Genomic DNA, 224,036 nt, shown 5'->3' with positions numbered 1-224,036 from the left:
TCGCGGCTGACGCTGCGCATATGCTCCAGCGCGTCGCGGTTGGGGGCGTCGAGGTCGACGATGATCACGTCGGGCTCGATCTCGCGCACCCGCGCCAGCAGGTTCTCGGTGCCGCTGGCGGTGGTGACCACGCCGTGGCCGGCCGCAGTCAGCGCCGCCTCGACCAGGCGGCAGCGTTCGGCGTTCTCATCGACCAGAAGGATGCGCAGGACCATTCGCGGGGCAACAGACAAGGGGGGCGGCGCGATCCCAGCAAGTTCCGGACCACAGCCGGAATCGGGCCGCTGCGCAGGGATTGGGCAGGGAAGCCATCTGCCGCCCTCTTGGGCAGGTGTTACGTGGCGGAGTTCCGCCACTGGCCCGGAACTTGCCTAGAGATCGGGGATGCGGACGCAAACAAGCGAGTTCAGGGAGCGCACGATGGCATTGTCGCAGAAACATTGGGTGATGGGCGCCGCGCTGGCGGTGGCCATGGGGCTGGGCTTGACCAGCGCCGCCCGGGCCGAGGACACCATCAAGGTCGGCATCCTCCATTCCCTGTCCGGCACCATGGCGATCAGCGAGACCACGCTGAAGGACGTCATGCTGATGCTGATCGACGAGCAGAACAAAAAGGGCGGGCTGCTCGGCAAGAAGCTGGAGCCGGTGGTGGTGGACCCAGCCTCCGACTGGCCGCTCTTCGCTGAGAAGGCGCGGCAGCTGCTGTCGGTCGACAAGGTCGCGGCCACCTTCGGCTGCTGGACCTCAGTGTCGCGCAAATCGGTGCTGCCGGTGTTCGAGGAGCTGGACGGCATCCTGTTCTACCCGGTGCAGTACGAGGGCGAGGAGAGCTCGCGCAACATCTTCTACACCGGCGCCGCGCCGAACCAGCAGGCGATCCCGGCGGTCGACTACCTGATGAACGAGGAGGGGGTGCAGCGCTGGGTGCTGGAAGGCACCGACTACGTCTATCCGCGCACCACCAACAAGATCCTCGAGGCCTATCTGAAGGCCAAGGGCGTGGCGCCGGAGGACATCGTCGTCAACTACACGCCGTTCGGCTTCTCCGACTGGCAAACCGAGGTCGGCAAGATCAAGGCCTTCGGGTCGGCTGGCAAGAAGACCGCCGTGGTCTCGACCGTCAACGGCGACGCCAACGTGCCCTTCTACAAGGAACTGGCGAACCAGGGCATCAGGGCGACCGACATCCCGGTCGTGGCCTTCTCTGTCGGCGAGGAGGAACTGGCCGGGCTCGACACCGGCCCGCTGGTCGGCCATCTGGCCGCCTGGAACTACTTCCAGAGCGTCGACACGCCGGCGAATGAAGACTTCATCGCCAAGTGGCACGCCTTCATCAAGAACGACAAGCGCACCACCAACGACCCGATGGAGGCGCACTATATCGGCTTCAACATGTGGGTGAAGGCGGTGGAGAAGGCAGGCACCACCGACCCCGACAAGGTGATCGACGCGATGGTCGGCGTGACCGTGCCGAACCTGACCGGCGGCTACGCCACGATGATGCCGAACCATCACATCACCAAGCCGGTGCTGATCGGCGAGATCCAGGCCGACGGCCAGATCCAGACGGTGTCGGAGACCCCCGAGGTCGTGGGCGACGAGTGGTCCGACTACCTCGAGGGCTCGAAGGAGCTGATCGCCGATTGGCGCAAGCCGCTGGCCTGCGGGAACTTCAACGTCAAGACCGGCAAGTGCGGCGGGTCGGGGTCGTGACCCAGTGCCATTGAAGCCGGGATGGCCGGTTCGGTCCGTTCGATGAGTCCGAGAGAGATCCTCCCCCTCCCCTTGCGGGAGGGGGCAGGGGGAGGGGGCTAGTGCCGCTGGTGCGAAGCTGGATTGGAGTGGTGGGGCCATGCCGTGGAGCCGCAATTGCGGCGGCTGCGGCAAACCCCTCCCCCTTCCCCCCTCCCGCAAGGGGAGGGGGAGAGCGTTTGGCTGGGTCGGCGCGCGCGGTTGGATCGGCGGTTCTGGCTGTTCTCGCTCTCCTGCTCCTGATCCTCCCATTCTCCGCCCGGGCCGAGATCCCGGCCGAGGTGCTGGCGCGGTTCGCGTCGACCAGTTACGACGACATCGCCGCCGGGGTGGACGGGGTCGCCGCCTCGGGCGACGCGCAGGCGCCGGCGGTGCTGGAGGCGCTGGCGGCCGGCCGGCTGGTCGCGGCGCCCGGCGCCGTCGCGATCAGGACCGAGGCCGGCGGCTTCGTCGATGCCGCGACCGGGGCCGCGCTGACCGAGGCCCCGGCGGGCGCCAAGCCGGTGCGGGTCAACAACAGGGTGCGGCGGGCGATCGACGCGGCCATGGGGTCGCTGACCCTGCTGGCGCCCGACCCGGCCAAGCGGCTCGATGCCGCCGCAGCCGTCTTCAAGTCGCGCGACGACAAGGCGCTGCCCGCGCTGGAGGCGGCGCTGGCGCGCGAGCAGGACCCGGCGGTGAAGCAGGCCTTCACCGAGGCCCGTGCCGCCATCCTGCTGGCCAAGGGCGGCGCCGACGACGCGCTGCTGCCGGCAATCGACACCGTCGCCGCCCGCGGCGACCAGGAGGCGCGGGCGCTCCTCTCCGGCATCCCGAGCCCGTCCCCGGCCGTCGCCGCCGCGGCCGAATCCGCGATCGGGCGGATCGACACAAGGCTGGCGATCTGGAACGGCGTGCAGAGCCTGTATTACGGTCTCAGCCTCGGCTCGGTGCTGCTGATCGCCGCCATCGGCCTCGCCATCACCTTCGGCGTGATGGGCGTGATCAACATGGCGCATGGCGAGATCGTCATGCTCGGCGCCTACACCACCTTCCTGGTGCAGGAGGTGTTCCGGGCCTGGGCGCCGAACCTGTTCGACTATTCCCTGGCGGTGGCGCTGCCGCTGGCCTTCCTGGTCGCGGCCCTGGCCGGCGTCGCGATCGAGCGCGGCATCATCCGCTTCCTCTACGGAAGGCCGCTGGAGACGCTGCTGGCCACCTTCGGCCTGTCGCTGATCCTGCAGCAGGCGGTGCGCACGATCTTCGGCCCGTCGAACCGCGAGGTCGGCAACCCGGCCTGGATGTCCGGAGCCTTCGACCTGGGCGGCCTGACCCTGACCTGGAACCGGCTCTGGATCATCGTCTTCGCCCTCCTGGTCTTCGCCGCGCTGATGCTGGTGCTGCGCTACACGGCCCTCGGCCTGCAGATGCGGGCGGTGACGCAGAACCGGCGCATGGCCGCGGCCATGGGCATCCGCACCGCCCGGGTCGACATGCTGACCTTCGGCATCGGCTCCGGCGTCGCCGGCATCGCCGGGGTGGCGCTCAGCCAGATCGATAATGTCAGCCCCAATCTCGGCCAGGGATACATCATCGACAGCTTCATGGTCGTGGTGTTCGGCGGCGTCGGCAACCTGTGGGGCACGCTGGTGGGCGCGCTGTCGCTCGGCGTCGCCAACAAGCTCTTGGAGCCCTGGGCTGGGGCGGTGCTGGGCAAGATCGCGATCCTGGTCGGAATCATCCTGTTCATCCAGCGCAAGCCGCGCGGGCTGTTCCCGCTGAAGGGACGGGCGGTGGAATCATGATCACGGCCCGTCTGCTCCGCGCCTCCGGCGGGCCGGCCTTCGCCCTCGGCCTGGTCGCCGCGGCGGTGCTGGTGCTGCTGGCCAACCTGGCGCTGCCGCCGGAGTCGCCGCTGCACGTGCCCGGCTACGCCGTCAGCCTGATGGGCAAGTACCTCTGCTACGCGCTGCTGGCGCTCGCCATCGACCTGGTCTGGGGCTATGTCGGCATCCTCAGCCTCGGCCACGGCGCCTTCTTCGCCCTCGGCGGCTACGCCATGGGCATGTACCTCATGCGCCAGATCGGGCCGCGCGGGGTCTACGGCAACCCGGTGCTGCCGGACTTCATGGTGTTCCTGAACTGGCCGGAACTGCCCTGGTACTGGCACGGCTTCGACCAGTTCTGGTTCGCGGCGCTGATGGTGCTGCTGGTGCCCGGCGCGCTGGCTTTCGTCTTCGGCTGGTTCGCCTTCCGCAGCCGCGTCTCCGGCGTCTATCTGTCGATCATCACCCAGGCGATGACCTACGCCCTGCTGCTGGCCTTCTTCCGCAACGACATGGGCTTCGGCGGCAATAACGGCCTGACCGACTTCAAGGACCTGCTCGGCTTCAGCCTGCAGGCCGACGCGACGCGGGCCGGGCTGTTCCTGGCCAGCGCCGTGGCGCTCGCCGCCGCCTTCCTGATGTGCCGGGCCATCACCCGGTCTCGCTTCGGCAAGGTGATGATCGCCATCCGCGACGCCGAGAGCCGCACCCGCTTCCTTGGCTACCGGGTCGAATCCTACAAGCTCGTGGTGTTCACCCTGTCGGCCATGATGGCCGGGGTGGCCGGCGCGCTCTACGTGCCGCAGGTCGGCATCATCAACCCGGGCGAATTCGCCCCGGCCAACTCGATCGAGGCGGTGATCTGGGTCGCGGTCGGCGGCCGCGGCACGCTGGTCGGACCGATCATCGGTGCCGTCTCGGTCAATCTCGGCAAGACCGTCTTCACCAACCTGCTGCCCGAATTCTGGCTGTTCGCGCTGGGCGGGCTGTTCATCCTGGTGACACTGGTGCTGCCCAAGGGCATCGTCGGCGCGGCGCAGGCGGCCTGGCGGTCCCGGCGCTTGCGCCCCGCCCGGCGCACGGCCGAAGTGGCGACGGAGACGCCGCGATGACCGCGCCGGAAGCGGCCACCCAGGCGCTGCTCTATCTCGACGGCATCACCGTCACCTTCAGCGGCTTCCGGGCGCTCAACGCCCTGTCGCTGGTGATCGAGCCGGGCGAGATGCGAGCGATCATCGGCCCGAACGGGGCCGGCAAGACCACGATGATGGACGTCATCACCGGCAAGACCCGGCCGGATCGGGGCGAGGCGCTGTTCCGCGGCACCCACGACCTGACCCGGCTGGACGAGACGGCGATCGCGGGCCTCGGCATCGGACGAAAGTTCCAGAAGCCGACGGTGTTCGACAGTCACACGGTCGGGGACAACCTCCTCCTCGCCCTGGCCGGCCCGCGATCGCCGACCAACCTGCTGTTCTGCCGGCCCCGCGCCGACACGTCGGAGCGGATCGACGAGATCCTGACGACGACCAAGCTGACGGCGCATCGCGACCGGCTGGCCGGGGCGCTGTCGCACGGCCAGAAGCAGTGGCTGGAGATCGGCATGCTGCTGGCGCAGGAGCCGGCGCTGCTGCTGGTCGACGAACCGGTGGCCGGCATGACCGATGCCGAGACCGAGGAGACGGCGATCCTGCTGCGCGAGATCAACAGGACCCGCTCCGTGGTGGTGGTGGAGCACGACATGCATTTCGTCCGCGCCCTGGACGTCAAGGTGACGGTGCTGCATGAGGGCTCGGTGCTGGCCGAAGGGCCGCTCGACGCCGTCAGCGCCGATCCGCGCGTCATCGACGTCTATCTGGGGCGCTGAGCGATGCTGTCGGTCGAAGGCATCGATCTGTTCTATGGCGCGGCCCAGGCGCTGCGGCGGGTGTCGCTCGGCGTCGGGCCGGGGCAGGTGACCTGCCTGCTCGGCCGCAACGGCGTCGGCAAGACCAGCACGCTGCGCGCCATCGTCGGCCAGCAGCCGGTCGCCGCCGGTAAGATCCTGTGGGAGGGCGAGGACATCACCCGCCTGCCGACGGCGGAGCGGGCGCGGCGCGGCATCGCCTTCGTGCCGCAAGGGCGCGAGATCTTCCCGCTGCTGACGGTGAAGGAGAACCTCGAGACCGGCTTCGCCGTGCTGCCGCGGCGCGAGCGGCGGATCCCGGAGGAGATCTTCGAGCTGTTCCCGGTCTTAAAGTCGATGCTCGGCCGGCGCGGCGGCGACCTGTCGGGCGGGCAGCAGCAGCAGCTGGCGATCGGCCGGGCGCTCGTTACCAAGCCCCGCCTGCTGATCCTGGACGAGCCGACCGAGGGCATCCAGCCCTCGATCATCAAGGACATCGGCCGCGTCATCGCGATGTTGCGCGACCGCGGCACCATGGCGATCCTGCTGGTCGAGCAGTATTTCGATTTCGCCCATGCGCTGGGCCAGCGCCTCGTCGTGCTGGATCGCGGCGAGGTGGTGGTGGACGGGGACAAGACCGCGCTCGATGAAGACAGCGTCCGTCGTCACCTTACGGTCTGAGCCGCCGGCCCCCGAGCCGTCGGTCCTGCCCGTGCCGCTGGCGCGCGCCCGCGGCCGGCTCGACCTCGGCTTCAAGCGGCGCGGGGCCGAGACCGTGCTCGACGCCCTGTTCCAGGAGGGCTGCGCCAAGGCGCGGCTCCCGCGGCGCGAGGCCGGGGCCTTCGCCGGCGCCGTGCTGCTGAACACCGCCGGCGGGCTGACCGGCGGTGACCGGCTGAGCCAGTCGGTGCGCTGGGGCGAGGGGACGGCGGCGACCGTGGCGGGGCAGGCGGCGGAGCGGATCTACCGTTCGCTGGGCGACGCGGCGCGGATCGAGACCCGGCTGGCAGTCGAGCCCAGCGCCACGGCGGAATGGCTGCCGCAGGAGACCATCCTGTTCGACCGTGCCCGGCTGGACCGCGACCTGCAGATCGAGCTGCGCGGCGACGCCCGCTTCCTCGGGGTCGAGGCGGTCGTGTTCGGCCGGGCGGCGATGGGCGAGACGGTGCGGCAGGGCAGCCTGCGCGATGCCTGGCGAATCCGGCGGGACGGGCGCCTGGTCTATGCCGATGCGCTGGCGGTCGACGGCGACCCGGCGGCGGCTTTGGACCGGCCGGGCCTCGGCCGCGGCGCCCGGGCGGTGGCGACCCTGCTGTTCGCGGCGCCCGAGGCGCAGGACCTGATCGACCCGTTGCGCGCGGCGCTGGCCGGGGCCGAAGGGCTGGCCGGCGCCAGCGCCTGGAACGGCATCCTGGTCGCCCGCTTCGCCGCGCCCGACGGCAAGGTGCTGCGGCGCGACCTGATCTCGGCGCTCGGCGTGCTGCGGGCGGGGCGCCCGCTGCCGCGCGTCTGGCAATGTTGACGAAGACCGGGAGGACTCTCCGTGAACCTGACCCCGCGGGAGAAGGACAAGCTCCTGATCGCCATGGCCGCGATGGTGGCGCGCCGGCGGCTGGAGCGCGGCGTGAAGCTGAACCATCCGGAGGCGGTGGCGCTGATCTCCGATTTCGTCACCGAAGGCGCGCGTGATGGCCGCACGGTCGCCGAGCTGATGGCGGCCGGCGCCACGGTGCTGACCCGCGACCAGGTGATGGAGGGCGTGGCCGAGATGATCCACGACGTCCAGGTCGAAGCCACCTTCCCCGACGGCACCAAGCTGGTGACCGTCCACCAGCCGATCCGGTGAGGAGCCGCAGCATGATCCCGGGCGAACTCATTCCAGCGCAGGGCGAGATCGAGCTGAATGCGGGGCGCGACAGCATCGTCCTGACCGTGGCCAACACCGGCGACCGGCCGGTCCAGGTCGGCAGCCACTACCACTTCTTCGAGACCAACCCGGCCCTGTCCTTCGACCGGGCAGCGGCGCGGGGCCGTCGCCTCGACATCCCCGCCGGCACCGCCGTCAGGTTCGAGCCGGGGCAGAGCCGCGAGGTGCGGCTGGTCGCCCTGTCCGGCGCGCGCGTCGCGACCGGCTTCCGCCAGGCGGTCATGGGGCCGCTCGACCCGGTCCAGGGCTGAGGAGGCCGACATGCCCGTTTCCATCTCTCGCGCCGCCTATGCCGACATGTTCGGCCCCACCACCGGCGACCGGCTGCGCCTGGCCGACACAGACCTGATCATCGAGATCGAGCGCGACCACACGGTCTATGGCGAGGAGGTCAAGTTCGGCGGCGGCAAGGTGATCCGCGACGGCATGGGGCAGGGCCAGGCCACGCGGGCCGAGGGCGCCGCCGACACCGTCATCACCAACGCCGTGATCCTCGACCACTGGGGCATCGTGAAGGCCGATGTGGCGATCCGCGACGGCCGCATCGCCCGGATCGGCAAGGCCGGCAACCCGGACATCCAGCCCGGCGTCGACATCGTCATCGGCCCGGGGACCGAGGTGATCGCCGGCGAGGGCAAGATCCTGACCGCCGGCGGCATCGACTGCCACATCCACTTCATCTGCCCGCAGCAGGTGGAGGAGGCGATATCCTCTGGCGTCACCACCCTGGTCGGCGGCGGCACCGGGCCGTCCACCGGCACCAAGGCCACCACCTGCACGCCCGGCCCCTGGCACATCGCCCGCATGCTGCAGGCGGCGGAGGGTCTGCCGGTCAACATCTCGATCTCCGGCAAGGGCAATGCCAGCCGGCCGGACGCGCTGGTCGAGCAGATCCGCGCCGGCGCCTCCTCGATGAAGCTGCACGAGGACTGGGGCACCACCCCGGCCGCGATCGACTGCTGCCTGTCCGTCGCCGACGCGATGGACATCCAGGTGATGATCCACACCGACACGCTGAACGAGAGCGGCTTCGTCGAGGACACCATCGCCGCCTTCAAGGGCCGCACCATCCACGCCTTCCACACCGAGGGCGCCGGCGGCGGCCATGCGCCGGACATCATCCGGGTGGCGGGCCTGCCCAATGTCATCCCGTCCTCGACCAACCCGACCCGGCCCTTCACCGTCAACACGCTCGACGAGCATCTCGACATGCTGATGGTGTGCCATCACCTGGATGCCGGGATCCCCGAGGACGTGGCCTTCGCCGAGAGCCGGATCCGGCGCGAGACCATTGCGGCCGAGGACATCCTGCACGACCTCGGCGCCTTCTCGATCATCTCCTCCGACAGCCAGGCGATGGGCCGGATCGGCGAGGTGATCCTGCGCACCTGGCAGACCGCCCACAAGATGAAGGTCCAGCGCGGCCGGCTGGCGCAGGAGACCGGCGAGAACGACAACGCCCGGGTCAAGCGCTACGTCGCGAAGTACACGATCAACCCGGCGATCGCGCAGGGCCTGTCGCGCCATGTGGGGTCGGTGGAGGTCGGCAAGCTGGCTGACCTGGTGCTGTGGGACCCGGCCTTCTTCGGGGTGAAGCCGGACCTCGTGCTGAAGGCCGGCACCATCTCGATGGCGCTGATGGGCGACCCCAACGCCTCGATCCCGACGCCGCAGCCGGTGCATTACCGCCCGATGTTCGGCGGCTTCGGCCGGGCCATGGCGGCCTCGGCCATCACCTTCGTGTCGAAGGCGGCGCTAGAGGACGGCATCGGCCGGCGCCTGGGCCTGGCGCGCGAGGTGGTGGCGGTCGAGGGCACGCGCGGCATCGGCAAGGCCGACATGATCCACAATTCGGCGACCCCGGTGATCGAGGTCGACCCCGAGACCTACGAGGTCCGCGCTGATGGCGAACTCCTGACCTGCGAGCCGGCCGCGGTGCTGCCGATGGCGCAGCGGTACTTTTTGTTCTGAGATGGCTGTGACCCCGATCGAAACCGAGCCCGCCCCCTCACCCGAAACCGCTGCGCGGTTTCGACCTCTCCCCAAGGAGAGGTACTGGGCCGCGGCCCTTTATCCCTCTCCTCGGGGAGAGGGAGGGGCCCGCGCGCGGAGCGCGTGGGAGGGTGAGGGGGCGGGCTCGGTGTCGACCAACCGGGGCAGGCTATGAAGCGCTTCACCGCCGTCGTCCCGGCCGGGGGCTTCGATCCGGCTGTCGTCTCCGACAGGGTCGTGCTGGACTACGATTCCCGCCACCGCCGCCGCATCGTGCTCTATGGCGAGGCCGGGACCGTGGTGCTGCTCGACCTGTCCGAGGCGGCGCATCTGCGCGATGGCGACGCGCTCCAAGGTGAGGACGGCAGCCTCGTCCTGGTCCGGGCGGCGCCGGAGCGGCTGGTCGAGATCCGCGCCGGCAGCCAGGCGGAGCTGATCCGCATCGCCTGGCATCTCGGCAACCGGCACCTGCCGACCCAGCTGCTGCCCGACGCGCTGCGCATCCGCGCCGACCATGTGATCGAGGAGATGGTGCGCGGCCTCGGCGGCACGGTCGCCGCCGTCGAGGCGCCCTTCGATCCGGAGGGCGGCGCCTATGGCCACGGCGCGGTGCATGGGCATTCACATGGTTGACGCGGCGCTCTACCGGCTGATGGCCTGGCTGTCGCCATCCTACCCGGTCGGCGCCTTCAGCCATTCCAGCGGCCTGGAATGGGCGAACGAGGCCGGCTGGGTCACCGACCGGCCGGGCCTGGTCGCCTGGATCGAGGATGCGCTGGCGAACGGCGCCGGCTGGAACGACGCCGTGCTGTTCGTCCATGCCCACCGCGCCGCCGCGTCCGGCGATGACGACCGACTGGCGGAGGTCGCCGACCTCGCCGCGGCGCTGGCCGCCTCGCGCGAGCGCCAGGTCGAGACCCTGGCCCAGGGGACGGCCTTCCTGACCATCTCGCGCGCCGCCTGGTCGGTGCCGGGGCTGGAGCGGCTGGCCGCGCGTGTGGGCGAGACCGTCGCCTACCCCGTCGCGGTCGCCGCCTGTGCCGCCGGCCACGGCGTCGCCCTGGCCCCGGCGCTGACTGCCTTCCTGCACGCCGTCGCCGCCAATCTGGTCTCGGCGGCGCAGCGCCTGGTGCCGCTGGGCCAGACCGACGGCCAGCGTGCCATCGCCGCACTGATGCCAGCGGTGGAGGAGACGGCGGCGCGCGCCGCGGCCTTGCCGGACGGCGACCCCTTCAGCCAATGCGGCGGCCTGGCCGTCGCCGCCGACATCGCATCGATGCAGCACGAGACCCAGTACACGAGGTTGTTCCGCACATGACCCAGAACGGACCTTTGCGCGTCGGCATCGGCGGCCCGGTCGGCTCCGGCAAGACGGCGCTGATGGACGCACTCTGCCGCGCGTTCCGCGACCGCTACGACATCGCGGCCATCACCAACGACATCTACACCAAGGAGGATGCGGAGTTCCTGAACCGCGCCGGGTCGCTGTCCTCCGACCGCATCCTGGGGGTGGAGACGGGCGGCTGCCCGCACACCGCGATCCGCGAGGACGCCTCGATCAACCTGGCGGCGGTGGCGGAGATGCGGCGCCGCTTCCCGGGCCTCGACCTGGTGCTGATCGAATCCGGCGGCGACAACCTGGCCGCCACCTTCAGCCCGGAGCTGGCGGACATCACCATCTACGTCATCGACGTCTCGGCCGGCGACAAGATCCCGCGCAAGGGCGGTCCGGGCATCACCCGGTCGGACCTGCTGGTGATCAACAAGACCGACCTGGCGTCGCTGGTCGGCGCCTCGCTCGAGGTGATGGACCGCGATGCCCGCAAGATGCGCGGCGACCGCCCCTTCGTCTTCGCCCGGGTGCGTGGCGGCGACGGCGTGGCCGAGATCGCAGCGTTCATCGAGAGGGCGGGGGGGCTGGTTCCACGGTGAAGATCAGGGAATTTATGTTTCAATAAAGACGATTTCTCTATGCTGTCATTGCCGGGCTTGACCCGGCAATCCAGAGAACGTCGCCATCTTCTGGATGCCCGGGTCAAGCCTGGGCATGACAGTTTTGGATTCGTCGTTTCTTGAATATTCCTACCGCACGCCCGCCTTGAGCGCCTGCAGCCAGACCAGGACGGCGGCGGCGCCGGCGTCGGGGACGCCGATGGCGCGCTCGCCGAGATAGCTGGCCCGGCCCAGCCGCGGCAGCATCCGTGCGGTGGCATCGGTGCCGGCGGCGGCCGCGGCGACGCAGACGCCCCAGGCCTCGGCCGGCGACTTGCCGCTGGCCACCGCGGCCGAGAAGGCTTCCGTCGCCGGGTGCAGCGCGTCCAGCATGGTCCGGTCGCCCGGCTTGGCGCCGCCCAGCTCGGCGATCGCCTGCACCGCGACCGCGAAGGCCTCGGCCCAGGCCGCCGGGGCGGGCACCGGCTCACCCGACAGCCGCCGCGAGGCGCGCAGCAGGGCGGTGGCATAGAACGGGCCGGAGCTGCCGCCGATCGCCCGGCGCAGCGCGTCGCCGATCGCGGCCAGCGCCCGCGACGGGTCGGCCCAGGCGGCGTCGGGCAGGGCGCGGATCGCCTCCGCCGCCCGTACCATGCTGGCGCCGAGATCGCCGTCGCCGGCGCGGGAATCGAGATCGGTGAGGTGCGGCTCGGCCTTGACCAGCGCGTCGGCCACGGCGAGCCCCGCCTCCTTCAGCGCCGGGGCCAGCGGCGAGGGCGCGGCGTCGGCCTGGGCCGCCGGCGCCGGCTCCGGCGCGCGGATCCGCCGCTTCGGTCCGATCCGGCCGCCGCCGGGCCAGGCCGGGGCCTGTGCTGGTGCGTCCAGGAGGGCGACCCGCTCGTCGTCCAGCTTCAGCAGGCTCAGCGAGCAGCCCGGCATGTCCAGCGCGGTCAGGAAGTTGCCGGCCCAGGCCCGCTCCACCGCGATGCCGCGCCCGGCCAGGTCGGCCAGGGCGGCGCGGGCGACGATCGACAGCTCCATCGGCGGCGTGGCGCCCAGGCCGTTGACCAGCAGGGCCGCCCGGTCGCCGCGGCCGAGGCCGCGGTCGGACACGATCGCCTCCAGCATCTCGGCCACCAGCTCGTCGGCCGGCTGCAGCGGCCCGCGCCGCACCCCGGCCTCGCCGTGGATGCCGAGGCCCAGCTCGATCTCGGTCTCGCCCAGGGTGAAGCCGGGCTTGCCCGCGGTCGGCACGGTGCAGGCGCCCAGCGCCACGCCCATGGTGCCGAGATCGGCTGCCGCGGCGCGGGCCAGGGCGGCGACCTCGGCCAGGGGCTTGCCGGCGGCGATCGCGGCACCGGCCAGCTTGTGGATCAGCACGGTGCCGGCGATGCCGCGGCGGCGATCCTTTTCGACCGTGTCGCGCAGCGCCACGTCGTCGGCCACCACCACGATCTCGACCGGGATGCCTTCCTCCTGCGCCAGCTCGGCGGCCAGGCCGAAGTTCAGCCGGTCGCCGGTGTAGTTCTTGACCACCAGCACCGCGCCCAAGGGGCCGGCGGCGGCGCGGATGCCGGCCAGCACGGCGTCGACGCTGGGGGAGGTGAAGACGTCGCCGGCGACGGCGCCGGTCAGCAGGCCGGGGCCGACATAGCCGGCATGGGCCGGCTCGTGCCCGCTGCCGCCGCCGGACAGCAGCGCGACCGGGCGTGAGGCCGGCACCGGCAGGTCGGCGCGGACCACCACCGCCTCCTCCTCCAGGAGCGCCAGGCCGGCATGCAGGTCGACGAATCCTTCCAGCATCTCGCGCAGGACATGGCGCGGATTGTTGATCAGCTTCTTCACGTCACGGCCCTCGGTGGTCAGGTCGGGGATCGGGGGAGGAACGGTTCAGCCTTCGTTTCGTTGCCAGACCTCGGCCAGGGCCGGGTCGGCGCGCAGCCGGCCGGCGATCGCGGACAGCTTCGGGCATTCGGCGGCGAACCATTCGCTGCGCGGCCGCCAGCGATTCATCACCGCGACGTAGATGTCGATGGCGGTTCGGGTGCCGCCGAGGAACCAGGGGGCGCCCGCCGCCGCCTCCATCTGCCGCCACAGCACCTTGCGGTGCTCGTCGGTCGAGGCGCGCAGCTCGGCCTTCGCCTGGTCGCCGGTGACCCAGCGGCCGGGGTCGTCGCCATAGGCCCAGGTCGGATACAGGGCGGCGACGATGAACACCAGGCGGCGCAGGAAGGCGGGGCGGTCCGGATGGCCGGCCGGCGGGGCCAGCCCGGCGTCGGGCGCGACATCGGCGAGGTGCAGGGTGATCGCGCCGCTCTCGGTCATCACCGTGCCGTCGGGCAGGACCAGAACCGGCACCTGGGTCAGCGGGTTCAGGCGCTGCAGCATCTCGCGGTCGGCCGGGCTGTCGAAGACGTCGACCGACTTGATGGCGAAGGGTACGCCGGCGAGGGTCAGCATGATCTCGCTGAGTGTCGAGCCGGTGCCGGGCGTGGCGTAGAGCGTGTACATCGGTCCTCCCCTTCGTCGCGCTCCGCACTCCTAACACGGCGCGGCGCGACGGGACATCCGGTGCTAGAACCCGCGCCCCTGAAAGGGCTGCCCGGTCAGCAGCGAGACCAGATGCGCCAGCATCAGGATCACCACCAGCGCCGCCGCCATCATCACCGGGATCACCGGGAACAGCCGCACCTCGCCCGGCGGCGGGCGGCGCCGGTCCATCACCGCCATGGCGGCGACCACCGCCAGGGCGACGGCGAGGATGATGGAGGTGTTGACCAGGTCGAGCTGCATCGCGGCTCCGCGGTAGCATTCCCGCGGCCTCGACGGAAGGTCCGGGTTGCATCGTCGGCCGCGATTGCCGATATCGGCGCGGGCGGAGAGCAACGGGGCCGGACGATGAAGCGCTTCTACAAGACGGTGGGTGTGGTGCCGGCGGGCGGCGGGTTCGGCATCGCCCTCGACGGCAAGCCGATCAAGAGCCCGGCCAAGGCCGAGTTCGTCCTGCCCAGCCGGGCCCTGGCCGAGGCGGTGGCGGCGGAGTGGGAGGCGCAGACCGAGGAGGTGGTGCCGTCCACCATGCCGCTGATGCAGCTGGCCGCGACGGCGATCGACAAGGTCGCGCCGAACCGGCAGCTGATCATCGACACGATCGCTCCCTATGGCGGCACCGACCTGCTGTGCTACCGGGCCGAGGCGCCGGCGGCGCTGGCCCAGCGACAGGCCACTGCCTGGCAGCCGCTGCTCGACTGGGCGATGACCGCGCATGACGCGCCGCTGACCGCGACCTCCGGCATCGTCCACCAGGCTCAGCCGGAATCGAGCCTGGCGGCGCTGCGCGCGGCGGTGGCGGCGCAGGATGACTGGCGGCTGACGGCGCTGCACCAGGCGACGGCGCTGACCGGCTCGCTGGTGCTGGGCCTCGCCCTCCTGGCCGGGCGGATCGACGCCGACGAGGCCTTCGAGCTGGCCGAGCTCGACGCCAGCTTCCAGATCGAGCGCTGGGGCGAGGATGCCGAGGCGGCGGCCCGGCGCGCGGCGCTCAGGGCCGAACTGCAGGCGGCGGCGCGGCTGGTCGAACTGGCAATGCGCTGACTGGAGCGTCCGGCGGCGCGACCTATCTGAAGGGCAGAGGACCGGCCCGCCAGTGGCTGTCCTCTCGTGCTCAACAGGCCCGGACGCGTCATGGCTGCGACCTCGCGTGTGCTGTTCTCCTCGCCGCTGATCGAGATCGCGGATGTGGCGTGCCACGCGCCGAGATCCGGACGCGGCTGCGAGCGCTGCGGCCGGCATTCGTCGATCACCATCGTCCGGCGCGGCGTCCACGCCTACCACGCGCGCGGGACCACGGCGCTGGCCGAGCCGGGCCTGGCGCTGCTCTACCGCGGCGGCGAGAGCTACTGTCTCAGCCATCCCTACGACCGGGAGGTGCCGGACCGGTCGACCTGCATCGAGTTCGGCCCGGCCCTGCTGGAGGAGGCCTTCGGCCCGCGGCCCCTGGCGCGCGATCTCGGCACGCATCTCCGCCCCGGCACCCAGACCCTCACCCTGCAGGTCATGGCCGCGGTCGCGGCCGAGGCCGGGGACCGGCTGGCGGCCGAGGAGGCGGCGCTCGGCCTGGTGCGGGCGGTGGCTGGAGACTTCGGCCTGGCGCGGGACGATCGAAGGGCGCCGGCACGGCGGCGCGTCGACCGGGCGCGGGCCTTCATCGCCGCGGCGCCGGCGGCCGATCGCGGCATCGACGCCGTGGCGGCCGCCGCCGCGTGCTCGCCCTTCCACCTGGCCCGGCTGGTCCGGCGCGAGACCGGGATGACGATCCGCCAGTACCGGCTGCGGCTGCGCCTGGCGGTCGCGCTGGAGGAGCTGGCCGGGGGTGCCGCGGATCTCAGCGCCCTGGCCGTTCGGACCGGCTTTGCCGATCACAGCCATATGACCGGATCCTTCCGCAAGGTGTTCGGGAAGACGCCGAGCGCACTGCGCCGGACGCTGCGATCCGCCGGACTGACCCAACTGAGCACGTTTTTGCAAGCGCGCGCCGCGGCGGCTGCCTAGCTCTTGGCCATCGGCGCCGCCGTCCCGACGGCCGCGCCTCGTCCCCCTCATCACGGAGACGGAGCCATGATCCTACCCGCCAATGCCGACCGGAGCGTCCGGCACCGCTTTGTCACGATCGACGGGATCCGGATCTTCACCCGCGAAGCCGGGCGCGAGGATGCGCCCGCCGTCCTGCTGCCGCACGGCTATCCCTGCTCCTCCTACCAGTTCCGCAATCTGATGCCGGCGCTGGCCGATCGCTGGCGCCTGGTCGCGCCGGACTTCCCCGGCTTCGGCCACAGCGACACGCCCGAAGGCTTCGCCTACGACTTCGACGGCTATGCCGGATTCCTGGAGCGATTGGTCGAGGTGCTGGGGCTCGAGCGCTTCGCCCTCTACCTGCACGACTACGGCTCGCAGATCGGCCTGCGCCTGGCGATCCGGCGGCCGGACCGCATCGCGGCGCTGATCGTCCAGAACGGCGACATCTACGAGGACGCGCTCGGCCCGAAATACGCCTTCCTGACGGACTACTTCGCCCACCCGACGGCCGAGGCGCGCGCCAGGCTCGTCGCGGCGGGCAGCGAGGAAGGCTTCCGCGACGAGTTCCTGAACGACGTCCGCGACGATCTCGCCGAGCGCATCCCGCCGGATCTGTGGACGCTGCACTGGCCGCTGATGGACACGCCCAAGCGCCGCGAGATCGCGGTCGGGCTGATGGAAGGGTTGAAGGAGAATCTGGGCTGGTTCCCCCGCTACCAGGCCTATCTGCGCGAGCACCGCCCGCCGACGCTGATCGCCTGGGGCCCGCAGGACGGCTACATGCCCGAGGCGTCGGCGAAGGCGTATCTGCGCGATCTGCCGGGAGCGGAGTTCCACCTGCTCGACGGCGGTCATTGGGCGCTGGAGACCAATCTCGACGAGATCGTGCACCTCGCGCGGGACTTTCTCGGCCGCGTGCACGGCGCTTGAGGAGGAGACGATGAGCGACAATGCCAAGCGACCCGCAATCGCCCGGATCTGGCGCGGCCGCACCCGGCCCGAGCGGGCCGACGAGTACGAGGCCTACAATTACGAGGTCGGGATCAAACCCCTGATCGAGAAGGCGCTGGGGGTGCAGACCTTCCGCGAGGACCGCGACACCCACTCCGAGTTCATGACGATCTCCTATTGGGAGAGCGTCGAGGCGATGGCGCGGTTCACCGGCAGCGATCCGACCCGGATCCACCATCTGGACCGGGACGCGGAGTTCCTGATCGAGCTGCCGACCGAGGTGCAGATCCTGGAGATCCGCGCCTCGCACGGCGACACCGGCGGCGACGGCCGGTGACGCTCACCCCGTCTTCTTCAGCCGGGTCTCCACCAGCCGCGACCACAGCGTGGCGCCGACCGGCAGGATCTCGTCGTTGAAGTCGTAATGCGGGTTGTGCACCGGAACGCTGCCCTTGCCGTTGCCGATGAACAGGAAGGCGCCCGGCTTCTCCGCCAGCATGTAGGCGAAATCCTCCGACGCCATGACGATGGCGCCGTCGCCGTCGACCGCATCGGCGCCCAACGCCTCCACCGCGGCCTCGGCGACCCAGGCCGTCTCCGCGTCGTCGTTGATCACGGGAATGACCTTGATCTGCACCTTGGGCTCGGCCCGGCCGCCGAAGGCGGCGGCGACGTCGCGGGCGATCGTCTCGATCCGCGCCTTCAGCGCCTCCAGCACCTCCATCCGCAGCGCGCGGAAGGTGCCGCGCAGCACGGCGGTGTCGGGGATCACGTTGTAGGCGTCGCCGGCATGGATCTGGGTGACGCTGACCACGGCGGAATCGAGGGCGGCGACGTTGCGGGCCACCACGCTCTGCAGCGCCGTCACCACATGCGCGGCGATCAGCACCGGGTCGACCCCCGTCTCCGGCAGCGCGCCATGGGCGCCGCGGCCGGCGATCTCGATGTCGAAGATGCCGCCGCCGGACATGGTCGCGCCCGGGCGGACCATGACCCGGCCGGCCTCCAGCGTGTGGAAGTTGTGCATGCCGAACACGGCCTCGCAGGGGAACTGGTCGAACAGCCCGTCGGCGATCATCGCCTGGGCGCCGCCGCGGCCCTCCTCGGCCGGCTGGAAGATGAAGTGCACCGTGCCGTCGAAGTTGCGTGTCGCCGCCAGATAGCGGGCCGCGCCCAGCAGCATGGTGGTGTGGCCGTCATGGCCGCAGGCATGCATGGTGCCGGCGGTCCGCGACCGGTGGCCGAAGCCGTTCGCCTCCTGCATCGGCAGCGCGTCCATGTCGGCGCGCAGCGCGATCGCCCGCGGATTGTTGCCGACCCTCAGCGTGCCGACCACGCCGGTCCTGCCGATCCCGGTCGCCACCTCGCAGCCGAAGGCGCGCAGCCGCTCCGCCACCAGGGCGCTGGTGCGGTGCTCCTCGAAGCCCAGCTCGGGATGGGCGTGGATGTCCCGGCGCCATTCGGTCAGCTCGTCGGCGAAGCCGGCGATCATCGGGTCGATCTTCATGGCTGGTCCTCGCGGGAATGTCAGACGATATCAGGACCCAAGGCCTAGCGGCTGGCAAGCCCCGATCTCGCCCATCCTCCCGCCGCGTGCTATTGCAGGCGGATGACGCTTTGCGGACATCCGCGGGGGGAGAATGCGCGAGATCCTTGAGGTGCTCGAGAAGAAGCGCGCGGCGGCGCGCCTCGGCGGCGGCAGGAAGCGGGTCGAGGCCCAGCACGCCAAGGGCAAGCTGACGGCGCGCGAGCGTCTCGAAGTCTTCCTCGACCCCGGCTCCTTCGAGGAATGGGACATGTTCGTCGAGCACCGCTCGGCGGATTTCGGGATGGCCGAGCAGAAGGTGCCGGGCGACGGCGTGGTCACCGGCTTCGGCACCGTCGACGGCAAGCTGGTCTTCGTCTTCAGCCAGGACTTCACGGTGTTCGGCGGCTCGCTGTCCGAGGCGCATGCCGAGAAGATCTGCAAGATCATGGACCAGGCGATGAAGGTCGGCGCGCCGGTCATCGGCCTGAACGATTCGGGCGGCGCCCGGATCCAGGAGGGCGTGGCCTCGCTCGGCGGCTATGCCGAGGTGTTCCAGCGCAACGTCCTGGCCTCGGGCGTGGTGCCGCAGATCTCGCTGATCATGGGGCCCTGCGCCGGCGGCGCCGTCTATTCCCCGGCGATGACCGACTTCATCTTCATGGTGAAGGACAGCTCCTACATGTTCGTCACCGGCCCGGACGTGGTGAAGACGGTGACGCATGAGGTGGTGTCGGCCGAGGATCTCGGTGGCGCCGTCACCCACACCGCCAGGTCCGGCGTCGCCGACCTGGCCTTCGAGGACGATGTCGAGGCGCTGCTGCGGCTGCGCGACTTCGTCGGGTTCCTGCCATCCTCGAACCGCGCCCCGGCGCCGATCCGTCCGACCGAGGACCCGGCCGACCGGCCGGAGATGTCGCTCGACACCCTGATCCCGGCCAACCCGAACAAGCCCTACGACATGAAGGAGCTGATCGGGAAGGTGGTGGACGAGGGCGACTTCTTCGAGCTGCAGCCGGCCTTCGCCGGCAACATCGTCATCGGCCTGGCGCGGATGCAGGGCCGCACCGTCGGCATCGTCGCCAACCAGCCGATGGTGCTGGCCGGCTGCCTGGACATCGATTCCAGCCGCAAGGCGGCACGCTTCGTCCGCTTCTGCGACGCCTTCAACATCCCGATCGTCACCTTCGTCGACGTGCCGGGATTCCTGCCCGGCACCAGCCAGGAATACGGCGGCATCATCAAGCACGGCGCCAAGCTGCTGTTCGCCTATGCCGAGGCGACGGTGCCGAAGGTCACGGTGATCACCCGCAAGGCCTATGGCGGGGCCTATGACGTGATGGCGTCGAAGCATCTGCGCGGCGACGTCAACTACGCTTGGCCGACGGCGGAGATCGCGGTGATGGGGCCGAAGGGCGCCGTCGAGATCATCTTCCGCGCCGATCTCGGCGATGCCGAGAAGATCGCGGCGCGAACCGAGGAGTACCGCGAGAAATTCGCCAACCCCTTCGTCGCCGCGGCGCGCGGCTATGTCGACGACGTGATCATGCCGCACAACACCCGGCGCCGGATCTGCAAGGCCCTGGCGATGCTGGCCGACAAGAAACTCGAGAACCCCTGGAAGAAGCACGACAACCTGCCCCTGTGACAGGCGGCGTCACAGCAGCGGCCGCAGCGCCAGGTCGAGGCCGAGCAGCAGCAGCCCGAGGAAGAACCAGCGCCGGAACACCTCCGGCCGTACCCTGAGGCGCAGCCATTGCCCGGCGGCCATGCCGAGCAGCGCCGGCGCCAGCGCCAGCAGCGAGGTGCCGGCGGCCGCCAGCGGGAAGGCGCCGTCCCGCGCCAGGCCGGCGGCCAGCGCCAGGGTCGAGACGGTGAAGGACAGGCCCAGCGCCTGCACCAGGTCCTCCTTCTCCAGCCCCAGCGCCTGCAGGAACGGCACTGCCGGGATGACGAAGACCCCGGTGGCGGCGGTGACCAGGCCGGTGGCGGCGCCGACCGGGGCCGACCACCAGCGCTCCGCCCGGGGCGGCACCGAGAAGCGCGGACCCGCCAGGCCGATCGCGGCGTAGACGACCAGCGCCGCGCCGAGCGCGGTGGTGGCGCGCCCGGCGCCAGTGCCGGTCAAGAGGCCGGCCCCGGCCCAGGTGCCAAGGCAGATCCCGGCCATCATCGGCCACAGCCGGCGCAGCAGCCCGCCGAAGCGCGGCCCGGCGAAGAGCTGCCAGAGATTGGTCACCAGCGACGGCACCACCAGCAGTGCCGCGGCCTGGGCCGGCGCCATGGCCAGGCCGAGCAGCCCCATCGCCACCGTCGGCAGGCCGAGCCCGACCACGCCCTTGACGAAGCCGGCGAGCAGGAAGGTGAGGGCGACGAGGAGCAGCAGCGGGTCGGTCATGGCCGGAGCTTGCTCGGAGCCGCCGCCGGCGACAATGTGGGAAGGACGGAGCCAGCCTTCGGCCAGGGCGAAGGCTGGCTCCGTCGGAGGAGGTGCCGATGCGCTTCGACCTGACCGATCTGCGCCTGTTCCTGCATGTCGCCGAGGCCGGCAGCATCACCGCCGGCGCCGAGCGGGCGAGCCTGGCTCTCGCCTCGGCCAGCGCCCGCATCCGCGGCATGGAGGCGGCGGCCGGCACGGCGCTGCTGCGGCGCGGCCGGCGCGGCGTGGCCCCGACCCCGGCCGGCGAGGCGGTGCTGCACCACGCCCGGCTGGTGCTGCAGCAGATGGAGCGGCTGCGCGGCGAGCTCGGCGACTATGCCCGCGGCCTCAAGGGCCATGTCCGCATCCTCGGCAACACCGCGGCGGTGACCGAGTTCCTGCCCGAGCCCCTGGCCGCATGGCTGGCCGCCCATCCCCGCATCGACATCGACCTGGAGGAGCGGCCGAGCCACGCCATCGTCGAGGCGGTGGCCGCCGGGCTGGCCGATCTCGGCATCGTCGCGGACATGGCCGAGGGCGGCGGGGTCGAAGGGCTGGAGCGCATCCCGTTCCGGATCGACCGGCTGGTGCTGGCGGTGCCGCGCGGCCACCCGCTGGCCGCCCGCCGCCGCATCGCCTTCGCCGAGGCGCTGGGCGAGGATTTCGTGGGCCTGAGCCCCGGCAGCGCGCTGCAGGACCATCTCGCCCGCCACGCCGCCCGGGCCGGCCGTCCGCTCAAGCTGCGGGTCCGGCTCGGCGGCTTCGACGCCGTATGCAGGATGGTGGAGCAGGGCGTCGGCCTGGCGGTGGTGCCGGAGACGGCGGCGCGGCGCTGCCGCCGCAGCATGGCGGTCCGGGCAGTGCCGCTGTCCGATCCTTGGGCGCTGCGCCGCCTGTCGATCTGCGTCCGCCGCCTCGACGCCCTGCCGGTTCATGCCAGGCGGCTGGTGGAGCATCTGGCGCAGGACGCTACGGCAGGCCAATAATCGCGAGTTGGCGCGCTGCATGGGGGGCATCTTGCTGACGAGACTCAATTTCGCCGGGTTCGCGATCCTGTCGCTGCTGGCCGTCGTGCTGGTCGGTTGCAACCACAAGATGACGCAACGCTTTGATCCAGCGGAGTATTCGGCATATGCAGGGCCGGGCGACGGCGCGATCCTGGGTCAGGGATTCCTGCGTGACCGCGGTCGCCGCATCGTCCCCTGTGCGCGTCAGCTGGTCATCATCACGCCCGCGACGGCATACACCCGCGAGTGGGCGATGTCCCTCAGACGCGGTTGGGATACGGACAGCTCCGAGATCACCCGCTTGCGAGACCACGGCATCGGGCGATCGGCCGTATGCGATCTGGACGGCCGCTTCACCATAGAGAATCTTAAGCCCGGTCGCTGGATTGCTGTGATCGCCGTGATCTTCCCGGTGGGATACCCGGCCGTGGGCGACGCCATTTGGGGCGAGGTCGATGTCCGGCCGGGCCAAGCCGCGGAACTGACCCTGACCCAGTAAGGGTCGGATCATCGTTTATCAGCACCGTCACCGCTCCGGCAGCGGCAGCCGCTCGGTCTCGTCCGGGATGGTGCCGAAGCGGCCCTCGCGCCAGTCTTCCTTGGCCTGCTCGATGCGCTCGCGGCTGCGGGCGACGAAGTTCCACCACAGCTTGCGCGGGCCGTCGAGCGGCTCGCCGCCGAACACCAGGAGGCGCGTCTCCTCCAGCGCCTGGACCTCGACCATGTCGCCGGGGCGCAGCACCAGCAGGCGCTGCGGCGGGAAGTCGTCGCCGCCGATCCGGACACTGCCGGAGACGACATAGACCGCCCGCTCCTCATGCTCGGCCGGCAGCGGCAGCACCGCCCCGGCCTGCAGCGCCGCGTCGAGATAGAGCGTCTCGGAGAAGGTGGCGACCGGCGAGCGCGCGCCATAGGCCGAACCGACGATCAGCCGCACGGACTTGCCGGCATCCTCGATCACCGGCAGGTCGTCGACGCCGTGATGGGCGAAGCTAGGGGCCACCTCCTCATAGGGGGCGGGCAGGGCCACCCAGGTCTGCACCCCGAACAGGGTCGATCCGCTGGCGCGCAGGGCCGGCGGCGTGCGCTCGGAATGGGCGATGCCGCTGCCGGCGGTCATCCAGTTGACGTCGCCGGGGCGGATCAGCTGGCGGGTGCCCAGGCTGTCGCGATGCGTCTGCTCCCCGGCGAACAGATAGGTCACGGTGGCCAGGCCGATATGCGGGTGCGGCGGCACGTCGATGCCTTCGCCGGCGCCGAACAGGGTCGGGCCCATCTCATCGACGAAGACGAAGGGGCCGACCGAGCGCTTCTGCATCGACGGCACGGCGCGCCGCACCTCGAAGCCGCCGATGTCGGCGGTGCGCGGGATCACCACGGTCTCGATGAAGGGGCAGGGCGTCTCGCCGACGGCGGGATCGCGGGTCGGTTGCCAGCTCATCGTCTCTCCTGTGCCGGCGGACGCGGATGGACGGCCGTGCCGTTCGACCGTACCCTTCGCTCCGGCATCAGCCAAGGGGAGCAATGATGGCCGAGACCACCCGGGACGCCGCCCAGGATACTCCGACCGGGGCCGCCGGCGAGACCGTGATCTGGAAGATCCGCACCGCGTTGCGCGCGACCTTTTACATCTGGGTGCCGGCCATCGTGCTGGCGGTGCTGCTCGGCCTCGTCGGCGGACCGCTGGCCGCGGTGCCGATCGTTCTGGCCCTGGTCTGGACCGCCTGGCGCTGGCTGACCAGCTACGAGCTCACCAGCGAGCGGCTGATCATCCGCTCAGGCTTCCTGGTGCGGAAGCGCGAGGAGGTGGAGCTGTTCCGGGTGCGCGACTTCTCGCTGTCGCGGCCGCTGCACTGGCTGGTGCTGGGGCTGGGCACGGTCGGACTGACCACGCGCGACCAGTCGGCCCCGAACATACTGATCGGCCCGATCGCCATGCCGGAGACCCGGCTGGATGAGCTGCGCCGGGCCACCGTGGCGCGGCAGAACCGGGTGCGCTTCCGCGAGGTCGAGGTGTCCTCGGCCGGCGACGAGACGCATGGCGGCGACCATGGCCATGGCGGCGGGGCGCTGCCGGGGTAGCCTTTCGCGCCCCTAAAGCTGTCATGCCCGGGCTTGATCCGGGCATCCAGAGACTGTCGACATCTTCTGGATTGCCGGGTCAAGCCCGGCAATGACAGGGAAGGAAGAAGCGAGGCTCACTCGTCGTTGAACGGCCCGATCATCAGCGGCTCGAGCTTGAACCAGTTGCCGAGCTGGCTGTAGGTCAGCTTCACCGGCTTCAGGTCCCAATACACCTCCGACCGGGTCGGGCCGATGCATTCCATCTGACCGGATTCGTTCTTCTCGCGGCGGCAGCCATCCTCGCTGTCGAGGTAGTAGACGCGGCCGTAGAGCCCGGCCTGGTCCTGCTCCACCGTGCCGAAGAACGCCTCGACATCGGCATCCTTGTTCTCGCCGCCGAAGAAGGCTTCCTCCGGCTTCACCACCGGCTCGTTGAAGCGCAGGTTGTAGTCGTAATAGCCGGTGTAGTTGCGGCTCTGCCCCTTGGCGTCGGTGAAGTTGCCCTCTTCCTCGACATAGCGGATCGAGCCGGTGACCTTGTCGGTGTAGGCCTGGTTGCCGACGGCGTATTGAAAGGTGATGCCGTTGTTGTCGGTCAGCCAGTTGCCGAGCTCGTAATCGTAGTCGAGATTGCCCGACACCCGCGTCTGCGGCAGGAAGGAGAACGGGCCCGGCGCCAGCACCAGCCCCTGGAAGGACAGCGGGTCCGGGTTCTTCACCTGGATCGTCACCACCTTGCCGTTGACGGTGCGGGAATACAGCTTGTCGGCGGCCTTGGAGGCGCGGCTGATCTGCTCGCCCAGCTCCCACCAGCGGGTCACCTCGCGGCCCTGGATGACGCCGCCGAACTTCCCGCTGGATTGCTGGCCCTTGACGATGTCGAGCCGCAGATTGCCGGATTCGGGCTGGTAGCGCCCGCCCTCGTCGATCGGCGTCTCGCCGCGCAGGATCGCCACTTCCTTGGCCACCTGGCTCGGGTTCTGCGGGTTGTTGACGTCGATCTTGAGGCTGTAGGTGATGGTGTCCTCCGGCTTGCGCTGGGCCGAGCCGGAATAGGCCATCAGGTCCGCGACCGTGAGATTCTCGATGCTGTAGACGTCGAGGCCGTTGCTGTTGCGGACGCTGCGCGAGTTGAAGTCGATGGTCATGTGGCCGGTGACCTTGGCGCCGTCGGTCACGGTCTGCAGGCCGCGGTTGCCGCTCTGGGCCCAGGCCGGCGCCGCCGCAAGCAGTGCGGCCAAGGTCGCGACGCCCGCTGTCACGCGATGAGTCATGGTCTCCCCCTTCGAATCTGCCTTGGGCGGGGCTGTCTCCGCCGGCCGCAGTCTGGCACTGCATATTGGGGCAGGCGACTCGGGGCTTTTCGATGGCGAAGACGGGGCAGGGCGGCGGCGGGGTGGCCGTGACGGTGCGGCCGATGCGCGGCGACGCGGTGGAGATCGCGGCGGTGGTGGCGCTGATCCGCGGCGCCTTCGCGGATTACATCGACCGGCTCGACCCGCCGCCCAGCGCGGTGCGCGAGACGGCGGAGAGCGTGGCGGCGCTGCTGGACCGCGAGCACGGGCTGGTGGCCGAGGTGGGCGGCGCGGCGGTCGGCTGCCTGTTCCTGCAGCGGCGCGACGGCGGCGACATCTATATCGGCCGGGTCGCGGTGGCCCGCGCGCATCGCCGCGGCGGCGTCGGCCGGGCGCTGATGGCGGCGGCCGAGGCGGAGGCGCGGCGGCTGGGCGGGGGGCGGCTGACGCTCGGCGTCCGCCTGGCGCTGGACGGCAACCGCCGGTTCTTCGCCTCGCTCGGCTTCGCCGAGGGCGCGCTGCACGCCCATCCCGGCTACGACCGGCCGACCTGGTTGGAGATGACGAAGGCGATTGGGTGAGGGGCAGCTGTGCCGACTTGGGCCGCTTTCGACCCCAAGCGTCACCACGGCTTTGCCGATTGACGGAGCGAGCGCATGCAGAGCCGATGGGAGCGGTCTTTTGGTCCAATTCTCATGCTAAGCTCGCGACAAACAGGCAGCATTACGAGAAGCCATTATGGGCGGTACGAACCCACAAAAAATTTTACCGCCGCCGCGGAAACTATTCTGGCGAGACCCGCTTCGCCTCGTCATGATGAGGGCTTGCAATCGGACTCAGCGGATCGGTGTTGGGGGATCAGTATCCGATCGCATCCGACCTGGGCTTAATCGGTATGGCACTGGGAGTTTCTGCAGCTATTGCCGTGCAGATTCGAAAGAGAAGTGGCCGCGACTAAAAAGTACCGTTTTCCGCCCTTTGGCGACAGCCGCATCACGGACAGGCCGCCTCACCCCCGAAAGCTCCGACGGAACTCGCGCGGGGTCATCGCCTTCAGCGCCCGGAACTGGCGGTTGAAATTGGCGATGTTTTGATAGCCGACCTCGTCCGCGACATGGGCGATCGGCCGGTCGCTGTTGATCAGGAGCGAGCAGGCCTGGCCGATGCGCAGCTGGGCGACGTAGCGCGACACGGTCAGACGGGTGTGGCGGCGGAAGAAGCGGTGGAAGGCCGAGGGGCTGAGGCAGGCCAGGCCGGTCAGCGCCGCGATCGGGATCTCGTCGCGATAATGCGCATGGATGTGGTTCAGCACCCGGTCGATCCGCGCCTGCTCCGGCGCCGCCACGGCGGCCGGCAGCGGCGCCGGGGCGGCCAGCGGCGCCCGGCCCTCGTCCCGCGCCAGGACGGTCAGCACCTCGATCAGCCGCAGCAGCCGACCGGCGGGGTCGAGCTCCGGCATCGCCTCGATCGCCGGCCGCACCGATGCGGAGGCAAGGGCGGAGAAGGCGAGGCCGCGTCCGGCCTCGTCGAGGATGCGCCCGACCGGCCGCAGTTCGGCCAGCGAGCCCACCAGCCGTGCCGCCCAGTCCGGCGAGAACCACATCACCAGGGCGATGTGCGGCCGGGCCGGGTCGATCCGCTCGCGCGAGCACCAGGTGTGCGGCAGGTTGGGGCCGACCAGCACCAGGTCGCCGTCGTCGTATTGCCCGAGATGGTCGCCGACATGGCGCTGGCCGCGGCTGTTCAGGGTCAGCGTCAGCTCGAATTCCGGGTGGTAGTGCCATTCGAACGGGATGGCGTCGTCCAGCCGCCGGTTCAGCAGCGTCCAGGACGCATCCCCCGGCACCGTCACCTTCTCGAAGATCGGCTGCATGGCCAGAACTGATACGCAATGACGGCCCGCACTTGGCCGGACGCGACTCCAGTATCAGTTTTTGGCATGCGGCGCCAACATGGCGCAACCGAACGGCGCTACAGTCCCGGACATGGACGGCGGACCGCCGCCGCACTGCTCAGGGGAAACGCCACGATGGACCGCTATCAGTACGGGGATAACCGGCCGGGCAACGCCTCGGTCTCCTACGCCTTCGACACCCAGCTCAAGGATATCGAGAAGACGCTGCCGCTGCGCGTCCTGTCCGCCGAGGACTGGCAGCACTGGATCACCTGGGGCTATGTCGTCGTCCCGAACGCCGTCCCGGCCGAGAACATCCGCCGCACCTGCGACCTGCTGTGGGAGTTCCAGGAGATGGACCCGGCGGATCCGGAGAGCTGGACCAAGCCCCAGCTGCGCGACCATGCGATGAAGGAGCTGAACAACAGCGGCATGGTCGAGATCTACAACCATCAATTCCTGTGGGACAACCGCCAGCACCAGCGGGTCTACGACGCCTTCGTCGACATCTGGGACACCGAGCGCCTGTGGGTCACGATCGACCGCGCCAACCTGAACCCGCCGAACCGGCAGGCGCGCGGCTTCAACGGCTTCATCCACTGGGACGCCGACACCTCGCTGACGCCGCTGCCGGTGAACTGCCAGGGCGTGCTGTCGCTGGTCGACACCGATCCGGAGATGGGCGGCTTCCAATGCGTGCCGGAGCTGTTCCGGACACTGGAGGTCTGGCGCGAGACCCAGCCGGCCGACCGCAACCCCTGGGCGCCGGACACCACCGGCTTCGAGATCAAGAACATCACCATGAAGGCCGGCGACCTCCTGATCTTCAACAGTCTGCTGGCCCACGGCATCCGGCCGAACCGGTCGCAGGACCGGGTGCGGATGGCGCAGTACATCTCGATGACCCCGGCGGACGAGGGCAACGCCGAGCTGCGCGAGTGGCGCATCCAGTCCTGGCGCGACCGCGAGCCGCCGAAGGGCTATGCCTTCCCCGGTGATCCGCGGGAATGGGAGAAAACCCGCTACGAGCGTGCCCGCCTGACCCCGCTCGGCGAGAAGCTGCTCGGCCTCGCCTCCTGGGACGAATAGCGGGCATCTGCGGTCCTGTTCGCTCCTTCCTCTCGCCCCCATCTCCTGGGGGCGAGAGGAAGGAGCCCGCACCATGGACCTGCACGGCAAGACCATCCTGATCACCGGCTCGACCGATGGCGTCGGCCGCTGGGTCGCCCGGCGGCTGGCCGCCGACGGCGCCCATGTGCTGCTGCACGGCCGCAGCGAGGAGCGCGGCCGGGCGGTGCTGGAGGCGATCCAGGCCGAGGGTGGAAGTGCCGAGTTCCTGCCGGCCGACCTGTCCTCGCTGGCCGAGGTGCGGCGGCTGGCCGAGGCCGTGCTGGCGCGGCACGACCGTCTCGACGTGCTGATCAACAATGCCGGCATCGGCACCGGCCCGGATCCGGACCGGCGCGAGACCAGCGCCGACGGGCACGAGCTGCGCTTCGCCGTGAACTACCTCGCCGGCTTCCTGCTGACCCGGCTGCTGCTGCCGGCGTTGCGGCGCAGCGCGCCGGCCCGGATCGTCAATGTCGCCTCGGCCGGGCAGCAGGCGATCGATTTCGACGACGTCATGCTGACCCGCGGCTACAGCGGCATCCGCGCCTATTGCCAGAGCAAGCTGGCGCAGATCCTGTTCACCTTCGACTTGGCGGAGGAGCTGCGCGGCAGCGGCGTCACCGCCACCTGCCTGCATCCGGCGACCTATATGGATACCACCATGGTGCGGCAGAGCGGCACGCACCCGATCAGCACGGTCGAGGAGGGCGGCGAGGCGATCCTGGCGCTGGCGGTCTCGCCCGAGCGCGAGGGCGAGAACGGCGTCTACTACAGCGGCCAGCGCCCGGCCCGGCCGCTGGCGCAGGCCGAGGACCCGGTGGCCCGGGAAAAGCTGCGCCGCCTGAGCGCGCAGCTCACCGGCCTCGAGCCGGGCTGATCATGTCCCATTCGTAACTTGTCGGAAGCCGGACGCGGCGCGAAGGTCGCGGCATCGGAGGTGTGCCATGGCGGCCGACACGGCATCGAGGAACGGAGGCGCCCGGCGCTGGCTGCGCGGCGCCGGCGAGCTGGCGGCGCTGCTGCTGGTGATCGCCGCCGGCAAGACCGCCATCGCCGAGCCCTTCTATGTGCCCTCCGGCTCGATGGAGCCGACGCTGCAGATCGGCGACGAGCTGGTGGCGGCGAAGTTCAGCTACGGCTACAGCGCCGCGTCGCTGCCCTTCGGCCTGACCGTGCCGGAGAGCGGCCGGGTTCTGGGCCGGCTGCCGGCGCGCGGCGACGTCGTCGTCTTCCGCTGGCCCGGCGACCCGTCGCAGACCTGGGTCAAGCGGGTGATCGGGCTGCCGGGCGACCGCATCGCGATGCGCGACGGGCGGCTCTGGATCAACGGCGAGCCGGCGGGGCTGCGGCCGGACGGCGAGGGCAGGGTGGAGCGCGGCAACGGCACGACCGCCATCGCCATCCGCGCGGTCGAGACCCTGCCGGGCGGCGTCAGCCACCCGATCTTCAAGCTCTATGCGCGCGGTCCTCTGGACGAGATGGCGGAGGTGACGGTGCCGCCCGGCCATCTCTTCGTCATGGGCGACAACCGCGACAACTCGGCCGACAGCCGTCTGCCGGTCAGCGCGGGTGGCGTCGGCCTGCTGCCCGTCGGTGACCTGGTCGGCAAGGCCGAGGTCGTGGTCGCGTCCTGGGACCTCGGCCGCGCCTCGCAGCCGGTCTGGACCTGGCCTGCCGGCCTGCGGCTGGACCGGTTTCTGTCCGCGATCGAGTGAGGGCGCTGCAAAAGAACCGTCATTGCGAGGAGGCGAAGCCGACGAAGATTCCATGAGGGTGGATAGCGGCCAGGAGTCGGCCCAGGCTGAGGTTGCTATCCCACTCACCCTGGAGACGACCGATGCTCGATCAACCTTGCGAGGGACAGGCCGCTATCCGGACACAGATTGGCGCAATTTTTGTGTCATTGGAACTGAGCCGTTCGAGTTGGCTGATCACCTCACTGTCGCCCGGCGGCGGGGAGAAGATGTCCAAGCACAGCGTCGGGGCGGGCGATGTCGCGGGGCTGCTGGCGCTGTTTGCAGAGTTCAGGCGCAAGGCGGCGATGCGGACGGGCCGGAGCTATCCGATCATCACCGTTCAGGAGACTGGGCTGGACGGGTTCTGGCTGCACCGGGTTCTGTGTCGGGAGGGGATCGAGAGCCACGTGGTGGATCCGGCGTCGATTGCGGCGCCGCGTCGGCGCCGGCGGGCCAAGACGGACCGGCTCGACGGCGAGGCGCTGCTGCGGGCGCTTCTGGCCTACAAGCGCGGCGAGCCGCGGGTCTGCGCCATGGTGGTGGCGCCCTCTCCGGAAGAGGAGGATCGGCGCCGGCTGTGCCGCGAACGCCAGACGCTGATCTGTGAGCGGACCACGCATGTGAACCGGATCAAGGGGCTTCTGTTCGCGCAGGGTATCACCGACTACGCGCCGCAGCGGCGCGACCGGCGGGAGCGGCTTGCGGCCTTGCACACGGCCGACGGGCGGGCGCTGCCGCCGCACTTGACGGCGCAGATCAGCCGCGAGTTGGACCGGCTCGAGCTGCTGGTCGACCAGATCAAGAGGGTCGAGGCCGAGCAGGAGGCCGTGCTGGCCGAGACCGGCGCCGGTGAGACGGCCGCCTCGGAGCCGGTGGCGATGCTGTCGGCAGTGCGGGGGATCGGCGCCACCTTTGCGGCGGTTCTCTGGTCGGAGGGCTTCTATCGATCCTTCGCCAATCGCCGCCAGGTGGCCGCCTATGCGGGGCTGGCGGCGACGCCGTGGCGCAGCGGCAGCATCATGCATGAGCAGGGTGTGTCGAAGGCCGGCAATCCGCGGCTGCGCACCGTGATGATCCAGCTCGCCTGGCTGTGGCTGCGGCACCAGCCGCAGTCGGCCCTGGCACGCTGGTTCCAGGCCCGTGGCCAGCGCGACCGCAAGCGCGCCATCGTCGCCCTGGCGCGCAAGCTTCTGGTGGCCTTGTGGAAGTACGTCACAGCCGGCGTCGTCATCGAGGGCGCGGTGATCAAGACGGCCTGACCACAGGCCGCCGCCCAGCCGTTCCGCCGAGGCCCGATCAGCCTCGGCCGATCCGGGTGGACGAACCGATGGATTGCATGGCTCATCGCCGCAACGAAGACTGGTCTCGTCCTCTCGAGCCTGCCCGCCGCAAGCGGAAGCGTGGTGCTGTCGCCTCGCGCGACGACCGAATGTGAGTTTGATCTGGCCGGCAACCCAGATCGTCGCACCGGCTCGACCCAGGGATCGCCACGGCCCTCCGCTCCGGTGCTGCCGACCGCACCAGCTTGATGGCGCGCTCGATCACGTCAAGACCAAGCCGCTTCGCGGCGCCCCTGCGGGCCGGCCTTGACTTGATCTGCGCGCGCCATCGGTCACGCCATCGCCGCCAGCAACAACGAAAGACCTCTCGCCCCCCCTTGACCCATACACTCCTCATGTGAGCAATCCAGGGGCCACACCAAATGGCCCTGGATTGCTTCGCTGCGCTCGCAATGACGGTCCTTTGAAGGCCGTTGCGATCAGATCGCCGCGGTGACCTGGATCTCGACCCGGTATTCGGGGCCGGCCAGCTTGCTTTCGACCGTGGCGCGGGCCGGGGTGTTGCCGGGCGAGACCCACTTGTCCCAGGCCGCGTTCATCGCCGCGAAATCGGCGATGTCGGCCAGCCAGATGTTGGCGGTCAGCAGCTTGGTCTTGTCGGTGCCGGCCTCGGCCAGCAGGCCGTCGATCGTCGCCAGGATCTGGCGGGTCTGCTCGGTCACGTCCGGGATCGGGTTCTCGGCGACCTGGCCGGCCAGGAACACGCGGTCGCCGTGGATCACCGCCTGGCTCATGCGTGGGCCGACGCCGATGCGCTTGATGGTCATGGAATCCTCTTTCTTCCTTCGGGTTGGGATCAGGACTCGAGCCTGGCGAGAAGCCTGGCCCGGGTGGGTTCGTCGACGAAGGCGGCCTGCAGCGCGGTGCGGGTGACCTGCCGCAGGGCGGCCTCGTCGAGACCGAAATGCCGCTCCGCCACAGCGTATTCATGGCCGATGGTGGTGGCGAAATAGGGCGGGTCGTCACTGTTCAGCGTCACCTTCACCCCGGCTTCCATCAGCCTGCGCAGCGGATGGGCGCGATAGTCCGGATAGACCTTGGTGGCGATGTTGCTGGTCGGGCACACCTCCAGCACCGTGCCGCGGTCGGCCAGCTCGCGCACCAGGGTGGGGTCCTCGATCGAGCGCACGCCGTGGCCGATGCGGGTCACCGGCAGGCGCAGCGCGGCCCACACGCTCTCCGGCCCCGCCGCCTCGCCGGCATGGACGTTGCAGGCCAGGCCGGCCTCGTCATGGGCGATGCGGAAGGCCTGGGCGAACAGCCGCGGCGGGAAGCCGGCCTCGTCGCCGCCCATGCCGAAGCCGGTGACCAGCGGATGCGGGTGCTTCGCCGCCAGCTTCGCGACCTCGACCCCGCGCTCCGCCCCCAGGTGGCGGACGCAGGTGACGATGATGCGGGATTCGATGCCGGTCTCGGCCCGCGCATCCTCGATGCCCTGGACGATGCCGTCGAGATGGCCCTGATAGGACAGGCCGGCCGCGGCGGCATGGTCGGGCGAGGACATCAGCTCGACATAAATCGCACCCTCGGCCGCGCAAGCCTTGAGGTATTCGTAGGTAACGTCGCGATAATCCTGCTCGGTTCTGATCACCGTGCTGGCGAGGTCGTAGACCTTGAGGAAGTGCAGGAAGGTGGTCCAGGCGAACTCGCCCTTGGCGTTGAACAGCTCCGCCGGCAAGGCCATGCCGTGCCGGTCGGCCAGGCGGCGGACCAGGTCCGGGCCGGCCGCGCCCTCCAGATGCAGGTGAAGCTCCGCCTTCGGCAGCATCAGCGAACCTCTATCATGATGCCGGAACCCCGCTTTCGCCGGCCGGGTCGATCGCCCCCGCGGGCGGCGACTTGGCGCGTGTCTCGCGGTGCAGGATGTAGAGGCCGCTGGCGATGACGACCGCCGAGCCGACCCAGATCCACAGATCGGGCACGTCGCCCCACAGCATGAAGCCCAGGCCCACACCCCAGATCATGCCGGTATATTCGAACGGCACCACGATCGACGGCGTGGCCACGCGATAGGCCTGGGCCATCATGATCGCGCCGATGCCGCCGAGCAGGCCGAGCACGGCGAGCAGGCCGGCGTCCTCCCAGGTGGGCGTCACCCAGACGAACGGCATCTGCACCCCGGCCACGACGACGATGACGATGGTGGCATAGAAGATCATCGAGGCGTTGGTCTCGGTGCGGCTGTACAGGCGCATCAGCACCATCGACAGGGCGTAGGCGGCGGTGGCCAGGAGGGCGACGGCGGCGCCGCCGCCGAAGCTGCTGCCCTCGCCGCCCGGCCGGATCATGATCAGCACCCCGGCGAAGCCGACCAGCACGGCCAGCCAGCGCCGCATCCCCACCTTCTCGCCCAGGATCGGCACCGACATCGCGGTGATGAACATCGGCGCGGCGAAGCCGATGGCGTAGGCGTCGGCCAGCGGCATCACCGCGAAGGCCCAGAAGAAGCCGAAGGTGCCGACGACGCCGACCAGACCGCGCAGCAGATGCGCCCCGACCCGCCGGGTCCGCAGCGCCTGCAGCCCCGGCGGCCGGTACAGCATCACCAGCGTCGGGATCAGCCCGATGGTGGCGCGGAAGAACACGATCTGGGCGATCGGATAGCCGGCCGACAGCCATTTGATCATGGCGTCCATGACGCACAGGACGAAGACGCCGCCGGCATAGAGGGCGATGCCCTGTGCCGCCGACTGTTTCGCCTGCGGCGGCGCGGCGACTGCCTGCGCGCCCATGCTCAGGCGATCCGCTCGGCCACCAGCGCCGGCTGGGCCGGGGCGGTATCGGCCACGGTCACGGCGGCGCGGATCGCCGCCTCGGCCGCGGCGGCCGAGGCCTCGTCGCGGGCGTGCAGCAGCGCGAGAGGCCGGCCATTCGGCCCGACGGCCTCGCCGATCGCGGCGATCTCGGTCAGGCCGACGGCGTGGTCGACGCCGTCCTCCGGCCGGGTGCGTCCGCCGCCCAGCGCGACGATGGCGACGCCGATCGCGCGGGCGTCGACCGCGGCGACGACGCCGTCGTGCTCCGCCGCGATCGGGCGAACCACCGGCGCCGCCGGCAGGTGGTCGTCGGCCTTTTCCAGGATGTCGGTCGGGCCGCCCAGATCCCGGACCATGCGGCCGAAGCGCTCCGCCGCGGCGCCGCTGGCGAGCGCATGCTCGACCTTGGCCCGGGCCGCTTCGGCATCGGCGGCCAGGCCGCCGATCACCAGCAGCTCCGCGGTCAGCCGCGCCGTCACCTCCCACAGCCGGGCGTCCTTCGGGCCGCCGGTCAGCAGGTCGATCGCCTCGCGCACCTCGACGGCATTGCCGGCGGCGCGGCCCAGCGGCTGGTTCATGTCGGTCAGCAGGGCGACGGTCGGCAGGCCGCCGCCATTGGCGACGTCGACGATCGACCGGGCCAGGGCGCGGGCATCGCCGATGTCGCTCATGAAGGCGCCGGTGCCGAACTTGACGTCCATCACCAGCCCGCCCAGCCCGGCGGCCATCTTCTTCGACAGGATCGAGGCGGTGATCAGGTCGATCGACTCCACCGTGCCGGTGGTGTCGCGGATGGCGTAGATTCGGCGGTCCGCCGGGGCGATGTCGCGGGTGGCGCCGACCACGGCGCAGCCGGCCGAGCGCACCACCCGGTCCAGCACCTCGGTCTCCGGCTGGCTGACATAGCCCGGGATCGAATCCATCTTGTCCAGCGTGCCGCCGGTGTGGCCCAGGCCGCGGCCGGAGATCATCGGCACGAAGCCGCCGCAGGCGGCGACGATCGGGGCCAGGATCAGGCTGGTCTTGTCGCCGATGCCGCCGGTCGAATGCTTGTCCAGTACCGGGCCCGGAAGATTGGCGGCCGACCAGTCCAGCACCCGGCCGGACCGGGCCATGGCGCGGGTGAAGGCCACCCGTTCCGGCATCGTCATGCCGCGGAAGAAGACCGCCATAGCGAAGGCGGCGATCTGGGCGTCGGTGACGCTGGCGTCCACGGCGCCGCGCACCATCGCCTCGATCTCGGCGTCGCCGAGCACGGCCCCGTCGCGCTTGCGGCGGATGATCTCCTGCGGCAGCAGCGCCATGTCAGCCTCTGCCGGCCGGCGCGACGACGAACTCGGACATGGCGACCCTCGGGCGAATCCGTTTGGACACGGTTGGTTCTTACTAGGACGGGAAGCGGACGGACGCCAGCGCCGTTCTGAGGCCTCAGTCCTGCAGGTTCTCCGGCCCGAAGGAATGCGGCAGCAGGGCGTCGAGCGTCGTGGTCATGCGCAGCCCCTCCGGCCCGCAGACATGGATCTTCGTGTGCCCCCGGGCGAACTCCCGGATGCGCTGCCGGCAGCCGCCGCAGGGCGTGCACAAGAGGGTGTCGCCGGCCTCGCCGCCGATCACCACGATCTCCTCAATCGCCGTGTCGCCGGCCGCGACCATGACGCCGATCGCCGTCGCCTCGGCGCATTGGCTCTGCGGATAGGCGGCGTTCTCGACGTTGCAGCCGGCATGGATGCGGCCGTCCGGCGTGCGGATCGCGGCGCCGACCGGGAAATGCGAATAGGGCACATGGGCATGCGCACGGGCCGCGTTCGCGGCCCGGAACAGCGCCTCGAAGCCGGGATCGGTCATGACTTACCGTTCCTCGACATAGGGCACGCCGCTGGCCTTGGGCGCCGTCGCCCGGCCGATGAAGCCGGCCAGCAGGACCACCGTCAGGATATAGGGCAGCGCCTGGATGAGCTGGACCGGCACCTCGCCGAAGCCCGGGATGACGGTGCCCTGCAGCCGCGCCTCCAGCGCGTCGAGCAGGCCGAACAGCAGGCAGGTCAGCATCACCGGCCAGGGCTTCCATTTGGCGAAGATCAGCGCGGCGAGGGCGAGATAGCCCTTGCCGGCGGTCATGTCGCGGCCGAAGGAGGCGTTCTGCGCCACCGACAGATAGGTGCCGGCGAGGCCGCAGAGGATGCCGGTCAGCACCATCGCCTGGTAGCGCAGCGCCGTCACCGAGATGCCGGCGGTGTCGACCGCCGCGGGGTTCTCGCCCACCGCGCGCAGCCGCAGGCCGAAGCGGGTGCGGTAGACGATCCAGGCCACCAGCGGCACCGCCAGGAAGGCGGCGTAGACCAGCACCGAATGGCCGGAGACCAGCTCGGACCAGATCGGCCCGATCACCGGCACCTCGCGCAGCGTGTCGGCCAGCGGCAGCGCGATCTGCTGGAACCGGGCGTCGCCCTCCAGCGGCGGGGTCTGGCCGCCGCGCTGGTACCAGGCGATGCCGAGCGTGACCGTCAGGCCCGAGGCCAGGATGTTGATGGCGAGGCCGGAGACCACCTGGTTGCCGCGGTGGGTGATCGAGGCGTAGCCGTGCAGCAGCGCCAGCACGACCGACACCACCACGCCCATGCCCAGCCCGGCCCAGGCCGAGCCGGTGGCGGCAGCGGTGGCGGCGGAGGCGAAGGCCGCGGCCAGCATCTTGCCCTCGAGCCCGATATCGACCAGCCCGGCGCGCTCGGCGAACAGGCCGGCCAGCGCCGCCAGCACCAGCGGCGTCGAGGTGCGGATGGTGGCGTCGAGCAGGGCGATGACGTCGAGCAGGGTCATGACGTCGTCCCCTTCGCCGCCTGCAGCGCCGGCCCGCGGCGCCGGAACAGGGCCTCGATCCGCGGCCGGAACAGGTTCTCCAGCGCGCCGGCGAACAGGATCACCAGCCCCTGGATCACCACCACCATCTCGCGCGTGATCTCCGGCATGTCGAAGTTCAGCTCCGTCCCGCCCTGGTAGAGGGCGCCGAACAGCAGCGCCGCGAAGATGATGCCGAAGGGATGATTGCGGCCCATCAGCGACACGGCGATGCCGACGAAGCCGGCCCCGGCGACGAAGTTCAGCAGGATACGGCGCTGCACGCCCATGATCTCGTTCAGCGCGATGAAGCCGGACAGGGCGCCGGAGATGCACATCGCCAGGATGATGATGCCCGCGACCGAGATGCCGCCATAGACCGCCGCGCGCGGGTTCAACCCGACCGTCCGCAGCGCATAGCCCCAGCGGGTGCGCCACACGAAGATCCAGACGAAGACACAGCAGGCCAGCGCCCACAGGAAGGACAGGTTCAGCGGCAGCCGCCGCATCCGGATGCCGAACCAGGCCAGGACCTCGCTGATGGTCGGCAGCACGGTGCCGGCGGCGAAGGCCCGGCTTTCCGGCGACTGCTGGCCCGGCGCGATCAGCACATGGACCATCAGATAGACCATCAGCGACGAGGCGATGAAGTTGAACATGATCGTCGTGATGACGATGTGGCTGCCCCGCTTCGCCTGCAGATAGGCCGGGATGAAGGCCCAGGCGGCGCCGAACAGCGCCGCAGCGACGATCGCCAGCGGCAGCACCAGGATGAAGGGCAGGAAGTCGAGATAGAGGCAGACGAGGCCGACGCCCAGCCCGGCGACATAGGCCTGGCCCTCGGCGCCGATGTTGAACAGGCCGGCATGGAAGGCGACCGCCACCGCCAGGCCGGCGAAGATGAAGTTGGTGGTGTAGTAGAGCGTGTAGCTCCAGTTCGGGAAGCTGCCGAAGGCGCCCTTCAGCAGAAGGCCCGCCGCGCGCACCGGGGTGTAGAAATACTCTGCCCCCGGCAGCGTGCCATCTGCGTACTGGCCCCAATAGATCACCAGCACCACCAGCCCGGCGGCGATGAAGGCCAGGACCAGGTTGACCGCCGGGATCAGCCCGATCGACACCCAGCGCGGCACGTCGGCCGGACGGCCGAACGCGCTCATTCCGCCGCCTCCTGCTGGACGCCGGCCATCATCAGGCCCAGCGACTGCTCGGTGGCGCCGTCGGCCGCGACCTCGCCGACGATCATGCCGTCGAACATGACGAGGATGCGGTCGGCCAGGGAGCGGATCTCGTCCAGCTCGACCGACACCAGCAGGATCGCCTTGCCGCTGTCGCGCAGCGCCACCAGGCGGCGATGGATCGCCTCGATCGCGCCGATGTCGACGCCGCGGGTCGGCTGGCCGACCAGCAGCACCTTGGGGTCGCGCTCGACCTCGCGGCCGACGATGATCTTCTGCTGGTTGCCGCCGGAGAAGTTGGCGGCCTTGAGATGCGGGTTCGGCGGCCGGACGTCGTAGTCCTGCATCAGCCGCTCGCAATGCGCCACCACCTTGCGGCCGTCGGTCATCACCGCGCCGTTATAGGCGGGGTCGGCATGGTGGCCGAGGATCGAGCATTCGGCGGCGCTGAAGGCGGTGACCAGCCCCTCGCGGTGGCGGTCCTCCGGCACATGGCCGACGCCCAGCCGGCGCAGCGTCCCGGCATCGACATGGGGCAGCGACGACAGGGCGGTGCCGCCGACCGCGATGTCGCCCTTGGCCGGTCGGACCATGCCGGCGAGGGCGGCCAGCAGCTCCGACTGGCCGTTGCCGGACACGCCGGCGATGCCGACGATCTCGCCGGCCCGGAGCGCGAAGGACACGTCCTTGACCCGGCGCACGCCCTGGCCGTCGACGACGTCGAGGCCGCGCACCTCCATCAGGGTCTCGCCCGGCCTGGCCGGGGTCTTGTCGACGCGCAGCAGCACCTTGCGGCCGACCATCAGCTCGGCCAGCTGCTCGCGGCTGGTCTCCCGGGTCGCGACATTGGCGACGACGCGGCCCTGCCGCATCACCGTCACCGCATCGGTGATCGCCATGATCTCGCGCAGCTTGTGGGTGATCAGGATCACCGTCTTGCCCTGGGCCCGCAGCGCCGCGAGGATGCGGAACAGGTGGTCGGCCTCCTGCGGCGTCAGCACGCCGGTCGGCTCGTCCAGGATCAGGATGTCGGCGCCGCGGTACAGCGCCTTCAGGATCTCGACCCGCTGCTGCAGCCCGACCGGCAGGTCGCCGACCACGGCGTCGACCGGCACCTCCAGGCTGTATTCGCGTTCCAGCCGCTGCAGCTCGGCCCGCGCCCGGGCCTTGCCGCCGGCCAGCAGCGCGCCGCCCTCGGCGCCGAGGATCACGTTCTCCAGCACCGTGAACGGCTCCACCAGCATGAAGTGCTGGTGCACCATGCCGATGCCGGCGGCGATCGCGTCGCTGGAGGAGGTGATGCGCCGCGGCTGGCCGTCGACCAGGATCTCGCCGCTGTCGGCCTCGTAGAAGCCGTACAGGATCGACATCAGGGTCGACTTGCCGGCGCCGTTCTCGCCGATGATGCCATGGATCGTGCCGGGGGCGATCGTCAGCGACACGTCCTGGTTGGCCTTGACCGGGCCGAAGCTCTTGTTGATGCCGCGCAGCTCGATGGCCGACGGCGCCCCCGTGGGGGCGCCGCCGACCGTCGCGGCGCGGGTCACGCCATCATTGTCCATTGCGGATCGGACGCCGCCGTCACTGTGGGCAGGAGTTGTTGGTGCGGTAGTCCACCACCTGGATCGAACCGTCGATGATGCCCTTGGCCGCCGCGTCGACCTTGGTCTTCATCTCCGGCGTGATCAGCTTGGCGTTGTTGTCGTCCAGCGCCCAGCCCACGCCGTCCTCCTTGAGGCCGAGCACCTTGACGCCCGGCTTCCAGCTGCCGTCCTGCGCGCTCTTGAACACGTCGTAGGCGGCGACGTCGACGCGCTTCAGCATCGAGGTCAGGACCGAGCCGGGATGAAGGTGGTTCTGGTTGCTGTCGACGCCGATCGACAGCTTCTTGGCGTCGGCCGCGGCCTGCAGCACGCCGAGGCCGGTGGCGCCCGCCGCGGCATAGACCACATCGGCGCCGCGGTCGAACTGACTGCGCGCCAGCTCGCCGCCCTTGGTCGGGTCGTTCCAGGCGGCCGGGGTGGTGCCGGTCATGTTCTCCAGCACCTTGGCGCTGGAATTGGCATAGCGCACGCCCTGGACGTAGCCGCAGCCGAAGGCGCGGATCAGCGGGATGTCCATGCCGCCGACGAAGCCGACCGTGCCGGTCTTCGAGGCCAGGGCCGCCAGCACGCCGACCAGGAAGGAGCCTTCCTGCTCCTTGAACACGATCGACTGCACGTTCGGCTTCTCGACCACCGCGTCGATGATCGCGAACTTGGTGTCCGGGAACTCGTCGGCCACGATCTCCAGCGCCGGGGCCTGGGCGAAGCCGACGGCGATGACGACGTTGGCGCCGTTCTCGGCCATGCGGCGCAGCGCCTGCTCGCGCTGGGATTCGTTGGTGACCTCGAACTCGGCGATCTTGATGCCGGTCTCGTCGGACCACTTCTTCGAACCGTTGTAGATGCCTTCGTTGAAGGAGCGGTCGAACTTGCCGCCCATGTCGAAGACCACTGCCGGCTTCACCTCGTCGGCGAAGGCAGCCCCGGCCACGAGCGCCGTGGAGAGGGCGAGGGCGGAGAGAAGCTTTTTCATTGTTGGAAGACGCTCCCTGTCGAACCGAGTGTCAGAACATATCTGCCATGCGCATGGGGCGCCAGCGCCGCGAGGGCCAGGGCGCCGAGGCCATGAACGGAGAATGTGGAAAAGCTGACCAAACGGTCAAAGCAATTCTTCACTGAAACGAGGTGGTTTCCCGCTCCAGCGGCACGACCTTGAGGGCCGGACGGTCGTCGACCGCGGTGATCGTGCCTGCGGCGTCGTGGTGGATCACCAGCCGGCGGCCCGCCCGCATCCGGCCCAGAAGACCGGCGGGCACGGCGAAGGGCGGGGCCATCTGCGCGTCGCTCAGGGACGGGGCGGCGCGCCGGCGGTCGCGGCCGCGGAACCGCCACTGGTTGTAGAAGGCCCAGCCGAGCAGGATGGCGGCGTTGACCGCGGCGATGATCAGATAGACCGTCAGGGTGCCGAGGGTGCGCAGCGCCTCCGGCAGCCAGGGCCGCGGCCCCTGGTGCGAGCCGTCGAACAGCGCGTCGGCGCCGCGCAGGAAGATGGTGATGAAGGCGGCCCAGGCGAGGGCGGTGAGCAGCAGGTCGAGCAGCCGGGCGGGCAGGGACCGCTGGTGGCGGACGTCGATGATCATGGCGGGGGCAGGGGGCGGAGGCCGCGGTCCGGACTGGTCCAGCGGGCGCGGCGGCGGCGGCCGATCGCGACCTTGGGCAGGGCGACCAGGGTGGTGAAGAGGCTGAGCATCCAGTAGGCCAGCGGATACCAGACGATCCAGCCCAGCGCGCGGAGCAGCCCCGTCTCGTAGCGGCGCTCGATCAGGATCGCGAGGGTGAACTGGACAATGCAGGTGAGGGCCAGGACCATGCCGGTGAATTCCGGCGGCACCAGCGTCTCGACATGGATGCCCGGTGGCAGGGTGACGAACAGGCCGGCCGCCCAGAACAGGATCGACAGGCCATAGGCGAAGGCCCAGCCGGAGGAGAGGCAGAACTCGACCACCAGCGGCCACATCCGGCGCTGGCGCCAGCCCCAGATCGTCGGCAGGTTCTTCAGGAACACCTCGGCCCCGCCCTTGGCCCAGCGCAGCCGCTGCTTCCACAGCCCGGCCAGGGTCTCCGGCATCAGGATCCAGCACAGCGCTCGCGGCTCGTAGAAAACGGCCCAGTGGTCGCGCTGCAGCTTCCAGCTGATGTCGATGTCCTCGGTGACCATGTCGAGGCTCCAGTAGCCGACGCGGTGCAGGGCGCTGCGCCGGAAGGCGGCGACCACGCCCGAGACGGTGAAGATCCGCCCGTAGACGCGCTGCGACCGCTTGATCAGCCCGATGATCGAGGAGAACTCGCCGACCTGGACCCGACCCAGCAGGGTCGACCGGGTGCGGATCCGCGGATTGCCGGTGACCGCGCCGACCCGCGGCAGGGTCAGCATCGGCGCCACCAGATAGGCGGCGGCGTTCGGGTGCAGCAGCGCGTCGCCGTCGATGCAGACGAGATAGTCGCTGCGCGCCGCCAGCGCCCCCATGCGCAGCGCCATCGCCTTGCCCTGGTTGTGGGCGAGATGGATCACGCGCAGCCGGTCGTGCCGCGCCGCCAGCGCATCGAGGACGGCGCCCGTGTCGTCCGACGAGCCGTCGTTGACGGCGATCACCTCGATCGCCGGATAGGCCTGTCCGAGCGCGGCCAGGATCGTCTCCTCCGCATTCGCGCCCTCGTTGAAGCAGGGCACGATGATCGAGATCAGCGGCGTGCCCGGCAGCTCCGGCGCGATCTCGTGGCTCGGCCAGTGCCGCTCCCAATGCCACCAGAAGTACAGGCCGCCGGTCATCCAGATCCCCGACATGAACAGGGGGTAGAAGAAGACGAAGTTCAGCAGCACGTCGCCGGCGGTGACCAGGGCGAAGCCGAGCGGCCCGCCGACCACCACCGCCAGCACGAAGAGCGCGAGCAGGCGGTCGATCATCTGAATGGGAACCATTCGCTGGAGAAGGCCGGCCGGATCGTCGGCAGGTTCGGCTTGCCGGCGGCGAAGTCGTCCGGGTAGTAGCCGAAGCTGCGGGCGCCCCGGCGCTGCAGGCGCCGCATCCAGTCCGCCAGTACCGCAGCATCGACGAAGCGCCGCTCGTCCCGGCTGGCGCGCCAGTCGACGGCCTGCAGCTCGAACACGGTCCGGTCCAGGGCGCCGGGCCGGGCCGCCACCGCGTCGACCAGCCTGTCCAGCCAGGCCCCCGCCTCGCCGGGTGGGACCTTCTCCATCAGCGGCATCGCCATCGGTGCCGTCCAGTCGTAGCTGGCCAGGAAATCGTCCAGGTTCTGGGCGAACCAGGCCTCGCTCTCCGGCTCCAGCACCGGGCCGGCGAAGATGTTGCGGGCGGTCTTGACGCTCGGACCGCGGATCGCGCGGACCCGCGCCGCCAGCTCCAGGGTGAAGTCGGTCAACGCCTGGCTCTTGAACCGGGTCCAGCGCCGCAGGGTCTCCGGGTCGGCGCGCAGCGCCGCGACCGTGTCCGGCAGGCCGGCGGCGCGGTACGCGGCCAGCGCCGCCGGCCCGGCATCCTCGAAATCGGACAGGACGGCGTCGTCGTGGAACAGGATGCCGTCGAACCCCGCCTGTCGCGCCAGGTCCTCGTAGATCATGCCGATCCGCCGCCGCGCCTCGGCGTCGAAGGGCGACAGCCGGCGGTACTGCGCCGGGTCGACGGCGGCGCGGCCGGTCGCCGGATCCCAGCGCTCGACCCGCGGCAGGGCGGGGTCGAGGTCGAAGCTCAGCACCGGCATCCAGGCATAGACCTGCACCTTGGCCCGGTTGCGCAGCTGCCAGGCGACGCGGTTGAACAGGTCGGCCCGGACCGGCAGCACGCGGTTGGGGAAATAGACCGAGCGGACCAGCCCGTCGGCCTCCGGGTCGGAGAAGGCCTGCAGGAAGACCGTGGTGATCTTCATGTCGGCGACCCGCTGCACCAGTTCGCCGAGATTGCGGTCGGTCTGGGCCGGGTCCGGGTCGTAGACATAGTCGAGGTCGACATGCATCACCCGCATCCCCGGGCGGCTCTCGCGCCCGACCACGCTGTTGGCGAAGCCGACGAGCCGGGGATCGCCCGCCACCAGCAGCCGGGGCGAGTTCATCAGGCCGTCGACCGTGCCGACGCCGTCGTCAAGGGTGAGAGCGGCCTCGTAGCCATGGTCGCCGAGGATGCGCAGCGCCGTGCCGCCGGCAGCGCCGTACGGCCATACCCAGACCCGCGGCGCCCTGCCAGTCGCCTGCCGGATCCGGGCGCCGACCCGCTCGACATCGCCGGCGATCCGCGCCTCATAGGCCGGGTCGCTCTCGTAGCGTCCGGTCGCGGCGTCGAAGCGGCGGGTCGAGGCTGCGGGCTGGGTGTTGCCCTGCGGATTGGCGGGGATGCCGCGGTGCAGGTCCTGGCTGTGTGCCGCGATCTCGACCAGTCCGGACTGCGACATCTCGCGGATCTGCGCCCAGCTGGCGAAGCGGCCGCGCGGCGTCGCCGTGCCGCCGAAATCGACCGGCTTTCCGGCCGGCGTGTCGATCCAGGACCCGACCGGCGCATACACCGCGGGCCAGCCATAGGCCTTCAGGATCGGGAAGACCCGGTCGTAGAAGCTGGCGTAGCCGTCGTCGAAGCTGAGCAGCACCGCCCGCTCCGGCAGCGGCTTGCGGCCGGCCTTGGCGGCCAGCAGGTCGTCGACCGAGACGGCGCGGTAGCCGTTCTCGCGCAGCCAGGCCAGCTGCTGCACCAGGTGGTCGGTGCGGACGCTGAGATAGGTCTGGTCCGGATCGGAATCCTCGACATCGTGATAGGCGATGGCCAGGACCGCGCCCGGCGTCCATGGCGCTTCGGCCGCCGGCGCCTGGCGCTCCGCCGGCGGGACGAAGCGCGGGATGTCGCGGCTGCAGGCGGCCAGCGCCAGGATCAGGCCGAGGGCGGCGGCGAGGCGGGGAAAGCGAGGCATCAGGGCTGCCCTCAGAACCGGTAGGTCAGGTCGAAATTGACGCGCAGCTCGGTCTCGTAGTCGCCGTCATAGGGCCGATAGCTGCCGGAGATGCCGGCACCGATCTGGAACACGTTGTCGGTCTCGAATTCCTGGCGATAGCCGACCGTCGCGATCACGCCCGTGCCGAAATCCTGCTGCCAGTAGGGGCCGGCGCCGAAGGTCAGCGAGTGCCGCCAGACCGTGTCGTAGCGGCGGTAGAGGATGTGCTGCAGCTCGAGCTGCGGCAGCGCCGCGAGATCGGCCTTGGGATTGAAGTAGTCGGTGTCGCCGCCCTCGCTGTTGAACGAGGCCGCGAGGTCGAGCTTGAGATCCGCTTTGAAGTGCGGCGCGGTATAGATCCGCTGCTGGCCGTCCAGCGCCACCGTGGTCCGGTTGTTGCCGTCGCCGAACCAGGCGTTGCCGACGGTGAGGCCGATCTCGCGGCGCTCGTCCTGGCGCCAGCGGATGAAGCCCGAGACGCGGTCGGAGCCGATGCCCTCCTCCAGCGCCCGCAGCGGCGTGTCGCGCGAGAGGATCTCGCCCGTCGCGCCGACCTGCCATTCGTCGTCGATGTCGACGGTCGCGGCGAGGCGGGCGCCGACCCTGGTGCCGTGGCCATAGCGGTTTCCCGAGACCTCTCCCTCGACGATTAGGTCCCGGCTGCGCCATTCGAGTCCGGCGCGGCCCCAGGTGAATTCCGCATGTCCGTCGTCGAAGGCGCCGGCCGCCCGGCCGAGGCCGGCGAAGCCGCGCCAGTTGTATGCGATCGGCGGCGAGTACAGCACGGCCTCGACGGACAGGTCGTCGCCGCCGGAGACGGGGGTGCTGCCGGCGACGCCGCGGTCGCCCTTGATCTGCAACTCCGCCATGGTGTGGACCTCCCACTCCCGGGCCAGGCGGCGGACGTCCGGATTTTCCGGGAAGCGGGCGACCAAGTCCTGCACAAGGACCTCGACCTGGCGCCATTCGCGCAGCAGCAGGGCGGTCTCGCCCTGCGCGACCTCGACCGACAGGGCCCGCGGCGCCTCGGTCTGGGCGATCGCCAGCTCCTGTTCGGCCCGGCGCGGCCAGCCGCGGGCGCCGTAGATCTCGGCCAGGCCCGCGCGCAGCTGGACATTGTTCGGCGCGGCGTCGGTCATGGCGCGGAAGCGGCGCTCCGCCTCCGGCAGGTCGTCGGCGAAATAGCGGGCGTTGGCGGCGGCGACCTCGCTGTCGAGGCGCCGGTCGTTCGGCGTCTTGTCGGCCTGGCCCCTGGGCTGCAGCCAGACCGGGCGGCGGGCATTGACCGCGTCGATCCAGACCTGCGCCTCCTCGATCCGCTCGCTCTCGACCAGGGCGTAGAACAGCCCGAGCTCATCCTCCGGCGTCGCCTCGGCGGTGCCCGCGGCCAGCACCTGCCGGTACAGGTCGCGCGCGATCTCCGGCCGGCGCAGATAGAGATAGGCCGAGGCCACGTCGCTCAGCACGTAGGGCGGCACGTCGACGCCCTCCGCCCGCAGCGCCTCGTACTCGTCGACGACATCCTGCATCCGCGCCCGTGCCTGCAGGGCGCCGATGCGGTCGAGGCGGGCTCGGATGACATCCTTCGCCGCCGCGTCGCCCTCGGCGCGCCAGCGCGCGATCTGGTCGTCCAGCATGGCGATGGCCCGGTCGGCCACGGCGAAGCGCTCCGCCTCCCGACGCGACGGCAACGGCGCCAGGCGCACCAGCTCGGCCGCGGCGTCGCCCTCCAGCCGGCGTCTGTCCTCCGCCGCCAGCAGGCCGGGCCGGCGGTCGGCGTCGCGCAGCGCGGCCTGCGGCAGGCCGGCGCGCTCCAGGGCGAAGATGCGCTCGCGCGCCAGATCCTCGCGCCGCGGCGCCAGGGCCACGGCCCGGTCGGTCTCGGCCAGCGAATCGAAGGAGTGCCCGGCCCGGGCATAGGCGTAACCCAGCGCCAGCCGCGCATCGGCATCGCGCGGCTGGCCGCTGACCAGCGCCTGGCCCAGACGGATCGCCTCCTCGGCCCGGCCGGCATCGGCCAGGACCAGGACTTCGCCGAGGCGGAAGGCCGCCTGGCCGGGCGCCCGCCGCCGGCCGTCGCGATACAGCGCCAGGGCGCGGTCCCAGCGCTGCCGGTTGCGATAGGCCTTCGCCACCACCTCCTGCAGGTCCAGGGGCAGCGCCGCCCCGCGCGGCAGCGCCTCATAGGCCTCGGTCACCTCGGCGTCGCGGCCTGCCCAGCCGGTGATGGCGATGCGGTCATAGGCGGCGCGCAGATTGCCCGGCGAGTCGTGGGTCAGGGTGCGCAGCATCGCCAATGCCGGCTCATACTGGCCGGCGCGTGCCGCCCGGATCAGGGAATCATAGTCCTCCGCCCTGGCGGAGCCGGCCTGGCCGGCCAGCATCGCCGCGAAGATCAGGGGAACCGCGATGTGTGGGGAAAACGGCCGCTTGGACAAAGCACCCCCTCGGAGGAGACCGGGCCGCCGCCGATGCGGGCAGGCTCCGGTCCAGAGCGTCGATGCAGCAGCGGACGCCTCTACCAGCACCTCTCGAGAGGTTCAATCAATTTTGATAAAATTTTATATATAATCTGCTATGCAGAGCCCTCATTCCGCTGCCGCGGCAATCAGCCAATCGCGGAAGGCGCGGACCGCCGGGCGGTCGATGGCGTCGGTTCGGCACAGGAAATGATAGGCGTAGTCGGCCACCTGGCTGTCCGGGAACGGGCGGATCAGCCGGCCGCGCACCAGGTCGTCGGCCATGATCGAGCTGCGGCCGAGGGCCACGCCCTCGCCGGCCGCCGCCGCCTCCAGCATCATGTGGCTGTCGCTGTAGCGCGGCCCGCGGCGGTGGTCGATGTCGTCGAGCCCGAAATGCAGCAGCCAGTGCTGCCAGGTGACCCAGGGCTCGTCGTCCCCGGTCAGCACGTCGTGGATCAGGGTGTGGTGGCGCAGATCCTCGGGCCGCAGCAGCGGGTGCGGCCAGTCGAGCAGCTTCGGGCTGCACACCGGGAACACCTCGTCGCCGAGGAAGCGCTCAACATGCAGTCCGGGCCAGCCGCCGCGGCCGTAGCGCAGGGCGATGTCGACCCGCTCGCGCCGGAAATCCACCGCCTGGTGCTGGGCCCGGACCTCGATCTCGATGCCCGGATTGGCACGCCGGAACTCGCCCAGCCGCGGCAGCAGCCAGCGCACGGCGAAGGAGGGCAGCACGGTGACCGACAGCACGGTCTGGGCCTCGTCGGTCCGCACCCGCGCCACCGCCTCGGCCAGGCGGTCGAAGCCGCGGGTCAGCTGCGGCGCCAGGGTCCGGCCCTGCTCGGTCAGCTCCAGCCCGCGCGCCAGGCGCTGGAACAGGGGCAGGCCGAGATGCGCCTCCAGCGCCTTGACCTGATGGCTGACCGCGGCGGGGGTGACCGCGAGCTCGTCGGCCGCGTCGACGAAGCTGAGATGGCGGGCGGCGGCCTCGAAGGCGCGCAGGGCGTTGAGCGGGGGCAAGCGGCGCGCCATCGGACCGAGCCGTTCGAGCGATAGTTTTTCTAAGCCATAGCACGAGAAAGCCTCGTTTGTCGAAACGAGAACGAAGGCGCAACTATCACGGCGAGGCGGATGCTTCCCCTGCGGGACCAGCCGACCTCGAAAGGAAGGAGAACCGTGATGTCCGCCACCGGAATCCAGCTCACCACCTCTCGCGACGCCATCGCCTCCCGGGGCCTGGTCCTGCGCCTGGTCGACCGGCTTCTGGACTGGCAGGACCGCGAGCGTCAGCGCCGCCACCTGTCCAGCCTCGACGACCACGTCCTGGCCGATGTCGGCCTGAGCCACAGCGATGTCGAGGAAGAGGTCCGCAAGCCGTTCTGGCGCGCCTGAGCGCGAGACAGGCCGCTGGGAAAGCCCTTTGGCAATTCCCAACACCGTCATTGCGAGCGCAGCGAAGCAATCCAGGAGCCGATGCGAACCAGCCCCTGGATTGCTTCGTCGGCTGCGCTTCCTCGCAATAACGGTGTGAAACGGCTCGTCAGAGCTTGATGATCTGCAGGCCGCCCGGCCCGGTGAACGCGAACAGGCGCCGGCCGGGCATCACCCGCAGCCGCTGTGCCTCCGCCGGCAGGCGATACCGGTTCAGCAGGGTCGGCTGGCGCGGATTGCGCACATCGACCTCCTCGACATCGCCGTCCGCCGCGATGAACACCGTGCCGGAGCCGAGGGCGACCGCCCGGCCACCCTGGCTGGCCGGGTAGAGGCCGAGGCGGGCCGGCCGGCCCGGCAGGCTGACATCGACGATGTGAAGGCCGGTCGAGCAGCGCAGATGGACGGTCCTGGCATCGTCGCTGAGGGCCAGATCGCTGGCGAATTCGCAATCATCGGTGTAGCGGCCGATCTCGCTGATCTGCGCGGGGTTGCTGACATCGAAGATGCGCAGGCCACCCGGAGGACCGCCCGCGGCGTCCGGCGCGGTGGCCGCGAAGAGCAGGCTTCCGGCCAACTGCAGCCGCTCGACGCGGGTGTCCACCGGAACTGCGGCCCGCACGACCGGACGGGCAGGGTTCGACACGTCGACGGACGTCATCGAGCCCCCGTTGGTGGCCGTGCCGAGATAGACATGCCGGCCCTTCCCCGCGATCGCGGAGGAGAATTCGGCGGGCAGGCGCCCCAGCTCGCGCGGCGATAACGGATTGCTGAGATCGACGACGATCAGCCCATAGCCCCAGGCCGCCAGATAGGCCCGCCGGCCATCGACCGACATGTCCTCGAAGGCGCGGGCCTGCTTGGCCTTCGGCAGGTCGGCATCGAACCGTCCCGCCGGCGTCAGGTCGCCGTCGCTGGCCGCGCTCAGCCCGTAGGTGTTCTGCAGCAGGACCAGGGTGCGGTCGATGATGGCCGCGTCCCGGACATCGGCGCCGCCGATGGTGTCGACCACGCTGGCCAGGCGGGCCGTCTTGCCCGTGTCGAAGAGGGCCAGCTGGTCGGTGCTGGTGGCGACCCATCCCCACCGGCCCTGCACCGCGGTCGTCTCCGCGGCGAAGGCATTGCCGAAATCGACATGGCCGACCCGGCGGACCGGCAGGCGGAGACTCCAGATGCTGACGCCGGAGGCCCCGAAGCCATAGGCCTTGTCGCCGGCGATGAAGCCGTTGAACAGAGCCTCGCCCGGCGCCGCACTCCCCCACAGCAGCGGCGGGCCGCCCCAGGGCGGCAGGTAGTACAGGTTGACGCCCAGCCCGAATCCCACCGCCAGCGGCCAGGAGAACTGCAGGCGGAAATTGTCGAAGCCGTCCAGATTCTCGCTGGTCACTGTCTTGGGAAGATTCTTCCGGCTGTTGTCGAAGACCTGCAGCAGGGTGTCGCCCAACAAGGTCCGGCCGGCCGTGAAGATGCGGCTGCCGGCCATGCCGACCACATCGGCGGGACCGGCCTCGACCACCCGGACGGCTCTGGGGTAGAGCGGATCCGCCAGGGAGTGGACGACCAGGCCTCTTTGACTGTCGAACGCATACAGATAATCGCCGTCGATCGAGATCGCCGTGATGGCCTCGGGCGACGCACTTTTCCGGAGGAGGCCGCCGTCGATCAGCCTCGGACGGCCCGGATCGAGGAGGGAATAGATGGCCAAGCCGGAGCTGCCGTCCTGTCGCTGCCAGCTCGCGTAAAGATACCGGCCGCGGGACGCGATCCCGGTGATGACGCCGGCGAGCGGCTGCCGGCGCGTGTCGCCGGCCAGCCGGGGCGCTTCTGGAGTCCGGTAGTCCCATGCCGTTATGGTGGATCCGGCCGGAAGATAGACGAAGTCGCCCTGCTGGAGGGGCACGCCGATCCGGCCGCCAAAGGCGGTCTGGTCGGCCCGGGCCGCCAGGTCCTGCGCATGGGCCGGGGACGCGCCCGCTATCGCGACGGACAGCGCCAGGGCGATCTGCCTTGAATAGCGAAGGGCCGTTTGCCGTATGCGCCCCGATAATCCTGTCGTTTCGGATTCCCCCACGATCGATTCCTTTTGATTGGGTTGGGTGTCGACACGTCGAAATGTTCGATGCCGAGATCATCGATCCGTCATGGCGAGCCCCGCAGGGCCGTGGCCATCCAGCGGCGCAATTCTCGAGGCCGGGGTCCCTGGATGGCCACGTCGGCTTCGCCTCCTCGCCATGATGGGGAGGGGCGAAAAGCTGCCCTCAGGGCCGGATCGACCACGTCCCGTGACCGGGATGCTCCAGCGTTCTCAACGGGATGCGCGCGAACTCACGAAGGGCATACCGCACGATCGGCTGCAGGCGTTGGATGCAAGTTCGCCTCCGCGGATTATTCGATTTCGAAAAATCGAAATCTATGGATCGGGCGGCAATGCGCCGGTCCCTAGATTCGAATCTGTTTTCACCATTGCAAACGAAACGAAATCTGACAAGCGGATTTGGAAGATCAAAAAGTATAGCCGACGATCTATTCAATATTGCTCAAAATTCGATTCTTTTGCTCTCTATCGTTGTGGCTGTTCCGGCCACCAGGGGGCCGGTGCGCCGGATGATCGTGCCGCATGGCCGCCACCGGATCCGATGCTAGACTGACGCCATGACCGAAGGGATCGTCGACCACACCGAGACCCTGGCCGAAGAGATCGCCAACGCCGTCACCCACGGCATCGGCGCCGCCCTCGCCGTGGCGGGCTTGGTGGTCCTGGTGATTCTGGCCAGCCTCTACGGCGGCGTGCTCGAGATCGCCAGCCTGGCGATCTACGGGGTGACGCTGGTCCTGACCTATGTGTCGTCCACCCTGCTGCATGCGGCGCGCACGGCGCGATTCAAGCATATCTGCAACCTTCTCGACCATGCCTCGATCTATCTGCTGATCGCCGGCACCTATACGCCGTTCCTGCTGCTCGGCCTGCGCGGCGCCTGGGGCTGGACGCTGTTCGCGGTGATCTGGGCCCTGGCCGTCACTGGCGTGGCGCTGCGCCTGACCTGGCGCCGTTACGGCCGGCATGTCGCGCTGCCGCTCTATCTCGGGATGGGCTGGCTGATCCTGGTCGCCATCGGCCCCGTCTGGTCGTCGCTCGGCGGCGCCGCGGTCGGCTGGATCGTGGCCGGCGGCGTCGCCTACACCGTCGGCGTGGCGTTCTATGTGTGGGAGCGGCTGCCCTTCAACCATATGATCTGGCACCTGTTCGTCCTGGCCGGCAGCGCCCTGCATTTCGCCGGCATCATGATCACCGTCGTGCCGCACGGCTGACGCGGGGACTGGCACGAAGTTGCCGCCATCGCCATTCTGTCGCCGGGACCACCAGCGGGCGAGGGGCAGGTGAGCGAACGGCCGGACGACATCTTCCAGGAGGACCTCGATCCGGCGCCCGCCCGTCGCGGCTGGCGCGCGCGGCTGGGCGGGCTGTTCCGGCGCAGGGCGACCGGCGATGGCGTCCCGCCGGCCGCACCGCCGCCGTCCGGCGGCCGGCGCTGGTCCCGGGCGCTCGGCTGGGGCATTGGCGGGCTCATCGTGCTGTTCGTGCTCTACATGGCGGTCGGCGCCTTCGTCGTGCACGCGATCGACGACGACCCGGACTTCACCGTGGCCGCGCCGGTGGCCAATGGCAGCCAGGCGGTCGAGATCGCCGCCGCGCTGATCGAGCGCGAGACTGGCGGCGCCCATCGCTGGACCGCGAACGACCCGTTCTTCCTGCCCGGCTGGCTCTTGGACAACATGCCGAACTACCAGCAGGGCATCGTCTACGCCCTGTCGCGCTTCACCGCCGAGATGGGCGACCAGATCGGCCGCTCGCGCGGCTCGTCGCAGATGGACCCGGATCTCGACCGCGCCACCGGCCTGCTGCGCTATCCCGGCACGATCTGGCTGTTCGACCTCAGCACCTCCTGGGCGCCGACGGCGTCGTCGGAATCGCAGTACCGCGCCGCTGCCCGGGCGCTGCGCAGCTACAACGACCGGGTCGCCGCCGGCACCGCGCCGTTCGAGCGGCGGGCCGACAACCTGCTGCAGACGATCGACCGCTTCGCCGCCGATCTCGGCTCGCAATCCTCGGTGATCGCCGACCACATCGAGGCCAGCCGCGGCTGGCTGATCGACACCCGGGCCGACGACATCTTCTATGCCACCAAGGGCCGGCTCTACGCCTATTTCCTGGTGCTGCGGGCGCTCGGCCGCGACTTCGAAGGGGTGATCGCCCAGTCCGGCGCGACCAAGATCTGGGACGAGATGGTCGACAACCTGCGCGAGGCGGCGGAGCTGCGGCCGCTGGTGGTGATGAACGGCCGCGCCGACGCCATGTTCCAGCCCAACCACCTGGCGGTGCAGGGCTTCTTCCTGCTGCGCGCCCGCACCCAGATGCGCGAGCTGTCGAACGTGCTGCGGAACTGACGGTCAGTCCTGCGGCACATCGCTTGCACCGGCCTGCTCGCGCAGCCGCTCGGCCAGGTCGGCGAGGTTGTCGCGGAGCTGGGCGAAGGTGAAGGCGATGGCGAAGGCCTGGCCGAATTCGCGGCCGTCGAGGCCGTCCCCGCCAGCGCCCCGCAGCGCATCGACGCTGCTCTGCAGCGCCGCCACGGCCTGGTCGAGGGCGCTGCCGTCGCCCGGCGCCGCCTTCGCCTCCAGCGCCGCGGCCAGAGCGGTCATCCGCTTCCTCGCCGCCATCACCGCCTGGTCCAGCGTCGCCCCCAGCGCCGTCTGCAGCGGCGGCGACAGCGGGGCCTGGGCGGCGCGGACCAGGATGATCTCGCTGTGCCACAGGCGGCGGATGGTGCGGATGATCGGCGCCGGGTCGAGATGGTCTGGGATGGCGCCGCGCCGCTCCCGCCGCGCCTCGTCGATCTGGCCGTCGCCCTTGCGCAGCAGCGTGCGGATGCGCTGGTTCAGCGCCGTCGGGTCTTCCCCCGACCCGGCCAGCCGGCCCGCGATCAGGGCCAGCAGGGCGGCGCATTGGCCGAGCAACTCGGCGGCGGTGTCGCGCAGATGGTCGCCGGCCCGGGCCGGCAGGATCAGCAGGGCGGCCAGCACCCCGACCACGGTGCCCAGGCCGATCTCCGCCACCCGCTGGAAGGCGGCGCCCGGCGGATCGGCATGGCTCGGGTCGGACAGCATGACGATCGCCGCGGTGACCGAGCCGAGCCGCAGGCTGGGCCGGCGGGCGGCGATATAGACCGTGGCCAGCATCACCAGCAGCAGCACCGCGCCGGTGCGCAGCGCCGAAGGGCCGGACAGCACCGCGCCCACCACCCCGAAGGCGGCGCCGAGCATGGTGCCGAGCAGCCGGTCGATGGTCGCGCTCAGCGTGGCGCCGAGCGTCGCCTGCATCACGATCACGGCGGTCAGCACCGACCAGTAGCCCTTGGGCAGGCCGAAGGCCTCGGCCAGGGCATAGGCGGCGACGGCCGCGACCGCGCCCCGCACCGCCTGGCGGACATGGATCGGATCGAGGCGGATACGGGACAGCTGAATCATCGCGACTCCGGGGCTGCGGCGACAGCATGCCAGAGAGCCGCGCCCCGCTGCAGCCTCGTCGGGCGAGACTGAAAAGCACTCGCAATCGCAATATCCGCATGGTACCCAACCCCCGATCAAGACGGGGGTGCGCATGGGCTCGATGATCCGGTTCCTGGCAGCGGCGGCGCTCAGCCTCTGCGCCGGCGCGGCGCTGGCGGCGGAGGACAAGATCTCGGTCACCGATCTGGCCGGCCGGACGGTCGAGGTGCCGAAGAATGTCGAGCGCATCCTGCTCGGCGAAGGGCGGCAGATCTACATCGTCGCGGCGCTGGACCGCGAGAACCCGATCGGCCGCATCGCCGGCTGGAAGGACGAGTTCGAGCGCTCCGACCTCGATACCTACAGGCTCTACCAGGCGAAGTTCCCCGGCATCGATGCCATCCCGGATATCGGCGACCCTGAAGAGGGGACCTTCAACACCGAGCAGGCGATCGCGCTGAAGCCCGATGTGCTGTTCCTGCTGCTGGGCCAGAAGCCGGCGGCCGAGGAATCCGGTCTGATCAAGACGCTGGAGGGCGCCGGCATCGCCACCGTCTTCATCGACTTCCGGGATGAGCCCTTCACCAACACCGAACCCAGCGTGCGATTGTTCGGCCAGGTCCTCGGCCGGCAGGATCGGGCCGAGGAGTTCATCGCCTTCTTCCGGCAGCAGCTGGATCTGGTGCAGGACCGCCTGGCCAAGTCCGACGCGCCGAAGCCGAAGGTGATGATCGAGCGCGCCGCCGGCACCGGCTGGGGCGCGGAATGCTGCGCCTCCTTCGGTGACGAGAATTTCGGCCGCATGGTGCGGATGGCCGGCGGCATCAACATCGCCGCCGGCCTGATCCCCGGCGCCTTCGGCGTGCTGAACCCGGAGCAGGTGACGGTCGCCAACCCGGACGTCGTCCTCGTCACGGGGGCCAACTGGACCCAGTTCGTGCCGGACGGCGGCTGGGTCGGGCTCGGTCCCGACGCCGACCAGGCCAGGGCGAAGGAGCGGCTGGCGGCGCTGGTGCGGCGCCCGGCCTATACCGGCGTCAAGGCGGTGGCCGACGGCCGCGTCCACGCCATCTGGCACCAGTTCTACGACAGCCCGTACCAGTTCGTCGGGGTGCAGCAGATCGCCAAGTGGCTGCATCCGGAGCTGTTCGCCGACCTCGACCCGGAGGCGACGTTCCGCACCCTGCACGAGCGCTTCCTGCCGATCCCGTACCGGCCCGGCTACTGGGTCTCGCTGACCCCGGCGGGCTGAAAGGCTGAGCATGGTGGACCACGCCGTCCCGACCCCGATCGACACCCATCTGCGCGCCGGCCGCGCCGCCTATCGCGGCCTGGCCCGGCGCAAGCTGCTGCTGCTGGCCGCCCTGGCCGCCGCGCTCTTGGTCAGCCTGGTGCTCGACATCGGTATCGGCCCGGCGCGCTACGGCGTCGGCGAGGTGGTGTCGGCCCTGCTCTCGCCTTCCGACGTGCCGGCGACGCTGCGGGTGGTGATCTGGGACATCCGCCTGCCGGTGGCGCTGATGGCCGTCGTGGTCGGCGCCGCCCTGGCGGTGGCGGGCGCCCAGATGCAGACGGTGCTGAACAACCCGCTGGCCGACCCCTTCACCCTCGGCATCTCCGCCGCCGCCAGCTTCGGCGCGGCGCTGGCCATCGTGCTCGGCGTGGCGCTGATCCCCGCCCTGACCGACATCATGGTGCCGGTCAACGCCTTCCTGATGGCCCTGGTGGCGTCGCTGGGGCTGCACGCGCTGAGCCAGCGCCGCGGCGTGACCATGGAGACGGTGGTGCTGCTGGGCATCGCCATCGTCTTCACCTTCAACGCCCTCCTGTCGCTGCTGCAATATGTGGCGTCGGAGCAGGCGCTGGCCGCCGTGGTGTTCTGGACCATGGGCAGCCTGGGCAAGGCCAGCTGGGGCAAGCTCGCGGTCACGGCCGCGGTGCTCGTGGTGCTGCTGCCGCTGATGGCGCGCCGGGCCTGGCAGCTGACGGCGCTGCGCCTGGGCGAGGACAAGGCCCGCAGCTTCGGCATCGACGTCCGCCGCCTGCGGCTCGAGACGATCCTGGCGGTCAGCCTGCTGGCCGCGGTGCCGGTGGCCTTCGTCGGCACCATCGGCTTCGTCGGCCTGGTCGGGCCGCACATCGCCCGCATGCTGATCGGCGAGGACCAGCGCTTCTTCCTGCCGGCCTCGGCCCTGGCCGGCGCGCTGATGCTGTCCGCCACCTCGATCGTGTCGAAGTCGATCGTGCCCGGCGTGATCTTCCCGATCGGCGTGATCACCGCCCTGGTCGGCGTGCCCTTCTTCTTCAGCCTGATCCTGACCAGCCGGCGCCGCGCATGGCAATGAACCCCGTCACTCTCGAACTGCGCGACGTCTCGGTCGCCTATGGCCGCCGGGCGGTGCTGCACGGCATTACCACCCCGGTGATGGCGGGCGGCGAGGTGACCGCCGTGATCGGGCCGAACGCGGTCGGCAAGTCCAGCCTGTTCCGCCGCATCGCCGGGCTGATCGGCGGCCCGGGCGAGGTGCTGATCGACGGCCGGCCGGCCAGCAGCTGGGCCCAGGGCGATCCCAGCCGGCCCTGCCACCTGCCGCAGGAGACGGCGGTGAACGCCGTGCTCACCGTGCTCGAATCCGTGCTGCTGGCGCGCAAGAGCAGCGCCGGCTGGCGGGTCGACGATTCCGATCTCGACGCCGTCACCCGCACTTTAGGGCTGCTCGAGATCGACGACCTCGCCATGCGCAACCTGGGCGAGCTCAGCGGCGGCCAGAAGCAGCTGGTGTCGATCGCCCAGGCGCTGGTGCGCGACCCGCGCATCCTGCTGATGGACGAGCCGACCAGCGCGCTCGACCTGCAGCGCCAGGTCGAGGTGCTGACCCTGATCCGCGACCTGGCGCGCAGCCGCGGGCTGTGCGTGCTGATCGCGCTGCACGACCTGAACCAGGCGGTGCGCTTCACCGACCGGGTGCTGGTGCTGCAGGAGGGCCGCGTCGCAGCCTGCGGCGAGCCGCGCGCGGTGGTCACGGCGGAGATGCTGCGCCGGGTCTACGGCGTCGAGGCGCGGGTCGAGACCTGCTCCGACGGCATGCCGATGGTGCTGGCCGACCGTTCCACTCGGCAGCGCCGCATCCCGCTCGACCGGCTGGCGGCCGAATAGCAAAAGGCCCGCCACCGGGGCGGGCCTTGCGTCGTGCCGGAGCGCGGGCCGTCAGGCGGCCAGCTTCTCCTCGGCATCCAGGGTGGCGGCCACGGCGTGGATCACGGCGGCGATGCGGATCACGGCCTGGACCACGTCCTTGCCGACGCCCTTCTTGGCGACCACCTGCTCATGGCTGTCCATGCACATGCCGCAGCCGTTGATCGCCGACACCGCCAGCGAATACAGCTCGAAATCCACCTGGTCGATGCCCGGATTGGCGATCGCGTTCATGCGCAGCCGCGCCGGCATGGTCGCGTAGTCCTTCTCGGACACGAGGTGGGTGAAGCGGTAATAGATGTTGTTCATGCCCATGATCGCCGCCGCGGTCTTGGCGGCGCCCTGCGCCTCGGGCGACAGGTGCTGCGCCGCCTCGGCCGCGATCGCCTTGATCACGGTGGCGTTGCGCGAGGCATAGGCGCTGGCCAGGGCCGAGCCCCAGATCTGCTGGGCGGTCACGCCGGGCGGGGTCAGGACCGAGGACAGGTTGAGCTTCAGATCCTTGGCGTAGTCGGGAAGGGCGGCCTTCAGCGTATCGATCGACATGGGGGCTCCGGCGGGTATCGGGTGTCAGACAAGGCGACGGCCGGTCCGCGGGAGGACCGGCCGCGCGAAGGAAGGGCCGGGGATCAGGCGGCCTTCAGGGTCTCCTCGCCCTTCTGCCAGTTGCAGGGGCAGAGCTCGTCGGTCTGCAGCGCGTCGAGCACGCGCAGGACCTCCTGCGGGTTGCGGCCGACCGACATGTCGTTGACCGAGACGAAGCGGATGATGTTGTCCGGGTCGACGATGAACGTGGCGCGCAGGCAGACTTCCTCGCTCTTCTCGAGGATGCCGAGCGAGCGGCTGAGATCCTTGCGGATGTCGGCCAGCATCGGGATCGGCAGCTCCTTCAGGTCGGCGTGGTTCTGGCGCCAGGCCAGGTGCACGAACTCGCTGTCGGTCGAGACGCCGTAGACCAGCGCGTCACGGTCGGCGAAGTCGCCGGCCAGCTTGCCGAACGCCGCGATCTCGGTCGGGCAGACGAAGGTGAAGTCCTTCGGCCAGAAGAACACGACCTTCCACTTGCCCTTGCTGGCGGCACGGTCGATCTGGGTGAAGGCGTTCTTCGGGTCGGTCGAGACGACGGCCTGGAGCGAGAAATCCGGGAAGGTGTCGCCGATGGTCAGCATGGGCATCTGGAGAGGCTCCGTGGGTTCTGTCGTAGGCTTCGTGTTTGCGGTGCAGCGGAAATGATTTCGCGCTGCAGCAAGCAGATAGCAAAGCGGATTCCCACAATCCAATCGATTGTTCCGAGGATTATGATAGGTTGATCCTATGAACCAACCGATCACCCTGCGGCAGCTCCGCTACGTCGTCGCCGTTGCCGACACGCGGCATTTCGGCCGGGCCGCCGCCGCCTGCCATGTCAGCCAGCCCTCGCTCAGCGCCCAGGTGCAGGCGCTGGAGGAGATGCTGGGCGGGCCGCTGTTCGAGCGGTCGAAGCGGCGGATCATCCTGACCCCGCTGGGCGAGGCGGTGGTCGCCCGGGCACGGCGGATTCTCGCGGAGACCCAGGACCTGCTGCTCGCCGCCCGGGACCAGGCGGCGCCGCTGGCCGGCGACTTCCGGCTCGGGGTGATCCCGACGCTCGGCCCCTATCTGCTGCCGCGGCTGATGCGGACGCTGCGCCGCACCTATCCGGAGCTGCGCCTCTATCTGCGGGAAGACCTGACCGACCGGCTGGTCGAACGGCTGCGCCGCGGCGAGCTGGAGGCGGCGCTGCTGGCCCTGCCGGTGGAGGATCCGAAGCTGGACTCGCTGCCGGTGTTCGACGAGCCGTTCCTGCTGGCCGTGCCGACCGGGCACCGGCTGGCCCGCGTCAACCGGGTGACGCCCGCCGACCTGTCGGACGAGCATCTGCTGCTGCTGGAGGACGGGCACTGCCTGCGCGACCAGGCGCTGGAGGTGTGTCGCAGCGCGGCACGGACGCAGGAGGACGCCTTCGGCGCCACCAGCCTGTCGACGCTGCGCGAGATGGTGGCCGGGCGGATCGGCATCACGCTGCTGCCGGCGCTGGCCTGCACCGCGCCGACCACGGCCGACAGCGACATCGCGCTCAGGCCCTTCGATGCGCCGCCGCCGTCGCGGCGGATCGGGCTGGTGTGGCGCCGCGGGGCGGCGCGGCGCGGCGAGATCGAGATGCTGGCCGAGTTCCTGCGCCAGCACCTGCCGGAAGGGGCGGTGGCGATCCCGCGGGACGAACTGTCCGCGGGTGCGGAGCCGAAGCGGAAGACTGCCGGCTGACGTGCCGCGTTATGCGGCGCGGGGCAGCACCCGCTCCAGGAAGCCGGTCTCGGTCCGGGCGTCGAACGGCCATTGTGCCCCGGTCTCGGCCAGGAACGCCTCCGCCGCGGCGGTGACCTCCTTGCCGCCGAGCCACCACTCGGCCTTGCGGATTGCGCCGTGCGCGTCGCGCTCGACCACCGCCGGCCCGTCGGTCCGGTGGCGCTGGTTGTACCGGTACCAGCGCTCCAGCCGGCTGCCGTCGCGGCCGTAGTGGATGTAGGCCGGACCGTCCTCGCGATGGGCCTCGTCGGCCACGAACCACCACTCGAATTTCGGCGTGCCGTCGGGGTGGTAGACGGTCACTGCCGGCTTCGCGGTCTGGTGATAGCGCCCGGCCTGGAACCAGTCCTCGCGGCGCACCGCGCCGTTCCGGTGATACTCGACGCGCGCCGGCGCTCCGTCGCGATGCAGGAGACAGCCGGCCGCGCCGTCTCTGAACCGCTTGTACCAGCGCTGCTCCATGATCTGGCCGGCGTCTTCGGCGTAGATCGTCTCGCAAGGATTGTCGTCGAACGGCTGGTCGACACCCCTCGGCATCGGGGCTTTCTCAAGCGCCATCTGCGTCGTCCCTTCCGCTTGGGCCCTTCTGGGGATCAAAAATGATGCCTGCCAAGAAAGATGTTCCAGACAAGCGGGAGGAATATAACATCCGAGTTAGTTAAAAAAACTTTCGTATTTTATGCAACTTTTGACGCATGCCATCCGGCGGATGACGGCGATGGACGGGCGACACGGCAATTTCCCCGTCCATGTCGAAGAGAAGGCGCCCCGAGTCGCTGAACCTGCAATTCAAGGTTGCAACAGAGAGTCGCGGCCTATCTTCTCAGTAGTCCCACTCCACCGTCCCCCCGACGGCACCGCCGCTGTCGCCGCCGGCCTCGGCCTTGCCCTTGATGTTGTCGGTCACGTCGATGGTGACCGTGGCCCGGGTGCTGCCGGCATCGATTCCCTGTTCGACCCCGACGCGGACACCCTTGGTGAGATAGCGGCCGAGGCCGATCGCGGAGCCGCCGGAGGCATCGGTGTTGAAGTCGAGCTGGTCGAGGCCGAGCGACTTCTGGATGCCGCCGAGCAGGCCGGTGCCGCCGCCGCCGACTCCCGCCAGCTCGGCCGCCGCCTGGGCCAGCTGGATCGCCTGGCTGGGGCTGAGCTGGCCGGTGGCCTGGCCGAACAGCAGGCGCGACAGCACCTCGTCCTGCGGCAGCTCGGGCGTGGAGCTGAGCGTGAGCTCCGGCTTGGAGGCGTAGCCGCCGACCAGGATATGGGCGACGACGTCGCCGGCCCGGGACGAGGCCAGGAAGTCGAGGCGCGGATCCGTCATCACGCCGCCGTCGAAGGTGATGCGGCCGCGCTCGAAATCCAGCCGCTGGCCGAATTTCGAGATCGCGCCGCGCCGCATCTCGAAGCCGCCCTGGATGTCGGGGGTCGAGGTGGTGCCGACGACGTGGATCTGGCCCTGCATCTCGGCATCGATGCCCTGGCCGCGGACATAGAGCTGGTTCGGCGCCTCGACGGTGATGTCGAGGCCGATCTGCGACGGCGGCTTCTGCGGCTCCGCCCGGCGCGGCGCCCGGGCCGATGCCTGGCGGGCGGCGGGCGGCGGCTGCTGGTCCTTCAGCCGGGCCGCGATCTCCGGCGGCGCATTGATCTGGCGCACCGGGATCGGCGTGACCGAGACCGGGAAGCTGTCCGGGATCTGGATCACCGCCTGGCGCAGCTTGACCGAGCCCTTGAGCAGGGAATCGGCCGACAGGTCGCCGGACATCGTCAGGTCGCTGTCGGCATGGACGGTGGCGAGGTCGCTGGACACCAGCAGCGCGTTGCTGGTCTGGATCCGGACGTCGATCGGCATGCTGCCGCCCGCGCCCAGGGTGACGCTGCCGCTGCCGCTGATGGTGCCGCCCCCCGGCGTCTTCGCCGACAGGCTGCTCAGCCGGAAGCTGTCGCCGGCGCCGGTCACCGTGGCGTCGATGTTCTGCAGCCGGACGCCGTATTCGGAGTTCTGGTAGCTGCCGTTGCGCAGCGTGACGGTGCCCGAGGCCTGCGGCCTGTCGGGCGTGCCTTCGATCCTGATGTCGAGCGATAGCGGGCCGCCGATGCGGTCGGCGCCGGCGGCCAGGAAGTCGTTGAACATCGCCAGCTCGACCTGGCCCTTGGCCGAGGCCGAAAGCGGCCCGCCGCCCAGCGGCACCGCGCCCTGCAGGTCGAGCCGGGCGCGCCCGGCGGTGACCCGGCTGGTGACGGCGACGCGCCGGCCGCCCAGCGTGCCGTCGGCGGTGGCGTCGACCGTGGGCAGGCCGGCGGTGTTCAGCCCGCCCATCTTGGCGCCGGACACCTTCAGCGAGAACTTGCCGCCCGGATCGGCGGCGCTGCCGGTGATGGTGGCGTCGCCGTCCAGCCGGCCCTGCAGCTCGAGGCCGGGGCTGGCGATCGACGCCAGGCCGAGCGGCAGCCGGGCGATGCGGGCGCGCAGGTCCAGCGCGTCTCCGGCCCGGCCCGACAGGCTGACGGTGCCGCCGCCGCTGACCGCGAGGTCGATGGTGCCGAGGTCGACGCCGGCGGCGCCGGCGCGGATGGTGGCCGGCTTCGACAGGGTGACCGACTGGCCGGACTGGCGGATCGCCAGGCTCTTCAGGCCGACCACGGTCTCGCCCCCGTTCAGGCCGATATCGGCCGCCATGTCGGCGGTGCCGTAGCCGGTCGCGGCCTGCAGCTTCAGCGCCAGCTGCTGCATCGTGCCGGCGACGGTCAGCTCGGCCCGGCTGATCGGGGTGCCGCTGGCGGTAGCGTTGGTGATCAGCAGCCGGCCGTCCTGGATGCGCCTTCCGTCCGCCATCGGGTCGAGCACGGTTCCGGTCAGCCGGATCTCGCCGAGCTGGGCGGTGTCGGCATAGGCGACGCGCCGGGCGGTCAGGTCGATCTTGGCTCCAGCCGTGGGATCGAGCGACAGGGTGGCGTCGAGCTGGCCGCGCAGCGCCTGGCCGATGAAGGCGCCGACCACGCCGAGATCGGCGACGGCGAGGCGGACGGTGCCGCCGACCGGCTTGCCGTCCGCGGCCACCGCGGCATTGCCGTCGGCCTTGATGCCGGCGACGTCCAGCACCAGCGGATTGAGGTCGAAGCCGCCGTTCGGACCCTGGGCCAGCGCGATGTTGCCGGTGGCCGGCTTGCCGTCGACCGTGCCGGCCAGCTTGACCGTGCCGGCGGGGGCGGACGGCAGCCCGGCGGCGTCGATATCGACGGTCAGGTGCTCGACCGCATGGCCGGCGGTCTTCACCCCTTCGGCCACGACTTGGCCCTTGACGCCGAGGGCGCCGATAGTGCCGGACAGGGTGGTATCGACCGACACCGCGCCCTCGACCCCGGGGGCGACGGCGGCGAGCGAGCCGAGCGCCGCCTTGATCGTGCCCTGGATCGCCTCGCCGTCCAGCGTTCCGGCGGCGTCGAGCGACGCCTTCTCGCCCTTCACGCTGATGCCGGAGACGGTGATCTTGCCGCCGGCGTCGCGCTCGATCCGGCCGGTCAGCGTCGCCTCGCGGCCGAGCACGGCGGCGGTCGGCGTCGCCTCGGCCTTCGGTTCGGCGATGGTGCCGTTCCAGTCCAGGGTGGCGGCGCCGTCGGCGGCCAGCGCCGGCTTCACCGTCAGGTCGAGGGCGCCCGAGATCGGCTGGCCGACCAGGCCGGAGAAGCGGCCGAGATCGGCATAGGTCAGGTGCAGCGTGCCGGCGCCGGACGGCGCCATCGCGTCGCCCTGGCCGCTGGCGGTCAGCACCGCACCGTCCAGCCGGGTCTCCAGCCGGTCGATCACCGCCTTGCCCGACTGGGTGACGCTGCCGTCGAAGCTGAACTGCAGGGTGTGGCCCGTCGCCGTCTCGAGCACTGGGTCGCCGAGCGCCAGGCCGTCGGCGGAGGCGGTGACGCGCAGTCCGATCGGGGCCTCGGGGTCGGAGAACGGGCCCTGTGGCGTCGCCGTCAGATCGACCGCCAGTGTGCCGGCGCCGTACGGCGCCTGGCGCAGCCCGGAGCCGCGGATCGTGGCGGCGACGACCGGCGCGTCCAGCGCGCCCCTGGCGGTGCCGTCGACCGCCAGCGAGTCCCAGCCGGTGCCGGGCGGCAGCAGGGTGGCGAAGCCGGCGGCGGCTCCGGCCTGCAGCTTGTAGGCGAGATCCACCTGGTTGCCGGTCGGGTTCACGCTGCCGGTCACCGACACGCTGCCGGCCGCGGCCGTGGCGTCGAGTTGCCGGATGGTGATCGGACCGGCATCGGTGATCTCGGCCTCGGCCTGCAGCGTCGTTCGGCCCTGCAGCAACGGGGTTGCGGTGGCGGCGAGCGCGGCCGGGACCAGCCGGGCGGCATCGGCATTCAGATCGACGGTTAGACGGCGGCGGCCCTCGCCCGGCTCGATCCGAGCCTGGCCCTCGACGCCGCCCAGGTCGCCGACCTTGCCGGACAGGGTGGCGCGCCAGTCGCGCAGAGTGCCAGTGCCGTTCAGCTTGAGGTCGACCGGCGGCTGCCCAGGGAACTGGGCCATGCTGGCGATTAGCCCGCCCGGCGGCTCCTGCACCGACACGGCGACGTCGAGCTGCTCGGTCGACGGGATGAAGGCCAGCCGGGCGGTGATGTCGCCGGCCGCGCCGTCCAGCCGGCGGACGGCGAGGTTGGTCGCCAAGCCCTGCGACGGGTCGCCCAGCTGGGCATCGCCGGCTACGCTCAGCGTCGCCGCCATTCCGGCGACGGCCGGGCCGATCGCGATCCGCTCCACATTCAGTCGGTCGAGCCGGATGTCGACCGGCAGCCGCGGCAGCGAGAAGCCGCCGGGGCTCGGCTCCGGCTCCGGCTCGGCGCCGCCGGCGGGCAGGCGGTCGACCGTAACCGTGCCGGCCTCGACCGCGTCGACCCGCAAGGTGCGGCGCAGCAGCGCCGTCGGGCTCCAGGCGAGGCGGGCCCAGTCCACCGTCACCATCTTGCCGGCCGGGTCGGACACCGCGACGTCGCGCACGGTCATGTCGAAGGGCACGAAGCCTTCGATCGAACCGACCGAGACCTGCATCTCGGGCGAGCTCGCCAGGCTGCCCGCCTGGTCGGCGATCAGCCGCTTGCCGGGCCCGGTCTGCGCCGCCGCGAAGACGATCAGCAGCAGCGCGACCGGCAGGCCGATCACGACCGCGAGGAGGATGAGGAGGATTCGCAGCGCGCGCATCAGAAGGCCTGCCCGATGCTGATGTAGAGCTGGAAGCTGTCGTCGCTCTTGCGCTTGTTCAGCGGAATGGCGATGTCGGCGCGGATCGGTCCGATGCCGGTGTAGTAGCGGGCGCCCAGCCCGGCCGCGTACTGGAAGTCGGTGCCGAAGTCGGGGACGCTCTTCTCGTAGACGCCGCCGGCGTCGAAGAACGGCACGATGCCGATCGTGTCGGTGATCTTGTAGCGCAGCTCCAGGCTGCCGATGATCGAGCTCAAGCCTCCGGTCGGGTTGTCGTTCTTATCCAGCGGACCGATGCTCTGGTACTTGTAGCCGCGGACGGTGCCGCCGCCGCCGGCATAGAGCCGCTTGTCGGGCGGCACGTCGGCGATGTCCGGCCCGGCGATGCTGCTGATGCCCAGCTGCCCGGCCAGGACGATGTCACCATCGCCGCCCGACAGGTCGAGATAGGCCGACCCCAGCGCCTTGGCCACGATCATGTCGACCGAGGAGCCGAGGAAGGTCGGGTAGGGGGTCAGCGACAGCTGCGCCCGGTAGCCCTTGGTCGGGTTCAAGAGGTTGTCGGTGGTGTCGATCTTGGCGCCGAGCGGGATGCCGACGAAGGTGTAGTCCCACTCGCCCTCCTCGTTCTCGACATGGCCGGTTTCGAAGCTGAGGCCCGCCAGAAGATCGATCTGCTTGGTGTAGTGGTAGGTGGCGATGCTCTGCACCAGGCCGCGGGTGCTGGTGTAGGCGTCCAGCACCTCGCGCACCGCCTCGGCCTTGCTGTCGAGCGTGGTGTTGCGGTCGAGGAAGCCCGGCACCTTCAGGGACACGCCGAACTTGAAGTTCGGCTCGGTCGCATTGTTGTAGCCGAGGCCGCTGACCTCGCCGTCGATCCGCAGCTGCTCGGCCCCGCCCCATAGGTTGCGGTGGCCCCAATAGGCGTTCACCCCGGCGCCGTAATTGGTCTCGTACTTGGCGCCGAAGCCGATGAAGCGCAGCGGCCGTTCCTGCACCGCGATCGTCACCGGGACATTGCCCTGGGCGTCCACCTGGTCCGCGGTGGTGACGCGGACGCTGCTGAACACGCCCAGATCGGCCAGGTCCTTGCGCAGGTCCTGGACCTGCTGCGGCGAATAGATCTGGCCGGTGACGAAGGGCACGCGGCTGCGGATGAAGCTCTCCCGGACCGTCTCCTCGCCCTCCACCGTGACCGGGCCGAAGCCGGCCTTGGGTCCGGGATCGAGAAACTCGGTCAGGTCCATGGTCCGGTCGGCATGGTCGACCACCGCGTCGCGCGACGGCACCTTGGCCAGCGGATAGCCCTGGTCGTTCATCTGCGCCACCATGGCGCCCTCGGCGCTCAGGATCGTCGCCGACAGCGCCGGCTTGCCGGGATCGAGGCCGAGCGGCGCCCGGTCGATCACCAGCGGCAGCTGGTCCGACCCCTGGGTGTCGGTCAGCCGCACGGTCTTGAACTTATAAGATGGACCGAGATCGATCTTGATCGAGACCTTGACCGGATCCTTGCCCCGCCGCGCCGTCAGCCGGTCGATCAGCCCGGGGTCGTCCAGGTCTGCGCCGTCGATGGTGATGTGGACCTCGCCGCCGTAATACGACAGCGCCCCCAGCGCGCCGTACAGCCGGTCGCGGTCGGCCAGCGCGCGGCGGACCAGCCCGACCGGGCCCGAGGGCGGGCTGGTCTGCAGCTTCAAGAGGTTCGAGGCGCCGGTCAGCGCCGCGGTCGCGTTCTCGTCCGGGATCGGCTCCAGCGTCGCCGCATAGGGCAGCTCGTCGGGCAGCGGCGCCGCCTCGGTCGCCGCCTCGCCTTCGGTGGCCGGCGCCTCGTCTTGGGCCAGCAGGGCCGCCGACGGAACCAGTGCCGCGAGGAGGCCGAGCCACCCGAACTTGCCCAGTCTTGCCCGCAATCCCGCGATCCCCCTTCGCCGCGCGTTCGTGGTGCTGCCCGCCGCTCGCGCTTCGGTTGTGCCGTGATGGGAACACATACCATGCGCGTTTCGTTGCCTTAAATTCTCTCTCGACTTTTCAACGATTTGCTGCGCTCCGCTTGCACTTGGCGCCGATCCGCCTATATTGCGCCGCAACGGCGGCTGGGGCGTTGCGTAAGGCGACCCGTCCGCCGTCCTTTGTTTTGCCTGCACGCTTCCCGCCCTCCCGCCCCCTGGACGGACCATGGATATCCGGAACATCGCCATCATCGCCCATGTCGATCATGGCAAGACCACCCTGATCGACGTGCTGCTGCGCCAGTCGGGAGCCTTCCGCGAGAACCAGCAGGTCGCCGAGCGGGTCATGGACTCGAACGACCTGGAGCGCGAGCGCGGCATCACCATCCTGGCGAAATGCACCTCGCTGGTGTGGAAGGATGTCCGCATCAACATCGTCGACACGCCGGGCCACGCCGATTTCGGCGGCGAGGTCGAGCGCATCTTGAACATGGTCGACGGCGTGGTGGTGCTGGTGGACGCGGCCGAGGGGCCGCTGCCGCAGACCAAGTTCGTCACCGGCAAGGCGCTGAAGCTGGGCCTGCGGCCGATCGTGCTGGTCAACAAATGCGACCGGCCGGACGCCCGCCCGCACCAGGTGCATGACGAGGTGTTCGACCTGTTCGCGGCGCTCGACGCCAATGACGAGCAGCTCGACTTCCCGACCCTGTTCTCCTCGGCCAAGCAGGGCTGGGCGGCGGAGAGCCTGGAGGCGGAGCGGACCGACATGGCGCCGCTGTTCGACCTGGTAGTGAAGCATGTGCCGGCGCCGAAGGTCGAGGCCGACCAGCCGTTCCGCATGCTGGCCACCACGGTTGAGGCCAACCCCTATCTCGGCCGGGTGCTGACCGGGCGCATCCTGTCCGGCTCGGTCAAGCCGAACCAGACGGTCAAGGCGCTGTCGCGCACCGGCGAGACCATCGAGACCGGCCGCATCAGCCGGGTGCTGGCTTTCCGCGGCATCGAGCGCCAGCCGATCGACATCGGCGAGGCCGGCGACATCGTCGCCATCGCCGGGCTGGAGACCGCGACCGTCGCCGACACCATCTGCGACCCGGCGGTGACCGGGGCGTTGTCGGCCCAGCCGATCGACCCGCCGACCATCGCCATGACCTTCTCGGTCAATGACAGCCCGCTGGCCGGCACCGAGGGCGACAAGGTCACCAGCCGCGTCATCCGCGCCCGGCTGCTGCGCGAGGCCGAGGGCAATGTCGCGCTGAAGATCACCGAGACCGCCGAGAAGGACGCCTTCGAGGTCGCCGGCCGCGGCGAGCTGCAGCTCGGCATCCTGATCGAGACCATGCGCCGCGAGGGCTTCGAGCTGTCGATCAGCCGGCCGCGCGTGGTGTTCCAGAAGGACGAGTCCGGCCAGGTGCTGGAGCCGATCGAGGAAGTGACGATCGACGTCGACGAGGAGCATTCCGGCGTCGTCGTGCAGAAGCTGTCCGAGCGCAAGGGCGAGCTGCTGGAGATGCGGCCGTCCGGCGGCGGCAAGCAGCGCCTGGTGATGCTGGTGCCGACCCGCGGCCTGATCGGCTATCAGGGCGAGTTCCTGACCGACACCCGCGGCACCGGCGTCCTGAACCGGATCTTCCACGGCTACGCCCCGCACAAGGGCGCGATCGCCTCGCGCCACACCGGCGTGCTGATCTCGAACGCCCAGGGCGAGGCCGTGGCCTACGCGCTGTGGAACCTGGAGGATCGCGGCCCGATGCTGATCGAGCCGCAGGCCAAGGTCTATCAGGGCATGATCATCGGCGAGCACACCCGCGGCAACGACCTCGAGGTCAATGTCCTGAAGGGCAAGCAGCTGACCAACATCCGCACCACCAGCAAGGACGAGGCGGTTCGCCTGACCCCGCCGATCCAGATGACGCTGGAGCGGGCGCTGACCTACATCAACGACGACGAGCTGGTCGAGGTCACGCCGAAGACCATCCGCCTGCGCAAGCAGGTGCTGGACCCGAACGAGCGGAAGAAGATCGAGCGGCAGAAGAAAGAGGCTTGAGGCCTCTTTTGGTCCACAACCGCGTCAACCTTCTCCCCGGAGAGGGTTGACGATCGGCAGGCCGGCGAAGTCCTGATGTTCGTGTCGAGGAGGTAGCGCGTCACAAGTCGATCCCGCGCCCCTCCTCACGGGGGCGGCCGACGTCGAGATCGGCACCGACCAGCGGCGAGCGCCGCAACGCTGCAAGAATGCCACCGGTCTTCGGCGGCTCGCTGGCCACGGCCCTTTGCACGGTCGCTCGCACTCGTTCCGCCTCCGGGCCTGCCTCGGCCAGCCGGCGCGCCAGCGCCCGGATCAGCTCGCGATCCGCATCCGGCGCCATGATCTCGAAGCGTGCAAGGCCGCGCCGCTCAAGACGTGCGCGGTGGTTCCTGATCGCCTTCTTCTGAGCGGCACTGCCCATCGCCGATCCTCGCGCTGTCTATCCGGATATATGATCCGGATCCCTCCCGGACGCAAACCCACCGGCAGCGCTCCGAAACTTGGCCAGCGATTCCGGCCGTCACGTGTCGTCGTGGGACCGGATCACCCCATCTCCTCCAGCTCGCGCCCGCGGGTCTCGCGGACCGCGCGGCTGACGAAGAGGAACGACAGCAGGGCCATGGCCGCATAGAGGCCGTAGGCCAGCCCGAGGCCGGCGGAGGCGAGGGACGGGAAGGTCTCCGAGACGACGAAGTTGGCGGCCCATTGCGCCGCCGCGGCCACCGCCAGGGCATAGGCCCGGATGCGGTTGCTGAACATCTCGCCCAGCAGCACCCAGACGACAGGCCCCCAGCTGACCCCGAAGAACACGACATAGAGATTGGCGGCGGCGACGGCGACGACTCCCGCCGGCCCGTCCAGCACCGGCGTCACGGCGCCGTTGACCATCTCGGTCGGGGCTGTGCCGAAGAGATAGGCCATGGTCCCCAGCGCCAGGGTCATGCCGGCGGAGCCGACGAGCAGCAGGGGCTTGCGCCCGACGCGGTCGATCAGGGCGATGGCCACCAGCGTGGTCAGGATGTTGGTGACCGAGGTGGCGACGGTGATGATCAGGGAATCCGCCTCGGTGAAGCCGACCGCCTGCCACAGCACCGAGGAGTAGTAGAAGATCACGTTGATGCCGACGAACTGCTGGAACACCGACAGCAGGATGCCGGTCCAAACGATCGGCAGCAGGCCCAGGCGGGGGCCGCGCAGGTCGCGCAGCGACTGCCGCTTCTCCAGGTCGATGCTGCTCTCGATCTCGGCGATCTTCACCCGCGGTGGCGGCCGATTGCCGACGAAGCGCCGCAGCACCTCCGCCGCCTCGGCGACGCGCTTCTTGCTGACCAGGAAGCGCGGCGATTCCGGGATGATGCCGGCCAGCACCCCGTACATCACCGACGGCACCGCCATCGAGATGAACATCCAGCGCCAGGCTTCGAGCCCGAGCCACAGCGTGTTGCTGGCGCCGCCGGCCGCCGCCGCCAGCGTATAGTCGCACAAGAGGGCGACGAAGATGCCGACCACGATCGCCAGCTGCTGCAGCGAGCCGAGCCGCCCGCGGATATGGGCCGGCGAGACCTCGGCGATATAGGCCGGGGCGATGACGCTGGCTGCCCCCACGGCGATGCCGCCGAGGAAGCGCAGCGCCGTCAGCGCCCAGATGTCCCAGGCCAGCCCGGACCCGACGGAGCCGACGAGGAAGATAAGCGCGGCGAGCTGCATCACGGCGATCCGGCCGTGCCGGTCCGCGACCGGTCCGGCGAACCAGGCGCCGACGGCCGAGCCGAGCAGGGCGCTGGCCACCGAGAAGCCGAGCAGCACGTCGCCGGCCCCGGACCAGTCGCGGATCGCGGCAACGGCGCCGTTGATCACCGAGGTGTCGAAGCCGAACAGGAAGCCACCCATCGCGGCTGACAGCGCGATCAGGAAGGTCTTGCCGACGACGGAGCCCTCGTCGCCGGAAGACGCTGCGGCGCCGCGCTCGCGCGAACGGTCTGCTGTCGACATGGTCCGTCTCCGGATTGCGATCCACAGGACTGTGAACCTGTCGACAGGGGATTCCTATCCGCGAAGGGACGCATCTCCATGGCGGAATCGGCATGGAGCAAGTTCGCGGCGGAGCGCCTCAGGTCGTCAGGTCTGTCCCGGCCGGTGCGGTGCGAGACGCAGGCGCCGGCATTCCCGAGGCAGGCCGCTCCGGTGAGGCCGGCCTCGCCCGGGCCGGCCGTTCCGCCGCGATGATGGTGCCGCGCAGGAGTTCGGATACCGCCTGCTGCAGCACCTTCCGGCCATGGGGCTCCGCCCCCAGGCCGACGCTGACGCCGACTGCCACTAAGGAATGATCGCCGGTCATGCTCATGCCGAGCACGGCCTGCGAGCGGCGGAGCGGGCCTGCAGCCTCGATCGGCGCGAGTGCGAAGCCATTGTAGACGCCGAAATCATCCGCGCCGAGATACTGGAACCCTCCTGGGGCCATGCGGAACTCCCGCGACGATGGATTCGAGGTCCGGTCCAGCGCTCGTTCGCCTATCAGCGCGGACACCTTTGGGTTGGCCATCATTGTCAGGAACATTTGCCGGTCCATGATCGCCGCCTCATCGGTCGATGCCGGCGGCAGGGCTGAGGCGACGAGCACCAAACGATCGACCACAGCGCTGGCGGTCGGCGACGATGGTTCGCCACAGGGGCGGAACACACCCAGCAGGGTGTCCTCGGGCTCCAGGTTTTTGGCGACGGCGCGCATCGTCTGGGCCCCGAAGGTGTCGGATTCGTCCGACAGGCAATAGCCGGCCGGAGCCACCGCCTGGAAGGGCACAGCGGCATGGATTGCCGCCGGGGTCGCCGCCACCGTCGGCACGACCAATCTAGGCGCCTGCGCAGTGCAGGCCGAAAGGGCCGCCAGAAGGACGCCCAGCCCGAACAATCGCATCGTGAAATTCTCCCTCTCGCAATGGAGGAAGCCTAACGTGGCGGCGCCCCGTCGGCGAGCCGGATTCCGCTCACCCCGGCAGCGGTTCCAGCCGCCAGCCGCCGCCCTGGCGGGCCAGGCGGGGCTGCAGCCAGGCGAGGGCCTCGCGCAGCGTCTCCTCGACACCCCAGGGCAGGTTGACCAGAACGAGGCCGGATCCGTTGAGCCGGGCCGGGAACAGCGTGTCGAACACGGTCAGCTCGGCCGCCCAGGCGCGGGGCAGGGGCGGCAGGGCCGCCAGCATGGCGTCGACCGGCGGCCGGTCCTTGATCGGGTACCAGGCGGCGATCACGCCCTCCGGCCAGCGGCGATGGGCGGTGGCGATGCCGCGGGCCAGCCGCGCCAGCTCGTCCGGCTGCTCGAAGGACGGGTCCAGCAGCAGCAGGCCGCGCCGGGGCTGCGGCGGCAGCAGGCCGCGCAGTGCCTCCCAGGAATCGCGGTGGTGGATCGCGACCTGGCCATCACCGGCGAATTCGGCGCGCAGCCTGGCATTGTCCTCGGGATGCAGCTCGACCAGGGTCAGCCGGTCCTCCGGCCGCATCAGCGCCCGGATCAGCCGTGGCGATCCGGGATAGATCTCCAGCCGGCCGGAGGGATTGAACGCGCGGACCAGATCGAGATAGCGGGCGACCGCGGCCGGGGCCGCGGTCTCGCGCTCGATCCGGGCGATGCCGTCGACATATTCGCCGGTCTTCGACGCCTCGGCGGCCAGGGCGTAGCGGCCGACGCCGGCATGCAGGTCCAGCGCGGAAAAGGGCTTGGCCTTGCCGCGCAGTGCCTCCAGCAGCGCCACCAGCACCACATGCTTCAGGACGTCGGCCTGGTTGCCGGCGTGGAAGGCGTGGCGATAGTTCATGCCGCCCGCAGCACCGCGACCCAGCCGGGCAGCGGCACCTTGTTCTCGGTGCGGGTCCAGGCGGACTCGATCTCGGCCGTGGCGAAGCCGGCCTGCGCCGCGGCGGTCCGCAGATAGGCGGCGGAATGCTGGTAACGATGATGGTCGCCCAGGCGCCAGCCCTCGCCGTCCTCCTGCGCCTCCAGTGTCAGGGCGAACAGGCCGCCCGACCGCAGCACCCGCCGGGTGGCGGCGAGCAGCGGCGCGAGATCGCCGATATAGACCGCGACATCGGCCGCGAGCGCCAGGTCGTACCGCCCCGGCCACTCCGCCAGGGTGGCGACGATCTCGCCCGGCTCCAGCCGGTCATACAGCCGGCGCGCCATCGCCTGCAGGATCATGCCGGGCGACAGGTCGATGCCGTCCAGCCGGCGGCGGCGGTCGGCGAAGGCGATGCCGGCCAGGCCGGTGCCGCAGCCGAGGTCGAGGATGTCGAGGCTGCCCTCCGGCACGGCCCGGTCGACAGCCTGGCGCAGCAGCTCCGGTCCGCGGTAGCGCAGGGCCTGGACCAGCGCCGTGTCGAAGCGCGGGGCGTACTGGTCGAACAGGGTGCGGACATGCGCCTCCGGCAGCTGTGCCGGCACCGGGGCGGCGCCGATCAGCGCCAGCCGGACGGCGGCGCCCATCCGGTCGTCCGGATCCAGCTCCAGCGCCGCGCGATAGGCCGCGGCCGCGTCGCCGCCCGCCGCCTCCAGCGCCTGGCCTAGCGCGTAATGGATCTCGACGTCGCCGGGGTCGATCTCGACCGCGGCGCGGATGGCGTCGGCGGCCTCGGCCGGCTGGCCGTCGGCGAGCAGGGCAAGGCCGATCTCCAGGCGCCGGCGGGCCCGTGGATCCGGGATGGGAAGGGGCAGGGTCATGGGATGAAACGTCCGAAGCGCCGCGGCCGTGCCGCAGTCGCGCGCGGGCTTATAGCCGAAGCGCCTTGCGGTCGTCGAGAGGCTCGCGATCGGCCTCAGGCATTCGTGGGATAGACGAAGCCGTCCGCCTCGTAGATGCCGCCATAGGCGCCGGTGTCGGGGTTCCAGAACCGGACCGCGGTCCAGTCGTTGTCGCTGGAGACGTCGATCACCGATTGCTCGCGGTAGATCCGGCGCCGGGTCGGGCCGTCATTGCCCCAGTTGGTGTGCGACACGGTGATCTCGCGCGAATTGCGCACCGCCACCACCACCGAGATGTGGCCGGAGCTCAGCCGGTCCGACCGTCCCAGCACCAGCACGGCGCCGGAGCGCGGTTCGCTGCCCTTGCCGTAGACGCCGTCGGCCTGGTCCCACCAGGTCCAGGCGTCGCCCCGGATCTGGATGCCGGAGACGGCGCGGGCATAGGGCACGCATTCCTCCGGCGCGTTGGCGGTGACGTAGCGGGCGACTCCGCTGCCGGTCGGGTTGCGCACGATCTCGCGCCCCCCGCCACAGGCGGTCAGGGCCAGCGCGATCGACAGCACCCAGGCATGTCGCAGCATCTGCCTCCTCGCCCAATAAATCAGGAAATCACCCCAATTTGTTGGAATGTAGGTATTTTTAGGATTCTGGTCAAGATCGAGACGAGACGGCTTTCCCTGTCTTTGCCGTCGATGCCGGGCCGTTGCGGCCAGCTCGGAGCGTCAGAGCTTGTAGACGTCAAACGGGAGGGCCTGGAACGAGGCTTGAAGAGAGCACAGCGTATCTTCATGTCCTCGGAAGAGAGCGACGGGTTTGATGGTCCGGCCTTCCTTGAAGATCGAGACCGAACGCGTGTAGGCCATGCCGCCATGCTCGAGCCAGACGTACCAGACCTTTCGCGGAGGCAGGCTCGGGTGGGACCGGGTCTCTACGGAAAAGCCGCGGATGAAGCGGCGCCAAGCCAGCGGCTTTCCGGGTTCGACGGAATCGGTGAGCTGCCATTTGGCGTCCCGCGGCGCGATGATGTCCGGCAGCTCCGCACGCAGGCGATCTGCTGGCTCCCCGGGTTCGAGCGCCGCCGCGATGCTGCGCCAGATCGGCTCGGGCATGGCCTCCAGCGAGTCGAACCGCCGGACCTTGGCCCCGTCGTCCTGCGGCGGGCAGCCCACCTCCGGGCTTTGGTAGGAGGGGCCGGCCCGGGCCGGCGACACGGCCAGTACGGCAAGGATCGCGACTGCAAGGCCACCCCGCAAAGACATCCCCACCTGAACCCCAGCTTTGTCCGGGCCGATCATGGCATGAGGGCCGGACGTGGCCAATGGACCGCCCCGGCACACGGCCCGGCTTGACATCCCCTCCCCGGGCGCGCTCTGATCGGGGCGTTCCGAGGGGAGCTCCGGTAGGGAGCTGAGACACCACACCATTCGCGACGTGGGAACCCTTCGAACCTGATCCGGGTCGTGCCGGCGTAGGGAATGGAACCACATGCGCGCTCAGCCGCTCTCTTTCCAGCTTTCCGTCCTTGGCACGCCCTCAATCCGTCCGATCGAGGAGGCCGTGGATGCCCAAGGACGCCATCCCCACAACCGTCACCACCGGCCCGCTGCCGGCGTCGCGCAAGGTCCATGTTCCCGGTGAGCGCCACCCCGACCTGCGCGTCGCCATGCGCGAGATCGTGCTGTCGCCCGAATCCGGCGAGCCGCCGCTGCGCGTCTACGACGCCTCCGGCCCCTACACCGACCCGGCGGCGCTGATCGACATCGGCACCGGCCTGCCCGCGCTGCGGGCTGGCTGGATCGCCGCCCGCGGCGATGTCGAGGCCTATGACGGCCGCACCGTGCGGCCGGAGGATGACGGCCGCCGCCCCGGCGAGGCGGCGAACCTGTTCGAGTTCCCGCGCGGCGACCGGCGCCCCCTGCGGGCCCGCGGCGGCACCGCGGTGACGCAGATGGCCTATGCCCGCGCCGGCATCGTGACGCCGGAGATGGAGTATGTCGCGATCCGCGAGAATCTCGGCCGCGAGCGGGCTAGGGAGCAGGCGGCCCGCGACGGTGAGAGCTTCGGCGCCGCGATCCCGGACTATGTCACGCCGGAATTCGTGCGCGACGAGGTGGCACGGGGCCGGGCGATCATCCCGTCCAACATCAACCATCCGGAATCCGAGCCGATGGCGATCGGCCGCAACTTCCTGGTGAAGATCAACGCCAATATCGGCAACTCGGCCGTCACCTCCTCGATCGCGGAGGAGGTGGAGAAGATGGTGTGGGCGATCCGCTGGGGCGCCGACACGGTGATGGACCTGTCGACCGGCCGCAACATTCACACAACCCGCGAATGGATCCTGCGCAATTCCCCCGTGCCGATCGGCACGGTGCCGATCTACCAGGCGCTGGAGAAGGTCGGCGGCGTGGCCGAGGACCTGACCTGGGAGATCTTCCGCGACACGCTGATCGAGCAGGCGGAGCAGGGGGTGGACTACTTCACCATCCATGCCGGCGTGCGGCTGCCCTATATCCCGCTGACGGCGAAGCGGGTGACCGGCATCGTCAGCCGCGGCGGCTCGATCATGGCGAAGTGGTGCCTGGCGCATCACCGCGAGAGCTTCCTCTACACCCATTTCCGCGAGATCTGCGCGATCATGCGGGCCTATGACGTGGCCTTCTCGCTGGGCGACGGGCTCCGCCCCGGCTCGATCGCCGACGCCAACGACGCCGCCCAGTTCGCCGAGCTGGAGACGCTGGGCGAGCTGACCAAGGTGGCGTGGGAGCACGACGTCCAGGTCATGATCGAAGGCCCCGGCCACGTGCCGATGCACAAGATCAAGGCGAACATGGACAAGCAGCTGGCAGCCTGCGGCGAGGCGCCGTTCTACACGCTCGGGCCCCTCACCACCGACATCGCGCCGGGCTACGACCACATCACCTCGGGCATCGGCGCCGCGATGATCGGCTGGTTCGGCACCGCCATGCTCTGCTACGTCACGCCGAAGGAGCATCTCGGCCTGCCGGACCGCGACGACGTGAAGACCGGCGTCGTCACCTACAAGATCGCGGCCCATGCCGCCGACCTGGCCAAGGGCCATCCGGCGGCGCAGCTGCGCGACGACGCCCTGTCCCGCGCCCGGTTCGAGTTCCGCTGGCGCGACCAGTTCCACCTGTCGCTCGACCCGGACACGGCGCTCGCCTACCACGACGAGACGCTGCCGGCGGAAGGTGCAAAGACGGCGCATTTCTGCTCGATGTGCGGGCCGAAATTCTGCTCGATGAAGATCACACAGGAGATCCGTGCCTCGGCCGAGGCGGGGATGGAGGAGATGGCGGCGCGGTTCCGCGATGGCGGCGGGGAGATCTACCGCGCCGCCGAGTGACCGCTGCCGGCGGTCCGCACCGAGATGAAAATCATTCTTGGTGCGCGCCGAGACCGCCGGTATAGGACTCGCAGCGGAATTTGACCGCTGGCGGCCCGGGGCGGGCGTTCCGTCCCGGGCCGCCGTCGACGGCGTGACGGCGCTCGGCGCGGGGAGATTTTGATGGCAGCCCTTTCCGAACACGCGGCCAAGGCCGGCCGGATGACCCGGTTCCTGGTGCAGCGCCGGTTCCAGCGCGTCGCGTGGCGGGACTGGGTGGCCGATCGGATCGCCGGCCGGATCGGGCGCGGTCCGGTCGCCGGGTCGGCGGAGGGCCAGGGGGCCGCCGCGGCCCTGACCGGCGACGGCTTCGCCATGACGCCCTGGCTGATGACGCCGGATCGGGTCGAGGAGATGCGCCGTCACTTCGCCGGGCACCCGTCCTTCAACCCCTACAAGCCCGAGCACGGCACCTTCCAGGCGCCGGACCAGGCGCCGCCGGGCACCCATGTCGCGCATTTCCGGCCGGAGGTGGTGGTGAACGCGCCGCATGCGCTGGCCATCGCCAACGACCCGGCGGTGCTGGAGGCGGTGCAGGCGGCCCTCGGCTGCAAGCCGACGATCAGCTACATGGCCGCCTGGTGGTCGATCGCCGGCGACGGGCAGGCCCAGCACGCCGAGCTGTTCCACCGCGACTACGACGACTGGCGCTTCATCAAGCTGTTCGTCTATCTCACCGATGTCGACGCCGGGGCCGGGCCGCACATCTATGTCCGCGGTTCGCACCGCGAGGACCGGCTGATGCCGATCCGGCGCTACTCCGACGCCGAGGTCGAGGGCGCCTTCGGGCGCGAGCGCTTCGTCCAGTTCGAAGGGCCCGCCGGCACCAGCTTCCTGGAGAACACCTTCGGCTTCCATCGCGGCCTGCCGGCGCGGCAGACGCCGCGGCTGATCTTCCAGGTGGTCTACTGCCAGGGCCCGATCCTGTACGGCCCGCCGCGCCCGATCGTGGATGCCGGCCGGGTGCCGCCGGGCCTGACGCTCGATCCCTACGTCAACCGCGTCTATCTCCGGGCCTGACCCGGATGGTGATCTCGGGGCCGTCATGAGCCGCTCCCCGGCCATGGCGTTGGCGACGACTCTCGCCCGGGTCCGGGCGGCCGGCGGCAGGGCGGCGCTGTTCCTGTTCGCCTTCGCGCTCGGCAAGGGCTCCGCCTTCTTCGGGCCGCTGCTGCTGTCCCAGGTCATGAGCATCCAGGACTACGGCACGGCCGAGCTGGGGCTCAGCATCGGCGTGATCGGGGCGCAGATCCTCAGCCTCGGCATTCCGGGCGCGATCCCGCAGCTGGTGCTGATCCGCAAGGACGACCGCGTCCTCGACCTGCTGTTCTTCGTCGTCGCCTCGATCGGCCTGATCGGCCTCGGCGCCGCCGCGATCGCCTGGGCCGCCTCGGGCCCGCTTCTGCCCGCCTTCGCCGGCGTCGCCATGGCCGGCGCCGGGGCCCAGGTCGCCGCCAGCGTCTACTACCGCGCCATGGGGCGCCGCTTCGGCATCCTGGTGGCGGACAATCTGGCGCTCTACGTCTTCCTGATCGTCGGCGCGCTGGCCTTCGCGGCCCTGCGGCAGGTGCCGCTATGGGCGGTGATCCTCGGCTGCGGCGCCGTCTCGCTGGGGCTCACCCTGTTCGCCCTGGCCGGCCTGGTGCGCACCATCCGGCCCCGCTTCTTCGCCGCCCATGCCGACGCGCGGCGGATGGGCTTCTTCATGATGGTGAACTCGCTGGTCTATTTCGCCATCGTCAACAGCTCGCGGGTGCTGGTCGGGTTCTTCCTGACGGTCGAGGCGGTGTCGGTCTACGCGGTCTGCTTCCGCATCTCGGCGGCGATCTTCCTTGTCCACCAGCTGATCGTGACCGCGTTCTTCAAGGCGCTGTACGAGGCCTCGGCCGAATGGTTCGACCGGTTCTACCTGGCCCTGCTGGCGCTGACCATGGCGGGGGCCGCGATGATCCTCGCCGGCTTCGAGCTGTTCGGCGCCGAGCTGCTTCCGGGCTGGCGGGCCCATCTGCCCGAGATGTCGCGGCTGCTGCCCATCGTCTGCATGCAGACGATCTGGTGGGTGTCGTTGGCCCATGTCGAGCTGCGGGTCAACCGCGCGCTGATCTCGAAACAGGCGACGATGTGGCTGCTGGGCTGCGCCGGGCTGATGGTCGCAGCCCTGGCGCTGCTGAAGGCGCTGGCGCTTCTGACCCTGTCGACGGCGGCCCTGGTCTTCGCCGGCACCCTGCTCCTGGCGCTGCACATCCAGCTGAAGCTGCTCGAGCGCAACGGCGTGGCGCTGCCGCGGATGCGGATCGCGCTGTTCGCGCCGCTGGTGTTCCTGGTTCCGGCTTGGTTCCTCGCGTAGCGCTCAGGGCTCGCGCTTGGCGCCGCTGGCCCACAGCCGGCGCAGCTGCTCGACGAAGCCCTGGCTTTCCTGCAGCGCGCCGAAGAACTGGGCGTCGGCCTCGCGCACCCGCGGCATGGCGGCGTTCAGCACCTCGGCCCCCTTGGCGGTGACCCTGAGCTGCCGGGCCCGGCTGTCGGTCGGGTGCGGCGCCCGGGCGATGAAGCCGCCGGCCTCCAGCGACCGCACCACCTGGCTGGTCATCATCGCGTCGGTCTTGCAGAAGGCGGCGAGCCGGGCCTGGGTGACGTCGTTCTCCTTGCGGCTCAGCCAGGCGAGGCCGGCCAGCAGCACGAACTGGACGTGGGTGAGGCCGAGCGGCTCCAGGGTCGACCGCTGCAGCCGCTGCCACTGATTGGCGACCTGCCACAGCAGGAAGCCGGGGCTGTTCTCGGGGCGCAGGGTGCGCGAGAGGGTGTCCCAGTCCAATGCCACGTGCCGCGTTCCGCCATAATTTTGCCTGAACCTAGGCGCGCAGAAGAACGGCATCAAGCCGCATGGTCACGGCCCCGGATGGAACTCGGTGTCGACCAGCCCGAACAGCAAGTGATCCCGCCAATCTCCGTCGATCTTGAGATAGGCGCGGGCATAGCCCTCGCGGGTGAATCCGAGGCGCAGCAGCAGCTTCTGGCTGGCCTCGTTGTGCGGCAGGCAGGCCGCTTCGATTCGGTGCAGGCCGAGCTGGTTGAAGCCGAAGGCCACCGCCGCCGCGGTGGCGTCGGTCATCAGCCCCTGCCGGGCGAATCGTTCGCCGATCCAGTAGCCGATCGAGGCCGACTGGGCGACGCCGCGGCGGACGTTGGAGAAGCCGATGCCGCCGACCAGCTGCCGGCTGTCGCGCTCGAAGATCAGGAAGCCGTAGCCTTCGTCCTGCCGCCATTCGTAGATCTGGCGGCGCAGCCGGCGCAGATAGGCGGCGCGGCTCAGCGCGTCCTCCGGCCAGGTCGGCTCCCACGGGGTCAGGAAGCTGCGGCTGTCGCCGCGCAGCGCCACCCAGGGCCGCCAGTCGCGCAGCCGCGGCGGCCGGAGATAGGTCCGCCGGCCCTCGATCCGGACCGGCGGAAGGGTGCCGAGCCCCGTTCGGAAGAAGCCGATCACCGCCGCCCCGCTCAACGCCGTCAGCCGATCCGGGCGCGGATCGCGTCGTAGCTCTCGAGCCGGCCGACCGGCCCGAGCGCCGCCAGGGTGGGGGCGGTGCGGAACACCCGCTCGGCCACCCGGCGCACCGCGGCGGCGTCGACCGCGTCGATCTTCGCCACCACCTCTTCCGCCGGCACCGGACGGCCGAAGATCAGCATCTGCTGGCCCAGCTGCTCGGCCCGCGCCATGGTCGATTCCAGGCTCATCAGCAGCCCGGCCTTGATCTGGGCGCGGGCGCGGGCGACCTCGTCCTCGGCCGCGTCGCCGATCACCCGGCCGATCTCGCCGCACAGCACCGGCATCAGCTCCTGCACCTCGGTCTCGCCGGTGCCGGCATAGATGCCGAACAGGCCGCCATCCTGATAGGCGCTGGTGAAGGAGTAGATCGAATAGACCAGGCCGCGCTTCTCGCGGATCTCCTGGAACAGCCGCGAGGACATGCCGCCGCCCAGCAGCGTCGACAGCACCGATCCGGCGTAGAAGTCCGGATCGGAATAGGAGAGGCCCGGGAAGCCCAGCACGAGGTGCAACTGCTCCAGGTCGCGCTCTTCGCGGTGCTCGCCGCCCTGATAGGCGGCGGGGGCGGTGCGCGCCTCGGCCCTGGCCGGCAGGCCGGTGAACAGCCGCTCGGCCTGCTCGGTCAGCCGGTCGTGGTCGACATTGCCGGAGGCGACCAGCACCATGGTGTCGGCGCCGTAGTTGCGGCCGATATAGCCGGCAATCGCCTCGCGCGGCAGCGACCCGACGATCTCGGCCGTGCCCAGGACCGGCCAGCCGATCGGCTGGTCCGGATAGGCCGCTTCCTGGAACTGGTCGAAGATGATGTCGTCCGGCGTGTCGATCGCCTGGCCGATCTCCTGCAGCACCACGGCGCGCTCGCGCCCCAGTTCGGCCTCGTCGAACACCGAATTCTGCAGGATGTCGGCGAGGATATCGAGCGCCAATGGCGCATCCTCTTTCAATATGCGTGCGTAATAGGCCGTGTTCTCGCGGCTGGTATAGGCGTTGAGATGGCCGCCCACCGCCTCGATCTCCTGGGCGATGTCCTGGGCGTTGCGCCGGCGCGTGCCCTTGAAGGCCATGTGCTCCAGCAGATGGGCGACGCCGTTGACCTCGGCGGTCTCGTGCCGGGTGCCGGCGCCGACCCACAGCCCGACGCAGGCGCTCTCCACGGTGTCGATCGGGTCGGTGACGACGCGCAGCCCGTTCGACAGGGTGCTCTCGCGGGTCGGCATCAGGCCGGCCCTCCATTGGTGCGGGCCTGGCGGACGAAGCCCTCGATCGCGCTGATCTCGTTCGGCAGGACGGTCAGCCGCTCCTCGCGCTCGAACAGGTCGGCCAGGTGCGGCGGCAGCGGCGGGCGCCAGCCGGTGGCGCGCTCGACCGCGTCCGGGAACTTGGCGGGATGGGCGGTGGCGGCCACCACCATCGGGATGCCGGGGCCGGCCGGGTGGGCGCGGGCGGCGGCCAGGCCGCAGGCGGTGTGCGGGTCGATGGTCTGGCCGGTCGCGGCGCGGGTCTCGGCGATCACCCTGAGCGTGCCCTCGTCGTCCAGGCGGTGGCTGGCGAACAGCTCGGTCGCCGCCCGGTGCATCGCCGGGGTCACGCCGAACCGGCCGGTGCCGCGGAACTCCGCCATCAGCGCGCTGAGCCGCTCGGCGTCGCGGTCGCACAGCTCGAACAGCAGCCGCTCGAAGTTGGAGGAGATCTGGATGTCCATCGACGGGCTCAGCGTCGGCACCACCCCGTCCATCTTCATCTCGCCCGACTTGAAGAAGCGGTCGAGGATGTCGTTTCGGTTCGACCCGACCACCAGCTTCGCGATCGGCAGGCCCATCTTCCGGGCCGCATAGGCGGCCAGGACATTGCCGAAATTGCCGGTCGGCACGGCGAAGGCCACCGGCCGGTCGGGGGCGCCCAGCGCCAGCGCGGCGGCGGCGTAGTAGACGATCTGGGCCATGATCCGGGCCCAGTTGATCGAGTTCACCGCCGACAGGCGCATCTCGTCGCGGAACGGGGCGTCGGCGAACATCGCCTTCACCATGTCCTGGCAGTCGTCGAAGCTGCCCTTCAGCGCGACGTTGCGGACATTGGGCGACAGCACGGTCGTCATCTGCCGGCGCTGCACCTCGGAGGTGCGGCCCTCGGGATGCAGGATGACGATGTCGATGGCGGCGCGGTCGCGGCAGGCCTCGATCGCGGCCGAGCCGGTGTCGCCCGAGGTGGCGCCGACGATCATCACCCGCTCGCCGCGCCTGGTCAGCACATGGTCGAACAGCCGGCCCAGCAGCTGCAGGGCGTAGTCCTTGAAGGCGATCGTGGGCCCGTGGAACAGCTCCATCAGCCACAGGTCGTGGTCGAGCTGGACCAGGGGCGCCACCGCCGGGTGGCCGAAGCCGGCATAGGTCTCGGCCGCCAGCGCCGCCAGCTCCTGCCTCGTCAGCGATCCCTCGACGAAGGGCAGCATGATCTCGGTGGCCAACTCGGCATAGGGCAGGCCGCGCAGGCGGCGCCACTCCTCGGCCGGGCGGGTGGGCCAGGTCTCCGGCAGATACAGCCCGCCGTCGCGGGCGAGGCCGGCCAGAAGCACATCGTCGAAGGCAAGGGCGGGGGCGTGACCCCGGGTGCTGATATAGCGCACCGGCGCAATTCTCCAGGACAGAAGCGGCGTACCCTAGGGCCAAGGCGGAGGCGGTGCAAGCCGGCCGGCTGCGGCCCTGTCCGGCGCGGCCGCATCGCAGACCGGCGCCTTTGGCACGGCAGTTGCTGGGGCTTGCCGGGACGGAAGGGGACGGACGGGGAAATCGGGGATGACGGGCCGGATCTGCCGTCGGGGACGGGCGGCGATTGCCTGGGAATTGGGCATCGATTCCCGAACCGGCTCGACCCGGAGCAAAAGTCGGGCAATCATCGGGCCGGGGAGGTAACCAGTCACGCCGACCGGCGTTTGAGATCGTGGCCGCGACCGGCCGCGCCTTCGACCCTTTTGGATCCGGCCGGGCACCGACCGCCCGGCGTCCTGCAACCAAGAACCAGCGAGGCAGCGATGGCGGATGTGAGACAGCGAGGCAGACACCGATCTTCAGGCCTGGGATCCCGGGCCCTGGCGGCCCCCGCGCCGCTGCGGTGGGCCGCGGCCGGGCTTCTGGTCGGGGCCGCGATCCTGGCGGCTTCGGCCTCGGCGCGGGCGGAGAACGTGTTCCGCTTCGCCTTCCAGGGCAACCTGAACACGCTCGACTCGTACCAGTACAACGAGACCTTCACGACCGCGACGATGAGCAACGTCTATGAGGGGCTCACCAAGCGCGACCAGCAGATGAAGATCGTGCCGGCCCTGGCCACGGGCTGGGAGGTGACCGACGACGGGCTGAAATGGCGCATCCATCTGCGCGAAGGCGTGACGTTCCAGAACGGCAACCCCTTCACCGCCGACGACGTGCTGTATTCGCTCGACCGGCTGCGGTCCCCGGGCTCGGACATCAAGGGCCGCGTGCCGTCGGACATGAAGGCGGTGAAGGTCGACGACCACACGGTCGACTTCATCCTGACCAAGCCCAATCCGCTGCTGAACGGCACCTGGGATTCCTGGCCGATCTTCGACAAGGAGTGGTCGGAGGCGAACAACGCCGTGGCACCGTCCTCCACCGCCGACAAGAACCCCGGCTACGCCGTGCTGCACGCCAACGGCACCGGCCCCTTCATGGTCGAGAGCCATGAGATCGGGGTGAAGACGGTGTTCGTGCGCAACCCGAACTGGTGGGGTAAGCCCGAGGGCAACATCGACCGGGTCGAGTTCACGCCGATCGCGTCCTCGGCCACCCGCGTCGCCGCCCTCCTGTCCGGCCAAGTCGACTGGGTCGACCCGGTGCCGGTGCAGGACCAGGACCGGGTCTCCGGCAACGCCGACACGGCGCTGCTGACCGCGCCCGAGCTGCGCACCATCTTCCTGGGCCTCGACCAGGACCGCGACGAGCTCCTGTACTCCACGGTCAAGGGCAAGAACCCACTGAAGGACAAGCGGGTGCGCCTGGCCTTCTACCAGGCGATCAACGAGGACGCGATCGCCCAGCGCATCATGCGCGGCCAGGCGACGCCGACGGCGCTGATGATCTCGCCCGCCCTGTTCGACCGGGCCGGCGACTTCAAGCGCCACCCCTACGACCCGGAGGCGGCGAAGAAGCTGCTGGCCGAGGCCGGCTACCCGGACGGTTTCGGGATCACGCTCGACTGCCCGAACGACCGCTACGTCAATGACGAGGCGATCTGCCAGGCCGTGGTGTCGATGCTGGCCCGGATCGGTGTGAAGGTGACGCTGAACGCCCAGCCCCGCGCCAAGCACTTCACCCAGATCGGCGAGCCGGGCGGCCACAGCACCAGCTTCTACCTGCTGGGCTGGACCCCGGACGGCTACGATTCGCTCAGCGTCTTCAACAACCTGGTGCGCTGCCGGGCGCCGGGCGTCGGCATCTCGAACAACGGCGGCTACTGCAACCCGAAGGTCGACGCCCTGGTCGACGCCTTCTCGGTCGAGGGCGACAAGGCCAAGCGCGACGAGCTGATCGCCCAGGCCTACGACATCCTGCTGAACCAGGATGTCGGCTACCTGCCGCTGCACCAGCAGGCGCTGTCCTGGGGCGTGTCGAAGAAGTTCACCGTGGTCCAGCGGCCGGACAACTGGCTGATCTTCGACTGGATCAAGAAGAACTAGGGACCCGCCGGGCGGCGGCGCTGAGCCGCCGCCCCGTCTTCCTCAACGACAGCGGGGTATGATGCTGGCCTTCATCCTGACGCGCGTGGCGCAGGCGATCCTGGTGATGCTGGTGGTGGCCCTCTTGGCCTTCACCATGTTCCGCTTCGTCGGCGACCCGATCAACCAGATGGTCGGGCAGGAGACCACCGAGGCGGAGCGCGAGGCGCTGCGCGAGAGCCTGGGGCTGAACGACCCCGTGATCGTGCAGTTCGCCCGTTATGTCGGCCATGCCGTGCAGTTCGACTTCGGCAACTCCTACCAGTTCAAGCAGCCGGTCTCGGGCCTGATCGGCGAGCGCGCGCCGGCGACGCTGGAGCTGTCGCTGACCTCGGCCTTGCTGGCGCTGCTGATCGGCGTGCCGATGGGGGTGTTCACCGGCCTCTATCCCCAGCGCTGGATCTCGCGCCTGTTCCTCGGCGCGTCACTGGTCGGGGTGTCGCTGCCGACCTTCCTGATCGGCATCCTGCTGATCTTCGTGTTCTCGGTCGAGCTCGGCTGGCTGCCCTCCTTCGGCCGCGGCGAGGTGGTGCGGCTGGGCTGGTGGAGCACCGGGTTCCTCACCTTGTCCGGCATGCGCTCGCTGATCCTGCCGGCGATCACGCTGGGCCTGTTCCAGATGACGCTGATCATGCGGCTGGTGCGCGGCGAGATGCTGGAGGTGATGCGCACCGACTTCATCCGCTTCGCCCGCGCCCGCGGCCTGACCGACCGGGCGATCCATTTCGGCCATGCGCTGAAGAACACGCTGATCCCGGTCATCACCATCACCGGGCTGCAGCTGGGCTCGATCATTGCCTTCGCCATCATCACCGAGCAGGTGTTCCAGTGGCCGGGCATGGGCCTGCTGTTCATCCAGGCGGTGGCCAATGTCGACATCCCGATCATGGCCGCCTACCTGCTGCTCAGCGCCTTCATCTTCGTCACCATCAACCTGGTGGTCGACATCCTGTACGCCGCGGTCGACCCGCGCATCCGCGTGGGGGCGTGAGCCGATGCGACGCCTGCTCGACAGCGACCTCGCCTGGCGCTTCCGCCGCTCGCCGATCGCCATCCTGGCCCTGCTGGTCACCCTGCTGATGCTCGCGGGGGCGGTGCTGGCCCCCTTGATCGCGCCGCAGGACCCGTTCGACCCGGCCAGCCTCGACCTGATGAACTCGCTGATCCCGCCGGCCTTCGAGGCGCAGGGCGACCCGCAATTCCCGCTCGGCACCGACGACCAGGGCCGCGACCTGTTCTCGGCCATCCTCTACGGCACCCGGATCTCGCTGTTCGTCGGCTTCGCCGGCGTCGCGCTGGCGATGCTGATCGGCGTCACCCTCGGCCTCGTCGCCGGTTATCGCGGCGGCTGGGTCGGGGCGGTGATCATGCGTGTCGCCGACGTGCAGCTGACCTTCCCGGCGATCCTGATCGCGCTGCTGATCAACGGCATCGCCCTGGCGCTGGTCGGCAAGGGCGGCGGCACCGACCTGCAGATCGGGGTGATCGTCGTCGCCATCGGCCTGTCCTACTGGGTGCAGTACGCTCGCACCGTGCGCGGCTCCACCCTGGTCGAATCGTGCAAGGAGTACGTCCAGGCGGCCCGGCTGATCGGCCTGTCGGACTGGACCATCATGTTCCGCCACGTGCTGCCGAACGTGATGGGCCCGGTGCTGGTGATCGCCACCATCAACCTGGCGCTGGCGATCATCACCGAGGCGACCTTGTCCTTCCTGGGCGTCGGGGTGCCGTCGACCTCGCCCTCGCTGGGCACGCTGATCAACATCGGCAACCGCTTCCTGTTCTCCGGCGAGTGGTGGATCACGATCTTCCCCGGCGTGGCGCTGGCGGTGTTGGCGCTGTCGGTCAACCTCCTGGGCGACTGGCTGCGCGACGCCCTGAACCCGAAGCTGCGGTGAGGGCCATGCCAAGCACTGAAACGGCGACGACCCTCAGCGTCCGCGACCTCAAGGTCCAGTTCCGCACCCGGCGCGGCCTCTTGACCGCGATCGACGGCGTGTCCTTCGACATCGCCCCCGGCGAGGTGCTGGGCGTGGTTGGCGAATCCGGTGCCGGCAAGTCGATCACCGGCACCGCCGTGATCGGGCTGATCGACCCGCCCGGCCGCATCGCCGGCGGCGAGATCCGCCTCAAGGGCGAGCGCATCGACAATCTGAAGCCCGAGGCGATGCGGCGGATCCGCGGCCGGCGCATCGGCATGATCTTCCAGGACCCGTTGACCAGCCTGAACCCGCTCTACACCGTCGGCCGGCAGCTGACCGAGACCATCACCACCCATCTGCCGCTCGGCCGCGACGCGGCGCGGCGGCGCGCGGTGGCGCTGCTGGAGGAGGTCGGCATCCCGGCGGCGGCGGAGCGGATCGACAGCTATCCGCACGAATTCTCCGGCGGCATGCGCCAGCGGGTGGTCATCGCCCTGGCCCTGGCGGCGGAGCCGGAGCTGGTGATCGCCGACGAGCCGACCACGGCGCTCGACGTCTCGGTCCAGGCCCAGGTGATCGCGGTGCTGAAGCGGCTGTGCCGGGAGCGCGGCACGGCGGTGATGCTGATCACCCACGACATGGGCGTGATCGCCGAGACCGCCGACCGGGTGGCGGTGATGTATGCCGGGCGGATCGCCGAGATCGGCCCGGTCAGGACCGTGATCAAGCAGCCGCACCACCCCTATACGGTCGGGCTGATGGGATCGATCCCGACGGTCGCGGGCGATGCCGAGCGGCTGCAGCAGATCCCGGGCGCGATGCCCCGGCTGGACGCGATCCCGGCCGGCTGCGCCTTCAACCCGCGCTGCAGCATGGCCTTCGACCGCTGCCGGCAGGACCGGCCGGAGCTGATCGGGGCGGGGCCGGGGGCGGCCGCCTGCTGGCTGGTGGAGGGAGGACGGGCATGACGGCCAAGACCGTTGTCGAGGTCGTGGGGCTGAGCCGCCGCTTCGACCTGTCCCAGCCCTGGCTGGCGCGGCTGCTGAGCGGGGCGCCGCGGCTGACCCTCAAAGCCGTGCAGGACGTCAGCTTCACCATCACCCGGGGCGAGACACTGGCGCTGGTCGGCGAATCCGGCTCCGGCAAGTCGACCATCGCGCGGCTGGCGGTGGGGCTGCTGCAGCCCAGCGACGGCGCGGTGCTGATCGACGGCGTCGACCTGTCGGACCCGGCGAAGAAGGCGCAGCTGGCCAAGCTGCGCCGGCGCATCCAGATGATCTTCCAGGACCCCTATGCCAGCCTGAACCCGCGCTGGCGGGTCGACCGCATCGTGGCCGAGCCGATCCGCGCCTTCGGCCTGTCCTCGTCCCAGGCCGAGACGGCGGAGAAGGTGGCGGAGCTGCTGCGCCGGGTCGGGCTGGACCCGCGCGACGGCCGCAAGTTCCCGCACGAGTTCTCCGGCGGCCAGCGCCAGCGCATCTGCATCGCCCGGGCGCTGGCGTCGGAGCCGGAGTTCATCGTCTGCGACGAGCCGACCTCGGCGCTCGACGTCTCGGTCCAGGCCCAGATCCTGAACCTGATGCGCGACCTGCAGGACCAGTACGGCCTGACCTATCTGTTCATCAGCCACAACCTGGCGGTAGTTCGGCACATGGCCAGCCGGATCGGCGTGGTCTATCTCGGCCGGATGGTCGAACTGGCGCCCGCCCGGTCGCTGTTCCGGGCGCCCCGCCACCCCTACACCCGCATGCTGCTGGACGCGCTGCCGGACCTGGAGATGACCGGCCGGCCGCGCAAGATGGTGGAGGGCGAGATCCCGAGCCCGATCGCCCCGCCGCCGGGCTGCGCCTTCCATCCGCGCTGCCCGCTGGCGAACGACCGCTGCCGGCGCGAGGTGCCGCAGCCGCTGTCCGCCGGCGACGCCACGGTCGCCTGCCACGCGGTGGAGGAGGGGCGGGACCAGGCCGTGATGCCGCCGCTGCGCATGACCGTGTAGACCCGCCGCCCCCGGCCGGTCGCGGCCGCCATGGTGCCGCCGCGATTCCCGGCTTCAGATGGGGCGGAAAGGGGAGACATCTGTCATGAGACTTCTGTTTGCGGCCCTGGCGGCCGGCATGATCGCGACCGCCGCCCTGCCGGCGCCGGCGGAGACGACGCCGGTCCTGTGCCCGGAGGCCGACGGGATGATGCGGGACGACGCGATGCTCGGCGTCCTGGTCGAGGCGGCGCTGAACTCGTCCTACACCATGGCCAAGGACACCGATGACGGGGTGGACTGCCTGTGGCCGGTGCAGGCGCTGAGCTATGATGGCTTCGACCTGCTGGTCATGGCCCGCGGCCGCGTCGGCGGCATGGGCCATAGCGAGCCCGCGCGCCTGTCCGCCTACATCCTGCGGCCCGACCCGTCGCGCCCGGGACTGGAGGGCCCCGGTTTCGTCACCGCCATCCCGGACTTCGCCGATGTCGGCACCTACGGCAATCCGGGGGAGCTGTCGGCGGTCAGGTTCGGCGGCCGCGACGGCCTGGCGGTCCGCAGCGTCGCGGTCTATCAGGGCTTCTCCTTCACCGACCTCAACCTGTTCCTGATCGAGAACGACCGGATCAGCGCGGCCGAGCCGCTGCGGATCGGCGCCGGCAACGGCGGCGCGGCGGAAGACGAGAAGGACATCGTCGCGGTGGAGGGCCGCTACGACCTCGACAAGCCGCCGCCGGCCGCATGACGCTGACCTTCGCCGTCACCGACAAGGGCGAGACGCGCAGCGGGCAGGCGGTGGCGCGCCTCGACGGCACGGCATGGGTCATCGAGTCCGGGGCGCTGCCGCCGGAGCTGGACGAGATCGGCCAGTAGCCCGGTCCCGTCCGGCGGGCTGTGGCGGCACCGGGACCTATTCGGAATTCGATCGCCCGAACTGACCCGTGTTTTCCACACTCCCCCTCCCGCAAGGGGAGGGGGAGTGTGGAAAGCACAGGTCGAGGCGGACGGCAGATCGGGCCGCGGCGTCACCCCGTGTCGGGCGGCTCGGGCGGGTCCTCTGGCGGCAGGTCCATCGTGGCCAGGAACAGGTCCGACTCCGCCACCCAGCGTTCCGCCTGCTCCGGCGGCAGCCCGAATTCCGGGCACAGACGGGCCACGGCCTCCGCCGCCGGGCAGCTGTCGGCGATCGCCGCCAGATCCGGCCGGTCCATCTGCCCGGCCATCTCGAAGAAGCGCCGGTCGCTCTCCGCCTCGTCCCCCGTCCCGGCCCGGATCGCGGCGCCCAGCGCCATGATCACCCGCAGCCGGCGCCGGGTCCCGGCCTGGTCCACGACGGGTTCGGCCGGGCCGGGGGCGGGCGCCGCGCCCGGGGCGGCCGCCGTGCCGGCCGATGGCCGGGCGGCCATCTCCGCCAGCGCCGCATCGCCCAGATCGAGCCAGCGCTCCGCCTCCTCCGGCAGGCCGAACATCCGGCACAGCCGGGCCACCGCCACCGGCGCCGGGCTGGTCTCCACCAGCTCCGCCAGCTCCGGCCGCTCCAGCCGCTCGGCCATCCCGGCAAAACGCCGGGTGGCCTCGGGCAACTCGGCGCCGTCGGTCACCGCCGCCCCCATGGCCATGGTCACCCGAAGCCGCGACCTTGATCTCTCGGCCCGCCGGATCGCGGCCTCGTGCGGCCGCTCCTCCGGCGGGCGGGAGAGCTTGTCCTCCAGCAGCAGGGTCAGGCGCAGCGACCGGGCGACGACGGCGATCCGCTGGCAGTAGTCGATGCCGGGCTGCGGCGCCTCCACCGCCTCGGTGCGGGCGGCCTCGGCGATGTCCATCTGGATCTCGGCCATCCGGGCGAGCAGGCGCAGATGTCGCGCCGCCCGCTCCTCCCGGGGAGCGGGCGGGGCCTCCGATGCCTGCACGGTCTGCGTCTCGCTCATGGAACATATCATGAACATACCCAACCGATAATACTACTGCGATCGTGTCTTCCCACGGTCGGCAAGGGCCCGGGCGACGCAGTCCTTGACTCCCGCTCCTCTTTCGTTAATAACTGACTGGTCAGTCATTAACGAAGGCGAGCGGACCGGTCATGGCCCAGGCGGTGCGGAGACGGCGCAAGGAGGCGCGGCCGGCGGAGCTGCTGGAAGCGGCGTTCGAGCTGTTCGTGGAGCGGGGCTTCGCCGCGACGCGGATCGACGACATCGCCGCCCGTGCCGGGGTCAGCAAGGGCACGGTCTATCTCTACTTCCCCAGCAAGCAGGCGGTGTTCGAGGCGCTGGTGCGCCAGGCGGTGCTGCCCAATGTCGAGCGGCTGATCGGCGAGACGGCGCAGCCGGGGACGCCGGCACCGGAGATTCTCGCCCGTCTGCTGCGCGCCATCATGCGCACCGTGGCCGGGTCGCCGCTGCGGCAGTTCCCCCGCCTGATCATCGCCGAGGCCCCGCAGTTTCCCGAGCTGGCGCAGTTCTGGCGGGCGACGGTGATCGACCGGATGCTGGGCACCGTCGTCGGGCTGATCGAACGCGGCATCGCCGCCGGCGAGATCCGGCCGGTCGATCCGGCCGACGCGGCCCGGCTGCTGATCGCGCCGCTGCTGATGGCGGTGATCTGGGGCAGCACCTTCGCGCGCCAGGACGAGAGCTTCGACCTCGGCGTCTTCATCGACCGGCATCTCGACATCTATTTGCGCGGCATCGCGGCGGAGACGCAGCGATGAGAACCCGCATTCGCATCGCGGTCCTCGTTCTGATCGCGGCCGCCGTGGCCGCCGCCTGGTGGTTCGACCTGCCCGGCCGGCTGGGCTGGCGCGAGGCGGGGGACGGGCCGCTGACGCTCTACGGCAATGTCGACATCCGCCAGGCGGAGCTCGGCTTCCGCGTCTCCGGCCGGCTGGTCGAGATGAAGCTGGAGGAGGGCGAGGCGGTGACCGAAGGTCAAGTGCTGGCGCGGCTGGACGACCGGCCGTTCCAGGACAGCGTCGCCGCCGCCCGGGCCGATGTCGCGGCGCGCCAGGCCGATCTCGACAAGCTGATCGCCGGCCCGCGCGCGGCCGAGATCGCCCAGGGCCGCGCCACGGTGGCGGAGCGCGAGGCCGATCTGGAGAACGCGAAGCTGGCCTTCGCGCGCGCCCAGGAGCTGCGCCAGAAGGGCAACACGCCGCAATCGGCGCTGGACCAGGCCCAGGCCGACCGCGACATGGCCCAGGCCCGGCTGGACTCCGCCTGCCAGGCGCTGGCGCTGCTGCTGGAGGGCAGCCGGGCCGAGGATATCGCCGCCGGCCGGGCCAACCTCGCCGCCGCCCAGGCCGACCTCGCCACCGCCGAGACCTCGCTGGCCGACGCCACGCTGAAGGCCTCGGCCGACGGCATCATCCTGTCGCGGGTGGCGGAGCCGGGGGCGATCATGGCGCCCAGCAGCGTCGCCTATGTGCTGTCGCTGACCAGGCCGGTCTGGATCCGCGCCTATGTCGCGGAACCCGATCTCGGCCGGGTCCATCCGGGGCTGGAGGTCGAGGTGGTCACCGACACAAGGCCGGACCGGCCGTATCGCGCCCGTGTCGGCTTCGTCTCGCCGGTCGCCGAGTTCACGCCGAAGACGGTGCAGACGCCGGAGCTGCGCACCGACCTGGTCTACCGCCTGCGGATCATCGTCGACGAGCCCGACCCGGCCCTGCGCCAGGGCATGCCGGTGACCGTGCGCGTGCCCAGGGAAGGATGAGATGGCTGCGATCGGACAGGCCGGAGTCGCCCCCTCACCCGAAATCGCTGTCGCGATTTCGACCTCTCCCCAAGGAGAGGTGAAGCGGGGCCGCGCACGGTTTTCCCTCTCCTCGGGGAGAGGGAGGGGCCCGTCGCGTTGGCGATCGGAGGGTGAGGGGGAGCGGTCGCGCCGATGAACAAGCCTGATCCCGCTCCGGTCCCCCCGGACCTGGTCCGGATCGACGGGGTGACCAAGCGCTTCGGGCCCGGCAGGCCGGCGCTCGACGCCATCACCGCGGCGATCGGCGGCGGCCGGATCACCGGGCTGGTCGGGCCGGACGGGGCGGGCAAGACCACGCTGATCCGGCTGATGACCGCCCTGATGTGGCCGGAGGAGGGGGCGCTGACCGTGCTCGGCCACGACAGCCGGGCCGAGCCGGCGCCGATCCAGGCCGCGATCGGCTACATGCCGCAGCGCTTCGGCCTGTACGAGGACCTGACGGTGCAGGAGAACCTCGACCTCTACGCCGATCTCCGCGCCCTGCCGCAGGCGGAGCGACCGGCGGTGTTCGACGAGATCCTGACCTTCACCGATCTGAAGCGCTTCACCGGCCGCCTCGCCGGCAAGCTGTCCGGCGGCATGAAGCAGAAGCTCGGCCTCGGCTGCGCCCTGCTGCGCAAGCCGCGCCTGCTGCTGCTGGACGAGCCCGGCGTCGGCGTCGACCCGATCTCGCGGCGCGAGCTGTGGGGCATGGTGCAGGACCTGACGCGCGAGGGCATCGGCGTGGTCTGGTCGACCGCCTATCTCGACGAGGCCGAGAAATGCGACCGGGTGCTGCTGCTGAACGAGGGCAAGCTGCTCTACGAGGGCGAGCCGGGCGGGCTGACCGGGCGGGTCGAAGGACGGGTGTTCCGGCTGACCGGGATCGAGGGCCGGCGCCGCCAGGTGCTGGCGGCCGTGCTGGCCCGGCCCGGCGTGATCGACGGCGTGATCCAGGGCACGGCGATCCGGCTGGTGACCAAGGACGCCGCGCAGCCGTCCCCGCCGGACGAGGCCGGCCCGGCCGCGGCGATCGGCCCGGCGGCGCCGCGCTTCGAGGACGCCTTCATCGACATCCTCGGCGGCGGCCCCGGCGGCCGGTCGAAGCTGGCCGAGGCGCGCGAGACGTTGCCGCCGCGCGAAGGCCCGGTGATCGAGGCGCACGGCCTGACCAAGCGCTTCGGCGACTTCACCGCCGCCGCCGATATCAGCTTCGACATCCCGCGCGGCGAGATCTTCGGCCTGCTCGGCCCCAACGGCGCCGGCAAGTCGACCACCTTCAAGATGCTGTGCGGCCTGCTGAAGCCGACGGCGGGGGAGGGGCGGGTGGCCGGCTTCGACCTGCGCCGCGACAGCGCCGAGGCGCGCAACCGGCTGGGCTACATGGCCCAGAAGTTCTCGCTCTACGGCGATCTCAGCGTCGCCCAGAACCTCGACTTCTTCGCCGGGGTCTACGGCCTGGACCGGCGCCGGGCGCGGCGGCAGATCGGGCTGATGACCGAGATCTTCGCGCTCGGCGAGGTGCAGTCGCGCTCGGCCGGCACCCTGCCGCTCGGCTTCAAGCAGCGCCTGGCGCTGGCCTGCGCCGTGATGCACGAGCCCGAGGTGCTGTTCCTGGACGAGCCGACCTCCGGCGTCGACCCGATCAGCCGGCGCGAGTTCTGGACCCATATCAACGGCCTGGTCGAGCGCGGCGTGACCGTGCTGGTGACCACCCATTTCATGGAGGAGGCCGAGTACTGCGACCGGATCTCGCTGATCTATCGCGGCCGCTCGATCGCGCTGGGATCGCCGGACGAGCTGAAGGCCAAGGTGGCGGGCAGGGACCGCCCCGACCCGACCATGGAGGACGCCTTCATCGCCCTGGTCGAGGCTTCGGATGCGCAGAGGAAGGCGGCGTGATGGGCCCTTCCTCTCACCGGATCGCGTTCAAGGCCTCCCAGCCGAGCCGGTCGACGATCACTAGCAGCGACCGTGCCGGGCCGCTCGGGCGCTTGCGGTGCTGCTCCCAATCCGCGACCAGTTGCTTGCCGACGCCGATGCGGTCGGCGAAGGCCTGCTGGGTCAGGCCGAGGCGCCGGCGTGTCGCGGCAACGTCGATCTCCGGCGGCTCCGCCCGCCCTGTCCGGGCAGCGATGGCGTCGGCCATGTCGGGTGCGGTGTCGGGGTCCTCGACGATCTGGGCTGCGATTTCGTCGTCCGAGGTCGCGTCGACACGGGCCCAGTCACTCCTGCTGGGCCGCCCACGCTTGGTAGGCATTGATCTCTCTCCTGTTAGCCTTGCGGAAGCTGATGATCCGGCGGACCGGACCGCGATCGGTGTAGACCGCGACACAGACCCGGCCCCGCACCCTTCCAACAGCAATCATCCGAAGTTCGCCGTAGTCGCTCCGGTCGTCTTCGATCTCGACTACCGGTCCCTCTCGCCACATCAGGGCTGCGTCCGCGAAGTCGAGGCCGCGCCGGGCGATGTTGGCCGCGTTCTTAACGGGATCGAAGTCGATATCCACACATCGATATATACGCCGGAGGCGTATTTATCGTCACGCAAAAATACACGCACCGCTTATTCCGGGGGCGAGCCATGACCGCCGCCATACACGAGGCTGCCGTCCCCTCCCGCGCCGATCGTCTCCGCCGGTTCGGGGCGCTGCTGCGGAAGGAGAGCCGGCAGATCCTGCGCGACCCGTCCAGCCTGCTGATCGCCGTGGTGCTGCCGGTGCTGCTGCTGTTCCTGTTCGGCTACGCCCTGTCGCTCGATGCCGACCACACCCGGGTCGGCGTGGCGGTGGAGAGCCCGGGGCCGGAGGCGCGCGACCTCGCCGCCAGCTTCCAGGCCTCCCGCTATTTCGACGCCCGCATCGGCACCGACCGGCGGCAGTTCGCCGAGGACCTGGTGACCAACCGGGTCAAGGGCATCATCGTCATCCCGGACCGCTTCGCCGCCGAGGCGGCGCGGCCGGGCGGCGCGCCGCAGATCCAGATCCTGGTCGACGGCACCGACCCGAACACCGCCAACTTCGTCATGGCCTACGCCCAGGGCGTGCTGTCGAGCTGGCGGGCGATGCGGGCGGCGGGGCAGGGCGCCGACGGCGCGCCCCCGATCGATGTCGAGCAGCGCGTCTGGTTCAACCAGGAGCTGGTCAGCCGCAACATGCTGGTCCCCGGCGCCATCGCCATCGTCATGACCATGATCGGCACGCTGCTGACCGCCCTGGTGGTGGCGCGGGAGTGGGAGCGCGGCACGATGGAGGCGATGATGGCGACGCCGGTGACGGCGGCGGAGCTGCTGGCCGGCAAGGTGCTGCCCTATTTCCTGCTCGGCCTGGCGTCGCTGACCCTGTGCGCCTTCGTCGCCGTGGTCCTGTTCGGGGTGCCGTTCCGCGGCTCGGTCGGGGCCCTCTACCTGGTCACTGCCGCCTTCCTGTGCCCGGCGCTGGGGCTCGGCCTCCTCATCTCCTCGGCGACGAAGAACCAGTTCCTGGCGTCGCAGCTGGCGCTGGTGGCCGGGTTCCTGCCGGCCTTCCTGCTGTCGGGCTTCCTGTTCGAGATCGGCTCAATGCCACGGCCGATCCAGTGGATCACCTATATCCTGCCGGCGCGCTACTACGTGCCGGCGCTGCAGACCGTGTTCCTGGCCGGGGACATCTGGCCGCTGTATCTGCGCAACATGGCCGTGCTGCTGCTCCAGGGCGCGATCCTGCTGGCCCTGGCGGCGCGGCTGACCCGGAAGAGGCTGGCCTGACATGTGGCGCCGCCTGAAGGCCCTGGTGGTCAAGGAGCTGCTGGCCGTGCTGCGCGACCCGCGCGGCCGGATGATCCTGATCGTGCCGCCGATCCTGCAGCTCTTCGTCTTCGCTTATGCCGCGACGATGGAGGTGAAGAATGTCGACCTCGCCCTCCTGGACCGCGACCGCGGCGCCTGGAGCCAGGAGCTGGTGCGGCGGGTCGAGGGCTCGCCGTACTTCCGCGGCATCCTCGCGGTCGAGACGCCGGAGGCGCTGCGGGAAGCGATCGACCGGCAGCAGGTGCTGGCGGCGGTGCAGGTCGGCCCCGGCTTCTCGCGCGACGTCGCCGCCGGGCGGCCGGCGGACCTGCAGGTCATCCTCGACGGCCGCCGCTCCAACGCCTCGCAGCTCGCCGGCAACTACCTGTCGCAGATCGTCGCCGGCATGGCGGCCGACGCGGCCAGCCCCAGCGGCGTGGCGGACCAGCCGGACGCCGCGGTGCCGCGCTTCTGGTTCAACCCGGCGCTGGACACGCAATGGTTCATGGTGCCGAACCTGATCGCCGTGATCGCGGTGCTGATTGGACTCATCGTCACCGGCCTGACCATCGCGCGGGAGCGGGAGCTGGGCACCTTCGACCAGCTGCTGGTCTCGCCGCTGCGGGTGCACGAGATCCTGCTGGGCAAGACCATCCCGTCGCTGCTGATCGGCTTCACCCATTGCAGCTTCTACCTGCTGGCGGCGCTGGTCTGGTTCGGCCTGCCGCTGCGCGGGTCGCTCGGGATGTTCTACGCGGGCGTGTTCTTCTACCTCTTGGCCCTCATCGGGATCGGGCTGTTCATCTCCGCCCTGTCGGCGACGCAGCAGCAGGCGATCCTCGGGTCGTTCCTATTCATGATCCCGGCGACGCTGATGTCCGGCTTCGCCACGCCGATCGACAACATGCCGGAATGGCTGCAGCCGGCGACCTTCGTCAACCCGCTGCGCTACTTCATCGTCATCGTCCGCGGCGTGTTCCTGAAGGGGCTGCCGGCCGAGGAGATGCTGCACAACACCGTGCCGCTGGCGCTGATCGCCCTGGTGACGCTCAGCGCCGCGGCGTGGATGTTCCGCCGCAGAATGGAGTGAGCGGCCTCAGAGACCGTTTGGAAATGCGCTGGCGTGAGTCGGCTGGCGGTGGTTTCGAGAACCGGAGCGCAGCGCACATTGGGTGCGTGAGCACCGGAAGCTTCGAGTCCGCCGCCAGACGGCCGCGCCAGTAGAATTTCCAGACGGTCTCTCAGGGCTGCGGCACGGTCCGGTTGTAGGGATCCTCGCCGGGCTCCGCCGTGGGGCCGGTCCGGGCCTGGGCCGAAGGCGTCGGGTTGTGGACCGACAGGTTGAAGCTGTCGCCCGGGACGTCGGAAGACGAGCAGGCGGCCAGGACGACGCCGGCCGCCACCATCGAAAGCAACGCCACTGCCGGATTCCGCATGATCCGTACTCCCCGGTGGGACGCCGTCGCCCTTCGACGGCAGGGCTCCGGATCCTACGATCCTCCTCGCCATCCTCATCCGCAAGCCGTATCGTCGCGCCTCGACCACGCTCGCCCCGCGGCCGGATCTCGGTCATGATGCGGCATCATGGACAGCGTTCTCGAAACCCTCGTTCAGATGTTCGATGGAACGCCGGTTCTGGTTGCCGCCTACGACGAGTTCGACCGGCTGCGCTACGCCAACCGGGCCTTCCGGGCCGCCTTCTTCATCGACGAGGCCGAGACCCCGCTCTGGTCCGAGATCATGCGCCGGAACCATGCCGCCGGCCGGGGCACGGTCCTCCGGACGGAGGATCTCGAGGCGTGGCTGACATCGACGCAGTCCCGCCGCGGGAAGAGCGGCTTCCGGGCCTATGAAACCGATCTAGTCGACGGCCGCTGGCTGTGGATGACGGAAAGCGTCCGGGCCGATGGCTGGATGCTGTGCATCGCCAGCAACATCACCGGCACGCGGGTCGAGGGCCGGGCGGTGCGCCAGGACCGGGACTTCGCCGTCAAGGCGTCCTACACCGACGAGCTGACCGGCATCGCCAACCGCCGCTTCGTCACCGAGCGGATCGAGGAGATGCTGCACCGGCCGTCGTCCGGGGCCGGCGGGCCCGGCTGCGTCGCGCTGCTGGACATCGACCATTTCAAGCCCGTCAACGACCGGCACGGCCACCAGATCGGCGACCTGATCCTGCGCGACTTCGCGCGGCGCATCGGCGGCATGGTCCGCCGGTCCGACTGCTTCGGCCGGATGGGCGGGGACGAGTTCCTGCTGGTGCTGCCCCGCACCTCGATCGGGCAGGCGGTCCTGCTGGTCGAGAGGATGCTGGCCGCGGTGCGCACGGCCCGGCCGGTGCCGGACCGCGGGGACCTCGCCTACACCTTCTCCGCCGGGCTGGCGGAGGGCCACCCAGGGGACACGGTCGCCGGCCTCTATGCCCGGGCGGACAAGGCGCTCTACTCCGCCAAGACGAGCGGCCGCAACCGGATCTGTCGCGAGGGGCCGGAGCCCGACCGACCGGCCGTCGCGCGGTAGCCCCGCTTGTATCCCGACAATTGATCGGTTCCGGAGGCGGGCGACTGCCTTTAGCTTGGGCAGCCGCCGGGCGGCAGCCGTGCCCCCGGCCCGTTGCAGAGGCCGGCGATGCGGACCGACACCACCTCCACCTTCGACGGCGCGCCAGGCGACGAGACGATGGCGCCGCGCGGCGGCTCGGCGCTGCAGCCGGTCGCGGCCGGCCTCCTGGCCGCCATCGTCGGCTTCGCCAGCGCCTTCACCGTGGTGCTGCAAGGGCTGACGGCGGCCGGCGCCACCCCGGTCCAGGCGGCCTCCGGGCTGCTCGCGGTCTGCATCGGCCAGGGGCTGCTGGCGATCCTCCTGTCCTGGCGCTCGCGGCTGCCGATCAGCATCGCCTGGTCAACCCCCGGCGCGGCGCTGCTGATCGCCACCGGCGTGCCGGCGGGCGGCTTCCCGGCGGCTGTCGGCGCCTTCCTGGCGGCGGCCGCCCTGGTGGTCGCCGCCGGGCTGTGGCGCCCCTTCGGCCGGCTGGTCACGGCGATCCCGACGCCGCTCGCCGGCGCCATGCTGGCCGGGGTGCTGCTCGACCTCTGCCTGGCCCCGGCCCGGGCGGTGGGCGCCATGCCGATGCTGGCCCTGCCGGTGCTGCTGGTCTGGGCCCTGGCCTGGCGCTTCGCCCGGCTCTACGCCGTGCCCGCCGCTGTCGTGACGGCGCTGGCGCTGATCGGCCTGACCGCCGCGGTGCCGCCGGGCGCTTTCGCCCATCTGTGGCCGGAGCCCGTCTTCGTCGCCCCGGCCTTCTCCACCGGCGCGATCATCGGCATCGCCGTGCCGCTGTTCATCGTCACCATGGCGTCGCAGAACGTGCCCGGCCTCGCCGTGCTGAACGCCAACGGCTACCGGCCGCCGGTCGGGCCGCTGTTCGTCGCCACCGGCGCGGCCAGCGCGCTGACGGCCTTGTTCGGCGGCCATGCGGTGAACCTGTCGGCGATCACCGCGGCGCTGTGCGCCTCGGCCGAGGCCCATCCCGACCCGGCGCGGCGCTGGCCGGCTGCGGTGGTGGCGGGGACCGCCTATCTCGTGATCGGCCTGTTCGCCGGCTTCGCCGCCGCCTTCATCGCCGCCTCGCCGCCGCTCTTGATCCAGGCGGTGGCCGGCCTCGCGCTGCTGGGCAGCCTCGGCGGCGCCCTGTCGACCGCGCTGGCGCGGGAGGAGGAGCGGCTGCCGGCCGTCGTCACCTTCGTCACCACGGTCTCCGGCCTGTCGCTGTTCGGCATCGGCGCCGCCTTCTGGGGCCTGGTGGCCGGCGGGGCGATGATGGCGCTGGACCGGCTGCGGGGCTGACGGATGATCCTGGCCACGCCGCGGCTCCGGCTCCGGCCCTGGCGCGAGGATGACCGCGACGCCTTCGCCGCCCTGACCGCCGACCCGGAGGTGATGCGCGACCTCGGCGGGCCGCTGGACCGGGCGGGCAGCGACGCCAAGCTCGACCGCTATCGCGCCGCCTTCGATCGGCACGGCGTCTGCCGCTGGGCGGTCGAGACCTTGAGGGAAGAGGTCCTCGGCTATGCTGGGATCATGCCGCTGGGGCCGGGCCATCCGCTCGGCGCCGGCGTCGAGATCGGCTGGCGGCTGGCGCGGCGGGCCTGGGGGCACGGCTATGCGACCGAGGCCGCGAGGGCGGCGCTGCAGGACGGGTTCGGCCGGCTCGGTTTCCCGGAGATCCTGGCCTTCACCGCGCCCGACAACCAGCGGTCGCAAGCGGTGATGGCGCGGCTGGGCCTGCACAGGGATCCGGCGCGCGACTTCACCGCAACCTATGACGGCGCCGTTTGGCAGGGGCTGGTCTGGGTAGCCCGGCCGTCGACGGGGCGCTGACCAGCGGACATCCCGCCATCTGGCTGAAAAGGGTGGAAAACGGAAGCGACCAGAGACAGTGACAAGGCCCGGAACTTCGGCCATAACAATCGGCGTCAGCGATCAGCCAGCGGCATTGCCGCTCTCGCATGTCAAATCTCTACCGAGCAATCCAGGTCTGGCGGCGAGTCAACGCCACCAAGTCGGTTCGTTATGCCTGCTTTGAGAACATATCTCAGAAGGGCTATTGCGTACTCGCGGCAGACTTCTTCGATCTGCCACTAGACCCTCGATTGCAGGCATGGCAGGACTGCAACCTGGTAGAACTTCTGATGGAAGAAGACTTGTCGGAACGCTGTGAGTGGTTTTTCACGCTTCAGGAAGCCATCCAGCGCCATGACAGGGATTTTCAAAACATTTGGGACTCATAGAGTCCGCAAAGTGGGGCGTCGACCTCCGTTGCGCTCGGCGGCAATATCCAGGCGATCGATCCTCCTGCCGGACACCTCACGATGACTCATGCCGCCGATCACGCCATCCGCCAGCGGCGCGAGGCCTTCAACCGCGCTCTGGCCAAGGCGGACCTCAAGGCCATCGGTCCGATTCTGGCCCAGGACGCCATTCTGGTCACGGGCACGGACAGCGCCGTCATCTCCGGCTGCAAGGCCCAACTCGCGGCATGGGAACGCGAATTCGCCGCGTCCCTGCGCACGATCTACACCCGCACCCCCGACACCATCCTGGTCTCGCCGGTCGAGCCCATAGCCCTGGAGCACGGGCGCTGGCAAGGCGTCACCGCCGCCGGCGGCCTGCCGCTCGCCTCCGGCACCTACACCGCCAAATGGCGCAGGATCAGCGCGGATTGGGTGATCGAGGCCGAGATCTACCTCACCCTCGCCTGAGAGATCTTTTCACGACGCCAGACTCGCCGTCATTGCGAGCGCAGCGAAGCAATCCAGGGGCAGCTCGCACCGGCCCCTGGATTGCTTCGTCGGCTCCGCCTCCTCGCAATGACGGTTTTTGGCATCCTGGAGACGGCTCTGGTCGCTCCCGCCGGCCGTAAATCCCGATCGAATTTTTATGCGCTCCGGGTGTGTGATCCGCGCCGATCACACGAGTCCGCAGGCCAGCTGCGGAAAGGAGACTTCGTGCTCGACGTCCTGATGCTCGCCCTGGCCGCGGCGTTCTTCGCCGTCGGCCTGGGCTATGTGCTGCTTTGCGACCGGCTGTGAGGGGATGATGACCTTCGATCTCATCCTCGGCGGCATCGTATCCGCGCTGCTGCTCGGCTACCTCGTCTACGCCCTCGTCCGCCCCGAGAAGTTCTGAGACGGCCATGACCCTCAACGGCTGGATCCAGATCGCGCTGTTCTGCGCGATCGTCATCCTGATCACGCGCCCGCTCGGCGGCTACATGGCCCGGGTCTTCGCGGGCGAGCGCACCTTCCTCTCTCCCGTCCTCCTCCCGGTCGAGCGCCTGTTCTACGCCGCCGCCGGCGTGCGCGAGGACCGCGAGCAGCACTGGACCGGCTATGCCTTCGGCATGCTGATCTTCAGCCTGGCCGGCTTCGTCCTGCTCTATGCGCTGCAGCGCTTCCAGGACGTGCTGCCGCTGAACCCGGCCGGGATGTCGGCGGTGCCGGAGGGCCTCGCCTTCAACACCGCGGTCAGCTTCGTCACCAACACCAACTGGCAGTCCTATGGCGGCGAAAGCACCATGGGCTACCTGGTGCAGATGGCCGGGCTGACGGTGCAGAACTTCGTCTCGGCCGCGACCGGCATCGCGCTCGCCATCGCGCTGGTGCGCGGCTTCGCCCGCCGCTCGGCCCAGACCATCGGCAATTTCTGGGTCGACCTGACCCGGGCCACGCTCTACGTGCTGCTGCCGATCTGCGTCGTCGCCACGATCTTCTTCGTCTGGCAGGGCGTGCCGCAGAACCTCGGCACCACTGTCGACGCCACCACGCTGGAGGGCGCGCACCAGACCATCGCCCAGGGGCCGGTGGCCTCGCAGCTGGCGATCAAGATGCTGGGCACCAATGGCGGCGGCTTCTTCAACGCCAACTCGGCCCATCCCTACGAGAACCCGACCGCGCTGTCGAACCTGGTGCAGATGCTGCTGATCTTCGCGATCGGAGCCGGCCTGACCAACACCTTCGGCCGCATGGTCGGCAACGAGAAGCAGGGCTGGGCGATCTTCGCCGCCATGGGCGTGCTGTTCCTGGCCGGCGTCTTCGTCGCCTACTGGCAGGAAGCCGGCGGCGGCCATCTGCTGGCCTCGCTCGGCGTCGACACCACCCTCGGCAACATGGAGGGCAAGGAGGTCCGCTTCGGCGAGGCGCTGTCGGCCCTGTTCGCCGTGGTCACCACCGCGGCGTCCTGCGGCGCGATCATCGCGCAGCACGACAGCCTCACCGCGCTCGGCGGCATGGTGCCGCTGGTCAACATGATGCTGGGCGAGGTGATCATCGGCGGCGTCGGCGCCGGCCTGTACGGCATGCTGCTGTTCGTGATCGAGGCGATCTTCGTCGCCGGGCTGATGGTCGGCCGCACGCCGGAATATGTCGGCAAGAAGATCGAGGCCAAGGAGGTCAAGATGACCATGCTGGCCCTCCTGATCCTGCCGGCGTCGATGCTCGGCTTCACCGCGCTGGCGGTGTCGACCCAGGCCGGCCTGGCCGGCATCCTCAACCCGGGGCCGCACGGCTTCAGCGAGGTGCTGTACGCCTACACCTCGGGCACGGCGAACAACGGCTCGGCCTTCGGCGGCCTGACCGCGACCTCGCTGTTCTACACCGTGACCCTCGGCTTCGCGATGCTGATCGGCCGCTTCCTGATGATCGTGCCGATGCTGGCCGTCGCCGGATCGCTCGCCGCCAAGCGCAGCCTGCCCCCGTCCTCCGGCACCTTCCCGACCACCGGGCCGCTCTTCGTCGCCCTGCTGATCGGCGTGGTGCTGATCATGGGCGGCCTGACCTTCTTCCCGGCGCTGGCGCTGGGCCCGGTGGTGGACCACTTGGCCGCCTCCGCCGGCACCCTGTTCTGATCGGATCCGTCCGTCATGAAGACCTCAAATACCCCGGCGTCGCTGTTCGACGCCAAGATCATGGGCCCGGCCGCGTTCGACGCGATCCGCAAGCTCGACCCGCGCGTGATGTGGCGCAACCCAGTGATGTTCGTGGTCGAGACCGTCGCGGCCCTGACCACGGTGCTGCTGCTGCGCGACATCGCCGCCGGCGCGGCCGGCATCGGCTTCACCATCCAGATCGTGCTCTGGCTCTGGTTCACCGTGCTGTTCGCCAACTTCGCCGAGGCGGTGGCCGAGGGCCGCGGCAAGGCCCAGGCGGAAAGCCTGCGCCGCACCCGGACCGACACCGTGGCCAAGCGGCTGCGCGACGCCGCCGGCCGCGACACCGAGCCGGTGCCGGCCCTCTCTCTGCGCCAGGGCGATCTGGTGCTGGTCGAGGCCGGCGACCTGATTCCGTCGGATGGCGAGGTGATCGAGGGCATCGCCTCGGTCGACGAAAGCGCGATCACGGGCGAGTCCGCCCCGGTGATCCGGGAGTCCGGCGGCGACCGGTCGGCCGTCACCGGCGGTACGCGCGTGCTGTCGGACTGGGTCAAGGTGCGCATCACCGCGGCCCAGGGGTCGACCTTCCTCGACCGCATGATCTCGCTGGTCGAAGGCGCGCAGCGGCAGAAGACGCCGAACGAGATCGCGCTGAACATCCTGCTGGCCGGCCTGACGATCATCTTCGTCTTCGCCACGGTCACCATCCCCAGCTTCGCCGCCTATGCCGGCGGGTCGATCTCGGTGGTGGTGCTTGTGGCGCTGTTCGTCACCCTGATCCCGACCACGATCGGCGCGCTGCTGTCCGCCATCGGCATCGCCGGCATGGACCGGCTGGTGCGCTTCAACGTGCTGGCCATGTCCGGCCGCGCGGTCGAGGCGGCGGGCGATGTCGACACGCTGCTGCTCGACAAGACCGGCACCATCACGCTCGGCAACCGCCTGGCCACCGAGTTCGTGCCGCTGCCCGGCGTCACCGAGGCCGAGCTGGCGGACGCCGCCCAGCTCTCCTCCCTCAGCGACGAGACGCCGGAGGGCCGTTCGGTCGTGGTGCTGGCCAAGGAGAAGTACGGGCTGCGGGCCCGCGAGGTCGGCCGCATGCACGCCCAGTTCGTGCCCTTCACCGCGCAGACGCGGATGAGCGGCGTGGACGTCGAGGGCTCGGTCATCCGCAAGGGCGCGGTCGACGCCGTCATCGCCCATGTCCGCGAGATGGCCGGCAACCCGCGCCTGGCCATGCCGAAGGAGCTGGAGCAGATCACCGAGCGCATCGCCAAGGCCGGCGGCACGCCGCTGGCGGTGGCGAAGGACGGCCGGCCGCTCGGCGTCATCCACCTGAAGGACGTGGTCAAGGGCGGCATCCGCGAGCGCTTCGCCGAGCTGCGGCGGATGGGCATCCGCACCGTCATGATCACTGGCGACAACCCGCTGACCGCCGCGGCGATCGCGGCCGAGGCCGGGGTCGACGACTTCCTGGCCCAGGCGACGCCGGAGGCCAAGCTGGCGCTGATCCGCGAGGAGCAGGGCAAGGGGCGCCTCGTCGCCATGTGCGGCGACGGCACCAACGACGCCCCGGCCCTCGCCCAGGCCGATGTCGGCGTGGCGATGCAGACCGGCACGGTGGCGGCGCGCGAGGCCGGCAACATGGTCGACCTGGACAGCGACCCGACCAAGCTGATCGAGGTGGTGGGCATCGGCAAGCAGCTGCTGATCACCCGCGGCGCCCTGACCACCTTCTCGATCGCCAACGACGTGGCCAAGTACTTCGCCATCATCCCGGCGATGTTCCTGGCCTTCTACCCGCAGCTCGGGGTGCTCAACGTCATGGATCTGCACTCGCCGCAGAGCGCGATCCTGTCGGCGATCATCTTCAACGCGCTGATCATCATCGCCCTGATCCCGCTGGCGCTGCGCGGCGTCCGCTACCGGGCGCTGAGCGCGGCCGCGCTGCTGCGGCGCAACCTTCTGATCTACGGCCTGGGCGGCCTCGTCATCCCGTTCGTCGGGATCAAGGCGATCGACCTGATCGTCACCGCCCTAGGCCTGGCGTGAGGCCACCATGCTGAACCAGATCCGACCCGCCTTGGTGATGGTCGTCCTGCTGACGATCCTCACCGGCATCGCCTACCCCTTCGCCATGACCGGCGTCGCCCAGGGGCTGTTCCCCGGCCAGGCCAATGGCAGCCTGGTGAAGCGCGCCGACGGCACCGTCATCGGCGCCGCCCTGATCGGCCAGGACTTCACCAGCGAGAAGTACTTCCACGGCCGCATCTCGGCGACCTCGGGCACCGACCCGAACGACCCGACCAAGTCGGTCGCGCAGCCCTACAACGCCGCCAACTCGGCCGGCTCCAACCTCGGCCCCACCAGCCAGGCCCTGGCCGACCGGGTGAAGGGCGATGTCGACGCGCTGGCGGCGCAGGGCATCCGCAACCCGCCGGCCGACATGGTCACCAGCTCGGCCTCCGGCCTCGACCCGGACATCAGCCCGGCCAATGCCGAGCTGCAGGTCGCCCGCGTCGCCGCCGCCCGCGGCCTGCCGCCCGACCAAGTGCGCCAGGCGGTGCAGGCCGCGACCAGCGGCCGGCTGCTGGGGCTGATCGGCGAGCCGCGGGTCAACGTCCTGCAGCTCAACATGGCGCTGGACGGGCTGAAGACGCCTTAGTCATTCTGGCCCGATGTCACTGACCGATCGGTCCGACGACGATCATCGTCCCTCGCCGGAAGCTCTGCTCGAGGCGGTCGCGAAGACCCGCGGCCGCCTCAAGATCTTCCTCGGGGCGGCGCCCGGCGTCGGCAAGACCTACGAGATGCTGTCCCAGGGCGCCGCGCGGCGGCGCGACGGGCTGGACGTCGTCATCGGCGTGGTCGAGACCCATGGCAGGGCCGAGACCCAGGCACTCGTCGCCGGCTTCGAGATCATCCCCCGCCGCCGGGCCGAGCATCGCGGCCGGATGCTGGAGGAGATGGACCTCGACGCCATCCTGGCGCGCAAGCCGGCCCTGGTGCTGGTGGACGAGCTGGCGCACACCAACGCCCCCGGCAGCCGGCACGACAAGCGCTACCAGGATGTCGAGGAGATCCTGGCCGCCGGCATCGACGTCTGGACCACGCTGAACATCCAGCATGTCGAGAGCCTGAACGACGTCGTCGCCCAGATCACCCGCATCCGGGTGCGCGAGACGGTGCCCGATTCCTGGATTGACGGCGCCGACGAGATCGAGCTGATCGACCTGACGCCGGAGGACCTGCAGAAGCGGCTGGCCGAGGGCAAGGTCTATATCCGAGACCAGGCCCGGCGGGCGGTGGACCATTTCTTCAAGCCCGGCAACCTGACGGCGCTGCGCGAGCTGGCGCTGCGCCGCACCGCCCAGCGGGTCGACGACCAGATGCTGGGCTATATGCGGGCCCATGCCATCACCGGCCCCTGGGCCGCCGGCGACCGCATCATGGTCTGCGTCAGCGAGGCGCCGAACAGCGAGGCGCTGGTGCGCTACGCCCGGCGCGTGGCCGACCGGCTGGGGGCGCGGTGGGTCGCCGTCTACATCGAAGGATCGCGCCACCATCGTCTCGGCGAGGCCGAGCGCGACCGGATCGCCCGCGCCCTGCTGCTGGCGGAGAAGCTGGGCGGCGAGACCGTGACGATCCCGGCCAACGACATCGTCGCCGAGCTCCTGACCTATGCGCGGCGCAACAACATCACCCAGATCGTCATCGGCAAGTCCGACCGGCCGCGCTGGTTCGAGATGCTGCACGGCTCGGTGGTGCACGAGCTGGTGCGCAAGGCGGGATCGATCTCGGTCCATGTCATGGCGGGGGAGGAGGTCCAGCCCGGCGAGGAGCGGATCCAGACCCGCCCGGCCGATGCCGGCCTGGACCTGCGGCCCTATCTGGTCGCCGCGGTCGGCGTCGCGGCCACCACCGCGGCCGCCCATCTGGTCGCCTTCGTCGCCACCACCAACAGCATCGCGCTGGTGTTCCTGATCCCGGTGCTGTTCTGCGCCGCGCGCTACGGGCTGGGGCCGTCGATCTTCGCCTCGCTGCTGAGCGTGCTGGCGGTCAACTTCTTCTTCCTGGCGCCGCTGTACAGCCTGGTCATCGCCGATCCGTCGAACGTCACCACGCTGGTGTTCTTCCTGGTCGTCGCGGTCGTCACCTCGAACCTGCAGAGCCGGGCGCGGCTGCAGGCCCGGGCGGCCGCCGCGCGGGCCCGGGCGACGGCGGAGCTCTACGGGTTCAGCCGCAAGCTGGCGGCGATCGCCTCGGCCGACGACCTGCTCTGGGCCGCCGCCTACCAGATCGCGGCGATGCTGAAGCTGCGCGTGGTGATCCTGATGCCGCAGGACGGCTCGCTGCAGGTGGTGGCGGGCTATCCGCCGGAGGACCGGATCGACGAGCCCGAGCGGGCGGCGGCGCAGTGGAGCTGGGCCAACGACCGGCCGGCGGGGCGAGGGGCGGACACGCTGCCCGGCGGCAAATGGCTGTTCCTGCCCTGGCGCACCGCCTCGGCCCAGATCGGCGTGATCGGCATCGACCGCGACCAGCCGGGGCCGCTGCTCAGCCCCGACGACCAGCGCCTCCTGGATTCGCTGATGGACCAGGCGGCGGTGGCGATCGAGCGGGTGCGCCTGGCCAAGGATGTCGACGAGGTCCGGGTGGTGGCGGAGACGGAGCGGCTGCGCGCCGCCCTCCTGACCTCGATCAGCCACGACCTGCGCACGCCGCTGGCCTCGATTATCGGCGGCATCTCCAGCCTGCGCCGCTACGACGCGACGCTGGATCCGGCGGCCCGGACCGAGCTGATGGAGACGGTGGAGGACGAGGCCGAGCGGCTGAACCGCTTCGTCGGCAACCTCTTGGACATGACCCGGCTCGAATCCGGCGTGCTGCAGCCGAAGCTGGAGGCGACCGAGGTGGCCGACGTGGTCGGCGCGGCGGCGGAGCGCAGCCGCGCCCTGGTCGCCCGGCACCGGCTGGTGCTCGACGTCGCGCCCGGCCTGCCGCTGTACCTGCTGGACCCGATCCTCCTGGAGCAGGTGCTGGTCAACCTGATCGACAACGCCGCCAAATACGCCCCCGCCGGCACCACCGTCACCGTCTCGGCGCGGGACGAGAAGGGGCTGGCGATCCGGGTGCTGGACGAGGGCGACGGCATCCCGGAGGACAAGCTGGAGGCGATCTTCGACAAGTTCCACCGCATCCAGCAGGGCGACAGCGCCCAGGCGGGGACCGGGTTGGGCCTGGCCATCTGCCGCGGCTTCGTCGAGACCATGGGCGGGCGGATCACGGCCGGCAACCGCGGCGACCGGCGTGGCGCCGTCTTCACCGTCACCTTCCCGCCGGACCTGGCGGCGCCGGCCCTGCCCGGCACCTCGATGGGGGTGTGATGCGACCGCTCGGGATTGTCCCCCTCCATCCCTTCTTCTCCGTCATGGCGAGGAGCGAAGCGACGTGGCCATCCAGGGCGGCTCGCACCGGCCCCTGGGATGGCCACGCCCCTGCGGGGCTCGCCATGACGGCTTTAAATCTCGGACCGCCAGCATGACGACGCCCGACACCCGTCCCGCACCGCGCATCCTGATCATCGACGACGAGCCGCAGATCCGCCGCTTCCTCAAGATCAGCCTGGCTGCCGACGGCTACGCCCCGATCGAGGCGGCGAACGGTGCCGAGGGGCTGGAGCGGGTGGTGCAGGACCGGCCCGACCTGGTGATCCTCGACCTCGGGCTGCCCGACATCGACGGCCAGCAGGTGCTGAGCCGGATCCGCGAGCTGTCGGCGGTGCCGGTGATCGTGCTGTCGGTCCGCGCCGGCGAGGCGGAGAAGGTGGAGGCGCTGGACCGCGGCGCCAACGACTACGTCACCAAGCCCTTCGGCATCGCCGAGCTGACCGCCCGGCTGCGCGCCGCCCTGCGCCGCGGCGGCCAGGAGGACGCGGCGGCGGAGGCGGTGATCGAGGCCGGGCCGCTGACCGTCGACGTGCCGCACCGCCGGGTGCGCTTCGAGGGGCGGGAGATCCGCCTGTCGAAGAAGGAGTTCGAGATCCTGCGCCTCTTGGCCGCCCATCACGGCCGGGTGGTGACGCACCAGAAGATCCTGCGCGAGGTCTGGGGCCCGGCCCATATCGACGCGATGCAGTATCTGCGCGTCTATGTCGGCCAGCTGCGCCAGAAGCTGGGCGACGACCCGGCCCGGCCGCGGCTGATCGCGACCGAGGCCGGGGTCGGCTACCGGCTGGTGGTGGAGGGATAGGTCCGTCTACCGCTGGTCCTGGTCTAGCCAGCGCGGCCGGGTCTTCTCGCCGATCATGCAGTCGGTGTCGCCGGACTGGGCCGGGACGAAGGCGACGGGGATCGCCCCCGGAGCGTTGCCGGCGATCTCCAGCACCAGCTTGCGCCGGATCGCCTCGGCGAACTGGGCCGTGCTGCGCACCGGCACGGTGAAGGCGCCGGGGCCGCCGATCACGCAGTCGCGGTAATAGGCGTCGAGCATCTCGGGCTCCGGCAGGCCGCCGAAGCCGCCGCGCTTCAGGATGATCGGCAGGCCGTTGATGGTGATGCCCTTCGCCAGCGCCATCTCGCGCGGGCCGGCCACCGGCCACCCGGCGTTGTTCGGCCCGTCGCCGGAGATGTCGATGGTGCGGCGGAGGCCCTCGAAGCCATTGTTGTCGAACAGCCCGACGGTGAACAAGAGCGCGCCGGAGATCGAGGTGCCGCGCCGCATCACCGTGCCGAAGCTCTCGGACAGGTCGGCCGCCGCCGTGCGGGCCGCCGCGGCGCCGTCGATCAGCCGCCAGGGCAGGATCACGGCCTGGGAACCGGCGCCGGCCCATTCGACATAGGTGATGGCGATGCGGCCGTGGACGCCGGAGGTGATGGCGTCGATCACCTCGGGATGGGTGAGGGCGCTGACATAGCCGTCGCGCTGCAGCGCCTGCTCGTCGTCGTCCATCGAGCGCGAGACATCGACCGCGAGCACCAGCTCGAGGTCGACCGGCTGGTCCTGGGCCGCGGCGGGCGCCGTCGGCAGGAGCAGGGTGAAGACCAGGCCGAATCCGACGATGCCGAAGCGCATTTCGCCCCCCAGTGTCAGCCGCCGAGATGATTTCGATGTGGGAACGAAACGGGCCGCTGTCACCTCCGCCGGTCGGCTGTTTTTCATCGGTGGCTTGCAAACCGGGCGCGATTGCCCCATATGGAGGTCCGAGATCGGTTTCGACACGATCCGCGCCGCCGTTCCGAGGAACGGCCCCGGATCCCTCTCCCAACCATGATCCGAACGATAAGGCAGGCATTCCGCCTGTCGATCGTGCTTTGCGCCGAGACAGGCGGGCCGATGGCCCGGGCCTCGCGGCTTGAGCGATATTGAGTGCAACGAGGCCCCAAGGGCCCGAACCGTAAAGAACAGACATGAAAAGCGTACAGATCAAGACCATGCCCCGCCGCCCGCGTCGCCCGACGCCGCGGCTGGCAACCACCCCGCTGAGGCAGCCGGCGCACAAGGCAGAGCTGTCCCGCGCCGAGATTCGTCGAATCGTACTCGACATTCTCGGTTGAAAGGCGTAACCCCGCCCGATCTTTCAGTGAAAGGCCTTTGCCCGATGCAGGTGCTCGTCCGCGACAACAACATCGACCAGGCGCTGCGCGTCCTCAAGAAGCGTATGCAGCGCGAAGGCATCTTTCGCGAGATGAAGCAGCGTCGGAACTACGAAAAGCCGTCCGAGCGCCGCATCCGCGAGGAAGCCGAAGCCGTCCGCCGCCAGCGCAAGGCGCTGCGCAAGCGGATGCAGATCCAGGGCTACTGATCCGGCACGCCGGGGCTTCAGCCCCGGATCCGATCGGTCCGATGGATGACGAGACGAGGGGCCTTCGCCCCTCGTTTTTGATTCCGGCTGCCGGCCGGCTTGTGTTGCAGGGCGGACTGTGCGGAGATCGCGCCACCGGGGCGCCGTGCCCCTCTTGCCATCCGGGAGGACGACCGATGGATGTCTCCGCCCTCAGACGCACCCTGGACCAGGACCGGCCGCCGGCGACCCTGTCGCCGCCGCTCGCCGCCCTCTGGTGGGACGCCAAGGGCGACTGGGACCGGGCGCATGGCTGCGTCGATTCCGAGGACGGCGCCGACGCGGCCTGGGCCCATGCCTATCTGCACCGCAAGGAAGGCGATCTCGGCAATGCCGGCTATTGGTATCGCCGCGCCGGCAAGCCGATGTCCGAGGCCAGCCTCGAGCAGGAATGGGCCGAGATCGCGGCGGCGCTGGATTGAGGCTCAGCCCGCCCCGTCCGGGACCAGCACGATCTTGCCGGTGACGCCGCGGCTTTCCAGCCGGCGATGCGCGTCGGCGCCGCGCGACAGCGGGAACAGCTCGATCTCCGGCAGGGCGATCTCGCCCGCCCGCAGCGCGGCGAACAGCGCCCCGGCGCGGGCCAGCCGGCCGTCGCGGCTGTCGAGATGGTCCCACAGGTCGCCGCCGACCACCGCCTTCGACTGCTCCATCAGCGGCCGCGGATCGATCGCCGGCGGGTCGCCGCCCGCAGTGCCGTAGGCGACCACCGTGCCGCGCGGCCGAAGGGCGGCCAGGCTGTCCGCCAGCGTCGTGCCGACGGAATCATAGGCGATGTCGACCCCGCCGCCGCTGAGCTGCCGCACCGCCGAAACCCAATCCCCCTCATAGGTCAGGCCGTGATCCGCGCCCCGCGCCACGGCGAACGCCGCCTTCTGCGGCGTCGAGGCGAGGGCGATGACGGTGGCGCCGCGCCGCCTGGCCATCTGCACCAGCAACTGCCCGACCCGCCCGCGGCGGCATGGACCAGCACCCTGGCGCCGGCGCGGACCGGGGCGCTGTCCGCCACCAGGTACTGCGCTGTCAGCCCCTGCAGCAGGATCGCCGCGGCCTCGCGGAAGCCGACGTCGTCCGGCAGCGGGATCGCGCGGTCCACCGGCACGGTCACGCGGGTGGCGTTGGCGAAGGGCACGTCGGCGAAGCCGATGCGGTCGCCGAGGCGGATGCCCTCGACCCCGTCGCCCAGCGCCACCACCTCGCCCGCGCCCTCGTAGCCGGCGATGTGCGGCGCGCTGCCGGCCAGGCGGTAAGCTCCGCGGCGGCGGTGCAGGTCGGCGAAGTTCAGCCCCGCCGCCCGCAGCGCCAGCTGGACATGGCCCGGCGGCACCGGCGGGTCGGGCAGGCTCCGGTAGTCCAGCACCTCGGGGCCGCCGAACCGGTCGAACACGAGCGCTTCCATGATCTCTCTCCACAGCCACCGGTCACGCCGGCCTCATCGTTGTCCACTATAGTGGAAATTCCATCATAGTGGAAATCGGCTTGACGGCCGATACCCGCCGCTGGACAAGCGGATGGCTGCAACAACGGGACCGAATCCCATGCCGCCGGAGGATGTGGACCAGGCGCCGGAGATCGACCTGGCGGAAACCGTCCGCCGGCTGCGGGCTGCGAGGGGCTGGACGCTGGAGGAGGCGGCCGGCCGCACCGGCCTGTCGCGCTCGGCGCTGTCGAAGCTCGAGCGCGGCGAGATGTCCCCGACCTTCCAGGCGATGCAGAAGCTGGCGCGGGGTTTCGGGATCGAGCTGGCGGCGCTGTTCGGCCCGGCCGATTCGCCCCTGCGGGGGCGCCGCATCGTGGTGCGGGCGGGGGAGGGCGCGGCCACAGAGATGCCGAACTACCGCCTGCGCCCGTTCGGCGGCGAACTGAGCAACGCGCCGTTCCTGGCCTCCGAGGTCACCGTCCGCGCCCGGTCCCTGGATGCGTTCGAGGACTGGGAGCGGCACGACAGCGACGATTTCCTCTATGTGCTGGCCGGCCAGGTGACGCTGTTCAGCGAGCGCGACGGCCCGGTCGAGCTCGGCCCCGGCGACGCGGTGTATTTCGACGCCCGGATCGGCCATGCGGCGATCGCCACGGGAGAGGGCGAGGCGCGGGCGCTATGGGTCACGGCGCCGGCGCGATAGGGATCAGCGGATCGGGCGCGGCTTGCCGGCCTCGTCGAGGGCGACGAAGGTGAATTCGGCGGAGGTCACCTTCATCCGCTCGCCCAGGCCGGAGCGCAGCACCCAGACCTCGATGTTCAGGGTGATCGAGCTGCGGCCGATCCGCACCACCTCGGTGTAGCAGCAGACGACGTCGCCGACCTTGACCGGATGGATGAAGGCCATGTTGGTAGCGGCGACGGTGACCACCCGGGACCGGGCGTGCTTCATCGCCGTCATCGCCCCGGCTTCGTCCATCATCGACATGATCCAGCCGCCGAAGATGTCGCCGGACGGGTTGGCATGCGCCGGCATCGCCAGGGTACGGGCGGCAAGTTCCCCGCGCGGCCCGGTCTCGTCCGGCGCCGGGGGGACGGTCAGATAGTCGGCTTCAGGCATGGTGTAGGGCCACATCATGGACCTCGCGGTTGATGCGGCGTTTCCTTCCGGTCGCTCAGGTCATGTTGCAGTGCAGCATAACACGCGTCCGGTTAGATGGGGCGTGAATGTCGCATTGCAATAGACGGCTATGTCAGCCGGTCATCAGCGTCTGCACATGGGCAGCGGTGGAGAGGGCCAGCGCGCGCAGGTCGTAGCCGCCCTCGAGGGTGGAGACGACGCGGCCGCCGCAATGCCGGTCGGCCAGGCGCATCAGCTCCAGCGTCGCCCAGGCGAAATCGCCTTCATGCAACTCGAGATGGGCCAGGGGGTCGCGGGCATGGGCGTCGAAGCCGGCCGAGATCAGCAGCAGCTCCGGCGCGAAGCCGTCGACCGCCGGCAGCACGATCCGCTCCATCGCCCGCCGGAACTCGACCCCGCCCGACATCGGCGGCAGCGGCGCGTTGACGATGTTGCCGGCGACGCCGGTCTCGTCCTCCGACCCGGTGCCGGGATACAGCGGCGACTGGTGGGTCGAGGCGTAGAGCAGGTCGGGCTCGGACCAGAAGATGTCCTGCGTGCCGTTGCCGTGATGGACGTCGAAATCGACCACCGCAATCCGCCCCAGCCCATGCGCCAGCCGGGCGTGCATGGCGGCAATGGCGACGCTGTTGAACAGGCAGAAGCCCATAGCCCGGGCCGTCTCGGCATGGTGGCCGGGCGGCCGCACGGCGCAGAAGGCGTTGCGCGCCTCGCCCGCCAGAACCGCGTCGACCGCGGCGCAGCCGGCCCCGGCCGCCCGCAGCGCGGCGGCGCCGGACCCCGGCGACAGCACGGTGTCGGCGTCGACCGGCTGCAGCCCGCTCTCCGGCACCGCGGCCAGCAGGCGGCGGATGAAGCCCTCGGGATGGGCGCGGGCGATCTGCTCGATCGTCGCCTCCGGCGCCTCGCGCCGCTGCAGCAGGGCGAAGCTTTCATCCTCCAGCGCCGTCAGCACCGCCCGCAGCCGGTCCGGCCGCTCGGGATGGCCGGGGCCAGTGTCGTGGCCGATGCAGGCCGGATGGGTGAAGAGCAGTGTGTCCATGCCCTATCCTGCCTTGCGGATGCTGTAGCGGGTGACGCCGCCGGCCTCCTCGGTCATCGCGACCAGGACATGGCCGGTGGCGTCGCAGAAGGCCGGGAAGTCCTTGCGCGCGGCGGCGTCGGTGGCCAGCACGTCCAGCACCTGGCCCGGCGCCAGACCCTGCAGTGCCTTGCGCGCCTTCAGGACCGGCATCGGGCAGATCAGGTCGCGCGCGTCGAGATCCAAATCAGCCATGGCGAACCCTAGCGCGGGCGGCGGCCCCGGCCAACGCTTGGCGCATCAGCTTTCCGCCAGGCGGAAGGCGGCCAGCACGGCCAGGCCCCAGCCCAGGATCATCAGCACGCCGCCGATCGGGGTGATGGCGCCGAACCAGCGCGGCGCGCCGAAGGCCATCAGGTAGAGCGCGCCGGAGAAGATCGCGGCGCCCACCAGAAAGGCCCAGCCGGCCCAGCGCAGCGCCCCCGGCGCGCCCAGCAGGGCCAGGGCCAGCAGGGCCGCGGCATGGACCAGCTGGTACTGCGACCCGGTGTGCACCCAGCCCAGCCGCTCCGGCGCCGCCCCGGCCATGGCATGCGCGGCGAAGGCGCCCATCGCCACCGCCACCATGCCGTGCAGCCCGGCCCCGATCAGAAGCACCCGGTCGATCATCCCCATCTCCCGCGAGTCGTCCGGGGACCACAGTAGCGGGCCGGGCGGCGCCGTCACATGACCGTGAAGCCGCGGACGAAGGGGTCGCGGTCGTCGAGGAAGATGGTGTTGTAGCCGGTCAGCCAGGCCTGGCCGGCGATCGAGGGGATGATCGCGTCAAACGGTCCCACTTTGGCCGTGCCCTCGACCCGGCCGTGGAACAGACTGCCGATGATGCTCTCATGCACGAAGGCGTCGCCGGACTTCAGCTGGCCGCGCGCCGCCAGCTGGGCCATGCGGGCCGAGGTGCCGGTGCCGCAGGGCGACCGGTCGATCGCCTTCTCGCCGTAGAACACGGCGTTGCGGGCATGCGCCTCCGGGTGCTTCGGCCGGCCGGTCCACTGCACATGGCGCAGGCCGCGGATGGTCGGGTCCTCCGGATGCACCATGTCGAAACGCTCGTTCACCACCTGGCGGACGATCGGCGACAGGCGCTGGATCTCGCCGGCCGAGAGATCCTCCAGGTCGGCATAGCCCGGCTGCGGCTCGATGATGGCGTAGAAGTTGCCGCCATAGGCGATGTCGGCCACCAGCGGCCCGAAGCCCGGCACCTCGAAGCCCAGCTTCTCCTTGTACAGGAAGGACGGCACGTTGCGGATGCGCACCGAGGTGACGTGGCCGGCGGCGTCCTGCTCATACTCCGCATCGACGATGCCGGCCGGCACCTCGAGGCGCAGCCGGCCCGGCTGCTTCGGCCGCACCAGCCCTTCCTCAACCATCACCGTCACCGTGCCGATGGTGCCGTGGCCGCACATCGGCAGGCAGCCCGAGGTCTCGATGAACAGGATGGCGGCGTCGGCGTCGTCCCGGTTCGGGGCGTAGAGGATCGACCCCGACATCACGTCATGGCCGCGCGGCTCGAACATCAGCCCGGTGCGGATCCAGTCGAATTCGGCGATGAAGTGCTGGCGCTTCTCGCTCATGGTCGCGCCCTTCAGCGGCGGGGCGCCGCCGGCGACGACACGGACCGGGTTGCCGCAGGTGTGGGCGTCGATGCAGAAGAAGCTGCTCTTGCTCATGGCGTGCTCACTGGAAGCGGTCGATGCCGAAGGCGGCGGGGGCGGGGGTGCCGGAGAGGAGGCCGGCGGCGAGACGGGCGGTGGTGGCCGACAGGGTCAGGCCGAGATGGCCGTGGCCGAAGGCCAGGACGATGCGCCGGTCGCGCGGATCCGGCCCGATCACCGGCAGGCTGTCGGGGGTGGAGGGGCGGCAGCCCATCCATTCCGTGCCGCCGGTCTCCGGGATCGCGGGCAGGTAGGCCCTGGCCTTCCGCCGCAGCGCCCGGGCGCGGTCGAGGTTGGCCGGCGCGTCCACCGCCGCCAACTCGACCGCCCCGCCGATGCGCAGGCCGTCGGCCAAAGGCGAGGCGACGAAGCCGTGATCGGCGAAGACCACCGGCATCGGCAGGCGCACCGGCGCCTCCGGGATCGTGGTGTTGTAGCCGCGCTCGGTTTCCAGCGGCATCTTGAGGCCGAGGCCGCGGACGATGTCGCGCGACCAGACACCGGCGGAGACCACCACCTTGTCGAAGGCGCGGGACGAGCCGTCGGCCAGCCGGACGGTGATGCCGTCCGCGCCGGGCTCGACGGCGGCGACAGCGCCGGTGACCAGTCGGTCGCCCAGGGTGCGGCGCAGCCCCTGCAGCACGCCGAGAGGGCTGTCGACCATCCAATAGGCCCGGCACAGCACGGCGCGGGCGAAACCGCCGTTCAGGTCCGGCACCAGCTCGCGCGCCTGGTCCGGCGTCAGCGGCTTGAAGTCGTGGCCGCCCAGGCGGCGGCGCAGCTCCCACTCCGGCAGGGCGGCGCGGAAGCTGGCCTCGGTGTCGTAGAGGTCGATCGCCCCGGTCTGGCGCAGATGGCCCGACAGGCCGGCGCGGCGGGCCAGTTCGTGATGGTCCTCGAGTGCCGAGCGCATCAGCCCGCCCAGGGCGGCGGTCGACCGCTCCACCTGCTCCGCCCTGGCCGCGGCCAGGAAGCGCAGCAGCCAGGGCGTCAGCGCCGGCAGGTCGCGCCAGCGCAGGGCGAGGGGGCCCAGCGGGTCCATCAGCCAGCGCGGCACTGATCGCAGCACGCCGGGCCGGGCCAGCGGCGTGATCTCGGGGAAGGCCAGCAGGCCGGCATTGCCGGCGGAGGCGTGGCGGTCCTCCGGCCGGCGCTCGAACACCGTGACCTCGTGCCCGTCGGCCGCCAGCCAGGCCGCCGCGGCGCAGCCGATCACGCCCCCGCCGATGATGGCGATCGCGGCCATCTCAGGCCGGCAACGCGGGCTGGGTGGGCTCGGCCGTAGGGTCGAGGGCGACGTCGCCGCCCACGCCGCTGGCCAGGAAGCCCTGGATCTGGCGCACCACCTGCCCGGCATGGGCGCGGGCCAGGCTGTCGGCGCGGTCGGCGTCTCGGTCGACGATGGCCCGGATGATCGCCTCGTGCTCGGCCACGAACTCGGCCGGCAGGTGGTCGTCGAAGCTGGCGTAATAGATCCGGTTCAGCCGCCGGCCCTCGTCCAGCAGCCGACCGAACAGCTCGGTGTAGTAGCGGTTGCGGCCGGCGCGGGCGATCGCCAGGTGGAAGTCGCGGTTGGCGTCGGACATGCCGATCGCGTCGGCCGCCGCCACCGCCCGGCCGAAGGCGGCCTGGTGGACGCGGATCTCGTCCAGGTCCCTGGCCGTGCGGCGCAGCGCCGCCAGCCGGGTGGTGACCCGGTGCATCAGCGTCAGCGCGTCGAAATGGGCGGGCAGGGCGGAGAAGTCGATCGGCGCGACGATGGTGTTGCGGTTCGGCAGGGTGGCGACCAGCCCGTCGGCGGCCAGCCGCACCAGCGCCTCACGGATCGGCGTGCGCGACAGGCCGAAGCGCTCGGCGATGCGGGTCTCGTCGAGGGCGGAGCCGGGGGCCAGCACCAGGTCGAGGATATCGTGCTTCAACGCCTCGTAGACCTTGGCGACCCCGCCGCCGCGCGGCCGTGCCTCGCCGTTCTCCCGTACCTTCGCCGTGCGTGCCAAGGCGTGCCCTTCCCAGCATCTTCAGTCAGCACTGAATGATAGGCTGGCAGGATGCAGTTTGTCGACAAACCTCGGTACACCAGAAAAAAGGGCGGCGGAAGGACCGCCGCCCCGGAAGGCTGGGCCGCGCGCCGGGCTTGGGACGGGACCGGGCGCGGCCTGGGAGGCTGCGGGGAGTGCCCGATGGCCTGTTCGATATATTCGTTCGAATATATCGATTGTCAATGATGAAGACGCTTCCACGGTCGGCGCTCATACTGGGTCGAGAGGGTGCCAGCCGTTCGGCCGAGAATGCCCTGACCAGGAAGGATATGCGTCATGAACGAGATCAGGGAGCTTCGCCGTTGTCTTCTGGCGCCGATTCCGGAGCTGGATGAAGCCGTCGATCTGCTGAGCGAAGCCGCGGATGCCTTGCTGGCGGGGAACGAAGGTCTCGCTCGCGATTGCATCCAGCGGGCGGATATCGCCGCGATCCATAATTGGGCATCGCGGATCATGGGGCGCCTCGATGAAGAGATCCACCAGCATCGGCCGGTGGTGGGCCCGGCGGACCCAGTCACGCGAGTGGTGCAGCGAATGCCGGGCCGGTCGGTCCAGGCCGCGATCTGCGCGCGCGACGGGTATCGCTGCCGCTTCTGTGAATGCCGGGTCGTGCTGCCGACGGTACGGCCGGCCATTGAGGCGAGGATACCGGGTGCCATCCGTTGGGGGAGGAACAATCCGGATCAGCATGCGGCCTTCTTTGCCCTGACCGCCACGATCGATCACCTGGTGCCTCATGCCAAGGGTGGCAGCAATGATCCGATGAACCTCCTGACGACTTGTCAGGCCTGCAACTTCGGGAGGAGCGTCTGGCTGATCGAGGAGGTGGGGCTGGTCGATCCCAGGATGCGTGCGCCGGTCGTTGACGGCTGGGACGGGCTGATGCGGCTCGTGGCCTCAAGGCAGCACACTGCGTCACCGGCAGGCACCGCTCGGGCCGTCCGGGCCACCCGTGTCACGGCTGGACCGAGGCCGGCGGCCGGAACGGTGGAGGGACACGCCGAGTGGTTGGCCGGCCTGGAGCGGGCTTCGGGAGCGTCCTTGAAGCGGCTGCTGGAGCTTCTGGACGATTGCAGGGATCTCCAGGTTTTCTGGACGCTCAAGGATGTTCTGTTGGTCAAGATGAGCGTGGGCGGCCGGACTCTCAGCGTGCTGGGCATCGAAGCCGGTGGGGGCGTTCAGGTGCCGTGGGACATCGGCGAGGAAAAGTCCCGGTTCCGCGGCTTTGCCGAGACCCTCGCCGCAGGGATACCCGGAGCCGTTGCTTACGAGACGCCGAAGATGTGGCGGGTCGGGCGGCCGAAGGGAGGGATCAGCGTCCTCGATATCCTGGATGCATCCGATGCGCTCCGGGCCGCACTACGGGAGCTGCACGAAGAGCTGAGAAACTGACAGCACCTCAGCCGCCCTCGAGATCGGCATCCGCCCCGTTCGGGCCGCCGCGCAGGGCGCCCCCGACGGTGTGGCGGTCGAAGGCGACGCTCTTGATCACCGCATGCACCGGCCGGCCCGGCGCCAGCTCCAGCGCCTCGATCGAGCGCCGGGTCAGCCGGGCCAGGAGGCCGTCGCCGGCGCAGTCCAGGCGGATGTCGGCGGTCGGGCCGTCGCCGGGCGCGATGTCCGCCACCGTCGCCGGTAGCACGTTCAGCGCGCTCAGATGGTCCGGCGGGCGGGTGGCCAGCATCACGTCGCGGGCTCGGATGCGGATGCGGACCTTGCTGCCGGCCGGCAGCTCGAGCCGCGGCACGGTCAGGAAGCCGGCGGCGACGCGCAGCCGGGTCAGCTGCCAGCGGTCGTCATGGTCCTCGACCGCCGCCTCCAGCACCGCGCCGGCCTCGGCCCGCGGGAACAGGTCGGCCCGGCCCATCACCTCGGCCACCGGCCCGGACGCCGTTACCCGCCCGTCGGCCAGCACCACCAGGGTGGTGGCCAGCCGCGCCACCTCGCCGATGGCGTGGCTGACATAGACGATCGGGATCCGCGCCTCGTCGCGCAGCCGCTCGACATAGGGCAGGATCTCGGCCTTGCGCGCCTCGTCCAGCGAGGCCAGCGGCTCGTCCATCAGCAGCAGGCGCGGGCTGGCCAGAAGGGCCCGGCCGATCGCCACGCGCTGCTTCTCGCCGCCCGACAGCAGCGCCGGCCGGCGGTCGAGCAGATGGTCGATGCCGAGCAGCTCGACGACGCGGCCGAACTCGGCGCCGCGCTCGGCCTTCGGCGTGAACCAGCGGCCATAGAGCAGGTTGTGCCGCACCGCCAGATGCGGGAACAGCCGGCCCTCCTGGAAGACATAGCCGATGCGGCGGCGATGCGGCGGCAGGACCACGCCGCGTCCGGTGTCGACCAGCGTGCGGCCGTCGACCACCACCCGGCCCTGCTGCGGCCGCACCAGCCCGGCGATGACGTTGACCACCGAGGTCTTGCCGGCGCCGGAGCGGCCGAACAGCGCGGTCAGCCGGCCCTCGCTGCGGAAGCCGATGTCCAGCGCGAAATCGCCCTGGCGGTGGCGGATCTCGACCTCGAGGCTCATGTCGCGTGCACCCGCACGCCGGCGCGCCGGGCCATCAGCTCGGAGGCGAGCAGGGCGGCCATCGAGATGACGACCGAGACCAGGGTCAGGCGCAGCGCGCCGAGGTCGCCGCCCGGCACCTGGGTGAAGGTGTAGATCGCCGAGGGCAGGGTCTGGGTCTGGCCCGGGATGTTGGAGACGAAGGTGATGGTGGCGCCGAACTCGCCCATCGCCTTGGCGAAGGACAGGATCGCGCCGGCGATCCCCCCGGGCAGGATCAGCGGCAGGGTGACGGTCAGGAACACCCAGGCCGGCGAGGCGCCCAGCGTGCCGGCCGCGGCCTCCAGCCGGCGGTCCACCGCCTCGATCGACAGGCGGATGGCGCGGACCATCAGCGGGAAGCCCATCACCCCGGCGGCCAGCGCGGCGCCGGTCCAGCGGAAGGAGAAGACGATGCCGATCTGGGCCAGGACGGAGCCGATCGGCCCCATCTTGCCGAACAGCAGCAGCAGGATGTAGCCGGTCACGACCGGCGGCAGCACCAGCGGCAGATGGACCACGCCGTTCAGGACCGATTTGCCCCAGAACCGGCCGCGCGCCAGGGCCAGGGCGACCAGCACGCCGAGCGGCAGGCTGACGGCCATGGCCCAGAGCGAGACCTTCAGGCTCAAGAGGATCGCAGTCAGCTCGTCGGGGGTGAAGTCGAACACCGGCTACGGCGCCACCACCGTGAAGCCCTGCTTCTCGAACAGCGGCTTCGCGGCGGAGGATTTCAGGTAGTCGACGAAGGCCTGGGCCTCGGGCTTGTTGTTGCCCGCCAGCACGGCGACCGGGTACAGGATCGGCGGATGGCTGTCGGCCGGGAAAGTGCCGACGACCTTGACCCCCGGATCGGCCGCGGCGTCGGTCTGGTAGACGATGCCCAGCGGGGCCTCGCCGCGCGACACCAGCGCCAGGGTGGCGCGGACGTTCTCGGCCTGGGCCACCTTGCCCTGGACCGAGGACCAGACGCCCAGCTTTTCCAGCGCCGCCTGGCCGTATTTGCCGGCCGGCACCGCCTTGACGTCGGCCATGGCCAGATGGCCGTCGCCCAGCGCCTTGGCCAGCTCGAAATTCGGCGCGATGGTCAGCTGCACGGCCGAATCCTTCGGCGCCACCAGCACGATGCGGTTGCCCAGGAGGGTCGAGCGCGTCTCCGGCTTGATCAGCTTGCGGTCGGCCAGATAGTTCATCCAGTCGAGATCGGCCGAGATGAAGACGTCGGCCGGCGCCCCGGCCTCGATCTGCTTCGCCAGGGCCGAGCTGGCGGCGTAGGAGATCGTCGCCTTGTGCCCGGCGTCGGCCTGCCACTGGGCGTTGATGGCGTCCAGCGCGTCCTTCAGGCTGGCGGCGGCGAACACCGTGACGTCCTGCGCCTTGGCGCCCGCCGGCGCGCCGAAGCCGACGGCCGCCCCCAGCATCCCGGCCAGCAGCGCGCCGAGCCAGCCGCGTCGTGTGATCCGCATCGTCCTGTTCCCCGTTCGGTTGCGGCCCGGCGACGGCCGGCCTGCCGGCGCGATCTTACCGCGCCGTTATATCCGGGCAAACATTTCGCTAAAGGCCGCGGACCGGAGCGGGTCAGGACCGCCGCTTCAGCCCCTGCTCGGCCAGGATCGACCAGAGCTCCTCGGCGCTGTCAGCGAAGCGGAACAGCTCCAGGTCTCGGGCGTCGATCATGCCGTGCTCGACCAGCGCGTCGAAGCCGATCACGGCGCGCCAATAGGCCTCGTCGAACAGCACGATCGGCAGGGGCGACGACTTGCCGGTCTGGCGCAGGGTCAGGAGCTCGAACAGCTCGTCGAAGGTGCCGAAGCCGCCGGGGAACACCACCAGCGCATTGGCCCGCATCGCCAGGTGCATCTTGCGCATGGCGAAATAGTGGAAGCGGAAGGTCAGCGCCGGGGTGGACCAGGCGTTCGGCTCCTGCTCATGCGGCAGGGTGATGTTGTAGCCGATGGTCGGCGCGCCGGCCTCGGCCGCGCCGCGGTTCGCCGCCTCCATGATGCCGGGGCCGCCGCCGGTGGCGATGACGTTGTCGCGCAGGCCGCCATGGTCGGTCAGGGCGCCGCCGCGCTCGGAGGCGATGCGGCCGAACTCGCGCGCCTGGGCGTACCAGTGGCCGTGGCGGCCGGGCCCGTCCTCGGTGGCGCGGGCGCTGCCGAAGACGACGATGGTGGAGCGCACGCCCCAGGCCCGCAGCGATTCCTCGGCCTTGGCGTATTCCAGCATCAGGCGCACGCCGCGCATGGAATCGCCGAGCAGGAAGTCCTGGTCGAGCTCCGGCAGGCGGTAGGAGGGCGACGCCATCTGCGCCGCGTTGGACGGGTTGGGGGCTGGCTTGCTCATCGCCCCTCTAAAGCAGATCCCGGCCCGGCCGGGAAGGGGAGCCTGTGCCACACCGGGCGTGCGGCAGCGCGGCGCCCCGCGCCCGGTCAGGCCCAGTAGCGGCGGTTCAGGCTGATGCGGCGCTTCAGCGGGCGCGGGATCCGGGCCTCGCGGCGGCCGCAGTGATAGGCGGCCAGCTTGATCGCGCTGCGCAGGATGGCCGACGGGATCGCCAAGGGCTGGTGCCGGGCCAGGTGGCGCAGCTCGGACTGCACGAAGCGCTTGCCCTCGCCCTCGGCCTTGCCGAAACGGTCCAGCAGCCAGGGGGAGCGGGCGTGCATGACGCCGACATCGAAGTAGCGGCGGAACTCCTCGCCGATGCTGTAGCTGTGCGAATGGTGGACCCTGGCCTCGGCGACATAGGCCTTGGCCCAGCCCGACAGCAGCATCCGGCCGGTCACCGCGGCGTCCTCGCCGAAGATGGTGCCGGAGGGGAAGCCGCCGACCATCTCCAGCGCCCGCCGGCGGTAGGCGGCGAAGGAGTTGGAGCAGAAGGTCGCCTTGATCCCGGCGCCGACGGCGTCCTGCGGGCGCAGGACGGCGCTCTCGGGCGGATAGTTGAACAGCCGGGCGTGGGCCTCGATCGCCCCGGCGCCGTGATGCGGCAGCTGCCGGCCGAAGGCGACGCCGACCTCGGGATCGGCAAAGGCCTCGACGATGCGGGCGATGGTCTCGCTGTCGGCCGGCACCGCGTCCTGGGTCAGGAAGACGACCACCTCGATCCGCGGCGACAGGCGGTTGACGGCGCGCTGGCGGGTGCCGCCATGGTCGAACTGCGACCTCGGGATCACCACGACCTCGGCGCCGCCGGCCCGGAACCGCGCCGTCGTGTCGTCGGTCGAGCTGGAATCGATGACGAGGAAGGTCCCCGGCTGGAACGATTGCGCCTGCAGCGCCGGCAGCAGGGCGTCGAGATGCTTCGCCGCGTTCAGCGTGGGGATGACCAAGGCGACGCGATCCTCGGGGATCGTCGGTCCCGCCTCAGGCAAAGCAACGTCTCCGCCGAAAGGGGTCATGCCCGGCTCGCTCCATTGTGCAATGCAATATCATAGCGGCAACTTTGCATCTCGATCCAGTCGCAAATCATTCCTAGAGAGGTTCAAAGCTTCCGGCAGCGCCCGGGATGGGGCCAGCAAGCTCGATCCCGCACCACTAACGGACGATCGTGACCGCATGGAGGCGCCGCCGTGATCGGATCGCGGCGGCAGAGCCGCGCACGCCCGGAATCCCCGGCAGCGGGATGTCGAGGCCGCTCCGGCGATCGGCGGCGCATCCCGCCGCTGCTGGTGAACACGCTCATGTGTCCGATTCCCCCACTGCGCACCAGTCGCAAGCAACGAGCAAACGCATGAGCGGCAACAATGATCCCTTGGGAATCGCCGGCGACGGTGCGTGCCGCAGCCGCTTGCCCGGGATGGCATCCGCGGGGGATGCGTGTATTTTGGCATGCCTCGTCCATTCAGAGGCTGGCCGGGACGGCATCCCGGTCTCGGTGGGCACGCGGACGCCGCGGCGGCGGACCGTTCGGATTGGATCGGAAGAAGCTCATGGATTCCCCGGCTCAGAGTGATCTGCCCGAAGTCGACGTGCTGGTGGCGACCTACAATGGCGAGCAATTCCTGCCCGACCTGCTGGACTCGCTGCTGGGCCAGAGCCACGACAGGATCAACGTCATCGTCGGCGACGACGGCTCCGCGGACGGCACCCGCCAGGTCGTGGAGCGGTATCGGGGCAGGTTCCGGTCCCTCGAGGTCCACGACTTCGCCACGGCGGCCGAGCATGGGGCGCGCGCCAACTTCTCCCGGCTGATGGCCAGGGCCACGGCGCCCTATGTGATGTTCTGCGACCAGGACGATGTCTGGCTGCCCAACAAGGTGGAACTGACCCTGCGGGCGATGCGGTCCCTGGAGGCTTCGCACGGCCGGGACAGGCCGGTCCTGGTCCACACGGACCTCCGGGTCGTCGACCGGGACCTGAAGGCCGTGGCGGATTCGATGTGGCGCTCGCAGGAGCTCCGCCCGGAGCGGGTGTCGCTGCGGAAGATGCTGGTCGAGAACAGCGTCACGGGCTGCACGGCGATGATCAACCGGCCCCTGCTGACCCTGGTCGGCACCATCCCGGACCGGGCGATCATGCACGACTGGTGGATCGCCCTGGCCGCGGCCTGCTTCGGCACGGTCGTTCCTCTGGACGAACGGACCATCCTGTATCGCCAGCACGGCGGCAACAGCATCGGTGCCAAGCGCTGGTCCCTCGGCGCCATCTATGCCCAGTTCGTCGACGTCCTGGCCGGCGAGGCCGCCGTCCGCTCGGTGCAGAAAACGATCGACCAGGCCGCGGCCTTCCATGCTCTCTACGGCGACAGGATGCGTCCGGAGCAGCGCCGGCTCGTGAAGGCCTATTCCGAGATCAAGACGATGCCGAGCCTCAGCCGGAAGGCGTTCCTGATCCGCAGCGGGCTGATCAAGTCGAAGTGGCAGAAATCCCTGGGCCAGATCCTGGTCACTTGACCGCGGGCAGCGGCGCGTTCCCCGCCGCCCGGCCCTTGAAGACGGCCAGGCACTTGGCCCGCAGCCACAGCCCGTCCTCACCCCACAGCACCCGGCTGGGCACGGCCAGCACCACCGCGACGGCCGCCGCGACGGCGACGCCGGCGAGGCCCAGCACCGCGGCCGGGGGCAGGGCCTGACCGACGGCGAGCACGACGGCCCCGGCGATGCCGGCGAAGACCAGCGCCATCAGGCATCCCGGCAGATGCGCCATCAGGAACGCCCCGATACCCATCCCGGTCATGCGCAGCGTCAGGCCGGCGAGCACGATGCTGTTCAGGGTGATCGCGACCGTCACGACCGCGGCGACGCCGGTGATGCCGTGGGGCGCCGCCAGCCAGGAGCCGCCGATCACGATCGCGGCATAGGCGATCTGGACCAGGACGAAGGTATAGACCCGCCCCCGCGCGAACAGGACGGAGTTGCTGACCCGGTACGACAGGCGCGAGAAGGTGGATACGGACAGGATGATGAAGGGCAGCACCGTGTGGTGCCATTGCGGCCCGAGCAGGACGTCGATGATCTGCGGCGCCAGCACGATCATCAGCGCCGTCATCGGCACGCCGATCAGGGCCGTCAGCTCGATGCCCCGCCGATAGGCCGCCCGCAGCCGCTGCGGCTCGTTCTGTACGCGCGACAAGGACGACAGGGCGACCTTGGACGCCGCCATCTCGTACAGGCTGCCCGGCAGCGAGGCGAGCTTGTAGGCGCGGTCATACAGCCCCAGCGCGTCGCCGCCGATCAGCCGCCCGATGACGAGCTTGTCGCCGTTCAGGGCCAGGTAGTTGATGATCCGGCCCAGCGACAGGCCGCTGCCGAACCGCGCCAGATCCATCAGCGAGTCCAGGTGCAGCAGGGGCCGGACATCGTGCCTGGCCAGCGCCATCACCAGCAGCATGTTGATCAGGCTCTGGCCGATGAACCCGCCCGCCAGAGACCAGTATCCCCAGCCGAGATACGCCATCACGATCGAGATCGCGCCATAGCCGAGGATATAGGAGACGATCTTGATCGCGGCGAGGCGCCGGAACTGCAGATGCCTGGAGAGGAGATTCTCGGAGACGGTCGACAGCCCCTGCCAGATGAAGACGACCCCGAGCAGCTGGGTCACCGGCTCCACCTGCGGCAGGCGGAAGAAGCCGGCGATCGGCCCGGACAGGAGATAGATCGCGAGGCACAGCAGCAGGCCCAGCAGCGTGCTTGCGGTGAACGCCGTCCGCACATGCCTGCCGGTCAGCGAATCGCGCTGGATCAGCGCGGGGCCCAGCGCCAGGTCGGAGAACAGCATCGAGAAGGCGATGATGACGTTGGACGCCGCGGCGATGCCGAAATCGGCGGGCGTCAGCAGCCTGGCGAGAACCGCCAGGCAGATGATCTGCATGACCATCTGCGCCGCCGACGCGCCGCCCATCCAGAGCATCCCGCCCAGCGTGCGCTCGCTCAGGGTCTTGCCGGCAGACGGCCCGGGGCTGCTCATGACGTTTGTTCCGCCCGATCCGTTGCCGCGACCTCGTGCGCCGGCCGCAGGGTCCCGTCCGGCCCGACATGGCGGACCTCGCAGTTCAGCCAGAAGCCGGTGCGGTCGAAGACCGTGCTGCGCGCGATGCCGATCAGCGTCAGGATGTCCCGCGCCGTCGCGCCCCCGAGATTGACGATGAAGTTGGCGTGGACGGGGGAGATCTGCGCCTGGCCGGCCCGCAACCCCTTCAGCCCCGCCTGCTCGATGGCGTGCCCCGGCGGGCCGACGGTCGCGTACATCGCCGGGTCGCTCAGGAAGACCGAACCGCAGTTCGGCAGCTTCAGAGGGAACTTGCGGCGCCGCGACGCCATGATGTCGATGATCGTCCGCCGGATGGACCGCGCGTCGCCGCGTTCGAGCACCAGCTCCGCCGCCGTGATCACCACGAAGCGGTCCTGCATCGCCGAGCGGCGGTAGGCGAAGCGGCAGTCCGCCTGGCCGAGGATGGCGGCCTCGCCCCGCTCGTCGATCGTCCAGACCCGGCTGACATGCTCGCCGATGCCGCGGCGCTGGCTGCCGCCGTTCATCATCACGAGGCCGCCCAGCGTGCCCGGAATGCCGGCCGTATGCTCGATGCCCGACAGCCCGGCACGGCCCACGGTCGCGGCGAGATAGGGCATCCACACCCCGGCCTGGGCGGTCACGGTGGTGCCGGTGATCGAGACGGCGGCCATGCGCCGCCCGATCTGCATCATGACGCCCCGGAAGCCCTCGTCGGCGAACAGCAGGTTGCTGGTGTCGCCGACGACCAGGAGCGGCACCCCGGCCGACCGGCAGAGCCGCAGGACGCCCGAGATTTCTTCGGCCGATTGCGGCTCCACCAGAAGGTCGGCGGGACCGCCCACCTTCCAGCGGGAGATCCCGGCCAGGGAGACGGATCGCCGGACGCGGCCGGGACAGAGCCGGTCCAGCGCCGCGGACAGGCCGACGGGCATGGCCCGGCCCGATCCGGTCACGCCGTCAGCGTACATGGGCATGGTTCCGCCCGGCCGCCGTTCCGGTGCCGGCATCCGGCGCGGGAACGGAGAAATACTCCCGGTACCACGAGACGAAGCGCGGCACGCCTTCGTCGATCGTCGTCGTCGGCCGGAAGCCGATGTCGCGCGCGATCGATTCGATGTCGGCATAGGTCTCCGGCACCTCGCCCGGCTGCATCGGCAGGAACTCGCAGACCGCCTTCCGTCCGACCGCGGCCTCGATCAGGCCGATCAGCCGCATCAGGTTCTCGGAGCGGTGATTGCCGATGTTGTAGATCCGGTGCGGAGGGGCCGCCGCTTCTCCCGGCGGGGCATCGAGGACGGCGAGGACGCCGCGGACGATGTCGTCGACATAGGTGAAGTCGCGGCGCATCTCGCCGTGGTTGAAGACCTTGATGGGCCGGCCTTCCAGGATGGCCTTGGTGAAGATGAACAGCGCCATGTCCGGCCTGCCCCAGGGGCCGTAGACCGTGAAGAACCGCAGGCCGGTGGCGGGAAGCCGGTAGAGATGGCTGTAGGTGTGCGCCATCAGCTCGTTGGCCTTCTTGGTGGCCGCATAGAGCGACATCGGCGTGTCCGTGCGGTCCTCGGTCGAGAACGGGACCTTGCGGTTGGCCCCGTAGACCGAGGACGAGCTGGCATAGACGAAGTGCTCCACCTCCAGCCGCCGCGCCGTCTCCAGCATCACCAGATGGCCTTCGACGTTGGAGCGGGTATAGGCGTAGGGATTGACCATCGAATGGCGGACGCCGGCCTGCGCCGCGAGATGGACGATCCGGCGGATGCCCGTCCACCCCGCCGCCAGCGCCTCCATCGCCGACCGGTCGGCGATGTCGGCCTGGTGGAAGGTGAAGCCCGGCCGACCCGTCAGCAGGGCCAGCCTGTCCGACTTGAGCTTCGGATCGTAATAGTCGTTCAGGCTGTCGATGCCGACGACCTCCTCGCCGCGGTCGAGCAAGGCCTTCGCGGTATGGAATCCGATGAATCCCGCGGCTCCTGTCACCAGGATGGCCATGACGTCGCCTTTCTTCCCGTGCGTCGGCCGGCCGGCCGATGATGCATGCTCAAGCCCGGCGGCTCAGCCGGCCACCGGCTCCGGCACGGTGACGCGCCCGCCCAGGGCGGACATCTTCTCGATCAGATTGCAATAGCCCCGATCGATCTGCCACGCATCCTCGATCATGGTCTCTCCGTCGGCCACCAGGCCCGCCAGGACCAGGGCGGCGCCGGCGCGCAGGTCGGCGGCGCGGACCCGGGCGCCCTTCAGGGGACGGCCGCCCATCACCTTGAGGAGGTTGCCCGAGACCTCGCTTTCGACCCCCATCTTGGCCAGCTCGGCGGCGTATTGATAGCGGCCGGGGAAGCGGAGGTCGATCAGCCGGGATTCTCCCTTGGCGCAGGCGCCGTAGACGGCGAAGAGCGGCTGCATGTCCGAATTGATGCCGGGATAGGGCCCGGTGCTGATCTCCACCGGATAGGGGGTGCCGCCGCGGACGATGATGCCGTCCGGCCCGGTGTAGAACTTGGCGCCGCTTTCGCGCAGGAAGATCAGGGGCACCTCGAGATCCACCATCGGGAAGTTGCGGATCTCGACGTCGCCGCGCGTGATCACCGAGGCCATCAGCCAGGTCAGCGCCTCGACATTGTCGGGCAGGACGTCGTACCGGGTGCCGGTCAGCCCGTCGCGGCCGCGGACCACGATGCTCTGCTGGCCCAGGACCTCGATATCGGCACCCATCGAGCGCAGGAACTTGATGAGGTCGATGATCTCCGGCCGGATATGCGGGTTCCAGATCGTGGTCACGCCCCTGGCCAGCGACCCGCAGATGATCGCGTTCTCGGTGGCGCCGGTCGACCGGATCGGAAGGTGGATGTCGGTGCCGACCAGGCCGCGCGGCGCCTCGGCGCACAGCATCGATCCGTCCTGGTAGACCCGGGCGCCCAGCCGCTCCAGCAGCATGACGTGGAGATCGTATTTGCGGTCGCCGGTCTCGCCGATGCTGCAGCCGCCGGGAAGCGGCACCGCGCCGGCCCCGGTGCGGGCCGTCAGGGCCCCCAGGATCAGGAGCGTGTTGCGGATGGACCGCCCCGGCCAGTCGAGGGTGGAGGAGGGCGGTGCCGACTCGCGGATCACGATCTCCGTCTCGCTGACCGTGCAGGTCTTCCCCAGGACCTTCAGCATCTCAGCATGGATCTGCGCGTCCAGCAGGGCGGAGGGGAAATTCGTCAGATGGACGTCCTCGGCCGTCAGCAGGGATGCGGCCAGAAGGCGCAAGGCGCTGTTCTTGGCGCCGCTGACGGTGACGCTGCCTTCCAGCCGCGAGGGCCGGACCGCATATGCCGCACTTTCTCTGATCATCCCCCAACTCCCGAGCCATCCGCCATGCTGGCCGCGCATGACATCGCACAAAACCGGCCGCATTGTGGCGTCGCAAAAGAGCATGAATCCCGGTTCTGTCGCAATGCGGTAGCATCGTTCCCGACAAGGGCGCCGGTGTTGTCCCGACTGCCGGGCCACGGCGCGTTTCCGATAGCGCCCGGTCCGCTCCGCTCCCGTCCGGTGCCCGCCCGGCCGGGCGGGCCCCTCAACCGGCTCCGCGGACAGGTGCATCCACGCCCCGCGTCTTGGCTGAAGACCACTCCAGTTGAGGAGACAGACGGGCTACGCAGATGAAGACCACGAACACCATCGCGGCAGCGCGGCCGATTAGGGATGGGTTGGTGAATCCGGTCATCACCCAGCAGAAATAGGTCATATAGACTGCCGTGCAGACCAGAACGTCTTTGGATCTGACTGTCGAAATAAGGCTTATCATAAATAACAGAACGGGAAGTATTCCAATCAGGCCAAACTGCATGGCGGTCGCCAGGATTTGCAGCTCGTAGCTGTATGGAGAGTTCTTTGATCGAACCAGCCAAGGAACGTAAGTCGCCAAGCCTTTGCCGAAAGGCGCCTCGATGAGAGATTCGGTCAACGCAAATTGCTGATTCTCCCTGATGCTGTCGGATTGCTCGACAGCTTGGGAGAAGAAGCGATATTCGACGGCCTCAACAATAGCCTGATTGGTGGCGGCGGCGCCGACCATCAGGATGGTGATGACGGAGAACGCAAAAAACAGCCGCCTTCCGACGATGAGAGTCGCAAAGAGCACTGCTATGAACGTAGCGGCCCAGATATAGCGCGAATAGGCAATGATGGCAGAAATAATAAGCAGTATTGTAAAGGCGATTTGAGCAAATCTCGATATATTGATGTTGAGCTTCGGTGCGGTCAGAGTGCAAAATAGTATGATAGGAATCCCAAAGTCGGGAGGGAAGTTGATCCGTATGAGTCCAAAAATCAGGCTGCTTCGAACAAAGGTGGTTCCGAGCGTCTGTCGAATGGCGCTATCAAGAAGTGTAATCTGTAAAATTTCAAATGCTATCAGGGCATTCGTGATGAGCTTTGCGACATTGTATACCGCAAAAGCATATATCGCAGCCTTGATGACGGCCGAGCCGCTCAGTATGTTGTTGGATAGACAATGGTGAAATATCCAGACAATATACAATGTCGACAAAAAAGTCATTGCATACTTAATTTGGATAAGCGCGGCGGATGATGCGTCTGAGAATGAATTAAAAGTGGAAACAATCATCGATGCCAGAATGGCAAATAGAAGGCAAAGTGAACCATAATTCATATTGATATTAAAGTTTTTGTTAATGGCATCTCTTATTACGAACAGAGTGAGAATAAATAGCAGAGCCAACTGGGGTGCCAGAATGGCAATCGAATTTCCAAGGCCGAGGATAATCGCGATGAACAAGGCGATAACGGTGAAATCGATCGCTGCCGTCTCCCGGCGTGATCGCTGCGCCGCACCTGAGCTGTCGATGTGACGCATCGTCATCGGCCGGATTTGATCCAGCGACCAAAGAAGATGATCGAGAAGGCCAAGATCGGCCCCAGGATGAATCCGAGAAGAGCCGCGAGGAGGACGGGAGGTTTGGTGGGAAGGCTCGAAACGCTCGTCGTTCCCCAGACGCGAACGGCATACTTCGTGCTTTCGTCGATCAGCGTCTTGTTGAGGACGACGTTCATCAGATAGGAGCGGAGCGCATTGGTGACTTCGAGGTTCCCGGATTCCTGAATCCTTCTCAGGATGAAGTCTACTTGCGACTGATAGGCTTCTTCATTGGCTTCCTTGAGGTAACGGTCGCCTTCGTTGGTGATGATCTCCAGCACCTGTGCCGCGATCTTGGGGTCGCTGTGGTCGAAGGAGATTTCGACGAAGTCGGTGCTCGTGTCAGGCCGCAGGACAAGATTGTTGTTCAGGTATTTCGAGACGTCATTCTCGTCCGGCGGGGCCCATGCCTGGTAGCCGAACAGTTCCCTCAGCCACATCGAGACCGTATTGGTGATACCCTTGGGCGCGGTCCATTCCTTCCCGTCCCACCGGTCGGCGAAGATCAGCTTTGCGAAGTCGCCCCGCTCCATGAGCCGCTTGGCAAAACTCGGCGTCGAGATGATGTAGATGTACTTGTCGGTGGGCTTGCTCGGCGTGCCGAACGATATCGGCAAGGAAAGCCCGAGCGATGATATGCCCGATGGCGCCGATCCCTGATTGTCCAGCGCCGCCGATCCGATCGTAATCGAAGCTGTGTACTTCGGCGTGGCCGTTGCCAGATAAACGGCGGTCAGTATCCAGATAATGGATGTGACGGCGATGAGGATGCGAAATTCTTTAATGGGGATATTTAGAATTTTTTTGCTCTCCATCTGGATCCCGCCATGAGGGGGAGGTGGCATTTCATTCCCGTCAGCGGTGACATTTCTCAACATCATGGGCGATCCCGGCCTTTCCCCTCGTTGCTCAGCATCGGCTGCGTGCCCTCATCCCGGCAGCCCGGGCGGACCTCCGGGCGCATGAGAGTCCTGCCGAGTCACCTCCGCCATTCCCGCCCTGGCGCCCAGGCTGACCCGTCGCATACCCCGGGACCGTCGATTCGATACGACCGCCGGTGCGTCGACGGAAGCGATCTCCCGGCTGCATGGGGGCGACGGCGGAGCCTGTTTGACGCAACGGCGTTCCGGTGAGCCATCGAGCCTGTCGCTGCTCCTGACCACGGCGGCCCCGGTGCCCCGGTGCCCGACAATGAGGGTTCATGGCGTTATCTCCCGGGGTTCGTAGACATCGCATGGACCGAAACAAGCATCGCCGCGTATCAACCCCCGGATCTGTGTGATGTCAAGGCCTCGAAGTTTTTGCCGTTCGACCGGAAGCGCCGCTCCACGGGCGCTTTGTGCCGATCGATCGGCGCTCGGGGCGGATATGCTGCGCGCCAGATGTTTCCCCGTTTCGGTCATTGTTTCCGCATCGCAGGTTCTGCGGTTTTCGGGGAAGCGTCGTCTCGGCGATTTGGAGGGAGGGGGTGCGGATACCGCGGCGAGCAAAGGCGAAAATATTCCGAAGCGTGCTGGCGCTTGGGGGAAGGGCTTCGGTCGGTCCCTCCCCAAGAATTGCCGGCCCGATCTATTGACAGCCGATCGGCATGTCGCTTCAACGTCGGCGGAGGGGCGCTGACGACAGAATCCCTCTGCCCGGAAAGAGCCCGCAATGCGCGACACGGACATGAAGCTATCTCTCGCTGAGCGGTTTCAGGCGGAGAGGTGACGATGGAAGGAAAGCCGGTGCAAACCCTCGTCTCCATCGTGACCGTCTACTACAACCGCGGCGATCTCGTGGCAGACTCCATCGGAAGCCTGCTGTCGCAGACCCACCGCGATATCGAGATCATCGCCGTCGACGACGGGTCCACCGACGAGACCTATGACCGGTTGCGGGCCTTCGACGATGAACGCCTGACCGTGATCCGGCACCAGAACCAGGGCTTCGTCGGCTCGATCCGCAAGGGGATCGAGATGGCCAGGGGGGACATCATTGCCATCCACGGCTCCGGAGACATCTCGCATCCCGATCGTATCGCGCGCCAACTCGCCGTCCTGGCGGAACGGCCGGATGTCGGAGTGGTCGGATGCTACGTCGAGAACCGCAACCTGCTGCGGAACTACTCGACGGTGCACATGCCGAAGGTCGGCCCCGATGCCGGCCGGCAGCTCGCGGAAGCGAATTTCCTGATGCATGGCGAGGTGATGTTCCGAAAGCAGGTCTACGATGCCGTCGGCGGCTACCGGCCTTTCTTCCGGTTGGCGCAGGACCGGGATCTGTGGCTGCGGATGTCCGAGCGGACCGGCTTTCATATCGTCCCCGAGATTCTCTACACGCGCTTCGTCCGCCTCGACGGCGTCGGAGGGGGGCGCCCGGACCGGCGGGCCGCCCAGGTCCTGCTGTCGAACCTCGCGGTCCATTGCTATGAGGCCCGGTGCCGGAACGAACCGGATCCCGTCGATGCGGGCCGTTTCGAAGCCCTGATGTCGATCCTTCTGAATCGGGAGAGCAGCAGGATCCTGGCGCTTTGCGCGACCGAGCTGGCGATCGCCGGCCGGAGCGACGAGGCCGATGCGTTGTTCCGGAGGTCTCTCGCATCACGCTTCCTAACGGTTCCCCTGGCTCTATTCGGTCTGTTCAAGGTGACGCGGCTTGCCGGCAGCCGCCTTCAGGGCCGTTTCCTGCGGTACCTGGTGACGCGTTGGTATGAAGCCAAGGATCGCCGGGAGCGTCGAAGAGCACGGCAGGCAACCGAAAGCGGCCAGGTCGCCTTGCCCGCGGGGGAATGAGCCTACGGGCACGGCCGCCGGCGGGGCGCCTACGGTTTCGGCTCGGCCGCGGTCCGGGCCGCCTACGGTTTCGGCTCGGCCGCGGTCCGGGCCGCCTACGGTTTCGGCTCGGCCGCGGTCCGGGCCGCCTGTTCCGCCTGCTGGGGTCGGGCCGCTTCGATGAACGGGCGCAGCATCGCCGCATAGGTGGCCGTCATCGCAGCCTTGTAGGCCGGCGCTGCGTGATTCTGCGTATCGCCGATGTGCTCGGATGCGAGCGGCACCGGCTCCGGCGCGGCCAGCGGCAGCCCGGTCGATTCGATCAGCCGGTCGGCTTCCCTGAAGAAATCACGTGACGGGCCGAGCAGCTCGGCAGCGACCGGACCGTGCGCGTAGACGCAGGTCAGGTTCCGCGCGCGGCACAGCTCCGCGATCCGTTGCAGGAAGTCGAGTTTGCCGGGAACGATATCCCCGGCCGTCAGGGGAGGGCCGAAGGGGGCACGCTTGGAGGCCTGCTTCACATAGTCGTTCTCGATCACGATGTCCCGGACCGGGCGGGAGAGGAGCCGCAGGACCGGCGCCCGGATCGCGGTCTTCAGCGTCTGCCAGTCGAGGAGCTCGCCGATCCACGCCCGGGCCATCGGCCACCGCAGGGTTTCCGGCAGGTCGGGATCCAGCACCCGCGGCGTCGACAGGACATAGCCGCGCAGATCGTCGGTGCGGGACATCATGTCGGCGGCCTGGACGATGACCACCGTCCGCAGCCCGGGCTCCTTCTCGACCGCTCGCCGGATCATGTTGTAGCTGCCGGCATAGCCGAACAGCCCGGTCAGGGCCAGATTGACCGACCGGCGGCCGGTCAGCCGGTCGAACGTCTCCGTATCGATGGCGTTGCCGAGCGAGCTGTCGCCGACGAACACGGTGTCGAACCCCGCGCTTCGATCCAGCTTCTCCAACTGGTAGGCGAGCAGGGGCGCGTAGTCGGGTAGGTCGGAGAACCACTTGACCTTGATCGAGAGCAGGCACAACGCGCCCAGAAGCACCGCGGCCAGGCCGAGGGAGACCGCGAGATAGCGGCCGCCGCTCTCAGAACTGGAAGTAGATGAATTCGGAGACGTCATTGGCGAAGAGCACCACTGCGACGAGGACCGCGGCGAGGGCGACGGCATGGGCAGGCCCCAGGCGCCACAGCAGCGGTCCGCGCGCCGGGGCGACCGCGACGGCGGCCAGGGTGGGACGGAAGCGGGCCAGGATCTGCTGCGTATTCGGCAGCCCCCAGACGATGGCGAGGCCGACCGCGATCAACGCCACGGCCTGCAGCGATGGCGCGCCGACGCCGTTCAGGCCGAGCAGGCCGGTGTAGACCGATCCCGCGGCGGCGAGATCCGGCGCCCGGAACGGCACCCAGGCGAGGATGACGGCCAGGAACGTTAGCGCGGCGGCCAGGGCGGCCGGCAGCCGGATGCCGCGCGGCCGGGCCCAATCGGAGAACAGGCGCGCCACCACGATGTAGGCGCCGTGCAGCGCTCCCCAGAGGATGAACTGCCAGCCCGCGCCGTGCCAGATGCCGCCCAGCAGCATGGTGATGAAGGCGTTGACGTAGCTGCGGGCCTTGCCCCGGCGGTTGCCGCCGAGCGGAATGTAGAGATAGTCGCGCAGGAAACGCGACAGGGTCATGTGCCAGCGCTGCCAGAAATCGGCGATCGACCGGGCCTTGTAGGGAGAATTGAAGTTCTCCGGCATGCGGATGCCGAACAGCCGGGCCAAGCCGATCGCCATGTCGGAATAGCCGGAGAAGTCGAAATAGAGCTGCAGGGTGTAGCCGAGCGTCGCCGTCCAGGCCGCGAAGAAGCTCGGCGCGTGACCCGCCGCCGCCTGCTCGAACACCGGCGACGCGTGCAGAGCGAGGGAATCCGCCAACACGGTCTTCTTGAACAGGCCGAAGGCGAACATGGTGACGCCCACGGCAATGTCGTCGCTGCCGATCCGCAGGCGGGGCAGCGCCGCGAACTGCACCGTCATCTCCTTGTGGTGCAGGATCGGCCCCGCGATCAGATGGGGAAAGAAGGTGACGAACAGGGCGTAGGCGAGCGGATCCCTGTCGTCCACCTTGCCGTGGTAGGCGTCGACCAGGAAGGCGATCTGGGTGAAGGTGTAGAATGAGATGCCGATGGGCAGGATGATCGACAGCGCCGGCCACTGCGCCGCCAGAAGGTCGTTCACCACCCCTTGGGCGAACACCGCGTATTTGAAGTAGCCCAGGAGCAGCAGGTCGACGCCGACCCCGAGCGCCAGCAGGGCGCGGCTGGGGCGGCGGACCAGCCCCATGCCGACCACGAAGTTGAAGAGGATCGAGCCCAGCAGCAGCGGCAGGTACCCGATCGACCACCAGCCGTAGAAGGCGACGGACGCCACCAGCAGGACCGGGACGCTGAGGATCGAAAGCCCGAGCCGCCGCGAGATGAAGAAGAATGCACAGGTAATCGGCAGAAAGATGAACAGAAACTCTGGTGAATTGAAGAGCATCGGCTGATCAGGCCCAAAGAGTTTCGTTGTTCGCAGCGCCGCATTGAGACGTATAAGCGATGCTCCCGCGCCTGCAAAAGGAATTTCCGATCACCGACGAGCCCCGATACGGCAACGGGCGGGGCCGGGCGACGCCGGTGTCTTGCCTTCCCGCTCACTCATTCCGAGGCGCCCGGATTCCGCTGGGATCCGGCGCATCGATCCGCGACGCGCCCCGGCAGTGACGACAGCAGCCGATGTCGTCTCGACGCCGGGACGGGGAGCACGGCAGCCCGCGGAGACCCCTAGTTGCGGGCGCCGGCTTGCGCGACCGCGGAGGGCCGTACCGTCGGAACAGGACGGCCCAGGCCCTGATACTGGAAGCCGGCTGAAGCCATTTCGTTGGGCTTGTAGACATTCCGCAGGTCGATGAAGACATCGCCCTGCATCGCCTCACGCATCCGCTTGAGATCGAGGCCGCGGAACTCGTTCCATTCGGTCAGGACCACGGCGCCGTCCGCCCCCTCCAGCGCGCCATAGGCGCTGGTCGCATAGGTGATCCCGGGCGGCAGGTGCTTCCGCGCCTCCTCCATGCCCTCGGGATCGAACGCCTGGATGCGGGCGCCGGCCTGCAGCAGGGCGGGCAGGATGGTGAGGCTGGGGGCCTCGCGCATGTCGTCGGTGTTCGGCTTGAAGGTCAGGCCGAGGACGGCGATCGTCCGGTCCCGGACCGACCCTCCGAACGCGGCTACGATGCGGTCGGTCATCTCGGCCTTGCGGCGCTCGTTCACGTCGATGACGGTCTCGACGATATGCTGCCGGGCACCGTAGTCCTGCGCCGTCTGCGCGAAGGCCAGGGTGTCCTTCGGGAAGCAGGAGCCGCCATAGCCCGGGCCCGGGTGCAGGAACTTCGGGCCGATGCGCCCGTCCAGCCCGATCGCCTTGGCCACGTCGTGCACGTCCGCCCCGACCTTTTCGCAGAGATTGGCCACCTCGTTGATGAAGGTGATCTTCATCGCGAGGAAGCTGTTGCTCGCATATTTGATCAGTTCGGCGGTTTCCAGCGTGGTGCTGACGATCGGCCGTTCGATCAGGTAGAGCGGGCGGTAGATGCTGCTGAGAACCTCCCGCGCCCGGTCGCTTTCGACGCCGATGACCACGCGGTCGGGCCGCATGAAGTCGTTGATGGCCGCGCCTTCGCGCAGGAACTCGGGATTCGAGGCCACGTCGAAATCCGCGTCGGGGCGGGTCTTCCTGATGATGGCCGCGACTTCCCGGCCGGTTCCGACGGGCACGGTCGATTTGGTGACCACGACGGCGTAGCCGGTGAGGGCGTCGGCGATCTCCGCCGCCGCGGCATAGACATAGGTCAGGTCCGCCCGCCCGTCGCCCCGCCGGCTCGGGGTGCCGACGGCGATGAAGACGGCGTCCGCCCCGTCCACCGCCGCCTTGAGGTCGGTGGTGAATGAAAGTCGGCCGCCGGCGACGTTCTTGGCCACCAGGGCGTCGAGCCCGGGCTCGTAGATCGGCATGACGTTCCGGCGCAGCTTCTCGATCCGCTCGGGATCCCGGTCGACGCAGATGACGTCGTGTCCGAGTTCGGAGAAGCACGTGCCGGATACCAGCCCGACGTAGCCGCTGCCGATCATCGCTATTCGCATGGGTCAGTCACCAATTCGGTTTGGCCGCGCTACGACACGAGGCGGCAACTCATACCAGGAGTGTGGGAGGGGTTCGAGTTTGAAATTGCGTGACATTGTTCGAGAGTATCGATCCGTCCCCGGTTGTCACGACGCCGGACGGCGGACCAGCCCCTGTGGCGGGACCGTACTCACGGATTGTGTTGCCGGTGTGGCGTATGCTCTGGGCGGCACAATATTCGACCATATTATTGGCGTCGACGGTGATGTCCACAAGCACATCGCCTCGCTGCAGGTTGACGCTGTCGGTCGGATGGCCCGGCTGGTCGAGGTGCATGCCGCACCTTCCGGAGGTCACATCTGCGGCTCGGCGGGAGAACGCGTGCGGCTGGGGATTGTTCCGGTCCCGTCATCACGAGATTTGTGGCATCAAGGTCACGTCGAAGGCCTTGTCGTGGCGCGGTGATCGTCGTCTTGACGCGCTCGGAAGAAAAATGCTTTCCATGCCGCGGATCGGAATATGCCAATCCTGCGAGGCTGGGACGTCATCACAGGCGGCATGCGGCTCGGATCAGTCGAGCGGCAGCGCTGCCGAAGCGCGGATTCTCTGGAGGATGTGAGTGGTTCAGCTAATCTCGACCGGGATCGAGGACGTCAAGCTCGTCAGCCTGCGCAAGTTCTCCGACGAGCGCGGCTATTTCTACGAATCCTGGAACGCCGATAAGTTCCGCGCCGCCGGGCTGCCGCTCGACTTCGTCCAGGACAACCAGGCCGGCAGCGTCGCCGCCGGAACCATGCGCGGCCTGCACTACCAGATCGCGCCGCACGCCCAGGGCAAGCTGATCGGCGTGATCCGCGGCTCGATCTACGACGTCGCGGTCGACATCCGCCGCGGCTCGCCCACCTTCGGCCGCTCCATCGGGGTGACCCTGACCGCGTCCGAACCCGCGCGGATCTGGATCCCGGTCGGTTTCGCCCATGGCTACGTCACGCTCGAGCCGGACACCGAGGTGGTCTACAAGGTCACCGCCGGCTACGCCCCGCAGGCCGAGGGCGGCCTCCGCTGGGACGATCCGGCGCTCGGCATCGACTGGCCGATCCCGCCGGCCGAGATGATCGTCAACGACCGCGACCGCAACTGGCCGCGCCTTGCCGACGCCCCCGCCCATTTCCAGTACGGTGCAGCATGACCATCTTCGTCACCGGCGGCGCCGGCTTCATCGGCTCGGCCCTGGTCCGCCAACTGGTCGCCGACGGCGAGACCGTCGTCACCATCGACAAGCTGACCTATGCCGGCAACCTCGACAATCTGGCCGGGCTGGACGCCACCGGCCGGCACCGCTTCGCCCGGGCCGACATCTGCGACGTCGACGCCATGCGGACCCTGTTCGCCGAGCACCGGCCGGACATCGTCTACCATCTGGCGGCCGAGAGCCATGTCGACCGGTCGATCGACGACCCGCTGGCCTTCGTCCGCACCAACGTCATGGGCACCGGCAGCCTGCTGACCGCGGCGCTGGAATACTGGCGCGGTCTGCCGAAGGGGAACGGCTTCCGTTTCCTGCACGTCTCGACCGACGAGGTCTATGGCGAGCTCGACGCGACCGGCCTGTTCTCCGAGACCAGCCCGTACCAGCCGAACTCGCCCTATTCCTCCAGCAAGGCCGGCTCCGACCACCTGGCCCGGGCTTGGCACCGCACCTACGGCCTGCCGGTGATGGTGTCGAACTGCTCGAACAATTACGGGCCGTACCAGTATCCGGAGAAGCTGATCCCGGTCGTCACCCTGAATGCGCTCGAGGGCAAGCCGCTGCCGATCTACGGCAAGGGCGAGAACGTCCGCGACTGGATTCATGTCGACGACCACGCCGCCGGGCTGCGGGCGATCATCGCCAAGGGCCGCCCGGGCGAGACCTATCTGGTCGGCAGCCGGTCCGAGCGCACCAACATCGACCTGGTGCGCCAGATCTGCCGCATCCTGGACGAGCTGCAGCCGGCGGCGCAGCCCTATGAGAGCCTGATCACCTACGTCACCGACCGGCCGGGCCACGACGCCCGCTACGCCATCGACCCGACCAAGGCGGAGACCGAGCTGGGCTGGCGGCCGAAGCACAGCCTGGAGCAGGGGCTGCGGCAGACCGTGGCCTGGTACATCGCCAATCGCGAGTGGTGCGCGCGGGCCGGCGAGCGCAGCCGCATCGGCCTCGGGCACGCCGCATGACGCTCGTCGTCCTCGGCGCCGGCGGCCAGGTCGGGCGCGAGCTGGCCGGTCTGGCCCGCGCGCAGGGCCTGACCGTGCGCGCCTTCGCCCGGTCGGAGGTCGACATCACCGACGCCGCCGCGGTGGCCGACGCCGTGCGCGGCGCCGATTTCGTCGCCAACTGCGCCGCCTACACCGCGGTCGACAAGGCCGAGACCGACCGCGACCGGGCCTTCGCCGTCAACGCGACCGGGCCCGGCGTGATCGCCCGCGCCTGCGCCGAGGCAGGGGCGGCGCTGCTGCACATCTCGACCGACTACGTCTTCCGCGGCGACGGCGACCGGCCGTGGCGTGAGGACGACCCGATCGCGCCTCTGTCGGTCTATGGCGAGAGCAAGGCGGCGGGTGAGGCGGCGGTCCGCGCGGCGCTGCCGCGGCACGTCATCCTGCGCACCGCCTGGGTCTTCGCCGCGCACGGCCACAACTTCGTCCGCACCATGCTGCGGCTGGGCGCCGAGCGGCCGGAGCTGCGGATCGTCGCCGACCAGCGCGGCGGCCCGACCGCTGCGGCCGACATCGCTGCGGCGATCCTGGCGATCCGCGAGCGCGCCCTGGCGCCCGGCTTCGACGGCTGGGGCACCTTCCACTTCGCCGGCGCCCCGGCCACGACCTGGTACGACTTCGCCGCCGCGATCTTCGCCGCGAAGGGCGGTCCCGCCCCGGTGCTGCACGCGATCGCGACCGCCGACTACCCGACCCCGGCACGGCGCCCGTCGAATTCGGTCCTGGATTGCGGCAGGATCGGCCAGGTGTTCGGGCTGGCGCAGCCCGATTGGCGGCAGGCGCTGTGTGCCGTCGTGCGGGCGCAATAGCGCCGCGGGCCAGGGGGGCGAGGTGGCTGATGTGCTGGTGATCGGGCGATCGAGCTTTCTCGCCCGCAGCTTCGTCGACGCCCACGGCGCCGACGGCCTCCGCCACGCCGCCTGGGCCGATGTGGCGCGGCCCGAGACCTTCGACGGCGTCGGCTGCGTCGTCAACTTCGCGATCGACCCCCGCTACCAGCGCGAGGCCTATGATCCGGCGCTCGACTGCGACCGCATCCTGGCGGATGCGATCGGCCGGGCGCAGCGCGGCGGCCGCATGCCGGCGGACGCGCATGTCGTAATGGTCAGCACCCGCAAGGTCTACGGCCCGGCCGGGGACGAGCCGCTGGCCGAAAGCCGGACTCCGGCGCCGCAGGACGCCTATGGCCGCAACAAGCTGGTGACCGAGCAGCTGCTGCAGGACCGGTTCGGCCCGAACCTCACCATCCTGCGCCTGTCCAACATCTTCGGCTTCGAGGACCTGCCCGGCCGCCGCACCTTCCTCGGCCTCCTGCTGCGGTCGCTGCGCGAGGAGGGGGTGATCCGCTACGACGTCAGCCCCTTCACGCTGAAGGACTTCCTGCCGGTCGGGGCGTTCGCGGCGGCGCTGGTGAAGGTGGTGCGGGCACGTCCTGGCGGGCTGTTCAACCTGGGCTCCGGCGTGCCGCTCGAGATCGGCTGGCTGGCGATGTGGATCCTGGAAGGCTTCGGCCGCGGCAGCCTCAGCGTCATCGATCCGTCGATCCGTGATGCGTTCACGATGAATGTGGACCGGTTCGCCGCGCGCTTCGGCCCGGTCGCCGGTCGCGACGACATCCGTGCGGCCTGCCTGGCCATCGGACAGCGTCTGGCCGCCTGAACGAAAGCGCCCGGCCGGGGCCGGGCGCTTCGGACGCATCAGGACGGGTCGACCCAGAAGGTGTCGGGGCGGTAGATCCCGAAATGCGCCCCGGGGTCCCAGGAGAAGATGCCCTTCTCCGGCACGTTGTGCAGCCGGGCCTTGACCACGACCGGCTGCAGCACGCCCTGCACCGTGCCGATCGAGGTCACCTCGTCCGACTGGATCTTGATCATCTCGCGGACGATGGCGTCGCGGCGGGCCGCATCGGTGGTGCCGCGCCATTCGTCGTAGAGGTCCATCAGCTTCCGGCCGAATTCGACATCCGGCTTCTCGCCCGCGCCGCCCTTGGTCTGCACGTATTGGCCCCATTTCGGGTACTGCAGCCAGTTCTGGTCGACCGGGGCCAGCTGCGAGGGCACGGTCGTCGGCGTGATCAGGCCGTTGTCCCAGCCGGTCCACACCGACATCACCGTGTCGCCGGCGAAGATCCGCTGCAGGAACACGTCGCGCTGCGACTGGGCGGTGTGAAGGGCGATGCCGATCTTGGCCCAGCTCTCGCGGACCAGCTGCAGGATGTCGGTCTCGAGAGTGCGCTCGCCGGCGCTCTCGACCACGATCTCCAGCCGCTTGCCGTTCGGCATCAGCCGGATGCCGTCGCCGTCGCGCTTGGTCAGGCCGATTTCGTCCAGCAGGGCGTTGGCCTTCTGCGGGTCGAACGCGGCCCATTCGGTCGCCGCCGTCTCGTCGTAATAGGGCGATTCCGGCAGCACCGTGTTCTGGCTCGGCCGGGCCTGGCCGAAGAACACGGTCTGGTTGATCTCGTCGCGGTCGATGCCGAGCGACAGGGCGCGGCGGAAGCGGACGTCGCGGTTGAGAGCCCGCCAGTCGGGGTCGTTGCAATTCAGGTTCGGATACAGCGCGACTTCGGACCCCAGCGCCGTCGGCCACAGCCGCACCTTGTAGCCGCCCTTCTGCTCCCCGGCCTTGAGGAAGCTGATGTTGTCGAAGCGCAGGCCGCGGGCCTGCAGGTCGGCCTCGCCGGTGCCGGTCTTGGCCGGGATCAGCGATCCCTCGACCACGTTGACGACGACGCGGTCGAGATAGGGCAGCTGCCGGCCCTGGCTGTCGATCCGGTGGTAATAGGGGTTGCGGACGAAGATGAAGCGCTCCGCCGGGGCCTTGGTGGTGTTGACCCAGGGCTCCAGCACCGGCAGGTCCGGATTGGCCGAATCGATCAGCTTTTCGCGCTGCTTGTAGAGCGCGACCCAGTTGCGGGCGCCGGCTTCCTTGACCAGCGCGTCCAGCGCCGCGGCGTCGGTGTATTTCTTGTGGAACTGCTTCAGGTAATGCGCCGGCGCGAAGATGTAGAGCGGGCTGGCCCCCGCGATAGCCGGCAGGAACTCCGGGTTCGGCTTGGACCAGGAATAGCGGACGGTCTGCGCGTCCGGATACTCGACCTTCGGCAGCTCCCCGTCGACCAGCAGGCGCGAATCCGGGCCGTAGGGCATCAGCTCCTTGTCCAGCGACACGTCTTCCCAGAAGTAGCGGAAGTCGTCGCTGGTGAAGGGCTGGCCGTCGGACCATTTGTGGCCCGGCCGCAGATGCAGCGTGAACACCTTCTCGCCGTCGACATCGACCGACTGCAGGATGTCGGGACGCAGCTTGAAGTCCGGGCCGTAGCCGACCAGCCGGGCATAGCTGTAGGTGTTCATGATCCGGATGTCGCGGGCGCGGCCGGCCATCCAGCTGATCTCGCCGCCCGGCTTGCCGGGCTCCTTCTGCTCCGCCGCCAGGTCGACCACCGACGGCACTTCCGGAACGCGCTGCGCCACCGGCGGCAGCTTGCCGGCCGCCACATCCTGCTCGTACATCGGCGTCTCGACCAGCGTCGCGGCGCCGGCCGGGACGGCAACGGCCATCGCGACGGCAGCCGTGGCGGCCGTGGCCAAACGTGAAATCCAGGTCATCTGCCTACCCTGTTGTGGGTTTTGGTCGTTTCCCTCGAAGGCCGGCAGTATCGACCCCCCGGGTGGGGATTGTGAAGCCGGACAATTGGGGCAGGGCGACAGCGCGCCGGCCCTTCTTCTGAATCCATCCGGAACGGAACGGGTCTTCGGAAAGTCATTACGGGTGAGACCGTCAGCATTTGCACACGGCGGCACCGTAGGGACGGATGGAGACAGCGTGATGTCGAATTCGATCTGGAAGCGCTACGGCTATGGATGGGTGACGCTGGGCTTCTTCGTCATCTCCCTGGTCGGGCACTGGCTGTTCGGCTGGTTCGCCTATGTCGACGAGCAGCGGCAGCACGGGGCCGCGCCGGAGATCGCGGCCTATGTCGTCGAGATGTCGCGCGACACGCTGGAGAACTGGCAGTCGGAATTCCTGCAGCTGCTCTGGCAGATCGGCGGCCTGGCCTTCCTGCTCTATGTCGGCTCGCCGCAATCCAAGGAGGGCGACGACCGGATGGAGGCCAAGATCGACGCCATCCTCGCCGCAGTCGAGCCGGAGCGCGCTGACGCGCTGATCGACGAGATCGACCGCGACTATGCCGGCCGCCACACCGATCACCGCTGGACCAGGATGGCGGCGTCGGGCGCGCCGTCGCGTCAGCCGCCTTCGCGATAGTTCCTGCGGACCGCCTCCTCGGAGGCCCGCTTCATCTCCGGGCTGCGGCGGCGACGGCGCCATTGCATGGTGCCGTAGATCATGCCGCCGGCCAGGATCGCGACCAGAAGCACGTCGACCACGAGCCACAGCCATCCGCCGATATCCATAGCCGTCCTTCGCCGTGACCTGGGCGGCGAGCGGCCGCCCTTCAGAAGGTGACTCCCCGGGCGGCGGTTCGGTTCCCTGGACGCGTCAGCCCGGCCGGATCCGCAGCGCCTCGTCGGCCACGACCTGCTCCTCGTCGGTCGGGATCACCAGAACGGCGACGCTGCCGCCGGGCGCGACGCCGAGCCAGCCGAGCCGGCCGCAGATCCGGGCGCGGATCTCCGGCTGGTGCTCGCCGATGCCGGCGGTGAAGACCAGGGCGTCGAGCCCGCCCAGCGTGACGGCGAGGGCGGCGACGGCCTGGGCGATGCGGAAGGCGAAGATCTCGACCGCCTCGCGCGCCGCCGGGGCGGCGCTGGCCAGCAGCTCGCGCGTGTCGCCGCTGATCCCGGACAGGCCGAGCAGCCCGGCGCGATGGTAGAGCAGGTCCTCCACCTCCGCGACCGCCATGCCGCCGGGGCCGAGCAGATGCAGCAGCACGCCGGCGTCGAGCGCGCCGGGCCGGGTCGCCATCGGCACCCCGTCGAGGGCGGAGAAGCCCATCGTCGTCTCGACGCTGATCCCGTCCCGCAGGGCGCACAGGCTGGCGCCGCTGCCGAGATGGGCGACGACCACGCGCCCGGCCGCGATCTCGGGATGGTCGCGGCGCAGCGTGTCGGCGATGAACCGGTAGGACAGGCCGTGGAAGCCGTAGCGCTTGATGCCGCGATCGTGCAACGGCCGGGGCAGGGCGAAGCGGCGCACGTGATCCGGCTGCCCGGCATGGAAGGCGGTGTCGAAGGAGGCGGTCTGGACGATGCCGGGCCGCAGCGCGCTCATCGCCTCGATCAGCCGCAGCGCCGGCGGCTGATGCAGCGGCGCCAGCGGCACCAGCGCCTCCAGCTGCCCGAGAACCTGCTCGGTGATGCGGACCGGGCCGGTGAAGGCCTCGCCGCCATGCACCACCCGGTGCCCGGCCAAGGCGAGGCCGTCGAGGCCGAGCCGGTCGTCCAGCACGCGCAGGCAGCCGCCGAGCACGGCCCGCAGGTCGCCCGCATCCGCGACGCCGATCTCGATGGCGTCGGAAGCACCCTCCAGCCGCAGCGCCGGCGGCCGTCCCTTGAGGTCGAGCACGGCCTTGGCGTGGCGCGCCGCCCGGCCCTCGCGCGCCTCGAAGAGGCCGAGCTTGATCGAGGATGAGCCGGCGTTGAGGGCCAGGATCTCCATCTCAGTCGAACGGCGCCGCGGTGCCGCGGGCGGGCCAGCTCCAGTCGGCGACATCCGGCATGTCGCGGCCGTGCTGCCGGACATAGTCGTGATGTTCCGCCAGCCGCTCCTGGAACCGGCGGCGGGCCCGGTCGCCCTCGGCGCCGAGCTGCGGCAGCCGGTCGATCGCGGCGATGGCCAGGTGGAACCGGTCGAGCTGGTTCAGCACCACCATGTCGAAGGGCGTGGTCGTCGTGCCCTCCTCGCGATAGCCGTGGACGTGGAAATTGTCGTGGTTGGTGCGCTTGTAGGTCAGGCGGTGGACCAGCTGCGGATAGCCGTGGAAGGCGAAGATCACCGGCCTGTCCCTCGTGAACAGGGCGGTGAACGCCTCCTCCGGCAGCCCGTGCGGATGCTGCGCCTTCGGCTGCAGCGCCATCAGGTCGACGACGTTGACCAGGCGGATGCGCAGCGCCGGCAGCTGCTCGCGCAGCAGCGACACGGCGGCGACCGCCTCCAGCGTCGGCACGTCGCCGGCGCAGGCCAGCACCACGTCCGGGTCGCCGTCGCCCTCGTTGCTGGCCCAGCCCCAACGGCCGATCCCGGCGGCGCAATGCGCGGCCGCCCGATCGATGTCCAGCCATTGCGGCGAGGGCTGCTTGCCGGCGACGATGACGTTGATCCGGTCATAGGTGCGCAGGCAGTGGTCGGTCACCGCCAGCAGCGTGTTGCCGTCGGGCGGCAGGTAGACCCGGACGATGTCGACCTTCTTGTTGACGACATGGTCGATGAAGCCGGGATCCTGGTGGCTGAAGCCGTTATGGTCCTGCCGCCAGACATGCGAAGTCAGCAGGTAGTTCAGCGACGAGATCGGCTGCCGCCATTCCAGCCCGCGGGTGACCTTCAGCCATTTGGCGTGCTGGTTCACCATTGAATCGACGATGTGGATGAAGGCCTCGTAGCAGGAGAACAGGCCGTGCCGGCCGGTCAGGAGATAGCCTTCCAGCCAGCCCTGGCACAGATGCTCGCTCAGCACCTCCATCACCCGGCCCTCGGGCGCCAGGTGCACGTCCTCGGGCAGGATGTCCTCCATCCACACCCGGTCGGTCGCCTCGAACACGGCGTCGAGGCGGTTGGACGCGGTCTCGTCCGGCCCCATCAGCCGGAACGTCTCCGGATTCTGCCGGATGACGTCGCGCAGCAGCTGGCCCATGGCGCGGGTGGCCTCGCCGCGGCTGCCGCCCGGGCCCGGCACGTCGAGGGCGAAGCTGCGGTAGTCCGGAAGTTCCAGCTCCTTGCGCAGGCGCCCGCCATTGGCGTGCGGGTTCGCGCCCATGCGCCGGTCGCCCCGCGGCGCCAGCGCCTGCAGCTCCGGCACCAGCCGGCCGGACTCGTCGAACAGCTCCTCCGGCCGGTAGCTGCGCATCCAGGCCTCGAGCTGGGCGAGGTGCTCCGGCTTGTCGGCGAGGCCGGACAGCGGCACCTGGTGCGACCGCCAGAACCCCTCGGTCTTCAACCCGTCGACCTCCTTCGGCCCGGTCCAGCCCTTGGGTGTGCGCAGGATGATCATCGGCCAGGGCGGCCGGGCCAGGCCGTCGGCCTGCGTGCCCGCCCGGATCTCGCGGATGCGGTCGACGACGATGTCGAGCGTGGCCGCCATGGCCTTGTGCGTCGGCGCCGGGTCCGAACCCTCGACGAAATAAGGCTCGTAGCCGAAGCCTTCGAACAGCCGCAGCAGCTTCTCGTCGGTCATCCGGCCCAGGATGGTCGGGTTGGCGATCTTGTAGCCGTTCAGGTGCAGGATCGGCAGCACGGCGCCGTCGATCCGCGGATTGAGGAACTTGTTGGAGTGCCAGGAGGCGGCCAGCGGCCCGGTCTCGGCCTCGCCGTCGCCGATGACGCAGGCGACGATCAGCTCCGGGTTGTCGAAGGCGGCGCCGTAGGCATGGGCCAGGGCATAGCCCAGCTCGCCGCCCTCATGGATCGACCCCGGCGTCTCCGGCGCGGCGTGGCTGGGGATGCCGCCGGGGAAGGAGAACTGCCGGAACAGCCGGCGCATCCCCTCCCGGTCCCGGCCGACCTCCGGATAGATCTCGGAATAGGTGCCTTCGAGATACGTGTTGGCGACCACCGCCGGCCCGCCGTGGCCGGGGCCGCAGATGAAGATCATGTCGAGGTCGTCGCGGGCGATCACCCGGTTGAGATGGGCGTAGATGAAGTTCAGCCCGGGCGTCGTGCCCCAGTGGCCGAGCAGCCTGGGCTTGATGTGCCCGATCGCCAGCGGCTCCTCGAGCAGCGGGTTGTCGAGCAGGTAGATCTGCCCGACCGACAGGTAGTTCGCCGCCCGCCAATAGGCGTCGAGCAGCTCCAGCTCCCGTTCCATCGCTTGGGTCTCCGCTATCCCGCCCGGTCGTCTTCCCCAGTGATCTGAAGCGGACCGGCGATAATTCCAGGCCGTGCCGGCCATTCTCCGGAAAACGCTTGCGCCCCGACCGGAACGGGCCGTCCGCGGACGCTGTTGCCGAACTGAATCCCACTCAGTCTCAGCCACGGGAGAATGCGCGATGGCCCGCCCGACCGCCGGCGACGTCCTGGTCGAAACCCTGATCGACTGGGGGGTGGACACCGTCTTCGGCATTCCCGGCGACGGCATCAACGGGGTGATCGAGGCGCTGCGGACCCGGCAGGACCGGATCCGCTTCATCCAGGTGCGGCACGAGGAATCGGCCGCCTTCGCCGCCTGCGCCTATGCCAAATGGACCGGCAGGCTGGGCGTCTGTCTCGCCACCTCCGGGCCCGGCGGCATCCATCTGCTGAACGGGCTCTACGACGCCAAGCTGGACGGCCAGCCCGTGCTGGCGGTCACCGGGCTGCAGTTCCACGACTTGGTGCACACCTTCACCCAGCAGGATGTCGAGCTGGACAAGCTGTTCGCCGACGTCGCGGCCTACAACGTCCGGATCATGGGGCCGAACCATGTCGAGAACGCGGTCGAGCTGGCCTGCCGGACGGCGCTGGCCCGCCGCGGGGTGGCCCATGTCACCATCCCGGTCGACATGCAGTCGCAGCCGGTCGAGGCGCGGACGCGGTCGGAGCGCAACATCCCCGGCCATGTCTCCGACGTGAGGGCCCCGCCGGCCCAGATGCCGGGCGAGGACCAGATCGCGCGCGCCGCAGCGATCCTGAATGCGGGGACGAAGACCGCCATCCTGGCCGGCCGCGGCGCCCTCGCCGCCCGCGACGTGCTGGAGGCGGTGGCGGAGCGGCTGGGCGCGCCGGTGATCAAGCCGCTGCTCGGCAAGGGGGCGCTGCCGGACGACAGCCCCTATTCGACGGGCGGCATCGGGCTGCTCGGCACCCTGCCGTCGCAGGAGGCGCTGGAGGACTGCGACACGCTGCTGATCGCCGGCAGCGCCTTCCCCTATATCGAGTACTACCCCAAGCCGGGGCAGGCGCGGGCGGTGCAGATCGATCTCGACCCGCAGCGCATCGGCCTGCGGTACCCGGTCGAGGCCGGCCTGGCCGGCGACACGCGGAAGGTGCTGGAGCAGCTGCTGCCGCGCCGGGCCCATCGCGACGCCCGGTCCTTCCGGGCCAAGGCGCAGGAGGGGATGAAGGCGTGGAACGCGCTGATGGTCGAGCGCGGCACCCGCCGGGACCACCCGATGAAGCCGCAGGTGGTGGCGCATGAGCTGGACCGGCTGCTGCGCCACGACGCCATCGTCGCCACCGATTCCGGCACCATCACCACCTGGGCGGCGCGGCACCTGACGATGCGGGACGGGATGATGTTCTCCTGCTCCGGCAACCTCGCCTCGATGGCCTGCGGCCTGCCCTATGCCATCGCCGCGGCGGTGGCCTATCCGGACCGGCAGGTGGTGTGCTTCATCGGCGATGGCGGCCTGACCATGCTGATCGGCGAGCTGGCCACCTGCGTGAAATACGGGCTGAACATCAAGATCGTGGTGATCAAGAACAACGCCCTCGGCCAGATCAAATGGGAGCAGATGGTGTTCCTGGGCAACCCGGAATATGTCTGCGAGCTGCAGCCGGTCGACTTTGCCACGGTGGCGCGCGGCTTCGGCGTCGCCGGCTGGTCCGTGGACGACCCGGCCCGCTGCGGCGAGGTGCTGCGCGAGGCGATGGCGGCGCCCGGCCCGGCCCTGGTCGAGGCGGTGGTCGACCCGCACGAGCCGCCGATGCCGGCCAAGGCGACGCTGAAGCAGGCGGCGCATCTGGCCGCGTCCCTGGCCCGCGGCACGCCGGCCCGGCGCAAGATCGCGATGACGGTCGCCTCCGACACGGTGCGGGAGCTGGTCTAGGAGCGGCCGCGATGTTCGAGGGTTTCGCTCTCGAGAGGATCGAGCTGCCCGAGGCCGTGCTGAGGGTGCGCCATGGCGGCGCCGGGCCGCCGGTGCTGCTGCTGCACGGCCATCCGCGCACCCATGCGACGTGGCACCGGGTGGCGCCGCTGTTGGCCGAACGCCACACCGTGGTCTGCCCGGACCTGCGCGGCTTCGGCCGCTCGTCGAAGCCGGCGGACACGCCCGACCACGCCGGCTCCTCCAAGCGGGCCAAGGCCCGGGACTGCGTCGCGCTGATGGAACGGCTGGGCTTCCCGCGCTTCGCCGTCGTCGGGCACGATCGCGGCGCCTATACGGCGTTCCGCGCCGCCATGGACCATCCGGACCGGATCAGCCATCTCGCCGTGCTCGACGCCGTGCCGATCCTGGAGGCGCTGGAGCGCTGCAATGCCCGCTTCGCCCGGGCGTGGTGGCACTGGTTCTTCTTCGGCCAGCCGGGCAAGCCGGAACGGGCGATCCTGGCCGATCCGGACGCCTGGTACGGCGCCACCGCCGGACAGATGGGCGCCGAGGCTTATGCGGATTATCGCGAGGCGATCCACGATCCGGACACCGTCCACGGCATGATCGAGGACTACCGCGCCGGGCTCGGCATCGACCGCGAGCACGATGCCGAGGACCGCAGCGCCGGGCGGCAGGTCGGGTGCCCGACGCTGGTCCTGTGGGCGTTGCTGGACGACCTCGAGGATCTCTACGGCGACGTGCTGGCGGTGTGGCGGCCCTGGGCCCGCGACCTGCGCGGCCGCGGCCTCGGCTGCGGCCACCACATGGCCGAGGACGCTCCGGAGATGCTGGCCCGCGAATTGTCGCGGTTCCTGCGGGCCTGACCGGGACGCGTCAGGCGAAGATCGCGATCAGCAGGATCACGACCGCCACCAGGAGGCCGACCAGGATCGGCAGCGTCGAGCGGCGGCCGCCCTCCTGCTCCGGCCCGCGTGCCAGGCTGATGTCGAGCGCGCTCTCGATCGCCCGCCGCCCTTCCGGTTCGCCCTCCGTCGGCCGCTCCGCGGTGCCGCCCGGGCCTCGCCGTGCCGTCTCGGGATCCGACGTCATGTCTCGTCTCCACCGGCAATCTCCGCGGCGGCCGGACATGGCCGCCGCTGACGGATCAATGGCGGCAGGCCGCGTCCCGTTCCGGTCGCATGGGACGGTCCATGCCGGTCGTCCCGGACGACGCGAGAAGAGTGGGGTCGTCGATGTCGGAGGAGGGAAGGAATGGTGCCGAAGCGGGGATTTGAACCCCGGACCTACTGATTACGAATCAGTTGCTCTACCCCTGAGCTACTTCGGCGCGCGGGGCGGGCACCCTATACAGGGCGCGCGCCGCAGCGTCAACCGGCGGTCGCGGCCGGAACCGGGGTGACCGCCGTGGTCCCGGCCGGCGGCACCGGCGCGGGCAGGAAGGCATCGATCTCGACCGGCGCCAGGGCCAGGCCGCGGGCCGGGCCGGGGATGCGCCAGGCCAGCGTGTCGAAGCCGTGGCAATGGCCGCACAGCGCCGACCAGCGCTCGGCCTGGGCGCCGCAGGCGTCGCATTCCCAGGCCTCGTCCGGCGCCGCGGTCTGGGCCTTGGCCAGCCAGCTGCGCGCCGCGATCGGGTCGTTGCGCTCCGCCGTCTCCAGATCGGCCAGCAGGCGGTAGACGCGCCGCGACGGCGCCACCTGCTCGGCCTTCAGGAGATGGGTGCGGGCGCTGCCCCAGAGCTGGGCCGACAGCTCGGCTTCGGCCAGGGTCAGGAGGCCGGTCGCCGAATCCGGCCGCAGTCGCACCAGCTTCTCCAGCCGCTTGACCTTCAGCAGCGTGCCCTCGTCGGCCGGGCCCAACGCGGCATAGGCGCGGGCGATCTCCGCATGCGGCGCGCGGCCCCAGCTCTTCTCCAGGAGGCGCGCGGCCTGGCTGTCGCGGCCGGTCCGCTGCAGCAGCCGGCTCTCCTGCAGCGCCGCCGGCACGAAGTCCGGCTCCAGCCCCACCGCCTTGTGGGCGAAGTCCAGCGCCTGGGACAGGTTGCCCGCCTCCTCGGCCTCGCGGCTGCGCTCGACCAGGATGCGGGTCTTGAAGCGCCGCCCGTCCTCGGCCGAGATCGCCTTGACCCGGACCGACTGGGCGAGGCTCAGCTGGGCGTCGGCCCAGCGCCGCTGCGCCACCTCCAGGTCGAAGCAGGCGCGGTGGGTCCACGCCGCGTCCGGCCGCAGCGACCGGGCCCGCTGCGCCATCTCCAGCGCCGGCGCGGAGTCCTTGTTGCGCAGCGACTGGTTCAGGAGGCCGCGCAGGCCCAGGAACTCCATGTCCGGCCGGCGCAGCATCGCCTCGAAATAGCGGGTGGCGGCGGTGTCGTCGCCGGCCAGCTGCGCCGCCTGGGCGGACAGCAGCAGGGTCAGCGGCGGCTCGTCCAGCAGCACGTCGGCCTTGCGGGCGAAGCGGCGCGCCGCCTCGGCGTCGCCGGCGGCGACCGCGACCATGCCGCGGGTCAGGGCGCGATAGCCCTTCTCCCGGCGGGCGAAGCGGCGGCCTTCGACGAAGCGTCCCGGCGCCCGGCGCAGCGAGCGCCAGAAGCGGTAGAGATACGCCGCCAGCAGCATCAGCGCCGCCGCGGCCGCCACCAGCACCGCGACCGAGGTCTCGATCACCCGGCCCTGCCACTGGATCTCGACATGGCCGGGCCGGTCCGCCAGCCAGACCGCGACGGCGATCAGGATGGCGAGCTTGAGGGCGTAGAGCAGCAGACGCTTCATGGCGCCTTCGGGGGCTGGGTGTCGGCGGGCTTGGCTCCGGTGTCCCCGGCCGCGGCGTCGCTCGCCGCCGCCAGGCGCTGCACCGCCAGGGCGGACAGGCTCTGCAGCGCCGATTCCGCCGACAGCCGGGCTTCGGCCTGGCTGCGCCACCCGGCCAGGGCGGAGGCCGCGGGGCCGCTCAGGCCCTTGACCGCCTCGACCGCGCCGGCCAGGTCGCCGCGCTGCAGCCGGCCTTCGGCCCGGGCCAGCACGGCGTTGGTGTCGGTGCCCTCGACCTCGCCCGGGGCCGGGCGGACGGTGACCAGGTCCTGGACCACGGACAGGCTGCGGTCGACCCAGTCGCCGCTCTGCGGCTGGTCGGCCTTGCGCGCCGCCTCCGCCGCCTGGGCGAAGCCGGTGGCCAGGGCGGCGCGGCTGGGCACGCCCTTCGCCGCCGGCTCCAGCGCCGCCACGGCGTTGGCCAGGCCGGCGTCGTTCTGGGCCAGGCCGCGCAGCAGGGCCAGCGTCTCGTCCAGGGGGGCGCCGGTGTCCAGCGCGCTGCGCAGCTGGCCCGCGGCCAGGCTCAGGGCCTGCGCGCCGGTGTCGCTGTTGCGCAGCCGCTCGACCGTCGCCTTGACCGCGTCGACCTGCTGCTGCAGCGCGGCCAGGGTGCTGCCGTTGGCCTGGGCGCCGGCGGACAGGGTGGCGACCGTGTCGCCCAGCGTCTTCACCGCGGCCTGGGCCGATTCCAGCGCCGCGATCCGGGCTTCCAGCGCCGCCACGGCCTCCGGGGCCGGCGCGGGAGCTGCCGGGGCGGGAGCGGGCTGCTGCGGCGGCTGTTGCGGCTGGACGTTCGGCTGGGGCTGCTGCGGCGCGGTGCCGGCCAACTGGTCCAGCTTCTGCTGGATCGCGTCGACCCGGGCGGCCAGCTCGGCGCGGCCCTTCTCGATCGCCGCGGGATCGACCGGGCCGCCGGGCGGCTTCTCCAGCGCCTCGACCCGCTTGCCCAGCCCGTCGATCGCCTCGGAGATGCCGGACGGGAAGTCGGCCAGGCGCTTCTCGATGAAGGCGACGCGGTCGCCCAGTGTCGGCGACCCTTGCGGCGCCGGGGCGGGCGTGGCGGAACCGAACAGGCGCGGCGACCAGATCGGCGCGGTGGCCGAGACCGCGGCGAAGACGATGGCGACGGCCGCCGCGGTCCAGGCCGAGCGGGCGACGTTGCCCGGCGGCTCGGCCGGGGGTGGCGGCGGAACGGTCGGCGGGCCGACGCGCGGCGGGCCGGGCGGCGTCTCCGGCTCGGCCAGCTCGGCCGGCTCGGGCGCGCCTTCCTCCGGCGTCGCCGGGCGGGTGCGCGCCAGCTCGGCCGGGTCGAGCGCGATGCCGTGGGTCCGGGCCGCGGCCAGGATGTCGGCGTGGCGCTGCTCCGGAATGGCGTTGCGCCGCTTCCAGCCCTGCACCGTGGTCACTGGCACGGTCAGCTTCGCCGCCATCGGCCGGATGCCGCCGAAGGCCTCGATCACCCGCTCGGTCGGGGTCAGCGGCCCTTCGCTCGGGAGGCCCAGCGCCTCCTCGGGCGGCGGTGCGGCAGGATCGCCGGCCTTGTCGGGGGACTCCGGCTGAGCCTGAGAGGTGGCCGACGCGTCGTCCGGCTGCTGGGAGTCAGGGCTGGTGGCCGCTGCTTCGCCTGGCTTGTCGGGGGTCGGGTCCATACCGTTCGCCGTCCTCGTCTCTTGCTCAGCGGGAAAATCGGAAAGCCGCGCCAGCAGCGACGGCGAATCCGGCCTGTCCGCGATTCGCACCGCCCGCCAGGGCGACGGATCCAGCGCCTGGGCGACGGCCGGGCTCAGGCAGACCGCCGTCAGCCCGGCGAGGCGATGGGTCAGTTCGACCCGGGCCGCGAGGGTAGCAAAGACCTTCGCGGTGCGGGGAGAGAAAAACACCACCCCCGCCAGCCCGGGGTCGGCCAGGGCGGCCACCGCCGCCGGGGGCAGCGCCGCGGCCGGCCGGGCGCGGTACAGGACGATCCGCCGCACAGTGAAGCCCGCGAGCAGGGCGGTCAGGTCGCGGGCCACGTCCTCGCCCGACGGGTGCAGCAGCACGCCGCCCGCCGGGTCCAGCCGGGCCCGGGCCAGATCGGCCAGGTCCGCCCCGTCGCCGGCGGCGCTGGCCACGTCGCGGAAGCCGAGCGAGCGGGCCAGCTCGGCGGTGGCGTCGCCGACCGCCAGCACCGGCAGGTCGCGCCGCGTCACCCGCCGGGCGAAGGCGTCGATGCCGTTGCGGCTGGTGGCCAGCACCGCCTGCACGTCGCCGAGGTCGATCGGGCCGGGGTCGACCGGCTCGATCTCCAGAATCGGGGCGATCACGGGGTCGAGGCCACGGTCGCGCATCGCCTCGGCGAAGCGTTCGGCCTCCTCCCGCGGCCGGGTGACCAGCCAGCGCGTCATCATCCGGCCAGGAAATGGGGACCGATGCGGCGGCGCAGGGCCTCGCCGGCCTCGGCGCCCAGCCGCGCCGCCTCGGAGCGATGGCCGCCGCGCCGGTCCTCGTGCATCTCGCTGCCGTCCGGCAGGGCGACGCGGGAGATCAGGGTCAGCGCGTCGCCGGGCCCCAGCTCGGCCAGCGCCGCGATCGGGGTGCGGCAGCTGCCGTCCAGCGCCGCCAGCAGGGCGCGCTCGGCCGCCACCCGGTCGCCGGTGTCGGGGTCGTGGATCGGGGCCAGCAGGGCGCGCACCCGGTCGTCCGCCTCGCGGCATTCGATACCGATGGCGCCCTGCGCCACCGCCGGCAGCATCTCCTGCGGGTCGAGCACGGCCGAGACGCGGTCGGCCTTGCCCAGGCGCTTCAGCCCGGCCAGGGCCAAGAGGGTGGCGTCGACCGCGCCGGCGTCCAGCTTGGCCAGGCGGGTGTCGACATTGCCGCGGAACGGCACCACCCGCAGGTCGGGCCGCAGCGCCAGAAGCTGCGCCTGCCGCCGCAGGCCGGAGGTGCCGACCACGGCGCCCGGCTTCAGCGCGGCCAGGCTGGCCGGGCCGGTCAGGGCGGCGTCGCGGGCGAACAGCGCGTCGCGCGGGTCCTCGCGCGGCAGCAGGGCGCCGATGATCAGCCCGTCCGGCAGCCGGGTCGGCATGTCCTTCATCGAATGGACGGCGATGTCCAGGCTGCCGTCCAGCAGGCCGTCCTCGATCTCCTTGGTGAACAGCCCCTTGCCGCCGATCTCGGACAGGGGCCGGTCCTGCACCCGGTCGCCGGTGGTGCGGACGGCCTGGATCTCGACCGCGCCGGGCGCGGCCAGGGCCGGGTGCGCCGCGATCAGACGCCGCCGCGTCTCCTCGGCCTGGGCGAGGGCAAGGGCGCTGCCGCGCGTGCCGATGCGGAGAACGGTGCTCATGGCCCGACTTCTAGAAGCCCCGCGCCCGGCGGGCAAGCCGCGTAGGTCGGTTTCGCCACGGTCCTTTCGCCACACGCCCGGACCGCCTATATCGGGCCGATCATGATCGTGCTCGGCATCGAGACCTCCTGCGACGAGACGGCGGCGGCGCTGGTCGACGACCAGCGGCGCATCCTCGCCAATGTCGTGCTCAGCCAGATCGAGGAGCATGCCCCCTATGGCGGCGTGGTGCCCGAGGTGGCGGCGCGCGCCCATCTGGCGCATCTCGATGGCGTGGTCCGCCGGGCGCTGGCCGAGGCCGGGATCGGCCTCGACGCGGTCGACGGCATCGCCGCCACCGCCGGCCCGGGCCTGATCGGCGGCGTCGCCGTCGGGGTGATGACCGCCAAGGGCATCGCCGCCGCCCGCGGGCTGCCCTTCCTCGGCGTCAACCACCTCGAAGGCCATGCCCTGACGGCGCGGCTGACCGACGGCGTCGACTTCCCCTATCTGCTGCTGCTGGTCTCCGGCGGCCACTGCCAGCTGCTCTGCGTCGAGGGCGTCGGGCGCTACCGGCGCTGGGGCACCACCATCGACGACGCGGTCGGCGAGGCCTTCGACAAGGTCGCCAAGATGCTCGGCCTCGGCCATCCTGGCGGGCCGCTGGTCGAGGCCGCGGCGAAGAACGGCGACCCGAGGCGCTTCGCCCTGCCGCGGCCGATGGTCGGCCGGCCCGACTGCGACTTCTCCTTCTCCGGCCTCAAGACCGCGGTGCGCCGCGCCGTCGCCGATCTGCCGCAGCTGCCGGCGGCGCAGGACGTCGCCGATCTCTGCGCCGCCTTCCAGGACTCGGTCGCCGCCTCGCTGGCCGACCGGGCGAAGCGCGCCATCGCCCGGTTCCGGGACGAGCATCCGGCCGGCGGCGCCTTCGTCGTGGCCGGCGGCGTCGCCGCCAACCAGCGGCTGCGGGCCCGCCTGTCCGAGGTCGCGGAGAAGGCCGGGCTGCCCTTCGTCGCGCCGCCGCTGAAGCTGTGCACCGACAACGGCGCCATGATCGCCTGGGCCGGGCTGGAGCGGCTGCGCCTCGGCCTGGTCGACGGGCTGGACTGCGCGCCGCGGCCGCGCTGGCCGCTCGACCCCACCGCCGCGGCGGCGATCGGCGCCGGGGTCAAGGCTTGACCCGCCGGATCGCCGTGATCGGCGCCGGCGCATGGGGCACGGCGCTGGCGCAGAGCTTCGCCGGGGCCGGGCACAGGGTGATGCTGTGGGCCCGCGACCCGGACCGCGCCGCGGCGATGCAGGACGGCCGCGAGAACGCCGCCTATCTGCCCGACATCGCGCTGCATCCGGGGATCGCGGTCACCGCCGACCTCGCCGCAACGGAAGGGCTGCGGGTCCTGGCCGTGCCGGCGCAGCATCTGCGCGCGATCCTGGGGCAACTCCAGCCACAACCCGGGCCTCTGGTGATCACCGCCAAGGGCATCGAGACCGCGACCGAGCTGTTCATGGACCAGGTCGCCGCCCAGGCGCGGCCGGAGGCGACGCCGGCGCTGCTGTCCGGCCCCAGCTTCGCCGCGGAGGTGGCGCAGGGCCTGCCGACCGCGCTGACCCTGGCCTGCGCCGATGCCGAGGCCGGCGCCGCCCTGGCCCGCAGCCTCGGCCACAGGACCCTGCGCCTGTACTGGAGCGAGGATCTGCGCGGCGTCGCTCTGGGCGGCGCGCTGAAGAACGTGCTGGCGATCGCCGCCGGCATCGTCACCGGCCGGGGCCTGGGCGAGAACGCCCGGGCGGCGCTGGTCACCCGCGGCCTGGCCGAGATGGCGCGGCTCGGCGCCGCGCTCGGGGCGCGGGCGGAGACGCTGACGGGCCTGTCCGGCCTCGGCGACCTGCTGCTGACCGCCTGCAGCGCCACCAGCCGCAACACCTCGCTCGGCATCGCACTGGGGCAGGGCCGGCCGCTGGCGCAGATCCTGGGCGAGCGCCGCTCGGTCACCGAAGGGGTGTGGACCGCGGCGGCGGCGGCTCGGCTGGCGGCGCGGGCGGGCGTCGATGCGCCGGTGATCGCCGCGGTCGACGCCGTGCTGAACCGCGGCGCCGCGATCGACACCGCCATCGCCGGCCTGCTGCTGCGCCCGGCGAAACGCGAGGCGTGAGACGGAGAAGGACGTCCCGGCGAGCCTAAACCCGCTATCTTGACCGACAGATTTGTAGTAACAAATTTGTATGGGACTCCGGTTCGAATGGGATCCGGCCAAGGCGGCCCAGCAACCTGCGCAAGCATGGGGTCAGCTTCGAAACGGCCATGCGTGTCTTTGCCGACCCGTTCGCGTTGACGGACCAAGATCGTATCGAGGGCGGAGAGCAGCGCTGGCAGACGCTCGGCATGGTCGCTGGACGTGTCTTGCTGCTCGTGGCCCACACGATCCGGGACGAGGATGAGGACGGCCAGTCGATCGAGATCATTCGCATCATCTCAGCCAGGGCGGCCGACCGGAAGGAGAGACGACGCTATGAGCAGGAAGTCCGTTAGGCACGATGTCGATCTCGCCCGCCTGCCGCCCCTGACCGAGGCGCAGGAGGCCGAGCTCGCGGCGCTGGCCGCCCGCCCGGACAGCGATATCGACACCAGCGACATTCCCCCGCTGACTGAGGCGTTCTGGGAGAACGCCGAACGCGGCCGGTTCTATCGGCCGGTCAAAACCTCGACCACCCTGCGCATCGACGCCGACGTCCTGGCCTGGCTGCGTTCGCAGGGCAAGGGATACCAGTCGCGGATTAACGCGATCCTGCGGCGCGAGATGCTGGCAGCGCTCCGGTCCCGCAAGGCCGATTAGCCTTCACGAGCTGGATCCTGCCCCTTTCCCAAGCGCTCGTCTTTCCGCTAGCGTCGCCAATCCAGCGTATCGGAGGAATCCTTGCAGTTCTCGATCGTCACCGTCGACCGGCCGGACGGGCTGGAGATCCGCCTCGCCAACCGGCCGGCGCATCTCGCCTATCTCGAGGCCAATGCCGCCCGCATCATCGCGGCCGGGCCCCATCTCTCGGCCGACGGGCAGACCATGATCGGCAGCCTGCTGCTGATCGAGGCGGCGGACCGGGCGGAGGCGGAGCGCTTCGTCGCCGAGGACCCGTTCAGCAAGGCGGGCCTGCCGGCCAGCGTCGTCATCACCCCCTGGCGCCGCGTCTATCCGAAGGGCTGAGCCATGAACCACTGGCTGGTCAAGTCCGAGCCCTTCAAATGGAGCTGGGACCACATGGTCAAGGCCAAGCGCACCCATTGGGACGGGGTGCGCAACTACCAGGCCTCGAACAACCTGAAGGCGATGAAGATCGGCGACCAGGCGTTCTTCTACCACTCCAACGAGGGGCTGGAGATCGTCGGCATCGTCGAGATCGTGCGCGAATACTATCCGGACCCGAGCGACGAGAGCGGCCGCTTCGGCATGGTCGACGTGCAGGCGTCGCGGCCGCTGAAGACCCCGGTGACGCTCGCGCAGATGAAGACCGACCCGGCCCTGTCCGGCCTCGCCCTGATCCGCCAGGGGCGGCTGTCGGTCAGCCCCGTGAGCGACGCGGAATGGAAGCACATCTGCAAGCTCGGCGGCGTGGACCCGAAGTGAGGGTCGAATGAGCGGTCCCGGCACCCCTGCCGACGCTCATGTCTGGACGGCCGAGGTGCCGGAGGACGAGGCCCTCTACCAGGCCTGCCTGCCCTTCCTGACCGCGGCGGAGCGGGCGCGGGCGGCGCGCTTCGTCATGCCGGGCGACCGCCGCCGCTTCGCCGCCGCCCGGTCGCTGATGCGCCGGCTGCTGCAGGAAATCTCCGGCATCCCGGCCGGCGACTGGGACTTCGCCATCGGCGACCACGGCAAGCCGCTGATCTGCCGGCCGGAGCAGGGGCGGTCGATCGGCATCAATATCTCCCATGCCGAGGGCATGGTCGCCTGCGCCGCGGCGCCCGGCACGGTGATCGGGGTCGATCTCGAATGGCTCGGCCGGGTGGTGGAGCCGCGCATCGCCGACCGCCGCTTCGCCGCGGCGGAGGCGACGTCGGTGCGGGCGGTGCCGGCGGAGCGGCGGCGCGAGGCCTTCCTGCAGATCTGGACGGTCAAGGAAGCCTATGTGAAGGCGCTGGGCGGCGGCCTGACCATCGCGCTGGACAGCTTCGTGGTCGACGCGCTGTCGGAACGGCCGCAGGTCCGCTTCCTCGACCCGGCGGTCGACGGCGCCGCCTGGCATTTCCGGCAGTGGCGGCCGTCGCCGCGGCATCTGCTGGGGCTGGCGCTGCACCGGCCGGAGGGGGAGCCGGTCATCGCGGTCCGGCACGTTGCCCTGACACCCTGACGGCGGGCGTCGGCTCGGGCGGGCCGGGCAGGATCTCGCGCAGATAGGCGCCGATGCCGTAGGCCTGCTCCCACTGATAGGGATAGCCCAGCGACACCTCCTCGAACCGCGTGCCGTCGCGCCAGTCGGTGTGGCGAACATGCAGATGGCCGCTGACCGCGACCGCGGCGCGGAAGCGCCGGTGCCAGTCCTCGGTCAGCACCGTGCCGCACCAGGGGCTGAAGCGCGGGATGCGCGGGATCCGCACCAGGTCGCGGCGCAGCGGATAGTGGTTGACCAGGATGGTCGGCAGCCCGGCCGGCAGCGCCGCCAGGCGCCGGGCGGTCGCCTCGACCCGGGCCCGGCACCAGTCCTGCCGCGTCGGATAGGGGTCGGGATACAGCAGCAGCTCGTCGGCGCAGACAGCGCTTTCCTCCGCCGCCCAGGCCACCACCTCCTCGATCGGCAGGTCCGCCGGCCGGAAGCTGTAGTCGTAGAGAAGGAAGAGCGGCGCGATCGCATGCTCGCCGCCCGGGCCGGTCCAGACCGGATAGGGATCCTCGGGCGTGGTCACGCCGTGCCGCCGGGCCAGCGCCACCAGCGATTCGTAGCGTTCGACGCCGCGCGGGGCGGCCGGGTTGCGGGCCCGGGTCCACAGCTCGTGGTTGCCCGGCACCCAGATCAGCCGGGCGAACTTCCCGGCCAGAACGGTGAAGGCGCGGCCCAGCCCGTCCGCCGTCTCGGCGATGTCGCCGGCCAGGATCAGCCAGTCCTCGGGATGGCCGGGCAGGGCGTCCAGCCGCTCGAAGCTGGCGTCGGAGGCGAGATGCAGGTCGCTGATGGCGTAAACCCGCATTTCTCACCCTCCTTGCGCCCTGCGTCGCCTTGCGGCGAGTCGGATGCGGGGGCAGGGCGCGAAAAGCATAGCGGCACTACGGTCGAGCGGCCCGCCCCCGCAGGCGGCCGCCGCAAGGCGACCCTTCGGGCCGTTGCCCCGTGCCGGCAGGGTTCGTCGCCGCGCTTGCCCGATGTGCCGCATCGAGCGACGCGCGGCTCCTGCCCTGCCGGCACGGGGCAACGGCGCAGGGTACAACGAGGGTGAGAAATGCGGGTTGAGTCGCATGGAGACAGCTTGGCCGCTCCGGGCCGATCTGGCCAGCTATCCCCTGAACCGGTGCAGCGACACGACCCGGTGCAGTTCGACATCGACGTCGGAGCGCCAGCTGCGCGGCGCGTCGTCGATCAGGGCGTCCGGGTCCGGGCGGGCCGGCTCGTCCGCCCGGCAGAACAGTTCCGGGTACATGCCATGGGCGCAGAAGGCGAAGCCGTCGATGACGGCCTGCACGATCTTCGAAACGGCCCAGCGCAGCGTCCGGTCCGCGGCGGTCGGTTCATCCGGTCTGTTCACCCTCAACACCCCTGCGAGACGCGGCGGACTTCGTGTCCGGCAGGGGCAATGTCGTAACCGGCGGTTACCGGGGCATGTCCGATTCCGGCGGAAGGGTTACGGGTGTCGTAATCGGGCGCCCGCTCAGCGCGGCCGGCGGCGCTCGGCGAAATGCCGTTCGGCGCGGGCCTCGGCGTAGCGGCGGTCGGCCTGGGCCTTGACCTCGGGCCAGCGCGACGCGGCCTCGGCGCTGCTCATCTTGCCGTACAGCGACATGTACGCCTCGTGATGCAGCAGCGTGCGCGGCTTCTCGGTGGCCTGCCAGGCCTCCAGATGCCAGGGCTCGCCGGCATCCTCGAGGACACCGGTCGAGGCATAGATCTGCGCTTCGGCCCGGCTGCCGTCGGCCAGGGCCACGGTCACCGGCTGCAGCGCGTAATCGTCGCTCTCGAAGAACTGCATCCGGTCCATCTCGTCGGGGGTGAAGCCCTCGACCAGCAGCCCGTCGACCCGGCCGTCCGGATGCGGCACCAGGATCGGGTAGCTCTCGCCCTTCACCTTGCGGCTCTGCCGGCCCAGCAGGGTCGCCGGCTGCGTGGCCAGGGCCGTCATCGGGCGGCCGACCACCAGCGCGAACAGGTCGGGATCCTGCAGCGTGCCGAAGAAGAACAGGCGCATCGGTCGTTTCCCTTCCCGGCCCGGACGGTTCCGACGGCGGGGTCGGCCGCCCGTCATTGTGATGGTGCAAGGGGGCGCAATTTGATCCTGCCGCGCCGAAAGTCAAGTCGATTCACGGGGATTTCTTGAGGCCGCAAATCCGGCCTTTTCCCTGTTTTGTCAGGCTGTTTGCAGGTTTTTCTGTGATCGCATGCAAATCAGCTATATACATTTATGCGCGGCCGGCATCGGCCACCAACGGAGATTTGGGGGCAGCGGATGTTACAGGAGTTCAAGACCTTCATTGCCCGCGGCAATGTGATCGACTTGGCAGTCGGCATCATCATGGGCGCCGCCTTTACCACCATCGTGAACTCGCTGGTGAACGACATCATCATGCCGCCGATCGGCGTGCTGCTCGGCGGGGTCGACTTCTCGGAGTATTACATCAACCTGTCGGGCACGAGCTACGCCAACCTGGCCGCAGCCAAGGCCGCCGGCGCCGCGACCATCAACTACGGCGTCTTCATCAACGCCGTGATCAACTTCCTGATCGTCGCCTTCGCCGTGTTCATCCTGGTGAAGCAGGTGAACCGCTTCTACAGGAAGCCCGAGGCCGCCCCGGCCGCGCCGCCGCGCAGCGAGGTGCTGCTGGAGGAGATCCGCGACGCCATCAAGGCGCGGAACTGACCTGTCCTGTCTGCCCTCTTCCTGTCATGCCCGGGCTTGACCCGGGCATCCAGAGAGCGTCGAGACCTTCTGGATTGCCGGGTCAAGCCCGGCAATGACAGGTGGAGGGCGGTCCGGGACTGCGGCGGTCCCGATCAATAGGCGATCCGGATCTCGACCCGGCGCTCGCCGACGGTGACGCCGGCGATGGCGCCGGCGTCGCCATGGCCCTCGACGCGGTGGATCAGGCTCGGCGGGACCCCGTCCGCCATCAGCGCCGCGGCGACGGCCTCGGCCCGCTTGGCCGACAGCGCCTCATGGGCGTCGCGGGCGCCGTCCTTGCCGGCGAAGCCGTCGACGCTGATCGATTTGGCGTTCCAGCTCTTGGCCTCCGCCGCCGCCTTGGCGACCAGCGCCCGCGCATCGGGCGTCAGCTCGGCGCTCTCGTCCTTGAAGAAGATGTCGTAGGGGCCGCCCGCCTTGGGGGCGCAGGCGGCGAGAACGAGGACGGGAACCAGGGCCAGGAGCGCACGACGGCTTGCAATCGGCATGATCGACCTGTTCGCGTGTGTTGTTGGTCAGGAAGCATTACCTGACCGGGCCGGCCGATAGAAGCGCTTCCGCTTCGCTCCGTTGCCGAAAGCGCGTCAGCTCTTGCGCGGTTCGATCGTTCCTTGGGCCAGCAGCGCATCCAGCAGCGCCGCCGCCGCCGGATCGGCCCAGGCCGCCTTGGCCTGCTCCGCGGTCAGCCGGCCATCGCCGCACAGGCGCAGCGCCGTCTCGGCGGCCCCGCCGGCCGGCGCCGGGTGCGCCTCGCCGTCGGCGAACAGGACCAGCCCATCGCCGTCGCGGACGAAGGCGAGGCGGCTGCCGATCGCCCGGCGCAGCGCCCCGGCCGGGCGGCGCTTGCGCGGCGGTGGCGCCTCGCGCTCCTCCTTCGGCTCGGTCAGCAGGCCGCCCAGCCAGCCGGCCAGGAAGCGGCGGTCGTCCAGCTTCTCGGCGAGATAGGCCCGCACCCGCTCGATCACGGCCTCCGGGATCTCGCCCGGGTTGGCCGGCGGGGCCAGGTCCGGGTCGGAATAGCGCCGCTCCTCGTCCTCGGCATCGGCGACCGCGGCGGCGAAGCGGCCGGCCAGCTCGGCCACGCTCGGGGCGCGGAAGCCGATCGAGAAGGTCAGGCAATCGTCCTCGGCGATGCCGTCATGGGCCCAGCCCGGCGGCAGGTACAGCATGTCGCCCGGCTCCAGCACCCACTCCTGCGCCGGCTCGAACTCGGCCAGCAGCTTCAGCGGCTGGTCCGGCACCCAGGCGGGTCGCACCTCGGCGGCGCCGCCGATGCGCCAACGCCGGCGGCCCAGGCCCTGCAGCAGGAACACGTCGTACTGGTCGACATGGGCGCCGACGCCGCCGCCCGGCGGGGCATAGCTGACCATGACGTCGTCCAGCCGCCAGTCGGGCACGAAGCGGAAGCGGTCGCGGAGATCCGCGACCGCCGGCTCCCACAGGTCGACGCCCTGCACCAGCAGGGTCCAGTCCTTGGCCGGCAGCCTGCCGAAATCGGATTCGTCGAACGGCCCGTGCCGCACCGCCCATTTGCCGCGGCGGCGGGTGACCAGCCGGCTCTCCACCCCCTCCTCGCAGGCCAGGCCGGCCAGCTCGTCCGGCGTGATCGGGCTGCTCCAGCCCGGGATCGCCTGCCGGATCAGCAGCGGCGCCTTCTGCCAGTGGCGGGCCAGGAAATCGGCGGCGGACAGGCCGCCGAGCAGGGGATCGGTCATGGAAGCCGCGGTCTTGCTCAGGGAAGGACGGCGCGCACTCTACCGGGTCGATCCGTCCTCGCCCAGCGGCGGTTCGGTCGTGCTAGCATCGCCGCAACGAGACACCGGAGGATGTCATGAGCGCGAATGATCCCGTCGTCATCGCGGGCGCGGCCCGCACCCCGATGGGCGGCTTCCAGGGCGAGCTGAAGGACGTGCGCGCGCCGCCGCTCGGCGCCGTCGCCATCGGCGCGGCGCTGCAGCGCGCCGGCCTCGCCGCCGATCAGGTCGAGGAGGTGGTGATGGGCTGCGTGCTGCCGGCCGGGCTCGGCCAGGCCCCGGCGCGCCAGGCCGCCCGCGGCGCCGGCCTGCCCGACGCGGTGCCCTGCACCACGGTCAACAAGATGTGCGGCTCCGGCATGAAGGCGGTGATGCAGATCCACGATGCCATCGCCGCCGGCTCGATCGGCATCGGCGTCGCCGGCGGGTTGGAGAGCATGACCAACGCCCCCTATCTGCTCGACCGCGCCCGCGGCGGCTACCGCATGGGCCACGGCAGGGTGCTGGACCACATGTTTCTCGACGGGCTCGAGGACGCCTATGAGCCCGGCCGGCTGATGGGCACCTATGCCGAGGACACGGCGCAGCACTACCAGTTCACCCGCGAGCAGCAGGACCGCTTCGCCCTGGCCAGCCTGGAACGGGCGCGCAAGGCGTCGGAGGACGGCACCTTCGCCCGCGAGATCGCGGCGGTGACGGTGAAGGGCCGCGGCGGCGAGGTCAGCATCGCGACCGACGAGCAGCCGCGCAATGCCAAGCCCGAGAAGATCCCGACGCTGAAGCCCGCCTTCCGGCCGGACGGCACGGTGACGGCGGCGAATTCCAGCTCGATCTCCGATGGCGGCGCGGCGCTGGTGCTGCTGCGCCGGTCGGAGGCGGAGAAGCGCGGCCTGCCGGTGCTGGCGCAGATCGTCGGCCATGCCAGCCACGCCCGGGCGCCGGCCTGGTTCACCACCGCGCCGATCGGGGCGATCGAGACGCTGTTCCAGAAGACCGGTTGGTCGGCGAAGGATGTCGACCTGTTCGAGATCAACGAGGCCTTCGCCGTGGTCACCATGGCGGCGATGCGCGACCTCGACCTGCCGCACGACAAGGTCAATGTCCATGGCGGCGCCTGCGCCCTCGGCCACCCGGTCGGCGCGTCGGGAGCGCGGATCATCGTCACCCTGTTGAATGCGTTGGAGACCCATGGCCTCAAGCGCGGCGTCGCGGCGCTCTGCATCGGCGGCGGCGAGGCGACGGCGGTGGCGGTCGAGCGGGCGGCGGCCTGATCGTGGGTTGGGTTCGCTATCGGCGAACCCAACTTGGTTCTGTCGAGGGGTGTTGATTGTCGGGTTCGCGTGCCGCGAACCCGACCTACGTCAGCCGGGCGGAAGGCCCGGAGGAGAAGGATGATGACGGAGAAGACGCGGATCGGCGTGGTCGGCCTCGGCAGCATGGGTGCGGCGATGGCCGGGCGCCTGCTCGATCAGGGCTGGCCGGTCGCGGTGTGGAACCGCAGCGCCGGGGCGGAGGAGCCGCTGCTGGCCAAGGGCGCGGTGCGGGCGGCGACGCCGGCCGAGGCCGCGGCGGGCGGCATCGTCCTGTCCATGGTGGCCGACGATTCGGCGCTGAAGGGCGTGACCACCGGCGACAGCGGCATCCTGTCCGGCCTCGGCGAAGGCGGCGTGCACGTGTCGATGAGCACGGTCAGTCCGGCGATCGCGGCCGACCTCGCCAAGGCGCATGCGGAGGCCGGCTCGGCCTATGTCGGGTCGCCGGTCTTCGGCCGGCCGCCGGCGGCAGGCTCCGGCCAGCTCTGGATTGCCGTCTCCGGCCCCGCTGCGGCCAAGGACAGGGTCCGGCCCGTGCTGGAGACGCTGGGCCAGGCGGTGCAGGATTTCGGCGAGGCGCCGGAGGCGGCGAACGTCGTCAAGATCGGCGGCAACTTCATGATCGCGGCGGCGATCGAGGCGATGGCGGAGACCTTCACCCTGCTGGAGAAGCACGGCGTCTCCGCCCGCCAGGCGCATGAGCTGTATTCCAGCTCGATCTTCGCCGCGCCGATCTACAAGAACTACGGCGGTTTCATCGTCGACCGGAAGTTCTCGCCGCCCGGCTTCCGCATGCCGCTGGGCCTCAAGGATGTCGGCCTGGCCATGGCGGCGGGCGAGAAGGCGGGGGTGCCGCTGCCCTTCGCCGCAGTGCTGCGCGAGCGCTTCATCGGTTCGATCGCCCGCGGCCGCGGCGACCTCGACTGGACCGCGATCGCGCTCGACGCCGCCGAGGCGGCGGGGCTGAAGGTGGATTAGGGCTGCTATTCGGCCGCCGGCTCGGCCACCCGGTGCTGGCGCCGCCACAGCGCGGCGTAGAGCCCGTCCCGGGCCAGCAGCGCCGCGTGGCTGCCGCGCTCGGCGATCCGGCCGCGGTCCAGCACCAGGATCTCGTCGGCATGGACCACGGTCGACAGCCGGTGGGCGATGATCAGCGTCGAGGTGCCGCGCGAGGCCTCGGCCAGGCGTTCCTGGATCGCCTGCTCGGTGGCGCTGTCCAGCGATGACGTCGCCTCGTCGAAGATGAACAGCCGCGGCCGCTTCAGCACGGCGCGGGCGATGGCGACGCGCTGCTTCTCGCCGCCCGACAGCTTCAGCCCGCGCTCGCCGACCCGCGTGTCCCAGCCGTCCGGCAGCCCGGCGACGAAGCGGTCCAACTGGGCGATCCGCGCCGCCGCCTCGACCTCCTCCCGCGTCGCCTCGGGTCGGCCGAAGACCAGGTTGTCGAACAGCGTCTCGTTCAGCAGCACCGTGTCCTGCGGCACCACGGCGATGGCGGCACGCAGCGAGGCCTGGGTGATGTCGCGCAGGTCGTGGCCGTCGATCCGGATCCGGCCGTCGGACGGGTCGTAGAAGCGGAACAGCAGGCGGGCGATGGTCGACTTGCCGGCGCCCGAGGCCCCGACCACCGCCACCGTCCGCCCGGCCGGCAGGGTGAAGCTGACGTCGCGCAGGATCGGCCGGCGCGGGTCGTAGGCGAAGGAGACGTGCTCGAAGGCCAACTCGCCCCGGCCGGGCGGCAGCGGCACGGCGCCCGGCGCATCCGTCACCTCCGGCGCCTCGTCCAGCAGCGCGAACATCTGCTCGACCGACCCCAGCGAGTTGCGGATCACCCGGTACAGGCGGCTCAGCTGCTCCAGCGGCCGGGCCAGGCGGACGAAATAGGTGTTCAGCAGCACCAGGTCGCCGACCGACATGGTGCCGGCCTGCACCGCCCGGCCGCCGAGGATCAGGAGGATGGCGAGGCCCAGGCTCAGCACGGTCATCTGGGCGATGCCGTTCAGGCTGCGCAGCGCCAGGCCCCGCGCCGCCAGCCGCTCCACCTCCTCCAGCCGCTCGTCGTAGCGGCGGCCGATCGCGCCCTCGGCGCCGAAATACTTCACCGTCTCGTAGTTGATCAGGCTGTCGATGGCGACAGCATGGGCGCTGCTGCTCTCCCGGTTCATGGTCCGGATCGTGGTGCGCAGGCTGTCGGCGCCCAGCGTCATGGCCCAGGCGAAGGCGGCCAGGGTGGCGGCGGTGACCAGGGCGTAGAAGGGCGGCAGATGCGCCAGCAGGATGAAGCAGGTGGCGGCGATCTCGATCAGCAGCGGCAGGATGCGGAAGGCGACGTCGTAGATCAGCTCGCGGATGCCGGACAGGCCGCGGCCCAGGTCCTCGCTGACCGCGCCGGTGCGGCGGCCCAGATGGAAGCGCAGCGACAGCCCGTGCAGATGGGTGAAGAAGGTGCGGCTCAGCCGCCGCACCAGCCGGTGCTCGATCGGGCCATAGGCCGCGTACTGCATCTCGCCCAGGATGCGCCCGATCCATGAGGCGACGGCGTAGGCCGAGATGATGCCCATCGCCCCGACCGCCCAGGCGTTCGCCTTGCCGGTATAGGCGTCGATCGCCAGGGAAAACAGCAGCGGCACCAGCGCCACGGCGAAGGAGGACAGGAAGACGAGCGCGACGCAGGCCAGGATGCGCAGCCGCACGCCCCAGCTTTCGCCCTGCCACAGATAGGGCATGACCCGGGCCAGCGTGGCCAGGTCGCCGCGCGCGCTGTGGTCCCCCCGGGGCGGTGTCATCGACATGCCGCGGCGTCCGTTCCGTCCGTTCGTCTCCGCCATCCTAAACGGAAGGTGGCCGCAGATCCGTCGCCGATCTAGGCTCCGGGGAATAGCGGGAGGAGGGCCGGATGCCGTCGCCGATCGAGTTCTATTTCGATTTCGCCAGCCCCTACGGCTATCTCGGCGCCACCCGGATCGACGCGCTGGCCGCGCGCCACGGCCGCACCGTCGCCTGGAAGCCGGTGCTGCTGGGTCCGATCATGAAGCGGATCGGCACCCAGCCGATCCGCAGCCTGCCGGTGCGCGGGCCGTATCTGGAGCAGGACGCGGCGCGCTTCGCCGCCTTCCTCGGCGTGCCCTTCACATTGCCGGCGCAATGGCCGATCGCGGCGCTGGCGCCGTCCCGCGCCGTGTGGTGGCTGGCCGACGACCGGCCGGCGCTGGCGCACGACCTCGCCGTCGCGCTCTACGACGCGCATTGGGGCCGCGGCGAGGACATCGCGGCGCCAGAGGCGGTGATCCGCATCGCCGCGAGCCTCGGCCTCGATGAAGCGGAGACGGCGGAGGCGATCCAGCGGCCGGAGGTCAAGGACCGGCTGCGGGCCGAGACCGACGCGGCGCTGGCGAAGGGCGTGTTCGGGTCGCCCTTCTTCCTGCTGGACGGCGAGGGCTTCTGGGGCGCCGACCGGCTGGACCAGCTGGAATGGCGCCTCCAGGGCAGCCCGTGCGCGTCGATGGGCTGACTCATTTACTGTCATGCCCGGGCTTGACCCGGGCATCCAGAGAGCGTCGACACCTTCTGGATTGCCGGGTCAAGCCCGGCAATGACAGGAAGAGGGAAGGCCTTACCTGACCTTCTCCGGCTTGTAATACTCCGGCGCCCAGCCCTTGCCGGTCCAGCGGAACAGCCGGTTGCCGTCGATCAGCAGGTCGCGCTTGCCGGCGCTGTAGCTCGGCGCCAGGCCCAGATCGTGCGCCTTGCCGTCGGCGACCGGGGTCAGCGACTGCGAGCCTTCGGCCAGGATCTCCCAGGGGCAGCCATTGGCGTCGCAGTGCTTGGCGTCGTTCCAGAACACGATCACGTCCGGGGTCAGCTGGCCGGGCTTCTCGTCCAGCTCCATCTCGGCCACCTGGAACGGCGCGTCGCGCCAGTTGATCACCGCCGGCGCCACCATCGGCGCGTAGCGCGACTCGAGCAGCGGGATCAGCCGGTCGGGGATCGGGTTCAGCCAGCGCAGGGGCGGCGGCGGGGTGCCCGGGGTGGGGGCGCTCGGCGGCGTCGCCTCGGCGGTGTCGGTCTGGGCGGGCGCGGCGGCGCCGGCATCGCCCTGGGCCGGCGGCGTGGCCGGCGCGATCGGGGTCGGCGCGCCCGGCGTGGCGGCGACGGTGCGGCCGCCGCTGGCGAGATGGGCCACGGTCTCCACCGTCAGCCCGCCATTCGGCGACGGCAGGTTGTTCTTCTGCTGATAGTCCCGCACCGCGGCCAGGCTGCGCTGGCCCAGGATCCCGTCGACCTGCCCCAGCCGATAGCCCGCCCCGTTCAGGGCGCTCTGCACCGCGCCGATCTCGGCCCGGTCGAAATCGATCGCCGGGCTGTCATAGACATAGGATCCGGCCAGGCGGGGCGCGCCGTCGCAGTTCTTCGGCAGCGCGTTGGCCGTGTCGATCGTGGCGCCGCGGCCGTCGAAGCGGATCGCCAGGGCGGCGCCGCTGTTGCTGGTCCAGGTGATGGTGTCGCCCACCGGCTTGGCCATGCCGGACATCAGGCAGATGCCGCCGCGGGTGGACCGGTGCAGCAGGAAGGCGACGCTGCCGTCCTGCGTCGGCTCCACCAGCAGCCGGATCGCGGCGCCGCCGCTGGCCGCATAGGTGCCGGGCTCGATGTTGGCGGCCAAAGCGGTGCCCGCCCAGCCGGCAGTCGCGGCCAGGCAGGCCAGGGCAAGGAAGGAACGCATCCGGGGCTCTCCGTATGATCTCGGTCGCCGTGCGAAACGTCCGGGGCGCAGGTCCGGTTCCGATTCCGCGCGGGTGACGGCGGCGGTGCTTTCGGCTAAACCGCCACACTCCCCTGGAAGATGACCGTCATGTCCGAGACCCGAATCATCAAGCCTCAGCCGATCAGCGGCTTCCCGGAATGGCTGCCGGAGGAGAAGCTGGTCGAGGACCATATCCTGCGCATCATCCGCGAGGAGTATGAGCGCTACGGCTTCACCCCGATCGAGACGGCGGCGGTGGAGCGGCGCGAGATCCTGACCGCGAAGGGCATCGTCGAGAAGGAGATCTACGCCCTGTCCCGCCTGGCGGCGGGGGAGGGGGAGGATCCCTCGACCGACATGGCGCTGCATTTCGACCTGACCGTGCCGACCGCGCGCTACGTGGCGCAGAACGCGGCGCGGTTGACCTTCCCGTTCCGGCGCTACCAGATCCAGAAGGTGTGGCGCGGCGAGCGGCCCCAGGCCGGCCGGTTCCGGGAGTTCTACCAGGCCGATATCGACGTCATCGGCAACGGCAGCCTGGGCTTCCTCAACGACGCCGAGATTCCCTGCGTCATCAATGCCATCTTCGCCCGCATCGGCATCGGCGAATTCGTCATCCGCATCAACAACCGCAAGCTGCTGCAGGGCTATCTGCTCGACCAAGGGCTGTCGGCCGAGGGCGTCGGCGCGGCGCTGAAGGTGATCGATTCGATCGAGAAGGTCAGCCGCGAGCGCACCGTGGCCGACCTCGCCGCCCAGGCCGGCGTCGACGCCGCGGCGGCGGAGCGGATCGTCGGTCTCGTCACCCGGCCGGTGACCATCGCCGATCTGCGCGCGATCGAGGGCGGCGACCTGTACCGCGAGGGGCTGGACGAGCTGGGCCAGGTGGCCGACGGGCTCGCCGCCTTCCAGGTGCCGGCGCATCGCTGGCGCATCGACCTCGCCATCGTCCGCGGCCTCGACTACTACACCGGCACGGTCTACGAGACCCAGCTGGTGGCGAACCCCGAGGTCGGCAGCATCTGCTCCGGCGGCCGCTACGAGGATCTGGCCAGCAACTACACGCGGCAGAAGCTGCCGGGCGTCGGCATCTCGATCGGCGTCACCCGGCTGCTGTCGCGCCTGTTCGACGCCGGCCTGCTGAAGCCCGGCGCCGCCACCCCCGCCCAGGTGCTGGTGACGGTGATGGACCGGGCGCAGCTGCCCTATTATCTCGGCCTGGCCACCACGCTGCGCGCCGCCGGCATCGCGACCGAGCTGTTCACCGAAGGGAAGAAGGTCGGCGACCAGCTGAAATACGCCGACAAGAAGGGCTTCCGCCTGGCCGTGATCGCCGGCGAGACCGAGATCGCCGCCGGTTCGGCCGTCCTCAAGGATCTGGCGTCGGGCGGGCAGTCCACCCACCCGCAGGGCGAGCTGGCCGACGCCGTGCGGCGGGCGCTCGCCCCGTAAAAGGCGGATGGACGCGCCTCGCGACAGTGCAGCTTCACCTCTCCCCAGGGGAGAGGTCGAAATCGCCATGGCGATTTCGGGTGAGGGGGGTGCCCCGGCCCATCCAGCGTCGAGCCGATGGGAATGGTCCGCTTCGACGTCCAGGCCTGAGCTGCCCCCTCACCCTCCCACCCGCTGCGCGGGCGGGCCCCTCCCTCTCCCCGAGGAGAGGGAAAGCAAGGCCCGGCCGGGCAAGCGAGAGGCTTGACCCGTGGAATTGCCGGCCGCCCTGCGGGCCGCGGTCGACCGGGCGCTGGAGGGCGTCGCCCTGGCCGAGCTGTCGGCCGCGGCGTCGCTTCTGTCGCAGCGCTATAGGGCGGAGCTGCGCGACGGCCGCTTCCATGTCGCGGACGACCGGGCGGTGCAGGCCTATCTCGCCACCCGGCTGCCGGCCACCTACGCCGCCGTCCGCGCCTGCCTGGAGGCGGTGGCGGATCGATGCCCGGATTTCGCCCCCTCCAGCCTGCTCGACGCCGGCGCCGGGCCGGGCACCGCGCTCTGGGCCGCCGCCGAGACCTGGCCGGGGCTCGCCGCCGCCACCCTGCTGGAGGGCAGCGCCGCCTTCCGCGACTGGGGCGCCCGGCTGGCCGGGGACGCGGTGCCGCCGGCGGAATGGCGCGCCGCCGACCTGGCCCGGCCGCTGCCGACACTGCCGGCGCACGACCTCGTCATCCTGTCCTATGTGCTGGACGAGCTGGCGCCCGACCGGCGCGATGCCCTGGTCGACGGGCTGTGGGCGGCGACCGGCGACATCCTGCTGATCGTCGAGCCCGGCACGCCCGCCGGGTACCGCCGCATCCTCGACGCCCGGGCTCGGCTGATCGCCGCCGGCGGTCATGTCGTGGCGCCGTGCCCGCACGGCCGCGCTTGCCCGCTGGTCGAGCCCGACTGGTGCCATTTCGCGCGGCGCGTCGCCCGCTCGCGCCTGCACCGCCAGGCCAAGGGCGGCGAGGTGCCGTGGGAGGACGAGAAGTTCTCCTATGTCGCGGTCTCGCGCCGCCCGGCCGCACCGATCCTGGGCCGCGTCATCGCCCCGCCCCGCGGCGCCGGCTCGCGCATCGACCTGCGGCTGTGCGCGCCGGAGGGGCTGGTCGAGCGCACCGTGACCAAGCGCGACGGCGCCCAGCTGAAGACGGCGAGGCGGCTGAGATGGGGCGATGCGCTGGAGGCGGACGACAGCCGCGGGTAGGAGGGCCGCCTACCGGCTGTCCTCCACGCGCAGCAGCTCGACCGTCGGCGGCGAGGCCAGGATCTCGCTGAAGGCGTGCATCCAGCGGCCCGTCTCCTCCTCGTCCGACCCGACGCCGCGCTCGCGGAACTGGTCGAACTGGTCCAGGCTGGTCAGCTCGACCTCGAACTGCAGCGCCGCCCCGCCCTGGCCGCGGGTCAGCGGCACCAGCAGCCGGGCCTTCAGCCGGTTGCGCCGGGCGGCCTCGACCTCGCGGTGGATGAAGTCGATCGCGCTCTGGCGGTTGATCGGCTGAACGTCGTACGAGAAGCGGGCGATATACATGCCGTTCCCTCCTGGGGCGTCGCTGGGGCGGTCCTATGGGGACAACACCCGAGCGCCCGCCTGAGGTTCATCGCCGCTTTCGCTGCGCGTCACCCGATCGACCTGCGCGGTCGCCCGCCGGGCACGCGCCTCAAGAGACCGTTTGGAAATGCGCTGGTGTGAGTCGGCTGGCGGCGGTTTCGAGAACCGGAGCGCAGCGCACATAGGTGCGTGAGCACCGGAAGCGCAGAAACCGTCGTCAGACGGCCGCACCAGTAGCATTTACGCACGGTCTCTAGTCGGCTTCCACCGCCGAGGCGTGGCTGCGCAGCTCCTCGATGAAGACGCGGCTGTTCTCGGTGTAGTCGACCGGCACGCTGACCAGGTGCACGCCACCCTGGGCAAAGGCCTTCTCCAGCGTCGGCGCGAAGTCCTCGGCGGATTTCACGTCCCAGCCGGTCGCGCCATAGGCCCGGGCATAGGTCACGAAATCCGGGTTGCCGAAGGTCAGGCCCCAATCGGCGAAGCCCTGCGCCTCCTGCTTCCAGCGGATCATGCCGTAGGCGTTGTCGACCAGGATCACCACGACCAGGTTCAGCTTCAGCCGGATCGCCGTCTCCAGCTCCTGCGAGTTCATCATGAAGCCGCCGTCGCCGCACACCGCCATCACCCGGCGGTCCGGATGCAGCATCGCCGCCACCATGGCCGAGGGCAGGCCGGCGCCCATCGTCGCCAGCGCGTTGTCCAAGAGGATGGTGTTGGCGATATGGGTGCGGTAGCTGCGGGCGAACCAGATCTTGTACATGCCGTTGTCGAGGGCGACGACGCCGTCCTCCGGCATCACCGCCCGCACGTCGTGGACGATGCGCTGCGGCAGCAGCGGGAATTTCGCGCTGGTGCCGTCCGCCGACACCTTCTCCAGGATCCTGCGGCGCAGCTCGGCGAAGGCCTCGGCCGCGGTCGGGTGCGGCCCGCCGAAGACCTCGGCGATGCGGGCCAGCGAGGCGCCGATGTCGCCCACCACCTCATGGTCCGGGAAATACACCTCGGCGATGTCGGCCGGCTGGTAGCCGACATGGATCACCTTCTGCCCCGCCTGCTCCATGATGAAGGGCGGCTTCTCCACCACGTCGTGGCCGATGGCCAGGATCAGGTCGGCGCTCGTCACCGCGTCGTGCAGATAGTCGCCCTCGGACAGGGCGGCGGTGCCGATATAGAGGCCGGAATTGCCGTCGACCGCGCCCTTGCCCATCTGGGTGTTGAAGAACGGGATGCCCATCCGGCGCACGAAGTCGGACAGCGCCGGCACCAGGTGACGGCGGTTGCCGGCGGCGCCGATCATCACCAGCGGGCGCTCGGCCGCGCGCAGCATTTCGGCGGCGGTGGCGATGGCCGCGTCGTTCCCCACCGGCAGCTCCAGCGGGTGCAGCGGCACCGGGCCCAGCCCTTCGGGCGCCGGGGCGGCGGCGATGTCCTCCGGCAGCTCCAGATGCACCGGGCCCGGCCGCTCCTCCTGGGCGATGCGGAAGGCGTTGCGCACCAGGGTCGGGATCGCGCCGGTGCTGACGATCTGGCGCGACGACTTGGTCAGCGGCCGCATGGTGGCGACGATGTCGACGATCTGGAACTGCGCCTGGCGGCTCTTCAGGATCGGCTTCTGGCCGGTGATCATCACCATCGGCATGGCGCCCAGCAGGGCATAGGCCGCGCCGGTGGTCAGGTTCAGCGCGCCGGGGCCCAGCGTGGTCAGGCAGACGCCGGCCTTGCCGGTCAGGCGGCCATAGGTCGCGGCCATGAAGGCGGCCGACTGCTCGTGCCGGGTGACGATCAGCTCGATGCCGGAGCGGCGGAGCGATTCGACGATGTCGAGATTCTCCTCGCCGGGCACGCCGAAGACGCGGTCCACGCCCTCATTGACCAGGGCCTCGACGAGAAGGTCGGAGCCGGTCCGCTGCGCAGCCATGCTTGTTCTCCTGGTGGCGGTGCGATGCCCCGGCAGGATAGGCCGCGCGCCACGGGGATGACATGACCTCGCTGCAGGGCAGACGGACGGCATGCGCACGCGGGGCATGGCCGCGCGGTCTGGCCGGAACCGTCGGCAGATGCCATCCTGTGCGGGGCGCCGCGCCACGCGCCGATTGACCGCGACCCGCCGAAGGGTTTCTTCTCCCGCCATGCAAGACGGATTGCCGCCGGACTGGGACTGCCGACCGATCGCCGACAGGCATCGCGCCGGGCTCGAGGCGCTCGGCCTCTGGCTGGTCGAGGCGACGCGTCGGCCGGTGCCGCTGAAGGGCCTGTTCCCGGGATTCTGCGAGCGGGTGGCGCAGACCATCGTCCCGGCCTGGCGCATCCATATCGGGCTCGAGGTGCTGCATCCGGAGATCAGCGGCACCATGCTGGTCTGGAGCGACGAGGCCATCGAGTTCCGGGAGCGGGAGCGCCAGGGCATCCTGCAGAGCACGGGCTATCTGACCAGCCCGACCAAGGTCGTCGACGACACCGAGCGGGCGTATCGCCGGCGGCTCGACGGCGATGTCAGCGACATGCCGCTGCTGCAGGAGCTGCAGCAGCAGGGCTCGACCGACTACCTGATCACGCCGCTGCCCTTCCTGGACACCAGCCGCACCCGCTTCCTGTCCTTCGCCACGCGGCAGCCGGGCGGCTTCGACGACGACGACCTGAAGGCGCTCGACACCGCCGCCCGTCTGTTCAGCCCCTATGCCGAGCGCCAGGTGTGGAAGCGCATCGCGCTCGACCTGCTCGACACCTATGTCGGCGCCCGCACCAGCCAGCGCATCGTCGAGGGCCAGATCGAGCGCGGCCAGGTCGACTGGATCGAGGCGGCGATCTGGCTGGCCGACCTGCGCGCCTTCACCCGGCGCAGCGAGGTCCACGCCATCGGCGACGTGGTCGAGATGCTGAACGGCTGGTTCGGCGACATGGGCGCGGCGATCGAGGCCGAAGGCGGCGAGATCCTGAAGTTCATCGGCGACGCCGTGCTGGCGATCTTCCCGGTGACGCAGGATGTGGACCGCCGCACCGCCTGCGCCGCCGCCTTGGCCGCGGCCGAGGCCTTCTGCGCCCGGGTCGACGCCACCAATGCCGAGCGCGGGCTCACCGGGCCGGACGCGGTCGATTTCGGCATCGGCCTGCATCTTGGCGAGATCGCCTACGGCAATATCGGCGCGGCGCGGCGGCTGGACTTCACCGTGATCGGCCCGGCGGTGAACCGCGCCAGCCGGCTGGAGGAGCTGACCAAGACCCTGCGCCGCCGGGTGCTGGTGTCGGAACCGTTCCGCGACGCCTGCGGCCGCCCGCTGCTCGACCTCGGCCTCCACCCGCTGCGCGACGTCGAGGGCACGCACCGGATTTTCGGGATCGCGTAGCCCGCCCGGTCTCTCTCACCGTCATGGCGAGCCCCGCAGGGGCGTGGCCATCCAGCCTGCCATCATCAAGCGCGGCGGCTGAAGGAGTGGATGGCCGCGCTTCGCTCGCCATGACGCTGTTGGGACCTTTCGACCGTTCCGATAAGGTCGTGCCGACAACAGCCACAGGCCCTTCCGATGAAAGCCGTCGTCTTCGAACAGTTCCGCCAGGCGCCGACCGTGCAGACCGTGCCGGACCCGTCGCCATCGGCGGAGGGCGTGGTGGTGAAGGTCGAAGCGACCGGCCTGTGCCGCAGCGACTGGCATGGCTGGATGGGGCACGATTCCGACATCGTGCTGCCGCATGTGCCGGGGCATGAGCTGGCCGGCACCATCGTCGCGGTCGGGCCCCAGGTCCGGCGCTGGCGCGAGGGCCAGCGGGTCACCGTGCCCTTCGTCGCCGGCTGCGGCCATTGCCCGGAATGCGCCAGCGGCAACCAGCAGGTCTGCGAGCGGCAGTTCCAGCCCGGCTTCACCGCCTGGGGCTCCTTCGCCGAATACGTCGCGCTCGACTTCGCCGACGCCAACCTGGTCGCCCTGCCGGACGCGATCGATTCGGCCACCGCGGCCAGCCTGGGCTGCCGCTTCGCCACCTCCTTCCGCGCCATCGTCGACCAGGGCCGGGTGCGGGGCGGGGAATGGGTGGCGGTGCATGGCTGCGGCGGCGTCGGGCTGTCGGCGATCATGATCGCCAGCGCCCTCGGGGCCAATGTCGTGGCGGTCGACCTGACCGACCAGAAGCTCGACCTCGCCCGCCGGCTCGGCGCCGCGGCGACGGTCAATGCCGGCGGCTCGGCGAATGTCGTGCACGAGATCCGCGACGTGACCGGCGGCGGCGCCCATGTCTCGGTCGACGCGCTCGGCCACCCGGCCACCTGCATGAACTCGATCCGCTGCCTGCGCCGGCGCGGCCGGCACATCCAGGTCGGGCTGATGCTGGACGACCACGCCCGCCCGCCGGTGCCGATGGACCGGGTGATCGCCTATGAGCTGGAGATCCTGGGCAGCCACGGCATGCAGGCGTTCCGCTACCGGGCGATGCTGGACATGATCGCGGCCGGCACGCTGGCGCCGCAGCAGCTGATCGGCAGCCGCATCAGCCTGGACGAGGCGGCGGTGGCGCTGACCCAGATGGACCGCTTCGACGGCACCGGCATCAGCGTGGTGACGCGGATCTGAGGGGCCGGGCTCAGGTCTCGGTTTCGTCCCAAGGCCAGGGTCCGCCCTTATCGACCAGCCGCTGCCGCGCGGCTTCGATGCGGGCCTTGTAATCCGCCAGGAAGGGCTCGGACAACGTGCGCTCGAGGTAGCCCTGCAGCCGCGTCAGGGCCCAGAGCTCGCCGTCGTGCCGGACCGCGTCGCGAAGCCGGTTGCCGTTCTCGTCGTCCAGCGTCCGTGCCAGGAACTCGAGAAGCACGACGGCTTCATCCCGCGTGAGGGCAAGGGGGATCGATTCCTCGCCCTCCTGCGTCTCTCCGCTCATCTTCGCCTCACACCTTCCCCGCCCCCAGGATCAGGCGGATGCCCAGCGCGCCCATGACCGAGCCGGCGGCGCGGTCGAACCAGCGCTTCCAGCGCAGATAGAGGGCGCGCGGCCGGTCGGCGGAGAAGACCAGGGCGACGATGCTGTACCAGCCGGCCTCGATGGCGAAGATCGCCGGCAGCAGCACGGCGAAAGTCCACACCGGCACCTGCGGCGGCAGGAAGGCGGCGAAGATGCTGCCATAGACGATCGCCGCCTTCGGGTTGCTCAGCTGGGTGACGGCGGCCAGGGTGAAGGACCGGCGGACGCTGCGCGGCCGGCCCTCCGCCGTCTTCGGCACCGTGATCGGCTTGTCCGCGGTGCGCCACAGGGCGAAGGCGAGCCACAGCAGGTACAGGCCGCCCAGCACCTTCAGCGTCAGGTACAGCCATTCCACCTGGGCCAGGATCGCCTGTAGGCCGAACAGGCCGAGCCCGCCATAGACCACCCCGCCGACGCCCATGCCCAGCGCGGCCGCGAGCCCGTCGCGGCGCGACAGGGCGATGGCGGTGCGGGTGACGAAGACGAAGCTGGGCCCCGGGCTGGCCGCGCCGACCACGATGGCGCCGAGGATGCTGAGCAGCGGAACGGCAAGATCCATGATGTCCTCCCTGGGCCGTCAATCTGTCGGATTCCCGGATCCGGGGCCATTCATTCTTGTCCGTCCTCCCCGCTGAAGCTTGGCCTGCGAGGGCGCCGGACACGATCTCAGTGGTATTATCGGCTGTCCATGTTCATGATGTGTTCCATGGACGTGGAGCGCCCCGATTGCGAGACGGAGGACCGGCCGGTCGACAGGGACCTGGCCTGGACGCAATGGGCGCTGGGTTCGCTGGCCGAGCTGGTGGAGATCCAACTTCGCACGGCGCGGATGACGGCGACGGAGCAGTTGGCGACGCCGATCCTGCAGGCACGGCCGGATTTCGCGCTGGCGCAGGTGCGCCTGGCCCGTTCGGTGCGACTGTCGATCGCGATGAGCCAGCGGATCCGCGAGGGCTATCAGGAGCGCAGGGCCGGGGCGCCGGAGCGCACGCCGGCGGAGGAGGCGGCCGCCGAAGCCGCCCCGGCCGAGGCCGCGCCGGCAGCCGGGCCGAAGGACGGCGAGCCCCCGGCGGAACCGCGCGAGTCGCTGGTCGAGAGCGAATGCCTGGAGGACGAGCCCGAACCGGACGAGGCGGCGGAGGAGCGGCGCGACCTGGACGCGGCCTTGCTGCCGAGGGACCGGGACGGCGCCGCCGCGGTCGAGATCCCCGATCGCCTGCCCGACCGCCCTGCCGACGCCGTTCCCGTGGCCGCTCGGCCCGAGCCCGACTGGCCTCGTCCTTTGGACGAGCCCGACACCGGCCGGCCCATGCCGGCTCTCCCGAAGCCGGACAGCAGCTGAGCGCCGGCGTCGCATCCCCGCACCGTCATTGCGAGGAGGCGAAGCCGACGAAGCAATCCAGGGGCCGGTTCGCACGGCTCTGGATCGCTTCGCTGCGCTCGCGATGACGGTGTGGGGCGGAGAGCCGGTGTCCAGAGCCGATGGTTTTGCCTCTCCTGCCCGGGCTTGACCCGGGATCACGGGAGAGGTCGGAGGCGCTCGGCACCTTCGGGTGAGGGGGTTTTGTCGAGACCGGAAGCCCTACGCGCAGACCTCAGGCCGCCGTCTCGATCTCCTCGCCGGTCAGGTGGTCGGCATGCAGGCAGTGGCCGTGGCTGTGGTCGGCCAGCACCTCGATCACCCGGCAATGGCCGATCGTGCCATGCCGGCACTGCTCCACCATCCGCTCCAGCTCGGCCTTCAGCGCTTCCAGCCGGGCGATGCGGGCCTGCACCGCCGCCAGCTGCTCCTGCGCGATCCGGTCGGCGGTGGCGCAGGGCTGGGCCGGGTCGTCGGCCAGGGTCAGCAGCTGGCGGATGGCGTCCAGCGGGAAGCCCAGCTCGCGGCTGTGGCGGATGAAGGCCAGCCGGTCGCTGTGCGCCCGGCCGTAGATCCGCTGGTTGCCCAGGGTCCGCGCCGCCTCCGGCATCAGCCCGATCTGCTCGTAGTAGCGGATGGTCTGGACCTTGCAGCCGGTGCGGCGGGCCAGCTCGCCGATCGGCATCGCATCGCCGCGCGCGGACATGGATTTTTCCTCTTGAAGCTACAGTCGCTGTAGCTCCCATCTTCCCCTGCGACGGATCTTTCGGCAAGGGAGTGCGTCGCATGGCAGCGGCGAATGACGAGCGGCAGGGCCTGACCCTCCGCTACCGGGTCGAGGGCATGGATTGCCCCAGCTGCGTCGGCAAGCTGCAGACGGCGCTGGGCCGGATCGAGGGCGTCAGCGGCGTCGAGGTCAGTTTCGCCACCGGCCTTCTGGCCTTCGGCGCGCAGGGCGCCGCCTCGGACGGCCGCGCCGTGGAGGACAAGATCCGCGCCCTCGGCTTCACCCCGACCGCGATCGCTGACATGGCGCCTCGTGCCCCGGCCGCGGAGGAGGCGAAGCCCTGGTGGCGCGAGCGCAAGGCGCAGCTGGTCGGCTTCACCGGCCTCCTGCTGGCGGCGGCCTTCGTCGCCGGGCAGATCGTCCCGGCCGAGGCCGAATGGGCCTATGTCGCCGCGGCGCTGATCGGGCTGGTGCCGGTCGGCCGCCGCACCCTGACCCTGATCCGCTCCGGCTCGCCCTTCAGCATCGAGACACTGATGGCCGTCGCCGCGATCGGCGCCATCGCCATCGGCGCGGCGTCGGAGGCGGCGGTGGTGGTGTTCCTGTTCGCCGTCGGCGAGCTCTTGGAGACCGTCGCCGCCGGCCGCGCCCGCCAGGGCATCAGGGCGCTGGTCTCGCTGGTGCCGCGCACGGCGCAGCGCGAAAGGGGGGGCGAGGCGAATGGCTCCCTGACGACCGTGCCGGTCGACGACCTGGCGATCGGCGACATCGTGCTGGTCCGCCCCGGCGACCGGGTGCCGGCCGACGGCACGATCGTCGACGGCGCGTCGGAGCTGGACGAGGCGCCGATCACCGGCGAATCCGTGCCGGTGGCCAAGGCGGCGGGCGATGCGGTCTATGCCGGCAGCATCAACGCCGGCGGCGCGTTGCGCCTGCGGGTGACGCGGGCGGCGGCGGACAACACCATCGCCCGGATCATCCACATGGTCGAGGCGGCGCAGTCCAGCAAGGCGCCGACCGCCCGCTTCATCGACCGGTTCAGCGCCTGGTACACCCCGGCCGCCATGGCCGTGGCGGCGCTGGTGATCGCGGTGCCGCCGCTGCTGTTCGGCGGCGACTGGTCGGTCTGGACCTATCGCGGCCTGTCGCTGCTGCTGATCGCCTGCCCCTGCGCCCTGGTGCTGTCGACCCCGGCGGCCATCGCCTCCGGCATCGCCGCCGGCACCCGCCGCGGCCTGCTGCTGAAGGGCGGCGCGGCGCTGGAGATGCTGGGCAAGGTCAAGGCCGTCGCCTTCGACAAGACCGGCACGCTGACCGTCGGCCGGCCCCAGGTCACCGACATCGTCGCGCCGGGCGGCACCGAGGCCGAAGTGCTGGCCGAGGCGGCGGCGGTCGAGAGCGGCTCCAGCCACCCGCTGGCCCGCGCCATCCTCGAGGCCGCGTCCGCCCGCAAGGTCGCCGTGCCGGCCGTCGCCGAGGCCTCGGCGATCGCCGGCAAGGCGGTGCTGGGCCGGGTCGGCGCCGACCTGCTGGCGGTGGGCTCGCCGCGCTATGCCGCGGAGCGCGGGCCGCTGCCGGCCGGTCTGGCCGACCGGGTGGCGGCGCTGGAGGCCGAGGGCAAGACCGTGGTCGTGCTGCTGGGCGAGGCCGGCCCGCGCGGGCTGATCGCGCTGCGCGACGAGCCGCGCGAGGACGCCGCCGCCGCGGTGGCGGCGCTGCGCCGGGCCGGGGTCCAGCCGGTGATGCTGACCGGCGACAACCGCCGCGCCGCCGCGGCCGTGGCCGGCACGCTCGGCATCGCGGTCGAGGCCGAGCTGCTGCCGGACGACAAGCTGGCGGCGATCGGCAGGCTGAAGGCGCAGGGGCCGGTCGCCATGGTCGGCGACGGCATCAACGACGCGCCGGCGCTGGCCGCGGCCTCGGTCGGCGTGGCCATGGGCGGCGGCACCGACGTGGCGCTGGAGACGGCGGATGCGGCGCTGCTGAACAACCGCGTCACCGGCGTGGCCGAGCTGATCGGCCTGTCCCGCGCCACCCTGGCCAACATCCATCAGAACATCGCCGTCGCCCTCGGCCTCAAGGCGCTGTTCCTGGCCACCACCCTGTTCGGCGCGACCTCGCTGTGGATGGCGATCCTGGCCGACACCGGCGCCACCGTGCTGGTGACGCTGAACGCGCTCAGGCTGCTGCGCCTGCTGCCCGCGGTACGGCCGGGCGCACCCGCGGCCGTCCAGGCCCATGGGCACGACCACGCGCACGCCCACGGCCAAGACGACGAGCATGCCCACGATCATGACCACGACCATGCCGCCGCGCGTGAGACGGAGGCCGACGATTGCTGCGCCCATGGCGCCTGCGGCTCCCGCCCCGCGAACGTCGTCTGCGGGGCGTGCCGGGCGCCGAACCAGGCCTCGGCCCGGTTCTGCAGCCGGTGCGGGCAGGCGATGGCGGCGTGACAGCAGGCGGCGGGTCTGGGAACATTGTCCCCAGCTTGCCGTTGATCCTCCGCAACCGGCCAGGGGTCGGACAGAGGCCCGTGACGGCAAGCACCAACCAGGCAACCAGGGGGTGTGCCATGGGGCTGATCAATTTCATCAAGCATGCGGGCGAGAAGCTGTTCGGCGGCGGCGAGGCCGAGGCCGCGACGGCGGACGACCTGAAGAAGCAGATCCAGGCGCAGGGGCTCGACCCCGCCGGGGTCGACATCAAGGTCGAGGGCGACAAGGTGACGGTTGGCGGCAACGTCGCCTCCACCGAGGTGGCGGAGAAGATCGCGCTGGCGGTCGGCAACACGCCCGGGGTCGCCCAGGTGCAGAACGACCTCGCCGCCGCCGCCCCGGCGCCGGAATCGAGGTTCTACACGGTGAAGAAGGGCGACACGCTGTCGGCGATCGCCAAGGCGGAATACGGGAACGCCAACGACTACAACAAGATCTTCGAGGCCAACAAACCGATGCTAAAGCACCCGGACAAGATCTATCCGGGCCAGGTGCTGCGCATCCCGTCCTGACGACTTTCCACGGCCGAGCCGAAGGCCCTGCGTCTCTCCGCGCGGGGCCTTCTTTCCCATGTCGCGCTGCCGTCCGTTGCGCTATCAGCAGGGGCAGGGGAGCGCATGCGGGAGTCCTCGGGCTTGGCCAATGTCCTGTTCATCACCGCCGACCAGTGGCGCGGTGACACGCTGTCGGCGGTGGGGCATCCCTGCATCCGCACCCCGGCGCTGGATGCCCTGGCGCAGGAGGCCACGCTGTTCCGGCGCCACCACACCGTGGCCTATCCCTGCGGCCCGTCCCGTGCCTCGCTGCTGACCGGCCTCTACCCCCACACCCATCGCAGCGTGCGCAACGGCATGCCGCTCGACGCCCGCCACACGAATCTGGCGCTGGAGGCGCGGCGCGGCGGGTGGGATCCGCTGCTGTTCGGCTACACCGACACCTCGCTCGACCCGCGCGGCCGGGCGCCGGACGACCCGGCGCGCCACAGCTACGAAGGCGTGGCCCCGGGCTTCACCCCGGTGCTGAACCTGTCCGAATCCAGCCGCGCCTGGATCGCCGACCTGCTGGCCAAGGGCTACGACGTGCCGGCGCCGGGGGAGGGGCGGGACCCGCTCTACGACCCGGACCAGTCGGCCGAGGCGGCGCCGGGCGGCTTCGGCCCGACCCGCGTGCGAGCGGAGGACAGCGAGACCGCCTTCATGACCGACCAGGTGCTGCGCCACATGGCGGTGCTGCGGGGCCGGCCCTGGTTCGTGCACCTGACCTATATCTGCCCGCACCCGCCCTTCGCCGCCCCGGCGCCCTGGCACCTGGCCTATGACCCGGCTTCGGTGCCGGCCCCGCTGCGCGGCCCGTCCGCGGCGGCGGAGGGGGCGCAGCATCCGCTCCTCGCCGGGCTGCACCGGGCGGTGCGGCTCGACAAGTTCCTGAACCATGCCGAAGGCCCGGCCTCCGCCCTCGACGCCGCCGGCGTCGCCGCGGTCCGCGCCGCCTATTACGGGCTGGCGTCCGAGGTCGACCACCATCTCGGCCGGGTGTTCGAGTTCCTGAAAGCCAGCGGCCAGTGGGACGACACGCTGATCGTCTTCACCTCCGACCATGGCGAGCAGCTCGGCGACCATTATCTCTTCGGCAAGCTCGGCTATTTCGACCAGTCGGCCCACATCCCGCTGATCGTCCGCGACCCGCGGCCGGAGGCGGATGCCGGCCGCGGCCGGCAGGTCGACGACTTCACCGAATCGGTCGACATCATGCCGACCATCCTCGGCTGGCTCGGCCTGCCCGTGCCGCGGCAGTGCGACGGCCGATCGCTGCTGCCCTTCTGCCGGGGCGAGCGGCCGCGGGATTGGCGCGACGCGGCGCACTGGTTCTACGATTTCGGCAATGTCCGGGAGCGGGTCGGCGAGGCGCGGCTGCATTCCGATCAGTGCGGCGTCCAGGTGATCCGTGACGCCCGGCGCAAATACGTGCACTGCACCGACCTGCCGCCCCTGTTCTTCGACCTGGAGCGCGACCCCAGCGAGTTCGAGGACCGCAGCCGCGACCCGGCCTATGCCGGGGAGATGCTGGCCTATGCCCAGAAGCTCCTGTCCTGGCGGATGCGGCACGAGGACCGGGCTCTCAGCCACATCACGCTCGAAGGCGGCTACTTCGAGGAAGAGGCGCGATGAGCACGGCAGACATCCGCGGCATCCTGTTCGACAAGGACGGCACGCTGATCGACTACGAGGCGACCTGGCTGCCGCTGAACCGCGAGGCCGCGCTGTTCGCGGCGGCGGGCGACCCGGAGCTGGCGCTGCGCCTGCTCGAGGTCGGCGGCGCCGACCCGCACACCGGCGTCGTCCGGGCCGACAGCCTGTTCGCCGCCGGGGCGACGCCGGAGATCGCGGCCGCCTGGATCGCCGCCGGCAGCCCCTACGGCCTCGACCTGCTGGTGCCCGAGATGGACCGCATCTTCCGCAGCGCGACCACGGCCGTGATCCGGCCGACCGTCGCCGACCCAGCCGGGCTGTTCCGGCGGCTGCGCGATCGCGGGCTGAAGCTCGGCGTGGCCTCGAGCGATGGCGAGGTCGCGATCCGCGGGACGCTGGCGATGTTCGGCCTGCTCGACCTGGTCGATTTCATCGCCGGCTATGACAGCGGCCACGGCCACAAGCCGAATCCCGGCATGGTCTACGGCTTCTGCGACGCCACCGGCCTGCCGCCCGGCGCCGTGCTGATGGTCGGCGACAACCGGCACGACATGGCGATGGGGCGCGCGGCCGGCTGCGGCCTCTGTGTCGGCGTTCTCAGCGGAACCGGCACCGCCCAGACCCTGGCCGGCCTCGCCGATCTCTGCCTGCCGGATATCGGCGGGCTGGAGGATCTTCTCGGCGGACTGCAACGGGCCTGATGGCATCAGCCGCCTTTTAGACTAAAGTCCGCAAAAATGCCGTCCGTGGAGGATTCACGTGCCCGGATTTCCGATCGTGGACAGCCACGTCCATATTTATGATCCAGCCCTATTGTCCTATCCGTGGATGGATCAGGCCCCCAGCCTGAAGTCGCGCCACCTGCCGGACGAATACGACCGGCAGCGCGACGGCGTGGCGGTCGACCGCTACGTCTTCGTCGAGGTCGACGTCGCGCCGGCCCAGCGGGTCGAGGAGGCGCGCTGGGTCGGCGCGCTCGCCGATCCCCGGCTCGGCGCCCTCGTCGCCGCGGCGGCGGTCGAGGACGGCCAGGCGGTGCGGACCGAGCTCGACGCGCTGCACGCCGCCACCCCGAAGCTGCGCGGCATCCGCCGGCTGATCCAGGGCGAGGCGGTGGATTTCTGCATCCGGCCCGGCTTCGTCGAAGGCGTGCGGCTCCTGTCGGAATACGACCTGTCCTTCGACCTCTGCATCTTCCATCCGCAGTTCGACGCCGCGATCGAACTGGTGCGCCGCTGCCCGGAGGTCCGCTTCGTCCTGGACCATATCGGCAAGCCTGGGATCCGGGACGGCATCGACCGGCCCTGGCGCGACCAGATGCGGGCCCTGGCGGCGCTGCCGAATGTCTGGTGCAAGCTGTCGGGTGTGGTTACCGAAGCCGATCACGAGGGCTGGACCCGGGCGCAGATCGAGCCCTACATACGTCATACGATTGACTGCTTCGGCTTCGACCGCACCATGTTCGGCAGCGACTGGCCCGTCTGCGAGCTGGCCTCCAGCTATCGCCGCTGGGTCGACACGCTGGACGCCATCCTCGCGGATGCGTCGGAAGCGCAGCTGCGGCAGCTCTATCGCGACACCGCCATCGCCTTCTACCGGCTCGGCTGAGCCCAAGACGCATAGAGAGGACCCGCCCATGGACCCGATCGCCACGCGCCCGCTGGGCAAGAGCGGCGTTCCCGTCACCCAGCTCGGCTTCGGCGGGGCGCCGCTCGGCGACCTCTACCAGAGGCTGCCGGACGCGCAGGCGATCCAGACCATGGCCAAGGCGCTGGAGCTGGGCGTCACCCTGGTCGACACCTCGCCGCTCTACGGCCACGGCCTGTCCGAGCACCGCTTCGGCCAGGCGCTGCGGCCGCGGCCGCGCGACAGCTACGTGCTGTCGACCAAGGTCGGGCGCTACTTCGTGTCGCCGGGGCGCGGCGGGGTCGACCGCGGCACCTGGGCCGGCGGGCTCGAGTTCAACCCGGTGTTCGACTACAGCTACGACGGCGCCATGCGCTCCTTCGAGCAGAGCCTGATGCGCCTCGGCATCTCCTCGGTCGACATCCTCTTGATCCACGACGTCGACATCTGGACCCACGGCTCGCGCGAGGCCTATGAGCAGCGGCTGCAGGAGGCGCTGGCCGGGGCCACCAAGGCGCTGCTCAAGCTGCGCGAGGAGGGCGTGGTCAAGGCGATCGGCGTCGGCGTCAACGAGGTCGAGGCGTGCATGCGCTTCGCCGAGGGCGGCGATTTCGACTGCTTCCTGCTGGCCGGGCGCTACACGCTCTTGGAGCAGACGGCGCTCGACGACTTCCTGCCGCTGTGCCAGCGCCGCAACATCGGCATCATGCTGGGCGGGCCGTACAATTCCGGCATCCTGGCCACCGGCGCCGTGCCCGGCGCCCGCTACAACTACAAGGAGGCGCCGCCGGAGATCCTGGAGCGGGTGGGCCGGATCGAGGCGGTGTGCCGCCGCCACGGCGTGCCCTTGCCGGCGGCGGCGATCCAGTTCCCGCTGGCCCATCCGGTGGTCGCCTCGATGATCCCGGGCGCGGTGAAGCCGGAGGAGGTGGAGCGCAACCACGCCCTGATCGCCACGCCGATCCCGGCCGAATTCTGGGCCGAGCTGAAGCGCGAAGGCCTGGTGCGCGAGGACGCGCCGGTTCCGGGCTGAGCCCGATGGGAGGGCATGGATGGCTGAGCGACATCTCGTTCCCGCGGCGGGCGGCGCCGGGCTGGTCCTCAAACGCGGGGAGCGGCTTCGGATCATCGACACCGAGGGCGGGCAGACCGGGGACCTTCTCGCCTATTCGCTCGACGGCAGCGAGCGGCTGTCGAACGGCCGCAGCTTCGACTATGGCGGCAGGATCTATCTCTCGACCGGCGACGTGCTGTGGTCCGACCGCAGCAACCCGATGCTGACCATCGTCGAGGACCAGGTCGGCCGGCACGATTTCCTCTACGCGCCCTGCAGCCTCGAGATGTACCGCATCCAGTACGGGGTGAAGGACCATCACCCGAACTGCCATGACAATCTGTGCGCGGCGCTGCGCGAGCTGGGGATCGAGCCGCACCCGCTGCCGACCGCCTTCAACGTCTTCATGAATGTCGAGGTCACACCCGATGGCAGGCTGGTGATCGTGCCGCCACGGTCCCGCGCCGGCGACGCGATCGTGCTGCGGGCCGAGACGGACCTCGCCGTGGCGATCTCATCCTGCCCGGCGTCCACCTGCAACGGCGGCATACCGGCCCGGCCGCTGGCGATCGAAGTCCTGCCGGGCTGACCTCCATGCATCACCGCAGGAGCGCTCGGGCTGCACGTGCCGCGGCATGCGCGTATCCGGATTTCCTGTGCAGGAGAATCTGGGTGACCGCACCGTCGATGAGGACCATCAAGCTCTGGGCCAGCGCTGCGGAATCATCACGGCCCTCTGCCTTCAAGCTCTCGGCAAGCCAGTTTTCGAAGCTCGCCTTATGCGAACGGGCAATCAGGATGGCCGGATGCCCGGGCGCATTGGCAAGCTCGCCCGTCGCCCGCACGAATCCGCACCCCTTCCATTCCGGCATATCGGCACGGCGGCCGAGGCGCCGAAATATGCGCTCGAGGCGTTCCAGGACCGTACCCTCGACGCCCGCCCATCGTTGGAAGCGTTCCAATGTCGGTTGGCTTCTGGATTCGAGATAGGCCGCGAACAGCTCGTCCTTCGAACGGAAATGATAGTAGAGCGTCTTCTTGGTGATCCCGGCCTTGGCCGCGATGTCATCGACGCCCACCGCGCGGAAGCCCTCTCCATAGAACAGGTCGTCCGCAGCTGAGAGGATCTCCAGGCGCGTATCTCGTGCACTACGGGCCATGGGAGTTGTCCCATCGACGGTTGAGCGGGTTGCCCTGCGGGACGGCGCCGCGCCATCCCGATGCGGAAGAAGTATACCGACCAGTGAGTATACAAGGCCGCCCCGATCGCGCAAGGCTGCCCTGGATACGGTGGCCGCAGCTCTCCAACCGCGTGGAGGAAGGGATCATGTCCCCATCGGCGGGCAATACTCACACTGGCTACTGGACGTCGGCCGTGATCGTCGTGCTGGCCTCGGCGGCTGCGATCCTCTCGATCTCGATGGGGCTGAGGCAGAGCCTGGGGCTCTTTATGGAGCCGATGGTCCAGGCCGGCACTGTCTCGGTGGCTGCATTTGGCTTCGCCATGGCGGTGCAGAACCTGGTCTGGGGCCTTGGCCAGCCCTTCATGGGCGCGCTCTCCGACAAGTATGGCGGGACGTTCGTGATCATCGGGGCCGCTGTCCTGTTCGCGGCCGGGCTCGCGCTGACGAGCATGGGCACCGGGTTCGGGCTCTATGTCGGGGGAGGGCTGCTGACCGGGATCGCTGTGGCCGGCGCCTCGCACGGGGTCCTGGTCGGAATCCTGTCACGCATTGCCGCCCCGCAGATTCGTGCCGCCGTCATCTCGATTCTCGCTGCGGCCGGCTCTCTCGGCACCTTTGTCCTGGCGCCGCTGGCGCAATTCCTGATCGAGAGAGTGAACTGGCAAGATGCGCTTCTGACATTCGCCGGCCTGGCCGCCACGATGGCCGCCTTCGCATTCGCTCTCAGCCCTCGACCCCGGGCCGATATCGCCCCCTCGGCGCCCAAGGCGAATGCCGTCGCGGCGATCCGTCAGGCTCTGTCCCATCCAGGCTATGTCGCGATGACGATCGCGTTCTTCGCCTGCGGCTTTCAGTTGATATTCGTCACGACGCACCTGCCCAAATATGTCGCCATCTGCGGCTTGCCGCCATCGGTCGGCGCTCAGGCCATCGCTCTCATCGGCGCGTTCAATGCCGTCGGCACGTTGGTGGCGGGCCATCTCGGCGCGCGCCACGGAAACAAGCGGGTCCTGGCTGCGATCTATCTGCTGCGGACGCTTGCGATCAGCGTCTACGCCTTCGTGCCCGCCACGTTCGAGAGCACGCTGCTGTTCGGTGCCGCGATGGGCTTTCTTTGGCTGAGCGTGATTCCGCCGGTGAGCGGCTTGCTCAACGCGATGTTCGGGCCAACGAACTTTGGCGCGCTTTTCGGCGTGATGTTCGTCAGCCACCAGATCGGCGCCTTCCTCGGGGCCTGGCTCGGCGGGCTCGCCTTCGACGCGAGTGGCAGCTATGGGGCCGCGTGGCTTTCGCTTGTCGTCGTGGGCGGATTGGCAGCCGCAATCCAGTATCTCATGGACGACAGCCCTCGGGTGCATCCCGCCTGAGACCGCAGCGGCCGCACGCAAGTCTCGGTGCTGTCGGCAATCATCACTGCACGCGTAGGTGCAACCTCGTCCGCGCCCGTCACAGCAGCCCCAGGCTGCGGAAGCTGGAATGCCCCTTGCGGCCGACGATGACGTGGTCGTGCAGAGCGACGCCGACCGTCTCCAGCGCCCGCGCCACCGCCTTGGTCATCTCGATGTCCGCGCGGGACGGGGTGGGATCTCCGGACGGATGGTTGTGCACCAGGATCAGGGCGGAAGCGCCGAGCTCCAGCGCCCGCCGCGCCACCTCGCGGGGATAGACCGGCGCCTGGTCGACCGTGCCCTGGGCGGTGGCGTCGTCGGCCAGAAGCCCGTTCTTGCGGTCGAGATACAGCACCCGCACCTGCTCGGTGCCGCCGAACTTCATGGCGACGCCGAGATAGTCGAGGAGCGCCTGCCAGGACCCGATCACCGGCCGGTCGACGACCTGCTCCTTCAGCATCCGTTCGGCCGCGGCCTGCACCACCTTCAGGAGGGCGATGGTGCCGTCGCCCAGGCCCCCGCGCTGGGCCAGCTGCGCCGGGGTCGCCGCCAGCACCGCGCCCAGGCTGCCGAAGGTCGCGATCAGCTGCTTGGCCATCGGCTTGGTGTCGCGCCGCGGGATCGCCGCGAACAGCAGCAGCTCCAGGATCTCGTAGTCGGCGAGGGCGCCGGCGCCGGCCGTCAGGAAGCGCTGCCGCAGCCGGTCGCGATGGCCGGTGTAGGTGGGAACCGGGTCCGTCGCCTCCGGCGCTTCGGTCACGGCGCCCCCGACTACGAAACCGGATAGGGCGGCTGGGTGTGGCCGGCGGGGGACAGGGTGAAGATCTCCACCCCGTCCCTGGTGACGCCGACCGTATGCTCGAACTGGGCCGACAGGCTGCGGTCGCGGGTCACCGCGGTCCAGCCGTCGGACAGGATCTTCACCGCCCAGTGGCCGGCATTGACCATCGGCTCGATGGTGAAGATCATGCCTTCGCGCAGCACCAGCCCGTCGCCGCGCCGGCCGTAATGCAGGATGCTGGGCGGGGCGTGGAACACGCGGCCGACGCCGTGGCCGCAGAAGTCGCGCACCACCGAGAAGCGGTGCCCCTCGGCATAGCTCTGGATGGCGTGGCCGATGTCGCCCAGCGTGGCGCCCGGCTTGACCGCCGCGATGCCGCGCATCATCGACTCATAGGTCACCTCGATCAGCCGCTTGGCCTTGACCGCCAGCTTGTCGCCGGCGACGTACATGCGGCTCGAATCCCCGTACCAGCCGTCCAGGATCGGGGTGACGTCGATGTTCAGGATGTCGCCGTTCTCCAGCTTCCGGTCGCCCGGTATGCCGTGGCAGACGACATGGTTCAGCGAGATGCAGCTCGATTTCGGATAGCCGCGATAGCCCAGCGTCGCCGGCACCGCGCCGTGGTCGCGCATGAAGCCGTCGCACAGCTTGTCCAGCTCGTCGGTGGTGACGCCGGGGCGAACATGCGGGGCGATGAAGTCGAGGGTCTCGGCCGCCAGCCGGCCGGCACGCCGCATCGCCGCGAACTCGGCCTCGCCATGCAGGGGGATGTGGCCTTCCTCGCGGGTCTGGGGTTCCACCTCGGTCACGCTTTCTGTCCTGTCTCGCATCGCCTCTAGCCTATAGCACCGCCGCCGCGCGGTCGCCACCCGGCGGGATATGGGGGCGACTCGGCGGAACGCCGAGGGCCGGCGCCGCAGGACGGGCATGCGATGGCAGTCGGCTTGACTCCTTTTTATAACCAAACGATCATTTATAAACTAGCAAACCGATGGAGGAGACGATGCCGCTGCCGCTGAACGGAAGGATCGCCCTGGTCGCAGGCGGGACCCGCGGGGGCGGCCGCGGGATCGCGGGGGGGCTCGGGGCGGCCGGCGCCACCGTCTACGTCACCGGGCGCAGCATCCGCGGGCAGGCTTCGGAATACCGGCGGCCGGAGACGATCGAGGAGACGGCGGAGCTGGTCTCGGCCGCGGGCGGCCGCGGCATCGCGGTCCAGACCGATCATCTGGTGCCGGAGCAGGTCGAGCGGCTGGTCGCCCGCATCACCGAGGAGCAGGGGCGGCTCGACATCCTGGTGAACGACCTCTGGGGCGGCGAGACGCTGTTCGAGTGGAACAAGCCGGTGTGGGAGCACGACCTGCGGAACGGCCTGCGCCTGCTCGAGCTCGGGGTGCACAGCCATCTGATCACGGCGCATTACGCCCTGCCGCTCCTGATCCGGCATCCCGGCGGCCTCCTGGTCGAGGTCACCGACGGCACGGCGGAGTACAACGCAAACCACTACCGCCTGTCGCCCTTCTACGACCTCGCCAAGGTGTCGGTGAACCGGATGGCCTGGGCCCATGCCAAGGATCTGGCGCCGCACGGCGCCACCTCTGTGTCGCTGACGCCGGGCTGGATGCGGTCGGAGATGATGCTGGAGGCCTATCAGGTCACCGAGGAGACCTGGCGCGACGCCACGAAGGTCCAGCCGCATTTCATCATCTCGGAGACGCCGCGCTTCACCGGCCGCGCCGTGGCGGCGCTGGCGGCCGACCCGGACCGGGCGCGCTGGAACGGCCAGTCCCTCTCCAGCGGCCGGCTGGCGCGGGTCTACGGCTTCACCGATCTCGACGGGTCGCAGCCCGACGCGTGGCGCTACATCGTCGAGGTGCAGGACGCCGGCAAGCCGGCCGATGCCACCGGTTATCGCTAGATTCGGCCTGTCTCCCGGCGCGTCCAGGCGATAGCATCGCCCGGATTCACGCCAGGGCAGGACCATGACCGAGACGCGCATCGTGACCGCCGCCGTTCTGGTGATCGGCGACGAGATCCTTTCCGGCCGCACCAAGGACGCCAATATGGGCTTCCTGGCCGAGCGGCTGACCGAGCTCGGCATCCGCCTGCGCGAGGCGCGGGTGGTGCCGGACGACCCGGAGGAGATCGTGGCGGCGGTCAACGCGCTCAGGGCGCGCTACGACTATCTCTTCACCACCGGCGGCATCGGGCCGACCCATGACGACATCACCGCCGAATGCATCGCCCGCGCCTTCGGCGTGCCCCTGCTGCGCCACCCCGAGGCGGTGCGGCGGCTGGAGGCGCATTACGAGCCCGGCCAGCTGAACGAGGCGCGGCTGCGCATGGCGAACGTGCCGGAGGGCGGCGTGCTGATCGACAACCCGGTCAGCGCCGCGCCCGGCTTCCGCATCGGCAATGTCCATGTCATGGCCGGGGTGCCGCGGATCATGCAGGCCATGTTCGACGGCATCGCCCCCACCCTGGCCGGCGGCGACAGGGTGCTCAGCCGCACCGTGACCTGCGACCTCGGCGAAGGCGTGATCGCCGCCGGGCTCGGCGCCATCGCCGCGGTCTATCCGGAGCTCTCGATCGGCAGCTACCCGTATTTCCGGGCCGGCAGGTTCGGCACCAGCCTGGTGCTGCGCGGCACCGATTCCGAAAGGCTGTCCTCGGCCGCCGAGGCGGTGCGCTCCCTGGTGGTCTCGCTTGGCGGCACGGCCGGGCTCGATCCCGAGAAGAACGAATAGGCCAGCCCGATCAGCAGCGCGATGCCGAGCCAGGCGGCGAGATAGAGCAGGCCGCGGCCATCCCAGCCGCGGCGCAGCACGGCCGGCCCCACCAGGATCAGGGCGGCGACCAGCCAGACCAGGTGGATCCAGTCGAAATCGCTCATGCTCCGACAATGGAGGGCGATCCGCCCGCCGGCAAGCCGCATTCGGCTTGCGCGGCGGGCGGGGCCGGGCGATAGAGGCCCGGTGCGGACGTGGTGGAACCGGTAGACACAGCAGACTTAAAATCTGCGTCCCTCGGGAGTGCGGGTTCGAGTCCCGCCGTCCGCACCATCAACCCTAGGAAACCGTTGTAGCCCAAGAGATTGAGGGTTATCAAGGGGTTCGGTCGCGCCCACCGCTACAAAGGGCGCCGCAAATGGGCATCCCTATGACCGGCCTGAGACGAGCACCGAACAGCGACTGGTTCAGCCGCAAGGCGATCCCCGAAGATGTCCGCGAGGCGTACCGTCTGGCGCACGGGGTAGGCCGTGAGGAGCGCTTTCGCCGTCCTGGGTCTCTCCCCCAGGCGCGGGCCGTGGCCGAGTTGCGGGATTGGGATGCGGAGATATCGGGCCGGATTGATGCCCTTCGTGCTGCCCGTGAGGGGCGCGGGCGGGACCTGACCAAGCGCGAAGCGCATGCCCTGGCCGGGGATTGGTACGGCTGGTTCATCGCCCAGCATGAGGATGAGCCGGGTGAGCCCGAAGGCTGGGAAGTCCATGCCGAGAGGATCACGGACGCTTACGCCCGGTTCGCCCCGGTGAACAACGACCGCCCCGCAGCCGATCAGGGGTGGACGACCAAGCCAGCCGTGCGGCGCCACGTCCGCGCCGTGGTCTCCCAGATCACAGATGCGCAACGCTTCCTCGCCGAACGGGGGGAGGTGCTGACTGATGCGGCCGACGCCCTGTTCCTGGACGTGCTGGAGGAGGAGGCGATAGCGGCTTTCGCCCTGCTGGTGCGGCGGGCCGGCGGTGACTACGGCCGAGACCGGCGGCCGGGCAGGTTCCCGACAGCGGCCCCCCAAGGTGCGCATATCCCAGTGGCCGGCGGCCCCCAAGAGCCCGCTAAGGGCACCGCGAAAATGGCGGGCATGGATTGCCGGAAGCTATTCGCGGCCTGGGTCAAGGAACGGCGGCCGGCCCCGTCCACCGTGAACCGCTGGCGTTCTGTCTTCGATGCCCTCGACAAGGCCCATGGCGAGCGCGATGCAGGGACCATCACGGAAGCCGATGCGAGGGCCTGGGCGGACACGCTGGTTACGCCTGAGCGGTCGCCCAAGGTCGCCAACGAGGTATGGCTAAGGGCCGCTTCGGTTGTCTTCGGGTGGGCAGCGAAGCGAAAGACCGTCATCACCAATCCATTCGCGGGGATCACCATCGCCGCGCCCAGGTCGACGCCGAAGCTGCGCGAGCGGGAATTCCGTGAGGACGAGTGGTCGGTGATCCTCCGAGCCTCCCTGGCGGACGCTGCACGGCCCGTGAAGCCCGGCCCGAAGCGTTCCCAGCACAAGGCATTGGCGCGGCGCTGGGTGCCTTGGCTCTGCGCCTACACGGGCGCCCGGCCGGGGGAGGTCACGCAGCTTCGCGGTGAGGATGTGAAGCAGCACCGGCAGGGCTTCTGGTACATCCGCATCACGCCCGAGGCGGGCACCGTGAAGGGCGGGGCAGCACGGGAGGTGCCGTTGCATCCCCACGTCATCGCGCAAGGCTTCTTGGCCTTCGTGGAGGAGGCAGGCCCCGGCCCGTTGTTCTACGATCCTCAGGCAGCGGCAAAGGTCCCCGCCATTGATGATCCGACCAAGCCCAGCCGGCCCCCGTGGGTGATGGCACGGCAAAAGCTTGGTGAGTGGGTGCGAGACCTGGGCATCACCGACAAGGGTATCAGCCCGAACCATGCATGGCGCCACACGTTCAAGCAACGGGCGGCTAGGGCCGGCATTGAGAAGCGCATCCGGGATGCCTTCTGCGGCCACGCCCCTGCGACCGTAGGGGACCGGTATGAACAGCCGACGCTAGAAGACCTAGCCAAGGCCGTTGGCCAGTTCCCCCGGTACGACCTGGAATAGGCCGTTCGCCGCCGTTGCGGTCCCCCCTTCCGGCCGCCTAGCATCACCTCCGGGAAACCGGACGGGCCTGGGCCACAACCCGTCAACGGCGCGTCATGGTTCCCCTCGGGGAGGATCGGGCGGGACTGAGATTGCGGCTGCACCTAGTGCTCTGCAACCTGCCCGATCCGCTCCCCTCAACCGCCCGGACAGGGCCGCGGGCTGGGCCGCTACGGTTGCTGCTGCTGCGTCTGGGCAGTCCCCTTCTTCGGCTCCCTAGGCAGCCGCCCGGTCCGCGGATCGAGCCCATGCCGTGCGCAATACGCTGCCCGTTCCGCCCTCGCCTGGGCCATCCCCTCGGCCGTCACCTGGTCCCGATCCCGCCCGGCCGCGACCTGGGTCTCGATCCAGGCTTTCCAGCGGTCGACCCGTTCGGCCTGAGCGGCCAGGAACGCGGCATGGGCGGCACCATCAGCCGCCCGGAGCTCGGCCTGTAGCTGCGCCTTGGTCTTGGGCTTGTCCTTGGAAATGATGGTCCACGCTGCCCGTGTCCGTACCGTCCCGGTCCTGGCGTCACCCTCACCCCGCGCGTTGACCTTCTTCAGGGTGATGTTCGACCGGCGCAGGTCGGTGCGATCCGCCGCTGCGTACACCAGCTTCTGGTTCGGGGTGGCGCCGAGGATCAAGCGGCCCACCTGGACCACCTTGCCGGCATGGTAGGCCCGCACGACGGAAGCGCGGTAGGTGCCGCTGGTCACCTCCGTGAGGTACCAATTCGGGGTCACCCCACGGGCTGCTAGGGCATCCCAATCGGCGCGGTCGAGGGTGGCGGTGCCGGCCCCGTTGGCGAGCGGAACGAGGACGACGGGTTTGCCGCGTTCATCGGTCGTGAAGGTCGGTGGACGCAAGGCGCTTATGGACCGGCCGGGCTTGAACTTCGGGCTCTGGGCGGTCGTGCTGGTCATAGGTGATCGGTTCCTGTCGGATGTCAGTTCATGGGGGGGAGAGGAGGGACCGGGGACGGGCCTAGGCGGATGTACCCCCGTCCTCGCCGTCCAACTCCAGCCCCTCAGACTGTGCGGTTTTCATCCCGTAGAAGGGGTTCCGGCCCATCCTGAAGGGCCACAGGGCGCAGCCTGTGGCGGTGCACTTCCGGGCCTCGCTGGCGTCACCTCCCGAGCAACCGAGGCAGTGCGCCCGAATGGCCTTCATGGGGCTGGTGGGGCGACCGTCCTGCGACATTGAGACGGGATCGAGGGTGCGCGGATCGGCGCCGATCAGTTCCCCGCCATCGATGGCGTAAGGGCTGGGCATGAGGAGCGGCGAGGTGCGGTCTTGGCTCGGCAGAGCCTGCGCGCTGGTGTAGGTCAGGCGTTCCTTGATCATTGGTGTCGTGTTCCTTCAACGAGAAAACCCGCCTCGGCAGGACCGGGCGGGCTGGGGGTGGTGTCGGGTGTCGTGGTGGTCGAGGCTCGCCCTAGCGGGCTGCGCGCTAGGACGGTCGATGGTGCTCTGAGGTGCCTATGTGGCTGCCAGAGTAGGAGCGTCCGTCCTGGCGCTTACCGGGACACGGGAAAGGGCATCCTGCACCGCCTCCTCCCAGGCGCCCTCTACGGCCTCGGCGAAGGCATCATAGAAACGACCGTCCGCCGTCTCGTCCGAGAGGCAGGGTCGATCCGAGAACGTCCACTCCACAGCCGTCCCGGCCCCGAACGTCCCGTCTGCCAGGATCTCGGCGGTGGCCTTCACGGTCATCGTGACAGCGCCCGGAAGGAGGGCCGTACGGGTCACCTCGGCGGTGCTGAGGGAAGGCGCCCCGGTTGGCTTGGTCCCGTTCCAGCGGTGGTAGTCGCCCCGGTTGCGGAGGCTGATAGCCATAGGGGATCTCCTGTTGTAATGGTGGCCGGCCGCCCGCCGGACATGGGAAAGGCCGCTCCCGGTGACCCCGCGAGCTTCGCGAACTACAGGAGGCGGCCCGAATGGGTGATCGTCGAGGTGGCCAGAACCGGCTTGGGGCTAAAAAGCCTTGTGGATCAAGGACTTTTACGACACCCCCTATAGAGCTTCCCTGAGGTTATGCAGAGGGTGATGGCCGTTATTAGTCCTCCTCCCTAAGAGAGAACCCTAGGAAGGTTGTTGTTGCTGGTAGTCTCACCAGCCCAGGCTTTCGCCCTCAGTTACTCAACCTCGACCGCACCCTCGGCACCTGTATGAAGGATGAAGAGGTGCAGCATCAGCCCCCGGATGCGAGGCACTAGGCTTTGTGGAACGATCAGGCAGTCATGGACTGGCAGACCAATCCACCCACGGTCTCTTAGGATCAGCAGTAGTTCGACCATCAGGTTGCTCTCGGTGAACTGAAGCTGATGGCCGATGCCCCTATAGAGAAGCGGAACGATTGGCTTGTGGGCTTGCTCAATTGCGGCCCTCACCCGCCAGAGGGGCGGAGGATCAACGAACATCTCCCTCACTTCATCCGGCCATTGGGGGAGCCCGGTCTTGGCGCTGGACTTCTCCACAATCGTCTTGTCGAAGGTCATTGCGGCAATCAGCTTCTTGATGGCTGGTCTCGGCCACTGCGCCAGGGCGCCGATGCTGTACGGGTCGCCGGCCGGGAGGGTGGCACCCACCTTGCCGTAGAGCATGCGGAGGCTGGCGGCGTTGTAGTCCAGCCCTACCACCGGCTCACCGTTGATCCTCAGCGCCCGCCGTTCGACCTTGGACATGCCCTGCCAGTGGCCCCCGAAGAGGCGACCACCGGATGTGAACGAACTGTTCGTGAAGCGACGACGAAGGCGGCGGTAGCTGGTGTCGATGCGGTCGGCCCCAGGCGCAGCCGGGTCGATGCTGATATCCGCCTCGGCCAGCCATGCGTTGATGCTCTGCACCTCAGACCGCAGCCTCTCGGTGGTAGCGTCGTCCTGGTAGTCCAGCAGCGATCCCCGGTTCCCGTCCTCGTCCCGACCGTCACGCAACAGCACTAGCTCCTGCGTCGGACACAGATCGAAGTCAGACAGCCGCAGACCGGCCAGCCGGTCGAGTAGGGCCGCACCTGGATATACCTCAGTCATCGTTCCGGGCGTACCCGAAGATCCGCCCCACGAGCCCTTCACCATTCGGCAGAGGGCCACGTCTGGCCGAGCCATCACGGCCAGCAGATTAGGCAGCGTCGAGCCTAGCCAAGGCGGCGTGTAGCGATCTGACCGGCGGCACAGAGCATCGCGGCGCAGGGTCATCCAGATGCCGGCGTTATCCTCCCCCGTCTCCAGGGCGCGGTAAGCGAGGTCGGACACGATGGCGGTGACCAGGGAGACGAATGCCTTCCGATCAGCAGGCCGTCTATCGCGCTTACGCGGGCGGTTGGTGGCCTCGGCTCCCTCGATCAGTCCGATAGAGGTCTCGATCAGGGACCGTGAGGCGGCGGCTATGGGGAGCCGGTAGGGTTCGAAGGGACGAGAGCGCGTGGCGGCGTCCTCGCCTCGGCTAGGCTTGGGCATGGTGGATCTCGTGAGGGTGGCGTGAAGGGCAGCCCGAAGGTGCCGGCGCGGGCGGTGATCGGTCGTGTCAAGGCGGGCTTGACTGGTCGGGGAAGCGTCGGGGTTGGGTGAGCCCTGCTTCGGAGAAAAACTAATCCAGGCGGGGTGCCTGACACGGATGGTGCCCGTAGGTGACCATCGTGGCTTGCGAGAGAAGGCGCCGCCCCCTCCACCCGCGTAGGGCAGAGAGGGCGAGACAGTCACCACCACGATGACGAACACCAGCCCCTGAGCCGGCTGCTGCAGGGGCGGGGCTAACGGGGACATTTGGAACGCCCGGCCCTTGGTCCCCGCTTCGGGGATCTTACGTGCATGTTTGGAACCCGCAGGTAACCGCTGTCGGGGTCTACCATGGGGGTTTGGAAACGCCCGACCAGCGGCACCCTCTCCCTAGCGTAGGAGTTTGGACGCTGTCCGGGTCGTCACCGGGGTCTTACGGGGCGATTTGGAAAACTAGGGCGGCTGTTGCCGGGGGTCTATCGTGCCGGTTTGGAACAGCCAGCCCAGCGGCACCCGTCTTCTCTAACGGGGCAGTTTGGAAGCGCCACGGCCCGGAACCCCAGGTGGCGCCTTGCCTCTCAGGGCCGAGCGGCGAGCACCACCACGGCGCCCGAAAAGAGACGCCCGGCGCGATCCTCAGGGGGACCGGCCGGGCTGTACTGGGCCATAGTCAGGGTCAATCGGTCAGCCGGCGGGCGCCTTCTCCCACGCGGCAAGCGCGGCCTCGGCCTTGGTCGGATCACCCTCGATCCTCCAGACCACGGCACGGGTTAGTCCGGTCTCCTTCGCGATGGCGCTATGGCCAGCACCTTGGGCTAGCATGTCGCGCACCTGATCAAGCTGCGCTCGGGTGAAGGACGGCTTGCGGCCGAGGTACTTGCCCTCGGCCTTCGCCTTCGCGTGCTCGATGCCGGCCCGCTGCGCTTCCTTCGTGGCCTCGGCCTGGGCCTGCGCGGTCGCCGCCATGAAGCCGATCAGGGCATCCCGAACGGCCTGCTGGATCGGATCGGCCGTGGCCCCGTCGAAGACCATCCGGTTAATGACGGTCTTCACCACCACGCCCCGGCGCATCAGCTCCCGGATGGTGTCGGTCACGTCCTGGTAGTTCCTGCCCAGCCGGTCGACCCAACGCACCACCAGCACGTCACCCGGCCGCAGGATGTCGAGCAAGCGGGCACCACCCGGCCGGTGAGCAAAGGCCGTGTTCACACCCGACACTCCATGGTCCTCCACCACCCGGTCAATGGTGAAGCCCGCCGCCTCGGCCTGGGCCTTCTGGTGCGAGATGGTCTGATCGGCGGTGGACACCCGAGCGTAAAGGATGTGCTGGGTCATGGTCTGCAAGCCCGTTCGTTGAGGTTATGCTCGCAGAGATAGATGCTCGAAAGGCTGATGTCAATCCTAGCGAGCACGTTTGCGAACGCTTCCTGGGTGCTCACTGAGGTATACCCTAACGGGCAGACTGGGCAGCGAGGGCTAACGTCGGCATTTGGAAACTTCCCGCGGGATCAGGGACTTACCGGGCGTACTCGTAGGTGGCCGTTACGACCTCCTTCGCGACCATCGGGGCCGGGATGGTCTCGGCATACCCCTCGACCGCTGCGGGGCATGCCCCTGTAACCCAGGCAATCCGCGCCCCTGATGCCCAGCCCCTCACGCAGATCATGCTGCCTCCCAGCCGGGGACCATGATGCCCGGCCGATCTGCGTCCCCCCACGCCACCGAAAAGGGCCCCGGAGGGGGGTAATCCCGCGCGCGCTATGTAATTGGATGCCCTCTCAGGCGCGGCGCCCGTTTCAAGTCGTAGGGTAACAATGTTGCTCAACGGAATAGGCCCGCCGGGGTGATCTCGAAGGCTGCCACGCTGGCCCCGAACGGGCCTCCGGGGCCGCCTACTCTCTCGGGGCATTCTCGGGGCGCGGGCCGCTCCCCCGCATGATCTCTTCGATGGTCTGCGCCAGCGCCCTCCCGCGCTCCGTGAGGAATACCTCGCGCTCCCTGCGGTCATCCGCGCTCTCCCGCGTGAGGAGAAGCCCGTGGCCTGCGACCGGAGCGGCCTTGCCGCCTTCGCCAGCTCCCGAGCCTCGGGCACCGGCTAGCACCTGGACATAGCGGGACAGCATCGATTTCGTCGCTCCAGTCTGTTGGATGAAGAAGCTCAATGTCCTGCCCTCATGCCGGGCCGCGAGTAGCAGCACGTAGGCGCACGTCAGTGTCATGCCGGGGTCTATCTGGCGTAGTTCCCTGACAAGTCGAATGGCTCGCGCTAGCCCCTCGGTCATCACACCTCCTCATCTAGCCGCCGACTGCGTGGCAGCGGGCAGGTCCGAAAATGCGGAACGGCGCCTCCGAAGCGGAAGACGCCGCGCGCTGCTGCTGCTGGGTTGGGAACTAGTGGGCGGACGATGCCTCTACGGCGCCTCGGGCGGCCGTAGGGTGGCGATGAGATAGCCGGCCGGGAGCCCGAAGAGGCATCCCAGGATTGCGCCTAAGGTGAACCACATGGTCAGGCCACCACCGGGCGGGCGGGAAAGCACCGCAGGCCGAAGGCGGGGCAACTGCGGCACGTACCCGCGAAGATGCGGGCTTCACCAGTGGCTAGGCAAGGGGAGCCCGCGCAGGCTTTCTGCATGGCCTTCAGGTCATCGGCGGGGGCAACGGGGGTCGGCTCCCGATCATCGGGGGCTTCACCCGGCCGGGTGGGTGAACAGCCGATGGCGAAGGCGGGGCACCTACGGCAGGCACCGGAGAAGGTGCGATCCCCTCCGGTGACGGTGCAGGGGGCGGCCGGGGTGGTCTCGATGGTCTCGACGTGCATATTCGCTAGTCCCTTGGCTGCGTGGTTGCTCGACCAGGGGCCTTGCCGGGCCCACCAAGAGCCGCTACAAATAGCGTCTAGTGAGCGACCAAGAACCCCAGTCTTTCCAAGGGTTTACGGTGTTTCCGCGGGTCTCCCGCCGTCCGCACCAGATCCGTCCATCAGGCCGCCATGGCGTGGCAGGACCGGGCGCAGCGCCGGCAGGCATCGACGCAGTCCTGCATCTCGCCGATGCGCTCGCAATCCGCGGCGCAGGCGTCGCAGATCTCGGCGCAGGCGGCGCAGACGCGCCGGTGGTGCTCGGTCCCGGTCAGCATGACGTCGGCCGCGCTGCGGCAGATCTCGGCGCAGGCGGTCATCAGCCGGAAGTGCCGGGGTTCGACATGCGGGCCGCCCGCTTCGAGGCAATGCGACATCGCGGTCGACAGGCAGGTCTGGTGGCAACGGGTGCATTCGTCGATGCACGCGCGGATCTCTGCGGAAAGATGATGCATGGAATCGCTCCGTGACTGGTGATTTCAGGGGGTAGGGGAGCGATCAGGGGCGTGGAGGCGGGCTGGGACCGCTGATCTCGATGCCCTCCTCCGATGTGTCGGCGGGACGGATGACGCCGGTCGGCGTCAGATCCGGCGGCGGCACCGGGGCGTCGTCGGCGGCCAGGGCCGGGACGCACAGCATGCCGCAGCAGGGGGAGGAACGGGCGCCGCCGTGATGGCCGGGGGCGGCCGGATGCTGCGAGCCCGCCGCGACGAGACAGGCGCCACCGTCGTGCCCGGCATCCGCGGCCGGTGCCGCCGCCGGGCCCAGGCCGAAGCCGAGGGCCGCGGCCAGCGACAGGGCCGTGAGCAGGCGGCGCAGCAGGAGTCCGGCAGAACGCCCCACGGGCGACCTCGCTTGACGATTCCCCTGATCAACGGGGCGACCGGGCGATCGGTTCGGCCGCGGGCGGGTCGATTCTGCAGCCTGCCGAACCGCTCCATGGCGTCATGACGTCGCGATTGCCGATCCGTCTCGCCATCCCGTCCGCCCATGCGGACGGGCAAGCGCCGATGCATGGAAGCCGCAGCCGTTGCCTATGCCGCTCAATCCCGCGACGCCGCCTGCAGCTCGATCCGGCACGCCGTCTCCGAGCCGCAGCCGGTGCATCTCAACGCCAGCTCCAGCCGCAGCAGCCGGGCTTCCTTGCCGAAGCGCCGGATCAGCCACCGCCGGTCAGCTTCCGCCGGCGGTTGCAGCGCCCGCACCGCGCCGTGATGGCGGTGCCGGAGGAGATGTCGGACAGCCGGATACCGACATCCCAATTGTCCTGGACGCGCTCCCTCACCGCAGGCACTGGCGGCTCTTCCCCGAGGCCGCCGGCGGAAAAGGGCCGGGGATGCGCCCCGCTGCCGCGAAGGCGGTGCGGAGGTCCTCGCTGAAGGGGCCCTTACGGTGCTTCATCGCTGTCCGAGGCTCCGGTCCATCGAATGTTCGCTAAATGTTCTAATCCTTCTGCAGGCCGGAGGCGAGCCGGTCGCGGGCCGATCGCCGCAGGCGCCGGCATGCCGTCATCACAACCGCGCATTGGCCGGCCCGGCCCGGAACGGGTTTCCTGTCCCCAGGGGCGTGGTCAAGCTAGCGACAGGGAATGAAGAACCGGAGGATTTTCTAGCTTTCTAATCCGGGCATCAACGAATCGGCAGGCGAGCTTCAGACTCTGGCGCCCCTTGCCTCCGGGTCCCGAGAGCCGCTCTCTCCGGAGCCGCTCTCGGGGTCTGCGGAGCGCTCAGAAGAACCGGTTCACCGGCCGCGGCAGGCCCAGATGGTCGCGCAGCGTCGTGCCCTCGTATTCCATGCGGAACAGGCCGCGACGCTGCAGCTCCGGCACCACCCGGTCGACGAAGTCGTCGAGGCCGCCGGGCAGGTAGGGGAACATCACGTTGAACCCGTCCGAGCCGCGCGATTCCAGCCATTCCTCCATCTCGTCCGCGATCGTCTGCGGCGTGCCGACGAAGGCCAGGCCGGCATAGCCGCCCAGGCGCTGGGCCAGCTGGCGCACGGTCAGCCCCTCGCGCTCCGCCAGCTCGAGCACCCGCTCGCGGCCGGTCTTGCTGGCGTTGGACTCCGGGATCGGCGGCAGCTTGGCGTCCGGGTCGAAGCCGGAGGCGTCGGTGCCCAGCGCGATCGACAGCGAGGCGATGGCGCTCTCGTAATGCACCAGGCTGTCCAGCGTCGCCCGCTTGGCCCGCGCCTCCTCCACCGTGTCGCCGACCACCACGAAGGCGCCCGGCAGGATCTTCAGATGGTCGCGGTCGCGGCCGGCCCTCTCCGCCCGGCCCTTCACATCGGCATAGAAGCGCTGGCCGGCGGCGAGGGTGGAGCCGGAGGCGAACACCACCTCCGCCGTCTCCGCCGCCAGCTGCCGCCCGGCATCGGACGCGCCGGCCTGCACGATCACCGGCCAGCCCTGCGGCGGCCGGGCGATGTTCAGCGGTCCGCGCACCGACAGGTGCGGCCCCTTGTGGTTCAGCACATGCAGCTTGGCCGGGTCGAAATAGATCCCGGCCTCGACGTCGCGGATGAAGGCGTCGTCGGCCCAGCTGTCCCACAGCCCGGTGACCACGTCGTAGAACTCGCGGGCGCGGTCGTAGCGCTCGCCGTGCTCCATATGCTCCTCGAGCCCGAAGTTCAGCGCCGCGTCCGGGTTCGAGGTGGTGACGATGTTCCAGCCGGCGCGGCCGCCGCTCAGATGGTCCAGCGAGGCGAAGCGCCGGGCGATGTGGTAGGGCGCGTCGAAGGTGGTCGACGCGGTGGCGACGAGGCCGATCCGCTCGGTCGCTCCGGCCAGGGCCGACAGCAGGGTGAAGGGCTCGAAGGACGTCACCGTGTGGCTGCGCTTCAGCGCCTCCAACGGCATGTTCAGCACGGCCAGGTGATCGGCCATGAAGAAGGCGTCGAACTTGCCGCGCTCCAGCGTCTGGGCGGCGCGCTTGAGCAGGGGGAAGTTGAAGTTGGCGTCCGGCGTGGCGCCGGGATAGCGCCAGGCGCCGGTGTGGATGCTGGCCGGGCGCATGAAGGCGCCGAGATGCAGCTTGCGGTCGCGACTCACAGGTCACCTCTCGCCCGTTGGGGCGGGTTGCGGGCAGTGTCCTAGGCGGCGCGGCGGCATTCTGGCCGGGATCGGCCGGGTTGCGCAACGGCACGCATCGACTCGCGGTCGGGCTAGGGCCGCGGGCGCAGCCATGCCACCACCGACCGCGCGGCGGCCAGGCCCAGGACGATCAGCGGCACGATCAGGACCAGCGCCACCTCGGCGACCAGCGCGCCCGCCGCGCCCCTGATCGCCAGGGCCAGGAGCGGATAGTCCGAGGGGCGGACGACCGTCACGCTGAACACCCCCCAGGCCACCGCGGTCACGACCGTGACCAGCCTGATGGCCCAACGATTCGGCTTGATGATCACGGTCAGCAGGCAGGCGGCCAGAACCAGCGGATTCTTCACCGTAGTCAGGAAATGCAGGAAGATCTCGTGGGTCCCCATTACGCCGATCTTGTCGCGCCGGGGCCGATCGATCCATCGCAAACGGATGCCGGGATGGATGCGGCTGTCCGGCCGAACGGCGGCCCGGCTAGCGCCCGGCGGCCCGGCCGGGCCGGCGGTTCAGGGTATCCAGGGCCCGCCGCTGCACCTCGGCCGAGGCCAGGGCGGCGAGGGTCAGCAGGCAACGCCGTTGCTCCTCGTCCAGGATCCGCGGCACATGGTCGATGACGCAGAGCGACCCCAGGGCGAAGCCGTCGGCGTCGACCACCGGGGCTCCCGCATAGAAGCGGAAGGCAGGCCCGCCGGCGACCGCGGGATTCGCCCTGAACTCCGGATCCAGGGCCAGGTTCTCGACCGCGAACACCCCCTTCTGCAGGATGGTGCGGTTGCAGAAGGCCCAGCTGCGCGGCGTCTCGGTCATGTCCAGCCCCTGCCGCGACTTGAAGACCTGGCGGGTCGGAGTCAGCAGCGTCAGCAGGGCGACCGGCGCGTTCAGGCAGCGGCCGGCCAGCCAGGTCAGCCGGTCGAACGCCTCCTCCGGCGGGGATTGCGCCAGCCCGCACCGGTCGAGCGCCGCCAGGCGCTGGTTCTCGTTCGCCGCCAACGGATAGGGCGGGGCGGGATCGCCGGTGCCGGGGGGCGGAGCCTGGTCGCGCAGCATCTCCCGCACGGCGTCCGGCAGCTGCCGCAGCGATGCCAGGCCGGCGCGGCCGACCGCCAGGAAACGGGTTCCGGCCAGCGCGGGGTTGGCCGTCAGGCTGCGCAGCAGGGCCGTCCGTTCCGGATCGCCATCCTCGAGATCGACGACCACGGCGGCCGGCCGGCGGGCGCCGATGGCGACGGCGGCCGCATGGACGTCGTCATGGCCGTCGGCCAGACATTCCCCGACGCCGCGCAGGGCCTCTTCGTACCCGGCCAGCCGATCGGGCGGCGCCACCACGACAACCAGGGCGGAGGATGCCGCCGGGGCCGGGTCGGGGCCGGCGACCAGGGCCTCGACATCGGCGCGGTACACCCGGCGGTGGCCGCCCGGCGTCTTCCATGAGGTCAGCGTCCCGCCCTCGATAAGCAACTGGGCCGTGCGGACGGAGATGCCCAGCAGCTTCGCCGCCTGCGCGGTGGTCAGGATGTCGGTCGGCATGCTCGGCAATCTTCTTCTCTGTCCCGTCTATCCGGTCGTCCGCGGCTTCGAACAGCCGGGATCTGAGCCGCTTCCAGAACTGGGCGCGCCGCGACCGGTTCGCCAGCCCGGATCGCAGGCCGTTACGATCGTAACCACTCTAGGCTTCAAGAGTCGATAGAATCAATATAATTGATAAATTTGATAGAGGCGCCTGTGGTTGTTCACGACCGTTGCAGCCGCCGGATTCGACAGGAAAGGACGATCATGGAGGACCTCGCGCTCCTCAGTCTCGGCGCCGCATCCGGCTGGCACGATGCTGCCGTCGCTGCCAACCAGGGACGACTGCGCTCGGCCCTGAAGCCCGGCTACGATTTCATCGTCTGCGGCTCGGGCTCCTCCGGCTCCGTGGTGGCTCGCCGCCTGGCGGAGGACGGGCAGGCCTCCGTCCTGCTGCTGGAGGCCGGCGGCACCGACGAGGTCGACAGCGTGCGGCAGGCGGGGCAATGGCCCACCAATCTCGGCACCGAGCGGGACTGGGGCTTCGAGGCCGAGGTCAATCCCGCCCTCAACGGGCGCCGGCTGCCACTCTCCATGGGCCGGGTGCTGGGCGGCGGCTCCAGCATCAACGTCATGGTCTGGGCCCGCGGCCACCGGAACGACTGGGAGCATTTCGCCGAGGCGGCTGGTGGTGATCCCGGCTGGGGCTATGACGCGGTCCTGGACATCTACCGCCGGATCGAGGACTGGCAGGGGACGCCGGATCCGCTGCGGCGGGGCACGGGCGGCCTGGTTCATGTGGAGCCGGCGCGCGACCCCCACCCGGTCGCCTGGGCGATGCTGGAGGGGGCGCAGTCGGCGGGCATCCCGACCTATGACGACCAGAACGGCGCGCTGATGGAAGGCGAGGGCGGCGCGGCCATCGCCAATGTCCGGATCCGCGACGGCCGCCGCCTGTCGGTGTTCCGCACTTATGCCTATCCGCTGATGGACCGGCCCAACCTCACCGTGCTGACCGGCGCGCTGGTCACCCGCATCCTGTTCGATGGCCGGCGGGCGGCCGCGGTCGAGATCCTGCACGAGGGGCGGACCCGGCGCATCGCGGCCGGCAGCGAGATCGTCCTCTCCCTCGGCGCGATCAACACGCCGAAGGTGCTGATGCAGTCTGGCATCGGCGATGCGGACGACCTGGTCCCCGCCGGCATCGGGGTGGTGCAGCATCTGCCGGGCGTCGGCCGGAACTTCCAGGACCACCTGTTCGTCCCGTGCGTGTGGGAAGCCCGAGAGCCGATCGTGCCCCGCAACAATGCGGCGGAGGCGACCTTCTTCTGGAAGAGCGACCCGGCGCTGGACACGCCGGACCTGCAGCCCTTCCAGCTCGAAGCCCCGTTCACGACGGCGGAGACCGCGCATCATGCGCCGCCGCCCGGCTCTTGGTCGATGCTGGCCGGCATCGTCCGCCCGCACAGCCGAGGCCGTCTGCAGCTGACCGGGCCCGGCCCGTCCGATCCGCTGAGGATCGAAGCCAACACCCTGTCCGCCCCGGCCGACCTGACGGCGCTGCTCCGTTCGATTGAGCTCTGCCGCGACATCGGCAACTCCGCCGCCCTGCGGCCCTTCGTCCGGCGCGAGGTGATGCCGTGTGTTCTGACAGGCGCCAGCCTGGAGGCCTTCGCCCGCGACGCGGCGGCGACCTACTGGCACCAGACCGGCACCGCCAGGATGGGCCGGGACGGCCTGTCCGTGGTCGACGGCCGGCTGCGCGTCCACGGCGTCGACGGGCTGCGCGTCGCCGACGGGTCGATCATGCCGCGGGTGACCACCGGCAACACCATGGCGCCCTGCGTGGTGATCGGTGAAAAGGCGGCGGCGTTCATCCTGCAGACGGGCAGCTGACCGGCCGCCTAGGATTCCACAAGCCGCGTCGGACCGCGCTGTTCAGCCTATGGCCGGGCCTCGTGCCCGGCCATGTCCGTTTCGGCCGTCCAAAGTCACTTGCAAAATGATAGTAATGGAATTATATGACTATCATCATTCAATAGTGGCGCAGACATCGCCATGCAGCGCAAGAGCTTCGGCAACCAGCAATGTCCCGTCGGCCGCAGTCTGGAGCGGGTCGGCGAATGGTGGAGCATCGAGATCCTGCGGGAGGCCTATTACGGCGCGACCCGCTTCGACGAGTTCCAGAAGGCCCTGGGCATCGCCCCCAATATGCTGACCCGGCGGCTGAACAGCCGGGTCGAGGCCGGCCTGCTGCGGCGGCGCCGCTACAGCGAGAAGCCGCCGCGCGACGAGTATGTGCTGACCGGGATCGGCCGCGACTTCCGGTCCGTGGTCTGGTCGCTGATCGCCTGGGGCAACCGCCATTTCGCGCCGGAGGGGGCCAGCGTCCAGCTGGTCGACCGCGAGACCGGCGCCGTCGCCGACCCGGTGCTGTTCGACCGGAACAGCGGCCGGATCATGACCCCGCGCGAGTTCAGGCCCGGCCCGGGCCCCGCGGCCGACGAGCGCACCCGGCACCGGCTGGCCCGCGCCGCTTTCATGCCCCAGGAGGCCATGCCGTGAACGCCATCGTCCTCGACCGCGACACCTCGACCCCCGTCCAGGCGCCCGTGGCGCGGAAGCCGCGGCTGACGAAGAAGCGTCTGGCCCTGTCCGGCCTGGCGTTGGCCCTCGTCCTGGGTGGCGGCTGGTACGGCCACAACTGGTGGACGGTCGGCCGTTTCTTCCAGAGCACCGACGACGCCTATGTCGGCGGCAACATCACCGTGATCGCACCGAAGGTCGCCGGCTTCGTCGCCACCCTGGCGGTGACCGACAACCAGGCGGTGCATGCCGGCGACCTACTGGTCAGGCTGGACGACCGCGACTATCGCGCGGCGCTGGCCAAGGCCGAGGCCGCGGTGGCGCAGCAGAATGCGACCTTGGCCAATCTCGATTCCACGTATCGGCTGCAACAGGCGGTGATCGCCCAGGCTCAGGCCGGTATCGCTGCAGCCGATGCCGAGATCGTCCGCACCCGCGACGACCAGGTGCGCTACCAGCAGCTCTCGGCCCGGTCCTTCGCCTCGGTCCAGACCTTCCAGAAGGCGGATGCCGATTACAAGCAGGCGGTGGCCGACGGCCAGAAGGCGCTGGCGACGCTGGAGGCGGCGCAGCGCCAGCTCGACGTCATCGACACCCAGAAGCAGCAGGCCCGGGCGGCGCTGGCCGCGGCCGTCGCGGACCGCGACACGGCGCAGCTCAATCTCGGCTACACCGAGATCCGGGCGCCGATCGACGGCACCATCGGCAACCGCGCCGCCCAGGAGGGCGCCTACGCCACAGTAGGGTCGCAGCTGCTGTCGGTCGTGCCCGCCAACGGCCTGTGGGTCGACGCCAATTTCAAGGAGACGCAGCTGGCCCAGATGCGACCGGGCCAGGCGGCGACGGTGACGGCCGACGTGCTGCCGAGCGAGGTGTTCCACGGCCATGTCGCCAGCCTGGCGCCGGCCACCGGCGCCCAGTTCAGCGTGCTGCCGCCGGAGAACGCGACCGGCAACTTCACCAAGATCGTGCAGCGCGTGCCGGTGCGCATCCTGCTCGACGGCGACGCGTCGGCCCTGGGCCGGCTGCGGCCCGGACTGTCGGTGACGGCATATGTCGACCAGCGGGAAGGGAAATGAGCGCCGCCGTAGCCCCATCGGGAGTCGCCGGGCTCACCGAGGGCCAGAAGATCTTCGCCTTCGCCGTGATGTGCGTCGGCTTCTTCATCGCCCTGCTCGACATCCAGATCGTCTCGGCCTCGCTGCGCGACATCGGCGGCGGCCTGTCCGCCGGCGTCGACGAGACCGCCTGGGTGCAGACCAGCTACCTGATCGCCGAGATCATCGTCATCCCGCTGTCCGGCTGGCTGTCGCGGGTGATGTCGACGCGCTGGCTGTTCAGCGTCTCCGCCGCCGGCTTCACCCTGACCAGCCTGCTGTGCGGCTGGGCCTGGGACATCAACAGCATGATCGCCTTCCGGGCGCTGCAGGGCTTCCTCGGCGGGTCGATGATCCCGACCGTGTTCACCGCCGCCTTCGCCTTCTTCCAGGGGCCGAAGGTGGTGGTTGCCGCCGCCACCATCGGCGCCCTGTCCTCGCTGGCGCCGACGCTTGGCCCCACCATCGGCGGCTGGATCACCGACAACTACTCCTGGCACTGGCTGTTCTTCGTCAATCTGGTCCCCGGCGTGTTCATCACCATCGTCGTGCCGATGCTGGTGAAGATCGACAGGCCGGACTGGTCGCTGCTGCGCGGCGCCGACTATCCCGGCATGGCGCTGATGGCGCTGTTCCTCGGCTGCCTCGAATACACGCTGGAGGAAGGGCCGCGCTGGGACTGGTTCGGCGACGACACCATCCGCGCCACCGCCTGGATCGCGGCGGTCAGCGGCGTGCTGTTCGTCTGGCGCAGCCTGACCTTCGCGCGGCCGGTGGTAGACCTGCGGGCGCTGAAGAGCCGCAATTTCGCGCTCGGCTGCTTCTTCTCCTTCGTCACCGGCATCGGCCTGTTCTCGACCATCTACCTGACGCCGCAGTTCCTCGGCCGGGTGCGCGACTTCAGCGCCTACGACATCGGCCTGACGGTGTTCTCCACCGGCGTGTTCCAGATCATGGCCATCCCGGTATACGCCTGGTGCGCCAAGCGCTTCGACCTGCGCTGGCTGATGATGTTCGGCCTGGCCTGCTTCGCCTTCTCGCTGTGGAACTTCACCCCGATCACCCATGACTGGGGCTGGCGCGAATTCCTGCTGCCCCAGGCCTTCCGCGGCTTCTCGCAGCAATTCGCGGTGGCGCCGGCGGTGACCCTGACCCTCGGCGGCTTGGCGCCGGACCGGCTGAAGCTCGCCTCCGGCCTCTTCAACCTGATGCGCAATCTCGGCGGCGCCATCGGTATCGCCGCCTGCGCCACCATCCTGAACGACCGCACCAACCTGCACTTTCTGCGGCTGGCGGAGCACCTGACCCCGGCCAACCCGGCGGCGGTGGATCTGGTGCAGAAGGTGGCCGCGGCCCAGACCGTCGCCCTGGGCGGCGACGCCCAGCGCGGGCACGAGGCGGCGCTGCGGCAGCTGTGGTCGCTGACGATGCGCGAGGCCCAGACCCTGACCTATGCCGACGCCTTCCTGGTGCTGTGCGCCTGCCTGACCATCGCTGCGCTGATGGTGCCGCTGATGCGCAAGGTGGCGCCGCGCAAGGCTCCGTCGGCCGACGCGCATTGATCCGTCCGCCGGTCGCGGCCAAGATCCGCGGCCGGAAGAAAGGACGGACGATGTGGATCCATGTGGACAGCGCGGCGCTCGGGGACAGCGTGCTCGGCCTCTACGAGCGCGGCGGCGTCTACATGATCCGGGTCGACGGCTGGGAGCTGATGAACGGCGCCTATCACGAGTCGGAGGACCGGCTGGGCGAGCTCGCCGCCCGGCTGGCGCGCGGCCCCGACCCCGAGGTGCTGGTCGGCGGCCTCGGCCTCGGCTTCACCCTGGCCAGCCTGGTCCGGCATCTCGGCGGGGCCGGCCGCGTCACGGTGGCCGAACTGTCCGACGCGGTGATCCGCTGGTTCGATCGCTGGACGAAGCCGCCCTCGCTCGGGGATCAGCTCGGCAATGTCCGGATCCGGCACGGCGATGTTCTGGCGGTGGCGGCTGAAGGCCCTGCCCGCGACGTCATCCTCCTCGACGTCGACAATGGGCCGAAGCCGCTCTCCGCCGCCGCGAACGCGGCGCTCTACGGGCTGGACGGCCTCGGCACCCTGCGCCGGGCGCTCAAGGCCGACGGGATCCTGATGGTCTGGTCCGCCTTCGAGGATCCAGGCTTCGTTGCCCGGGCGCAGGCCGCCGGCTTCTCGCCCGCATGGCTGCCGGTGTTCCGGTCGGGCGGGGCCGAGCCGTTCCATGTCGTCTACGTGCTGTCGGTGGCGCCATTCCCGCCGGGTGAGCTGGGCCGCTTCGGGCTGCAGCCGCTGTAGGCTCCGCTGGACCGCTCCGTCCCTGGCGTGTACACGCTGGAGACCGATCGCACCCGCTGGCCGGAGACTCCTGTTGCCCGTTTCGAGATCGCTGGCCGCCGTCGCCGCCGTCCTGCTGCTCGCCGCCTGCGCCGAGCCGGAGACGGCCGAGAGCGTGACCGCGGCGGCGCGAGAGAGCTTCGGCAAGCGGATCGCCCCTTACCAGGACCACCCCTCGGCCCAGATGATCGCCGATCTCGGCCCGCCCGATCAGGACACCCCCACCAAGGAAGGCGGCCGCAAGCTGGTGTGGGAGCGGCACGACACCAAGACCATCGACGACCAGGTCCTGCCGATCACCTGCTCCGTCACGGCGCTGACCAACAGCCAGGACGTAGTGTTCTTCGTTCTGGCCGGCGGCAACACCATCTACTGCTCCGAGGTCTTCGCCGCCAACCCGTCCTGACGCGGGGTGCCGCCGGACGTCCGGCGCAGCCCGCCGGTGCGTCCCCATTGCAGCAGGGCGACCAGCCCCACCAGCGCCAGCGCCGGCAGATAGACCCAGAGATGCGGCGGCCGGTCCGCCGGCTTCAGCACTGCGGCGATGTCGTAGCCGGCCTCGAGACCGGTGCGCCGGGCGTAGGAACCGAAGCCGACATCGGTGATCGTCACCCCGTCGCCCAGCGTGCTGACGCGGAGGCCCGCCGCGCGCAGGCGCTGGGCCGGGTCGGGCTGCGGCTCGCCGAGCGGCAGGCTGACCGTCTTGCGCACATCCTCGCCCTCGATCGAGATGCCTTCGACCACGAAGGTCAGGCGATGGCCGGCCGGCGCCGCCGCGACCTCGGCCAGGAAGGTGGCGGGGGGCTGGGTGACGGTCGCGGGATAGAACCGGTCGAGCCACCAGTCCGGCCGGAACAGGGCGAAGCACGCGACCAGCAGCAGCGCGCTCTCCCACAGCCGCGACCGGGTGACGAAATAGCCCATGGTGGCGGCGGAGAACAGCAGCACGGCGGCGAAGGTGATGGTGACGATGGCGGCGAGGTCGGCCCAGCTCTCGACCCCGATCAGCAGCATGCCGGGGTTGAACACGAAGACGAAGGGCAGCACCGCCGTGCGCAGCGAATAGAGCGCGCCCTGGAACCCGGTCCTGATCGGGTCCTCGCGCGAGATCGCGGCGGCGGCGAAGGCGGCCAGGCCGACCGGCGGGGTGATGTCGGCCATGATGCCGAAATAGAACACGAAGAGATGCACCGCGATCAGCGGGATGGCGAGGCCGGCCTGGGCGCCCAGCTCCACCACCACCGGCGCCATCAGCGTCGCCACCAGGATGTAGTTGGCGGTGGTCGGGATGCCCATGCCCAGCACCAGGCTGACCAGCGCGATCATCGCCAGCATGATCATGACGTTGCCGCCGGACACGGCCTCGACCAGCTCGGTCATCATCAGGCCGAGCCCGGTCAAGGTGACGGTGCCGACCACGATTCCGGCCGTGGCGGTGGCGACGGCGATGCCGATCATGTTGCGGGCGCCGAGGCCCAGCCCGTCGACCAGCTCGGCCAGCGACCGGCGCAGCGCCTGCCGCGTGTCCTGACGCCGGAACAGGGCCAGCAGCGGCCCGCGGGTGGCCAGGATGCCGATGATGGCGGCGGTCGCCCAGAAGGCCGACAGGCCGGGCGACATCTGCTCCACCATCAGGCACCACAGCAGCACCACCAGCGGGATCAGGAAGTCGAGGCCGGTGCGGGTCACGTCCCAGGCGCGGGGCAGGTGCAGGAGCGGCGTGTCCGGGTCGTCGATGGCGAGGTCGGGGAAGCGCGCGGCATAGGCCAGGCTGGCGCCGTAGAGGACGAGCCCGGCCAGCGCCAGAACCCAGGCCGCCGCGCCGCCGAAGGCCGCCTGCACGCCGAGGATGCCGTAGTAGAGCAGGCCGATCGCGGCGACCGTGCCGCTGAGGCCGAGGCCGGTGCGCAGCAGCCGTGACTTCAGCGCCACGTGCTCGCGCGGGATCGGCTGGCTGCCGATCTTCAGCGCCTCGAGATGGACGATGTAGAGCAGCGCGACATAGGAGGCGACGGCCGGCAGCAGCGCGTGCTTGACGATCTCGGAATAGGGGATGCCGACATACTCGACCATCAGGAAGGCGGCGGCGCCCATCACCGGCGGCATGATCTGGCCGTTGATCGAGGACGCGGCCTCGATCGCCCCGGCCTTCACGCCGGACAGGCCGGTGCGCTTCATCAGCGGGATGGTGAAGATGCCGCCCGACACGACGTTGGAGACGGAGGAGCCGGAGACCACGCCGTTCAGCGCAGAGGACACCACCGCCACCTTGGCCGGCCCGCCGCGCAGATGGCCCAGCAGCGCGATCGAGATCTGCATCATCCAGTTGCCTGCCCCGGCCTTGTCCAGCAGCGTGCCGAACAGCACGAACAGGAAGACGAAGCTGGTCGAGACGCCCAGCGCGATGCCGAAGATGCCCTCGGTGGTCAGCCACTGATGCTGCAGGAACTTGGACAGCGACGCGCCCTTGTGCTGCACCACCTCGGGCATCCAGGGGCCGGCGAAGGTGAACAGGATGAACAGCAGGGCGACGCCGACCATCGGCAGGCCCAGCGCCCGCCGCGTCGCCTCCAGGAGCAGCAGGATGCCGGCGCCGGCGGTGACGAGGTCCAGCGTCGTCGGCTGGCCCGGGCGCTGCGCCAGCTCGCGGTAGAACAGGAACAGATAGGCGCCGGCGAAGGCGCCGAGGACGGCCAGGATCCAGTCGGCCGCCGGCACCCGGTCGCGGCGCGACCGGGCGAAGGCGGGATAAGCGGTGAAGGCCAGGAACAGGGCGAAGCCCAGATGGATCGCCCGCGCCTCGGTGTCGTTGAACACGCCGAAGCCGAGCCGGAAGGGCAGGGGCGAGGCGTACCACAGCTGGAACAGCGACCAGGCGATGGCGACGGCGGCCAGCAGGGTGGCTGCGACGCCGGTCGGCCTGCGGCCGCCGGTATCGGCTTCGGCGACGAGCTGCTCCAGCTCCGCGCTGGGCTGCAGCCCCGGCGTGTCGGTCATGACCGCCTCTCCCTGTTTGTTGGTGTTGGAGGTGGAGGTTGGCGAGGTCGTCAGAAGAGGAAGCGGCCCCTTTTTTTGTCATGCCCGGGCTTGACCCGGGCATCCAGAATCTGTCGACGCTCTCTGGATTGCCGGGTCAAGCCCGGCAATGACAGAAAAGGTGGGCTCCTCTTCGGCGACACCCCACCTCTACAGCCACCCCTTCTCCTTGTAATACCGCTCGGCGCCCGGATGCAGCGGGGCGGAGAGGCCGGCCTTGATCATCTGCTTCGGGTCGAGATGGGCGAAGGCCGGGTGCAGGCCCTTGAACTCGTCGAAATTCTCGAACACGGCGCGGACCAGCTGATAGACCGACTCCTCGTCGGTGCCGGCCGAGGTCACCAGCGTCGCCAGCACGCCATAGGTCTCGGTCGGGTCCGGATTGGCGTTGTAGAGGCCGCCGGGGATGGTGGCGCGGGCGTAGTACGGCTTCTCGGTCAGCAGCTTGTCGACCGCCGGGCCGGTCAGCGACACCAGCCTGGCGCCGCAGGTCGTGGTCGGGTCCTGGATGTTGGCCGAGGGGTGGCCGACGCCGTAGAAGAAGCCGTCGATCTTGTCGTCGCACAGCGCCGGGCCGTGCTCGTCGGCCTTCAGCTCCGAGGCCAGCGAGAAATCGGCCAGGGTCCAGCCCATCGCCGCCAGCAGCTCCTCCATCGAGGCGCGGGTGCCCGATCCGGGATTGCCGACATTGAAGCGCTTGCCCTTGAGGTCGGCGAAGCTGGTCACGCCGGCCTCCTTGCGCACCAGCACGGTGAAGGGCTCGGGATGGACCGAGAACACCGCCCGCAGGTCCTGGAACGCCCCGGACTCCTTGAACGCCCCGGCGCCGTTCAGCGCGTTGAACTGCACGTCCGACTGGGCCATGCCGAAATCCAGCTCGCCGGCCCGGATGGTGTTGACGTTGAAGGCCGAGCCGCCGGTGCTCTCGACCGAGCAGCGGATGCCGTGGGTCTTGCGGTCCTTGTTCAGGAGCCGGCAGATCGCGCCGCCGGCGGCGTAGTAGACGCCGGTGACCCCGCCGGTGCCGATGGTGACGAAGCGCTGCTGCGCCGCGGCCGGGCCGGCGCCGAGCGTCAGCGCCGCCGCGGTGACGGCCGCGAGCAGCGATGCGGTGACCTGAAGCCTCATGATCTCTCTCCCCTTCTGATCGTGCGCTGTGGCCGCCCTCTCTGGCGGAGGGTCGGCCGGATCTCTCAGGCTGCCTTCGGCAAGCCGGCGATGGCGGCATCGACGGCGTCGCCGAGGCGCTCGACGATGGCCTCGACCGCCGCGCCGTCGACGATGAAGGGCGGCGCCAGCAGCACATGGTCGCCCGCGACCCCGTCGACCGTGCCGCCCATCGGATAGACCATCAGCCCGCGCGCCATCGCCTCGCGCTTGACCCGCGCGTTCAGCGTCAGCGCCGGGTCGAACGGCGCCTTGCTGGCGCGGTCGGCCACCAGCTCGACGCCCAGGAACAGGCCGCGGCCGCGGATGTCGCCGACCTGCGGGTGGTTGCCGAAACGGTCGCCCAGGCGGCGGGCCAGCCGCTCTCCCATCGCCGCGACATTGTCCAGCAGGCGCTCGCCGCGGATCACCTCCTGCACCGCCAGCCCGGCGGCGCAGGCCATCGGATGGCCGGTATAGGTGTGGCCGTGCTGGAAGAAGCCGGAGCCCTGGGAGAACGCGTCGAACAGGCGGCGGGACAGCAGCACCGCACCGATCGGCTGGTAGCCGCCGCCCAACCCCTTGGCGATGGTCATCAGGTCGGGGGCGATGCCCTCCTGCGTGCAGGCGTGCAGCGTGCCGGTGCGGCCCATGCCGCACATCACCTCATCCAGGATCAGCAGCACGCCGTGGCGGTCGCAGATCGCGCGGATGCGCTTGAAATAGTCGGCGACCGGCGGCACCGCGCCCATGGTGGCGCCGACCACGGTCTCGGCGACGAAGGCGGCCACGGTCTCCGGCCCCAGCTCCAGGATCTTGTCCTCCAGCGCCTGGGCGGCGCGGGCGGCATAGTCCTCGTCGCTCTCGCCCGGCTCCTGCAGGCGGTAGGCGAAGCAGGGATCGATGTGGTGGGTCTCGATCAGCAGCGGCCGGAACGGCGCCCGCCGCCATTCGTTGCCGCCGGTGGCCAGCGCCCCCAGCGTGTTGCCGTGATAGCTCTGGCGCCGGGCGATGACGTGGCGGCGCTGCGGCTGGCCCATCTCGACGAAATACTGCCGCGCCATCTTCAGCGCCGCCTCGACCGACTCCGACCCGCCGCTGGTGAAGTAGACATGGCTCAGCCCGGCCGGCGCGTCCTCGACCAGCCGGTCGGCCAGGCGCTCGGCCACCTCGCTGGTGAAGAAGCTGGTGTGGGCGTAGGGCATGCGGTCCAGCTGCGCGTGCAGCGCGGCGATCACCTCCGGATGGCCATGGCCGAGGCAGGAGACGGCGGCGCCGCCGGAGGCGTCGATGTAGCGCCGGCCGTCGGCGTCGATCACCTCGATGCCCCGGCCGGCGACGGCGGTCGGGAAGGCGGCATGGATCTGGCGGTGCAGGATGCGGGTCATGGCTGTGCCTTGGCGGACCAGGGGCGGAGATGGGTGTCGAAGGCGGCCAGCTGCGCCTCGGTGCGGCGCAGGGCGGCGGGCGCGTCGGCGCCGCGGCCGGCGACCAGCGCCGCCAGGATCTCGGCGACGGCGAAGCCCGGCGCCAGGCTGTGGAAGAAGGACGGGCTGTCGGTCGCGACCAGCACCGCCTCCGCCGCCAGCTGGGCCAGCGGCGACACCTCGCTGTCGCTGACGGCGACGACCGCGACGCCGCGCCCGGCGGCCCAGCGCGCGGTCTCCACCGTGGCGCGGGTGTAGGGCGATACGCTGACCGCCAGCAGCACGTCCTCCGGCGTCGCCGCGCGGATCGGGTCGGTGCCGGTGGCGCCGGCGCCGTCCAGCAGCACGGTCCGCTCGCCCAGGAGGGACAGGACATAATGCAGGTGCCAGGCGATCGGGTGCCCGGCGCGCAGCCCCAGGCAGTAGATCCGGCGGGCGGCGGCCAGCCGCGCGGCGGCGGCGGCGAGTCGGTCCAGCGCCGCCGGCTCGGCCAGCCGGGCGACATGCCCGGCGATGGTGGTGGCGATCTCCGCCGCCAGCGCCCGGTCGCCCTTCAGCGTCTGGCTGGCCAGCTGGGCGTCGGCCCGGCCGGCGAAGCCGAGATCCCCCGACCGCACCGCCTCGGCATACAGCGCCCGGATCGCATCGTAACCATCGAGGCCCAGGCGCTTGGCCAGCCGGGTCATCGTCGCCGGTGGCACCCCGGCTTGGCGCGCCTGTTCCCGCATCGACAGCAGGGCGACGTCGCGCGGCCGGTCCAGCACGTAGCGCGCCGCCGCCTGCAGCTGCGCCGGCATGGCCTCGAAACTGTCCACGATGCGACCGGCGAGCGGACCATGATCCATGGATCGGACGATAGCAGGCGTTGCAGGGTGTGCAACAAGTGTTTCAATATTGTCGAATGTGATCCGATTGGATCGAGGGAGATCATGGCGGAACGCAGGCCGGTGGCGATCGCGGTGGCGCCGAATGGCGGGCGGCGGACCAAGGCGGACCACCCGGCGCTGCCGCTGACCCCGGCCGAGCTGGCGCGGGTGGCGGCGGAATGCCGGGATGCCGGCGCGGCGATGATCCATGCGCATGTCCGCGACCGGAACGGAGGTCATCTCCTCGACGCCGAGGCCTATCGCGCGGCGATCGCGGCGATCCGCACGGAGGTCGGAGACGATCTCGTGCTGCAGATCACCAGCGAATCGCTCGGCCGCTACCGGCCGGAGGAGCAGATGGCGGTGGTGCGCGAGGCGCGGCCGGAGGCGGTGTCGCTGGCCCTGCGCGAGCTGGCCCCCGACGCCGCCGACGAGCCCGCCTTCGCTGATTTCCTCTCCTGGCTGAAGCGGGAACGGGTGATGCCGCAGATCATCCTCTACGCGCCGGAGGAGGCGGCGTGGCTCGACGATATGCAGCGCCGCGGCTTAATTCCGTGGGACGAGATCCCGGTGCTCACTGTCCTCGGCCGCTACGTCGCCGGCCAGACCTCGCTGCCGGCGGACCTGCTGCCCTTCCTGGCGCCGGAGTCGCCCCGCTTCCGCTCCTGGATGGTCTGCGCCTTCGGCCGGCACGAGGCCGCCTGCGCCCTGGCCGCGGCGCTGCTGGGCGGCGACATCCGCGTCGGCTTCGAGAACAATCTGCACCGGCCGGACGGCAGCATCGCCGCGGGCAACGCCGATCTCGTCCGCGCGGTGGCGGAGCCGCTGATCGCCACCGGCGGCCGCCTGGCTGACGCTGCGGCATTGCGGGCGGCGTGGGGCGGCTAACCCGCCTGCGCTGCCGCCCGCCGCCGCGCCAGCACGATCAGCGCCGTCACCGCGGTCACCGCCAGCAGCCCCGCCGCCACCCAGGACACGCCCTGATAGGTCGCGGAGAAGGCGGCCCGGGCCGCCGCCGTGACCGTGCCGGCCTCTGGCGCCGCCAGCGTCTCCGCCGCCAGCAGCGCCTCGCCGATCGACCGCCGCGCCGCCGGCGCCGCTTTCTCCAGCAGCGGCGGCAGCACCAGCAGCCGCTGGTAGAGCACCGCCATCAGGCTGCCGAACAGGGCGACGCCGAGGCCGCCGCCCAGCTCATAGGCCACCTCCTCGACCGAGGCGACGGCGCCGGCCTGGTGCGCCGGGGCGCTGTTCATCACCGTGGTCGAGGCCGCGGTCATCGCCGCGCCGACCCCGGCGCCGATGGCGGCGAAGCTGGCGATCGTGGCGGCCGAGACCGATCCCGGCGGCAGCAGGGCGATGCCGACGAAGCCGGTGGCGGACAGGCCCAGGGCGCCGGCCAGGGTGGCGCGGAAGCCGAAGCGGTGCACCAGCCCGCCGGCCAGCGGCGAGGCCAGGAACGATGCCAGCGGCACCGGCGCCAGCCTGAGGCCGGCCTGCAGCGGCGACAGGCCCAGCACCAGCTGCAGCTGCTGGCTCAACAGCAGCTCGAAGCCGACGATGATGATCATCGCCACCATCGCCCCGGCCAGGGCGACCGCGATGCCCAGGTCGCGGAACAGGGACAGGTCGATCATCGGCGCCGCCGCCCGGGCCTGGCGGCGCAGGAAGGCGGCGACCAGCGCGGCGCCGGCCAGCCCGATCGCGATCGCCGCCCACGGGTCGGCGCCGGCATGGGTGGTCTGCTTCACCGCATAGACCACGGCGATGATCCCGGCCATCGCCATCAGCAGGCCGGGCAGGTCCCACGGGTGCTGCTCGCTCTCGCGCCGGCCGGGCAGCAGCCA

At 70.3% G+C, this 224,036-nt stretch carries 216 protein-coding genes, 2 tRNA genes and 1 riboswitch (2 of these 219 cut by a window edge); of the genes, 108 read left to right on the top strand and 110 right to left on the bottom strand.

The features are described from left to right. Positions 1–215: the 5' portion of an ANTAR domain-containing response regulator gene (locus LG391_RS07995; protein ID WP_225767445.1), read on the bottom strand. 370 nt of this gene lie to the left of the window's left edge; only the first 215 of its 585 coding nucleotides appear in the window; its start codon is at positions 213–215; its stop codon lies off the left edge, out of view. Positions 216–420: 205 nt separating this feature from the next. Between LG391_RS07995 and urtA the strand changes: the two genes are divergently transcribed. The 12 genes from urtA (at position 421) to ureG (ending at position 11,293) form a co-directional block, all read left to right on the top strand. Further along, positions 421–1,713, top strand: coding sequence for an urea ABC transporter substrate-binding protein (urtA, locus tag LG391_RS07990; RefSeq protein WP_374200726.1), 1,293 nt, complete (start codon positions 421–423; stop codon positions 1,711–1,713). A gap of 218 nt (positions 1,714–1,931) precedes the next feature. Further along, positions 1,932–3,536, top strand: a complete 1,605-nt coding sequence (gene urtB / locus LG391_RS07985) for an urea ABC transporter permease subunit UrtB (RefSeq protein ID WP_225767444.1) — start codon at positions 1,932–1,934, stop codon at positions 3,534–3,536. Further along, positions 3,533–4,669 carry an urea ABC transporter permease subunit UrtC gene (gene urtC, locus LG391_RS07980; RefSeq protein WP_225767443.1) on the top strand — a complete coding sequence of 379 codons (1,137 nt, stop codon included), beginning with the start codon at positions 3,533–3,535 and terminating at the stop codon, positions 4,667–4,669. The genes urtB and urtC overlap by 4 nt, the downstream gene beginning before the upstream one ends. Continuing rightward, on the top strand, positions 4,666–5,424 hold the full coding sequence (gene urtD, locus LG391_RS07975) for an urea ABC transporter ATP-binding protein UrtD (protein WP_225767442.1): 759 nt from the start codon (positions 4,666–4,668) through the stop codon (positions 5,422–5,424). The genes urtC and urtD overlap by 4 nt, the downstream gene beginning before the upstream one ends. A 3-nt stretch (positions 5,425–5,427) precedes the next feature. Next, positions 5,428–6,123, top strand: coding sequence for an urea ABC transporter ATP-binding subunit UrtE (urtE, locus tag LG391_RS07970; protein WP_225767441.1), 696 nt, complete (start codon positions 5,428–5,430; stop codon positions 6,121–6,123). After that, positions 6,089–6,964, top strand: a complete 876-nt coding sequence (locus LG391_RS07965; RefSeq protein WP_225767440.1) for an urease accessory protein UreD — start codon at positions 6,089–6,091, stop codon at positions 6,962–6,964. The genes urtE and LG391_RS07965 overlap by 35 nt, the downstream gene beginning before the upstream one ends. Before the next feature lie 21 nt (positions 6,965–6,985). Continuing rightward, positions 6,986–7,288 (top strand): urease subunit gamma, encoded by a 303-nt coding sequence (locus tag LG391_RS07960; protein WP_225767439.1) that lies wholly within the window; start codon positions 6,986–6,988, stop codon positions 7,286–7,288. Positions 7,289–7,299: 11 nt separating this feature from the next. Continuing rightward, a complete protein-coding gene (locus tag LG391_RS07955) occupies positions 7,300–7,620 on the top strand; it encodes an urease subunit beta (RefSeq protein WP_225767438.1) in 321 nt (106 codons plus the stop codon). Positions 7,621–7,630: 10 nt separating this feature from the next. Continuing rightward, the gene (gene ureC, locus LG391_RS07950; RefSeq protein ID WP_225767437.1) at positions 7,631–9,340 is read left to right on the top strand and encodes an urease subunit alpha; all 1,710 of its coding nucleotides are present in this window, start codon (positions 7,631–7,633) and stop codon (positions 9,338–9,340) included. Positions 9,341–9,532: 192 nt separating this feature from the next. Beyond that, positions 9,533–9,994: an urease accessory protein UreE gene (locus LG391_RS07945; RefSeq protein ID WP_225767436.1), complete on the top strand. Its 462-nt coding sequence runs from the start codon at positions 9,533–9,535 to the stop codon at positions 9,992–9,994. Next, positions 9,987–10,679: an urease accessory protein UreF gene (locus tag LG391_RS07940; RefSeq protein WP_225767435.1), complete on the top strand. Its 693-nt coding sequence runs from the start codon at positions 9,987–9,989 to the stop codon at positions 10,677–10,679. The genes LG391_RS07945 and LG391_RS07940 overlap by 8 nt, the downstream gene beginning before the upstream one ends. Next, a complete protein-coding gene (gene ureG, locus LG391_RS07935; RefSeq protein WP_225767434.1) occupies positions 10,676–11,293 on the top strand; it encodes an urease accessory protein UreG in 618 nt (205 codons plus the stop codon). Before LG391_RS07940 ends, ureG begins: the two co-directional genes overlap by 4 nt. Positions 11,294–11,443: 150 nt before the next feature. Here the strand turns inward: ureG and LG391_RS07930 are convergent, their stop codons facing one another. The 3 genes from LG391_RS07930 to LG391_RS07920 all read right to left on the bottom strand — a co-directional run bounded on the left by LG391_RS07930 (position 11,444) and on the right by LG391_RS07920 (position 14,086). Then, the gene (locus tag LG391_RS07930; protein WP_225767433.1) at positions 11,444–13,138 is read right to left on the bottom strand and encodes a dihydroxyacetone kinase family protein; all 1,695 of its coding nucleotides are present in this window, start codon (positions 13,136–13,138) and stop codon (positions 11,444–11,446) included. 45 nt (positions 13,139–13,183) lie between these two features. Beyond that, on the bottom strand, positions 13,184–13,804 hold the full coding sequence (locus tag LG391_RS07925; RefSeq protein ID WP_225767432.1) for a glutathione S-transferase family protein: 621 nt from the start codon (positions 13,802–13,804) through the stop codon (positions 13,184–13,186). A gap of 63 nt (positions 13,805–13,867) precedes the next feature. Further along, positions 13,868–14,086 carry a hypothetical protein gene (locus tag LG391_RS07920; protein WP_225767431.1) on the bottom strand — a complete coding sequence of 73 codons (219 nt, stop codon included), beginning with the start codon at positions 14,084–14,086 and terminating at the stop codon, positions 13,868–13,870. A 105-nt stretch (positions 14,087–14,191) separates the two neighbouring features. Here LG391_RS07920 and LG391_RS07915 point away from each other — a divergent pair, with 105 nt between their 5' ends. The 4 genes from LG391_RS07915 to LG391_RS07900 all read left to right on the top strand — a co-directional run bounded on the left by LG391_RS07915 (position 14,192) and on the right by LG391_RS07900 (position 17,156). After that, entirely contained in the window at positions 14,192–14,887 is a 696-nt protein-coding gene (locus tag LG391_RS07915; protein ID WP_225767430.1) for an ATP12 family chaperone protein, read from the top strand. A 90-nt stretch (positions 14,888–14,977) separates the two neighbouring features. Continuing rightward, positions 14,978–15,844, top strand: a complete 867-nt coding sequence (locus LG391_RS07910) for an AraC family transcriptional regulator (RefSeq protein WP_225767429.1) — start codon at positions 14,978–14,980, stop codon at positions 15,842–15,844. A gap of 66 nt (positions 15,845–15,910) precedes the next feature. Further along, a complete protein-coding gene (locus LG391_RS07905; protein WP_225767428.1) occupies positions 15,911–16,798 on the top strand; it encodes an alpha/beta fold hydrolase in 888 nt (295 codons plus the stop codon). 10 nt (positions 16,799–16,808) lie between these two features. Beyond that, the gene (locus LG391_RS07900; protein WP_225767427.1) at positions 16,809–17,156 is read left to right on the top strand and encodes an antibiotic biosynthesis monooxygenase; all 348 of its coding nucleotides are present in this window, start codon (positions 16,809–16,811) and stop codon (positions 17,154–17,156) included. 3 nt (positions 17,157–17,159) lie between these two features. Here LG391_RS07900 and LG391_RS07895 read toward each other — a convergent pair whose 3' ends face one another. Then, positions 17,160–18,326: a M20 aminoacylase family protein gene (locus LG391_RS07895; RefSeq protein ID WP_225767426.1), complete on the bottom strand. Its 1,167-nt coding sequence runs from the start codon at positions 18,324–18,326 to the stop codon at positions 17,160–17,162. A 133-nt stretch (positions 18,327–18,459) separates the two neighbouring features. Between LG391_RS07895 and LG391_RS07890 the strand changes: the two genes are divergently transcribed. Further along, entirely contained in the window at positions 18,460–19,992 is a 1,533-nt protein-coding gene (locus LG391_RS07890; protein ID WP_225767425.1) for an acyl-CoA carboxylase subunit beta, read from the top strand. Between the two features lie 9 nt (positions 19,993–20,001). Here LG391_RS07890 and LG391_RS07885 read toward each other — a convergent pair whose 3' ends face one another. Continuing rightward, positions 20,002–20,742, bottom strand: coding sequence for a sulfite exporter TauE/SafE family protein (locus tag LG391_RS07885; RefSeq protein WP_225767424.1), 741 nt, complete (start codon positions 20,740–20,742; stop codon positions 20,002–20,004). A gap of 98 nt (positions 20,743–20,840) precedes the next feature. Here LG391_RS07885 and LG391_RS07880 point away from each other — a divergent pair, with 98 nt between their 5' ends. Then, entirely contained in the window at positions 20,841–21,749 is a 909-nt protein-coding gene (locus tag LG391_RS07880; RefSeq protein WP_225767423.1) for a LysR substrate-binding domain-containing protein, read from the top strand. 31 nt (positions 21,750–21,780) lie between these two features. Further along, positions 21,781–22,269, top strand: a complete 489-nt coding sequence (locus LG391_RS07875; RefSeq protein WP_225767422.1) for a hypothetical protein — start codon at positions 21,781–21,783, stop codon at positions 22,267–22,269. A 27-nt stretch (positions 22,270–22,296) separates the two neighbouring features. On the opposite strand, the gene LG391_RS07870 is transcribed toward LG391_RS07875, so the two are convergent. Then, positions 22,297–23,211, bottom strand: coding sequence for a pirin family protein (locus LG391_RS07870; protein ID WP_225767421.1), 915 nt, complete (start codon positions 23,209–23,211; stop codon positions 22,297–22,299). 86 nt (positions 23,212–23,297) lie between these two features. On the opposite strand from LG391_RS07870, the gene LG391_RS07865 reads away from it, so the two are divergent. Beyond that, on the top strand, positions 23,298–23,852 hold the full coding sequence (locus LG391_RS07865; protein WP_225767420.1) for a PH domain-containing protein: 555 nt from the start codon (positions 23,298–23,300) through the stop codon (positions 23,850–23,852). Positions 23,853–23,968: 116 nt separating this feature from the next. Here LG391_RS07865 and LG391_RS07860 read toward each other — a convergent pair whose 3' ends face one another. Further along, a complete protein-coding gene (locus LG391_RS07860) occupies positions 23,969–25,108 on the bottom strand; it encodes a hypothetical protein (RefSeq protein ID WP_225767419.1) in 1,140 nt (379 codons plus the stop codon). Between the two features lie 92 nt (positions 25,109–25,200). Here LG391_RS07860 and LG391_RS07855 point away from each other — a divergent pair, with 92 nt between their 5' ends. Continuing rightward, the gene (locus LG391_RS07855; RefSeq protein ID WP_225767418.1) at positions 25,201–25,710 is read left to right on the top strand and encodes a GNAT family N-acetyltransferase; all 510 of its coding nucleotides are present in this window, start codon (positions 25,201–25,203) and stop codon (positions 25,708–25,710) included. Positions 25,711–26,138: 428 nt separating this feature from the next. Here LG391_RS07855 and LG391_RS07850 read toward each other — a convergent pair whose 3' ends face one another. Then, complete coding sequence (locus tag LG391_RS07850) at positions 26,139–27,002, bottom strand: helix-turn-helix domain-containing protein (protein ID WP_225767417.1); 864 nt, start codon at positions 27,000–27,002, stop codon at positions 26,139–26,141. Between the two features lie 156 nt (positions 27,003–27,158). On the opposite strand from LG391_RS07850, the gene LG391_RS07845 reads away from it, so the two are divergent. The 4 genes from LG391_RS07845 to LG391_RS07830 all read left to right on the top strand — a co-directional run bounded on the left by LG391_RS07845 (position 27,159) and on the right by LG391_RS07830 (position 31,128). Next, positions 27,159–28,112 (top strand): phytanoyl-CoA dioxygenase family protein, encoded by a 954-nt coding sequence (locus tag LG391_RS07845; protein ID WP_225767416.1) that lies wholly within the window; start codon positions 27,159–27,161, stop codon positions 28,110–28,112. A 73-nt stretch (positions 28,113–28,185) separates the two neighbouring features. After that, positions 28,186–29,010 carry an SDR family NAD(P)-dependent oxidoreductase gene (locus LG391_RS07840; RefSeq protein WP_225767415.1) on the top strand — a complete coding sequence of 275 codons (825 nt, stop codon included), beginning with the start codon at positions 28,186–28,188 and terminating at the stop codon, positions 29,008–29,010. A gap of 67 nt (positions 29,011–29,077) precedes the next feature. Beyond that, a complete protein-coding gene (lepB, locus tag LG391_RS07835) occupies positions 29,078–29,848 on the top strand; it encodes a signal peptidase I (protein ID WP_225767414.1) in 771 nt (256 codons plus the stop codon). A 122-nt stretch (positions 29,849–29,970) separates the two neighbouring features. After that, a complete protein-coding gene (locus LG391_RS07830) occupies positions 29,971–31,128 on the top strand; it encodes an IS110 family transposase (RefSeq protein WP_225767413.1) in 1,158 nt (385 codons plus the stop codon). Positions 31,129–31,628: 500 nt separating this feature from the next. Here LG391_RS07830 and LG391_RS07825 read toward each other — a convergent pair whose 3' ends face one another. From LG391_RS07825 to gcvA, 14 genes are all read right to left on the bottom strand, one after another. Next, positions 31,629–31,976 (bottom strand): RidA family protein, encoded by a 348-nt coding sequence (locus LG391_RS07825; RefSeq protein WP_225767412.1) that lies wholly within the window; start codon positions 31,974–31,976, stop codon positions 31,629–31,631. A gap of 29 nt (positions 31,977–32,005) precedes the next feature. Further along, positions 32,006–32,977 carry an adenosine deaminase gene (locus tag LG391_RS07820; RefSeq protein WP_225767411.1) on the bottom strand — a complete coding sequence of 324 codons (972 nt, stop codon included), beginning with the start codon at positions 32,975–32,977 and terminating at the stop codon, positions 32,006–32,008. 13 nt (positions 32,978–32,990) lie between these two features. Further along, positions 32,991–33,941 (bottom strand): DMT family transporter, encoded by a 951-nt coding sequence (locus tag LG391_RS07815; protein ID WP_225767410.1) that lies wholly within the window; start codon positions 33,939–33,941, stop codon positions 32,991–32,993. A gap of 2 nt (positions 33,942–33,943) precedes the next feature. Then, positions 33,944–35,269: a thymidine phosphorylase gene (gene deoA / locus LG391_RS07810; RefSeq protein WP_225767409.1), complete on the bottom strand. Its 1,326-nt coding sequence runs from the start codon at positions 35,267–35,269 to the stop codon at positions 33,944–33,946. A gap of 124 nt (positions 35,270–35,393) precedes the next feature. Further along, on the bottom strand, positions 35,394–35,810 hold the full coding sequence (locus LG391_RS07805; protein ID WP_225767408.1) for a cytidine deaminase: 417 nt from the start codon (positions 35,808–35,810) through the stop codon (positions 35,394–35,396). A 3-nt stretch (positions 35,811–35,813) separates the two neighbouring features. After that, entirely contained in the window at positions 35,814–36,782 is a 969-nt protein-coding gene (locus LG391_RS07800; RefSeq protein ID WP_225767407.1) for an ABC transporter permease, read from the bottom strand. After that, positions 36,779–37,957 carry an ABC transporter permease gene (locus LG391_RS07795; RefSeq protein ID WP_225767406.1) on the bottom strand — a complete coding sequence of 393 codons (1,179 nt, stop codon included), beginning with the start codon at positions 37,955–37,957 and terminating at the stop codon, positions 36,779–36,781. The genes LG391_RS07800 and LG391_RS07795 overlap by 4 nt, the downstream gene beginning before the upstream one ends. After that, positions 37,954–39,522, bottom strand: a complete 1,569-nt coding sequence (locus LG391_RS07790) for an ABC transporter ATP-binding protein (RefSeq protein ID WP_225767405.1) — start codon at positions 39,520–39,522, stop codon at positions 37,954–37,956. The genes LG391_RS07795 and LG391_RS07790 overlap by 4 nt, the downstream gene beginning before the upstream one ends. 34 nt (positions 39,523–39,556) lie before the next feature. Further along, positions 39,557–40,552: a BMP family protein gene (locus LG391_RS07785; RefSeq protein WP_225767404.1), complete on the bottom strand. Its 996-nt coding sequence runs from the start codon at positions 40,550–40,552 to the stop codon at positions 39,557–39,559. A gap of 139 nt (positions 40,553–40,691) precedes the next feature. After that, the gene (pgaD, locus tag LG391_RS07780; RefSeq protein WP_225767403.1) at positions 40,692–41,159 is read right to left on the bottom strand and encodes a poly-beta-1,6-N-acetyl-D-glucosamine biosynthesis protein PgaD; all 468 of its coding nucleotides are present in this window, start codon (positions 41,157–41,159) and stop codon (positions 40,692–40,694) included. Then, positions 41,156–42,484, bottom strand: a complete 1,329-nt coding sequence (gene pgaC, locus LG391_RS07775; RefSeq protein WP_225767402.1) for a poly-beta-1,6-N-acetyl-D-glucosamine synthase — start codon at positions 42,482–42,484, stop codon at positions 41,156–41,158. The genes pgaD and pgaC overlap by 4 nt, the downstream gene beginning before the upstream one ends. Continuing rightward, entirely contained in the window at positions 42,481–44,493 is a 2,013-nt protein-coding gene (gene pgaB / locus LG391_RS07770; RefSeq protein ID WP_225767401.1) for a poly-beta-1,6-N-acetyl-D-glucosamine N-deacetylase PgaB, read from the bottom strand. The genes pgaC and pgaB overlap by 4 nt, the downstream gene beginning before the upstream one ends. A gap of 11 nt (positions 44,494–44,504) precedes the next feature. Then, entirely contained in the window at positions 44,505–46,952 is a 2,448-nt protein-coding gene (gene pgaA / locus LG391_RS07765; protein ID WP_225767400.1) for a poly-beta-1,6 N-acetyl-D-glucosamine export porin PgaA, read from the bottom strand. A gap of 150 nt (positions 46,953–47,102) precedes the next feature. Further along, the gene (gene gcvA, locus LG391_RS07760) at positions 47,103–48,005 is read right to left on the bottom strand and encodes a transcriptional regulator GcvA (RefSeq protein WP_225767399.1); all 903 of its coding nucleotides are present in this window, start codon (positions 48,003–48,005) and stop codon (positions 47,103–47,105) included. Between the two features lie 147 nt (positions 48,006–48,152). Between gcvA and LG391_RS07755 the strand changes: the two genes are divergently transcribed. Further along, entirely contained in the window at positions 48,153–48,365 is a 213-nt protein-coding gene (locus LG391_RS07755; RefSeq protein ID WP_225767398.1) for a DUF1127 domain-containing protein, read from the top strand. 148 nt (positions 48,366–48,513) lie between these two features. On the opposite strand, the gene LG391_RS07750 is transcribed toward LG391_RS07755, so the two are convergent. After that, positions 48,514–50,304 (bottom strand): hypothetical protein, encoded by a 1,791-nt coding sequence (locus tag LG391_RS07750; RefSeq protein ID WP_225767397.1) that lies wholly within the window; start codon positions 50,302–50,304, stop codon positions 48,514–48,516. A gap of 382 nt (positions 50,305–50,686) precedes the next feature. On the opposite strand from LG391_RS07750, the gene LG391_RS07745 reads away from it, so the two are divergent. From LG391_RS07745 to LG391_RS07735, 3 genes are all read left to right on the top strand, one after another. After that, positions 50,687–51,052, top strand: a complete 366-nt coding sequence (locus tag LG391_RS07745) for a PH domain-containing protein (protein WP_225767396.1) — start codon at positions 50,687–50,689, stop codon at positions 51,050–51,052. A 4-nt stretch (positions 51,053–51,056) separates the two neighbouring features. Beyond that, entirely contained in the window at positions 51,057–51,713 is a 657-nt protein-coding gene (locus LG391_RS07740; RefSeq protein WP_225767395.1) for a hemolysin III family protein, read from the top strand. Between the two features lie 69 nt (positions 51,714–51,782). Next, the gene (locus LG391_RS07735) at positions 51,783–52,850 is read left to right on the top strand and encodes a DUF2333 family protein (protein ID WP_225767394.1); all 1,068 of its coding nucleotides are present in this window, start codon (positions 51,783–51,785) and stop codon (positions 52,848–52,850) included. A gap of 3 nt (positions 52,851–52,853) precedes the next feature. Here the strand turns inward: LG391_RS07735 and LG391_RS07730 are convergent, their stop codons facing one another. Beyond that, on the bottom strand, positions 52,854–53,930 hold the full coding sequence (locus LG391_RS07730; RefSeq protein ID WP_225767393.1) for an FUSC family protein: 1,077 nt from the start codon (positions 53,928–53,930) through the stop codon (positions 52,854–52,856). Positions 53,931–54,063: 133 nt separating this feature from the next. Here LG391_RS07730 and LG391_RS07725 point away from each other — a divergent pair, with 133 nt between their 5' ends. Genes LG391_RS07725 through LG391_RS07715 form a run of 3 tightly spaced genes read left to right on the top strand, consistent with a single transcriptional unit; the run spans position 54,064 to position 57,108 of the window. Further along, the gene (locus tag LG391_RS07725; RefSeq protein WP_225767392.1) at positions 54,064–55,203 is read left to right on the top strand and encodes an ABC transporter substrate-binding protein; all 1,140 of its coding nucleotides are present in this window, start codon (positions 54,064–54,066) and stop codon (positions 55,201–55,203) included. A gap of 10 nt (positions 55,204–55,213) precedes the next feature. Further along, complete coding sequence (locus tag LG391_RS07720) at positions 55,214–56,296, top strand: iron ABC transporter permease (protein WP_225767391.1); 1,083 nt, start codon at positions 55,214–55,216, stop codon at positions 56,294–56,296. Further along, a complete protein-coding gene (locus LG391_RS07715) occupies positions 56,287–57,108 on the top strand; it encodes an ABC transporter ATP-binding protein (RefSeq protein ID WP_225767390.1) in 822 nt (273 codons plus the stop codon). Before LG391_RS07720 ends, LG391_RS07715 begins: the two co-directional genes overlap by 10 nt. A 51-nt stretch (positions 57,109–57,159) precedes the next feature. On the opposite strand, the gene LG391_RS07710 is transcribed toward LG391_RS07715, so the two are convergent. Together LG391_RS07710 and LG391_RS07705 are read right to left on the bottom strand one after the other, a co-directional pair. After that, positions 57,160–57,693 (bottom strand): carboxymuconolactone decarboxylase family protein, encoded by a 534-nt coding sequence (locus LG391_RS07710; RefSeq protein WP_026871814.1) that lies wholly within the window; start codon positions 57,691–57,693, stop codon positions 57,160–57,162. Positions 57,694–57,776: 83 nt separating this feature from the next. Further along, positions 57,777–58,316 (bottom strand): peroxiredoxin, encoded by a 540-nt coding sequence (locus tag LG391_RS07705; RefSeq protein ID WP_304608423.1) that lies wholly within the window; start codon positions 58,314–58,316, stop codon positions 57,777–57,779. Positions 58,317–58,461: 145 nt separating this feature from the next. On the opposite strand from LG391_RS07705, the gene LG391_RS07700 reads away from it, so the two are divergent. Beyond that, a complete protein-coding gene (locus LG391_RS07700; RefSeq protein WP_225767388.1) occupies positions 58,462–59,430 on the top strand; it encodes a LysR substrate-binding domain-containing protein in 969 nt (322 codons plus the stop codon). Between the two features lie 9 nt (positions 59,431–59,439). On the opposite strand, the gene LG391_RS07695 is transcribed toward LG391_RS07700, so the two are convergent. The 3 genes from LG391_RS07695 to LG391_RS07685 form a co-directional block, all read right to left on the bottom strand. Beyond that, entirely contained in the window at positions 59,440–60,030 is a 591-nt protein-coding gene (locus tag LG391_RS07695; RefSeq protein ID WP_225767387.1) for a hypothetical protein, read from the bottom strand. A gap of 265 nt (positions 60,031–60,295) precedes the next feature. Next, positions 60,296–64,672, bottom strand: coding sequence for a translocation/assembly module TamB domain-containing protein (locus LG391_RS07690; protein ID WP_225767386.1), 4,377 nt, complete (start codon positions 64,670–64,672; stop codon positions 60,296–60,298). Further along, positions 64,672–66,582 carry an autotransporter assembly complex family protein gene (locus LG391_RS07685; RefSeq protein WP_225767385.1) on the bottom strand — a complete coding sequence of 637 codons (1,911 nt, stop codon included), beginning with the start codon at positions 66,580–66,582 and terminating at the stop codon, positions 64,672–64,674. The genes LG391_RS07690 and LG391_RS07685 overlap by 1 nt, the downstream gene beginning before the upstream one ends. Before the next feature lie 265 nt (positions 66,583–66,847). On the opposite strand from LG391_RS07685, the gene typA reads away from it, so the two are divergent. Continuing rightward, entirely contained in the window at positions 66,848–68,668 is a 1,821-nt protein-coding gene (gene typA, locus LG391_RS07680) for a translational GTPase TypA (RefSeq protein ID WP_225767384.1), read from the top strand. Between the two features lie 100 nt (positions 68,669–68,768). On the opposite strand, the gene LG391_RS07675 is transcribed toward typA, so the two are convergent. From LG391_RS07675 to LG391_RS07645, 7 genes are all read right to left on the bottom strand, one after another. After that, positions 68,769–69,071 carry a hypothetical protein gene (locus tag LG391_RS07675; protein ID WP_225767383.1) on the bottom strand — a complete coding sequence of 101 codons (303 nt, stop codon included), beginning with the start codon at positions 69,069–69,071 and terminating at the stop codon, positions 68,769–68,771. Between the two features lie 122 nt (positions 69,072–69,193). Next, the gene (locus tag LG391_RS07670; protein ID WP_225767382.1) at positions 69,194–70,642 is read right to left on the bottom strand and encodes a sugar porter family MFS transporter; all 1,449 of its coding nucleotides are present in this window, start codon (positions 70,640–70,642) and stop codon (positions 69,194–69,196) included. Between the two features lie 118 nt (positions 70,643–70,760). Then, positions 70,761–71,564: a hypothetical protein gene (locus LG391_RS07665; protein ID WP_225767381.1), complete on the bottom strand. Its 804-nt coding sequence runs from the start codon at positions 71,562–71,564 to the stop codon at positions 70,761–70,763. A 70-nt stretch (positions 71,565–71,634) separates the two neighbouring features. After that, a complete protein-coding gene (locus tag LG391_RS07660) occupies positions 71,635–72,459 on the bottom strand; it encodes a 23S rRNA (adenine(2030)-N(6))-methyltransferase RlmJ (RefSeq protein WP_225767380.1) in 825 nt (274 codons plus the stop codon). After that, a complete protein-coding gene (locus tag LG391_RS07655) occupies positions 72,456–73,358 on the bottom strand; it encodes a class I SAM-dependent methyltransferase (protein ID WP_225767379.1) in 903 nt (300 codons plus the stop codon). Before LG391_RS07655 ends, LG391_RS07660 begins: the two co-directional genes overlap by 4 nt. Positions 73,359–73,453: 95 nt before the next feature. Further along, positions 73,454–73,960 carry a CHAP domain-containing protein gene (locus LG391_RS07650; RefSeq protein WP_225767378.1) on the bottom strand — a complete coding sequence of 169 codons (507 nt, stop codon included), beginning with the start codon at positions 73,958–73,960 and terminating at the stop codon, positions 73,454–73,456. A 141-nt stretch (positions 73,961–74,101) separates the two neighbouring features. Then, positions 74,102–74,674 carry a hypothetical protein gene (locus LG391_RS07645; RefSeq protein WP_225767377.1) on the bottom strand — a complete coding sequence of 191 codons (573 nt, stop codon included), beginning with the start codon at positions 74,672–74,674 and terminating at the stop codon, positions 74,102–74,104. Between the two features lie 82 nt (positions 74,675–74,756). After that, positions 74,757–74,872, top strand: a riboswitch (TPP riboswitch). A 68-nt stretch (positions 74,873–74,940) separates the two neighbouring features. Between LG391_RS07645 and thiC the strand changes: the two genes are divergently transcribed. From thiC to LG391_RS07630, 3 genes are all read left to right on the top strand, one after another. After that, on the top strand, positions 74,941–76,746 hold the full coding sequence (gene thiC / locus LG391_RS07640; protein ID WP_225767376.1) for a phosphomethylpyrimidine synthase ThiC: 1,806 nt from the start codon (positions 74,941–74,943) through the stop codon (positions 76,744–76,746). Between the two features lie 162 nt (positions 76,747–76,908). Next, the gene (locus tag LG391_RS07635) at positions 76,909–77,805 is read left to right on the top strand and encodes a phytanoyl-CoA dioxygenase family protein (RefSeq protein WP_225767375.1); all 897 of its coding nucleotides are present in this window, start codon (positions 76,909–76,911) and stop codon (positions 77,803–77,805) included. A gap of 25 nt (positions 77,806–77,830) precedes the next feature. Next, complete coding sequence (locus LG391_RS07630; protein ID WP_225767374.1) at positions 77,831–79,132, top strand: hypothetical protein; 1,302 nt, start codon at positions 77,831–77,833, stop codon at positions 79,130–79,132. A gap of 3 nt (positions 79,133–79,135) precedes the next feature. Here LG391_RS07630 and LG391_RS07625 read toward each other — a convergent pair whose 3' ends face one another. The 4 genes from LG391_RS07625 to thrC form a co-directional block, all read right to left on the bottom strand. Then, positions 79,136–79,606, bottom strand: coding sequence for a MarR family winged helix-turn-helix transcriptional regulator (locus LG391_RS07625; RefSeq protein WP_081991322.1), 471 nt, complete (start codon positions 79,604–79,606; stop codon positions 79,136–79,138). A 66-nt stretch (positions 79,607–79,672) separates the two neighbouring features. Then, positions 79,673–80,284 (bottom strand): GNAT family N-acetyltransferase, encoded by a 612-nt coding sequence (locus LG391_RS07620; protein ID WP_225767373.1) that lies wholly within the window; start codon positions 80,282–80,284, stop codon positions 79,673–79,675. A 5-nt stretch (positions 80,285–80,289) separates the two neighbouring features. Next, complete coding sequence (locus LG391_RS07615) at positions 80,290–81,546, bottom strand: pitrilysin family protein (protein ID WP_225767372.1); 1,257 nt, start codon at positions 81,544–81,546, stop codon at positions 80,290–80,292. Beyond that, a complete protein-coding gene (gene thrC / locus LG391_RS07610; RefSeq protein ID WP_225767371.1) occupies positions 81,546–82,952 on the bottom strand; it encodes a threonine synthase in 1,407 nt (468 codons plus the stop codon). The genes LG391_RS07615 and thrC overlap by 1 nt, the downstream gene beginning before the upstream one ends. A 405-nt stretch (positions 82,953–83,357) precedes the next feature. Between thrC and LG391_RS07605 the strand changes: the two genes are divergently transcribed. The 7 genes from LG391_RS07605 (at position 83,358) to LG391_RS34675 (ending at position 89,828) form a co-directional block, all read left to right on the top strand. Then, positions 83,358–85,019 (top strand): ABC transporter substrate-binding protein, encoded by a 1,662-nt coding sequence (locus tag LG391_RS07605; RefSeq protein ID WP_225767370.1) that lies wholly within the window; start codon positions 83,358–83,360, stop codon positions 85,017–85,019. 61 nt (positions 85,020–85,080) lie between these two features. Continuing rightward, on the top strand, positions 85,081–86,049 hold the full coding sequence (locus LG391_RS07600) for an ABC transporter permease (protein ID WP_304608422.1): 969 nt from the start codon (positions 85,081–85,083) through the stop codon (positions 86,047–86,049). A gap of 4 nt (positions 86,050–86,053) precedes the next feature. Beyond that, complete coding sequence (locus LG391_RS07595; RefSeq protein ID WP_225767368.1) at positions 86,054–86,956, top strand: ABC transporter permease; 903 nt, start codon at positions 86,054–86,056, stop codon at positions 86,954–86,956. Positions 86,957–86,961: 5 nt separating this feature from the next. Continuing rightward, a complete protein-coding gene (locus tag LG391_RS07590; RefSeq protein ID WP_225767367.1) occupies positions 86,962–87,948 on the top strand; it encodes an ABC transporter ATP-binding protein in 987 nt (328 codons plus the stop codon). Next, positions 87,945–88,976 (top strand): ABC transporter ATP-binding protein, encoded by a 1,032-nt coding sequence (locus LG391_RS07585; RefSeq protein ID WP_225767366.1) that lies wholly within the window; start codon positions 87,945–87,947, stop codon positions 88,974–88,976. The genes LG391_RS07590 and LG391_RS07585 overlap by 4 nt, the downstream gene beginning before the upstream one ends. 85 nt (positions 88,977–89,061) lie before the next feature. Continuing rightward, positions 89,062–89,700, top strand: a complete 639-nt coding sequence (locus LG391_RS07580; RefSeq protein WP_225767365.1) for a hypothetical protein — start codon at positions 89,062–89,064, stop codon at positions 89,698–89,700. Next, a complete protein-coding gene (locus tag LG391_RS34675; RefSeq protein WP_255646460.1) occupies positions 89,697–89,828 on the top strand; it encodes a hypothetical protein in 132 nt (43 codons plus the stop codon). Before LG391_RS07580 ends, LG391_RS34675 begins: the two co-directional genes overlap by 4 nt. Positions 89,829–89,980: 152 nt before the next feature. Here LG391_RS34675 and LG391_RS07575 read toward each other — a convergent pair whose 3' ends face one another. Then, entirely contained in the window at positions 89,981–90,883 is a 903-nt protein-coding gene (locus tag LG391_RS07575) for a hypothetical protein (protein ID WP_225767364.1), read from the bottom strand. A gap of 152 nt (positions 90,884–91,035) precedes the next feature. Between LG391_RS07575 and LG391_RS07570 the strand changes: the two genes are divergently transcribed. The 3 genes from LG391_RS07570 (at position 91,036) to LG391_RS07560 (ending at position 94,586) form a co-directional block, all read left to right on the top strand. Then, positions 91,036–91,662: a TetR/AcrR family transcriptional regulator gene (locus tag LG391_RS07570; RefSeq protein WP_225767363.1), complete on the top strand. Its 627-nt coding sequence runs from the start codon at positions 91,036–91,038 to the stop codon at positions 91,660–91,662. Then, positions 91,659–92,663 carry a secretion protein HlyD gene (gene hlyD, locus LG391_RS07565; protein WP_225767362.1) on the top strand — a complete coding sequence of 335 codons (1,005 nt, stop codon included), beginning with the start codon at positions 91,659–91,661 and terminating at the stop codon, positions 92,661–92,663. The genes LG391_RS07570 and hlyD overlap by 4 nt, the downstream gene beginning before the upstream one ends. Positions 92,664–92,837: 174 nt before the next feature. After that, entirely contained in the window at positions 92,838–94,586 is a 1,749-nt protein-coding gene (locus tag LG391_RS07560) for an ATP-binding cassette domain-containing protein (protein WP_225767361.1), read from the top strand. Positions 94,587–94,599: 13 nt separating this feature from the next. On the opposite strand, the gene LG391_RS07555 is transcribed toward LG391_RS07560, so the two are convergent. Together LG391_RS07555 and LG391_RS07550 are read right to left on the bottom strand one after the other, a co-directional pair. Beyond that, positions 94,600–94,944: a DNA-binding transcriptional regulator gene (locus LG391_RS07555; protein WP_225767360.1), complete on the bottom strand. Its 345-nt coding sequence runs from the start codon at positions 94,942–94,944 to the stop codon at positions 94,600–94,602. Next, positions 94,910–95,194: a BrnT family toxin gene (locus tag LG391_RS07550; RefSeq protein ID WP_225767359.1), complete on the bottom strand. Its 285-nt coding sequence runs from the start codon at positions 95,192–95,194 to the stop codon at positions 94,910–94,912. Before LG391_RS07550 ends, LG391_RS07555 begins: the two co-directional genes overlap by 35 nt. A gap of 74 nt (positions 95,195–95,268) precedes the next feature. Here LG391_RS07550 and LG391_RS07545 point away from each other — a divergent pair, with 74 nt between their 5' ends. Together LG391_RS07545 and LG391_RS07540 are read left to right on the top strand one after the other, a co-directional pair. Beyond that, the gene (locus LG391_RS07545; RefSeq protein WP_225767358.1) at positions 95,269–96,429 is read left to right on the top strand and encodes an ABC transporter permease; all 1,161 of its coding nucleotides are present in this window, start codon (positions 95,269–95,271) and stop codon (positions 96,427–96,429) included. Between the two features lies 1 nt (position 96,430). After that, a complete protein-coding gene (locus LG391_RS07540; protein WP_225767357.1) occupies positions 96,431–97,540 on the top strand; it encodes an ABC transporter permease in 1,110 nt (369 codons plus the stop codon). A gap of 151 nt (positions 97,541–97,691) precedes the next feature. Here the strand turns inward: LG391_RS07540 and LG391_RS07535 are convergent, their stop codons facing one another. Continuing rightward, positions 97,692–97,886, bottom strand: coding sequence for a hypothetical protein (locus LG391_RS07535; protein ID WP_225767356.1), 195 nt, complete (start codon positions 97,884–97,886; stop codon positions 97,692–97,694). 148 nt (positions 97,887–98,034) lie between these two features. On the opposite strand from LG391_RS07535, the gene LG391_RS07530 reads away from it, so the two are divergent. From LG391_RS07530 to LG391_RS07480, 11 genes are all read left to right on the top strand, one after another. Then, positions 98,035–98,970 (top strand): GGDEF domain-containing protein, encoded by a 936-nt coding sequence (locus LG391_RS07530; protein WP_225767355.1) that lies wholly within the window; start codon positions 98,035–98,037, stop codon positions 98,968–98,970. A 108-nt stretch (positions 98,971–99,078) separates the two neighbouring features. Beyond that, on the top strand, positions 99,079–100,296 hold the full coding sequence (locus tag LG391_RS07525; protein WP_225767354.1) for a benzoate/H(+) symporter BenE family transporter: 1,218 nt from the start codon (positions 99,079–99,081) through the stop codon (positions 100,294–100,296). Between the two features lie 3 nt (positions 100,297–100,299). Next, positions 100,300–100,830 carry a GNAT family N-acetyltransferase gene (locus LG391_RS07520; protein WP_225767353.1) on the top strand — a complete coding sequence of 177 codons (531 nt, stop codon included), beginning with the start codon at positions 100,300–100,302 and terminating at the stop codon, positions 100,828–100,830. Between the two features lie 491 nt (positions 100,831–101,321). After that, positions 101,322–101,711 carry a DUF4440 domain-containing protein gene (locus tag LG391_RS07515; protein WP_225767352.1) on the top strand — a complete coding sequence of 130 codons (390 nt, stop codon included), beginning with the start codon at positions 101,322–101,324 and terminating at the stop codon, positions 101,709–101,711. Positions 101,712–101,819: 108 nt separating this feature from the next. Beyond that, the gene (locus LG391_RS07510) at positions 101,820–102,041 is read left to right on the top strand and encodes a hypothetical protein (RefSeq protein ID WP_225767351.1); all 222 of its coding nucleotides are present in this window, start codon (positions 101,820–101,822) and stop codon (positions 102,039–102,041) included. Between the two features lie 7 nt (positions 102,042–102,048). Beyond that, positions 102,049–102,138, top strand: coding sequence for a K(+)-transporting ATPase subunit F (gene kdpF / locus LG391_RS07505; RefSeq protein WP_225767350.1), 90 nt, complete (start codon positions 102,049–102,051; stop codon positions 102,136–102,138). A 7-nt stretch (positions 102,139–102,145) separates the two neighbouring features. Further along, positions 102,146–103,855: a potassium-transporting ATPase subunit KdpA gene (gene kdpA, locus LG391_RS07500; protein WP_225767349.1), complete on the top strand. Its 1,710-nt coding sequence runs from the start codon at positions 102,146–102,148 to the stop codon at positions 103,853–103,855. 60 nt (positions 103,856–103,915) lie between these two features. Beyond that, entirely contained in the window at positions 103,916–105,931 is a 2,016-nt protein-coding gene (kdpB, locus tag LG391_RS07495) for a potassium-transporting ATPase subunit KdpB (RefSeq protein WP_255646491.1), read from the top strand. A 7-nt stretch (positions 105,932–105,938) separates the two neighbouring features. Continuing rightward, positions 105,939–106,544 carry a potassium-transporting ATPase subunit KdpC gene (gene kdpC / locus LG391_RS07490; RefSeq protein ID WP_225767347.1) on the top strand — a complete coding sequence of 202 codons (606 nt, stop codon included), beginning with the start codon at positions 105,939–105,941 and terminating at the stop codon, positions 106,542–106,544. A gap of 13 nt (positions 106,545–106,557) precedes the next feature. After that, positions 106,558–109,266 carry a sensor histidine kinase KdpD gene (locus LG391_RS07485; RefSeq protein ID WP_225767346.1) on the top strand — a complete coding sequence of 903 codons (2,709 nt, stop codon included), beginning with the start codon at positions 106,558–106,560 and terminating at the stop codon, positions 109,264–109,266. Between the two features lie 154 nt (positions 109,267–109,420). Beyond that, the gene (locus tag LG391_RS07480; RefSeq protein WP_225767345.1) at positions 109,421–110,131 is read left to right on the top strand and encodes a response regulator; all 711 of its coding nucleotides are present in this window, start codon (positions 109,421–109,423) and stop codon (positions 110,129–110,131) included. Positions 110,132–110,137: 6 nt separating this feature from the next. Here LG391_RS07480 and LG391_RS07475 read toward each other — a convergent pair whose 3' ends face one another. Continuing rightward, complete coding sequence (locus LG391_RS07475; RefSeq protein ID WP_225767344.1) at positions 110,138–110,953, bottom strand: DUF1194 domain-containing protein; 816 nt, start codon at positions 110,951–110,953, stop codon at positions 110,138–110,140. A gap of 526 nt (positions 110,954–111,479) precedes the next feature. On the opposite strand from LG391_RS07475, the gene rpsU reads away from it, so the two are divergent. Both rpsU and LG391_RS07465 read left to right on the top strand, forming a co-directional pair. Further along, entirely contained in the window at positions 111,480–111,683 is a 204-nt protein-coding gene (gene rpsU, locus LG391_RS07470) for a 30S ribosomal protein S21 (RefSeq protein WP_225767343.1), read from the top strand. A gap of 176 nt (positions 111,684–111,859) precedes the next feature. Next, positions 111,860–112,144, top strand: coding sequence for a hypothetical protein (locus tag LG391_RS07465; RefSeq protein WP_225767342.1), 285 nt, complete (start codon positions 111,860–111,862; stop codon positions 112,142–112,144). 3 nt (positions 112,145–112,147) lie between these two features. On the opposite strand, the gene LG391_RS07460 is transcribed toward LG391_RS07465, so the two are convergent. Both LG391_RS07460 and LG391_RS07455 read right to left on the bottom strand, forming a co-directional pair. Then, positions 112,148–112,648: a zinc-binding dehydrogenase gene (locus LG391_RS07460; protein ID WP_255646457.1), complete on the bottom strand. Its 501-nt coding sequence runs from the start codon at positions 112,646–112,648 to the stop codon at positions 112,148–112,150. Further along, positions 112,555–113,121 (bottom strand): alcohol dehydrogenase catalytic domain-containing protein, encoded by a 567-nt coding sequence (locus LG391_RS07455; RefSeq protein WP_225767340.1) that lies wholly within the window; start codon positions 113,119–113,121, stop codon positions 112,555–112,557. The genes LG391_RS07460 and LG391_RS07455 overlap by 94 nt, the downstream gene beginning before the upstream one ends. Before the next feature lie 139 nt (positions 113,122–113,260). On the opposite strand from LG391_RS07455, the gene LG391_RS07450 reads away from it, so the two are divergent. Next, positions 113,261–113,845 (top strand): helix-turn-helix domain-containing protein, encoded by a 585-nt coding sequence (locus tag LG391_RS07450; RefSeq protein WP_225767339.1) that lies wholly within the window; start codon positions 113,261–113,263, stop codon positions 113,843–113,845. A 3-nt stretch (positions 113,846–113,848) separates the two neighbouring features. Here the strand turns inward: LG391_RS07450 and LG391_RS07445 are convergent, their stop codons facing one another. The 7 genes from LG391_RS07445 to LG391_RS07415 form a co-directional block, all read right to left on the bottom strand. Then, the gene (locus LG391_RS07445; protein WP_225767338.1) at positions 113,849–114,280 is read right to left on the bottom strand and encodes an acyl-CoA thioesterase; all 432 of its coding nucleotides are present in this window, start codon (positions 114,278–114,280) and stop codon (positions 113,849–113,851) included. A 115-nt stretch (positions 114,281–114,395) separates the two neighbouring features. Next, positions 114,396–115,325, bottom strand: a complete 930-nt coding sequence (locus LG391_RS07440; RefSeq protein ID WP_225767337.1) for a histone deacetylase family protein — start codon at positions 115,323–115,325, stop codon at positions 114,396–114,398. A 3-nt stretch (positions 115,326–115,328) separates the two neighbouring features. Next, positions 115,329–115,559: a sulfurtransferase TusA family protein gene (locus LG391_RS07435; protein ID WP_225767336.1), complete on the bottom strand. Its 231-nt coding sequence runs from the start codon at positions 115,557–115,559 to the stop codon at positions 115,329–115,331. Positions 115,560–115,604: 45 nt separating this feature from the next. Further along, positions 115,605–115,973, bottom strand: coding sequence for a DUF423 domain-containing protein (locus LG391_RS07430; protein ID WP_225767335.1), 369 nt, complete (start codon positions 115,971–115,973; stop codon positions 115,605–115,607). 53 nt (positions 115,974–116,026) lie between these two features. After that, positions 116,027–117,031 carry a 4-hydroxyproline epimerase gene (locus LG391_RS07425; protein ID WP_225767334.1) on the bottom strand — a complete coding sequence of 335 codons (1,005 nt, stop codon included), beginning with the start codon at positions 117,029–117,031 and terminating at the stop codon, positions 116,027–116,029. Positions 117,032–117,038: 7 nt separating this feature from the next. After that, entirely contained in the window at positions 117,039–118,262 is a 1,224-nt protein-coding gene (locus LG391_RS07420; RefSeq protein ID WP_225767333.1) for an FAD-binding oxidoreductase, read from the bottom strand. Position 118,263: 1 nt separating this feature from the next. After that, on the bottom strand, positions 118,264–119,013 hold the full coding sequence (locus LG391_RS07415; protein WP_225767332.1) for a GntR family transcriptional regulator: 750 nt from the start codon (positions 119,011–119,013) through the stop codon (positions 118,264–118,266). 318 nt (positions 119,014–119,331) lie between these two features. On the opposite strand from LG391_RS07415, the gene LG391_RS07410 reads away from it, so the two are divergent. Further along, positions 119,332–120,447 carry an HNH endonuclease gene (locus tag LG391_RS07410; RefSeq protein ID WP_225767331.1) on the top strand — a complete coding sequence of 372 codons (1,116 nt, stop codon included), beginning with the start codon at positions 119,332–119,334 and terminating at the stop codon, positions 120,445–120,447. 7 nt (positions 120,448–120,454) lie between these two features. Here LG391_RS07410 and modC read toward each other — a convergent pair whose 3' ends face one another. The 5 genes from modC to LG391_RS07385 all read right to left on the bottom strand — a co-directional run bounded on the left by modC (position 120,455) and on the right by LG391_RS07385 (position 124,932). After that, on the bottom strand, positions 120,455–121,582 hold the full coding sequence (gene modC / locus LG391_RS07405; protein ID WP_225767330.1) for a molybdenum ABC transporter ATP-binding protein: 1,128 nt from the start codon (positions 121,580–121,582) through the stop codon (positions 120,455–120,457). Next, positions 121,579–122,271, bottom strand: coding sequence for a molybdate ABC transporter permease subunit (modB, locus tag LG391_RS07400; RefSeq protein ID WP_225767329.1), 693 nt, complete (start codon positions 122,269–122,271; stop codon positions 121,579–121,581). Before modB ends, modC begins: the two co-directional genes overlap by 4 nt. A 3-nt stretch (positions 122,272–122,274) precedes the next feature. Then, entirely contained in the window at positions 122,275–123,066 is a 792-nt protein-coding gene (gene modA, locus LG391_RS07395) for a molybdate ABC transporter substrate-binding protein (RefSeq protein ID WP_225767328.1), read from the bottom strand. A 112-nt stretch (positions 123,067–123,178) separates the two neighbouring features. Further along, positions 123,179–123,946, bottom strand: coding sequence for a TIGR00730 family Rossman fold protein (locus tag LG391_RS07390; protein WP_225767327.1), 768 nt, complete (start codon positions 123,944–123,946; stop codon positions 123,179–123,181). Positions 123,947–124,032: 86 nt separating this feature from the next. Then, positions 124,033–124,932 carry a glycosyltransferase family 2 protein gene (locus LG391_RS07385; RefSeq protein WP_255646455.1) on the bottom strand — a complete coding sequence of 300 codons (900 nt, stop codon included), beginning with the start codon at positions 124,930–124,932 and terminating at the stop codon, positions 124,033–124,035. Between the two features lie 600 nt (positions 124,933–125,532). Between LG391_RS07385 and LG391_RS07380 the strand changes: the two genes are divergently transcribed. Beyond that, positions 125,533–126,495 (top strand): glycosyltransferase family 2 protein, encoded by a 963-nt coding sequence (locus LG391_RS07380; RefSeq protein ID WP_225767325.1) that lies wholly within the window; start codon positions 125,533–125,535, stop codon positions 126,493–126,495. On the opposite strand, the gene LG391_RS07375 is transcribed toward LG391_RS07380, so the two are convergent. The 6 genes from LG391_RS07375 to LG391_RS07350 all read right to left on the bottom strand — a co-directional run bounded on the left by LG391_RS07375 (position 126,488) and on the right by LG391_RS07350 (position 133,858). Continuing rightward, complete coding sequence (locus LG391_RS07375; protein WP_225767324.1) at positions 126,488–128,011, bottom strand: lipopolysaccharide biosynthesis protein; 1,524 nt, start codon at positions 128,009–128,011, stop codon at positions 126,488–126,490. The genes LG391_RS07380 and LG391_RS07375 overlap by 8 nt on opposite strands. Further along, positions 128,008–129,024, bottom strand: coding sequence for a UDP-N-acetylmuramate dehydrogenase (gene murB / locus LG391_RS07370; protein WP_225767323.1), 1,017 nt, complete (start codon positions 129,022–129,024; stop codon positions 128,008–128,010). Before murB ends, LG391_RS07375 begins: the two co-directional genes overlap by 4 nt. Next, complete coding sequence (locus LG391_RS07365; RefSeq protein WP_225767322.1) at positions 129,014–130,045, bottom strand: NAD-dependent epimerase/dehydratase family protein; 1,032 nt, start codon at positions 130,043–130,045, stop codon at positions 129,014–129,016. The genes murB and LG391_RS07365 overlap by 11 nt, the downstream gene beginning before the upstream one ends. 63 nt (positions 130,046–130,108) lie before the next feature. Next, positions 130,109–131,389 carry a UDP-N-acetylglucosamine 1-carboxyvinyltransferase gene (locus tag LG391_RS07360; RefSeq protein WP_225767321.1) on the bottom strand — a complete coding sequence of 427 codons (1,281 nt, stop codon included), beginning with the start codon at positions 131,387–131,389 and terminating at the stop codon, positions 130,109–130,111. Between the two features lie 226 nt (positions 131,390–131,615). Further along, entirely contained in the window at positions 131,616–132,923 is a 1,308-nt protein-coding gene (locus tag LG391_RS07355; protein WP_225767320.1) for a hypothetical protein, read from the bottom strand. Next, complete coding sequence (locus LG391_RS07350) at positions 132,920–133,858, bottom strand: Wzz/FepE/Etk N-terminal domain-containing protein (RefSeq protein ID WP_225767319.1); 939 nt, start codon at positions 133,856–133,858, stop codon at positions 132,920–132,922. Before LG391_RS07350 ends, LG391_RS07355 begins: the two co-directional genes overlap by 4 nt. Positions 133,859–134,689: 831 nt before the next feature. Here LG391_RS07350 and LG391_RS07345 point away from each other — a divergent pair. Next, positions 134,690–135,751 carry a glycosyltransferase gene (locus tag LG391_RS07345; RefSeq protein WP_225767318.1) on the top strand — a complete coding sequence of 354 codons (1,062 nt, stop codon included), beginning with the start codon at positions 134,690–134,692 and terminating at the stop codon, positions 135,749–135,751. 95 nt (positions 135,752–135,846) lie between these two features. Here the strand turns inward: LG391_RS07345 and LG391_RS07340 are convergent, their stop codons facing one another. The 4 genes from LG391_RS07340 to LG391_RS07325 all read right to left on the bottom strand — a co-directional run bounded on the left by LG391_RS07340 (position 135,847) and on the right by LG391_RS07325 (position 140,212). After that, positions 135,847–136,851, bottom strand: coding sequence for a hypothetical protein (locus LG391_RS07340; protein ID WP_225767317.1), 1,005 nt, complete (start codon positions 136,849–136,851; stop codon positions 135,847–135,849). Then, positions 136,817–138,145, bottom strand: a complete 1,329-nt coding sequence (locus LG391_RS07335; RefSeq protein ID WP_225767316.1) for an MBOAT family protein — start codon at positions 138,143–138,145, stop codon at positions 136,817–136,819. The genes LG391_RS07340 and LG391_RS07335 overlap by 35 nt, the downstream gene beginning before the upstream one ends. Positions 138,146–138,540: 395 nt before the next feature. Continuing rightward, a complete protein-coding gene (locus LG391_RS07330; RefSeq protein ID WP_225767315.1) occupies positions 138,541–139,896 on the bottom strand; it encodes a UDP-glucose/GDP-mannose dehydrogenase family protein in 1,356 nt (451 codons plus the stop codon). Between the two features lie 49 nt (positions 139,897–139,945). After that, a complete protein-coding gene (locus tag LG391_RS07325) occupies positions 139,946–140,212 on the bottom strand; it encodes a hypothetical protein (RefSeq protein ID WP_225767314.1) in 267 nt (88 codons plus the stop codon). 283 nt (positions 140,213–140,495) lie between these two features. On the opposite strand from LG391_RS07325, the gene rfbC reads away from it, so the two are divergent. From rfbC to LG391_RS07305, 4 genes are read left to right on the top strand one after another with little or no spacing between them, the layout of a single operon-like run. Beyond that, complete coding sequence (rfbC, locus tag LG391_RS07320) at positions 140,496–141,065, top strand: dTDP-4-dehydrorhamnose 3,5-epimerase (RefSeq protein ID WP_225767313.1); 570 nt, start codon at positions 140,496–140,498, stop codon at positions 141,063–141,065. Beyond that, the gene (gene rfbB, locus LG391_RS07315; protein WP_225767312.1) at positions 141,062–142,096 is read left to right on the top strand and encodes a dTDP-glucose 4,6-dehydratase; all 1,035 of its coding nucleotides are present in this window, start codon (positions 141,062–141,064) and stop codon (positions 142,094–142,096) included. Before rfbC ends, rfbB begins: the two co-directional genes overlap by 4 nt. Then, positions 142,093–142,947: a dTDP-4-dehydrorhamnose reductase gene (gene rfbD / locus LG391_RS07310; RefSeq protein WP_225767311.1), complete on the top strand. Its 855-nt coding sequence runs from the start codon at positions 142,093–142,095 to the stop codon at positions 142,945–142,947. The genes rfbB and rfbD overlap by 4 nt, the downstream gene beginning before the upstream one ends. Before the next feature lie 22 nt (positions 142,948–142,969). Next, positions 142,970–143,797 (top strand): NAD(P)-dependent oxidoreductase, encoded by an 828-nt coding sequence (locus LG391_RS07305; protein ID WP_225767310.1) that lies wholly within the window; start codon positions 142,970–142,972, stop codon positions 143,795–143,797. A 38-nt stretch (positions 143,798–143,835) separates the two neighbouring features. Here the strand turns inward: LG391_RS07305 and LG391_RS07300 are convergent, their stop codons facing one another. Further along, complete coding sequence (locus LG391_RS07300; RefSeq protein ID WP_225767309.1) at positions 143,836–145,746, bottom strand: ABC transporter substrate-binding protein; 1,911 nt, start codon at positions 145,744–145,746, stop codon at positions 143,836–143,838. 220 nt (positions 145,747–145,966) lie between these two features. On the opposite strand from LG391_RS07300, the gene LG391_RS07295 reads away from it, so the two are divergent. Beyond that, positions 145,967–146,407: a DUF6766 family protein gene (locus tag LG391_RS07295; protein ID WP_225767308.1), complete on the top strand. Its 441-nt coding sequence runs from the start codon at positions 145,967–145,969 to the stop codon at positions 146,405–146,407. Here LG391_RS07295 and LG391_RS07290 read toward each other — a convergent pair. The 3 genes from LG391_RS07290 to LG391_RS07280 form a co-directional block, all read right to left on the bottom strand. Then, complete coding sequence (locus tag LG391_RS07290) at positions 146,389–146,556, bottom strand: hypothetical protein (RefSeq protein ID WP_225767307.1); 168 nt, start codon at positions 146,554–146,556, stop codon at positions 146,389–146,391. The two genes, LG391_RS07295 and LG391_RS07290, sit on opposite strands and share 19 nt — an antisense overlap. An 85-nt stretch (positions 146,557–146,641) precedes the next feature. Further along, positions 146,642–147,760, bottom strand: coding sequence for an acetate/propionate family kinase (locus LG391_RS07285; protein WP_225767306.1), 1,119 nt, complete (start codon positions 147,758–147,760; stop codon positions 146,642–146,644). Position 147,761: 1 nt separating this feature from the next. Next, a complete protein-coding gene (locus LG391_RS07280; protein WP_255646490.1) occupies positions 147,762–150,140 on the bottom strand; it encodes a phosphoketolase in 2,379 nt (792 codons plus the stop codon). A gap of 163 nt (positions 150,141–150,303) precedes the next feature. Here LG391_RS07280 and LG391_RS07275 point away from each other — a divergent pair, with 163 nt between their 5' ends. Then, entirely contained in the window at positions 150,304–152,061 is a 1,758-nt protein-coding gene (locus tag LG391_RS07275; protein ID WP_225767304.1) for a thiamine pyrophosphate-dependent enzyme, read from the top strand. A gap of 11 nt (positions 152,062–152,072) precedes the next feature. Next, on the top strand, positions 152,073–152,930 hold the full coding sequence (locus tag LG391_RS07270; RefSeq protein ID WP_225767303.1) for an alpha/beta fold hydrolase: 858 nt from the start codon (positions 152,073–152,075) through the stop codon (positions 152,928–152,930). 10 nt (positions 152,931–152,940) lie between these two features. Here LG391_RS07270 and LG391_RS07265 read toward each other — a convergent pair whose 3' ends face one another. From LG391_RS07265 to hemC, 5 genes are all read right to left on the bottom strand, one after another. Continuing rightward, entirely contained in the window at positions 152,941–153,156 is a 216-nt protein-coding gene (locus LG391_RS07265; RefSeq protein ID WP_225767302.1) for a hypothetical protein, read from the bottom strand. 163 nt (positions 153,157–153,319) lie between these two features. Beyond that, positions 153,320–153,394, bottom strand: a tRNA-Thr gene (locus LG391_RS07260). Between the two features lie 40 nt (positions 153,395–153,434). Further along, the gene (locus LG391_RS07255) at positions 153,435–154,835 is read right to left on the bottom strand and encodes a heme biosynthesis protein HemY (RefSeq protein WP_225767301.1); all 1,401 of its coding nucleotides are present in this window, start codon (positions 154,833–154,835) and stop codon (positions 153,435–153,437) included. Then, a complete protein-coding gene (locus LG391_RS07250) occupies positions 154,832–157,258 on the bottom strand; it encodes a uroporphyrinogen-III synthase (RefSeq protein ID WP_225767300.1) in 2,427 nt (808 codons plus the stop codon). Before LG391_RS07250 ends, LG391_RS07255 begins: the two co-directional genes overlap by 4 nt. Then, the gene (gene hemC, locus LG391_RS07245) at positions 157,258–158,202 is read right to left on the bottom strand and encodes a hydroxymethylbilane synthase (protein ID WP_225767299.1); all 945 of its coding nucleotides are present in this window, start codon (positions 158,200–158,202) and stop codon (positions 157,258–157,260) included. Before hemC ends, LG391_RS07250 begins: the two co-directional genes overlap by 1 nt. Before the next feature lie 102 nt (positions 158,203–158,304). Between hemC and tsaD the strand changes: the two genes are divergently transcribed. From tsaD to LG391_RS07210, 7 genes are all read left to right on the top strand, one after another. Beyond that, on the top strand, positions 158,305–159,360 hold the full coding sequence (gene tsaD / locus LG391_RS07240; protein ID WP_225767298.1) for a tRNA (adenosine(37)-N6)-threonylcarbamoyltransferase complex transferase subunit TsaD: 1,056 nt from the start codon (positions 158,305–158,307) through the stop codon (positions 159,358–159,360). After that, the gene (locus LG391_RS07235; RefSeq protein ID WP_225767297.1) at positions 159,357–160,334 is read left to right on the top strand and encodes an NAD(P)H-dependent glycerol-3-phosphate dehydrogenase; all 978 of its coding nucleotides are present in this window, start codon (positions 159,357–159,359) and stop codon (positions 160,332–160,334) included. Before tsaD ends, LG391_RS07235 begins: the two co-directional genes overlap by 4 nt. 149 nt (positions 160,335–160,483) lie before the next feature. Next, positions 160,484–160,711 carry a BrnT family toxin gene (locus tag LG391_RS07230; RefSeq protein ID WP_255646451.1) on the top strand — a complete coding sequence of 76 codons (228 nt, stop codon included), beginning with the start codon at positions 160,484–160,486 and terminating at the stop codon, positions 160,709–160,711. Then, positions 160,692–161,015 (top strand): BrnA antitoxin family protein, encoded by a 324-nt coding sequence (locus tag LG391_RS07225; protein WP_225767296.1) that lies wholly within the window; start codon positions 160,692–160,694, stop codon positions 161,013–161,015. The genes LG391_RS07230 and LG391_RS07225 overlap by 20 nt, the downstream gene beginning before the upstream one ends. Positions 161,016–161,096: 81 nt before the next feature. Next, positions 161,097–161,381, top strand: coding sequence for a YciI family protein (locus LG391_RS07220; RefSeq protein ID WP_225767295.1), 285 nt, complete (start codon positions 161,097–161,099; stop codon positions 161,379–161,381). A 3-nt stretch (positions 161,382–161,384) separates the two neighbouring features. After that, positions 161,385–161,801, top strand: coding sequence for an EVE domain-containing protein (locus tag LG391_RS07215; RefSeq protein ID WP_225767294.1), 417 nt, complete (start codon positions 161,385–161,387; stop codon positions 161,799–161,801). 7 nt (positions 161,802–161,808) lie between these two features. Then, positions 161,809–162,525: a 4'-phosphopantetheinyl transferase superfamily protein gene (locus tag LG391_RS07210; RefSeq protein ID WP_225767293.1), complete on the top strand. Its 717-nt coding sequence runs from the start codon at positions 161,809–161,811 to the stop codon at positions 162,523–162,525. Here LG391_RS07210 and LG391_RS07205 read toward each other — a convergent pair. The 3 genes from LG391_RS07205 to LG391_RS07195 all read right to left on the bottom strand — a co-directional run bounded on the left by LG391_RS07205 (position 162,491) and on the right by LG391_RS07195 (position 164,569). Next, on the bottom strand, positions 162,491–163,360 hold the full coding sequence (locus LG391_RS07205) for a metallophosphoesterase (RefSeq protein WP_225767292.1): 870 nt from the start codon (positions 163,358–163,360) through the stop codon (positions 162,491–162,493). The two genes, LG391_RS07210 and LG391_RS07205, sit on opposite strands and share 35 nt — an antisense overlap. A gap of 303 nt (positions 163,361–163,663) precedes the next feature. Continuing rightward, on the bottom strand, positions 163,664–163,912 hold the full coding sequence (locus LG391_RS07200) for a hypothetical protein (RefSeq protein ID WP_225767291.1): 249 nt from the start codon (positions 163,910–163,912) through the stop codon (positions 163,664–163,666). Positions 163,913–164,035: 123 nt separating this feature from the next. Continuing rightward, complete coding sequence (locus tag LG391_RS07195) at positions 164,036–164,569, bottom strand: gamma-glutamylcyclotransferase family protein (protein WP_225767290.1); 534 nt, start codon at positions 164,567–164,569, stop codon at positions 164,036–164,038. A gap of 258 nt (positions 164,570–164,827) precedes the next feature. On the opposite strand from LG391_RS07195, the gene mscL reads away from it, so the two are divergent. Then, positions 164,828–165,238: a large conductance mechanosensitive channel protein MscL gene (gene mscL / locus LG391_RS07190; protein ID WP_225767289.1), complete on the top strand. Its 411-nt coding sequence runs from the start codon at positions 164,828–164,830 to the stop codon at positions 165,236–165,238. A 134-nt stretch (positions 165,239–165,372) separates the two neighbouring features. Here mscL and LG391_RS07185 read toward each other — a convergent pair whose 3' ends face one another. Together LG391_RS07185 and LG391_RS07180 are read right to left on the bottom strand one after the other, a co-directional pair. Beyond that, a complete protein-coding gene (locus LG391_RS07185) occupies positions 165,373–165,768 on the bottom strand; it encodes an OmpA family protein (protein ID WP_225767288.1) in 396 nt (131 codons plus the stop codon). Between the two features lie 96 nt (positions 165,769–165,864). Next, positions 165,865–166,995, bottom strand: coding sequence for a cupin domain-containing protein (locus LG391_RS07180; RefSeq protein ID WP_225767287.1), 1,131 nt, complete (start codon positions 166,993–166,995; stop codon positions 165,865–165,867). Positions 166,996–167,111: 116 nt separating this feature from the next. On the opposite strand from LG391_RS07180, the gene LG391_RS07175 reads away from it, so the two are divergent. Together LG391_RS07175 and LG391_RS07170 are read left to right on the top strand one after the other, a co-directional pair. Beyond that, positions 167,112–168,305 (top strand): acetyl-CoA C-acyltransferase, encoded by a 1,194-nt coding sequence (locus LG391_RS07175; protein ID WP_225767286.1) that lies wholly within the window; start codon positions 167,112–167,114, stop codon positions 168,303–168,305. 123 nt (positions 168,306–168,428) lie between these two features. Next, positions 168,429–169,325 (top strand): NAD(P)-dependent oxidoreductase, encoded by an 897-nt coding sequence (locus tag LG391_RS07170; protein WP_225767285.1) that lies wholly within the window; start codon positions 168,429–168,431, stop codon positions 169,323–169,325. A gap of 5 nt (positions 169,326–169,330) precedes the next feature. On the opposite strand, the gene LG391_RS07165 is transcribed toward LG391_RS07170, so the two are convergent. Beyond that, positions 169,331–171,139 (bottom strand): ABC transporter ATP-binding protein/permease, encoded by a 1,809-nt coding sequence (locus LG391_RS07165; protein ID WP_225767284.1) that lies wholly within the window; start codon positions 171,137–171,139, stop codon positions 169,331–169,333. A 104-nt stretch (positions 171,140–171,243) separates the two neighbouring features. Here LG391_RS07165 and LG391_RS07160 point away from each other — a divergent pair, with 104 nt between their 5' ends. After that, positions 171,244–171,858, top strand: coding sequence for a 2-hydroxychromene-2-carboxylate isomerase (locus tag LG391_RS07160; RefSeq protein WP_225767283.1), 615 nt, complete (start codon positions 171,244–171,246; stop codon positions 171,856–171,858). A gap of 102 nt (positions 171,859–171,960) precedes the next feature. On the opposite strand, the gene LG391_RS07155 is transcribed toward LG391_RS07160, so the two are convergent. Beyond that, positions 171,961–173,070 carry a peptidoglycan-binding protein gene (locus LG391_RS07155; RefSeq protein WP_225767282.1) on the bottom strand — a complete coding sequence of 370 codons (1,110 nt, stop codon included), beginning with the start codon at positions 173,068–173,070 and terminating at the stop codon, positions 171,961–171,963. Between the two features lie 129 nt (positions 173,071–173,199). On the opposite strand from LG391_RS07155, the gene hisS reads away from it, so the two are divergent. Continuing rightward, positions 173,200–174,543, top strand: a complete 1,344-nt coding sequence (gene hisS, locus LG391_RS07150; protein ID WP_225767281.1) for a histidine--tRNA ligase — start codon at positions 173,200–173,202, stop codon at positions 174,541–174,543. Positions 174,544–174,793: 250 nt separating this feature from the next. Next, a complete protein-coding gene (locus LG391_RS07145; RefSeq protein WP_225767280.1) occupies positions 174,794–175,771 on the top strand; it encodes a small ribosomal subunit Rsm22 family protein in 978 nt (325 codons plus the stop codon). Between the two features lie 9 nt (positions 175,772–175,780). Here LG391_RS07145 and LG391_RS07140 read toward each other — a convergent pair whose 3' ends face one another. Further along, on the bottom strand, positions 175,781–176,095 hold the full coding sequence (locus LG391_RS07140; protein WP_225767279.1) for a hypothetical protein: 315 nt from the start codon (positions 176,093–176,095) through the stop codon (positions 175,781–175,783). Positions 176,096–176,369: 274 nt separating this feature from the next. Then, positions 176,370–178,037 (bottom strand): acetolactate synthase large subunit, encoded by a 1,668-nt coding sequence (locus tag LG391_RS07135; protein WP_225767278.1) that lies wholly within the window; start codon positions 178,035–178,037, stop codon positions 176,370–176,372. Positions 178,038–178,248: 211 nt separating this feature from the next. On the opposite strand from LG391_RS07135, the gene LG391_RS07130 reads away from it, so the two are divergent. Both LG391_RS07130 and LG391_RS07125 read left to right on the top strand, forming a co-directional pair. Further along, the gene (locus LG391_RS07130) at positions 178,249–179,463 is read left to right on the top strand and encodes an adenylate/guanylate cyclase domain-containing protein (protein WP_225767277.1); all 1,215 of its coding nucleotides are present in this window, start codon (positions 178,249–178,251) and stop codon (positions 179,461–179,463) included. Between the two features lie 177 nt (positions 179,464–179,640). Beyond that, entirely contained in the window at positions 179,641–180,681 is a 1,041-nt protein-coding gene (locus LG391_RS07125; protein ID WP_225767276.1) for a zinc-dependent alcohol dehydrogenase family protein, read from the top strand. Positions 180,682–180,691: 10 nt separating this feature from the next. On the opposite strand, the gene LG391_RS07120 is transcribed toward LG391_RS07125, so the two are convergent. After that, positions 180,692–180,985 (bottom strand): hypothetical protein, encoded by a 294-nt coding sequence (locus LG391_RS07120; RefSeq protein WP_225767275.1) that lies wholly within the window; start codon positions 180,983–180,985, stop codon positions 180,692–180,694. Positions 180,986–180,992: 7 nt separating this feature from the next. Then, positions 180,993–181,625: a LysE family translocator gene (locus LG391_RS07115; protein ID WP_225767274.1), complete on the bottom strand. Its 633-nt coding sequence runs from the start codon at positions 181,623–181,625 to the stop codon at positions 180,993–180,995. A gap of 147 nt (positions 181,626–181,772) precedes the next feature. On the opposite strand from LG391_RS07115, the gene LG391_RS07110 reads away from it, so the two are divergent. Beyond that, a complete protein-coding gene (locus LG391_RS07110) occupies positions 181,773–182,408 on the top strand; it encodes a hypothetical protein (protein WP_225767273.1) in 636 nt (211 codons plus the stop codon). A 253-nt stretch (positions 182,409–182,661) separates the two neighbouring features. On the opposite strand, the gene LG391_RS07105 is transcribed toward LG391_RS07110, so the two are convergent. Then, positions 182,662–183,132 (bottom strand): helix-turn-helix domain-containing protein, encoded by a 471-nt coding sequence (locus LG391_RS07105; RefSeq protein ID WP_225767272.1) that lies wholly within the window; start codon positions 183,130–183,132, stop codon positions 182,662–182,664. A gap of 80 nt (positions 183,133–183,212) precedes the next feature. Here LG391_RS07105 and LG391_RS07100 point away from each other — a divergent pair, with 80 nt between their 5' ends. From LG391_RS07100 to LG391_RS07070, 7 genes are all read left to right on the top strand, one after another. After that, the gene (locus LG391_RS07100) at positions 183,213–185,609 is read left to right on the top strand and encodes a heavy metal translocating P-type ATPase (RefSeq protein ID WP_225767271.1); all 2,397 of its coding nucleotides are present in this window, start codon (positions 183,213–183,215) and stop codon (positions 185,607–185,609) included. A 119-nt stretch (positions 185,610–185,728) separates the two neighbouring features. Continuing rightward, positions 185,729–186,163: a peptidoglycan-binding protein LysM gene (gene lysM, locus LG391_RS07095; RefSeq protein WP_225767270.1), complete on the top strand. Its 435-nt coding sequence runs from the start codon at positions 185,729–185,731 to the stop codon at positions 186,161–186,163. 105 nt (positions 186,164–186,268) lie between these two features. After that, on the top strand, positions 186,269–187,819 hold the full coding sequence (locus LG391_RS07090) for an alkaline phosphatase family protein (protein ID WP_225767269.1): 1,551 nt from the start codon (positions 186,269–186,271) through the stop codon (positions 187,817–187,819). Then, positions 187,816–188,541 carry an HAD family hydrolase gene (locus LG391_RS07085; RefSeq protein ID WP_225767268.1) on the top strand — a complete coding sequence of 242 codons (726 nt, stop codon included), beginning with the start codon at positions 187,816–187,818 and terminating at the stop codon, positions 188,539–188,541. The genes LG391_RS07090 and LG391_RS07085 overlap by 4 nt, the downstream gene beginning before the upstream one ends. Positions 188,542–188,599: 58 nt before the next feature. Further along, complete coding sequence (locus tag LG391_RS07080) at positions 188,600–189,448, top strand: amidohydrolase family protein (protein WP_308013030.1); 849 nt, start codon at positions 188,600–188,602, stop codon at positions 189,446–189,448. 28 nt (positions 189,449–189,476) lie between these two features. Continuing rightward, complete coding sequence (locus tag LG391_RS07075) at positions 189,477–190,499, top strand: aldo/keto reductase (RefSeq protein WP_225767267.1); 1,023 nt, start codon at positions 189,477–189,479, stop codon at positions 190,497–190,499. Positions 190,500–190,518: 19 nt separating this feature from the next. Beyond that, entirely contained in the window at positions 190,519–191,109 is a 591-nt protein-coding gene (locus LG391_RS07070; RefSeq protein ID WP_225767266.1) for a DUF1989 domain-containing protein, read from the top strand. 10 nt (positions 191,110–191,119) lie between these two features. On the opposite strand, the gene LG391_RS07065 is transcribed toward LG391_RS07070, so the two are convergent. Then, entirely contained in the window at positions 191,120–191,680 is a 561-nt protein-coding gene (locus tag LG391_RS07065) for a TetR/AcrR family transcriptional regulator (RefSeq protein WP_225767265.1), read from the bottom strand. 215 nt (positions 191,681–191,895) lie between these two features. On the opposite strand from LG391_RS07065, the gene LG391_RS07060 reads away from it, so the two are divergent. Further along, positions 191,896–193,071 carry an MFS transporter gene (locus LG391_RS07060; RefSeq protein ID WP_255646447.1) on the top strand — a complete coding sequence of 392 codons (1,176 nt, stop codon included), beginning with the start codon at positions 191,896–191,898 and terminating at the stop codon, positions 193,069–193,071. Positions 193,072–193,150: 79 nt separating this feature from the next. Here the strand turns inward: LG391_RS07060 and radC are convergent, their stop codons facing one another. Together radC and map are read right to left on the bottom strand one after the other, a co-directional pair. Beyond that, positions 193,151–193,852 carry a DNA repair protein RadC gene (gene radC / locus LG391_RS07055; RefSeq protein ID WP_225767263.1) on the bottom strand — a complete coding sequence of 234 codons (702 nt, stop codon included), beginning with the start codon at positions 193,850–193,852 and terminating at the stop codon, positions 193,151–193,153. An 11-nt stretch (positions 193,853–193,863) separates the two neighbouring features. Continuing rightward, complete coding sequence (gene map, locus LG391_RS07050) at positions 193,864–194,613, bottom strand: type I methionyl aminopeptidase (RefSeq protein WP_374200735.1); 750 nt, start codon at positions 194,611–194,613, stop codon at positions 193,864–193,866. Between the two features lie 266 nt (positions 194,614–194,879). Between map and LG391_RS07045 the strand changes: the two genes are divergently transcribed. The 4 genes from LG391_RS07045 to LG391_RS07030 all read left to right on the top strand — a co-directional run bounded on the left by LG391_RS07045 (position 194,880) and on the right by LG391_RS07030 (position 198,715). Next, positions 194,880–195,794: an SDR family oxidoreductase gene (locus LG391_RS07045; RefSeq protein WP_225767261.1), complete on the top strand. Its 915-nt coding sequence runs from the start codon at positions 194,880–194,882 to the stop codon at positions 195,792–195,794. 64 nt (positions 195,795–195,858) lie between these two features. After that, positions 195,859–196,623, top strand: coding sequence for a molybdopterin-binding protein (locus LG391_RS07040; RefSeq protein ID WP_225767260.1), 765 nt, complete (start codon positions 195,859–195,861; stop codon positions 196,621–196,623). Positions 196,624–196,853: 230 nt separating this feature from the next. Next, a tRNA-Leu gene (locus LG391_RS07035) sits at positions 196,854–196,938 on the top strand. Positions 196,939–197,035: 97 nt separating this feature from the next. Further along, the gene (locus tag LG391_RS07030; protein ID WP_225767259.1) at positions 197,036–198,715 is read left to right on the top strand and encodes a hypothetical protein; all 1,680 of its coding nucleotides are present in this window, start codon (positions 197,036–197,038) and stop codon (positions 198,713–198,715) included. A 209-nt stretch (positions 198,716–198,924) separates the two neighbouring features. Here the strand turns inward: LG391_RS07030 and LG391_RS07025 are convergent, their stop codons facing one another. From LG391_RS07025 to LG391_RS06975, 11 genes are all read right to left on the bottom strand, one after another. Then, positions 198,925–199,659, bottom strand: a complete 735-nt coding sequence (locus tag LG391_RS07025; RefSeq protein ID WP_225767258.1) for a hypothetical protein — start codon at positions 199,657–199,659, stop codon at positions 198,925–198,927. A 61-nt stretch (positions 199,660–199,720) separates the two neighbouring features. Continuing rightward, positions 199,721–200,080, bottom strand: a complete 360-nt coding sequence (locus tag LG391_RS07020; RefSeq protein WP_225767257.1) for a hypothetical protein — start codon at positions 200,078–200,080, stop codon at positions 199,721–199,723. 135 nt (positions 200,081–200,215) lie between these two features. Further along, the gene (locus LG391_RS07015; RefSeq protein ID WP_225767256.1) at positions 200,216–200,572 is read right to left on the bottom strand and encodes a hypothetical protein; all 357 of its coding nucleotides are present in this window, start codon (positions 200,570–200,572) and stop codon (positions 200,216–200,218) included. Between the two features lie 299 nt (positions 200,573–200,871). Further along, positions 200,872–202,191, bottom strand: coding sequence for a hypothetical protein (locus LG391_RS07010; protein ID WP_225767255.1), 1,320 nt, complete (start codon positions 202,189–202,191; stop codon positions 200,872–200,874). Between the two features lie 723 nt (positions 202,192–202,914). Next, a complete protein-coding gene (locus tag LG391_RS07005) occupies positions 202,915–203,565 on the bottom strand; it encodes a recombinase family protein (protein ID WP_225767254.1) in 651 nt (216 codons plus the stop codon). Positions 203,566–205,209: 1,644 nt separating this feature from the next. Continuing rightward, positions 205,210–205,542: a four-helix bundle copper-binding protein gene (locus LG391_RS07000; protein ID WP_225767253.1), complete on the bottom strand. Its 333-nt coding sequence runs from the start codon at positions 205,540–205,542 to the stop codon at positions 205,210–205,212. Between the two features lie 43 nt (positions 205,543–205,585). Next, entirely contained in the window at positions 205,586–205,930 is a 345-nt protein-coding gene (locus tag LG391_RS06995) for a hypothetical protein (RefSeq protein WP_225767252.1), read from the bottom strand. A 200-nt stretch (positions 205,931–206,130) separates the two neighbouring features. Further along, complete coding sequence (locus LG391_RS06990; protein ID WP_225767251.1) at positions 206,131–206,292, bottom strand: hypothetical protein; 162 nt, start codon at positions 206,290–206,292, stop codon at positions 206,131–206,133. A 521-nt stretch (positions 206,293–206,813) separates the two neighbouring features. Further along, a complete protein-coding gene (locus tag LG391_RS06985; protein WP_374200734.1) occupies positions 206,814–208,100 on the bottom strand; it encodes an LLM class flavin-dependent oxidoreductase in 1,287 nt (428 codons plus the stop codon). Positions 208,101–208,249: 149 nt separating this feature from the next. Further along, positions 208,250–208,567: a hypothetical protein gene (locus tag LG391_RS06980; RefSeq protein WP_225767249.1), complete on the bottom strand. Its 318-nt coding sequence runs from the start codon at positions 208,565–208,567 to the stop codon at positions 208,250–208,252. Positions 208,568–208,655: 88 nt separating this feature from the next. After that, positions 208,656–209,708 (bottom strand): excisionase family DNA-binding protein, encoded by a 1,053-nt coding sequence (locus LG391_RS06975; protein ID WP_225767248.1) that lies wholly within the window; start codon positions 209,706–209,708, stop codon positions 208,656–208,658. Between the two features lie 246 nt (positions 209,709–209,954). Between LG391_RS06975 and LG391_RS06970 the strand changes: the two genes are divergently transcribed. The 6 genes from LG391_RS06970 (at position 209,955) to LG391_RS06945 (ending at position 216,123) form a co-directional block, all read left to right on the top strand. Then, positions 209,955–211,583: a GMC family oxidoreductase gene (locus tag LG391_RS06970; RefSeq protein ID WP_225767247.1), complete on the top strand. Its 1,629-nt coding sequence runs from the start codon at positions 209,955–209,957 to the stop codon at positions 211,581–211,583. A 162-nt stretch (positions 211,584–211,745) separates the two neighbouring features. After that, a complete protein-coding gene (locus LG391_RS06965; protein ID WP_225767246.1) occupies positions 211,746–212,252 on the top strand; it encodes a helix-turn-helix domain-containing protein in 507 nt (168 codons plus the stop codon). Continuing rightward, positions 212,249–213,352, top strand: a complete 1,104-nt coding sequence (locus LG391_RS06960; protein ID WP_225767245.1) for an HlyD family secretion protein — start codon at positions 212,249–212,251, stop codon at positions 213,350–213,352. The genes LG391_RS06965 and LG391_RS06960 overlap by 4 nt, the downstream gene beginning before the upstream one ends. Further along, positions 213,349–214,932, top strand: coding sequence for a DHA2 family efflux MFS transporter permease subunit (locus tag LG391_RS06955; RefSeq protein WP_225767244.1), 1,584 nt, complete (start codon positions 213,349–213,351; stop codon positions 214,930–214,932). The genes LG391_RS06960 and LG391_RS06955 overlap by 4 nt, the downstream gene beginning before the upstream one ends. 50 nt (positions 214,933–214,982) lie before the next feature. Beyond that, positions 214,983–215,678, top strand: a complete 696-nt coding sequence (locus LG391_RS06950; RefSeq protein ID WP_225767243.1) for a hypothetical protein — start codon at positions 214,983–214,985, stop codon at positions 215,676–215,678. 73 nt (positions 215,679–215,751) lie between these two features. After that, the gene (locus LG391_RS06945; RefSeq protein WP_225767242.1) at positions 215,752–216,123 is read left to right on the top strand and encodes a hypothetical protein; all 372 of its coding nucleotides are present in this window, start codon (positions 215,752–215,754) and stop codon (positions 216,121–216,123) included. Here the strand turns inward: LG391_RS06945 and LG391_RS06940 are convergent. The 4 genes from LG391_RS06940 to LG391_RS06925 form a co-directional block, all read right to left on the bottom strand. Further along, positions 216,087–218,714, bottom strand: a complete 2,628-nt coding sequence (locus tag LG391_RS06940; RefSeq protein ID WP_225767241.1) for a TRAP transporter permease — start codon at positions 218,712–218,714, stop codon at positions 216,087–216,089. The genes LG391_RS06945 and LG391_RS06940 overlap by 37 nt on opposite strands. 189 nt (positions 218,715–218,903) lie before the next feature. Continuing rightward, positions 218,904–219,881 carry a TAXI family TRAP transporter solute-binding subunit gene (locus LG391_RS06935; protein ID WP_225767240.1) on the bottom strand — a complete coding sequence of 326 codons (978 nt, stop codon included), beginning with the start codon at positions 219,879–219,881 and terminating at the stop codon, positions 218,904–218,906. 65 nt (positions 219,882–219,946) lie between these two features. After that, on the bottom strand, positions 219,947–221,287 hold the full coding sequence (locus tag LG391_RS06930; protein WP_225767239.1) for an aspartate aminotransferase family protein: 1,341 nt from the start codon (positions 221,285–221,287) through the stop codon (positions 219,947–219,949). Continuing rightward, entirely contained in the window at positions 221,284–222,141 is an 858-nt protein-coding gene (locus tag LG391_RS06925; RefSeq protein WP_225767238.1) for a MurR/RpiR family transcriptional regulator, read from the bottom strand. The genes LG391_RS06930 and LG391_RS06925 overlap by 4 nt, the downstream gene beginning before the upstream one ends. A 114-nt stretch (positions 222,142–222,255) precedes the next feature. Between LG391_RS06925 and LG391_RS06920 the strand changes: the two genes are divergently transcribed. Next, positions 222,256–223,080, top strand: coding sequence for a 3-keto-5-aminohexanoate cleavage protein (locus LG391_RS06920; RefSeq protein WP_225767237.1), 825 nt, complete (start codon positions 222,256–222,258; stop codon positions 223,078–223,080). Here the strand turns inward: LG391_RS06920 and LG391_RS06915 are convergent. Beyond that, positions 223,077–224,036: the 3' portion of an MFS transporter gene (locus tag LG391_RS06915; protein WP_225767236.1), read on the bottom strand. Its footprint extends 546 nt past the window's final position; the window shows 960 of its 1,506 coding nt (coding positions 547–1,506); its start codon lies beyond the right edge, outside the window — the gene reads right to left on this strand; its stop codon occupies positions 223,077–223,079. The genes LG391_RS06920 and LG391_RS06915 overlap by 4 nt on opposite strands.

The sequence above is a fragment of the Inquilinus sp. Marseille-Q2685 genome (assembly GCF_916619195.1).
In the GTDB taxonomy this organism is placed as follows: domain Bacteria; phylum Pseudomonadota; class Alphaproteobacteria; order DSM-16000; family Inquilinaceae; genus Inquilinus.
This window is presented reverse-complemented; position numbering and strand designations above follow the sequence as displayed.

Excerpts from the sequence above, each read along its gene's own strand:
- urtA (WP_374200726.1), top strand. The coding sequence starts at position 421 with ATGGCATTGTCGCAGAAACATTGGGTGATGGGCGCCGCGCTGGCGGTG.
- urtC (WP_225767443.1), top strand. The coding sequence starts at position 3,533 with ATGATCACGGCCCGTCTGCTCCGCGCCTCCGGCGGGCCGGCCTTCGCC.
- urtD (WP_225767442.1), top strand. The coding sequence starts at position 4,666 with ATGACCGCGCCGGAAGCGGCCACCCAGGCGCTGCTCTATCTCGACGGC.
- urtE (WP_225767441.1), top strand. The coding sequence starts at position 5,428 with ATGCTGTCGGTCGAAGGCATCGATCTGTTCTATGGCGCGGCCCAGGCG.
- LG391_RS07965 (WP_225767440.1), top strand. The coding sequence starts at position 6,089 with ATGAAGACAGCGTCCGTCGTCACCTTACGGTCTGAGCCGCCGGCCCCC.
- LG391_RS07955 (WP_225767438.1), top strand. The coding sequence starts at position 7,300 with ATGATCCCGGGCGAACTCATTCCAGCGCAGGGCGAGATCGAGCTGAAT.
- ureC (WP_225767437.1), top strand. The coding sequence starts at position 7,631 with ATGCCCGTTTCCATCTCTCGCGCCGCCTATGCCGACATGTTCGGCCCC.
- LG391_RS07945 (WP_225767436.1), top strand. The coding sequence starts at position 9,533 with ATGAAGCGCTTCACCGCCGTCGTCCCGGCCGGGGGCTTCGATCCGGCT.
- LG391_RS07940 (WP_225767435.1), top strand. The coding sequence starts at position 9,987 with ATGGTTGACGCGGCGCTCTACCGGCTGATGGCCTGGCTGTCGCCATCC.
- ureG (WP_225767434.1), top strand. The coding sequence starts at position 10,676 with ATGACCCAGAACGGACCTTTGCGCGTCGGCATCGGCGGCCCGGTCGGC.
- LG391_RS07925 (WP_225767432.1), bottom strand. The coding sequence starts at position 13,804 with ATGTACACGCTCTACGCCACGCCCGGCACCGGCTCGACACTCAGCGAG.
- LG391_RS07920 (WP_225767431.1), bottom strand. The coding sequence starts at position 14,086 with ATGCAGCTCGACCTGGTCAACACCTCCATCATCCTCGCCGTCGCCCTG.
- LG391_RS07915 (WP_225767430.1), top strand. The coding sequence starts at position 14,192 with ATGAAGCGCTTCTACAAGACGGTGGGTGTGGTGCCGGCGGGCGGCGGG.
- LG391_RS07910 (WP_225767429.1), top strand. The coding sequence starts at position 14,978 with ATGGCTGCGACCTCGCGTGTGCTGTTCTCCTCGCCGCTGATCGAGATC.
- LG391_RS07905 (WP_225767428.1), top strand. The coding sequence starts at position 15,911 with ATGATCCTACCCGCCAATGCCGACCGGAGCGTCCGGCACCGCTTTGTC.
- LG391_RS07900 (WP_225767427.1), top strand. The coding sequence starts at position 16,809 with ATGAGCGACAATGCCAAGCGACCCGCAATCGCCCGGATCTGGCGCGGC.
- LG391_RS07895 (WP_225767426.1), bottom strand. The coding sequence starts at position 18,326 with ATGAAGATCGACCCGATGATCGCCGGCTTCGCCGACGAGCTGACCGAA.
- LG391_RS07890 (WP_225767425.1), top strand. The coding sequence starts at position 18,460 with ATGCGCGAGATCCTTGAGGTGCTCGAGAAGAAGCGCGCGGCGGCGCGC.
- LG391_RS07885 (WP_225767424.1), bottom strand. The coding sequence starts at position 20,742 with ATGACCGACCCGCTGCTGCTCCTCGTCGCCCTCACCTTCCTGCTCGCC.
- LG391_RS07880 (WP_225767423.1), top strand. The coding sequence starts at position 20,841 with ATGCGCTTCGACCTGACCGATCTGCGCCTGTTCCTGCATGTCGCCGAG.
- LG391_RS07870 (WP_225767421.1), bottom strand. The coding sequence starts at position 23,211 with ATGAGCTGGCAACCGACCCGCGATCCCGCCGTCGGCGAGACGCCCTGC.
- LG391_RS07865 (WP_225767420.1), top strand. The coding sequence starts at position 23,298 with ATGGCCGAGACCACCCGGGACGCCGCCCAGGATACTCCGACCGGGGCC.
- LG391_RS07860 (WP_225767419.1), bottom strand. The coding sequence starts at position 25,108 with ATGACTCATCGCGTGACAGCGGGCGTCGCGACCTTGGCCGCACTGCTT.
- LG391_RS07855 (WP_225767418.1), top strand. The coding sequence starts at position 25,201 with ATGGCGAAGACGGGGCAGGGCGGCGGCGGGGTGGCCGTGACGGTGCGG.
- LG391_RS07850 (WP_225767417.1), bottom strand. The coding sequence starts at position 27,002 with ATGCAGCCGATCTTCGAGAAGGTGACGGTGCCGGGGGATGCGTCCTGG.
- LG391_RS07845 (WP_225767416.1), top strand. The coding sequence starts at position 27,159 with ATGGACCGCTATCAGTACGGGGATAACCGGCCGGGCAACGCCTCGGTC.
- LG391_RS07840 (WP_225767415.1), top strand. The coding sequence starts at position 28,186 with ATGGACCTGCACGGCAAGACCATCCTGATCACCGGCTCGACCGATGGC.
- lepB (WP_225767414.1), top strand. The coding sequence starts at position 29,078 with ATGGCGGCCGACACGGCATCGAGGAACGGAGGCGCCCGGCGCTGGCTG.
- LG391_RS07830 (WP_225767413.1), top strand. The coding sequence starts at position 29,971 with ATGCTCGATCAACCTTGCGAGGGACAGGCCGCTATCCGGACACAGATT.
- LG391_RS07825 (WP_225767412.1), bottom strand. The coding sequence starts at position 31,976 with ATGACCATCAAGCGCATCGGCGTCGGCCCACGCATGAGCCAGGCGGTG.
- LG391_RS07820 (WP_225767411.1), bottom strand. The coding sequence starts at position 32,977 with ATGCTGCCGAAGGCGGAGCTTCACCTGCATCTGGAGGGCGCGGCCGGC.
- LG391_RS07815 (WP_225767410.1), bottom strand. The coding sequence starts at position 33,941 with ATGGGCGCGCAGGCAGTCGCCGCGCCGCCGCAGGCGAAACAGTCGGCG.
- deoA (WP_225767409.1), bottom strand. The coding sequence starts at position 35,269 with ATGGCGCTGCTGCCGCAGGAGATCATCCGCCGCAAGCGCGACGGGGCC.
- LG391_RS07805 (WP_225767408.1), bottom strand. The coding sequence starts at position 35,810 with ATGACCGATCCCGGCTTCGAGGCGCTGTTCCGGGCCGCGAACGCGGCC.
- LG391_RS07800 (WP_225767407.1), bottom strand. The coding sequence starts at position 36,782 with ATGACCCTGCTCGACGTCATCGCCCTGCTCGACGCCACCATCCGCACC.
- LG391_RS07795 (WP_225767406.1), bottom strand. The coding sequence starts at position 37,957 with ATGAGCGCGTTCGGCCGTCCGGCCGACGTGCCGCGCTGGGTGTCGATC.
- LG391_RS07785 (WP_225767404.1), bottom strand. The coding sequence starts at position 40,552 with ATGAAAAAGCTTCTCTCCGCCCTCGCCCTCTCCACGGCGCTCGTGGCC.
- pgaD (WP_225767403.1), bottom strand. The coding sequence starts at position 41,159 with ATGATCATCGACGTCCGCCACCAGCGGTCCCTGCCCGCCCGGCTGCTC.
- pgaC (WP_225767402.1), bottom strand. The coding sequence starts at position 42,484 with ATGATCGACCGCCTGCTCGCGCTCTTCGTGCTGGCGGTGGTGGTCGGC.
- pgaB (WP_225767401.1), bottom strand. The coding sequence starts at position 44,493 with ATGCCTCGCTTTCCCCGCCTCGCCGCCGCCCTCGGCCTGATCCTGGCG.
- gcvA (WP_225767399.1), bottom strand. The coding sequence starts at position 48,005 with ATGGCGCGCCGCTTGCCCCCGCTCAACGCCCTGCGCGCCTTCGAGGCC.
- LG391_RS07755 (WP_225767398.1), top strand. The coding sequence starts at position 48,153 with ATGTCCGCCACCGGAATCCAGCTCACCACCTCTCGCGACGCCATCGCC.
- LG391_RS07740 (WP_225767395.1), top strand. The coding sequence starts at position 51,057 with ATGACCGAAGGGATCGTCGACCACACCGAGACCCTGGCCGAAGAGATC.
- LG391_RS07730 (WP_225767393.1), bottom strand. The coding sequence starts at position 53,930 with ATGATTCAGCTGTCCCGTATCCGCCTCGATCCGATCCATGTCCGCCAG.
- LG391_RS07725 (WP_225767392.1), top strand. The coding sequence starts at position 54,064 with ATGGGCTCGATGATCCGGTTCCTGGCAGCGGCGGCGCTCAGCCTCTGC.
- LG391_RS07720 (WP_225767391.1), top strand. The coding sequence starts at position 55,214 with ATGGTGGACCACGCCGTCCCGACCCCGATCGACACCCATCTGCGCGCC.
- LG391_RS07715 (WP_225767390.1), top strand. The coding sequence starts at position 56,287 with ATGGCAATGAACCCCGTCACTCTCGAACTGCGCGACGTCTCGGTCGCC.
- LG391_RS07710 (WP_026871814.1), bottom strand. The coding sequence starts at position 57,693 with ATGTCGATCGATACGCTGAAGGCCGCCCTTCCCGACTACGCCAAGGAT.
- LG391_RS07705 (WP_304608423.1), bottom strand. The coding sequence starts at position 58,316 with ATGCTGACCATCGGCGACACCTTCCCGGATTTCTCGCTCCAGGCCGTC.
- LG391_RS07700 (WP_225767388.1), top strand. The coding sequence starts at position 58,462 with ATGAACCAACCGATCACCCTGCGGCAGCTCCGCTACGTCGTCGCCGTT.
- LG391_RS07695 (WP_225767387.1), bottom strand. The coding sequence starts at position 60,030 with ATGGCGCTTGAGAAAGCCCCGATGCCGAGGGGTGTCGACCAGCCGTTC.
- LG391_RS07690 (WP_225767386.1), bottom strand. The coding sequence starts at position 64,672 with ATGCGCGCGCTGCGAATCCTCCTCATCCTCCTCGCGGTCGTGATCGGC.
- typA (WP_225767384.1), top strand. The coding sequence starts at position 66,848 with ATGGATATCCGGAACATCGCCATCATCGCCCATGTCGATCATGGCAAG.
- LG391_RS07675 (WP_225767383.1), bottom strand. The coding sequence starts at position 69,071 with ATGGGCAGTGCCGCTCAGAAGAAGGCGATCAGGAACCACCGCGCACGT.
- LG391_RS07670 (WP_225767382.1), bottom strand. The coding sequence starts at position 70,642 with ATGTCGACAGCAGACCGTTCGCGCGAGCGCGGCGCCGCAGCGTCTTCC.
- LG391_RS07665 (WP_225767381.1), bottom strand. The coding sequence starts at position 71,564 with ATGCGATTGTTCGGGCTGGGCGTCCTTCTGGCGGCCCTTTCGGCCTGC.
- LG391_RS07660 (WP_225767380.1), bottom strand. The coding sequence starts at position 72,459 with ATGAACTATCGCCACGCCTTCCACGCCGGCAACCAGGCCGACGTCCTG.
- LG391_RS07655 (WP_225767379.1), bottom strand. The coding sequence starts at position 73,358 with ATGACCCTGCCCCTTCCCATCCCGGATCCACGGGCCCGCCGGCGCCTG.
- LG391_RS07650 (WP_225767378.1), bottom strand. The coding sequence starts at position 73,960 with ATGCTGCGACATGCCTGGGTGCTGTCGATCGCGCTGGCCCTGACCGCC.
- LG391_RS07645 (WP_225767377.1), bottom strand. The coding sequence starts at position 74,674 with ATGATCGGCCCGGACAAAGCTGGGGTTCAGGTGGGGATGTCTTTGCGG.
- thiC (WP_225767376.1), top strand. The coding sequence starts at position 74,941 with ATGCCCAAGGACGCCATCCCCACAACCGTCACCACCGGCCCGCTGCCG.
- LG391_RS07635 (WP_225767375.1), top strand. The coding sequence starts at position 76,909 with ATGGCAGCCCTTTCCGAACACGCGGCCAAGGCCGGCCGGATGACCCGG.
- LG391_RS07630 (WP_225767374.1), top strand. The coding sequence starts at position 77,831 with ATGAGCCGCTCCCCGGCCATGGCGTTGGCGACGACTCTCGCCCGGGTC.
- LG391_RS07615 (WP_225767372.1), bottom strand. The coding sequence starts at position 81,546 with ATGCCGACCCGCGAGAGCACCCTGTCGAACGGGCTGCGCGTCGTCACC.
- LG391_RS07605 (WP_225767370.1), top strand. The coding sequence starts at position 83,358 with ATGGCGGATGTGAGACAGCGAGGCAGACACCGATCTTCAGGCCTGGGA.
- LG391_RS07600 (WP_304608422.1), top strand. The coding sequence starts at position 85,081 with ATGCTGGCCTTCATCCTGACGCGCGTGGCGCAGGCGATCCTGGTGATG.
- LG391_RS07595 (WP_225767368.1), top strand. The coding sequence starts at position 86,054 with ATGCGACGCCTGCTCGACAGCGACCTCGCCTGGCGCTTCCGCCGCTCG.
- LG391_RS07590 (WP_225767367.1), top strand. The coding sequence starts at position 86,962 with ATGCCAAGCACTGAAACGGCGACGACCCTCAGCGTCCGCGACCTCAAG.
- LG391_RS07585 (WP_225767366.1), top strand. The coding sequence starts at position 87,945 with ATGACGGCCAAGACCGTTGTCGAGGTCGTGGGGCTGAGCCGCCGCTTC.
- LG391_RS07580 (WP_225767365.1), top strand. The coding sequence starts at position 89,062 with ATGAGACTTCTGTTTGCGGCCCTGGCGGCCGGCATGATCGCGACCGCC.
- LG391_RS34675 (WP_255646460.1), top strand. The coding sequence starts at position 89,697 with ATGACGCTGACCTTCGCCGTCACCGACAAGGGCGAGACGCGCAGCGGG.
- LG391_RS07575 (WP_225767364.1), bottom strand. The coding sequence starts at position 90,883 with ATGAGCGAGACGCAGACCGTGCAGGCATCGGAGGCCCCGCCCGCTCCC.
- LG391_RS07570 (WP_225767363.1), top strand. The coding sequence starts at position 91,036 with ATGGCCCAGGCGGTGCGGAGACGGCGCAAGGAGGCGCGGCCGGCGGAG.
- hlyD (WP_225767362.1), top strand. The coding sequence starts at position 91,659 with ATGAGAACCCGCATTCGCATCGCGGTCCTCGTTCTGATCGCGGCCGCC.
- LG391_RS07560 (WP_225767361.1), top strand. The coding sequence starts at position 92,838 with ATGAACAAGCCTGATCCCGCTCCGGTCCCCCCGGACCTGGTCCGGATC.
- LG391_RS07555 (WP_225767360.1), bottom strand. The coding sequence starts at position 94,944 with ATGCCTACCAAGCGTGGGCGGCCCAGCAGGAGTGACTGGGCCCGTGTC.
- LG391_RS07545 (WP_225767358.1), top strand. The coding sequence starts at position 95,269 with ATGACCGCCGCCATACACGAGGCTGCCGTCCCCTCCCGCGCCGATCGT.
- LG391_RS07540 (WP_225767357.1), top strand. The coding sequence starts at position 96,431 with ATGTGGCGCCGCCTGAAGGCCCTGGTGGTCAAGGAGCTGCTGGCCGTG.
- LG391_RS07535 (WP_225767356.1), bottom strand. The coding sequence starts at position 97,886 with ATGCGGAATCCGGCAGTGGCGTTGCTTTCGATGGTGGCGGCCGGCGTC.
- LG391_RS07530 (WP_225767355.1), top strand. The coding sequence starts at position 98,035 with ATGGACAGCGTTCTCGAAACCCTCGTTCAGATGTTCGATGGAACGCCG.
- LG391_RS07525 (WP_225767354.1), top strand. The coding sequence starts at position 99,079 with ATGCGGACCGACACCACCTCCACCTTCGACGGCGCGCCAGGCGACGAG.
- LG391_RS07520 (WP_225767353.1), top strand. The coding sequence starts at position 100,300 with ATGATCCTGGCCACGCCGCGGCTCCGGCTCCGGCCCTGGCGCGAGGAT.
- LG391_RS07515 (WP_225767352.1), top strand. The coding sequence starts at position 101,322 with ATGACTCATGCCGCCGATCACGCCATCCGCCAGCGGCGCGAGGCCTTC.
- LG391_RS07510 (WP_225767351.1), top strand. The coding sequence starts at position 101,820 with ATGACGGTTTTTGGCATCCTGGAGACGGCTCTGGTCGCTCCCGCCGGC.
- kdpF (WP_225767350.1), top strand. The coding sequence starts at position 102,049 with ATGACCTTCGATCTCATCCTCGGCGGCATCGTATCCGCGCTGCTGCTC.
- kdpA (WP_225767349.1), top strand. The coding sequence starts at position 102,146 with ATGACCCTCAACGGCTGGATCCAGATCGCGCTGTTCTGCGCGATCGTC.
- kdpB (WP_255646491.1), top strand. The coding sequence starts at position 103,916 with ATGGGCCCGGCCGCGTTCGACGCGATCCGCAAGCTCGACCCGCGCGTG.
- kdpC (WP_225767347.1), top strand. The coding sequence starts at position 105,939 with ATGCTGAACCAGATCCGACCCGCCTTGGTGATGGTCGTCCTGCTGACG.
- LG391_RS07485 (WP_225767346.1), top strand. The coding sequence starts at position 106,558 with ATGTCACTGACCGATCGGTCCGACGACGATCATCGTCCCTCGCCGGAA.
- LG391_RS07480 (WP_225767345.1), top strand. The coding sequence starts at position 109,421 with ATGACGACGCCCGACACCCGTCCCGCACCGCGCATCCTGATCATCGAC.
- LG391_RS07475 (WP_225767344.1), bottom strand. The coding sequence starts at position 110,953 with ATGCGCTTCGGCATCGTCGGATTCGGCCTGGTCTTCACCCTGCTCCTG.
- rpsU (WP_225767343.1), top strand. The coding sequence starts at position 111,480 with ATGCAGGTGCTCGTCCGCGACAACAACATCGACCAGGCGCTGCGCGTC.
- LG391_RS07465 (WP_225767342.1), top strand. The coding sequence starts at position 111,860 with ATGGATGTCTCCGCCCTCAGACGCACCCTGGACCAGGACCGGCCGCCG.
- LG391_RS07460 (WP_255646457.1), bottom strand. The coding sequence starts at position 112,648 with ATGGCCAGGCGGCGCGGCGCCACCGTCATCGCCCTCGCCTCGACGCCG.
- LG391_RS07455 (WP_225767340.1), bottom strand. The coding sequence starts at position 113,121 with ATGGAAGCGCTCGTGTTCGACCGGTTCGGCGGCCCCGAGGTGCTGGAC.
- LG391_RS07450 (WP_225767339.1), top strand. The coding sequence starts at position 113,261 with ATGCCGCCGGAGGATGTGGACCAGGCGCCGGAGATCGACCTGGCGGAA.
- LG391_RS07445 (WP_225767338.1), bottom strand. The coding sequence starts at position 114,280 with ATGATGTGGCCCTACACCATGCCTGAAGCCGACTATCTGACCGTCCCC.
- LG391_RS07440 (WP_225767337.1), bottom strand. The coding sequence starts at position 115,325 with ATGGACACACTGCTCTTCACCCATCCGGCCTGCATCGGCCACGACACT.
- LG391_RS07435 (WP_225767336.1), bottom strand. The coding sequence starts at position 115,559 with ATGGCTGATTTGGATCTCGACGCGCGCGACCTGATCTGCCCGATGCCG.
- LG391_RS07430 (WP_225767335.1), bottom strand. The coding sequence starts at position 115,973 with ATGATCGACCGGGTGCTTCTGATCGGGGCCGGGCTGCACGGCATGGTG.
- LG391_RS07425 (WP_225767334.1), bottom strand. The coding sequence starts at position 117,031 with ATGAGCAAGAGCAGCTTCTTCTGCATCGACGCCCACACCTGCGGCAAC.
- LG391_RS07420 (WP_225767333.1), bottom strand. The coding sequence starts at position 118,262 with ATGGCCGCGATCGCCATCATCGGCGGGGGCGTGATCGGCTGCGCCGCG.
- LG391_RS07410 (WP_225767331.1), top strand. The coding sequence starts at position 119,332 with ATGAACGAGATCAGGGAGCTTCGCCGTTGTCTTCTGGCGCCGATTCCG.
- modC (WP_225767330.1), bottom strand. The coding sequence starts at position 121,582 with ATGAGCCTCGAGGTCGAGATCCGCCACCGCCAGGGCGATTTCGCGCTG.
- modA (WP_225767328.1), bottom strand. The coding sequence starts at position 123,066 with ATGCGGATCACACGACGCGGCTGGCTCGGCGCGCTGCTGGCCGGGATG.
- LG391_RS07390 (WP_225767327.1), bottom strand. The coding sequence starts at position 123,946 with ATGAGCAAGCCAGCCCCCAACCCGTCCAACGCGGCGCAGATGGCGTCG.
- LG391_RS07380 (WP_225767325.1), top strand. The coding sequence starts at position 125,533 with ATGGATTCCCCGGCTCAGAGTGATCTGCCCGAAGTCGACGTGCTGGTG.
- LG391_RS07375 (WP_225767324.1), bottom strand. The coding sequence starts at position 128,011 with ATGAGCAGCCCCGGGCCGTCTGCCGGCAAGACCCTGAGCGAGCGCACG.
- murB (WP_225767323.1), bottom strand. The coding sequence starts at position 129,024 with ATGTACGCTGACGGCGTGACCGGATCGGGCCGGGCCATGCCCGTCGGC.
- LG391_RS07365 (WP_225767322.1), bottom strand. The coding sequence starts at position 130,045 with ATGGCCATCCTGGTGACAGGAGCCGCGGGATTCATCGGATTCCATACC.
- LG391_RS07360 (WP_225767321.1), bottom strand. The coding sequence starts at position 131,389 with ATGATCAGAGAAAGTGCGGCATATGCGGTCCGGCCCTCGCGGCTGGAA.
- LG391_RS07355 (WP_225767320.1), bottom strand. The coding sequence starts at position 132,923 with ATGACGATGCGTCACATCGACAGCTCAGGTGCGGCGCAGCGATCACGC.
- LG391_RS07350 (WP_225767319.1), bottom strand. The coding sequence starts at position 133,858 with ATGATGTTGAGAAATGTCACCGCTGACGGGAATGAAATGCCACCTCCC.
- LG391_RS07345 (WP_225767318.1), top strand. The coding sequence starts at position 134,690 with ATGGAAGGAAAGCCGGTGCAAACCCTCGTCTCCATCGTGACCGTCTAC.
- LG391_RS07340 (WP_225767317.1), bottom strand. The coding sequence starts at position 136,851 with ATGACGTCTCCGAATTCATCTACTTCCAGTTCTGAGAGCGGCGGCCGC.
- LG391_RS07330 (WP_225767315.1), bottom strand. The coding sequence starts at position 139,896 with ATGCGAATAGCGATGATCGGCAGCGGCTACGTCGGGCTGGTATCCGGC.
- LG391_RS07325 (WP_225767314.1), bottom strand. The coding sequence starts at position 140,212 with ATGCACCTCGACCAGCCGGGCCATCCGACCGACAGCGTCAACCTGCAG.
- rfbB (WP_225767312.1), top strand. The coding sequence starts at position 141,062 with ATGACCATCTTCGTCACCGGCGGCGCCGGCTTCATCGGCTCGGCCCTG.
- rfbD (WP_225767311.1), top strand. The coding sequence starts at position 142,093 with ATGACGCTCGTCGTCCTCGGCGCCGGCGGCCAGGTCGGGCGCGAGCTG.
- LG391_RS07300 (WP_225767309.1), bottom strand. The coding sequence starts at position 145,746 with ATGACCTGGATTTCACGTTTGGCCACGGCCGCCACGGCTGCCGTCGCG.
- LG391_RS07295 (WP_225767308.1), top strand. The coding sequence starts at position 145,967 with ATGTCGAATTCGATCTGGAAGCGCTACGGCTATGGATGGGTGACGCTG.
- LG391_RS07290 (WP_225767307.1), bottom strand. The coding sequence starts at position 146,556 with ATGGATATCGGCGGATGGCTGTGGCTCGTGGTCGACGTGCTTCTGGTC.
- LG391_RS07285 (WP_225767306.1), bottom strand. The coding sequence starts at position 147,760 with ATGGAGATCCTGGCCCTCAACGCCGGCTCATCCTCGATCAAGCTCGGC.
- LG391_RS07275 (WP_225767304.1), top strand. The coding sequence starts at position 150,304 with ATGGCCCGCCCGACCGCCGGCGACGTCCTGGTCGAAACCCTGATCGAC.
- LG391_RS07270 (WP_225767303.1), top strand. The coding sequence starts at position 152,073 with ATGTTCGAGGGTTTCGCTCTCGAGAGGATCGAGCTGCCCGAGGCCGTG.
- LG391_RS07265 (WP_225767302.1), bottom strand. The coding sequence starts at position 153,156 with ATGACGTCGGATCCCGAGACGGCACGGCGAGGCCCGGGCGGCACCGCG.
- LG391_RS07255 (WP_225767301.1), bottom strand. The coding sequence starts at position 154,835 with ATGAAGCGTCTGCTGCTCTACGCCCTCAAGCTCGCCATCCTGATCGCC.
- LG391_RS07250 (WP_225767300.1), bottom strand. The coding sequence starts at position 157,258 with ATGACGCGCTGGCTGGTCACCCGGCCGCGGGAGGAGGCCGAACGCTTC.
- hemC (WP_225767299.1), bottom strand. The coding sequence starts at position 158,202 with ATGAGCACCGTTCTCCGCATCGGCACGCGCGGCAGCGCCCTTGCCCTC.
- tsaD (WP_225767298.1), top strand. The coding sequence starts at position 158,305 with ATGATCGTGCTCGGCATCGAGACCTCCTGCGACGAGACGGCGGCGGCG.
- LG391_RS07230 (WP_255646451.1), top strand. The coding sequence starts at position 160,484 with ATGCGTGTCTTTGCCGACCCGTTCGCGTTGACGGACCAAGATCGTATC.
- LG391_RS07225 (WP_225767296.1), top strand. The coding sequence starts at position 160,692 with ATGAGCAGGAAGTCCGTTAGGCACGATGTCGATCTCGCCCGCCTGCCG.
- LG391_RS07215 (WP_225767294.1), top strand. The coding sequence starts at position 161,385 with ATGAACCACTGGCTGGTCAAGTCCGAGCCCTTCAAATGGAGCTGGGAC.
- LG391_RS07210 (WP_225767293.1), top strand. The coding sequence starts at position 161,809 with ATGAGCGGTCCCGGCACCCCTGCCGACGCTCATGTCTGGACGGCCGAG.
- LG391_RS07205 (WP_225767292.1), bottom strand. The coding sequence starts at position 163,360 with ATGCGGGTTTACGCCATCAGCGACCTGCATCTCGCCTCCGACGCCAGC.
- LG391_RS07195 (WP_225767290.1), bottom strand. The coding sequence starts at position 164,569 with ATGCGCCTGTTCTTCTTCGGCACGCTGCAGGATCCCGACCTGTTCGCG.
- mscL (WP_225767289.1), top strand. The coding sequence starts at position 164,828 with ATGTTACAGGAGTTCAAGACCTTCATTGCCCGCGGCAATGTGATCGAC.
- LG391_RS07185 (WP_225767288.1), bottom strand. The coding sequence starts at position 165,768 with ATGCCGATTGCAAGCCGTCGTGCGCTCCTGGCCCTGGTTCCCGTCCTC.
- LG391_RS07180 (WP_225767287.1), bottom strand. The coding sequence starts at position 166,995 with ATGACCGATCCCCTGCTCGGCGGCCTGTCCGCCGCCGATTTCCTGGCC.
- LG391_RS07175 (WP_225767286.1), top strand. The coding sequence starts at position 167,112 with ATGAGCGCGAATGATCCCGTCGTCATCGCGGGCGCGGCCCGCACCCCG.
- LG391_RS07170 (WP_225767285.1), top strand. The coding sequence starts at position 168,429 with ATGACGGAGAAGACGCGGATCGGCGTGGTCGGCCTCGGCAGCATGGGT.
- LG391_RS07165 (WP_225767284.1), bottom strand. The coding sequence starts at position 171,139 with ATGTCGATGACACCGCCCCGGGGGGACCACAGCGCGCGCGGCGACCTG.
- LG391_RS07160 (WP_225767283.1), top strand. The coding sequence starts at position 171,244 with ATGCCGTCGCCGATCGAGTTCTATTTCGATTTCGCCAGCCCCTACGGC.
- LG391_RS07155 (WP_225767282.1), bottom strand. The coding sequence starts at position 173,070 with ATGCGTTCCTTCCTTGCCCTGGCCTGCCTGGCCGCGACTGCCGGCTGG.
- hisS (WP_225767281.1), top strand. The coding sequence starts at position 173,200 with ATGTCCGAGACCCGAATCATCAAGCCTCAGCCGATCAGCGGCTTCCCG.
- LG391_RS07140 (WP_225767279.1), bottom strand. The coding sequence starts at position 176,095 with ATGTATATCGCCCGCTTCTCGTACGACGTTCAGCCGATCAACCGCCAG.
- LG391_RS07135 (WP_225767278.1), bottom strand. The coding sequence starts at position 178,037 with ATGGCTGCGCAGCGGACCGGCTCCGACCTTCTCGTCGAGGCCCTGGTC.
- LG391_RS07130 (WP_225767277.1), top strand. The coding sequence starts at position 178,249 with ATGCAAGACGGATTGCCGCCGGACTGGGACTGCCGACCGATCGCCGAC.
- LG391_RS07125 (WP_225767276.1), top strand. The coding sequence starts at position 179,641 with ATGAAAGCCGTCGTCTTCGAACAGTTCCGCCAGGCGCCGACCGTGCAG.
- LG391_RS07120 (WP_225767275.1), bottom strand. The coding sequence starts at position 180,985 with ATGAGCGGAGAGACGCAGGAGGGCGAGGAATCGATCCCCCTTGCCCTC.
- LG391_RS07115 (WP_225767274.1), bottom strand. The coding sequence starts at position 181,625 with ATGGATCTTGCCGTTCCGCTGCTCAGCATCCTCGGCGCCATCGTGGTC.
- LG391_RS07110 (WP_225767273.1), top strand. The coding sequence starts at position 181,773 with ATGGACGTGGAGCGCCCCGATTGCGAGACGGAGGACCGGCCGGTCGAC.
- LG391_RS07105 (WP_225767272.1), bottom strand. The coding sequence starts at position 183,132 with ATGTCCGCGCGCGGCGATGCGATGCCGATCGGCGAGCTGGCCCGCCGC.
- LG391_RS07100 (WP_225767271.1), top strand. The coding sequence starts at position 183,213 with ATGGCAGCGGCGAATGACGAGCGGCAGGGCCTGACCCTCCGCTACCGG.
- lysM (WP_225767270.1), top strand. The coding sequence starts at position 185,729 with ATGGGGCTGATCAATTTCATCAAGCATGCGGGCGAGAAGCTGTTCGGC.
- LG391_RS07090 (WP_225767269.1), top strand. The coding sequence starts at position 186,269 with ATGCGGGAGTCCTCGGGCTTGGCCAATGTCCTGTTCATCACCGCCGAC.
- LG391_RS07085 (WP_225767268.1), top strand. The coding sequence starts at position 187,816 with ATGAGCACGGCAGACATCCGCGGCATCCTGTTCGACAAGGACGGCACG.
- LG391_RS07075 (WP_225767267.1), top strand. The coding sequence starts at position 189,477 with ATGGACCCGATCGCCACGCGCCCGCTGGGCAAGAGCGGCGTTCCCGTC.
- LG391_RS07070 (WP_225767266.1), top strand. The coding sequence starts at position 190,519 with ATGGCTGAGCGACATCTCGTTCCCGCGGCGGGCGGCGCCGGGCTGGTC.
- LG391_RS07065 (WP_225767265.1), bottom strand. The coding sequence starts at position 191,680 with ATGGCCCGTAGTGCACGAGATACGCGCCTGGAGATCCTCTCAGCTGCG.
- map (WP_374200735.1), bottom strand. The coding sequence starts at position 194,613 with ATGCGGCGTGCCGGCCGGCTGGCGGCCGAGACCCTCGACTTCATCGCC.
- LG391_RS07045 (WP_225767261.1), top strand. The coding sequence starts at position 194,880 with ATGCCGCTGCCGCTGAACGGAAGGATCGCCCTGGTCGCAGGCGGGACC.
- LG391_RS07040 (WP_225767260.1), top strand. The coding sequence starts at position 195,859 with ATGACCGAGACGCGCATCGTGACCGCCGCCGTTCTGGTGATCGGCGAC.
- LG391_RS07030 (WP_225767259.1), top strand. The coding sequence starts at position 197,036 with ATGACCGGCCTGAGACGAGCACCGAACAGCGACTGGTTCAGCCGCAAG.
- LG391_RS07025 (WP_225767258.1), bottom strand. The coding sequence starts at position 199,659 with ATGACCAGCACGACCGCCCAGAGCCCGAAGTTCAAGCCCGGCCGGTCC.
- LG391_RS07020 (WP_225767257.1), bottom strand. The coding sequence starts at position 200,080 with ATGATCAAGGAACGCCTGACCTACACCAGCGCGCAGGCTCTGCCGAGC.
- LG391_RS07015 (WP_225767256.1), bottom strand. The coding sequence starts at position 200,572 with ATGGCTATCAGCCTCCGCAACCGGGGCGACTACCACCGCTGGAACGGG.
- LG391_RS07010 (WP_225767255.1), bottom strand. The coding sequence starts at position 202,191 with ATGCCCAAGCCTAGCCGAGGCGAGGACGCCGCCACGCGCTCTCGTCCC.
- LG391_RS07005 (WP_225767254.1), bottom strand. The coding sequence starts at position 203,565 with ATGACCCAGCACATCCTTTACGCTCGGGTGTCCACCGCCGATCAGACC.
- LG391_RS07000 (WP_225767253.1), bottom strand. The coding sequence starts at position 205,542 with ATGCATCATCTTTCCGCAGAGATCCGCGCGTGCATCGACGAATGCACC.
- LG391_RS06985 (WP_374200734.1), bottom strand. The coding sequence starts at position 208,100 with ATGCGCCCGGCCAGCATCCACACCGGCGCCTGGCGCTATCCCGGCGCC.
- LG391_RS06980 (WP_225767249.1), bottom strand. The coding sequence starts at position 208,567 with ATGGGGACCCACGAGATCTTCCTGCATTTCCTGACTACGGTGAAGAAT.
- LG391_RS06975 (WP_225767248.1), bottom strand. The coding sequence starts at position 209,708 with ATGCCGACCGACATCCTGACCACCGCGCAGGCGGCGAAGCTGCTGGGC.
- LG391_RS06970 (WP_225767247.1), top strand. The coding sequence starts at position 209,955 with ATGGAGGACCTCGCGCTCCTCAGTCTCGGCGCCGCATCCGGCTGGCAC.
- LG391_RS06965 (WP_225767246.1), top strand. The coding sequence starts at position 211,746 with ATGCAGCGCAAGAGCTTCGGCAACCAGCAATGTCCCGTCGGCCGCAGT.
- LG391_RS06955 (WP_225767244.1), top strand. The coding sequence starts at position 213,349 with ATGAGCGCCGCCGTAGCCCCATCGGGAGTCGCCGGGCTCACCGAGGGC.
- LG391_RS06950 (WP_225767243.1), top strand. The coding sequence starts at position 214,983 with ATGTGGATCCATGTGGACAGCGCGGCGCTCGGGGACAGCGTGCTCGGC.
- LG391_RS06940 (WP_225767241.1), bottom strand. The coding sequence starts at position 218,714 with ATGACCGACACGCCGGGGCTGCAGCCCAGCGCGGAGCTGGAGCAGCTC.
- LG391_RS06935 (WP_225767240.1), bottom strand. The coding sequence starts at position 219,881 with ATGAGGCTTCAGGTCACCGCATCGCTGCTCGCGGCCGTCACCGCGGCG.
- LG391_RS06930 (WP_225767239.1), bottom strand. The coding sequence starts at position 221,287 with ATGACCCGCATCCTGCACCGCCAGATCCATGCCGCCTTCCCGACCGCC.
- LG391_RS06920 (WP_225767237.1), top strand. The coding sequence starts at position 222,256 with ATGGCGGAACGCAGGCCGGTGGCGATCGCGGTGGCGCCGAATGGCGGG.